The sequence below is a fragment of the Streptosporangium sp. LJ11 genome, from assembly GCF_051918945.1.
In the GTDB taxonomy this organism is placed as follows: Bacteria; Actinomycetota; Actinomycetes; order Streptosporangiales; family Streptosporangiaceae; genus Streptosporangium.
In genome coordinates, this window is sequence record NZ_JBPXMB010000007.1 from 1 (window position 1) to 230,686 (window position 230,686).

At 71.0% G+C, this 230,686-nt stretch carries 168 protein-coding genes, 4 pseudogenes and 1 riboswitch (1 of these 173 cut by a window edge); of the genes and pseudogenes, 81 read left to right on the top strand and 91 right to left on the bottom strand.

All coding sequences use genetic code 11. The features are described 5' to 3' along the window. Window positions 1-310 precede the first annotated feature (310 nt). The 4 genes from ACTOQ3_RS12225 to ACTOQ3_RS12240 all read left to right on the top strand — a co-directional run bounded on the left by ACTOQ3_RS12225 (window position 311) and on the right by ACTOQ3_RS12240 (window position 6,904). Complete coding sequence (locus tag ACTOQ3_RS12225; RefSeq protein WP_440083496.1) at window positions 311-2,146, top strand: family 43 glycosylhydrolase; 1,836 nt, start codon at window positions 311-313, stop codon at window positions 2,144-2,146. Between the two features lie 13 nt (window positions 2,147-2,159). Continuing rightward, window positions 2,160-2,354 carry a hypothetical protein gene (locus ACTOQ3_RS12230; protein ID WP_440083497.1) on the top strand — a complete coding sequence of 65 codons (195 nt, stop codon included), beginning with the start codon at window positions 2,160-2,162 and terminating at the stop codon, window positions 2,352-2,354. Between the two features lie 11 nt (window positions 2,355-2,365). After that, window positions 2,366-4,018, top strand: coding sequence for a glycoside hydrolase family 27 protein (locus ACTOQ3_RS12235; RefSeq protein WP_440083498.1), 1,653 nt, complete (start codon window positions 2,366-2,368; stop codon window positions 4,016-4,018). Between the two features lie 150 nt (window positions 4,019-4,168). After that, entirely contained in the window at window positions 4,169-6,904 is a 2,736-nt protein-coding gene (locus ACTOQ3_RS12240; protein WP_440083499.1) for a beta-L-arabinofuranosidase domain-containing protein, read from the top strand. Between the two features lie 153 nt (window positions 6,905-7,057). On the opposite strand, the gene ACTOQ3_RS12245 is transcribed toward ACTOQ3_RS12240, so the two are convergent. Genes ACTOQ3_RS12245 through ACTOQ3_RS12265 form a run of 5 tightly spaced genes read right to left on the bottom strand, consistent with a single transcriptional unit; the run spans window position 7,058 to window position 12,044 of the window. After that, window positions 7,058-8,122 carry a glycoside hydrolase family 68 protein gene (locus ACTOQ3_RS12245; RefSeq protein WP_440083500.1) on the bottom strand — a complete coding sequence of 355 codons (1,065 nt, stop codon included), beginning with the start codon at window positions 8,120-8,122 and terminating at the stop codon, window positions 7,058-7,060. Continuing rightward, window positions 8,119-8,973: an ROK family protein gene (locus ACTOQ3_RS12250; RefSeq protein WP_440083501.1), complete on the bottom strand. Its 855-nt coding sequence runs from the start codon at window positions 8,971-8,973 to the stop codon at window positions 8,119-8,121. Before ACTOQ3_RS12250 ends, ACTOQ3_RS12245 begins: the two co-directional genes overlap by 4 nt. Next, a complete protein-coding gene (locus ACTOQ3_RS12255) occupies window positions 8,970-9,794 on the bottom strand; it encodes a carbohydrate ABC transporter permease (protein ID WP_440083502.1) in 825 nt (274 codons plus the stop codon). Before ACTOQ3_RS12255 ends, ACTOQ3_RS12250 begins: the two co-directional genes overlap by 4 nt. Continuing rightward, entirely contained in the window at window positions 9,791-10,681 is an 891-nt protein-coding gene (locus tag ACTOQ3_RS12260) for a carbohydrate ABC transporter permease (RefSeq protein ID WP_440083503.1), read from the bottom strand. The genes ACTOQ3_RS12255 and ACTOQ3_RS12260 overlap by 4 nt, the downstream gene beginning before the upstream one ends. A 1-nt stretch (window position 10,682) precedes the next feature. Beyond that, complete coding sequence (locus ACTOQ3_RS12265; RefSeq protein WP_440083504.1) at window positions 10,683-12,044, bottom strand: ABC transporter substrate-binding protein; 1,362 nt, start codon at window positions 12,042-12,044, stop codon at window positions 10,683-10,685. 107 nt (window positions 12,045-12,151) lie between these two features. Between ACTOQ3_RS12265 and ACTOQ3_RS12270 the strand changes: the two genes are divergently transcribed. The 6 genes and pseudogenes from ACTOQ3_RS12270 (at window position 12,152) to ACTOQ3_RS12295 (ending at window position 15,424) form a co-directional block, all read left to right on the top strand. Further along, entirely contained in the window at window positions 12,152-13,174 is a 1,023-nt protein-coding gene (locus tag ACTOQ3_RS12270; protein ID WP_440083505.1) for a LacI family DNA-binding transcriptional regulator, read from the top strand. A 240-nt stretch (window positions 13,175-13,414) separates the two neighbouring features. Then, window positions 13,415-13,576 carry a hypothetical protein gene (locus ACTOQ3_RS12275; RefSeq protein WP_440083506.1) on the top strand — a complete coding sequence of 54 codons (162 nt, stop codon included), beginning with the start codon at window positions 13,415-13,417 and terminating at the stop codon, window positions 13,574-13,576. Beyond that, window positions 13,563-14,792: an MFS transporter gene (locus ACTOQ3_RS12280; protein WP_440083507.1), complete on the top strand. Its 1,230-nt coding sequence runs from the start codon at window positions 13,563-13,565 to the stop codon at window positions 14,790-14,792. Before ACTOQ3_RS12275 ends, ACTOQ3_RS12280 begins: the two co-directional genes overlap by 14 nt. A gap of 1 nt (window position 14,793) precedes the next feature. Continuing rightward, window positions 14,794-14,937: pseudogene (locus ACTOQ3_RS12285) on the top strand (ArsR/SmtB family transcription factor); the annotation flags it as partial. A 122-nt stretch (window positions 14,938-15,059) separates the two neighbouring features. Continuing rightward, window positions 15,060-15,305 (top strand): hypothetical protein, encoded by a 246-nt coding sequence (locus ACTOQ3_RS12290; protein WP_440083508.1) that lies wholly within the window; start codon window positions 15,060-15,062, stop codon window positions 15,303-15,305. Further along, window positions 15,302-15,424 carry a hypothetical protein gene (locus ACTOQ3_RS12295; protein WP_440083509.1) on the top strand — a complete coding sequence of 41 codons (123 nt, stop codon included), beginning with the start codon at window positions 15,302-15,304 and terminating at the stop codon, window positions 15,422-15,424. Before ACTOQ3_RS12290 ends, ACTOQ3_RS12295 begins: the two co-directional genes overlap by 4 nt. A gap of 82 nt (window positions 15,425-15,506) precedes the next feature. On the opposite strand, the gene ACTOQ3_RS12300 is transcribed toward ACTOQ3_RS12295, so the two are convergent. Further along, entirely contained in the window at window positions 15,507-17,756 is a 2,250-nt protein-coding gene (locus ACTOQ3_RS12300; protein ID WP_440083510.1) for a molybdopterin-dependent oxidoreductase, read from the bottom strand. A gap of 78 nt (window positions 17,757-17,834) precedes the next feature. Here ACTOQ3_RS12300 and ACTOQ3_RS12305 point away from each other — a divergent pair, with 78 nt between their 5' ends. From ACTOQ3_RS12305 to ACTOQ3_RS12320, 4 genes are all read left to right on the top strand, one after another. Then, window positions 17,835-18,287, top strand: coding sequence for a winged helix-turn-helix transcriptional regulator (locus ACTOQ3_RS12305; RefSeq protein ID WP_440083511.1), 453 nt, complete (start codon window positions 17,835-17,837; stop codon window positions 18,285-18,287). A 297-nt stretch (window positions 18,288-18,584) separates the two neighbouring features. After that, window positions 18,585-19,400, top strand: a complete 816-nt coding sequence (locus ACTOQ3_RS12310; protein ID WP_440083512.1) for a S1 family peptidase — start codon at window positions 18,585-18,587, stop codon at window positions 19,398-19,400. A gap of 250 nt (window positions 19,401-19,650) precedes the next feature. Next, entirely contained in the window at window positions 19,651-19,992 is a 342-nt protein-coding gene (locus tag ACTOQ3_RS12315; RefSeq protein ID WP_440083513.1) for a VOC family protein, read from the top strand. 578 nt (window positions 19,993-20,570) lie between these two features. Next, entirely contained in the window at window positions 20,571-22,010 is a 1,440-nt protein-coding gene (locus tag ACTOQ3_RS12320) for an MFS transporter (protein WP_440083514.1), read from the top strand. A gap of 84 nt (window positions 22,011-22,094) precedes the next feature. On the opposite strand, the gene ACTOQ3_RS12325 is transcribed toward ACTOQ3_RS12320, so the two are convergent. The 4 genes from ACTOQ3_RS12325 to ACTOQ3_RS12340 form a co-directional block, all read right to left on the bottom strand. Continuing rightward, window positions 22,095-25,832 carry a sarcosine oxidase subunit gamma family protein gene (locus ACTOQ3_RS12325; protein WP_440083515.1) on the bottom strand — a complete coding sequence of 1,246 codons (3,738 nt, stop codon included), beginning with the start codon at window positions 25,830-25,832 and terminating at the stop codon, window positions 22,095-22,097. Window positions 25,833-25,941: 109 nt separating this feature from the next. Beyond that, window positions 25,942-26,220: a sarcosine oxidase subunit delta gene (locus tag ACTOQ3_RS12330; protein WP_440083516.1), complete on the bottom strand. Its 279-nt coding sequence runs from the start codon at window positions 26,218-26,220 to the stop codon at window positions 25,942-25,944. 13 nt (window positions 26,221-26,233) lie between these two features. Further along, window positions 26,234-27,454 carry a sarcosine oxidase subunit beta family protein gene (locus ACTOQ3_RS12335; RefSeq protein ID WP_440083517.1) on the bottom strand — a complete coding sequence of 407 codons (1,221 nt, stop codon included), beginning with the start codon at window positions 27,452-27,454 and terminating at the stop codon, window positions 26,234-26,236. 132 nt (window positions 27,455-27,586) lie between these two features. Next, window positions 27,587-30,013, bottom strand: a complete 2,427-nt coding sequence (locus ACTOQ3_RS12340; RefSeq protein WP_440083518.1) for a GcvT family protein — start codon at window positions 30,011-30,013, stop codon at window positions 27,587-27,589. 470 nt (window positions 30,014-30,483) lie between these two features. Between ACTOQ3_RS12340 and ACTOQ3_RS12345 the strand changes: the two genes are divergently transcribed. After that, the gene (locus ACTOQ3_RS12345; protein WP_440083519.1) at window positions 30,484-30,984 is read left to right on the top strand and encodes a hypothetical protein; all 501 of its coding nucleotides are present in this window, start codon (window positions 30,484-30,486) and stop codon (window positions 30,982-30,984) included. Window positions 30,985-31,506: 522 nt separating this feature from the next. On the opposite strand, the gene ACTOQ3_RS12350 is transcribed toward ACTOQ3_RS12345, so the two are convergent. The 6 genes from ACTOQ3_RS12350 to ACTOQ3_RS12375 all read right to left on the bottom strand — a co-directional run bounded on the left by ACTOQ3_RS12350 (window position 31,507) and on the right by ACTOQ3_RS12375 (window position 38,923). Next, window positions 31,507-32,502 (bottom strand): ABC transporter substrate-binding protein, encoded by a 996-nt coding sequence (locus ACTOQ3_RS12350; RefSeq protein ID WP_440083520.1) that lies wholly within the window; start codon window positions 32,500-32,502, stop codon window positions 31,507-31,509. A 92-nt stretch (window positions 32,503-32,594) separates the two neighbouring features. Further along, window positions 32,595-34,601 carry an ABC transporter permease gene (locus tag ACTOQ3_RS12355; protein WP_440083521.1) on the bottom strand — a complete coding sequence of 669 codons (2,007 nt, stop codon included), beginning with the start codon at window positions 34,599-34,601 and terminating at the stop codon, window positions 32,595-32,597. Next, window positions 34,598-35,791 (bottom strand): quaternary amine ABC transporter ATP-binding protein, encoded by a 1,194-nt coding sequence (locus ACTOQ3_RS12360; protein ID WP_440083522.1) that lies wholly within the window; start codon window positions 35,789-35,791, stop codon window positions 34,598-34,600. Before ACTOQ3_RS12360 ends, ACTOQ3_RS12355 begins: the two co-directional genes overlap by 4 nt. A gap of 38 nt (window positions 35,792-35,829) precedes the next feature. Then, a complete protein-coding gene (locus ACTOQ3_RS12365) occupies window positions 35,830-37,287 on the bottom strand; it encodes an aldehyde dehydrogenase family protein (protein WP_440083523.1) in 1,458 nt (485 codons plus the stop codon). A gap of 86 nt (window positions 37,288-37,373) precedes the next feature. Further along, window positions 37,374-38,177, bottom strand: coding sequence for an IclR family transcriptional regulator (locus ACTOQ3_RS12370; protein WP_440083524.1), 804 nt, complete (start codon window positions 38,175-38,177; stop codon window positions 37,374-37,376). A 176-nt stretch (window positions 38,178-38,353) separates the two neighbouring features. Beyond that, window positions 38,354-38,923 carry a dihydrofolate reductase family protein gene (locus ACTOQ3_RS12375; protein ID WP_440083525.1) on the bottom strand — a complete coding sequence of 190 codons (570 nt, stop codon included), beginning with the start codon at window positions 38,921-38,923 and terminating at the stop codon, window positions 38,354-38,356. A 282-nt stretch (window positions 38,924-39,205) separates the two neighbouring features. On the opposite strand from ACTOQ3_RS12375, the gene ACTOQ3_RS12380 reads away from it, so the two are divergent. Next, window positions 39,206-40,201 (top strand): RNA polymerase subunit sigma-70, encoded by a 996-nt coding sequence (locus tag ACTOQ3_RS12380; RefSeq protein WP_440083526.1) that lies wholly within the window; start codon window positions 39,206-39,208, stop codon window positions 40,199-40,201. 77 nt (window positions 40,202-40,278) lie between these two features. Here the strand turns inward: ACTOQ3_RS12380 and ACTOQ3_RS12385 are convergent, their stop codons facing one another. Beyond that, entirely contained in the window at window positions 40,279-41,172 is an 894-nt protein-coding gene (locus ACTOQ3_RS12385; protein ID WP_440083527.1) for a polysaccharide deacetylase family protein, read from the bottom strand. 196 nt (window positions 41,173-41,368) lie between these two features. Between ACTOQ3_RS12385 and ACTOQ3_RS12390 the strand changes: the two genes are divergently transcribed. Then, window positions 41,369-42,286, top strand: a complete 918-nt coding sequence (locus ACTOQ3_RS12390; protein WP_440083528.1) for a serine hydrolase domain-containing protein — start codon at window positions 41,369-41,371, stop codon at window positions 42,284-42,286. Window positions 42,287-42,301: 15 nt separating this feature from the next. Here ACTOQ3_RS12390 and betA read toward each other — a convergent pair whose 3' ends face one another. Beyond that, window positions 42,302-43,942: a choline dehydrogenase gene (betA, locus tag ACTOQ3_RS12395; RefSeq protein WP_440083529.1), complete on the bottom strand. Its 1,641-nt coding sequence runs from the start codon at window positions 43,940-43,942 to the stop codon at window positions 42,302-42,304. Between the two features lie 130 nt (window positions 43,943-44,072). Here betA and ACTOQ3_RS12400 point away from each other — a divergent pair, with 130 nt between their 5' ends. Beyond that, window positions 44,073-44,873 (top strand): IclR family transcriptional regulator, encoded by an 801-nt coding sequence (locus ACTOQ3_RS12400; protein ID WP_440083530.1) that lies wholly within the window; start codon window positions 44,073-44,075, stop codon window positions 44,871-44,873. Between the two features lie 327 nt (window positions 44,874-45,200). On the opposite strand, the gene ACTOQ3_RS12405 is transcribed toward ACTOQ3_RS12400, so the two are convergent. Then, window positions 45,201-46,058 (bottom strand): SDR family NAD(P)-dependent oxidoreductase, encoded by an 858-nt coding sequence (locus ACTOQ3_RS12405; protein WP_440083531.1) that lies wholly within the window; start codon window positions 46,056-46,058, stop codon window positions 45,201-45,203. A gap of 188 nt (window positions 46,059-46,246) precedes the next feature. Here ACTOQ3_RS12405 and ACTOQ3_RS12410 point away from each other — a divergent pair, with 188 nt between their 5' ends. Continuing rightward, complete coding sequence (locus tag ACTOQ3_RS12410; RefSeq protein WP_440083532.1) at window positions 46,247-47,119, top strand: helix-turn-helix domain-containing protein; 873 nt, start codon at window positions 46,247-46,249, stop codon at window positions 47,117-47,119. A gap of 213 nt (window positions 47,120-47,332) precedes the next feature. Here the strand turns inward: ACTOQ3_RS12410 and ACTOQ3_RS12415 are convergent, their stop codons facing one another. Both ACTOQ3_RS12415 and ACTOQ3_RS12420 read right to left on the bottom strand, forming a co-directional pair. After that, window positions 47,333-47,935, bottom strand: a complete 603-nt coding sequence (locus ACTOQ3_RS12415; RefSeq protein ID WP_440083533.1) for a response regulator transcription factor — start codon at window positions 47,933-47,935, stop codon at window positions 47,333-47,335. Window positions 47,936-47,954: 19 nt separating this feature from the next. Then, entirely contained in the window at window positions 47,955-49,019 is a 1,065-nt protein-coding gene (locus ACTOQ3_RS12420) for a sensor histidine kinase (RefSeq protein ID WP_440083726.1), read from the bottom strand. A 473-nt stretch (window positions 49,020-49,492) separates the two neighbouring features. On the opposite strand from ACTOQ3_RS12420, the gene ACTOQ3_RS12425 reads away from it, so the two are divergent. The 7 genes from ACTOQ3_RS12425 to ACTOQ3_RS12455 all read left to right on the top strand — a co-directional run bounded on the left by ACTOQ3_RS12425 (window position 49,493) and on the right by ACTOQ3_RS12455 (window position 54,893). After that, window positions 49,493-50,377: an ABC transporter ATP-binding protein gene (locus ACTOQ3_RS12425; protein ID WP_440083534.1), complete on the top strand. Its 885-nt coding sequence runs from the start codon at window positions 49,493-49,495 to the stop codon at window positions 50,375-50,377. 32 nt (window positions 50,378-50,409) lie between these two features. Then, a complete protein-coding gene (locus tag ACTOQ3_RS12430) occupies window positions 50,410-51,129 on the top strand; it encodes an ABC transporter permease (RefSeq protein ID WP_440083535.1) in 720 nt (239 codons plus the stop codon). 107 nt (window positions 51,130-51,236) lie between these two features. After that, on the top strand, window positions 51,237-51,710 hold the full coding sequence (locus ACTOQ3_RS12435; protein WP_440083536.1) for a carboxymuconolactone decarboxylase family protein: 474 nt from the start codon (window positions 51,237-51,239) through the stop codon (window positions 51,708-51,710). A 156-nt stretch (window positions 51,711-51,866) separates the two neighbouring features. Further along, a complete protein-coding gene (locus tag ACTOQ3_RS12440; protein WP_440083537.1) occupies window positions 51,867-52,790 on the top strand; it encodes an RNA polymerase sigma-70 factor in 924 nt (307 codons plus the stop codon). A 1,095-nt stretch (window positions 52,791-53,885) separates the two neighbouring features. Continuing rightward, window positions 53,886-54,212 carry a PadR family transcriptional regulator gene (locus tag ACTOQ3_RS12445; RefSeq protein WP_440074183.1) on the top strand — a complete coding sequence of 109 codons (327 nt, stop codon included), beginning with the start codon at window positions 53,886-53,888 and terminating at the stop codon, window positions 54,210-54,212. Then, window positions 54,209-54,565 (top strand): DUF1048 domain-containing protein, encoded by a 357-nt coding sequence (locus tag ACTOQ3_RS12450; protein ID WP_440083538.1) that lies wholly within the window; start codon window positions 54,209-54,211, stop codon window positions 54,563-54,565. The genes ACTOQ3_RS12445 and ACTOQ3_RS12450 overlap by 4 nt, the downstream gene beginning before the upstream one ends. Window position 54,566: 1 nt before the next feature. Then, complete coding sequence (locus ACTOQ3_RS12455; protein ID WP_440083539.1) at window positions 54,567-54,893, top strand: DUF1048 domain-containing protein; 327 nt, start codon at window positions 54,567-54,569, stop codon at window positions 54,891-54,893. Window positions 54,894-55,057: 164 nt separating this feature from the next. Here ACTOQ3_RS12455 and ACTOQ3_RS12460 read toward each other — a convergent pair whose 3' ends face one another. Both ACTOQ3_RS12460 and ACTOQ3_RS12465 read right to left on the bottom strand, forming a co-directional pair. After that, on the bottom strand, window positions 55,058-56,620 hold the full coding sequence (locus ACTOQ3_RS12460; protein WP_440083540.1) for a pectate lyase family protein: 1,563 nt from the start codon (window positions 56,618-56,620) through the stop codon (window positions 55,058-55,060). 336 nt (window positions 56,621-56,956) lie between these two features. Then, the gene (locus ACTOQ3_RS12465; protein WP_440083541.1) at window positions 56,957-57,562 is read right to left on the bottom strand and encodes a hypothetical protein; all 606 of its coding nucleotides are present in this window, start codon (window positions 57,560-57,562) and stop codon (window positions 56,957-56,959) included. Window positions 57,563-57,637: 75 nt separating this feature from the next. Between ACTOQ3_RS12465 and ACTOQ3_RS12470 the strand changes: the two genes are divergently transcribed. Next, window positions 57,638-58,471 carry an alpha/beta fold hydrolase gene (locus tag ACTOQ3_RS12470; RefSeq protein ID WP_440083542.1) on the top strand — a complete coding sequence of 278 codons (834 nt, stop codon included), beginning with the start codon at window positions 57,638-57,640 and terminating at the stop codon, window positions 58,469-58,471. A 197-nt stretch (window positions 58,472-58,668) separates the two neighbouring features. Here the strand turns inward: ACTOQ3_RS12470 and ACTOQ3_RS12475 are convergent, their stop codons facing one another. Further along, window positions 58,669-59,637 (bottom strand): SDR family NAD(P)-dependent oxidoreductase, encoded by a 969-nt coding sequence (locus ACTOQ3_RS12475; protein WP_440083543.1) that lies wholly within the window; start codon window positions 59,635-59,637, stop codon window positions 58,669-58,671. Between the two features lie 190 nt (window positions 59,638-59,827). Continuing rightward, window positions 59,828-60,715: an ammonia-dependent NAD(+) synthetase gene (gene nadE / locus ACTOQ3_RS12480; protein ID WP_440083544.1), complete on the bottom strand. Its 888-nt coding sequence runs from the start codon at window positions 60,713-60,715 to the stop codon at window positions 59,828-59,830. Between the two features lie 999 nt (window positions 60,716-61,714). On the opposite strand from nadE, the gene ACTOQ3_RS12485 reads away from it, so the two are divergent. Beyond that, entirely contained in the window at window positions 61,715-62,530 is an 816-nt protein-coding gene (locus ACTOQ3_RS12485) for a hypothetical protein (RefSeq protein WP_440083545.1), read from the top strand. A gap of 226 nt (window positions 62,531-62,756) precedes the next feature. On the opposite strand, the gene ACTOQ3_RS12490 is transcribed toward ACTOQ3_RS12485, so the two are convergent. The 3 genes from ACTOQ3_RS12490 to ACTOQ3_RS12500 form a co-directional block, all read right to left on the bottom strand. After that, complete coding sequence (locus ACTOQ3_RS12490) at window positions 62,757-64,190, bottom strand: DHA2 family efflux MFS transporter permease subunit (protein ID WP_440083546.1); 1,434 nt, start codon at window positions 64,188-64,190, stop codon at window positions 62,757-62,759. 226 nt (window positions 64,191-64,416) lie between these two features. After that, complete coding sequence (locus ACTOQ3_RS12495; RefSeq protein ID WP_440083547.1) at window positions 64,417-65,487, bottom strand: sigma-70 family RNA polymerase sigma factor; 1,071 nt, start codon at window positions 65,485-65,487, stop codon at window positions 64,417-64,419. Between the two features lie 123 nt (window positions 65,488-65,610). After that, window positions 65,611-66,084: an ATP-binding protein gene (locus ACTOQ3_RS12500; protein ID WP_440083548.1), complete on the bottom strand. Its 474-nt coding sequence runs from the start codon at window positions 66,082-66,084 to the stop codon at window positions 65,611-65,613. A gap of 56 nt (window positions 66,085-66,140) precedes the next feature. Between ACTOQ3_RS12500 and ACTOQ3_RS12505 the strand changes: the two genes are divergently transcribed. After that, window positions 66,141-66,566, top strand: coding sequence for a Scr1 family TA system antitoxin-like transcriptional regulator (locus ACTOQ3_RS12505; protein WP_440083549.1), 426 nt, complete (start codon window positions 66,141-66,143; stop codon window positions 66,564-66,566). Continuing rightward, on the top strand, window positions 66,557-66,775 hold the full coding sequence (locus ACTOQ3_RS12510; RefSeq protein ID WP_440083550.1) for a DUF397 domain-containing protein: 219 nt from the start codon (window positions 66,557-66,559) through the stop codon (window positions 66,773-66,775). The genes ACTOQ3_RS12505 and ACTOQ3_RS12510 overlap by 10 nt, the downstream gene beginning before the upstream one ends. A gap of 9 nt (window positions 66,776-66,784) precedes the next feature. On the opposite strand, the gene ACTOQ3_RS12515 is transcribed toward ACTOQ3_RS12510, so the two are convergent. From ACTOQ3_RS12515 to ACTOQ3_RS12525, 3 genes are read right to left on the bottom strand one after another with little or no spacing between them, the layout of a single operon-like run. After that, window positions 66,785-69,094, bottom strand: a complete 2,310-nt coding sequence (locus ACTOQ3_RS12515) for an FdhF/YdeP family oxidoreductase (protein WP_440083551.1) — start codon at window positions 69,092-69,094, stop codon at window positions 66,785-66,787. Between the two features lie 51 nt (window positions 69,095-69,145). Continuing rightward, window positions 69,146-70,276 carry an aromatic ring-hydroxylating oxygenase subunit alpha gene (locus tag ACTOQ3_RS12520; protein WP_440083552.1) on the bottom strand — a complete coding sequence of 377 codons (1,131 nt, stop codon included), beginning with the start codon at window positions 70,274-70,276 and terminating at the stop codon, window positions 69,146-69,148. Window positions 70,277-70,307: 31 nt separating this feature from the next. Further along, window positions 70,308-70,655: a bifunctional 3-phenylpropionate/cinnamic acid dioxygenase ferredoxin subunit gene (locus tag ACTOQ3_RS12525; protein WP_440083553.1), complete on the bottom strand. Its 348-nt coding sequence runs from the start codon at window positions 70,653-70,655 to the stop codon at window positions 70,308-70,310. A gap of 201 nt (window positions 70,656-70,856) precedes the next feature. Here ACTOQ3_RS12525 and ACTOQ3_RS12530 point away from each other — a divergent pair, with 201 nt between their 5' ends. Then, window positions 70,857-72,155: a hypothetical protein gene (locus tag ACTOQ3_RS12530; protein ID WP_440083554.1), complete on the top strand. Its 1,299-nt coding sequence runs from the start codon at window positions 70,857-70,859 to the stop codon at window positions 72,153-72,155. Between the two features lie 58 nt (window positions 72,156-72,213). Here the strand turns inward: ACTOQ3_RS12530 and ACTOQ3_RS12535 are convergent, their stop codons facing one another. From ACTOQ3_RS12535 to ACTOQ3_RS12580, 10 genes are all read right to left on the bottom strand, one after another. Then, the gene (locus tag ACTOQ3_RS12535) at window positions 72,214-72,957 is read right to left on the bottom strand and encodes a sulfite exporter TauE/SafE family protein (RefSeq protein WP_440083555.1); all 744 of its coding nucleotides are present in this window, start codon (window positions 72,955-72,957) and stop codon (window positions 72,214-72,216) included. A 146-nt stretch (window positions 72,958-73,103) separates the two neighbouring features. After that, window positions 73,104-74,462: a sensor histidine kinase gene (locus tag ACTOQ3_RS12540; protein ID WP_440083556.1), complete on the bottom strand. Its 1,359-nt coding sequence runs from the start codon at window positions 74,460-74,462 to the stop codon at window positions 73,104-73,106. Further along, the gene (locus ACTOQ3_RS12545; protein ID WP_440083557.1) at window positions 74,459-75,148 is read right to left on the bottom strand and encodes a response regulator transcription factor; all 690 of its coding nucleotides are present in this window, start codon (window positions 75,146-75,148) and stop codon (window positions 74,459-74,461) included. The genes ACTOQ3_RS12540 and ACTOQ3_RS12545 overlap by 4 nt, the downstream gene beginning before the upstream one ends. 140 nt (window positions 75,149-75,288) lie before the next feature. Next, window positions 75,289-76,629 carry a cation:proton antiporter gene (locus ACTOQ3_RS12550; protein WP_440083558.1) on the bottom strand — a complete coding sequence of 447 codons (1,341 nt, stop codon included), beginning with the start codon at window positions 76,627-76,629 and terminating at the stop codon, window positions 75,289-75,291. A gap of 29 nt (window positions 76,630-76,658) precedes the next feature. Then, window positions 76,659-78,164, bottom strand: a complete 1,506-nt coding sequence (locus ACTOQ3_RS12555) for a cytochrome P450 (protein WP_440083559.1) — start codon at window positions 78,162-78,164, stop codon at window positions 76,659-76,661. Further along, window positions 78,155-79,327 (bottom strand): alpha-hydroxy acid oxidase, encoded by a 1,173-nt coding sequence (locus tag ACTOQ3_RS12560; protein ID WP_440083560.1) that lies wholly within the window; start codon window positions 79,325-79,327, stop codon window positions 78,155-78,157. Before ACTOQ3_RS12560 ends, ACTOQ3_RS12555 begins: the two co-directional genes overlap by 10 nt. Then, entirely contained in the window at window positions 79,324-80,892 is a 1,569-nt protein-coding gene (locus ACTOQ3_RS12565) for an NAD(P)-binding domain-containing protein (protein WP_440083561.1), read from the bottom strand. Before ACTOQ3_RS12565 ends, ACTOQ3_RS12560 begins: the two co-directional genes overlap by 4 nt. A 70-nt stretch (window positions 80,893-80,962) precedes the next feature. Next, a complete protein-coding gene (locus ACTOQ3_RS12570; protein ID WP_440083562.1) occupies window positions 80,963-82,528 on the bottom strand; it encodes a class I adenylate-forming enzyme family protein in 1,566 nt (521 codons plus the stop codon). A gap of 543 nt (window positions 82,529-83,071) precedes the next feature. Continuing rightward, window positions 83,072-83,740 carry a response regulator transcription factor gene (locus ACTOQ3_RS12575; protein WP_440083563.1) on the bottom strand — a complete coding sequence of 223 codons (669 nt, stop codon included), beginning with the start codon at window positions 83,738-83,740 and terminating at the stop codon, window positions 83,072-83,074. Beyond that, on the bottom strand, window positions 83,728-84,780 hold the full coding sequence (locus tag ACTOQ3_RS12580) for a sensor histidine kinase (RefSeq protein ID WP_440083564.1): 1,053 nt from the start codon (window positions 84,778-84,780) through the stop codon (window positions 83,728-83,730). The genes ACTOQ3_RS12575 and ACTOQ3_RS12580 overlap by 13 nt, the downstream gene beginning before the upstream one ends. A 131-nt stretch (window positions 84,781-84,911) precedes the next feature. Here ACTOQ3_RS12580 and ACTOQ3_RS12585 point away from each other — a divergent pair, with 131 nt between their 5' ends. The 4 genes from ACTOQ3_RS12585 to ACTOQ3_RS12600 all read left to right on the top strand — a co-directional run bounded on the left by ACTOQ3_RS12585 (window position 84,912) and on the right by ACTOQ3_RS12600 (window position 89,085). Further along, complete coding sequence (locus ACTOQ3_RS12585; RefSeq protein WP_440083565.1) at window positions 84,912-85,805, top strand: ABC transporter ATP-binding protein; 894 nt, start codon at window positions 84,912-84,914, stop codon at window positions 85,803-85,805. Further along, window positions 85,802-88,012: an alpha/beta fold hydrolase gene (locus tag ACTOQ3_RS12590; protein WP_440083566.1), complete on the top strand. Its 2,211-nt coding sequence runs from the start codon at window positions 85,802-85,804 to the stop codon at window positions 88,010-88,012. Before ACTOQ3_RS12585 ends, ACTOQ3_RS12590 begins: the two co-directional genes overlap by 4 nt. Before the next feature lie 99 nt (window positions 88,013-88,111). Then, window positions 88,112-88,438: a lantibiotic dehydratase C-terminal domain-containing protein gene (locus ACTOQ3_RS12595; protein WP_440083567.1), complete on the top strand. Its 327-nt coding sequence runs from the start codon at window positions 88,112-88,114 to the stop codon at window positions 88,436-88,438. Window positions 88,439-88,443: 5 nt separating this feature from the next. Beyond that, window positions 88,444-89,085, top strand: coding sequence for a hypothetical protein (locus ACTOQ3_RS12600; protein WP_440083568.1), 642 nt, complete (start codon window positions 88,444-88,446; stop codon window positions 89,083-89,085). 217 nt (window positions 89,086-89,302) lie between these two features. Here the strand turns inward: ACTOQ3_RS12600 and ACTOQ3_RS12605 are convergent, their stop codons facing one another. Then, window positions 89,303-89,902 carry a hypothetical protein gene (locus ACTOQ3_RS12605; protein WP_440083569.1) on the bottom strand — a complete coding sequence of 200 codons (600 nt, stop codon included), beginning with the start codon at window positions 89,900-89,902 and terminating at the stop codon, window positions 89,303-89,305. 379 nt (window positions 89,903-90,281) lie between these two features. Between ACTOQ3_RS12605 and ACTOQ3_RS12610 the strand changes: the two genes are divergently transcribed. The 3 genes from ACTOQ3_RS12610 to ACTOQ3_RS12620 are packed head-to-tail and all read left to right on the top strand — an operon-like array spanning window position 90,282 to window position 93,908. Beyond that, the gene (locus ACTOQ3_RS12610; protein WP_440083570.1) at window positions 90,282-91,106 is read left to right on the top strand and encodes a carotenoid biosynthesis protein; all 825 of its coding nucleotides are present in this window, start codon (window positions 90,282-90,284) and stop codon (window positions 91,104-91,106) included. A 34-nt stretch (window positions 91,107-91,140) separates the two neighbouring features. After that, on the top strand, window positions 91,141-92,634 hold the full coding sequence (locus ACTOQ3_RS12615) for a phytoene desaturase family protein (RefSeq protein ID WP_440083571.1): 1,494 nt from the start codon (window positions 91,141-91,143) through the stop codon (window positions 92,632-92,634). After that, window positions 92,631-93,908: a glycosyltransferase family 2 protein gene (locus ACTOQ3_RS12620; RefSeq protein ID WP_440083572.1), complete on the top strand. Its 1,278-nt coding sequence runs from the start codon at window positions 92,631-92,633 to the stop codon at window positions 93,906-93,908. The genes ACTOQ3_RS12615 and ACTOQ3_RS12620 overlap by 4 nt, the downstream gene beginning before the upstream one ends. Here the strand turns inward: ACTOQ3_RS12620 and ACTOQ3_RS12625 are convergent. Then, window positions 93,859-94,473 carry a glycerol-3-phosphate acyltransferase gene (locus tag ACTOQ3_RS12625; protein WP_440083573.1) on the bottom strand — a complete coding sequence of 205 codons (615 nt, stop codon included), beginning with the start codon at window positions 94,471-94,473 and terminating at the stop codon, window positions 93,859-93,861. The two genes, ACTOQ3_RS12620 and ACTOQ3_RS12625, sit on opposite strands and share 50 nt — an antisense overlap. A gap of 22 nt (window positions 94,474-94,495) precedes the next feature. On the opposite strand from ACTOQ3_RS12625, the gene ACTOQ3_RS12630 reads away from it, so the two are divergent. Beyond that, a complete protein-coding gene (locus ACTOQ3_RS12630) occupies window positions 94,496-95,182 on the top strand; it encodes a spheroidene monooxygenase (protein WP_440083574.1) in 687 nt (228 codons plus the stop codon). Window positions 95,183-95,215: 33 nt separating this feature from the next. Here the strand turns inward: ACTOQ3_RS12630 and plsX are convergent, their stop codons facing one another. The 5 genes from plsX to ACTOQ3_RS12655 form a co-directional block, all read right to left on the bottom strand. Then, window positions 95,216-96,187: a phosphate acyltransferase PlsX gene (gene plsX / locus ACTOQ3_RS12635; protein ID WP_440083575.1), complete on the bottom strand. Its 972-nt coding sequence runs from the start codon at window positions 96,185-96,187 to the stop codon at window positions 95,216-95,218. A 55-nt stretch (window positions 96,188-96,242) separates the two neighbouring features. Further along, a complete protein-coding gene (locus ACTOQ3_RS12640; protein ID WP_440083576.1) occupies window positions 96,243-97,142 on the bottom strand; it encodes a phytoene/squalene synthase family protein in 900 nt (299 codons plus the stop codon). Next, window positions 97,139-98,599, bottom strand: a complete 1,461-nt coding sequence (gene crtI, locus ACTOQ3_RS12645) for a phytoene desaturase family protein (protein WP_440083577.1) — start codon at window positions 98,597-98,599, stop codon at window positions 97,139-97,141. Before crtI ends, ACTOQ3_RS12640 begins: the two co-directional genes overlap by 4 nt. Window positions 98,600-98,935: 336 nt before the next feature. Beyond that, entirely contained in the window at window positions 98,936-100,657 is a 1,722-nt protein-coding gene (locus ACTOQ3_RS12650) for a S8 family peptidase (RefSeq protein WP_440083578.1), read from the bottom strand. Between the two features lie 292 nt (window positions 100,658-100,949). Further along, entirely contained in the window at window positions 100,950-101,279 is a 330-nt protein-coding gene (locus tag ACTOQ3_RS12655) for a protealysin inhibitor emfourin (RefSeq protein WP_440083579.1), read from the bottom strand. Window positions 101,280-101,533: 254 nt separating this feature from the next. Between ACTOQ3_RS12655 and ACTOQ3_RS12660 the strand changes: the two genes are divergently transcribed. Together ACTOQ3_RS12660 and ACTOQ3_RS12665 are read left to right on the top strand one after the other, a co-directional pair. Next, window positions 101,534-103,180 carry a PHP domain-containing protein gene (locus ACTOQ3_RS12660; RefSeq protein ID WP_440083580.1) on the top strand — a complete coding sequence of 549 codons (1,647 nt, stop codon included), beginning with the start codon at window positions 101,534-101,536 and terminating at the stop codon, window positions 103,178-103,180. Next, entirely contained in the window at window positions 103,138-103,734 is a 597-nt protein-coding gene (locus ACTOQ3_RS12665; protein WP_440083581.1) for a hypothetical protein, read from the top strand. The genes ACTOQ3_RS12660 and ACTOQ3_RS12665 overlap by 43 nt, the downstream gene beginning before the upstream one ends. Window positions 103,735-103,783: 49 nt before the next feature. On the opposite strand, the gene ACTOQ3_RS12670 is transcribed toward ACTOQ3_RS12665, so the two are convergent. Beyond that, a complete protein-coding gene (locus tag ACTOQ3_RS12670) occupies window positions 103,784-104,875 on the bottom strand; it encodes a M4 family metallopeptidase (protein ID WP_440083582.1) in 1,092 nt (363 codons plus the stop codon). Between the two features lie 273 nt (window positions 104,876-105,148). On the opposite strand from ACTOQ3_RS12670, the gene ACTOQ3_RS12675 reads away from it, so the two are divergent. The 3 genes from ACTOQ3_RS12675 to ACTOQ3_RS12685 all read left to right on the top strand — a co-directional run bounded on the left by ACTOQ3_RS12675 (window position 105,149) and on the right by ACTOQ3_RS12685 (window position 107,290). Next, entirely contained in the window at window positions 105,149-105,988 is an 840-nt protein-coding gene (locus tag ACTOQ3_RS12675; RefSeq protein WP_440083583.1) for a metallophosphoesterase family protein, read from the top strand. Beyond that, window positions 105,985-106,635, top strand: coding sequence for a 4'-phosphopantetheinyl transferase family protein (locus ACTOQ3_RS12680; protein WP_440083584.1), 651 nt, complete (start codon window positions 105,985-105,987; stop codon window positions 106,633-106,635). The genes ACTOQ3_RS12675 and ACTOQ3_RS12680 overlap by 4 nt, the downstream gene beginning before the upstream one ends. A gap of 82 nt (window positions 106,636-106,717) precedes the next feature. Next, entirely contained in the window at window positions 106,718-107,290 is a 573-nt protein-coding gene (locus ACTOQ3_RS12685) for a peroxiredoxin (RefSeq protein WP_440083585.1), read from the top strand. A 15-nt stretch (window positions 107,291-107,305) separates the two neighbouring features. Here the strand turns inward: ACTOQ3_RS12685 and ACTOQ3_RS12690 are convergent, their stop codons facing one another. Together ACTOQ3_RS12690 and ACTOQ3_RS12695 are read right to left on the bottom strand one after the other, a co-directional pair. Beyond that, window positions 107,306-107,950, bottom strand: a complete 645-nt coding sequence (locus ACTOQ3_RS12690) for a response regulator transcription factor (RefSeq protein ID WP_440083586.1) — start codon at window positions 107,948-107,950, stop codon at window positions 107,306-107,308. An 11-nt stretch (window positions 107,951-107,961) separates the two neighbouring features. Continuing rightward, on the bottom strand, window positions 107,962-109,191 hold the full coding sequence (locus ACTOQ3_RS12695) for a sensor domain-containing protein (protein ID WP_440083587.1): 1,230 nt from the start codon (window positions 109,189-109,191) through the stop codon (window positions 107,962-107,964). Between the two features lie 306 nt (window positions 109,192-109,497). Here ACTOQ3_RS12695 and ACTOQ3_RS12700 point away from each other — a divergent pair, with 306 nt between their 5' ends. After that, a complete protein-coding gene (locus ACTOQ3_RS12700) occupies window positions 109,498-111,039 on the top strand; it encodes an alpha/beta fold hydrolase (RefSeq protein WP_440083588.1) in 1,542 nt (513 codons plus the stop codon). A 54-nt stretch (window positions 111,040-111,093) separates the two neighbouring features. On the opposite strand, the gene ACTOQ3_RS12705 is transcribed toward ACTOQ3_RS12700, so the two are convergent. Together ACTOQ3_RS12705 and ACTOQ3_RS12710 are read right to left on the bottom strand one after the other, a co-directional pair. Further along, entirely contained in the window at window positions 111,094-111,333 is a 240-nt protein-coding gene (locus tag ACTOQ3_RS12705) for a response regulator transcription factor (protein ID WP_440083727.1), read from the bottom strand. After that, window positions 111,330-111,785: a response regulator gene (locus ACTOQ3_RS12710; RefSeq protein WP_440083733.1), complete on the bottom strand. Its 456-nt coding sequence runs from the start codon at window positions 111,783-111,785 to the stop codon at window positions 111,330-111,332. The genes ACTOQ3_RS12705 and ACTOQ3_RS12710 overlap by 4 nt, the downstream gene beginning before the upstream one ends. 285 nt (window positions 111,786-112,070) lie before the next feature. Here ACTOQ3_RS12710 and ACTOQ3_RS12715 point away from each other — a divergent pair. Further along, a pseudogene (locus tag ACTOQ3_RS12715) lies at window positions 112,071-112,529 on the top strand (beta-eliminating lyase-related protein); the annotation flags it as partial. Window positions 112,530-112,591: 62 nt separating this feature from the next. Beyond that, a complete protein-coding gene (locus tag ACTOQ3_RS12720; RefSeq protein ID WP_440083734.1) occupies window positions 112,592-113,197 on the top strand; it encodes a hypothetical protein in 606 nt (201 codons plus the stop codon). Between the two features lie 68 nt (window positions 113,198-113,265). On the opposite strand, the gene ACTOQ3_RS12725 is transcribed toward ACTOQ3_RS12720, so the two are convergent. The 3 genes from ACTOQ3_RS12725 to ACTOQ3_RS12735 form a co-directional block, all read right to left on the bottom strand. Beyond that, window positions 113,266-114,369 (bottom strand): lytic polysaccharide monooxygenase auxiliary activity family 9 protein, encoded by a 1,104-nt coding sequence (locus ACTOQ3_RS12725; RefSeq protein WP_440083589.1) that lies wholly within the window; start codon window positions 114,367-114,369, stop codon window positions 113,266-113,268. Between the two features lie 324 nt (window positions 114,370-114,693). Then, window positions 114,694-115,167: a hypothetical protein gene (locus ACTOQ3_RS12730; protein WP_440083590.1), complete on the bottom strand. Its 474-nt coding sequence runs from the start codon at window positions 115,165-115,167 to the stop codon at window positions 114,694-114,696. Between the two features lie 476 nt (window positions 115,168-115,643). Further along, window positions 115,644-117,947 carry a polysaccharide lyase 8 family protein gene (locus tag ACTOQ3_RS12735; protein ID WP_440083591.1) on the bottom strand — a complete coding sequence of 768 codons (2,304 nt, stop codon included), beginning with the start codon at window positions 117,945-117,947 and terminating at the stop codon, window positions 115,644-115,646. On the opposite strand from ACTOQ3_RS12735, the gene ACTOQ3_RS12740 reads away from it, so the two are divergent. Beyond that, complete coding sequence (locus tag ACTOQ3_RS12740) at window positions 117,946-118,623, top strand: hypothetical protein (protein ID WP_440083592.1); 678 nt, start codon at window positions 117,946-117,948, stop codon at window positions 118,621-118,623. The two genes, ACTOQ3_RS12735 and ACTOQ3_RS12740, sit on opposite strands and share 2 nt — an antisense overlap. 7 nt (window positions 118,624-118,630) lie before the next feature. Continuing rightward, window positions 118,631-118,936, top strand: a complete 306-nt coding sequence (locus ACTOQ3_RS12745) for a hypothetical protein (RefSeq protein WP_440083593.1) — start codon at window positions 118,631-118,633, stop codon at window positions 118,934-118,936. Window positions 118,937-119,147: 211 nt separating this feature from the next. Here ACTOQ3_RS12745 and metH read toward each other — a convergent pair whose 3' ends face one another. Together metH and ACTOQ3_RS12755 are read right to left on the bottom strand one after the other, a co-directional pair. Continuing rightward, a complete protein-coding gene (metH, locus tag ACTOQ3_RS12750; protein WP_440083594.1) occupies window positions 119,148-122,828 on the bottom strand; it encodes a methionine synthase in 3,681 nt (1,226 codons plus the stop codon). 14 nt (window positions 122,829-122,842) lie between these two features. Next, a riboswitch (S-adenosyl-L-homocysteine riboswitch) is annotated at window positions 122,843-122,918 on the bottom strand. A 173-nt stretch (window positions 122,919-123,091) separates the two neighbouring features. Further along, window positions 123,092-123,331, bottom strand: a pseudogene (locus ACTOQ3_RS12755) (IS701 family transposase); the annotation flags it as partial. Between the two features lie 508 nt (window positions 123,332-123,839). Here ACTOQ3_RS12755 and ACTOQ3_RS12760 point away from each other — a divergent pair. From ACTOQ3_RS12760 to ACTOQ3_RS12770, 3 genes are all read left to right on the top strand, one after another. Continuing rightward, window positions 123,840-124,250: an integrase core domain-containing protein gene (locus ACTOQ3_RS12760; protein ID WP_440083595.1), complete on the top strand. Its 411-nt coding sequence runs from the start codon at window positions 123,840-123,842 to the stop codon at window positions 124,248-124,250. A gap of 655 nt (window positions 124,251-124,905) precedes the next feature. Beyond that, on the top strand, window positions 124,906-125,112 hold the full coding sequence (locus ACTOQ3_RS12765) for a DUF5988 family protein (protein ID WP_440083596.1): 207 nt from the start codon (window positions 124,906-124,908) through the stop codon (window positions 125,110-125,112). Window positions 125,113-125,220: 108 nt separating this feature from the next. After that, window positions 125,221-126,168 carry an oxidoreductase gene (locus tag ACTOQ3_RS12770; protein ID WP_440083597.1) on the top strand — a complete coding sequence of 316 codons (948 nt, stop codon included), beginning with the start codon at window positions 125,221-125,223 and terminating at the stop codon, window positions 126,166-126,168. A gap of 228 nt (window positions 126,169-126,396) precedes the next feature. Here the strand turns inward: ACTOQ3_RS12770 and ACTOQ3_RS12775 are convergent, their stop codons facing one another. Beyond that, on the bottom strand, window positions 126,397-126,885 hold the full coding sequence (locus ACTOQ3_RS12775) for a hypothetical protein (RefSeq protein ID WP_440083598.1): 489 nt from the start codon (window positions 126,883-126,885) through the stop codon (window positions 126,397-126,399). A gap of 249 nt (window positions 126,886-127,134) precedes the next feature. On the opposite strand from ACTOQ3_RS12775, the gene ACTOQ3_RS12780 reads away from it, so the two are divergent. Continuing rightward, complete coding sequence (locus ACTOQ3_RS12780) at window positions 127,135-128,352, top strand: MFS transporter (protein ID WP_440083599.1); 1,218 nt, start codon at window positions 127,135-127,137, stop codon at window positions 128,350-128,352. Between the two features lie 25 nt (window positions 128,353-128,377). On the opposite strand, the gene ACTOQ3_RS12785 is transcribed toward ACTOQ3_RS12780, so the two are convergent. Beyond that, window positions 128,378-129,286: a LysR family transcriptional regulator gene (locus ACTOQ3_RS12785; RefSeq protein WP_440083600.1), complete on the bottom strand. Its 909-nt coding sequence runs from the start codon at window positions 129,284-129,286 to the stop codon at window positions 128,378-128,380. A 120-nt stretch (window positions 129,287-129,406) separates the two neighbouring features. Here ACTOQ3_RS12785 and ACTOQ3_RS12790 point away from each other — a divergent pair, with 120 nt between their 5' ends. Beyond that, entirely contained in the window at window positions 129,407-130,249 is an 843-nt protein-coding gene (locus ACTOQ3_RS12790; protein ID WP_440083601.1) for a hypothetical protein, read from the top strand. A gap of 19 nt (window positions 130,250-130,268) precedes the next feature. Here ACTOQ3_RS12790 and ACTOQ3_RS12795 read toward each other — a convergent pair whose 3' ends face one another. The 3 genes from ACTOQ3_RS12795 to ACTOQ3_RS12805 form a co-directional block, all read right to left on the bottom strand. Beyond that, the gene (locus ACTOQ3_RS12795; protein WP_440083602.1) at window positions 130,269-132,149 is read right to left on the bottom strand and encodes a prolyl oligopeptidase family serine peptidase; all 1,881 of its coding nucleotides are present in this window, start codon (window positions 132,147-132,149) and stop codon (window positions 130,269-130,271) included. Between the two features lie 65 nt (window positions 132,150-132,214). Continuing rightward, window positions 132,215-132,541 (bottom strand): metal-sensitive transcriptional regulator, encoded by a 327-nt coding sequence (locus tag ACTOQ3_RS12800; protein ID WP_440083603.1) that lies wholly within the window; start codon window positions 132,539-132,541, stop codon window positions 132,215-132,217. Between the two features lie 3 nt (window positions 132,542-132,544). Continuing rightward, window positions 132,545-132,748, bottom strand: coding sequence for a response regulator transcription factor (locus ACTOQ3_RS12805; RefSeq protein WP_440083604.1), 204 nt, complete (start codon window positions 132,746-132,748; stop codon window positions 132,545-132,547). Window positions 132,749-133,062: 314 nt separating this feature from the next. Between ACTOQ3_RS12805 and ACTOQ3_RS12810 the strand changes: the two genes are divergently transcribed. The 4 genes from ACTOQ3_RS12810 (at window position 133,063) to ACTOQ3_RS12825 (ending at window position 136,559) form a co-directional block, all read left to right on the top strand. Continuing rightward, window positions 133,063-133,887 (top strand): LLM class F420-dependent oxidoreductase, encoded by an 825-nt coding sequence (locus ACTOQ3_RS12810; protein WP_440083728.1) that lies wholly within the window; start codon window positions 133,063-133,065, stop codon window positions 133,885-133,887. Between the two features lie 254 nt (window positions 133,888-134,141). Further along, window positions 134,142-135,434, top strand: coding sequence for a hypothetical protein (locus tag ACTOQ3_RS12815; RefSeq protein WP_440083605.1), 1,293 nt, complete (start codon window positions 134,142-134,144; stop codon window positions 135,432-135,434). Between the two features lie 60 nt (window positions 135,435-135,494). After that, a complete protein-coding gene (locus ACTOQ3_RS12820) occupies window positions 135,495-135,911 on the top strand; it encodes a nuclear transport factor 2 family protein (RefSeq protein ID WP_440083606.1) in 417 nt (138 codons plus the stop codon). Between the two features lie 276 nt (window positions 135,912-136,187). Beyond that, on the top strand, window positions 136,188-136,559 hold the full coding sequence (locus ACTOQ3_RS12825; protein WP_440083607.1) for a DoxX family protein: 372 nt from the start codon (window positions 136,188-136,190) through the stop codon (window positions 136,557-136,559). A gap of 107 nt (window positions 136,560-136,666) precedes the next feature. On the opposite strand, the gene ACTOQ3_RS12830 is transcribed toward ACTOQ3_RS12825, so the two are convergent. Beyond that, window positions 136,667-138,004, bottom strand: coding sequence for an FAD-dependent oxidoreductase (locus ACTOQ3_RS12830; RefSeq protein ID WP_440083608.1), 1,338 nt, complete (start codon window positions 138,002-138,004; stop codon window positions 136,667-136,669). A gap of 312 nt (window positions 138,005-138,316) precedes the next feature. On the opposite strand from ACTOQ3_RS12830, the gene ACTOQ3_RS12835 reads away from it, so the two are divergent. The 10 genes from ACTOQ3_RS12835 to ACTOQ3_RS12880 all read left to right on the top strand — a co-directional run bounded on the left by ACTOQ3_RS12835 (window position 138,317) and on the right by ACTOQ3_RS12880 (window position 170,018). After that, window positions 138,317-139,048 carry a helix-turn-helix domain-containing protein gene (locus ACTOQ3_RS12835; RefSeq protein ID WP_440083609.1) on the top strand — a complete coding sequence of 244 codons (732 nt, stop codon included), beginning with the start codon at window positions 138,317-138,319 and terminating at the stop codon, window positions 139,046-139,048. Window positions 139,049-139,602: 554 nt separating this feature from the next. Next, window positions 139,603-148,356 carry a type I polyketide synthase gene (locus ACTOQ3_RS12840; RefSeq protein ID WP_440083610.1) on the top strand — a complete coding sequence of 2,918 codons (8,754 nt, stop codon included), beginning with the start codon at window positions 139,603-139,605 and terminating at the stop codon, window positions 148,354-148,356. Next, complete coding sequence (locus ACTOQ3_RS12845) at window positions 148,353-153,863, top strand: SDR family NAD(P)-dependent oxidoreductase (RefSeq protein WP_440083611.1); 5,511 nt, start codon at window positions 148,353-148,355, stop codon at window positions 153,861-153,863. The genes ACTOQ3_RS12840 and ACTOQ3_RS12845 overlap by 4 nt, the downstream gene beginning before the upstream one ends. A gap of 56 nt (window positions 153,864-153,919) precedes the next feature. After that, window positions 153,920-158,095: an amino acid adenylation domain-containing protein gene (locus tag ACTOQ3_RS12850; protein ID WP_440083612.1), complete on the top strand. Its 4,176-nt coding sequence runs from the start codon at window positions 153,920-153,922 to the stop codon at window positions 158,093-158,095. Window positions 158,096-158,123: 28 nt separating this feature from the next. Then, window positions 158,124-161,507, top strand: coding sequence for an amino acid adenylation domain-containing protein (locus ACTOQ3_RS12855; protein WP_440083613.1), 3,384 nt, complete (start codon window positions 158,124-158,126; stop codon window positions 161,505-161,507). 5 nt (window positions 161,508-161,512) lie between these two features. After that, window positions 161,513-163,045, top strand: coding sequence for a GMC family oxidoreductase (locus tag ACTOQ3_RS12860; protein WP_440083614.1), 1,533 nt, complete (start codon window positions 161,513-161,515; stop codon window positions 163,043-163,045). A gap of 41 nt (window positions 163,046-163,086) precedes the next feature. Continuing rightward, entirely contained in the window at window positions 163,087-163,824 is a 738-nt protein-coding gene (locus ACTOQ3_RS12865; protein WP_440083615.1) for a thioesterase II family protein, read from the top strand. A gap of 5 nt (window positions 163,825-163,829) precedes the next feature. Then, the gene (locus ACTOQ3_RS12870) at window positions 163,830-167,840 is read left to right on the top strand and encodes a non-ribosomal peptide synthetase (RefSeq protein WP_440083729.1); all 4,011 of its coding nucleotides are present in this window, start codon (window positions 163,830-163,832) and stop codon (window positions 167,838-167,840) included. Between the two features lie 235 nt (window positions 167,841-168,075). After that, window positions 168,076-169,449, top strand: coding sequence for an FAD-binding oxidoreductase (locus tag ACTOQ3_RS12875; protein WP_440083616.1), 1,374 nt, complete (start codon window positions 168,076-168,078; stop codon window positions 169,447-169,449). Between the two features lie 434 nt (window positions 169,450-169,883). Then, window positions 169,884-170,018: a hypothetical protein gene (locus tag ACTOQ3_RS12880; RefSeq protein WP_440083617.1), complete on the top strand. Its 135-nt coding sequence runs from the start codon at window positions 169,884-169,886 to the stop codon at window positions 170,016-170,018. Window positions 170,019-170,096: 78 nt separating this feature from the next. On the opposite strand, the gene ACTOQ3_RS12885 is transcribed toward ACTOQ3_RS12880, so the two are convergent. The 4 genes from ACTOQ3_RS12885 to ACTOQ3_RS12900 all read right to left on the bottom strand — a co-directional run bounded on the left by ACTOQ3_RS12885 (window position 170,097) and on the right by ACTOQ3_RS12900 (window position 174,539). Beyond that, entirely contained in the window at window positions 170,097-171,254 is a 1,158-nt protein-coding gene (locus ACTOQ3_RS12885) for an MFS transporter (protein WP_440083618.1), read from the bottom strand. 16 nt (window positions 171,255-171,270) lie between these two features. Next, a complete protein-coding gene (locus ACTOQ3_RS12890; RefSeq protein WP_440083619.1) occupies window positions 171,271-172,446 on the bottom strand; it encodes a macrolide family glycosyltransferase in 1,176 nt (391 codons plus the stop codon). An 82-nt stretch (window positions 172,447-172,528) separates the two neighbouring features. Next, complete coding sequence (locus tag ACTOQ3_RS12895) at window positions 172,529-173,317, bottom strand: methyltransferase domain-containing protein (protein ID WP_440083620.1); 789 nt, start codon at window positions 173,315-173,317, stop codon at window positions 172,529-172,531. Between the two features lie 40 nt (window positions 173,318-173,357). After that, window positions 173,358-174,539, bottom strand: a complete 1,182-nt coding sequence (locus ACTOQ3_RS12900) for an FAD-dependent oxidoreductase (RefSeq protein WP_440083621.1) — start codon at window positions 174,537-174,539, stop codon at window positions 173,358-173,360. A 324-nt stretch (window positions 174,540-174,863) separates the two neighbouring features. Here ACTOQ3_RS12900 and ACTOQ3_RS12905 point away from each other — a divergent pair, with 324 nt between their 5' ends. Further along, window positions 174,864-176,528: a thiopeptide-type bacteriocin biosynthesis protein gene (locus ACTOQ3_RS12905; protein WP_440083622.1), complete on the top strand. Its 1,665-nt coding sequence runs from the start codon at window positions 174,864-174,866 to the stop codon at window positions 176,526-176,528. A gap of 32 nt (window positions 176,529-176,560) precedes the next feature. On the opposite strand, the gene ACTOQ3_RS12910 is transcribed toward ACTOQ3_RS12905, so the two are convergent. After that, window positions 176,561-177,220 carry a TetR/AcrR family transcriptional regulator gene (locus ACTOQ3_RS12910; RefSeq protein WP_440083623.1) on the bottom strand — a complete coding sequence of 220 codons (660 nt, stop codon included), beginning with the start codon at window positions 177,218-177,220 and terminating at the stop codon, window positions 176,561-176,563. Between the two features lie 247 nt (window positions 177,221-177,467). Between ACTOQ3_RS12910 and ACTOQ3_RS12915 the strand changes: the two genes are divergently transcribed. The 3 genes from ACTOQ3_RS12915 to ACTOQ3_RS12925 are packed head-to-tail and all read left to right on the top strand — an operon-like array spanning window position 177,468 to window position 180,185. Beyond that, window positions 177,468-178,457 carry an ATP-binding cassette domain-containing protein gene (locus tag ACTOQ3_RS12915; RefSeq protein ID WP_440083624.1) on the top strand — a complete coding sequence of 330 codons (990 nt, stop codon included), beginning with the start codon at window positions 177,468-177,470 and terminating at the stop codon, window positions 178,455-178,457. Then, the gene (locus ACTOQ3_RS12920) at window positions 178,450-179,310 is read left to right on the top strand and encodes an ABC transporter permease (RefSeq protein ID WP_440083625.1); all 861 of its coding nucleotides are present in this window, start codon (window positions 178,450-178,452) and stop codon (window positions 179,308-179,310) included. Before ACTOQ3_RS12915 ends, ACTOQ3_RS12920 begins: the two co-directional genes overlap by 8 nt. 14 nt (window positions 179,311-179,324) lie before the next feature. After that, window positions 179,325-180,185, top strand: a complete 861-nt coding sequence (locus ACTOQ3_RS12925) for an ABC transporter permease (protein WP_440083626.1) — start codon at window positions 179,325-179,327, stop codon at window positions 180,183-180,185. 69 nt (window positions 180,186-180,254) lie between these two features. Here ACTOQ3_RS12925 and ACTOQ3_RS12930 read toward each other — a convergent pair whose 3' ends face one another. The 6 genes from ACTOQ3_RS12930 to ACTOQ3_RS12955 form a co-directional block, all read right to left on the bottom strand. After that, window positions 180,255-181,505, bottom strand: a complete 1,251-nt coding sequence (locus ACTOQ3_RS12930; protein ID WP_440083627.1) for a DUF418 domain-containing protein — start codon at window positions 181,503-181,505, stop codon at window positions 180,255-180,257. A 184-nt stretch (window positions 181,506-181,689) separates the two neighbouring features. Next, window positions 181,690-182,292, bottom strand: a complete 603-nt coding sequence (locus ACTOQ3_RS12935; RefSeq protein WP_440083628.1) for a dTDP-4-dehydrorhamnose 3,5-epimerase family protein — start codon at window positions 182,290-182,292, stop codon at window positions 181,690-181,692. A 39-nt stretch (window positions 182,293-182,331) separates the two neighbouring features. Beyond that, window positions 182,332-183,441: a DegT/DnrJ/EryC1/StrS family aminotransferase gene (locus ACTOQ3_RS12940; protein ID WP_440083629.1), complete on the bottom strand. Its 1,110-nt coding sequence runs from the start codon at window positions 183,439-183,441 to the stop codon at window positions 182,332-182,334. Then, a complete protein-coding gene (locus ACTOQ3_RS12945) occupies window positions 183,438-184,166 on the bottom strand; it encodes a class I SAM-dependent DNA methyltransferase (protein ID WP_440083630.1) in 729 nt (242 codons plus the stop codon). Before ACTOQ3_RS12945 ends, ACTOQ3_RS12940 begins: the two co-directional genes overlap by 4 nt. Before the next feature lie 11 nt (window positions 184,167-184,177). Continuing rightward, window positions 184,178-185,143 carry an NAD-dependent epimerase/dehydratase family protein gene (locus ACTOQ3_RS12950; RefSeq protein ID WP_440083730.1) on the bottom strand — a complete coding sequence of 322 codons (966 nt, stop codon included), beginning with the start codon at window positions 185,141-185,143 and terminating at the stop codon, window positions 184,178-184,180. 98 nt (window positions 185,144-185,241) lie between these two features. Continuing rightward, the gene (locus ACTOQ3_RS12955; RefSeq protein WP_440083631.1) at window positions 185,242-186,621 is read right to left on the bottom strand and encodes an NDP-hexose 2,3-dehydratase family protein; all 1,380 of its coding nucleotides are present in this window, start codon (window positions 186,619-186,621) and stop codon (window positions 185,242-185,244) included. 476 nt (window positions 186,622-187,097) lie between these two features. Here ACTOQ3_RS12955 and ACTOQ3_RS12960 point away from each other — a divergent pair, with 476 nt between their 5' ends. After that, window positions 187,098-188,147, top strand: coding sequence for a glucose-1-phosphate thymidylyltransferase (locus tag ACTOQ3_RS12960; protein ID WP_440083731.1), 1,050 nt, complete (start codon window positions 187,098-187,100; stop codon window positions 188,145-188,147). 51 nt (window positions 188,148-188,198) lie between these two features. On the opposite strand, the gene ACTOQ3_RS12965 is transcribed toward ACTOQ3_RS12960, so the two are convergent. After that, window positions 188,199-189,206 carry an ATP-binding cassette domain-containing protein gene (locus ACTOQ3_RS12965; protein WP_440083632.1) on the bottom strand — a complete coding sequence of 336 codons (1,008 nt, stop codon included), beginning with the start codon at window positions 189,204-189,206 and terminating at the stop codon, window positions 188,199-188,201. Between the two features lie 194 nt (window positions 189,207-189,400). Here ACTOQ3_RS12965 and ACTOQ3_RS12970 point away from each other — a divergent pair, with 194 nt between their 5' ends. The 3 genes from ACTOQ3_RS12970 to ACTOQ3_RS12980 all read left to right on the top strand — a co-directional run bounded on the left by ACTOQ3_RS12970 (window position 189,401) and on the right by ACTOQ3_RS12980 (window position 192,996). Further along, window positions 189,401-190,612 (top strand): sensor histidine kinase, encoded by a 1,212-nt coding sequence (locus ACTOQ3_RS12970; RefSeq protein ID WP_440083633.1) that lies wholly within the window; start codon window positions 189,401-189,403, stop codon window positions 190,610-190,612. Further along, window positions 190,609-191,280, top strand: coding sequence for a response regulator (locus tag ACTOQ3_RS12975; RefSeq protein WP_440083634.1), 672 nt, complete (start codon window positions 190,609-190,611; stop codon window positions 191,278-191,280). Before ACTOQ3_RS12970 ends, ACTOQ3_RS12975 begins: the two co-directional genes overlap by 4 nt. Before the next feature lie 978 nt (window positions 191,281-192,258). After that, window positions 192,259-192,996, top strand: coding sequence for a helix-turn-helix domain-containing protein (locus tag ACTOQ3_RS12980; RefSeq protein WP_440083635.1), 738 nt, complete (start codon window positions 192,259-192,261; stop codon window positions 192,994-192,996). Window positions 192,997-193,042: 46 nt separating this feature from the next. Here the strand turns inward: ACTOQ3_RS12980 and ACTOQ3_RS12985 are convergent, their stop codons facing one another. The 8 genes from ACTOQ3_RS12985 to ACTOQ3_RS13020 all read right to left on the bottom strand — a co-directional run bounded on the left by ACTOQ3_RS12985 (window position 193,043) and on the right by ACTOQ3_RS13020 (window position 216,707). Beyond that, window positions 193,043-193,639 carry a flavin reductase family protein gene (locus tag ACTOQ3_RS12985; protein ID WP_440083636.1) on the bottom strand — a complete coding sequence of 199 codons (597 nt, stop codon included), beginning with the start codon at window positions 193,637-193,639 and terminating at the stop codon, window positions 193,043-193,045. Next, complete coding sequence (locus ACTOQ3_RS12990) at window positions 193,636-194,502, bottom strand: thioesterase II family protein (protein WP_440083637.1); 867 nt, start codon at window positions 194,500-194,502, stop codon at window positions 193,636-193,638. Before ACTOQ3_RS12990 ends, ACTOQ3_RS12985 begins: the two co-directional genes overlap by 4 nt. Further along, on the bottom strand, window positions 194,499-196,952 hold the full coding sequence (locus ACTOQ3_RS12995; protein WP_440083638.1) for a beta-ketoacyl synthase N-terminal-like domain-containing protein: 2,454 nt from the start codon (window positions 196,950-196,952) through the stop codon (window positions 194,499-194,501). The genes ACTOQ3_RS12990 and ACTOQ3_RS12995 overlap by 4 nt, the downstream gene beginning before the upstream one ends. Next, window positions 196,949-205,936, bottom strand: a complete 8,988-nt coding sequence (locus ACTOQ3_RS13000) for an SDR family NAD(P)-dependent oxidoreductase (protein WP_440083639.1) — start codon at window positions 205,934-205,936, stop codon at window positions 196,949-196,951. Before ACTOQ3_RS13000 ends, ACTOQ3_RS12995 begins: the two co-directional genes overlap by 4 nt. 43 nt (window positions 205,937-205,979) lie before the next feature. After that, on the bottom strand, window positions 205,980-212,201 hold the full coding sequence (locus ACTOQ3_RS13005) for an SDR family NAD(P)-dependent oxidoreductase (protein ID WP_440083640.1): 6,222 nt from the start codon (window positions 212,199-212,201) through the stop codon (window positions 205,980-205,982). Window positions 212,202-212,322: 121 nt separating this feature from the next. Beyond that, window positions 212,323-213,990: an NAD(P)/FAD-dependent oxidoreductase gene (locus tag ACTOQ3_RS13010; protein WP_440083641.1), complete on the bottom strand. Its 1,668-nt coding sequence runs from the start codon at window positions 213,988-213,990 to the stop codon at window positions 212,323-212,325. Window positions 213,991-214,074: 84 nt separating this feature from the next. After that, the gene (locus tag ACTOQ3_RS13015; RefSeq protein ID WP_440083642.1) at window positions 214,075-215,337 is read right to left on the bottom strand and encodes a cation:proton antiporter domain-containing protein; all 1,263 of its coding nucleotides are present in this window, start codon (window positions 215,335-215,337) and stop codon (window positions 214,075-214,077) included. Between the two features lie 95 nt (window positions 215,338-215,432). After that, window positions 215,433-216,707, bottom strand: coding sequence for an NAD(P)/FAD-dependent oxidoreductase (locus tag ACTOQ3_RS13020; protein WP_440083643.1), 1,275 nt, complete (start codon window positions 216,705-216,707; stop codon window positions 215,433-215,435). A gap of 446 nt (window positions 216,708-217,153) precedes the next feature. On the opposite strand from ACTOQ3_RS13020, the gene ACTOQ3_RS13025 reads away from it, so the two are divergent. Both ACTOQ3_RS13025 and ACTOQ3_RS13030 read left to right on the top strand, forming a co-directional pair. After that, complete coding sequence (locus tag ACTOQ3_RS13025) at window positions 217,154-218,575, top strand: acyl-CoA carboxylase subunit beta (RefSeq protein WP_440083644.1); 1,422 nt, start codon at window positions 217,154-217,156, stop codon at window positions 218,573-218,575. A gap of 219 nt (window positions 218,576-218,794) precedes the next feature. Continuing rightward, entirely contained in the window at window positions 218,795-220,675 is a 1,881-nt protein-coding gene (locus ACTOQ3_RS13030; protein ID WP_440083645.1) for a BTAD domain-containing putative transcriptional regulator, read from the top strand. A 58-nt stretch (window positions 220,676-220,733) separates the two neighbouring features. Here the strand turns inward: ACTOQ3_RS13030 and ACTOQ3_RS13035 are convergent, their stop codons facing one another. The 4 genes and pseudogenes from ACTOQ3_RS13035 to ACTOQ3_RS13050 form a co-directional block, all read right to left on the bottom strand. Further along, entirely contained in the window at window positions 220,734-221,342 is a 609-nt protein-coding gene (locus ACTOQ3_RS13035; RefSeq protein WP_440083646.1) for a hypothetical protein, read from the bottom strand. A 250-nt stretch (window positions 221,343-221,592) separates the two neighbouring features. Further along, window positions 221,593-222,099 (bottom strand): annotated as a pseudogene (locus ACTOQ3_RS13040) (AfsR/SARP family transcriptional regulator); the annotation flags it as partial. 130 nt (window positions 222,100-222,229) lie between these two features. Continuing rightward, entirely contained in the window at window positions 222,230-222,436 is a 207-nt protein-coding gene (locus ACTOQ3_RS13045; RefSeq protein ID WP_440083647.1) for a hypothetical protein, read from the bottom strand. 24 nt (window positions 222,437-222,460) lie between these two features. Further along, the gene (locus ACTOQ3_RS13050; RefSeq protein ID WP_440083648.1) at window positions 222,461-222,937 is read right to left on the bottom strand and encodes an RrF2 family transcriptional regulator; all 477 of its coding nucleotides are present in this window, start codon (window positions 222,935-222,937) and stop codon (window positions 222,461-222,463) included. Between the two features lie 120 nt (window positions 222,938-223,057). Here ACTOQ3_RS13050 and ACTOQ3_RS13055 point away from each other — a divergent pair, with 120 nt between their 5' ends. Beyond that, on the top strand, window positions 223,058-223,786 hold the full coding sequence (locus ACTOQ3_RS13055) for an SDR family oxidoreductase (protein ID WP_440083649.1): 729 nt from the start codon (window positions 223,058-223,060) through the stop codon (window positions 223,784-223,786). Between the two features lie 573 nt (window positions 223,787-224,359). Further along, window positions 224,360-224,941 carry a LysE family translocator gene (locus ACTOQ3_RS13060; RefSeq protein ID WP_440083650.1) on the top strand — a complete coding sequence of 194 codons (582 nt, stop codon included), beginning with the start codon at window positions 224,360-224,362 and terminating at the stop codon, window positions 224,939-224,941. A 449-nt stretch (window positions 224,942-225,390) separates the two neighbouring features. Here ACTOQ3_RS13060 and ACTOQ3_RS13065 read toward each other — a convergent pair whose 3' ends face one another. The 3 genes from ACTOQ3_RS13065 to ACTOQ3_RS13075 all read right to left on the bottom strand — a co-directional run bounded on the left by ACTOQ3_RS13065 (window position 225,391) and on the right by ACTOQ3_RS13075 (window position 230,426). Next, window positions 225,391-229,005 carry a hypothetical protein gene (locus ACTOQ3_RS13065; RefSeq protein ID WP_440083651.1) on the bottom strand — a complete coding sequence of 1,205 codons (3,615 nt, stop codon included), beginning with the start codon at window positions 229,003-229,005 and terminating at the stop codon, window positions 225,391-225,393. 5 nt (window positions 229,006-229,010) lie between these two features. After that, window positions 229,011-229,457, bottom strand: coding sequence for a hypothetical protein (locus ACTOQ3_RS13070; RefSeq protein ID WP_440083652.1), 447 nt, complete (start codon window positions 229,455-229,457; stop codon window positions 229,011-229,013). Between the two features lie 192 nt (window positions 229,458-229,649). After that, entirely contained in the window at window positions 229,650-230,426 is a 777-nt protein-coding gene (locus ACTOQ3_RS13075; protein ID WP_440083653.1) for an SDR family NAD(P)-dependent oxidoreductase, read from the bottom strand. Between the two features lie 44 nt (window positions 230,427-230,470). Here ACTOQ3_RS13075 and ACTOQ3_RS13080 point away from each other — a divergent pair, with 44 nt between their 5' ends. Then, a protein-coding gene (locus tag ACTOQ3_RS13080) for an ArsR/SmtB family transcription factor (protein WP_440083654.1) crosses the window boundary here: on the top strand, window positions 230,471-230,686 show its 5' portion. It continues 138 nt past the right edge of the window; 216 of the gene's 354 nt are visible here — the first part of the coding sequence; it begins with the start codon at window positions 230,471-230,473; its stop codon lies beyond the right edge, outside the window.

Genomic DNA, 230,686 nt, shown 5'->3' on the forward strand with positions numbered 1-230,686 from the left:
GGGCCGCAACCCCAACTCCGACGGTGTCGAATACGGCCTCCTGCCCTACCGGCCGGGCCTGCTGACACTGCAGCGCTGACCGGTGTGACACCGATCCGGCTCAGACGTTCCTGACGTCGGAGCGGGCGGGCTCGGCGCGAGGCCGAGCCCGCCCCCAGGGTCACGCAGGGAGCCCAGATCATCCTGCCGACCCGGAGCGACTCCCCCTGCTGATCACCCCCTGAACCGCCCCGGACGCGGCGAGCGCTCTGAGCCGCCGCGTCCGGGGCCACCAACACCCCCCGTCGAGACCGCCCAAGGGAGACAACAGGTGAGACCCCTACTTCGCGCGGCCAGGAGGAGATCTCGCCGCCTGGTCCTCTGGACCGTGAGCCTGTTCCTGCTGACCACGTTGCTCCCGTCCTTGGCCAGGGCCGACAACCCGATCGTGCAGACGATCTACACGGCCGACCCGGCGCCGCTCGTCCACAACGGCCGCGTGTACGTGTACACCGGCCACGACGAGGACGGCTCGACGTACTTCACCATGCGCGACTGGCGGGTGTACTCCTCCACGGACATGGCCAACTGGACCGACCACGGCTCCCCCATGAGCCTGGCCACCTTCGCCTGGGCCGACGCCAACGCCTGGGCCGGCCACGTCATCCCCCGCAACGGGAAGTTCTACTGGTACGTCCCGGTGCGGAACCGGGCGACCGGCGGAATGGCCATCGGCGTCGCGGTCGGCGACAGCCCCACCGGGCCCTTCCGGGACGCGCTGGGCCGCCCGCTGGTCGAGAACGGCGAGATCGACCCGCACGCGTTCATCGACGACAACGGCCAGGCCTACCTGTACTGGGGCAACCCCCGCCTGTGGTACGTCCGGCTGAACACCGACATGATCTCCTTCTCCGGCGGCGCGACCCAGATTCCGCTCACCACGGCGGGGTTCGGCACGCGGAACGGCAACGCCAGCCGTCCCACCCTCTACGAGGAGGGGCCGTGGGTCTTCAAGCGCAACGGCCTCTACTACAACGTGTTCGCCGCCGAGTGCTGCTCGGAGTTCATCGGCTACTCAACGGCCCCCAGCGCCACCGGGCCGTGGACCTACCGGGGAACGATCATGCCGAGGCAGGGGTCGAGCTTCACCAACCACGCCGGGATCGTCGACTTCGCCGGTGGCTCGTACTTCTTCTACCACAACGGCGCCCTGCCGGGCGGCAGCGGTTACACCCGTTCGGTGGCCGTGGAGAAGTTCACCTACAACGCCGACGGCACCATCCCGACCATCAACATGACCACCGCCGGGCCACCGCAGGTCGGCACCCTCGACCCGTTCGTCCGCCAGGAGGCCGAGACCATCGCCTGGGCGTCCGGGGTGGAGACCGAGGCCTCCGGCGAAGGCGGCATGAACGTCGGCTTCATCGAGAACGGTGACCACGTCAAGGTCAAGGGCGTCGCCTTCGGCACCGGGGCGTCCTCCTTCACCGCCCGGGTGGCCTCGGGCACCAGCGGCGGCCGGATCGAAGTGCGCCTCGGCAGTGCCACCGGCACCCTCGTGGGCACCTGCACCGTCCCCGGCACCGGCGGCTGGCAGAGCTGGACCTCGGTCACCTGCCCGGTGTCGGGCGCGACCGGCACCCGCGACCTCTACCTGCGTTTCACCGGCGGCAGCGGCTACCTGTTCAACCTCAACTGGTGGCAGTTCGCCCCGAGCGGCGGCAGCGGCGGGAACCTGCTGGCCAACGGCACGATGGAGGACGGCACGACGAGCTGGACCAGCTCCGGCGGCACCCTGTCCTCCGCCACCACCGTGGCTCACGGCGGCAGCCGGTCCCTGCTCAACTCCGGCCGTACGTCCGCCTGGCAGGGCCCGCACCAGAACGTGACCGCGCAGCTCACCAACGGCAAGAGCTACACCACGAGCGTGTGGGTCCGCTCGCAGAGCGGCACCCCCAGCGCGAAGGCGACCCTGACGCTCACCGCGAACGGCACGACGAGCTACCTCCAGCTCACCCCGGCGCAGACGGTCAACGCCGGCGGGTGGACCCAGCTCACCGGCACGGCGACGGTCTCGTGGACCGGGACACTGACCAACGCCTCCTTCTACGTCGAGACGGCCGCGGGCACCGACAACCTCTACATCGACGACGCCTCCTTCCAGTGACGGGAGACGCGCCATGCCAGGACACCGGTCACCGCTGACGGCCGTCGCGGTCACGACCCTCGTCGTCCAGCGGCCAGCCGGCGAGAGCACCACCTTCGTCCCGCCCCGGTGGAACGGCTCGCCCGCGGCCGGCACGAGCACCACCTTCGGCCCCATGACCGGCGACAGCGCGACCACCCCCCGGTCCTCTGCGCCTGACCATCGCTAGGAGCGACATCAATGAGAAAACAACGAGCACGTGTGCTGCTGAGCCTGGCGGCGCTGACCTTGGCGCTCACCCCCGCCACCCAGGCGCAGGCCCTGGAGAACGGCGTGGGCCGCACCCCGCCGATGGGGTGGAACACCTGGAACACCTTCGGCTGCAACATCAACGAGACCCTGATCAAGCAGACGGCCGACGCCATGGTCAGCAACGGCATGCGCGACCTGGGATACCAGTACGTCGTCGTCGACGACTGCTGGATGGACCCCAACCGCGACTCCGCCGGGAACCTCCAGGCCAACCTGTCGCGGTTCCCGAGCGGCATGAAGGCGCTCGGCGACTACCTGCACGCCAGAGGGCTGAAGTTCGGCATCTACCAGGCCCCCTTGGACAAGACCTGCGCCCAGTACTTCGGCTCCTACCCCGGCGCGACCGGCAGCCTCAACCGCGAGGTCCAGGACGCCCGGCAGTTCGCCGCCTGGGGCGTCGACTACCTGAAGCACGACTGGTGCTCCCCCACCGGCACCATCGACGACCAGGTACGCATCTTCGCCAGGATGCGCGACGCGCTGGCGGCGACCGGGCGGCCGATCCTCTACAGCATCAACCCCAACAGCATCCACGAGAAGACCGGCCCGATGCGCAACTGGGGCGACATCGCCAACATCTGGCGCACGACCGAGGACATCACCAACGCCTGGAACACCGGTCAGACCAACGGCTACCCGATGGGCATCCAGAACATCGTCAACGTCACCGTCCCGCTGGCCTCGTACGCCAAGCCCGGCCAGTTCAACGACCCCGACATGATGGAAGTCGGCCGCGGCGGCATGAACGACACCGAGATGCGCAGCCACTTCGCGCTGTGGGCCATGATGGCCTCGCCCCTGATCGCCGGGAACGACGTCCGGAACATGGACAGCGCGACCAGCACGATCCTGAAGAACCAGAACCTGATCGCCATCAACCAGGACACGCTCGGCCTCCAGGCCACCCAGATCAGCAATGACGGCACGCGCCGCATCCTGGCCAAGCGCCTGAGCAACGGCGACGTCGCGGTCGCCCTGTTCAACCAGGGCGGCAGCACGACCACGATCAGCACCACCGCGTCCGCCATCGGCCTGTCCGGCAACTCCTTCGGCCTGCGCGACGCCTGGAGCAACGCCGTCACCTCGACCACCGGGAACATCTCGGCGAGCGTGCCGGCGCACGGCACCGTCGTGTACCGGGTCAGCGGCGGCACGCCCAACCCCACCCCCACTCCCACTCCCACGCCCACCGCGTCCACGTCCCGCATCCAGGGCGTGGGATCGGGCCGGTGCCTCGACGTGACCGGCGCCTCCCAGACCAACGGCACCCTGGTGAACATCTGGGACTGCAACGGCCAGAGCAACCAGCAGTGGACCTCCACGGCGGCCGGTGAGCTGCGGGTTTACGGCAACAAGTGCCTGGACGTCAACAACAACGGCACCGCCGACGGAACCGGCGTCCTCATCTGGGACTGCAACGGGCAGAACAACCAGAAGTGGCGGTTCAACTCCGACGGCACCATCACCGCCCTCGGTGCGAACAAGTGCCTGGACGTGCCCAACAGCTCCACCGCCAACGGCGTCAAGCTGCAGATCTGGACCTGCAACGGCCAGAGCAACCAGCGGTGGAACCGCATCTGATCACAACCCGCTCGAAGTCCGATTCCTCATGACCACGTGAACCGCCGGAACCCGCTCGCCGCCGTCGACGCCGTCCATGCCGGCCCCGAGACGGCGGCGGACACCGGCGGTTCACACGGCCCCCTCCACTCCACCCCCCTGGGAGTTCACATGTCACCCCTCAGCCGACGCCAGTTGCTCCAGGCTGCAGGCCTCACCGTCGCCGCGACCGCCGCGGGCCAGTTCACCGGCGCCGCACCCGCCTTCGCCGAGATCGCCCCCGTCCGACCCGACATCGGCGTGTCCGCCTACGCGTTCGAGCTGGGGCGGGTGCGCCTGACCTCCGGCCGCTGGCTGGACAACCAGAACCGCACCCTGTCCTATCTGCGGTTCGTCGACGTCAACCGGCTGATGTACGTCTTCCGCGCCAACCACCGCCTGTCCACCCAGGGCGCGGCGGCCAACGGCGGCTGGGACGCCCCCAGCTTCCCCTTCCGCAGCCACATGCAGGGGCACTTCCTGACCGCCTGGGCCCAGGCGTACGCGGTGACCGGTGACACCACCTGCCGCGACAAGGCCAACACCATGGTCGCCGAGCTGGCCAAGTGCCAGGCCAACAACGGCGCCGCCGGCTTCAACACCGGCTACCTCTCCGGCTTTCCCGAGTCCGACATCACCGCGCTCGAGGCCCGCACGCTGAGCAACGGCAACGTGCCGTACTACTGCATCCACAAGACCCTGGCCGGGCTGCTCGACGTGTGGCGTTACATCGGCAACCTCCAGGCTCGCGACGTGCTGCTGGCGCTGGCCGGGTGGGTCGACTGGCGGACGAGCCGGCTGACCTCCAGCCAGATGCAGGCCATGCTGGGCACCGAGTTCGGCGGGATGAACGCCGTCCTGACCGACCTGTACCAGCAGACCGGCACCGCGCGCTGGCTGACCGCCGCCCAGCGGTTCGACCACAACAACGTGTTCAACCCGCTCGCGGCGAACCAGGACCAGCTCAACGGCCTGCACGCCAACACCCAGGTGCCCAAGTGGATCGGCGCCGCCCGGGAGTACAAGGCCACCGGCACGACCCGCTACCGCGACATCGCCTCCAACGCCTGGCGTATCACCACCGGCGCGCACACCTACGTGATCGGCGGCAACAGCCAGGCCGAGCACTTCCGGGCGCCCAACGCCATCGCCGGGTACCTGGCGCGTGACACCGCCGAGGCCTGCAACACCTACAACATGCTGAAACTGACGCGGGAGCTGTGGCTGCTGGACCCGAACCGGGCGGACTACTTCGACTACTACGAGGGGGCCCTGATCAACCACCTCATCGGTCAGCAGAACCCCGCCGACGCCCACGGGCACATCACCTACTTCACCCCGCTCAACCCCGGCGGCCGCCGGGGTGTCGGTCCCGCCTGGGGCGGCGGCACCTGGAGCACTGACTACAACTCCTTCTGGTGCTGCCAGGGCACCGGTATCGAAGTGAACACCAAGCTGATGGACTCCATCTACTTCCACAACGGCACGACGCTGACGGTGAACCTGTTCACCCCGTCGGTGCTGGACTGGAGCCAGCGCGGCATCACGGTCACCCAGACGACCTCCTTCCCGGCGAGCGACACCGTCTCGCTCCAGGTCACCGGCGACGTCGGCAGCTCGTGGTCGATGCGCGTCCGCATCCCCTCCTGGACGAGCGGCGCCACGATCAGCGTCAACGACGTCCAGCAGGACATCGCCACCACGCCCGGCTCGTACGCGACGATCACCCGGTCGTGGACCTCGGGCGACACCGTGACCGTGCGCCTGCCGATGCGCGTGGTCATGAAGGCCGCCAACGACAACCAGAACGTCCAGGCGGTCACCTACGGGCCGCTGGTGCTGTCGGGCAACTACGGCAACACCGCGCTGTCGGCGCTGCCGTCGCTGAACCCCGCGTCGGTCACCCGGACGAGCACCTCGGCGCTCACGTTCACGGCGACCGCGAACTCCGCGACCGTCAACCTCATCCCGTTCCACGACGCCCACGGCCACAACTACACCGTTTACTGGAGCACCAACGGTCAGGTCGGCACGGGGACGGCGAGCTTCCGGCTGCAGAACGCGGCGACCGGGCTCGTCCTCGGCGTCCAGAACATGTCCACGGCCGACGGCGGCCTGGCCGTGCAGTGGGCGGACAACGGCACCGCCGACCACGACTGGGTCCTGGTCGTGGACGGCAACGCCGTCAAGCTGCGCAACGTCCACAGCGGCAAGGTCCTGGGCGTGGAGAACATGGCCACCACGGACAACGCCCGCGTGCTGCAGTGGGGCGACACGGGCACCGCCGACCACCGGTGGACGCTCGTGGACGTCGGGGACGGGACCCACAAGATCCGCAACGTCAACAGCAACAAGCTGCTGGCCATCCTGAACGGCTCCACGAGCCAGGGCGCGCAGGCCGTCCAGGACCCCGACAACGGCAGCGGCGACAACCAGTGGCGCTTCCTGCCCACCGGCGCGCGCCGCATCCAGAACGTCGCCAGCGGCATGGTGCTGGGCGTGACGAACATGTCCACCGCCGACGGCGGCCTGGTGGTCCAGTGGGGCGACACGGGCACCGCCGACCACCTGTGGACGGCCGTGACCAGCACCGGCGGCTACCTCAAGCTGCGCAACTCCAACAGCGGCAAGGTCCTCGGCGTCGAGAACGCCTCGACGAGCGCGGGCGCCCGGGTGCTCCAGTGGTCCGACACCGGCGCCAACGACCACCGCTGGCGCCTGCGGTACGGCACCAACGGCTCCTTCCGCATCCAGTGCGCCAACGGCGGCCGCGTCCTGGGCGTCAGCGGCGGATCCACCGCGCAGGGCGCCCAGATCGTGCTGGCCGACGACACCGGCGGCAACGACCGCCTGTGGCGATTCCTGTGAGCGATCCACGATGGACGACGCGGGCGCCACGGTCACGAGGAACCGGGACCTGATCGCCGGCGACCGGCGGACCGTCACGGGCGTGTGACCGCACGGCCCTTCGCGCGTCGACGCGAAAAAAGGGGGGCCGGGCCCTTGGCCCGGCCCCCCTCCTCAGGTGACCGGTTCGAGCCGGGTGCGGGGGCCTTCCAGGCGCAGCCTCAGCATCGGGGCGACCGTCCCGCCGAAGTGGGCCCGCTCGACCGGGCCCCGGTAGTCGAGGAAGCTGACCACGCGCAGGTCGTCGAGCACCATCCAGGCGTAGGCCTGGTCGGGCTGGGCCGCCGGGTTCCCGATGACCAGGCCGGAGCCGTTCAGGGGTTCGTAGGGGCCCTCCATCGTCGCGGAGACGAAGCCGTACAGGCCGGTCGGGGCGGCGCCCTCCGGTTCGAACGACTGGCGGTGGGTGCAGAAGAACAGGTAGTGCAGGCCGCCGTGGGCCACGATGTGCGGGCGTTCGATCTCGCGGTTGATCCCGTCGGCGACCAGGAGCGGCGGGCGCAGCGGCAGTCCCTCGGACTCCGGGCCGGTCAGCGCGACGGCACCCATGTGGCGGTCGCCCCACGGAACGGAGGCCGCGATCAGCAGGTGGCCCCGGAACCAGGCCGGGTCGCGGAAGGCCCGGATCCGCCCGGGCCCCCCTTCGCGTTCGTCGGCCGGAAGGTAGAACCCGCCGCCGGAACGTACGATCTCCCGATGCTCGGCCGATCTCGGCTGCCCGGGTCTCCCGTCGAGCGGCAGACGCGCCTCGACCACTCGTTGCACGAAGGTGGGCCGCTTCTCGTCGCGGTGCCCGGTCGCCGTGTAGAAGACCGACACGGTGCCGTCCGTACGCCGGATCGCCGTGCCGGACCACTCGCGGCTGCCCGGTGACCCACCGTCGGGGAAGACGTTCCCGAGGTCGATCCACTTCCCTTCGTCCAGGGTGAGCAGGCGGATGCGGGCGACGTCGTGGCGGTCCTCCGGGTGGCCGGCCGCCGGGGCGGTCAGGCCCATCCAGAGTTCGCGGCCGTCGAAGAGGGCGGTGGCACCGTCCTCTTCCTGGATCGGCCACATGTCCCACAGGTCCAGGCCGGGCAGCGCCGCCTCGACGGGGCCGAGGATGGGCGGTGCGGTCGTCGCCGGGTCCCCGGTGATCAGGTCGAGATGGCGCCGCGTCCACCGGGTCGTCGTGCTCACTCGTTCTCGTCTCCGTTCAGGGCCGCTCGGGCCAGTTCCGCCGCGCCGGTGATCCCGGACAGGTTCCCGAGTCCCGGCGGGGTGATGACGGTGTCCAGGGGATAGCCACCGGCCAGTTCGGCGGCGCGGGCCCGGACCAGGTCGAGCAGGCCGGGCCGGCCGCCGACCCCGCCACCGATGATCACCGCCTGCGGAGACACAACGGCGACCAGGTTGTGCACGGCCAGCGCCAGGTACTCCGCCTCCAGTTCCCACGGCTCGCCGTCCCCGAGTTCCTGCGCGGGCCGCCCCCAGCGCTGCCGCATCGACGTCCCCGAGGCCAGCCCTTCGAGGCAGTCGCCGTGGAAGGGACACGCGCCGGGGAAGGGATCGCGCGCGGTGTCGTGGGGCAGCCGCATGTGCCCGGCCTCGGGGTGGGTGCGCCCGTGCAGCGGGCGCCCACCGACGATCACCCCGACCCCGACGCCGGTGCCGACGGTCATGTAGGCGAGCGTGTGCAGCCCCCGCCCGGCGCCGTGGCGCAGCTCACCGATGGCGGCACCGTTGACGTCGGTGTCGAGCCCGACCGGCACCCCGAGCCCCTCCCGGAAGGGTGTCACCACGTCGGTGCCCGACCAGCCGGGTTTGGGGGTGGCGGTGATGCGCCCGCTCGCCAGGTCGACCGGCCCGAAGGTGGCGACGCCGACCGCCGCGGGGGCGGGATGGCGGCGGAAGAAGCCGACGGCGGCCGGGACGGTCTCGTCGGGGGTCGTCGTCGGGACCACCTCGGTGGCCACGATCCTTCCGTCGGTGTCGGCGAGCGCGCACACCCATTTCGTGCCGCCGGCCTCGACTGCTCCATACATGGTCATCCCTTCAGTGAACCCTGGAGCAGAGCCGTGACGAAACGCCGCTGGAAGATCAGGAACACCGCGAGCGTGGGGGTCAGGATGAGCAGCGAGCCCGCGCACAGCAGCGGGATGTCGGTGCCCCACTGTCCCTGGAAGGCCCCCAGAGCCCCGGACATGGTGCGTTGCAGCGGGTCGTCGACCAGCACGATGGCCAGCAGGAACTGGTTCCACGTCCACAGGAACAGCAGGATCGCCAGTGACGAGGTCGCCGGGGCGGCCAGCGGCACGTGCACCCGCCAGAAGAGCTGCCAGGTTCCGGCGCCGTCGATGCGGGCGCTCTCGGACAGCTCCTCGGGCATGTTCACGAAGTGGGCCCGCATCCAGAACACCGAGAACGGCATGAACAGCCCGATCAGCGGCAGGATGATCGCCCACCGGGTGTTCAGCACGCCCATGTCGCGCACGAGGTAGTAGAGCGGTGTGATGATGCCCTCGAACGGCAACGTCAGCCCCAGCAGGAACGCCACGAAGACGAACCGCCGTCCGGGGATGCGCAGGTGCCCGATGGCGAATCCGGCCATGGTGGCCATGACCAGCGAGATCGGCACCACCCCGAGCACGATCAGCGCGCTGGACGTGAGCAGCTCGGTCATCCGGGCGGCGGTGAACGCGGTGACGAAGTTGCCCCACTGCGGGTCGTCGGGCCACTCGAGACCCAGCGGGTAGCTGCCCGAGGGGTGGAGCGCGGTGACGAGGAGGCTGACGAACGGCATCAGCGTGGCCGCCATCAGCACCAGCAGCAACACCCTGCCGGTCCAGGCCTCACGACGATCGAAGATCATGATTTGCGTTCCCTGGTGAGCCACTGGATCGGCAGCGCGCACGCGATCACCAGCACGGTGAGGACCACCGCGAGGGCCGAGGCGAGGCCGACCTGGCGTTCGGAGAAGGCCAGGTAGTAGATCTCCAGGCCGGGCACCATGCTGGCGTTGCCGGGCCCGCCCTGGGTCGAGATGTAGACGATGTCGAAGCTGGCCAGCGCGGCCACGACCGTGACGGTGACGCAGACCCCGATCTCCTGCCGCAGGCTGGGCAGGGTGATCGAGAGGAACTCGCGGAACGGGCCGGCGCCGTCGAGGCGCGCGGCCTCGTACAGGGCCGGATCGATCTTGCTCATTCCCGCCAGCAGCAGGAGCGTGCACAGTCCCAGGAGCACCCAGGCGCCGATCACCCCGACCGCCGGCAGAGCCGTCGAGAAGTCGCCCAGCCAGGCGCGGGTGATCCTCTCCAGCCCGACGGCCGTGAGGATCTGGTTCACCAGCCCGGTCGAGGACAGCAACCAGCTCCAGGTGATCCCGGCCGCGACCAGCGGGATGACCTGCGGCAGGAAGATGACCGTACGGGCCACCAGCGCGAGGCGGCTGGTGGCGATGCGGCGGATCGTCGCCGCGATGGCCAGCCCGAGCACGACCGGGACCGCGCTGAAGAACGCGATCAGTTTCACCGCGTTGAGGATGGAGGCGAACAGGTCGGGGTCGGTGAAGACCCGCAGGTAGTTCTGGACCCCGGTCCAGGTGGCCACGCCGATGCCGTCCCACCTGTAGAGGGAGTACTGCACCGTCATGGCCAGCGGCTGGATCACGAACACGACATAGAACGCGGCCGCGGGCAGCACGAACACCCAGCCGGCCCATCTCGGCCCGCTCCGCCGTCTCACGGCCGCCTTCACCTCAGCCTCCCTTGACCTGGCTCTGGTAGTCGGCCTGCACGCTCTTGAGCAGGCCTTCGGGGGTCTGTTCCCCGGCCACCAGCTTCTGCAGGTTCGGGGTCCAGCTCTTGGCGTAGATCGCGCCGGTGGCGTTGGCGATGAAGTCCATCGCGCCGTTGTCCCGCGCGATCCGCGCGCCCGCCGCGAGCGTGCTCTCGGTCACGCTGTCCTCCGCCACCGGCGGCATCGGCCCGTCGGCCGGGCCCATCGGATGGGAACCGCCGATCTGGACGCCGATCGTACGTGCCTGCGTGTCGGTGGCGACCCAGTCGAGGAACGCGGCGGCGCAGTCGGTGTTCTTGGCGTTCGCCCCGATGCCGAACGCCAGCGGGGCCGACATGGCGGCCCGCTTCCCGCCGGCCTGGGCCGGTGGCATCAGGAAGAAGCCGATGTCGCCCGCCATCTTCTTGTCGAGGTTGCCCGACTCCCAGTCGCCGTTGAACATGAACAGGCCGTCGCCGCCGATGAAGCGGCTCATCATCGTGGCGTAGTCGACGGCGTTGACGTCCTTCCAGAAGTATCCGGCCTTGACCCACTTCTCCAGGTGCCGGGCCGCCTGGAGGTTGGCCGGGGTGTCGATGGTCGCGCCGGACTTCTGGAAGATCCACTCGTTGATCGGCGCGGGCGGGCCGTAGGAGGCCATCAGGTCCTGGAGCGGGAAGGCCAGGCCGCCGGTCGCGCCGCCGTTGAACTGGGCGATCGGCGCCAGGCCCGCGTCCTTGGCCTTGGCCAGGGCGGCGTCGAGGTCGGCGAGGGTCTCCGGCGGGTCGGTCATGCCGATCCGCTCGGCCAGCTTCTTGTTGTAGAACACGCCGGTCATGGAGAAGTTCAGGCCCATGGCGTAGAGGGAGCCCTCACCCCGTACGGCGCCGCCGGGCGCCATGCGCATCTGTTCGAGCTGGGAGGCGGGCCACTTGTCCCAGCCGTAGACCTTGGCGTACTCGTCGAGGTTCTTGAGCAGGTTGTTCTTGACCAGCTCGGAGACCTGGGGAAGGCGCATCAGGTCCGGCGGGTCGTCGGCCAGCACGCGCGGGGCGTTCTGGGTGATCACGGCGAACTGGTCCTCGCGGATGTCCCAGGTGACGTTCGGGTGTTGCTTGGTGAACTCGGCGGTGAGCGCCTTGGGCAGGGGGAACCCGGTTTCGAAGTAGCCCTTCAGCGTGACCGGCGCGGTGCCGCAGGTCGGCGCGGCCGACAACGACGACGCGGCGGCCGTCGGCTGCGCGGTGCCGCTTCCCGGCGCCGCGCAGGCGGCGGCCAGGCTTCCCCCCAGGATGACCACCATCGCCACGCGGCTCCGGCGGGAGTGAACTCGACGAGACATGGTGCGTCTCCCTTTGCTAAATCGGATTAGCGATGCGATAGTCTCACCGCACGCATCCGACGGTGTCAAGGCCCCGTAATTCGGTTGGAATGTTGGAGGTCCCTCCCGTGAGTCGACGTCGGGTCACCTTGGCCGATCTGGCCCAGGCCGCCGGAGTGTCCCGTACCACCGCCTCGCTCGTAATGACGGGCAGGGGCCGTGAGCTGCGCATTTCCCACGACGTCGAGCAGAAGGTACTGCGTGCGGCGGACGAGCTGGGCTACCGCCCGAACGCGGTCTCCATCGGGCTGCGCACCGGTACGACCCGCACGATCGGCTTCGTCTCCGACACCGTCGCGACCTCCCGCCTCGCCGGAGACATGATCAAGGGCGCCCTGGAGGCCGCCCGCGAGCGCGGCGTGATGTTGTTCATCGGTGAGACCGAGGGCGATCCCGAACTGGAGCGCGCCCTGCTGCACGCCATGCAGGACCGCCAGGTCGACGGCATCATCCTGGCCGCCATGTACACCCGGACGATCAAGGTCCCGAAGGATATCGGCCCCGCCGTGCTGCTCAACGCGCTGCCCAGGCCGGCCTCCGACCTGCCGTCGATCGTGCCCGACGAGGTCGGGGCCGGCCGCTCGGCGGCCCGGGTGCTCCTGGAGGCGGGCCACCACGAGGACGTCTACCTGATCGGGGCCGGACCGAGGTCACGCGACGTGCCCGCCACCAGCGTCGCGGCGGTGGAACGCCTGACCGGCATCGAGGAGGCCGGCCTGAGGATCGCCGGAGCCCGCGTCTGCGCCGACTGGCAACCCGAGGAAGGCCTGGCCGCGACCCGGTCCCTGCTGGCCGGCCACCGGCCCCGGGCGCTGATCTGCCTCAACGACCGGCTGGCCCTGGGCGCCTACCAGGCGTTGAGCGACGCCGGGCTCTCCGTTCCCGGGGACGTGTCAGTGGTGTCGTTCGACGACCACCCCATCGCGTCGTGGATACGGCCCAAGCTGACGACCGTGGCGCTGCCGCACCACGAACTGGGACGCAAGGCGGTGGAGGTGCTGTTCGCCCAGATGGGCGAGGAGTCCGAACCCGGCCGGGTGCACCGGGTCGCCATGCCGGTGAGACACCGGGAGTCGGTCGCGCCCGCGTGACCCGCGCGGGATGAGCCGACCCGGCATTTCACTCCGACGGACGGTGGGAGCCGCCGGGTATCCGCACCTCACAACTTAGGCCCCCATCTATATTGACAATCATCAAATCAATGAGGTGGGCCGGGCTCTACTTAGACATTCCTCTAATCAGATGGGGGGCGGGTAGGGCTCAATGGACCGGACTCCACCTCCATCCCGGCACCCCTGACGATCAGCACGCGACTCACGGGAGAAACGATCATGAGCGATGGACAGCGCGGCACGGCGGCCGTGGGGATCGAGCCGTTCACGTCCCAGGGTGGCGAGCCGCCCGTGGTGGTGATCGGTGCGGGCCCGGTGGGCCTGCTCGCCGCCCCGCTCCCGCTGGTCACCGTCGGTGGCGGTGACGTTGACGGCTGCTGAGGCCGAGCACCGGCCGTCGACCGGCGCCGAAGCCGCACCGGCACGTCACGGCCGGCGCGTCGTCGCCGCCCTGGCCGTGACGCAGACCATCGGCTACGGCGTGCTCTACTACGCCTTCTCCGTCTTCCTCACCCCCATGGCGGCCGACCTGCACGCCACCGGCACCCAGGTCGCCGCCGCGCTGACCGGCTCGATCCTGATCGCCGCGCTGTGCGCCCCGCCGGTCGGCCGCCTGCTGGACGCCCACGGCGGCCGGGGCCTGATGACCACGGGGTCGGTCATCGGCGCGCTCGCCGTCCTGGCCTGGTCACGGGTCGAGAACCTGCCCCAGCTGTACGCGGTCTTCGCCGCGATCGGCGTCGCGTGCGCGATGGTGCTGTACGAAAGCGCCTTCGCCGTCATCGTCAGCTGGTTCGACGGTCCCGGCCACGGCCGGGCCAACGCCCTGCTCGCGCTCACCGTCGTCGCCGGGTTCGCCTCCACCATCTTCCTGCCGCTGACCGGGCTGCTGGTGGACTCCTACGGCTGGCGCACCGCCCTGGTGATCCTGGCCGTGATCTACGGCGTGGCGGCGATCCCGCTGCACGCGCTCGTCGTGCGCCGCCCCGCCCGCACCGGGCACCGGCCGGTCACGACCCGGGAACGGGCCGAAATCGTCAGGGCCGCCACCCGCCGGCGGCCGTTCTGGCTGCTGGTGATCGCCTTCACCGCCAACGGCGGCGCGGCGGCGGTGATGGCCGTCCTGCTCATCACCTACCTCATCCACCTGGGGCACTCACCCGTCCTGGCCGCCACGCTGGCCGGGCTGCTGGGAGTGTTGTCGGTGACCGGACGCCTGCTCACCACCGGCCTGCAACGCCGCCTGCCCGCCGATCTCATCGCCGCCGCGATCTTCACCCTGCAGGGCGTCGCCGCCGCGCTGCTCCCGCTGGCCGGGCGCACGGTGCCGGGCGCCATCGGCTGCGTGCTGGGGTTCGGGCTCGGCTTCGGCATCGCCTCCATCACCCTGCCGCACCTGCTCCTGCGGCGCTACGGCACGAGCGCCTACGCCTCGCGGTCGGGCCGCGTCGCCGCCTTCTCCGTCGCAGACAAGGCGCTGGCCCCGCTGGGCGCGGTCGCGCTGGCCCAGGCGGCCGGCTACACGTGGGTGATGGCGGCCGTCGCGGTGGCCTGCGCCGTCGCCGCGCTCGCGCTGGTCGCCCACCACCGCGCATGATTTCGGCCTGAGCGCCCCCACGATCTCCCACCACCTCAAGACCCTGCGGACGGCCGGGCTGATCGATTCCGAGCGCCGCGGCACCTGGGTCCGCTACCGGATCGTCCCCTCGGCGGTGGCCGGCTGGGCGCGCCGTTTTGATTAGATGTCTCTCTAACTTGACAGCTATCTAATCAAGATGGAACGCTGGGGCTACTTAGATATCCATCAAATCCGATGATCGGTGCGGCGCGAGAACGTGCGCCACCGATCCGAAAGGGGCACACCATGGCAAGCGAGAGCACCGGCGGATTCATCGGGGACCTGCTGGAAGCCTTCACCCCGCCCGCGGCCGGAGGGTGCTGCGGAGGCCCCGCTCCCACCGCGTCCGACGACGCCGTCTCCGTGGCCGTGTCGTGTTGCGGAGGTACGGCCGAGGCCGGGCAGGCCGCCCAGACCGGGTGCTGCGGCCGGGCACCGGCCACCCCGGTCGCCGCCACCGCCGGTGACGCCCCCGGCGGATGCTGCGGATGAGCTCCCCGGCCCCCGTCTCCTCGCCCGTGCCATCAGCGGCGGCCGAGGCCCCCGGCCTGGCGGCCGCCGCCCGCCTGCTCGTCTCCACCGTCTGGCTGCTGGCCGGCGCGCGTCCCTGAGCGGGGCCGGCGGACCTGGACCGTCGGTGTACGGGCCCGCGGGGTGCGGCCCGGGTCGCCCGTCGGGTCCCGTCGGGCGACCTCACCGGGATTCGGCGAGCGCCACGAGCCGTGCGGGTACGTGCTTGTGCCAGGGCGTTCCCGCGTAGGCGTCGCGGTCCTGGCTCGAGGTGAGCTCGTTGGGCGCGATCCCGGTGACGACCCGGCCGGCTTCGGGATCCAGATGGTCGACCCCGAACCCGTTGGGCAGCGAGATGTGCCCGGGGCGCATCCGGTCGGTCAGTTCCACGACGACCTCGACGCTGCCGCGCGGGGTGGTCAGCATCGCCCGGTCGCCGGTGGTCACTCCCAGGCGTTCGGCGTCGGAGATCCCGATCCGCAGCGCCCCGCCCATGTCGCGTTTGCGCCAGCTCGGGTCCCGGATGATCGTGTTGGCGGTGAAGGCACGCCGTTCGCCGGCCGACAGCACGAACGGCCATTCCCGGTCGCCGGCGGGTTCGGGCCGGTCGGCGAGTCCGGCCACCTCGGCGAGGAGCTCGGGGATGTGGAGCTGGACGCGCCGGCCCTTCAAGCGCCGCCAGGTCTCCTCCTGCACGTCGTCGGTGGTGACCAGGCCGTGCGGGCTGGAGATGATCGCGTCGAAGAGCCGCTCACCGGCCTCCGGGCCCTCGCCGTAGCCCGCCCGCTTCACTCCTGCGGGGTTCTCCTGGACGAAGCCGTGCGCCGCGCCCCACAGCACGGCCGCGGCCGCGGCGCCGTCGGGCAGTGTCGGCCCGAGCGTCCGGTAGAGCAGTACCGGAGCCAGCCGGGCGAGCTGCGGTCGCGAGCCGAGCACGTTCAGGAACGCCTCGGCGAACGCCGCACGGCCCTGGCCGGCCGCTTCCCGCAGCGGCTCGACGACCTCCGGGGTCAGCGCGCCCGAGGCCTCCACCAGCCGCGCGTGGATCTCCGGCTCGGGCAGCGGCCCGTCCGGCGGGTCCACGACCGGCCGGCGGAGATGGAAGACGTTGCGCGGGAAGTCGAAGGTGAAGAACGTCGCCTCCCACTTCTCGAACTGGGTCGGCGCCGGGAGCACGTAGTCGGCGAGCCGCGCGGTCTCGGTCATCGCGACGTCGATGACGACCAGCAGGTCCAGGGCCTCCAGTGCGGAACGCATGGCCACCGAGTCGGCCAGGGAGTGCGCCGGGTTCGCGCTCTCCACGAGCATCGCCCGGTAGCGGGCCGGGTGGTCGGTGAGAATCTCCTCGGCGATCACGTTGCAGGGCACCAGCCCGCTGATGATCTTCGCTCCGGCGACCGGGCTGACCGGCCCCTCGCCGACTTTGTGCCCGCGGTCACGGGCGATCGGCACCAGGTTGGAGAAGGCGTACTGCGTGCCCTGCCTGCCGAGGTTGCCGGTCAGTAGCCACAGCAGCCGCTGGACGTAGGAGACCACGGTGGAGTCGCGGTTCATCTGCACGCCCAGATCCTCGGTGACCGCCACCGAGGACGCCGAGGCGATCCTGCGCGAGGCCGCCCGGACCAGGTCCTCCTCGACACCGGCCGTCGCGCAGTAGCGGCTCACCGGCACGGCCGACAACGTCTCTCCGACCTCGGACAGCCCGTCGGCGTGCTCGGCCAGCCAGTCCTCGTCGATCAGCTTCTCCTGGACGAGGACGGCGGCCATCGCGGTCAGCAGGTAGACGTCGGTCCCGGGCCGTACCTGCAGGTGGAAGTCGGCCAGCTCGGCGGTCTCGGTCCGGACCGGGTCGATGACGATCATCGACCTTGCCGGGTCCTTGCCGATCTCCTTGAGCACCGTGCGTGCCCGGGGGAATCCGTGGGACTGGTAGGGGTTCTTGCCGACGAACACCGCGACCTCGCAGTGCTCGACGTCGGAGCGGGTCGGCGCGCCGAGCATGCGGGCGCTCACCCAGAACTCTCCGGTCTTCTCCTGGGCGAGGGCGCTGGAGCGGTACTTGGCGCCGAAGGCCTTCATCGTCGCCGTGGCATAGGTCCCGCCCAGGTGGTTGCCCTGTCCGCCGCCCCCGTAGTAGAAGATCGACTCTCCGGGCAGCGCGCCGAGCCGGGCGGCCACCTCACCGATCGCGGTCTCCCAGGAGATCTCCTCGAAGGTCCCGTCGGGCCGCCTGCGCAGGGGCCGGGTCAGCCGCTCGGCGCGCCCGTTCTGGTAGCGGTCGAGCTGCAGGGCCTTGTTGCAGGTGTAGCCCTGGGAGGCCGGGTGCAGCTTGTCGCCACGGATCTTGTCGAACGCCCCGGACCGGCCGACCAGGATCTCGACCCCGCAGTTGCATTCGCACAGGATGCAGGCGCTCGGCCGCCACTCGCCCATGATCGGTCCCCTTGACGCTCGGTGAGTTCTTTTTTGGAACTTAGTCAGTTCCGGAAAAGAACTCAATAAACTCCTGGCATGCGCTGGAAGGACATCGGGGACGTCGACTGCTCGGTCGCCCGCACCCTGTCGGTGATCGGTGACCGCTGGACCATGCTCGTGCTGCGTGACGCCTTCCTGGGCGTGCGGCGCTTCGAGGACTTCCAGAACGACCTCGGAGTCTCCCGGCACCTGCTGGCCGACCGGCTGGGCACCCTGGTCGAGCATGGGATCCTCGAGCGGCGCCCCTACAGCGAGCGGCCGCTCCGGCACGAGTACAGGCTGACCGCCAAGGGCCTCGACCTCTATCCGGTGATCATCTCGATCGCCGGCTGGGGCGACCGCTGGATGGCGGGCGAGGACGGCCCGCCACTCCCCCTGCGCCACCGGAGCTGCGGCGAGATCATCACCCCGGCCCTGACCTGTCCCTGCTGCGGCGAACGAATCGACCCCCGGCAGATGACCCCGGTCAGCCGGACGGCGTCACCCTGAGAGCCTCCTCGCCGGCGCCTCGCACAGCGCGAATCCAGGAGAGACCGCGACGCCACGACCGCCCGGGGAGGGGGCGCTCGTCGAGGGGCTCGTGCCGCACAGCGTCCCGTCGACCGACCCGATGACGCCCGGGCAGGTCCGCCGTGCCGTCCACCGGTACCTGCGCCGGTCCCCCTTCCCCGGGGAGCGTGATCGGAAAGCCGATGATCGCGGCCGGCTCGCCGTTCAGCACATTGAATCCGTAGATCTTTCTGTGCTCTGTATCAAATGTAACCCTTGGGCGGTTACAGTTCCTGCGTGCGTTTCATCCCCTTTGTCATGATTCCCCTCGCCCTCGCCGCTACCACCGCGTTCCCCGCCTCCCCCGCCTGGGCCATCACGAACGGATCACCCGACCTGACCGCTCACCCGCAGGTGGGAGCCGTCATCGGCGACAAGCCAAACGATGACGGCACATGGTCCTACTGCACCGGCACCCTCATCTCGCCCACCGTCTTCCTCACCGCCGCCCACTGCGCGGAAGGGGGGCAGAAGACCGCCCGGGTCTCCTTCTCCAGCCGCTACCGGCACGGGGACAAGATCTACACCGGCCGCTACGTCGTCGACTCGCGCTACAGGGACAAGTCCGATCTTCATGACATGGCCGTTGTCGTCTTCGACACGGCCGTTCCGGGCATCAAGCCCGCCAGGCTGCCCACCGAAGGTCTGCTCGACCGCCTCGAAGCCGCCAACGCCCTGAAAATAACGCGATTCACCCCGGTCGGGTACGGTGCCATGGTCTCGGCCAAGGCCTCGGCCAAGGGGAAGCACGTCTCCGCCAAGGGGAAGCACAAGGTGCGGCTGACCTACACCGACACCCGCCACCAGGCGTCCATCTCCTTCGGGGACCTCACCCGCAGGTGGCTCAAACTGTCGCTCTCCTCCAAGGGCGACGGCAGCACCTGCTTCGGCGACTCGGGCGGCCCGAACTTCCTGGGAGGACCCACCTCGGACCTGCTCGTGGCCACGACCATCAGCGGAGACGACGACGCGTGCAGGATGACCAACTACGACTATCGCCTGGACACCCCTCAGGCCCGGTCCTTCCTCAAGAAGTTCGTCACGCTTCCCTGAACAGGTGATCGCCCCGGCGGATCCCCGCCCCGTCACGTCCTTGAACAGGTGATCGCCCCGGCGGATCCCCGCTCCAAGGGGTCACCCGCCGGCTCAGGCCGGCGGCTTGCGGCCGGCTGGAGGAACCGCCGGGCCAGGAGTGCGGGCGCCTACGGTGGTCGCGGCGTCAGCCGAGCCGAGCGCGCGGCGAGGCGGGCGCGGCCGGGTCCGCGAGGCCGCGGGAACCGGACGAAGTCCATGTGATCACGGTATGGCCCTCAACCTGTACGCGGGAATCCCGGTCACCGACTACGCGGTGGCCCTGAAGTGGTACGAACGGCTGCTGGGCTCCCCGCCGACGTTCGTCGCGAGCGACACCGAGGCCGTGTGGGAGCTCGCGGAACATCGGTCCGTGTTCATCGAGCAACTGCCCGAGCACGCCGGCCACGCCATGCACACGGTCTTCGTCGACGACCTCGACGCGCTCGTCGCGCAGATCGCCGAGCGAGGACTCGACCCCGCGAAGCGGGAGACCTACTCCAACGGCGTGCGCAAGGCCACCTACCGTGATCCCGACGGGAACGAGATCGGGTTCGGCGGCGCCCCGCTGTGACCGCCCCGGGCCGGCGCGGCACCCCGTAACCGTCAGGTCGCCCCGAGCCTCGCGGACCGTCGTAGCCGCCGTAGCCGTCACGGCCGTCACGGCCGTCACGGCCGTCACGGCCGTTACGGTCGCCGTAGCCGCCATAGCCGCCGTGGACTCCACGGCCGATCGCGTGGAGGCCGCGCGATGTGATCGGGCCGCGGTTCGCCGGAGCCGCCGGAGGCGGCGCGCCGCCCGCCCGCCAAGCGGTTCCTGCCGCCACGTCCGATTGCTGAATTATTCATCTTGACCGGCGTGAAAGATGCACGCCCTTTTGGTGATCGATGCTCTGGCTGCCCCCTGGCCACGACCACATAATTGATTTACATCAGGAACAATTATGTCGGCGTCGAGGGGAGCGAAAATTGTCAGCCCTGGCCGTGCTTCGCCCGCCGGTGGACGCGCGTATTCGCCCGTGGTCCGCGGATGTCCGTCGAGGCCGTGGCGCTCGAACCAGCCGCCCAGGCCGTCGTCGGTCACGAATTCATTCGGCCCGGAATCAACGCTGAGAATAACTTAAGCCGCACCAGGAGACAGGAGAAAAAACCATGGACTCTCAGGTCAAGAAGCCACCACCACTGCTTCTGTTGTGCCTCGCCCAGTTCATGCTGACACTCGATTTCGCGATCGTGAACGTCGCTCTGCCGTGGATCAAGACCGACCTGTCCTTCACCGCCGGCGCCCTGCCGTGGGTCGTCGGAGCGTACGCGCTGTTCTACGGCGGCTTCCTGCTGCTGGGTGGACGCGTGGGCGACATCATCGGCCGCAAGCGCATGTTCGTGTGGGGCCTGGCGATCTTCACGATCGCGTCCCTGGTGGGTGGCTTCGCGACCAGCTCCATCGTGCTGATCATCGCCCGTGCCCTGCAGGGCTTCTCGGCCGCGGCGGTGGCCCCTGCCGTGCTGGCGATGATCGGCGCGGGCTTCCCCGAGGGAGAGGCGCGGGCCAAGGCCATGGGCGTGTTCGGCGCCGTGTCCTCGGTGGGCTTCGCCGGCGGCGTGCTCGCCGGCGGCGTGCTGACCGAGGTCTTCGGCTGGCGGGCCGTCATGTTCATCAACGTCCCGGTCGGTATCGCGATGGTCGTGCGCGCCGCGATCCGCCTCGACGACGACAGCGTGCGGACCAGGTCCGCGCGCATCGACGTGCCCGGCGCCATCCTGGTGACCGCCAGCATGTGCTCGATCGCCTACGCCCTGACGATCGCGTCCGACGAGGGCTGGGGCACCGCCGGTGTGCTGACCCCGCTGATCGCCGGTCTCGTGCTGCTGGCCGTGTTCCTGTTCGTGCAGACCCGCGTGTCCGCGCCGCTGGTGCCGCTCTCGATCTTCCGTAACCGCGGGGTGACGGGCGGCAACCTGGTCGCGTTCCTGTCGGGTGGTGTCATGTCCATCTCGACGTTCTTCATCACGCTCTACATGCAGCAGATCCTGGGCTTCTCGGCCATCCTCACCGGCCTCGCGTTCTTCCCCCAGGCCCTCGTGGTCGTGCTGGCGTCGCTGCCGGTGGCGAAGACGACCGCACGGATCGGGGCCCGTCCGGTGCTGACCGTCGGCGCCCTGTTCCTGGTGGCCGGTTCGCTGGTGCTGGCCCTCGCGCCCGCCGACGGCTCGTTCCTGCTGAACGTGCTGCCCGGCGGCATCCTGATCGGCGTCGGTGTCACGGTCATGATGATCAGCACCGCGGTGGCGGCCACGTCCGGTGTGGCCGGTGCCCAGATGGGCCTGGCGTCGGGCCTCTACAACTCGAACCGCCAGCTCGGGGTCGGGCTGTGCCTCGGTATCGCGGTGGCGGTGGCGTCGCTGGCCGCCGGATCCGGGCAGGGGATCTCCATCGGCGGGATCCAGACGGCGTTCTGGCTCTCCACCGCGCTCTCCGTGGTGATCGCGATCGTCTCCGCGACCGTCGTGCCGTCGGCGAGCAAACCGGCTCCCGACGCTCCGGCCGCCTCCGCCCCGGAGACCGAGCCCGCCCCCGTGGCCGGCCGGTAGGTCTTCCGCACGTTCGAGGGCCGGCCCCGGCGCATGCCGGGACCGGCCCTTCCGCCGTGTCCGCCCAGGTCCCCGGTGATCACCTCACCCGCCCAGGTACTCCCCCGCCGCGTCGAGGAGCCAGGCCACGAGGTAGTCCGCGAAGGACGAGCGTACGAAGATGTGGAACCCGCCGTCCTCGCGGGCGGCGAGGACGACCTGGGCGCGGGCGAGCATGGTCTGGGCGCAGCGCCCGGGGCCGAACGCGCGGGGGTGCAGGTCGAGGGCGCAGCCGTGGGAGAGCAGGTCGCGCGCCCTCGGGCCGGTCACGAGCAGTACGGTGCGCTGGGCGGAGACGTCGGTGACGGCGGCGTGACCGGTTCCGGCGGCGGCTCGCAGGCGGGCCTCCAGGCCGGTGCCGCCCGCGGGCCCGACGACCAGCCACTCGTCGGGGCCGAGCCACAGCACCCGGGTGTCGCTCGCGGCCGTACCTGACGGTGACACGTCGGTGCCGGTGCTCGCGAAGGTACCGGGTTCGGTGGGGAGCGGGACACCGAGGGCGAGGGCGATGTCGGCCGCGGTGTCGCTCCCGGGCTCCACCCGCAGGTCGATCTGGGTGAGAAAGGGCAGTTCCGCGATGCGGAGGTTCGGGCTCGACACCGGCTCCAGCCGGGCCGCCGGGCTCGGCCGCCCGGACGGCCCCGTTCCCTGGGGCTTTGTTCCCCGCGGCTTTGTTCCGGAGAGCTCCGCCGTTCCAGAGAGCTCCGCCGTTCCGGAGAGCTCCGCCGTTCCGGAGAGCTCCGCCGCGGGCGGCTCCGTTCCGTACGGCGCGCCCGGTCGTGTCCCGCCCGGTGGGCCGTCGCGGCGCGCTCCCTCGGGGTCGTAGAGGACGTGGTGGGTGACGGTGACGGGCAGCTGTTCCCCTCCGACGGGGACGTACAACCGCTCGCCGACGCGTTCGCGCCCGCCGCTGACGAGGGCGAGGGCGAAGGTCCTGCCGAGCGCGGCGCTGCGGTAGCTGGAGGTGACGTGGCCGAGCATGGGGACCGGCGGCTCGGGCAGCCGGTCGGCGGCCACCAGGTGGGAGCCCTCGGGCAGCAGGACGTCCGGGTCGAGCGGCAGCAGGCCGACCAGGTGCTTGCGGTCGGGCCTGGCGGTGTCGGCGCGGGCGAAGGAACGCCTCCCGACGAAGTCGGCCTTCTTCTTGGACACCACCCACTCCATGCCGAGGTCGGCGGGGGTGACCGTGCCGTCGGTGTCCTGGCCCACGATGGGGTAGCCCTTCTCGGCCCGCAGCACGTGCATGGTCTCGGTCCCGTACGGGGTGACCGCGCCGGTGGCCTGGACGGCCTCCCACAGGGCGAGCCCGTCCCAGGCGCTGACATTGATCTCGTACGCCAGCTCGCCGGAGAAGCTGATCCGGCACACCCGCGCGTCGAGGCCCGCCACCCGGGTGTCGCGCCACGTCATGAACGGGAAGCTCGCGTTGTCCACGGCCAGGCCGGGGGCGAGCCCGGCCAGCACCTCGCGGGAACGCGGCCCGGCGAGCGCGACCGTCGCCCACTGCTCGGTGACCGAGGTGCAGTGGACCCGCAGCGAGGGCCACTCGGTCTGCAGCCACTCCTCCATCCAGTCGAGGACGGCGGCGGCGTTGCCGGTGGTGGTGGTCACCAGGAAACGGTCCTCGGCCAGGCGGATCACCGTGCCGTCGTCGAAGACCATGCCGTCGGGGCGGCACATCACGCCGTAGCGGATCGAGCCGACCTTGAGGGTGCTCATCATGTTGGTGTAGAGCCGGTCGAGCAGCTCCGCGGCGTCCGGCCCCTGGATGTCGATCTTGCCGAGCGTGGAGGCGTCCATGGCTCCGGCGGCCTCCCGCACGGCCCGGCACTCGCGCAGGACGGCGGCCTCCATGTCCTCACCCTCGCGGGGGTAGTACCAGGGCCGCTTCCACTGGCCGACGTTCTCGAACGGCGCTCCGCACGCCACGTGCCACTCGTGCAGCGCGGTGACCCGGACGGGGTCGTGCAGCACCCCCCTGTCGCGCCCGGCGAGGGCCGCGAAGGAGACCGGCAGGTAGGGGGCGCGGAAGGTGGTGGTGCCGAGTTCCGAGACGCCCACGCCGAGGGCATGGGCGACGACACCACTGGTGAGCACGCCGGAGGTCTTGCCCTGGTCGTGCCCGGTCCCGGCGGTGGTGTAGCGCTTGACGTGCTCGACCGAGCGGAGCCCTGCCCCGGTGGCGCGCATCACGTCGGCGACGGTGACGTCGCGCTGCAGGTCGACGAAGTGGGTCCGGTAGTCGTCGGCGGGAACGAGCCACACGTGCTCGGCGGGGATGGTCCCGGAAGGCTCTCCGCCGGGCGAGACCGCCCCCGGCTCCCGCGCCTCCCCGGCCTGCGGGATCTCCGTGTCCCGTGACGTCTCCCCCGCCCGCGGAGTCTCCGCGCCCGGTGACGTCTCCCCCGCCCGCGGGGCCTCCCCCGCTTCCCTGACGGACGCGCCGGAGGTGGAAGGGGTTCGGAGACCGGCCGCCCCGGCGGCCCGCGTCCCGGCGGCGGCGCCGTCCTCCAGGCAGGCGGCCAGGGTGCGGAGCCCTCGGGCGGCCCCGGCGACCTCGACGGCCTGGCGGGTGCTCCCGGGGACGAAGGAACCGAGCGCCTCGTCGTAGCGGAGCGTCCCCCCGGCCTGGCTGAACAGGTGGACGGCGGGGTTCCAGCCGCCCGAGACGAGCAGCAGGTCGGCCTCGATCTCACGCCCGCCGGAAGGAACCGCCCCGGAACCGGCCGCCCCGGAAGGCCTGCCGGCCGCGGCGGGTCTCTCCGAGACGGTCACGGAGGTGACGCCGTGCTCGCCGTTCGCGCGGGTGACGAAGTGACCGGTGAGCACCTCGGCGTCACCCAGGCCGCCCGTGCCGTCCAGGCCGCCCCGTCCCGGGTCGCCGGGGGCACGCGTGTCCACGACGGCGGCGATCTCGACGCCCGCGGCGGCCAGGTCGCGGGCCGCGGCGTAGGCGCCGTCCCCGGTGGTGAACACCACCGCGCGGCGGCCGGGCAGGACCCCGTACCGGTTCACGTACGCGCGTGCCGAGCCGACGAGCATGACGCCCGGCAGGTCGTTGCCCGCGAAGGCGATCGAGCGCTCGTGCGCGCCCGTGGCGAGGACGACGCGGCGGGCCCGGATGTGCCAGACACGCTCGCGGGAGGAGGCGTTCTCTCCCCTGCGCTCCACGGCGACCAGGTAGTTGTCGTCGTAGTAGCCGAACACGCTGGTACGGGTGAGCACCCGCGTCTCCGGGTGGCTCTCCAGCGCGGCCAGCGCGGTGGCGGCCCACGCCGTGCCCGGGACGCCGTCGACGCTCTCGCCGGTGTCGGGCAGGCTGCCGCCGGGCGAGGGCCGGTCGTCGGCGAGGATCACCCGGGCGCCCGACCCGGCCGCCGCGGTCGCCGCCGCCAGGCCCGCCGGGCCCGCGCCGACCACCAGGACGTCGCAGTGCGCGTACACGCCGTCGTAGCGCGCCGGGTCGGGTTCGGCGGCGAGCCTGCCCCTGCCCGGCAGGCCGGTGGCCACCAGCCCCGCGTACAGTTCGACGACGGTGGCCTGGAGCATCGGCTCGGGGAAGGGGTGCTCGATCTGGACGACGGCGTTGGGCTCCTCGGTCCAGGCGGCGAAGATCCCGCGGGGGCGTCCCAGCGCGACGCTCGTCGCGACCGTGCGGACACCGTTGGCGAGCAGCGCGGCGGCGAGCGTGTCGCCCCGGTACCCCTCGTAGTCGCGGCCGTCGAACCGGAACGGCAGTACCTCCCCGCGACGGCCCGCCCGGCGGAACGGCTGCCCGCTCACCGGCACACCGTTCTCTCACCGGTGGCCGGGAGACGCGCGCCGCCGGTGGCCTGGACGTTCACGCCGCCCGGGGGCGGCCGGTGGCCCGCCGCGCCGTTCGCCCGGCGGTTCACGCGCCCACCGACCTTGGCTCGCCCACGCGGTACACGGCGTGGAACTCGTTGGTGGCGGTGTCGCGGACCGCGTTGAACCAGCGGCGGCATCCGGCCGCGTGCTGCCAGCGCTCGGCGAACGGCCCCTTCGGGTTGTCGCGGAAGAACAGGTACCGGGCCCACTCCTCGTCGGAGAGCGCGGCGGGGTCGCCGGGGTAGGCGACGTGGGCCTGCCCGCCGTGGTGGAACTCGGCCTCGTCCCGTGGACCGCACCACGGACAGGGGATCAGCAGCATCGGTCGGGCTCCTTCAGTGGGCCACCGCGGCGGCGCCGTGCTCGTCCACGAGCGCGCCGGTGGTGAATCGTTCGAGGGTGAAGGCGGCGTTGAGGGGATGCGGCTCGCCATGGGCGATCGTGTGCGCGTAGCACCACCCGACGCCCGGGGTGGCCTTGAACCCACCGGTCCCCCAGCCGCAGTTGACGTAGAGACGGTCGACGGGGGTGAGCCCGACGACGGGCGAGGCGTCGGGGGTGACGTCGACCACCCCGCCCCAGGTACGCAGCACGTGGGCCCGCGCGAAGACGGGGAACAGCTCCAGCGCCGCCGCCATCTGCCGCTCGATGATGTGGAACGCGCCGCGCTGCCGGTAGGAGTTGTAGGCGTCGATGCCCGCCCCCATGACCAGCTCGCCCTTGTGGGCCTGGCTGACGTAGACGTGCACCGCGTTGGACATGACCACCGTGGGGTGTACGGGCTCCAGCAGCTCCGAGACCAGGGCCTGCAGCGGATGGCTCTGCACCGGCAGCTCCACCCCCGCCATCCGGCCGACGACCGAGGAGTGCCCGGCCGCGCACATCGCGACCCTGCCCGCGGCGATGCGGCCCCTGGTGGTGCGTACGGCCTCCACCCGCCCGTCCACGACGTCGATGCCGGTGACCTCGCAGTGCTCGATCAGGTCGACGCCCATCGCCGCGGCGGCGCGGGCGAATCCCCAGGCCACGTAGTCGTGCTTGGCGATTCCCGCGCGCGGCTGGTAGGTGGCGCCGAGGACCGGGTAGCGGGCGTCGGGCGAGACGTCGACGATCGGGCAGACCTCTTTCACCTCCTCGGGGCCGAGCCATTCGGCGTCGACGCCGTTGAGGCGGTTGGCGTTGACCCGGCGGACGCTCTCCCTGACGTCCTGCGGGCTGTGCGCGAGGTTGAGCACGCCGCGCTGGCTGAACAGGATCGGGTAGCCGAGGTCCTCCTCCAGTCCCTCCCACAGCTTGAGCGAGTGCTCGTAGATGCCCGCGCTCTCGTCCCACAGGTAGTTGGACCGGATGATGGTGGTGTTGCGGGCCATGTTGCCGCCCGCCAGCCAGCCCTTCTCCAGCACGGCCACGTTGGTGATCCCGTGGTTCTTGGCCAGGTAGTAGGCGGTGGCCAGGCCGTGGCCCCCGCCGCCGACGATCACCACGTCGTAGGAGGCCTTCGGCTCGGGGCTGCTCCACAGCCGGTCGGGGTGCTCGGGCAACTCCTCGGTGCTCATCGTCGTCCCCTCTCGGTCCCGTCGGCGGGCTCCGGCGCCGCGGATCCCGTCGTCATGGACGCCGGCGCCACGGACTCCGGATCCGCGGGAGTCACGGGGCGCGCCGGCGTGTCCTTCCGTCCCGCCGGCCCGCTAGCCACGCAGGCGCTCCATCGCCGGGTCGTACAGCGGCTCCTCGGCGACGACGGCGGCCACCCGCCGGTCGAAGTAGCCGATGTGCAGTTCCCTCCCCGGCACGGACAGCTCGGCGGGCAGCCAGGCGTAGGCGATGCCCTTGCCTATCGTGTAGCCGTAGGCGGCGCTGGTGACGTATCCGGCGCAGGACGCGCCGTCGTACACCGGCTCCTTGCCCATGACCACGGCGGCGGGGTCGTCGACGGTGAGGCAGGTCAGCCTGCGCCGGGGGGCCGCGCCGCGCTCGGCCAGGGCCGCGCGGCCGATGAAGTCGCCCCTGTCCGCCTTGCGCACGGCGAAGCCGAGCCCGGCCTCGTACGGGTCGTGCTCGTAGGTCATGTCGGTGCCGAAGGACCGGTAGCCCTTCTCCAGCCGCAGGCTGTTGAAGGCGCCGCGGCCCCCCGCGATGATCCCGTGCTCCCGGCCCGCCTCCCAGAGGGTGTCCCACAGCTTCGCGCCCATGTCGGCCGTCGTGTAGAGCTCCCAGCCCAGCTCCCCGATGTAGGAGAGCCGCAGCGCGGTGACGGGCACGGTGCCGACGTACGCGCGGGCGCCGCGGAAGTAGCGGAAACCGCCGGGTCCGAAGCCGGGACCGGCGAGCGGGGCCACGACCTCGCGGGCCCGGGGGCCCCAGACGCCGACGCAGCAGGTTCCCGGCGTGATGTCGGTGACGGTGACCGACCCGTCGGCGGGCAGGTGGCGGTGCAGCCAGTCGAGGTCGAGGTTGCCGTTGGCACCGACCTGGAACAGGTCGCGGCCCAGCCGGGCCACGGTGACGTCGCTGCGGATGCCGCCGTCGTGGTCGAGCAGCAGGCAGTACGTCACCGAGCCGACGGACTTGTCGACGTCTCCGGTGGAGACCCGCTGGAGGAAGGCGGCTGCCCCGCGGCCCGCGACCTCGATCCGCTTGAGCGCGCTCATGTCGTACAGGGCCACGGTCTCGCGCGAGGCCTGGGCCTCGGCGCCGACGATCGGCGACCAGTGGCGGGCGGCCCAGTCGTTGGGACGGGGGATGTCGCGGCCGTCGAGCAGGGGCGCGTTGGCGCCGTACCACTGGGGGCGCTCCCAGCCGGCGGCCTCCAGGAAGTACGCGTCCAGCTCGCGCTGGCGGGCGTGGAAGGGGCTGGTGCGCAGCGGGCGCAGGTTCTCGGCCGGTTGGAGCGGGTGGATGATGTCGTAGACCTCGACGAAGTTCTGGCAGTCGCGGGTGCGGACGTACTCGGGGGCGAGCTGGTGGGCCTCGAACCGGTTGACGTCGCACTCGTGCAGGTCGAAGGACGAGCAGTGGCCGTCGGCCAGCCACTCGGCCATGGCACGGCCCACCCCCGCCGAGTGGGTGACCCACACGGCCTCGGCCACCCAGAAGCCCCGCACGTCGCGCGACTGCCCGAGCAGCGGCATGTTGTCGGTGGTGAAGGAGAACAGGCCGTTGATCCCCGCTTCGAGCCCGGCCTCCCCGGCGGCGGGCAGCAGCGCCTTCGTCTCGGTCCAGGCGGGGGCGAAGTCGTCGTCGGTGAACGGCAGCACCGAGGGCATGACCTCGGCGTCGGCGATCGGGAGGATCTCCTCGGCGGTGATCGACATCGGGCGGTGACCGTAGTAGCCGATGCCGAGCCGCTCGAACCGCTCCCGGTAGTACAGGTCGGCGTCCTGGTGGCGCAGGATCGGCCGGACGGCCTCCTCGGCCTGCCCGGCGAGCGCGGGAACCGGACCGGTCCAGGCGAGCTGGTGGGCGAGGGGGGTGAGCGGCAGCGCCATGCCGACCATGCCCGCGATCTTGGGTCCCCAGATTCCGGCGCAGCAGACGACGAGGTCGGCGGGTATCTCGCCCCGGTCGGTGACGACGGCCGTGACCCGGTCGTCCTCGACGCGGATGTCGAGCACCTCGTGCCGGTCGAGGACGCGGACACCCCGTTCCCTGGCGCGCGCCAGCTGGACCTCGACGGCGCGCACGGCCTTCGCCAGGCCGTCGGTGGGGACGAACAACCCTCCGAGGACCCTGTCCCCGTCGAGCAGGGAGTGACGCTCCACGCACTCCTCGGGAGTGAGCAGGCGCGCCTCGACCCCCCAGGAGGTCGCCCAGCCGTGGCGGCGGTGCAGCTCGGCGAGCCGCTCGGGCGTGGTGGCCACCTCCAGCCCGCCCACCTGGAGGAAGCAGTCGAGGTCGACGAGCTTCTCGACCGTGTAGCGGGCCAGCTCCGTCATGGTCTTGGACGGGTTGGTCTGGAACACCAGCCCCGGTGCGTGGGAGGACGAACCTCCGGCGGCGGGCACGGCCCCCTGGTCGACGACGGTGATGTCGTCCCAGCCCCTGGCCGAGAGCTCGTCGGCGAGGGCCGCCCCGACGACCCCGGCTCCGATGACGACGACGCGCCGGCCCGCCATACCCACCTCCGTCGTTGCGCAGTCCGAAACGAAGTGCGCTTCCCGCAACAGATTGTCCTCCCGTCGACAACACTGTCAAGGACGGGCCGGCGGTCGTCCGCGGGGGGGCGACGGGCAGGTACGGCCGGCGGTCAGTCCCCGGCGGACACCGGGTGGATGTGCCGCGCCGTGAAGCCGAGCAGGGCCGACGCGGGCTCGAGGTCGATCGGCACGGTGCGCCCGGGAAAGCGGCGCCGCCTCCACCCAACGACTATGGCAGGTCCGCCTCCGGCGGGGGCGGCCGGTTCCCGCATGAAGCGCGAAGCGGTTGGGGCCGGTGGAGCGGCCGAAATCGGATCCTTGATGGAGAACCGTGAGCGATCATCACGGGCTTGACCCTTCGGTGACACCATGGTGGGTCCGAAACACCTTTGATCCACACGACCGTCGACCACGAGACAGACCACCTCAGGCGCCGGAGGTCTCCCGCGATGCATCCCACCCGTTCCACCCGCCCGCAGCGCATTATGGCGGTGATCAAACCCGTGCTCGCCATCCTGGGCGGATTGACCATGCTCTACGTTTGCGTAACACAATTGTATTTCGAGACATTCGAGGTCGATCCGGCCGCTGTCAGCGAGGTGCGCGACATCGGCAAGGTGCTGGCGCACACCAAACGAGAGTCTTACTATGACGGCACCACCCATGTCGATGATTTCTTGCTGATGGACGTCGGATCCTCGAATTTCGACGAGGCGCGGGCCAAGGTACGCGATCACCTGCAAAATCGCGGATGGAAAGCCACCGGAGGTGACTACCGATCCATCCGGATGGAGGCGGCCAGGTGGGAGCACACCGTCCTCAAAATAGACTCGTTCGAGAGCTACGATGCTTACGGCGACCCTCTGGATTCACCGACGAAGAAGAAAATCAGCGAAGATCCGGACAAGCAGAAGTCGTATCTGATCGTGTCTTTGACCCAGACGGGATGAAGTTCAAAACTACCAGGAATCCCCTATCCAGATCCCAGCCGCTCGCGTTTTCACCGAGCGTCATCTCGCCATGCCGAATGTTTCGTAGCCTGGGGTCGGACCCCTCCAGCCGTTCCAGCGCGCCGTTGCCGGTGACAAGCCGCTCAAGAGACATGATCAGCATTTGTGGCCGCGCTCGTCGTGGATGGTGATGGTTCAGCGCATGAGGTCGCCGTCGGTGACCCGGCGTTGACCGGCGTCCAACGTGTGGCGCGTCTGATCTTCGCGTTCGCCGTGTCGGGCGGCGACGAGGACGTGCGATCACAGGCAGGACCGCGGCTGCCGTCATCTGCGGCCGGAGTACCGGACAAAACGCCTCGCCCGTCACGGGAGACGGAGACGACGCACCGGATCCTCACGTGACGGGGTCGTGGTCGCCCGGCCGGTCACCCGGAGCCGAAGCGAGGGCGCCTCCCTTTCGGGTGGCACCCTCACCGGGACGACAGGATTCGAACCCGCGCCCCTTGACTCCCGGGTGGGCGCTCAGGAGGTGGGAAGCCAGGCCTTCACCTTGTCGGGGTTGTCGCCGACCCACTTCTCCGCGGCCTCCTCGGCCGTCATCTTGTCCTCGGAGATGTACTTGGCCACGAGGTTCTGGTCCTCGTTCGTCCAGGTGAAGTTCTTGACCAGGTCGTACGCCGGGCTGCCGGAGTCGGCGAACCTCTTGCTCACGATCTTGTCGAGGTCGTAGAGCGGGTAGTCGCAGGCCACCTTCTCGGCGTCGGCGTCGCAGCCCTCGGTGTACTCGGGCAGCTTGACCTTGACGAGCTTGACCTCCGACAGGAACCACTGCGGCTCGTAGAAGTAGCCGAGCATCGGGGTCTTCTGCTTCTCCGCCTGCCTGAAGCCGGTGATGAGCGCCGCCTCGCTGCCCGCGTAGACGACCTTGTAGTCCAGCTTCAGGTTCTTCACCAGGGCCGCGTCGTTGGTCACGAAGGACGGGTCGCCGTCGAGCAGCTGCCCCTTGCCCCCCGACTCGGAGGTCTTGAACAGGTCGGCGTACTTGTTGAGGTTCTTCCAGTCGGTGATGTCGGGGTACTTCTCGGCCATCCACGGCGGCACGTACCAGCCGATGACGCCCTTGTTGCCCGTCGGGCCCGCCGAGACGGCGACCTTCTGGTCCTCGATGTACTTCTTCTTCAGGTCGTCGTGGGCCCAGTTCTCCACGATGGCGTCGACCTCACCGGTGGCGAAGCCCTGCCAGGCGACCTCCTCCTTCAGGTCCTTCTTCGTGACCGAGCAGCCGAGATCCTTCTCGGCCACGTGGGCGATGACCGCCGCGGTCGCCTCGTACCCGACCCACGGGTTGATGGCGATGTTGACCGCGCCGCAGGCCTTCTTCCCGTCCGTGCCGGAGGCCGCCGGGGCGGCCCCGCCGTCGCTCTCGCCGACCTTCGCCCCGCCGCACGCGGAGACGAGGAGGCCGGTCGCGACCAGGAGCGCCACCGCCCGCGGTCGCCCGATCCTCGAAACTGTCACCAGGTCCTCCTGTATTGGGTTTCGTATGCCGTGTTCGGTTCCGCCCGTTTTCTCGGTCCGTCTCCCCGCTGCTCCCCGCCTCGCCCTGCCTCTCACCGGGCGCCGTGCGTCTCGGCGTCGGCCCGCCGCGCCGCCGTCCGGGTGATGCGTTCCAGCATGATCCCGAGTACGACGATCGCCACGCCCGCGGCGAGTCCCTTGCCCCGCAGTTGCAGCTGGGAGAAGCCGGCCACCACGTCGTAGCCGAGCGCGCCCGCGCCGACCAGGCCGCCGACGACGACCATGGCGAGCACGTAAATGAGTCCCTGGCTCGCCGCGAGGGTGAGCGCGCTGCGCGCCATCGGCAGTTGCACCTTGGTGATGAGCTGCCAGGTGCTGGAACCCGCGGCCGTGGCGGCCTCCACCGCGCTCGGCGCCACGCCGCGGATGCCGTCCGCGGTGAGCTTGACCGCCACCGGGGCCGCGTAGACGACCGCGGCGATGATCGCGGTGATCCGGGTCGCGCCGAACAGCCCGAGGATCGGCACCAGGTAGACGAACGGCGGCATGGTCTGCCCGGCGTCGAGGACGGGCCGCACCAGCTGGTCGACGCGGTCGCTGCGCCCCATCCAGACGCCGAGCACCACTCCGAGGATCATCACCAGGACGGTGGCCACCAGCGTCGAGGCCAGCGTCACCATGCTGTCCTGCCACAGGCCGAGCGCGACGAGCAGGGCGACGCAGACCGCGGTGACGAGCACGATCCTGACGTTCGCCAGGATCGCGGCGAACGCGATGAGCACGGCGCCGACCAGCCACCACGGCGAGCCGGTGAGCAGCGCCTCGAACGGGTTGAGCAGGCCGTAGGAGACGGCGTTCCTGAACGCGCCGGTGTAGACGGCGAGGTTGTCCTGCGCCCACAGGGTGGCCGCGTCGACCCCCTGGCGGACGTATCGTCCCAGGTTCGCCTCGCTGGGGAACTCCGCGGCCCACACGTAGACGTGGGAGAGGTAGACCAGCACGCCGGTGACCGCCAGGACCGCGCCGATCTCCGCGCGGCGGCGGCCGGGTCCGCGCGAGCGTCCGGCCCGGTGCCGGGCCTCGACGCGGCGCCCTGCGGCGGAGGTGACCCGGTCGAGCACGATGGCCATCACGACGATGGCCAGGCCCGCGTTGAAGGCGCTGCCGACGTCGAGGGTCTCCAGCGCCTTGACGACGGTCTTGCCCAGGCCGGGGGCGTCGATCAGCGCGGCGATGGTGACCATGCACAGCGCGGCCATGATGGTCTGGTTGACGCCGACGATGATGGTCCGCTTGGCCAGCGGGAGCCGTACCTTCCTCAGCGACTGCCAGGCGGTCGAGCCGAGGGAGGTGCTCGCCTCCAGGATCGCGGGCCGCACCTCGCGGATGCCGTGCGCGGTGATGCGGATCGCGGGCGGGACGGCGTAGATGACGGTCGCCACGGTGGCGCTCGCGGGACCGATGAGGAAGAACAGGGTGAGCGGCGCGAGGTAGACGAACGTCGGCATCGTCTGCATGAAGTCGAGCAGCGGGGTGACCAGGCGGTTGAACCGGTCGTTCACCCCGGCCCAGACGCCGAGCGGGACGCCGATCAGCAGCGAGAGCACGACGGCGGCCAGGGTGAGGGCGAGGGTGTCCATGCTCTCCTGCCACAGGCCCAGCAGGCCGAAGGAGGCGAAGCCGGCCGCGGTCAGCAGGGCGACCCGCAGGTTGCCCCACAGCAGCGCGACCGCCGTGGCGACGGCGACCACGCCCAGCCAGCCGACGACCGGCAGTGGCCGCCCGAAGGACGGCTGGCTGATCAGCGCCTGGACGAACGTGACGGACTCGTCGAGGAAGAGCCGGATGTAGTTGACGAAGTACAGGAAGAACGGGTTCTCGTTCCTGCTGTTGTCGATGACCTCACTGGCCTCGTTGACGCTCACGTGCAGCGGGGTCAGTTCCGCGCCGCCGAGCTGGAAGGTGTCGCGGCCCTGGACGAACACCCAGATCAGCACCCACGCCGCCACGACGGCGGCGAGCAGGTAGCGGCGGGGCCAGGCGGGCAGGCGCCGCAGGCCACCCGCCGGGGTGGCCGGAGTGGCCGGGGTGGCCGTCACCCCTGCTCCCCGGACCCGCCGGACCCGGCGGGCCCACCGGACTCACCGGGCTTGCCGGGCTCACCGGAAGTCCCGTCCGGAGACGGCTCGGCGGATTCACCGGAGACCCCGTCCGGAGACGGCTCGGCGAGCACACCGAGGACCTCCTCCGCGGTGACGGCCCCCAGCAACTCGCCGCCCTCGACGACCTTGACCGGGCGCGTCGCGCGCAGGACCGTGTGCACGACGTCGCGGACGACGACGTCCGGCCCGACCTCGGGACCGTCCAGCGGTTCGTCGGGCCGGGGCGGGCGCATGATCCAGCGGGTGGTGAGCACGTTCGCGCGGGGCACGTCGCTGACGAACTCGCGCACGTAGTCGTCCACCGGCGCCCCGACGACCTCGTCCGGCGTGCCCATCTGGACGAGTTCGCCGTCGCGCATGATGAGGATGCGGTCGCCGAGCTTGAGCGCCTCGCTCAGGTCGTGCGTGATGAAGATCATCGTCTTGCCGACCTCGCGGTGCAGGCGGATGACCTCGTTCTGCATGTCCCGTCTGATCAGCGGGTCGAGCGCGGAGAAGGGCTCGTCGAAGAAGAGCACGTCGGGGTCCACCGCGAGGGCCCTGGCCAGCCCGACGCGTTGCTGCATGCCGCCGGACAGCTGGTCGGGGTAGGAGTCCTCCGAACCGGAGAGGCCGACGAGCTCGACCATCTCCCTGGCCCGCTCGTAGCGGGCCTCCTTCCGCATGCCGCGGATCTCCAGCCCGTAGGCCACGTTGTCCAGGACCCGCCGGTGCGGCAGCAGCCCGAAGTTCTGGAAGACCATGGCGAAGCGGTGCCGGCGCAGCTCGCGCAGCCGCCTGTCGCCCGCCTTGCGGATGTCCTCGCCGTCGAACAGGACCTCTCCGGCCGTCGGCTCGACGAGCCGCGTCAGGCAGCGTACGAGGGTGGACTTGCCGGAGCCGGACAGGCCCATGACGACGAAGACCTCCTGGGGCCGCACGGTGAAGGAGACGTCGCGGACGGCGGTCACGCAGCCCGTTCTCGCCCTCAGCTCGCTCCGCGGGAGTTCCGCGAGCGGGGTCCCGACGACCCGGTCGGGACGCGGGCCGAAGACCTTCCAGAGACCTCGCACGTCAAGGACGGCCCGGTCCTCGTTCCGCGCGGCGGCTCCAGGCCGCGCCTGCTGGGTCGGTGATGTCATGGTCATGACCACCTCACGGGTCGTCTGGGGACGGGGGGCGTCCGTCAGCTGCGAAACCACCGCTGCGGGCGGGGGCGGACGTTCTGCCACACGTGCTTGGTCTCCCGGTACTCGGCCAGGCCGGCCGGGCCCAGCTCGCGGCCGATGCCCGACTGCTTGAAGCCGCCCCACTCCGCCTGCGGGACGTAGGGGTGGTAGTCGTTGATCCATACGGTGCCGTGCCGGAGCCGCCCGGCGACCCGCTGGGCCTTCCCCGCGTCCTGCGTCCACACCGCCCCGGCCAGGCCGTAGTCGGTGTCGTTGCCGAGGCGGACCGCCTCGTCCTCGTCGCCGAAGCGTTCGACGGTGAGGACGGGGCCGAAGGACTCCTCGCGGACCACCCGCATGCCCCGGTGGCACTCGTCGAGGACGGTCGGCGGGTAGAAATGGCCCGCGCCGGGGAGTCTCTCCCCGCCGCACCGCAGCACCGCGCCCTCCGCGACGCCGGACGCGACGTACGCCTCGACCCTGGCCAGGTGCGCGGCGGAGATGAGCGGGCCGGTCTCGGCCTCGGGGTCGAAGGGGCCGCCGAGGCGGATGCGGGCGGCGCGGCGTACGAGCTCGTCGACGAAGGTGTCGTGCAGGGAGTCCTCGACCAGCAGGCGGGCGCCGGCCGAGCAGACCTGCCCGGAGTGGAGGAAGACGGCGGTGAGCGCGAAGTCGAGGGCGGTCTCGACGTCGGCGTCGGCGAAGACGATGTTGGGGTTCTTGCCGCCGAGCTCCAGCGCGACCCGCTTCACCGTGGCCGCCGCCGACGCCATGATCGTACGGCCGGTCGCCAGGCCGCCGGTGAACGACACCATGTCCACATCGGGGTGCTCGGCCAGCGGGGCGCCGGCCTCGGCGCCCGCCCCGAGGACGAGGTTGCCGACGCCCGGGGGCAGCCCGGCCTCCTCCAGCAGGCGCATGAACAGGATCGCGGTGGAGGGGGTGAGCTCGCTGGGCTTGAGGACGAAGGTGTTCCCCGCGACCAGCGCGGGGGCGACCTTCCAGGAGGCCTGCAGCAGCGGGTAGTTCCACGGGGTGATGAGGCCGCAGACCCCGACCGGTTCGTGGACGACGCGGCTGATCGCGTCGTCGCGGCCGGTGTCGATCACGCGGCCCGCGTCGGTCCCGGCGATGCCGCCGAAGTAGCGCAGGCAGGCCACCACGTCGGCGACGTCGTACTCGCTCTCGGCGAGCCGCTTGCCGGTGTCGAGCGACTCGGCCCTGGCCACGTTCTTGACGTCCCGTTCGAGCAGGTCGGCCACTCTCAGCAGCAGCGCGCCGCGCTCGCGTTCCGGGGTGGACGCCCAGGTGCCCTCGTCGAACGCCGCGCGGGCCTCGGCGATCGCGATCTCGGTGTCGGCCCGGGTGGCCTCCGACACGGTCGCCACCAGGCCGCCGTCGGCCGGTGAACGGATCTCACGGTGGCCGCCCGCGACGGAATCCCTCCAGGTGCCACCGAGGTAGAGATCTGACACGAGCGGCCGTCCTTCCGGTTACCGCATGATCCGTTGCGTATGGCGCATCAGAATGCTTAACGAGGAACAGAATCGACCCTTTTTGTTCATGCAGTCAAGGCTTTACGGTCTTCATTACCGTGCCAGCCCAATCGTGAGGAGACCTCACTCGCGGCGGCCATCACCTGTTCGGCCACCCCGGGGAGTCGCTCGGACGGCAGCCGGAAGGTCGGCCCGGACACGCTCATCGAGGCGACGACCGCGCCCTCGACGTTGAAGATCGGCGCCGCCACCGCGGTCAGGCCGATCTCCAGCTCGTCGGCGGCGGTGGCGTACCCGCGCCTCCTGACGGCGTCGAGCTCCTCGCGCAGCAACCCGGCGTCGGTGACGGTCAGGTCGGTGAACGGGCGCAGCGGCCCGGCGGCCAGCTGCTCGAGCCGCTCCCTCGGGGCGTGGGCCAGCAGCACCTTGCCGTTGGACGTCGCGTGCAACGCCACCCGCCGTCCCGCCCAGTTGTAGGCCTGCAGGGCCGAGGGGCCCGCCATCTGGTCGACGTACAGGGCCTCGTCGCGATCGAGGATGGCCACGTTGACGGTCTCGCCGACCGCCGCCGCGAGCCGCTCGCCGGTGGCGCGGCTCTCGCGGACGACGTCGAGCCTCACGGTCGCGGCGCCCGCGAGCCGGACGATCCCCACTCCCAGGCGGTACTTTCCCCGGTCGGCGGTCTGCTCGACGAGCTCGTGCAGCTCCAGCGTCATGACGAGGCGGAACGCCGTGGAGCGGTGGACCCCCAGCTCCGCGGCGATCTCGCTGACGCCCAGGTCGCCGTGCCGGGCGAGCAGCCGCAGGACGGACAGCGCGCGGTCGACGGACTGCACCGCAGCGCCATCTCTCTCCAGCTCGTTGCTCATGACACAACTTTAAGCGGGTCACGCACGAGGCCCGCCTCCCGGGCGCTTCCCGGCGCCGCCGCGCCCCGTCGCACCTCCCGGCGCGGTACGTCATGATCTCGCCGCCGTGTCACCCGCGCCGGCGGCGGGCCGGTGTCACCGGCCCGCCGCCGGCGGGTCCGGGCTCGGCCGGCGCGCTAGTTCAGGACCCGGTACCGCAGGTGAGTGGCGTGGCGGGACTCGATCACCTCGGCCCGCTCCAGCCGGATCGGACCGCCGAGGTGATCGAACAACCGGGTCCCGCCGTTCAGGATCACCGGGGCGACGTGCACGAACAGCTCGTCGACCAGCCCGGCCGCCAGCGCCTGCCGGATGATGCCGGCGCCGCCCATGATGTGCACCCGCCTGTCCCCGGCGGCCGCGATCGCCTGCTCGACGGCGTGCTTGACGCCCCCGGTGACGAACGTGAACGTGGTCTCGCCCTTCACGACCACGTCGTGCGGGCGGTGGGTGACCACGAACACCGGCAACCGGTAGAACCCGTCCTCGGCGTCCCAGCCCCCGGTCTCGTCGTAGACCTTCCGGCTGGTGATGACAGCCCCGGCGATCTGGCGTTCCTCCCCGATGGCGAGGTCCATGCCCCGGTCCTCCTCGATCCAGGCGTGGAGGATGTCGCCCCCCTCGCCCAGTCCGGGGTACCGGTCGAGGTTCGGGCCGGTGACGAAGCCGTCCAGCGACATCGAGATGTTCGCCTCCACAAGTGCCATCGTCCTGTTCCCTTCCGTCGTCGCGTCGTCCTCCGTGAGGCCGTTCATCCGTACAGCCGTCCTCCGTGAGGCCGTTCATCCGTACAGCCGTCCTCCGTGAGGCCGTTCATCCGTACAGCCGTCCTCCGTGAGGCCGTTCATCCGTACAGCCGTCCTCCGTGAGGCCGTTCATCCGTACAGACGTGCGGGCCGGCGAAACTCATCGGTCGCTCGCCGGCCCGCCACTCCCCCGGCCCCCCGGCACGCGAACACGCGAGCACCCGCGCATCCGGCCGCGCCAGAATGGGCGTGGCCCGGGCCCCTGACAGGAGGAGCACAGTGAGCGGCGACGAGCCGGACTTCGACGATCTCACCCGCCGCCACCGGCGTGAGTTGCACGTGTACTGCTACCGGATGCTCGGCTCGTTCGACGAGGCCGAGGACCATGTCCAGGAGGTGTTCCTGCGGGCCTGGCGCTCGCGCGGGAGCTTCCAGGGCCGGTCGAGCGCGCGCACCTGGCTGTACCGGATCGCGACCAACGCCTGTCTGGACACGCTGCGCCGCGACGCCCGCCGGGCGACCGGGGCGCCGTCGGGCGCCGAACCGTCCGTCGCGGCCATGCCATGGCTGCAGCCCTATCCGGACGCCCTGCTGGACGAGCCGGCCGCCGACCGGCCCGGCCCGGAGGCGACGGCGGTGAGCAGGGAGACGATGTCGCTGGCGTTCCTGGCCGCGATCCAGGTGCTGCCGCCGCGGCAGCGAGCGGTGCTGATCCTGCGCGACGTGCTGACCTGGTCCGCCGGCGAGGTCGCCGCCCTCATCGAGACGACCGTGCCCGCGGTCAACAGCGCCCTGCAACGCGCCCACGCCACGCTGCACCGGCGCTGGCCCGGCGGCCGGCTGGACTGGGCCCCGGCCGCCGAACCCGACGCGGACCAGAGCAGGTTGCTCCAGCGCTACATCGCCGCCCACGAACAGGCCGACCCGGAGGCGTTGATCGCGGTGCTGCACGAGGACGTCCGGCTGTCCATCTCCCCGGCGATCGGGCAGTGGACGGGCCGCGAGCAGACCGCCCGCGCCCTGCGGGCCGGCATGAACGCCCTCGGCGACTGGCGGCTGCTGCCGATCACCGCCAACGGCCGGCCCGGCGCGGCCGGCTACCTGCGCCGGCCCGGAGACGAGGCGTTCCACCCGTTCGTCCTCACCGTGCTCCACATCGAGCACGGCCGGCTGACCGATATCGCCGCCTTCGAACAACCGTCGATGTTCCCGGCGTTCGGCCTGCCCGCCTGCCTGTGAAGCGGGTCCGCGCGGACGCCGGCGTGCCCGGCACACCGGCCCTGTGGCACCGCGTCGCCGCAAGGCGCACTGCCGATCTACCGGGGCGCGCCGGTCCGCGACCAGGCCTGCTGGACGGTCCTGTAGTCGGTCACGACGATCCCCTCCTGCCGGAGGAGTTCGCGGGCCTGCGGCGATGTCAGGAACTCGTGGTCGGTCCGGCGTACGCGCCAACCGCCGTCGATCGCCCGCGCCTCCTCGTTGCCCAGGCCGGGATGCACCGCCCACTCGCTCAGGCCGACCGGCAGGTCGCGCAGCAGCTCGGCGTATCGCGCCGCCTTGCCGTCGATGTCGAGACTGAAACTGTCCAGGAAATCGTTGTCGGTGACCGGCATGCCCCGCCGTCGTGACTTCCGGCGTCCGGGTTCGAGCCAGACCCGCACCGCCAGGCCGTACTCCCCGGCCAACGCCACGGTCAGGTCGAAGATGTCGTCGCGTCCGCCATCGGCCAGACAGTGCCAGTCCAGATGGGTCGGCGTCAGCCCGGTGCCGACCACGGCCTCGACCTGTGCGCGGAACTCGAGCTCCACCTCGTCCAGACGAGCCCGGGCGAGAAGCTCGGGAACCTGGGCGGGCGTGAACAGTTCGCCCGCCTCGTCGAGCAGCGAGGGCACCTTCTCCTTCGCGGTCAGCGGCCCCCACCGGTAGTGGGTCGTGTCGCAGAACAGTGTGAGGTGGATCCCGAACGGGATCTCCGGTCGATGGCGGAGCAGATGCATGGCGTGCGACGCCCACGGACACGGCACCATCAGACTGCACGAACTGGCGATCCCCTCCTCGATCGATTCGACGACCGCGGCGTTGATCGCGTGGTACATCCCGAAGTCGTCGTTGTTCACGATGAGCACCCGGGCATCGGGAGGGAAACCCAGCAGCTCGCTCGACAGAACCGAGGGAGTGGCGGCCGCGGGCTCAAAAGCATGGTCGTCCATAGCCGCAGGGTGAAGGAGCGGTGAGGGGCACGTCCAGTCGATTGTTCTGAGCGGTCCCGGCAGGAGTCATGCGGGGGAAACCGCGCTCCCCCGGGTGGGCTCCGCGCCATGACGAACCACCCGCCGAACCGTCCCAGGTCTGGGCGCGGTGCACCCGCTGGGAAACGAAACGCTCCGTGTGGCAGGGTCTGCTGTCATGCGCCTCCATGACGCCATCGCGGCCGCGGACACGGCCATCCGCACCGATCCGCGTTACTCCGCCACCGAGCACCTCGTCGTGGCGTACCGCGGAGACGTCCTCGCCGGGCACACCTACCGGGAGCGGCGGCCGGACGAGCCGGGAGACGTCTTCTCCCTCACCAAGAGCGTCCTGTCCACCCTGGTGGGTCTCGCCGTCCAGGACGGCGCGCTCGAGACGGGGACGGCGCTGGGCGACCTGCTCGGCGCCCGGGTGCCACCGGCTCGTCGCGAGGTGACCGTACGGCATCTGCTCACCATGTCGGGCGGGGCGGAGCACACCGGCCGCTTCGACATCGACGAGGTGATGGAACTGCCCGGCGGCTGGGTCGACGTCCTGCTGTCGGCGCCGCAGCTGCACGCGCCGGGCACGCGCTTCGCCTACGACAACGGCGCCGCCCACGTCCTGGCCGCGGCGCTGCAGGAGGCCCTCGGCCGCGACCTGCAGGAGTACGCGGCCGAGCGGCTCTTCGACCCGCTGGGCATCACCGGCTGGACGTGGCCTCGCGACCCGGACGGCCTGTCCTACGGGTTCGGCCACCTCCGTCTCTCCGCCCTGGACCTGCTCCGATTCGGCGAACTCTGGCTCGACCCCGACCCCGACGTGCTGAACCCCGCCTACGCCGCCGAGGCGACCGCCGCGCACAGTCCCGGCGGCCCGCCGGAGAACCTTCCCTACGGGTACCTGTGGTGGACGGCCCGCATCGCGGGGCATCGCGCCTTCGTCGCCGGCGGTTACGCGGGCCAGCACATCGTGGTCGTCCCGGCGCTGCGGCTGGTGACGGTGACCACCGGTTCCGAGGCTGCTCTCCCCCCGGGGTGGCTTTCGGCGTTCACCCTCGTCCCGGCGATCGTGACCGCCGCCTCCGGCGGGTGAGGGGCGCGGGCACGGTCAGCGGGGAGAGCCGTCGCGGTGCCGGTAGAAGTCCGTGTGCTCGGCGGCGAGCGGGGTGTTGCCCAGGATGAGGTCGGCCGCCTTCTCCGCCACCATCATGACCGGCGCGTAGATGTTGCCGTTGGTCACGTACGGCATCACCGAGGCGTCCACCACGCGCAGCCCCTCGAGGCCGTGGACCCGCATCGACAGCGGGTCGACCACGGACATGGCGTCGACGCCCATCCTGGCGGTGCACGAGGGGTGCAGCGCGGTCTCGCCGTCCCTGGCCACCCAGTCGAGGATCTCCTCGTCGGTCTCGACGCCGGGGCCCGGTGACAGCTCCCCCGCGTTGAACGCGTCCATCGCGGGCTGGTTCAGGATGTCGCGGGCGATCCGGACGGCCTCCACCCACTCGCGCCGGTCCTGGTCGGTGGACAGGTAGTTGAAGCGCAGCGCCGGGTGGACCGCGGGATCGGTGCTCGTGATCTTCACCGAGCCGCGCGAGTCGGAGTACATCGGCCCGATGTGAACCTGGTAGCCGTGCCCGCCCGCCGGCGCGGAGCCGTCGTAGCGGACCGCGATGGGCAGGAAGTGGAACATCAGGTTGGGGTAGTCGACGTCGTCGTTGCTCCGGGCGAAACCGCCCGCCTCGAAGTGGTTGGTCGCGCCGGGGCCACTGCGCAGGAACAGCCACCGCGCGCCGATCAGCGGCCGGTTGCGCCACTTCATCGCGGGCTGCATCGACACCGGCCGCTTGCAGCCGTACTGGATGTAGACCTCCAGGTGGTCCTGGAGGTTCTCGCCGACGCCCGGCAGGTCGTGCACGACGTCGACGCCGAGGGCGTCCAGCTCGGCGGCGTTGCCCACCCCGGAGAGCTGCAGCAGCTGCGGGGTGTTGATCGCGCCGCCGCACAGGATCACCTCGCCCGCGTGGACCGTCCGGCCGTCGTACTCGACGCCGACGGCGCGCGTGCCCTCGAAGAGGATGCCGGTGACGTGCGCCCGCGTCCTGACCTCCAGGTTGGGGCGGTTCATGACCGGGTGCAGGTAGGCACGGGCGGCCGACAGGCGGCGGCCCCTGCTGATGTTGCGGTCGAAGCGGGCGAAACCCTCCTGGCGGTAGCCGTTGACGTCGTCGGTCAGCGGGTATCCGGCCTGCTGCACCGCCTCGAAGAAGGCGCCGAACAGCGGGTTGCGCACCGGTCCGCGCTCCAGCACCAGGGGGCCGCCCCGCCCGCGCCAGGAATCGGCGGGGTCGGCGGCCAGGCAGTTCTCCATGCGCTTGAAGTACGGCAGGCAGTGGGCGAAGTCCCAGGTCTCCATGCCCTCGTCGGCGCCCCAGCGCTCGTAGTCCATCGGGTTGCCGCGCTGGAAGATCATCCCGTTGATGCTGCTGGAGCCGCCCAGCACCTTGCCCCTGGCGTGGTAGATCCGGCGGCCGTTCATGTGCGGCTCGGGCTCGGACTCGTACTTCCAGTCGTAGAAGCGGCTCCCGATGGGGAAGGGCAGCGCGGCGGGCATGTGGATGAAGACGTCCCACGGATAGTCCGGGCGGCCCGCCTCCAGCACCAGCACCCGGTTGGCGGGATCGGCGGACAGCCGGTTCGCGAGGGCGCTTCCCGCCGAGCCGCCCCCGACGATGACGAAGTCGTACATGTCTGCCTCGCCTCGTTCAGCAGGAGGTAATGGCCAAAATTGTAGCGAATAGCGCAATAAGCTGCACCATTCGCAACGGCGATTGTCCCTCCGGTGGCATTTGTTGCCCCCCAGCGCCTACAGTCCCGCTATGGGCAACGATCCCCTCGGCGGCCGTACCGCCGACAGCAGTGGCGGAGTCCAGTCCGTCGACCGGGCCATCACCATCCTGGAGATCCTCGCCGAGCGCCGCGAGGCCGGGGTGAGCGAGATAGCCCAGGAGATATCGGTGCACAAGTCGACGGCGTTCCGGCTGCTGGGCGCGCTGGAGTCACGCGGCCTGGTCGAGCAGGCCGAGGAGCGGGGCAAGTACCGCCTCAGTTTCGGGATCATCCGCCTCGCGGGCGGGGTGGCCTCCCGGCTCGACCTCACCCAGCAGAGCCGCCCCGTCTGCCGCCGTCTCGCCGAGGAGATCGGCGAGACCGTCAACATCGCCGTGCTGCGCTCCCACTACGCGGTCAACCTTGACCAGGTACGCGGCCCTGCGGCGGTCACCACGCACAACTGGGTCGGGGAGCTCACCCCGCTGCACGCCACCTCCAGCGGCAAGGTCCTGCTGGCCCACCTCGACGACCTGCACCGGGCCCGGCTGGTCGCGGCGGGCGGCCTGGAGCCGTACACCCCGCACACGATCACCTCGGCCGACGCGCTGGAGGCGCAGCTTCTCCAGGTGCGCGAGCGGGGCTACGCCGTCACCGTCGAGGAGTACGAGATCGGCCTGAACGCCGTCGCGGCCCCCATCCGCTCCCATGACGGCGAGATCGTCGCTGCGGTCAGCGCGTCCGGCCCGGCCTACCGCTTCAGCGAGAAGCGGCTGCACGAGCTGGCACCGGTCATGATCGCCGGAGCCCTGGACATCAGCCACCGCCTGGGCCACACCGAACGGATCTGAGCGCCCGGTCCCTCCTGGTCGCCGTGCGCGACCCCAGGGGCCCCGGCGGCCCCGAGCCCCGCTTCGCCGCGGATCGGGTGAGCCGCGGCGCCGCCATGCCGTCGCGGCGGCGTGCCGTCACCGGCCGGGCGAGCGCTGGGCGGGTCTGCCGCCGAAGCGCCAAGGATGGACCTCCGTGCGGCCGCCGCCGGCCGGCAGCAGTGGCGACGGCCCCTCGCGTACGCCGGTGGGCCCGCCGCCGGCTCGCCGCGTGGCCGGTCGGTGCCGATCCGGGCGCGGGGGCAGGCCGAGTCGTGATCACTCTCGGCGCCGACGGCCGGCCCCGGGCTACGGCTGGGGGAAGTCCGTGGTGTGGGCCAGCTCGCGGCCGGCTTCGATGTCGGCCTTGAGGGCTTCGACCTTGCCGCCGGCGTAGGAGTAGGCGTCGGATCCCAGGAGCCGGCGAAGCGGCCCGTCGCCGGAGACGGCGAGGGAGATGATCGCGGCGGCGCCCTTCACGGGGTCGCCGAGCTGGCTTCCCTGCAGGTCCAGGTGGCTCCTGGTCATCTCGCGGATGGACTCGTAGCCCTCCGTCGTCGAGGCCGGCAGCGCCAGCGAGTCGCTCGTCAGGAAGCTGGTCCGGAAGTAGCCGGGCTCCACGACGGTGACCTTGACGCCGAACTCCGCGACCTCGCCGGCGAGCGCCTCGCTCAGGCCCTCCAGCGCGAACTTGCCCGCGCAGTAGAGGCCCCAGCCCGGAAGGGCGACCAGGCCGAGCACGGACGAGATGTTCAGGATGTGGCCGCTCCTCCGTGTCCTGAAGATGGGCAGCACCGCTCGCAGCACGTTCCACAGCCCGAAGATCTGGACGTCGAACATCTGCCGGGCCTCGGCGTCGGTGGTCTCCTCGACCGAGGCCAGAAAGCCGTAGCCGGCGTTGTTGACGACGACGTCGAGACCTCCGAAGCGCTCGGTGGTGCGGCGAACGGCCTCGGCGACCGCGGTCTCGTCCCCGAGGTCGACGTTGAGAGCCAGCAACCGCTCGGTGTCCACGTCGCCGAGGGCCTCGGCGAGGCGCTCGGTCGAGCGGGTGGTCGCGGTGACGTTGTCGCCACGCTCGAGCAGTTGCCGCACGAGCTCGAGGCCGAGGCCACGGGAGGTACCCGTGACGAACCAGGTCGCCGGAGTGCCGGTGGGGTAGGTCATGTCGATCGTCTCCTCGATGATGGGTCGGTGTTCCGCCGCCGGGCCCCGCTCGGCGGCGGCATGGACTCCAGTCTTCGTGGCGAGATCACCCCGAGGAGGGCCACAACCTGCCCTTCTCGTCCTGGGACCGGGCAACCTAGGACGCGGCGGACCAGGTTGATCCGTGCAGTTCCTGCGAGAATGTGGGCATGACGGTGGGCAACAGGGAGCTCGCGGACTTCCTCCGGCGCGCTCGGGGCAGAGTCGACCCGTCGCGCGCGGGGTTGCCGGCCGACGGCCGGGTCCGGCGGGTGCCCGGACTCCGCCGCGAGGAGGTCGCGCTGCTGGCCGGGGTCTCCACCGACTACTACACCCGGCTGGAGCAGGGCCGGCCGATCACCCCGTCCGCCGGGGTCCTCGACGCGATCGCCCGTGCGCTCGGCCTGGACGCGGCCGGCCGCGATCACCTCGGGCACCTGGTCGGACCCGTCTCCGGGACGCGCCGCCGCGTCCCCACCGTCCAGAGGGTCCGCCCGGGGCTCCACCGGTTCCTCGACGCCCTGGACGGCAGTCCGGCACTGATCCTCGGCCGCCGGACCGATGTGCTGGCCACCAACCGCATGGCCAGGGCCCTGCTGACGGACTTCGACGCGCTCCGGCCGCGGGAACGGAACTACGCGCGGTGGATGTTCCTCACCGACGAGGCGCGAAACCTCTTCCTGGACTGGGACGTGCAGGCGCGCGCGGCCGTCGAGAGCCTCCGGCTCGACATCGGCAACGACCCCGGAGACCAGGCCGCGAAGGATCTCGTGACCGAACTCGTGGCGCGCAGCCCCGAATTCCGGCGATGGTGGGAGGAACACGGCGTGTATCGGCGCACGTTCGGCTCCAAACACCTCCGGCACCCGGTCGCCGGAGAACTGACGATCGACTACGAGACGTTCACGATGCCCGGCGATCCCGATCAGACCCTCTTCGTCTACACGACCGAGGCCGGGACGGCATCGCGGCAGGCCATGGACCTCCTGGCCGGCTGGGTCCTCTCCGACGGCGCCGCCGGACGCGGACGGCGCACCGGGTAGCAGGCGCGGTGCCGGCTCACGGCCTTCCCGATGGGGGCGATGATCGTCTTTTCGGCTTTGTCGCCCGGTTTTCGGCTTTGTCGCCCGGCTCGGCCACGGCGAAGGACGTGGGCCACAGGCCGCCGCCGTCGTCGGGGGTCTGCTCGGTAAGGTGTGAGCGGGGTGCCGATCCGAGGGCCCCGGCCGCCGGTTCGGTGACCTGTCCGGCCTCGCTCACAGCCAGTCGTGTTCACGCGCGTACCGCGCCGCCTCGTGCCGGGTCCGGGTCTGGGTCTTCTGCATCGCGTTCGAGAGGTAGTTGCGCACCGTGCCTTCCGCCAGGTGGAGCCGGGTGGCGATGTCGGCGACCGAGTAGCCTTCGCCGGTCACTCGCAGCACGTCGATCTCACGGTCGGTGAGCGGGCAGTCGTCGACGACGGCGCGGGCGGAGACGTCCGGGTCGATCCATCGCTTGCCCTCGTGCAGGGTTTTGATGACGGAGACGATGTGCGCCGGTTCCGCGGACTTGCTGACGAAGCCCTGGACGCCGAGCTTCAGCGCCTTGCGCAGCACGCCGGGCCTGGCATGGCGGGTCAGCATGAGGATCACCTGCTCCGGCAGCGCACGGCGGATCTCCGCGACGGCCTCGAGCCCGTCCACACCGGGCATCTCCAGATCGATGACGAGTACATCGGGCCGGTGTCGCAACGTGGCCTGGACGGCCGCCCCGCCCTCTTCCGCTTCGGCGAGCACGGTGATCTCGCCCTCGAGCGGGAGCAACGCCGCCAGCGCCTTGCGAAGGAGTGCCTCGTCGTCGGCGAGCACCACGGTGGTCATCGGTCGTCCTTTCCCCGTTTCAGAGAGCGGCGCCCGAACGGCCGTGCGGGAACGTCGCAGCCGTCAGGAACCACCCGTCCTTCTGCTCCACCGTCAGCTCGCCTCCGTTGCCCACCACTCGTTCCCTGAGCGTGGCGAGCCCCCGTAGCTCGGGGAGCGGAGCCTCAGGCGCGCCATCGTTGACGATGGTGATGCCCGACTCCGACAAGGTGATGCGCACCTGCTCGGCCTGCGCGTGCCGCAGGATGTTGGTGGTCGTCTCCCGCAGGACCTGGCCGAGCAGCTCGCCCACGTGCGCGTCGACCTCGGCCTCACGGTCGACGCGCACGTGGATGCCCGCGGCCTCGAAGAGGTTCTTCGCGTTCTCCAGCTCCGCGGACAGGTTGAGCCGTCGCTGTGCGTAGGCGAGCTGCTTGGTCTGGGTGATGGTGTCGCTGACCAGGGCATGCACCTCGCGCAGTTCCTGCTCCACCCGTTCGGGGTCGCTGTGCACCAGCCTCTGGGCCAGCGCGATCTTCAGCTTCACCACATGGAGCGTGTGGCCCTGGATGTCGTGCAGATCACTGGCGAAACGCATGCGCTCCCGGATGACGGCCAGCTCCGCCTCGCGTTCTCGTGCCTCCTCCAGCTCCGCGACGAGGCCGTAGAACCTCTGGTTGGGGAACATGAAGCCGGTAAGCACCGCTGTGACGCCCGCGGGAATGATGACGTATCCGATCAGAACGCCGGAGACGTCCTCCTGTGTGATCAACAGCCTCGTCGCGCCTACGGCGGCGAGGTAGGCGGTCAGCCCCAGGGCCGCCGCGCCTCGGTGGCGCGGTAGCTGAGGAATGGTGAGGGAGCCCACGACCGAAAGACCGTAGAACGACGTGCGGCTGTCCATCACCAGCACTCCGAGGAGCCACACGGCCGCGGTGATGATCAGGCAGGGAAGCGCGACGCGGGAGATGTCGCGCGCCGCCCACCACACGAAGGCCACCAGGGCCGCGACCACGCCCAGGCCCAGGACGACGGCTTGCCACCAGGTCTCGGCATCCCTCGCCACCAGCAGCACCCCTACGGCGGCGAGCAGCGGGAGGAACATGACGAGATTGAGCCTGCGCAGCCGATCCCGCGACGCCTCGGCGTGCTCGGACCCCGTGTGTGCCGCCCGTACCGGCCTCACCGGCCCTCACCCGGTCGCCGAGTCGTCAGGCCGGGCGCCGGAACCGTCAGAGCGCTCGCCACGGTGAGTGTCCCGGCCGTCCGCATCGGCCACCGGTCGTCCTCCGGCCACGACTCCGTGCCGTCGGAAAAGGGACCGGCACCGAGGCGGTGCGGGAAGAACGCCACGCAGACCGGGAGAAGGACGGTCGTTCTCCCCGTCAGCGGTATGCGCGAGGGCCTGGTGTCCATGGGTGGCCCTCCGTGATCGAACAGCTGAGTCCGCCCAGTATTCTTCCGACCCCGTGACGGCACCAGTGACGCCGCGTCATGTGTCAGCCCCAGGAATGTCATGGCGAGGTCATGACGTGGTCGCACTGCCCGGTGAGCGCGGCGGCTGCTGAGATCGATGACATGTCCTCGACACCGGTCATCGACGTTGAACGTCTGAATATCACCTACGACGACTTCCACGCCGTGAAGGACCTGTCCTTCCAGGTACGGCGCGGGGAGCTCTACGCGCTGCTCGGCACGAACGGGGCGGGGAAGACCTCGACCCTGGAGACCGTCGAAGGTCACCGTAGGGCCACCTCGGGCACCGTGCGGGTCTTCGGGGAGAGCCCCCGCGACCGGCGGGCGGTGCGGCCAAGGATGGGCATCATGCTGCAGGAGAGCGGATTCTCGCCGGACCTGACGGTGAGGGAGTCGGTTCGGCTGATCGGAGACCTCACCCGGCGCGCGGACACGGTCGAACGCGTGCTCGGCATCGTGAATCTCACCCGCAAGGCCGGCACCAAGGTGTCCCAGCTCTCCGGCGGCGAGAAGCGACGTCTGGACTTCGCCACCGCCGTGTACGGGACGCCTGAGCTGATCTTCCTGGACGAGCCCACCACCGGGTTGGACATCCAGTCCCGGGACGATCTGTGGGACACCGTGGACAGGCTGCGCGAAGACGGCTCCACCATCGTTCTCACCACGCACTACCTGGAAGAGGCACAGCAGCACGCCGACCGCATCGGCCTCATGCACAAAGGCACCCTCCACCGGGAGGGGACCGTCTCCGAACTGACGCAGACCATGCCCGCCACCATCCGCTTCTCCCTGCCCGTCCCCGCCCCCGCACCGCCGCTGCAGGCCACCCGCGACGGCAACGGAACGTTCCTCATAGAGACCTTAGGCCTGCAGAAGGACCTGCACACCCTGCTCCGCTGGGCGCAGGACCACTCGGTGGAGCTGCGGGGACTCCAGGCCGGGCCGACCCGGCTCGACGACGTCTTCCGCGCCATCGGCAGCGACTAGCCACTCGAACCTTCCAGGAAAGGAGCTTCGCCATGCTCTCGATCGCTCTCAGCGAGCTGGTCCAGATCTTCCGGAACCGGCTGGTTCTGGTCACCAGTCTCGTCATGCCCGTGGCCGTCAGCGCGCTCTTCATCTACCAGCACGAAGCCTTCACGGCCCTGGGCAGCCTCGGATACATCGCGGCGACAATGATGTTCACCGTGGGGGCGTTCGGGCTCTACACCACCACGGTGACCACCCTGGCCTCACGCCGGCAGAACCTCTTCCTCAAGCGGCTGCGCTCCACCGCGGCCGACGACACCGGCATCGTCTCCGGACTGCTCCTGCCGATCACCGTCATCTCGCTGGTCCAGGTGCTCGCGATCATGACCGTCCTGGCCATGGTCGCGAGCGGGCCGGACAACGTCCTCCTCCTGGCCGCGGCCGCCCTCTCAACGATGATCATGATGCTCGGCCTGGGACTGGCCACGGCAGGAGTGACGAACTCCCCCGAGCACGCTCAGGTGACCACGCTGCCCGTCAGCCTCGGCGCCATCGCCGTGGCCGGCTGGGTGGGACTCACCGGCACCGAGGAACTCACCCTGCTCAAACGGCTGCTTCCCGGCGGCTCGGCCACCGAACTGGCCGTCAACGCCTGGAACGGCGGCGTTCCCGTCACGGACTCCCTGATCCTCCTGGCACCCACGCTGGGCTGGGTCGTCGTCGCCGTCGTGCTGGCTTTCCGGATCTTCCGCTGGGAGCCGCGCCGATGACGACGCCCGACGGCCGGGAGACGCAGGTCACGTTCGCCCGTGTCACAGGGAGCCGGGCCGCCTCGTCTCAAAGGGTGTAGCCGTCAACGACAACGGAAGGGCACCCCATGGACGCGCGACTGAACTACTTCACCGACCCGACCGCCGGCAAGATCCTCAAGCACTTCATGGCGGCGGGCAAGGCGCTCAAGGAATCACCGCTGCCGGCCGCCACGCAGGAGCTGGTGGCGCTTCGCGTGAGTCAGATCAACGGTTGCGCCGTCTGCCTCGACATGCACACCAAAGAGGCCGTCGCCGCCGGCGAGTCCCCGGTGCGGCTGAACCTGGTCGCGGCGTGGCGCGAGGCCACGGTCTTCACCGAGGCCGAGCGTGCCGCGCTGGAACTGGCGGAGGAGGGAACCCGGGTCGCGGATGCGGCCGGCGGGGTCAGCGACGAGGTGTGGGCGTACGCCGCCAAGCACTACGACAAGGAGCAGCTCGCCGCCCTGGTGATCCTGGTCTCCTTCATGAACACGGCGAACCGGCTGAACATCATCACCCGGCAGCCGGCCGGTGACTACGAGCCCGGGCAGTTCCACTGAACGGCACCGGCGACCGGCTCGGGGGCCGGCTGCGGCCCCCGAGCCCCCGGGCTCAGGGCGCTGCTCCGGCCCGCCGGTGGCCTGGATGATCACCAGAAGATGCCCGCGCCGGCGAGTGCGGCCGGGCGAGAGAGGTTCGAGGGACGGGGACCGGACGTGAGCAAGGTCGAGGAGTTCGAGGAGCTGCGGCCGCTGCTGTTCTCGATCGCCTATCGGATTCTGGGCAGTGTCGGTGAGGCCGAGGACGCGGTGCAGGAGACGTGGCTGCGCTTTGACGGCTCCCCGGCACGACCCAGGTCGGCCAAGGCCTTCCTCGCGGCCGTGGTGACGCGGGTCTCGATCGACGTGCTGCGCTCGGCGCGGGTGCGGCGGGAGGAGTATGTGGGGCCGTGGTTGCCCGAGCCGCTGCTCGCCGACCCCTATGAGGATCCGGCGCGGTCGGCGGAGCTGGCCGACTCGGTGTCGATGGCTGCGTTGCTTCTGCTGGAGCGGCTCAGCCCGCTGGAGCGGGCGGTCTTCGTGCTGCGGGAGGTGTTCGGCTTCGGATTCGACGAGGTCGCCACGGCGGTGGGACGGTCGGAGGCGGCGTGCCGGCAACTGCTGGTGCGGGCGCGACACCATATGGAGGCCGGGCGGCCACGCTTCGAAGCGGTCCGCAAGGAGCGGGAGGAGCTGGCGTCGCGCTTCTTCGACGCCCTCCGCGAAGGCGACGTCGCCGGGCTGCGGGAACTGCTCGCCGCCGACGTGTCGATGGTCGGCGACGGCGGTGGCAAGGCCCCGCAGCTGGCCAGGACCGTCGTCGGCGCCGGGAACGTGGCCCGGCTGCTCGCCTCCGTCGTCCCCCGGCTGGCCCGGGTCGACGTGACGTTCGAGCCGCACGAGGTCAACGGCGAGCCGGGCGCGATCTTCCGCGACCGGGACGGCAAGGTGCTCCACACCCTGGCGCTCGACGTATTCGACGGGCGGATCCAGACGATCCGCTCGGTGATCAACCCCGACAAGCTCGGGCACGTGGGCCCGGTGGCGGACGCCTGGGCGATCGACCGCGAAGTGAGACGGGCACACCGGTCCGCGAGATGACCGCGCCGGCCGGTCGCGCCTCGAACTCCCGCACGCAGCCCGGCACCTTCACAGGCGGGAACACTCCGCCATCCCGGGGATGAGGCAGGGGACCCCTGGCTGAGCCCTGCCGCGCCGGGCGCGAGCGCCGCGACATGGTGCGCGAGGGAGCCACCGCCTGGCTCGGCCAGGGAACGAGCCGGCACATCCACCGCTGCTCGTCACCATCGAAAAGCGCGGCGAACGTCCTTGGAACGATCCATATGCGACCGTTCCGAAACCGACCTAGCATCCCGGAAACGACCGCCGCCGCGAAAGGCCAAGACGCGACGGCGGCCTGTCGCGCCATCCGGTCAGGCAACCAAAGGAGCAACGTGACGATTCCAGTGACAGGGGCGACCGGGAACATCGGCCGCCGCGGTCCTGACCGGGGACGGCCACGCGGGCATGACGTACACCTTCGCCGGACCCGAGGCACTCACCGTGGCCGAGCAGGTGAGGGCGATCGGGGCGGCGATCGGTCAGGAGATCCGGTTCGAGGAGCAGGATCCGGTGGAGGCCCGCGACGGGTGGATCCAGGACGGCTATCCGGCGGAGGTCGTCGACTGGTTGTTCGAATGTGGGCGGAGTCCGCGCGCGACCCCGCACCCGTCGACGAGGAGCGGGCCGCCGTCGTGCGGCGTCTCACCGGCCGCCCCGGCCGGACCTTCGCGCGGTGGGCGGCGGACCACGCGGCGGACTTCGAACCATCCGTCCGGTAGGAGGGGGCGTTTTTCCGAGACGATCCGAAAAGGGCTGACGGGATCCCGTCCGATCACCTCGATCGGACGGGATCCCATCCTGGTGCCTGTTGGTGAAGGCCTGCGACGCCACCGTGCGGGCCGACGGTCCCCGGGGCGGGCGGGAACGGATGTACCGCGTTCGGTCTGCACGACAGCGCCCCCGCCGGCACGCAACCTCCCGCCCCCCCACCTGCCGCACGCCGGGCGTGGCGCCAATGGTCCGAATCGCTCCCGCAGGCTGTGCTCGCCACCTGCCGACATGGTCCACTACTCTGTGATACTTTGTAGTAGTACTCGGTACCACCGAGTACCAGGAGACCGAAGAGGACCCGCGATGGACGACCTGACGGAGATGCTGAAGGGCACGCTCGAGGGCTGCGTGCTTGAAATCATCGGCAACGAGGAGACCTACGGGTACGCCATCACGCGCCGGCTGAACGAGCTCGGCTTCGCCGACGTCGTCGAGGGGACGGTTTACACCATCCTGCTGCGGCTGGAGAAGAACAGGCTCGTCCAGGTGACGAAACGACCGTCCGGGCTGGGCCCGCCACGCAAGTTCTATGCGCTCAACGACGCGGGACGCGAAGAACTCGCGACGTTCTGGGCGAAATGGGAGTACGTCACCTCACGGATCGACAAGCTCAAGGAGGGCGGGAGATGAACTTCTGGGAGACCATCACCGGCAGCGATCTCACCAGGGAATGGAAGGCGCTCGAAGCTCGGGCCGAGGCGTTGCCCGCCGACCACCGGGCGGCGTGGGGAGAGATCAAGGGTCATCTTTCTCCCTACTCGGACTTCACCGGTCGAAACCTGATGCCGATTCTCGACGGTGTTCTGGGACTGCTCGAAGAGACAGCCGCCGACGGGCAGAGCATCCGCGAGGTGCTGGGTGACGACATCGGGGGCTTCTGCGCGGCGCTGGCCGGTGGAGAAGGCGGTCGGAGCCATCGCGACCGGTGGCGCGAGCAGTTGAACAGGAACGTCGCGAGGAAACTGGACCGGCTGGGAGGCTGACGTGGGCATCCAGGACATCATCGAGGGCAAGAGGCAGTGGCGGGCGCACATGGCGCGGATCAAGGCGCTCCCGCCGGACTACCAGATCGTCTACAAGGAGATCCAGAGGTACGTCTTCAAGGTTGGACCGGTCGACTCGCCCGACGGGTCCCTGCTCTCAGGGATCATCGACTTCTTCGAGGAGGGCGTCGCGGCCGGCAAGGGAGTCCTGGAACTCATCGGCAACGACGTCGCCGCCTTCTGCGACGACCTGATCAAGGACTCGCGCACCTACGCCGACATCCATCAGGAGTCCATCAGCGGGAAACCCGGCATGGCCGGGAAGTGACAACGCATCTCCCCTGGAGGTCCGGACGCCGCACCGGCCGAAGCAGCCCGTCGCCGCTGGACGCGACCCCTTCGGGCCCCTGACCTTCCACGGCCGAAGGGGCGGGAGCCTTCGTCGATGGCCCCCGCCCCCGTCACCGGTGATCGGTGGTGGAACTCGGTCCGCTACCCGGCGTAGGTCTCGAACTCGGCGACCTTCGGCGTGCCGGTCGAGCCGGCGATCCTGAAGGTGATCTTGCTCAGCGAGGTCGGGGTGAAGGTGATGGTGCCCGCCCCGCTGCCGGATTTCAGCACGGCGCCGTTGCCGGCGTTGACGAGCTGCCAGGAGCCGATGACGCCCACGGAGCCTGACGCCTCACGGATGACGACCCTGGAGACCGTCCTGGCGGAGCTCCACTTGATCGAGATGTCACCGGTCGAGCCGGCCGGTGACCAGTGGGTGCTCAGGTTGCCGTCCCGCACGTTGCCGTAGCTCGTCCCGTCGGCCTTGCTGGAGCCGTCGGAGCCGGCCCCGATGCTGAGGTTGGGCCCGCCGGGCGAAGGGGTGATCGTCGGCGTGGGGGTGGGCGTGGGGGTCGGCGTCACCGTCGGGGTCACCGTCGGGGTCGGCGTCGGTGTCTGCGGCGAGCAGCTGCCATTCGACACCCGCATCCCCTTGTTCGCGCCCGCCGTCTGGCGGACGATGTCCGGCACGCAGCTCGCCCCGTCGAGGCTGTAGGAGTACGGGACGCTGACGGTGGTGTTGGACTGCGGGTTGGGTCCGGCGGGGGCGTTGTCGCTGCCGGGGGCGGACCAGGTCACGTTGTCGAAGATGTTGCCGGCGACCTGCCAGTAGCCGGCCTCGCTGGTGTAGAAGGTGCCCAGGACGTCCTTGGAGTCCTTGAAGTAGTTGTTCTCCACCTTGGCGCGGGCCCCGGCCCGGGAGTTGATGCCCGACTCGTGGAGGTTCACGTAGGAGTTGTTGTAGATGTGGGCTATGCCGCCACGCAGCAGGGGCGTACGGGAGTCGATGTTCTCGTACAGGTTGTGGTGGAAGGTGATGAAGCCGTTCGAGCGGTCGCTCTCACTGGACCCGATGAGCCCGCCGCGACCGGAGTTGCGCAGGGTGCTGTAGGACAGGGTCACGTACTGGACGTTGTCCTTCATGTCGAAGAGGCCGTCGAACCCCTCCGACTCCCCGCCCGAGGCCTCCAGGGTGACGTGGTCGACCCAGACGTTGCGAACGGTGCTCTCCATGCCGATGGCGTCGCCACCGTTGGAGGTGGGCGAGCCCGACTTCTTGACGTTCCGGACGGTCACGTTCTGGATGATGATGTTGCTGGAGTCGCGGATGTGGATGCCCAGCTGGTCGAAGACGGCGCCGTTGCCGACCCCGATGATCGTGACGTTGCTGATCTGCTTGAGTTCGATCACACCGGCGGCGGTGTTGCAGCTTTCGCCCGACACCTTGGCGGTGTTGCCGTGGTTGATGGTCCCCTCGACCTCGATGGTGATCGGGGTGCCGGCGCTGGCCCGGCCGCACAGGGCCGCGTGGATCGCGGTCCCCGTGGTGGCCCGCACCGTCTGCCCGCCCGCACCGCCGGTGGTCCCGCCGTTGCCGGTCGCGTAACCGGTGGCGCTGCCGACCGCCGCCGACGCCTGGATCGCCGGCACGGCCACACCGGCCGCGGCCGCGGTGACCACCGCGGCAAGTGCCGCCTGGAGTCGCAACGCGACTGCTCGTCTCATCCTTGTCTCACCTTCGTGTTCGAACACCTGCTCAGGGGGTGGTCGCCGACCGCCATGTGGCCGGCGTAGACGTGCGCGTACCTGGACCGAACGCGGAAGTGGCGAGCGCGCGAAGGGTTCAGGGCCATCCATGTCGGCCCTCTCTTGGTCCAAGTGAAGGCACACGAATCCATACAAGGTGGCACGGAAAGCGCTTTCCTGCCTCTTGGACCATAACGTCGGCCGTCAAAAGGCGTCAATGGCGAGGACGGAAGCTGCAACAAAGCTGCACACGCGCATGTGAGCTCAGCGCGGCGTTCCGCTCCCCGCCGACGGGTCACACGCCTGGGCGCAGACTCAGGCGTCGCCCCCGAGCCGGTCACGCTGGATCCGGCAGGCGAGGGCGCGGCGCACGGAGGCCGGCGCGGTGGTGGCGGTGACCTTCGAGGGGACGTCGAGACCACGGCTGATCTCGTTGTAGGCGTCCCGGTAGTCGCCGGGCATCTCCGCCCGGTGCAGCCTCAGGTCCTCTTCGACGAGGCGTCTCAGCTCGTCGACATGCTGGGGGTCGAAGCGCTTCCTTCCCCGGGCGATGGCGTTGACGTGGCGCGTGCAGCGGGCGGTGCCGTCGAAGGTCTCGGAGATCTCCTCGGCGAGACCCCACAGGCGTCCTTCGAGCCAGGGGACGTCGCGCTGGTCGAGGGAGAGATCCACCGAGGGGAACGGGTCGTCCGCCCTGCACTTCGTCACCTGCTTGGAGACGGCGGGCTGGCTCATGTCGGTGAGCCGGGCGATCTTGTCCTGGGTCCAGCCGTAGCCGACGAAGATCTTGATCATTTCGGCGCGCAGCCTCCGCATCTCCTCCCCCGCGCGGATGACGTCGTTCACGTCGGCGAGCATCCTCCTGGCCTGCTCCTCGGTCAGCGTCACGGAACTCCGGTGGGCGTCCTCTTCACCTGCCATAGCTCGGTTATACACCCCGGCCCCGCAGCTATAACCCGGTTGTATAACCAGGTTATAAGTGACACGATTCGCGTCATGCCCACCTTCTCCGCACCTGACGGAACCCTGCTCGCCTACCGCGTCGCCGGAGACGGAGGCGGCGACCCGGTCGTCTGCCTCCCCGGAGGTCCCACGGACTCCGCCTATCTCGGCGATCTCGGCGGCCTGTCCGCGCACCGCCGGCTGATCCTCCTGGACCCGCGCGGCACCGGCCGGTCCGCGATCCCCGAGGACATCGCCTCCTACCGCTGCGACCGTCTGACCGACGACGTCGAGGCGCTTCGCGACCACCTCGGGCTCGCCCGGATGGACCTGCTCGGCCACTCCGCCGGCACGAACATCGCGACGCAGTACGCGGCCCGCCACCCGCACCGCGTCGGCAGGCTCGCCCTGATCGGCCCCGGCACCCGGGCCGTCGGGATAGCGATCACCGGGGAGACGCGACGCGAGATCGCCCGGCTTCGCGAGGACGAGCCGTGGTTCCCGGCGGCGTTCGCCGCCCTGGAGGCGATCACCGAGGGCACCGGCGACGACTGGGAGGCCGTCGCCCCCTTCTTCCACGGCCGGTGGGACGCGGCGGCCCAGAAGCACCATGCCTCCAGCCGGCCGGGCAACGAAGAGGCTGTCGCCCTCTTCGCGGCCGAGGGCGCCTTCCACCCGGAGAGCACCCGTGCGGCCCTCGCCGCCTGCGAGGCTCCCGTACTGCTGCTCACCGGGGAGTTCGACGTGAACAGTCCCCCTCGGTCGGCGTCCGAGTTCGCCGGGCTGTTCCCCGACGCCACGCTCGTGGTGCAGTCGGGGGCGGGCCACCGCCCCTGGCTCGACGACGCCGGTCGGTTCGTGGCGACCACCGCGGCGTTCCTCGGCTGAGGACCTCCTCACCCCCGGATCCGGAACGACACCGATCCGGTTCGACGTTCCGTTCCTCCTGGCCCCATGCCTTCTCCGCGCCCGGAGCGGCCCATCACGCTCGCTGTCTCCCGAGTCCCGCGAACCGTCGTTCCGGGCAGCCACGACCGGCCGGCCATGCCGGATGCCTCGACCACCGCGATGTACGGAGAACAGGGCTAGGTCGTGGACACGAACGCGTTGACGCCGGTGAGGCCGGCCGACAGCGCCCACAGGCGCGCGGCCTGGTCGGGGTCGGTCGCATGGCCGCGCACCCCACCGCCCTGGCCGTCGTCGCCGGCCGGCTCCGCGATGTCGCAGTCCTCGCAGTACACGCCACCCATACCCGCCAACCGCGGGAAGGTCGCCGCCCACACCTGCGTCGCCGCGCCCTGCTCGGGCGTCTTGAAGGTGGGATCGGCCAGGTCGCCGTTCTCGTCGATCCACCCCGCGGCGACCATCTCCTCCTTCGGGAGATGGCGCTGCAACGGGGTGAGGATACTGCCGGGATGTACCGAGAACGCCCTCACCCCGACGTCACGGCCGAGCGCGTCGAGCCGGGCCGCGAACAACACGTTCGCCGTCTTCGCCTGCCCGTAAGCCTGCCACCTGTCGTATCCATGCTCGAACTGCACGTCGTCCCAGCGGATGCCCGTGATCGCGTGGGCGCCGGAGGACACGGCCACCACCCGCGCCCCGCCACCGCGTGCGATCGCCGGCCAGAGCCGGTTGACGAGCGCGTAGTGGCCGAGGTGGTTGACGGCGAACTGCGCCTCCCACCCCGGGCCCACCCGCGTCTCGGGGCAGGCCATGACCCCGGCGTTGTTGATCACGATGTCGATGTCCCGGCCCGATGCCAGGAAGCGCTCGGCGAATCCGCGGACACTGCCGAGGTCGGCCAGATCAAGGTCGTCGACCTCCACACCGTCGATTCCCTCGACCGCCTCCTGAGCGGCCGTCCGTCGCCGGGCGGGGACGACGACGCGCGCTCCGGCACGTGCCAGCGCGCGGGTCGTCTCCAGGCCGAGTCCCGAGTAGCCGCCGGTGACGACAGCGATTTTCCCGGACAGGTCGATCCCGTGCAGGACATCGTCCGCGGTGCTGCGGGCACCGAAGCCGGAACCGATTCCGCGTTGAGGCGTTGTCATGGACAGAAAGCTAGATCCTGGACCACGGTCCAGGTCAAAGACATACGCGCCGCGCCATGACCGGCTCCGCCCCCGCCCGCTCCCATGGCGGCGAGCTCGTCGCCACCGTCGGCGCATCCGGTCCGGAGCGCCGGGGATGCCGCAGGTGCACGACCTTCGAGCCCTCCGGCGACGGCGGTCACGCGCTCGATCAGCGACCGACGGGGGAAGGGTGACCAGCAGCCGTGGGGGACGCGCTCTCGGCCCGCCACCAGTCGTCGAGCGGGCTGACCGGAACGGCCCGCTTGTGCCGGGTCGCGAGGTAGAGCGACTCCACCTTCGCCGCCACGTCCGGCGCGACGTCGACGCCTTCCAGATAGTCGTCGATCTGGGTGTACGTCAGGCCGAGTGCCACCTCGTCGGGCAGTGCGGGCCGGTCGTCCTCGAGGTCGGCGGTCGGCACCTTCTCCCAGGTGCTCGGTGGCGCGCCGAGCTCCTGCAGCAGGGCGGCTCCCTGACGCTTGGTCAGTCCGGTCAGCGGGGTGATGTCGACACCGCCGTCGCCGTACTTGGTGAAGAAGCCGGTCACCGCCTCGGCCGCGTGGTCGGTGCCCACGACGAGCAGGCTCAGCTGCCCGGCGATCGCGAACTGGATCACCATGCGTTCGCGGGCCTTGAGGTTGCCGCGCACGAAGTCCCGCAGCTCGGGCTCACCCGGCAGCCCGCGCAGGCCGAGCGCCGTCTCGGCGGCGACGGCGTCCGCGCCCGGCTTGACGTTCACCGCGATCGACCGGTCGGGCCGGATGAACTCCAGCGCGATCTGCGCGTCGTGCTCGTCGGCCTGCACGCCGTAGGGCAGCCGCATCGCGACGAAGGTGGCCCCGTGCCCCTCGGCACGCAGTTCCTCGGCGGCGAGCTGGCACAACCTGCCGGTCAGCGTGCTGTCCTGGCCGCCGCTGATCCCGAGCACGTACCCCTTGGCCGGGGTCGCCCGCAGGTAGTCCTTGAGAAAGCCGACCCGCTGCCGGATCTCAACCTTGGGAACGATGGTCGCCTTGACGCCGAGTTCGGCGAGAATCTGCTCTCGTAGGTTCGCCATCCACGTACTGTACTGGCCGGAATCAAACCGTAGAAAACCTATGGCCAGGCCGTCGGCTGGAACCAGACGGACTCGCCGCGGGGGGGGTGAGGGTCCAGCCCCAGTTGCGGGAGGGGGCCTGGACGATGGCGAGACCGTGCCTGAGACGGGCCGGAGATCTCCAGGTCGCCGGCCCGTCCCAGGCGCGGGACCGCGATGCACGTGTCGTGGACGTCCACGATCAGCAGCTCCCTCTCCCGGCCCGCCCTGACGCGGACGGGACTCGCGGCGGGAACGTCCGGCGAGCCGTTGGGCAGCGCGAAGCCGTCCGGGAGCCGGAGGTCCCCCTTTTTCCCAGGCCGAAAGATTCGCACTTCCCGGGAAGTCCCGAGCAATGGATATGAGCCCGGAATCGAAACGCGGATCCCCTGCCATATCCGGCCTCACGACTGGAAAGGCTCCGGCGCGCCGTTCCGAAGTTCGAACCTGACGTAAACCTTGTTTTCGTTCGAGGAAGAACCGGCGACGTTCGGACCGGCTTCGGCCCGCGAACTTCCACCGGGAAGGATTTCGTTCCGGAAAGGAGGGTCCCTGACCCTCTCCCTCTCGACTTCAGCCATTCGGCGGCAGGGTCGCGGCGAAAGAAGGCTCTCCGGTCAGGGCGCCGGACTTCCTCTTTACCGTGATTCCGCTCCCGGGTCAACCCATCCCATACAGGTTTCCCGCGGCCCGCACCATCAGGTTGGCAGAGCCCAGACAAAGCCGCTTCGTTCCGATTACCGGCGAGCCGACAACGCTTTTATACCCGATGATAAATCCCCGGCCCGTCGGCCCGAATTTTATGTGCAACAAAAAGTGTCAAAAATATTGAAAGTACGGTCGCGGCGGCACACACTCGGCGTTGAGAAGGCCCGCCCCCCAGATTTTGGAGCCACAATGGACCGAGCCGTAACCGGAATTCACGGGCGTAGAAAAACGATGTTCCGGCGCCTCGCATCCGCCGTCGTTGCGATACTCGCCGTGGCATTCCTCTGTGTGCCGCCCGCCAGCGCCCTCGCGCTGCCGACGCCGAAGGATCTGACCGCCTTCCTCGACCTCGAATGCTTCAAGACGAGCCCGTACCAGCCGCCCGCCACCACGCTCACGCTGCGGCACATCAACCCCGTGCTCGGCTCCCTGCCGATCGAGACCGTCACCCTCGGCCAGCGTGAGCAGCTGTGCGTCCCGGTCGCCAAGAACAACCAGACGCCGCCGTCACCCGCGCTCAACTTCATCAGGTACATCGACCTGGCCTGCTATAAGATCTCCGGCACCACGGTGACCACGGGCCTCGTGCTCAGCCACCTCAACCCGCTGTTCCAAAGCCTGCCGCGCACGCAGATCTCCCTCAACACCCCGCAGCAGCTGTGCGTGCCGGTCATCAAGAACAACGTGCTCCCACCCGCCGAGGTGCTGTCACTCGTCCGCCACATCGACCTCAAGTGCTACGGCATCACCCCCAACACCTCGCTGAACCAGCAGTTGTCCCTGCGCCAGCTCAACCCCGTCCTGACCCCGATCATCCCCACGCACGGCGCGCAGGTCCTCAACGCCCGCCAGCTGTGCGTCCCGGTGCAGAAGGCCGGCGACAACATCCCGGACGAGGTGCTCAAAATCGTCCGGTGGATCGACCTGGAGAAGTTCGACATCGTCACGCCGGCCCTGCCCGCGGTCTCGCTGACCCTGCGGCACATCAACCCCGTCCTCGCCGGTCTCCCGATCGAGCCGGCCGTCCTCAGCGGTGCCAGCCAGCTGGCCCTGCCCGTCGCCAAGAACGGCAACTTCCCTCCGGGCTGACCCCCTGACGCAGGGCCCCTGACAGGAGCCCCTTCACCCGCGCCGGTGGAGGGGCTCCGCCGTAGCCCTGCCGCGAGCGGGACGCCTTCGCCGACGGCGTGAAGTCCTGCGGATCCGACACCGGCCAAGAGCGCCTTCGCAGCTCGGGCTCACCCGGCAGCCCGCGCAGGCCGAGCGCCGTCTCGGCGGTGGTGACGGGTGTCAGCCGAGGAGTTCGGTGCGGGCTTCACCTCGACGGGCCGGGAACACCTTCACCCTGAGGTACGGCACCCGCCGCCTGCGGTGGCACGGCCGTGGCAGCCGCTCGCCTGCCCGGCATGCCGAGTGCGACGAGCATGCCGACGAACGCGTACATGGCGACCGCGGCCATCGCCGCGGTGAAGCCCGCACTGAACTCCTCGGCTGACGCGTAGCCCCCGGCACCCGCGAAGACGGCGACCGTGACCGCGACACCGAACACCCCTCCCAGGATTCGTAGCATCATGAACGCGCCGGACGCCTGGCCGATCTCCTGTGGTCGCACCGCTCCGACCACCGACTTCTGCGCCGCGGGCATGGCCATGGTCAGTCCGACCCCGCCAATGATCAGCGCAGGCAGCAGTTCGAGATAGCCCGTGTCGGTATCGGCGACCATGGCGATCCAGCTCATGCCGACGGTCTGGAGCAGCAGCCCGCCGACCACGAAATTCCGCTCGCCGACCCTGTCTGCCAATCTGCCGGCGATCGGTGCGCACACCATCAGCGTCGCGGTCCACGGCATCAGCCGCAAACCGGCACCGAGCGGCCCTTCACCGAGTGCGGTCTGGAAGTACTGCGCGAGAAAGAACAGCGTGCCGTACAGCGAGGCGAACACGAGGAAGTTCGCCGGATTGGCCGTGGCGAACGCCCTCAGCCGGAAGAACCGCATCGGCAGCATCGGCGCCTTCGTGCGGTGTTCCCAGAGCACGAAGGCGACCACCAGCGCGACGCCCAGTACCAGCGCGCTCAATACTTCCGCGCTGCCCCAGCCCGCCACGTTCCCGCGGACCAGACCCCAGACGACGCCGAACGCGCCCAAGGTCACGAGCACGACCCCTCCCAGGTCGAACCGGTTGTTCGGGCCGACGCTCTCGTCGACGCACCGCGCCGCAAGCATGATCGTGATCACCCCGACGGGCAGGTTCAGCCAGAAGATCCACTGCCAGGCCAGTCCTTCGGCGACGACGCCACCGATGAACGGGCCGCCGAACGTCGCCAGGCCGGTGATGCCCAGGTACAGCCCCATCGCCTTACCTCGCTGGTGCGGCGGAAACATCGCGCTGATCAGGGTGAGCGACAGTGGCAGCACCATCGCGGCACCGGCCCCCTGCACCGCCCTGGACATGATCAGAGTGCCGATGTCCGGGGACAGCGCGCAGGCCACCGACGCGATGGTGAACACCGCCAGCCCGACGACGAACATCCGGCGCCGGCCGAACCGGTCACCCAGTGCCGCTCCGGTCAGCAGCAGCACCGCGAACGTCAGGTTGTACGCGTTGACGGTCCACTCAAGTGATTCGACCGATGCCGTCAGTTCCTGCCGGATCGTGCTCAGTGCCGTCGTCACGATCAGGCTGTCCAGGGCCATCATGAACGACGCCAGTGAGGCAAGCCCCAACACCCATGCCTGCTCGGACGTCATCCGTCCCCCGTCGGTACTCACCGTTTCTCCTTCTGCTCGGATTTTCTACGGATGCGCGGGCGGATACAGTGCGCTGGAAGTCCTGAAGATCTGCCGCCTCTTTCCACGCATTATTTTTCGCATATGGTCTTTTACTCATGGCATTTTTCATGCATGGCTTTTCACGCATGGTTTTTGCACGCGCCGCCGGACACCTGCGTCGGACCTCCGGTCCGTACGCGGCCGATCAGGCGCGCAGCGACCGTGGGAGTCCGAATACCGTCAGAAGCGAGTTGTCCACGAATCGTGTCAGCGCGGCGATCCGGTCGCCGGTCAGGGTCAGCACGAACACTCCGTGTGCGTGCAGGATCGGTGTCCGCGGGTCACGCAGGTAACAGCCGAACGCCGGCTGGCCGTTCGCCCGCGTCGGAATCAGCACGTATCGGCGCCCGTCGCGCAGCGCGACCGTGGCCAGGAAGTGCCGGACGGCCTCTGGGCCCTGGTATTCCAGTGGCAGTGGCGGCATGGTCAGCCACGCTTCGTTCGTCAGCATGGCCACGACCGCATCGACGTCTCCGGCCTCGAAGGCACGGGTGAAACCGTCCACGATCCGGCGTTCCTGTGGCGAGTTCGGTAGCGGAGCGCTCTCCCGATCGGGATCCGGTAGCTCGTTCGCCAGCGTGCCCCGTGCTCGTCTCAGCGCGCTGGTCACCGCGTTCTCGGTCGTGTCGAGGATGCTCGCCACCTCGGCGGCCCGGAGTCCCAGTACGTCCCGCAGCACCAACACGGCACGTTGTCTCGGCGGCAATTGCTGCAGCGCCGCCAGGAACGCCAGCGACACCGACTCCCTGACCTCGTACCGCGCCTCCGGCCCGGGCATGTGGTCGGCGATCTCGTCGAGCAGCGCGTCGGGGTAGGGCTCCAGCCAGCTCGGTTCCGCTCGGCGGTGCGACGGCTCGGGTAACGGGACCTCCGATCGGTAGGCCGCGTATTCGCGCGGACGGCGGGCACCGGCCCGCAGTGCGTTGAGGCAGCGGTTGGTCGCGATCCGGTAGAGCCACGTCCGTACCGACGCGCGTTCCTCGTAGCCGCCGATCCCGCGCCATGCCGCCAGCAACGTCTCCTGCAGCAGGTCTTCGGCGTCCTGCACCGAGCCGAGGATGCGGTAGCAGTGCACCTGGAGCTCACGTCGGTACGGCTCGACGAGCCCGCGGAACGCCTCACCGTCTCCTCTCCGCGCCAGCGCCAGCAGATCCTCGGCCGAGCGCCGGTCACGGGCCGGGGCATCGGTTTCCCCGACCGGCGGGATCCCTCGCATGTTGGCTCCTTCTCTCCGATGGTCCTCTCGGATGGATGGACACCGCCGGTGTCGGAAAATGGTCGGCTCGTGTTCAGTTTCCGCCATCTCCGTGCCGGCTGCTCGGCCGGTTCGCCCTTCGTTTCATGGCCAGGCCGTCAGCTGGAACCAGACGGACTTGCCGCGGGGGGTGAGGGTCTCCAGCCCCAGTTGCGGGAGAGGTCCTGGACGATGGCGAGACCATGCCTGAGACGGGCCGGAGATCTCCAGGCCGCCGGCCCGTCCCAGGCGCGGGACCGCGATGCACGTGTCGTGAACGTCCACGGTCAGCGACTCCCTCTCCCTGCCGACCGTGACGCGGACGGGGCTCACGGCGGGAACGTCCGGCGAGCCGTACGCCAGCACGTTGGTGACGAGTTCCGAGGCCAGGAGTTCGGCGATTTCCGGGGTGTCCCCCGACGCCTTCCAGTCGGTGGCGACGTCGCGCACGAACCGGCGGGCGGACGCGACGCTTCTCGGTTCGCGCGGTATCCACTTCTCCCCCAGCGGGGAAAGTCCGGGATTCATCGTGCAGCGATATTCGGTCAGCACCGCGCTCGCCTTGAGTGCCTCTTCCATGTTTTCTCTCTCCGCCTCGGATTTCGTATGTTCAGCGTGCCCAGGCATCACCACTCTTGGTAGCGGAACGGTTACGAAAACTGTGGGCTGGAGTTCGCGGACCTTTTGTTGACTCCGACAAGGAGGGCATCATCTCCAATCTCTATACGCCTCAGGCGATCTGGGGCAGGGAGCTGCGCTACTACCGGAAGGCGGCGGGCCTCACCCAGGGCCAGCTGGCCGAGCGGATCCACTTCAGCGAGTCCCTGATCAGCGGAGTGGAGACGGGGCAACTCCCGGCCAGCCCGGAGTTCGTAATCGCGACGCTGGACGGAGGAGGCGACGTACTGTATGCGGAGACGACCGTGCGCGGTCTCATCACAAGCGATCAGGAAGACGTCACGGCGGCCGTGGAGCGTTTTGAGGCCATCCGGACCGAAGCGCTGCCGCTAAGCATGTCCATCGAGCTCATCCAAAGGGCGGTAGAGGAAAAGTGGACCTGAATAACGTCACGTGGATCAAATCAAGCTTCTCCGGAGACAACGGCGGCGACTGCGTCGAGGTCGCGAAGCTCAAAGACGCCACCGGCCACCCCGACCTGATCGCCGTACGCGACTCCAAGGACCCCGACGGCCCCAAACTCCTCCTCACCCCCACCGCATGGACCACTTTCCTCAACCACGTGAAGGCCGGCGAGTTCGGCGTCGGCTGAGGCCGCGCGTCAGGAACCGTCCAGGGACGGGGAGCGGCCGACGAGTCTGACCACGACGCTCTTGGACGTGGGCGTGTTGGAGGTCTCCGCGACCGAGTCCAGCGGCACCAGCACGTTGGTCTCCGGGAAGTACGCGGCGCAGCAGCCGCGCGCGGTGGGATAGGCGACCGCGCGGAAGGACTCCGCCCTGCGTTCGCCGTCGGGCCACTCGCTGACCAGGTCCACCATGTCGCCGTCGGCCAGACCCTGCTCGGCCAGGTCGTCGGCGTGCACGAAGACCACCCGGCGGCCGTTGCGGATGCCCCGGTAGCGGTCGTCCATGCCGTAGATCGTGGTGTTGTACTGGTCGTGGCTGCGGACCGTCTGGAGCAGCAGCCGCCCCGGCGGGACCCGCAGCACCTCCAGGGGGTTGACGGTGAAGTTGGCCTTCCCCGTCGCGGTCGGGAAGCGGCGCTCGTCGCGGGGCGCGTTGGGCAGCGTGAAACCGCCCGAGAGGCGGGCGCGCAGGTTGAAGTCCTCGAACCCGGGGACCACCCGGGAGATGCGGTGGCGGATCACGTCGTAGTCGGCGAACTGCTCCCAGGGCACGTGCGGGTCGGCGCCGAACAGCTCCGTCGCCAGGCGGCGGACGATGTCCACCTCGGAGAGCAGGTCGCCGGAGGCGGGCGGCAGGTTGCCCCGCGAGGCGTGGACCATGCCCATGGAGTCCTCGACCGTGACGAAGCGGCCCGCGCGGGCGCCGGGCGCGACATCGCGCTCGGTGCGTCCCAGAGTGGGGAGGATGAGCGCCTCCCGCCCGCACACGGCGTGGGAGCGGTTGAGCTTGGTCGACACCTGCACTGTCAGCCGGGCCCGGCGCATCGCCTCCTCGGTCACCGCCGTGTCGGGGGTCGCGGCCACGAAGTTGCCGCCCATCGCGACGAAGACCTTCGCCCGCTCCGACCGCAGCGCGCGGATCGCCTCCACGGTGTCGAGGCCGTGGTCGCGGGGCGGTTCGAAGCCGAACTCGTCGCGCAGGGCGTCGAGGAACCACGCCGGGGGCCTCTCGTTGATGCCCATGGTGCGGTCGCCCTGGACGTTGGAGTGGCCGCGCACCGGGCACACGCCCGCCCCCGGGCGGCCCACGTTGCCGCGCAGCAGCAGGAAGTTGACGACCTCTCTGATGGTGGCGACGGAGTTCTTGTGCTGGGTGAGCCCCATCGCCCAGCACACGATGACCGACTTCGCGCCGAGCACCTCCCGTACGGCGTCCTCGACGGCCGGGCGGTCCAGGCCGGTCGCCTCCTCGACCTCCGCCCAGTCCAGGGAGCGCAGGTCCTCGGCCCACTTGTCGAAGCCGTGGGTGTGGGTCTCGACGAAGGCGCGGTCGACCACGGTGCCGGGGGCGGCGTCCTCGGCTTCGAGCAGGAGCAGCGACATGGCCTGGAAGAGCGCGAGGTCGCCGTTGAGGCGGATCTGCAGGAACCGGTCGGCCAGCGTGGTGCCCCTGCCCACCAGGCCGGAGGCCTTCTGCGGGTTCTTGAAGCGGAGCAGCCCGGCCTCGGGCAGCGGGTTGACCGCGATGATCCGGGCGCCGCCGCGCTTGGCCCGCTCCAGCGCCGACAGCATGCGCGGGTGGTTGGTGCCGGGGTTCTGGCCGACCACGAAGACGAGGTCGGCCTGGTAAAGATCCTCCAGCGAGACCGTGCCCTTGCCGATGCCGAGCGTCTCGTTGAGCGCCGAGCCGCTGGACTCGTGGCACATGTTGGAGCAGTCGGGCAGGTTGTTGGTGCCGAATCTGCGCACCAGGAGCTGGTACGCGAACGCGGCCTCGTTGGAGGTGCGCCCTGAGGTGTAGAACAGCGCCTCGTCGGGGCTGTCGAGGGCGCGCAGCTCACGGGCGACGATGGCGAACGCGTCGTCCCAGCTCACCGGCACGTAGTGGTCGGAGCCCTCGGGCCGGTGCATCGGCTCGGTGAGGCGTCCCTGCTGGCCGAGCCAGTAGTCGGTGTGCCGGGCCAGGTCGTCCACGGTGTGCCGGGCGAAGAAGTCGCGGGTGACCCTGCGGACGGTGGCCTCCTCGGCCACCGCCTTGGCGCCGTTCTCGCAGAACTCGGCCGGGCTGCGGTGCCCGCCCTCGGGCCAGGCGCAGCCGGGGCAGTCGAAGCCCTCCTTCTGGTTGACCACGGCCAGGGTGCGCAGGGTGCGGCCGACGCCCATCTGGGCGTTCGCGGCCACCAGCGACCGGGTCACCCCCGGGATGCCGGCGGCCCACTCCTTGGGCGGGCCGACCTCGAGGCCGTCCTCGTTGACGTCGTCGCGCGGGGCCTTCCTGGCCATCCTCGCGCCTCCTTCCGGCCGGTCACCTTCGAGAGCGCACAATACAGGCGCTCAGCCGGGCCCGGTTCCCAGCTTGTCGAGCACCCAGTCGTGGAAGGCCCCGATGTGGTGCTCGCTGGGCACCAGGACCCCACCTTGAGCGTACGCCCGGGAGTTCATCGCGGGCTGGCACCGCTCGCAGGCCTCGAAGTCCTGCACGTTGACGCGGTGGAAGAGCTCGACGGACGGGCCGAGGTCCCTGCCCGAGTCCACGACGTCGCCGAGGAAGAGCCAGTCGCACTCCACGATCGTCCGGTCGGCCGCCAGCGGGAACATCCGGTGCAGGATCACGTGGTCGGGCACGAGGTTGACGAAGACCTGCGGCTTGATGGTGATCGCGTAGTAGCGGCGGTCCTGGTCCTCGCCCACCCCGGGGATGCGGTCCACCCCCTCGGAGCCGTCGACGGTGAACCCCCGGATCTCCTCGCCGAACTCCGCGCCGTGCCCGACGAAGGACTGCGCCGCGTACCCGTCGGCGAACTCCGGCAGCACCTCGGTGAGCTCGGGGTGGATGGTGGCGCAGTGGTAGCACTCCATGAAGTTCTCGACGATGAGCTTCCAGTTCGCCTTCACGTCGTAGACGATCCTGCGGCCCACCCGGAGGTTGGCGATGTCGTAGTTCTCGATGGACCTCTCGTCGCCCAGCCGGTGCGTCGCCTCGGCGATCACGTCCGCCTCGAACGACGGCGGCTCGTCGGCGAGGCACACCCACACGTACCCGATCCACTCGCGCACGTGCACGTTGATCAGCCCGTACTCCACCCGGTCGATGTCGGGCATCTTGGTGAGGTTCGGCGCGGCGATCAGCTTGCCCTCGAGGTCGTAGGTCCACGCGTGGTACGGGCACTGGAAGGACCGCTTGACCTCGCCGGACTCCTCGGTCCGTATCCGGGCGCCCCGGTGGCGGCACACGTTGAGGAAGGCCCGGATCGAGCCGTCCCTGGCCCGGTTGACGAGGACGCTCTCGCGGCCCACCTGGACGGTCCGGAAGGCCCCCGGCTTGCCGAGGTCGGACGCGCGGGCGACGCAGAACCACATCGTCTCGAAGACGCGGGCCTGCTCCAGGGCGAAGATGATCTCGTCGGTGTAGTAGCCGCCTGGCAGGGTGGCGATCACGCTGGGGGGCAGGCTTCTCGCGGTCACGATCGCTCCTCTTCACGCGGTGCTCGAATCCTCACGCGGTGCTCGCGCGGACGCCGGGCGGCAGGTTCGGGGGCTCCTCCGCGGGGATGACGTAGACGGTGCCGTCCTCGACCACCACCCGGTGGGTGCGCAGCGGCAGCTTGGCGGGAGGAGAGCTCGGCCGTCCCGTCCGCAGGTCGAAGCTCGACGCGTGCAGCGGGCACTCGATCTCGCAGCCCTCCAGCCACCCGTCGGAAAGAGAGGCGTCCTGGTGGGTGCAGGTGTCGTCCACGGCGTAGATCTCGCCGTCCTCGGTGTGGAAGACGGCGATGGGCGGGTCGACGTCGAGCCGGTGGGCCTCACCTGGCGGTAGGGCCGCGAGGGGACAGGCAGGGATCATCGCGATAAACCCCAGTTTCGGAAGGCGGAACAGTCGGCGCTATACGCAACAGCGTGACCCCAGGGAATCTCGATGTCAAGGGTCGGCACCGGGGTCTCCCCCATGGTCACGCGGGGTTTCGCGGACGGGGCCGGGAGGCCCTGCGGTTCCGGGGAGAGCCGGAAAACGCTCCTTGGCCGGGTGTACGGCACCATGTCCTTTGTGGATCTTTCCAGGCGTCATGGGCCGCGCGTCGCGATCGCGGCCGTCACCCTGTTGTTCGTCCTTGGCGGCTTCGACCAGCTGAAGACGCCCGCGCTGCCGATGCCCGCGAACGCGGCGACCTCCGTGGAGGAGATCGCCGAGCGGCTGCGGGGCCGCCTGAGGGACGACGTCTTCGAGAGCCCTCTGGCGGACCTCACCTTCGCCCCCTTCGCCACGAACCTGGGCACCCCCCTCCTGCACTGGTGCTGGCCGAAGCGGGAGCGGGGCATCGAGGCACGGCTGCCACCCGAGGGCGTGCCCGCCTACACCGCCCAGTTGCGCGCTCCGGAGGTGCCCGAGCCGCTGGTGGTTCGGTTCTGGATCACCTCGCCCGATCAGGCGAGCCGCCTGATCTCGGCGACCCGGCGAGGCGCCGGGAAGTGCGACCGTCGCGACTACGCGATCAGTGACGTGGGCGACTTCGACCGCGGGGGATGGCGCGGGCTGCGGGCCCTGGTCACCACGGAGTACTTCACGGAAGAAGGCGACTCGGGCGCCAGTGCGACGATCGTGGCCACACATGGCGCGCTGCTGGCCGAGGTGTCGTGGGCCTGGCCGTTCGAGGCGGGCGGCAGACCGGACCCGCGACCGCTGCACGAGGGCACCGCGGCGGCGGCGTCCGTGCTGGCCGCCGTGGGGGGCGCCCCCGCCGCACCCGCACCGACCGGCGCCGGCTCGCGGGCGGCCTCGGCCGCGATGGCCGCGGCCCTGCCCCCGCCCTCCGTCTACGGCAAGGACATGAAGCCGTGGCCCGACCCCGTCGGTCTCACTCATGACCTGGTCTGCGCGGCGGCTTTCGACGAGAACGTGCACGGCGGCGCTCCGGCCGTCACGCGCCGCCTGATCGGTGCGATCTCCGTCCGCGAGGACGTGCTGTTCCTGGCCGACGAGCGAAGCGCCGAGGAGGCCCGCGTCCGGCCGCTCATCTGGCGCGGATCGGGCTTCCCAACCGATAGCGAGGAGAAGCCCTGCGACTCCGAGGACCCGAGGTCCTACAGTGTCGGTCCCCATCTCGTCCCCTTCGCCAGGGGGCCCTGGACGGGCGAGATCGAGACTTTCGCCGTACGGCGCCCCGACCTGCCGCCCCGGCCCACTTATCGCGACTCCGTGGCGCACGTCGCCGTGGCGGTGCGCCACGGCTCCACCATGGTCTATCTCCGCTGGCAGGGACCGGCCGGGACCGACCCGGCCGCCGCCCTGCGCGCCGGCCGCGCCGCCCTCACCCGCACGCTCGACCTCCTGCCCACGGGCGGCTGAAGGTCCTCGGCACCTGCGTGGAAAGGCTTGTCGACTGGTGCGAGTCCCCTCGGGCGGCTCACATGTAGGCGTCGGCGCCGAGTTTGATCGCGACGAGCAGCCCGCAGGCGGCGGCGCCGAACCGGAGCGCGCGGCCGGGCAGGCGGCGGGCGATCGGCGGCCCGAGCAGGCCTCCGAGGAAGAATCCCAGCGCGAGCGGCGCCACCGCCGACCACTGCACCGGGCCGAAGAGGGCGAAGGCGACCGTGGACGCCGCGTTCGCCAGCGAGGACACGACAGACTTGATCGCGTTGACCCTGACCGGCGCCTGGTCGAGCACGGCGGAGAGCACCGCGAACATGAGGATCCCGCCCGCGGCCCCGAAGTAGCCGATGTAGACGGCGACGCCGAACAGCGCGGCGCGCGCCGCCCACCCGTCCTCGCCGCCGAACCCTCCCCCGACCCTGGGCGGGCGGATCAGCAGCAGCGCGGCGATGGCGATCAGCCACGGCGCCATCGCCTCGAACGTGTCGGAAGGGGTCATCAGCAGCAGCGCCGATCCCACCGCCCCGCCGATCAGCGTCGTCACGCCGAGCCGCATGACCCTGCCGCCCTGCCCGGCGAGCTCGGGCCGCGACCCGAGCGTCGCGCCCACCCCGTGGAACGTCAGCGCCACCGTGTTCGTGACGTTCGCGGCCAGCGGGGGCAGGCCGAACGCGAGCAGTGCCGGGTAGGAGACGATCGACGCCAGGCTCACCACCGTGCCGACCACCCCGGCCAGAGTCCCGGCCCCGAGCAGTCCCAGCATCTCAGCGACGTCCACGGGGCCATAGCCAATCACACGCTCCCGCACGGCGTGCCCCGGCCCCCAGCCCATCCCTTCGTCGGCCGGTTGAGGCTTCATCGCCTTTCAGAGTGATCGTCCGATCTCGCGAGGTGCCGGACGCGGGTCGGCGCACCGGTACGGGGTCACGGCTCCGGCCCGGGACCGGAGCGGGCTCCCGACCGGCCGGGCACGCCTCGGCCCTCCAGGTGGGGTCCGCCGCCTGAGTCCTCCGGCCGCGTGGCCGGGTGGCCCACGGGCTCCGGGAGGTACGGGAACCGCGCCGCCCCGGCAGGGTCCGCGGGGAGCCGGACGGTGAACACCGCCCCGGCTCCCGGGCGCCCGTCCGCGGTGACGGTCCCGCCGTGGCCGTCGACCACCTCGCGGACGAGGGCGAGACCGAGGCCCAGGCCCCCGCTTCGGGATCCGCCGACGAACCGGGTGAAGAGACGTTCGGCGTCGCGGGGGTCGAGGCCCACGCCGTCGTCGCGGACGTCGAGCCGGACCGTCTCCGGGCCGCTGGAGAGGACCACCCAGATGTGGCCGCCCGCGCGGGTGTGGGTGAGCGCGTTGTCGAGGAGCGCGGAGATCACCCTGCGCAGCGCGGACTGCGCCCCGCACACGACGTGGCCGCCCGGCCCCTGGCGCCGTACCTCGATCGTCACGCCGTGCGCCTCGGCGCGGGCCGCCTCGGCCAGCGCGAGTTCCTCGGCCAGGGCGGCGAGGTCGACCGGGGCGAACGGCCGCCGCAGCTGGCCGAACTGGGCCGTCAGCAGCAGGTCCTCGACCACGTCGCCCAGCTGCCGGGTGCCGTTCACCAGCTGGTCGACCTCGGCCGCGGCGAGAAGCGGGTCGGTCTCCCGCCGCAACCCGCGGGCGACGATCTGGGCGCGGATGTGCAGGCGGGTCAGCGGGGTGCGCAGCTCGTGGCTGACGTCCGCGGCGAACCGGCGCTGGCGGGCCAGGGCCTCGCCCAGGGGCGCGATCGCCCCCCGGGCGACGATCTGGCCGATCATCAGCGCGGCCAGCAGGCCGGTGAGCTCCGCGGCGGCGAGCGTGCGCAGCAGCCGGTGCCGCTCCGCGGCCTGGTAGCGCAGGTCCATCGCCGCCTGGACCGCCACGCCGCCGCGCCGCTGGGTGTGGACGAGATAGGACTGCCCGGCGATCTCGATCCGGCCGACCCGGGGCTCGCGTCCGGCGGCGGCCTGATGCAGCGCGGCACGCACCGGCAGCACCGCCGGCGCGCCGGGAGACCTCAGCACGGTGCCGCCGTGCAGTTCGAACAGCCAGACGCAGGGCGGGGGCCGCGAGAGGTACGCGTGCTGGGCCGCGACGGCCAGGTCGCGCCGCGCCGAGGTGTCCTGGTCGCTGGTGATGACGCAGTACACCATCATCCCGCCGAGCGCGAGCATCACGGAGATCGCGCCCGCCACCTGCATGGTGACCCGGCGACGGGCCCGGAGCAGCAGGTACCGCTCCGGCTCGTGGGGCGGACGCCTCCTCACAGCCCGCCCAGGCGGTATCCCACACCCCGCACGGTGCGTACGACGTCCGCCCCCAGTTTGTTGCGCAGATAGTAGACGTAGGTGTCCACGATCGACTCCGTCCGGGCGCCGTCGAAGACGCGCTGGCGCAGCGAGGCGCGCGTGTGCACCTGCCGCGGACGGGTCGCCAGCGCGCTCAGCAGCCGGCACTCCTGCCCCGAGAGCGTCACCTGCTCGCCGGTCGGCAGCCCCACGGTGTGGGAATCGGAGTCCAGCCAGCCCGCGCCGAGCGGCAGCAGCCTGGCGTGGTCGAGGTTTCTGCGGTGCAGCGCCCGCACCCTGGCCAGCAGCTCCTCGATCTCGAACGGCTTGACCAGATAGTCCTCGGCGCCCGCGTCGAGCCCGGTGACCCGGTCGGCGACCGTGCCGAAGGCGGTCAGCACGAGCACCGGCACGGTGACGGCCCGGCGGCGCAGCCGTGTCAGCAACTCGATGCCGTCGACCACCGGGAGACCCCGGTCGACGATCATCACGTCGTACGGGCGGCTCAGGCCCAGGTGAAGACCGCGCTGTCCCTCCGGGGCCAGGTCGACCATGTATCCCTGCTCGGTGAACAACCCGACAAGCATGTGCCCGAGCTCGGGGTCGTCCTCGACGAGGAGCAGCCGGCGAGCGAGCGTGCCGGATGTCCCCGATGTCACAGCCACGGAACAACCGTGGCATTCCTCCCGCCGAATTACCAGGGTTACCAGAATAATTGAAAGTTACACGGCAATGCTCACACCGTGTTCGGCTGATCACAAAACGATATCTGTACTGCGTTCAGGCGTTCAACGTATTCGAGCGGTCACGAGGAATGGGATTTCTCGGCCTGTTCCTCCAGGGAGCGTGTGTCCGGGCCGGCGGGCCCGGATTCGTGGGCACGTTCGTAACGCTCCGGCAGCGCCAGTTTGTACAGCGGCAAGGCTCCCGCGGTGGTGATGATGGCCACGAGCACGAGAATGGCGAAGAGCTCCTGCGTGATCATGCCCTGCGCCAGGCCGATGTTGATGAAGATGAGGATCATCAGCCCCCGCGCGTTCATGAGCGCCCCCACCGCGTAGGACTCGCGCCAGCCGAATCCCAGGGCCCTCATCGACAGCGAGCAGCCGAAGTACTTCCCGCAGAAACCCGCGGCCAGGATCGCGGCGAACGCCAGGAGCATGGGACCGCCGGTGATGCCGTCGAGATGGGTGTTCAGCCCGGAGAAGGTGAAGAAGACCGGCAGCAGCAGCGTCGAGACGACGTCCATCATGCGGCCGTGCAGCGCCCGGCGGAACGCCGCGTCGCGGGGCATCGCCAGCCCGGCGAGGAAGCCGCCGAAGACCGCGTAGACCCCGATCCAGTCGGTGAGCCAGCCCGCCGTGAGGGGGACGAGGACGACGACGTACATGGCGCCGGGGCCGATCCGGCCGGTCCGCGCGACGCCCTCGCCCAGGGGCCGCAGCAGCGGCGCGACCACCTTCAGCATCACCACCGCGAACAGCACCGTCAGGGCGATGGTGCGCACCGCGTCGCCGGGACCCGCGTCGAGGTGCATCGCCGACAGCACGGCGAGGATGCACCAGGCGAGGGCGTCGTCGATGGCGGCCGCCACCAGGGTCAGCTTTCCGAGAGGGGAGTTCTCCAGCCCCCGCTCGTACAGGATCCTGGCCAGCATGGGGAACGCGGTCAGCGACAGCGCTCCCCCGACGAACAGGGCGAACTCCCACCGGCTGACGTCGGGGCGCGAGAGCATGTCCCACAGGAGCAGACCGACGCAGGAGCCGAGGAGCAGGGAGGGGACGATACCGGAGAACGCCAGCGTCGCCGCCCGGCGGCCCTGGCCGGGCGGCGACGCGCCGTGGTCCAGCCCGGCACCGACCAGGAACATGTACAGCGTCAGCCCGATGGTGCTCAGCACGTACAGGACCGGCCTGACCTCGGCGGGGAACACGGCCGCCTGGGCCTCGGGGAACAACTGGCCGAACAGCGTCGGGCCGAGGAGGACGCCGGCGACCATCTCGCCGAGGACCCGCGGTTGCATCATCATGAGCGCCAGCCGGCCGCATATCGCCGCGGCCAGCAGGATGACGACCAGGGCGGGCAGGACTTTGAGGATCAGTTCGAGGTTCGGGTCACCGGCGGTGACCTGCGCCAGGGTGGGCATACCGTTTTCTCCGCTCGTGGTCCGGACGATCATCTGCTCTTCGCGGCGGCCGAACGGTCGGCCTCCGCGAAGTGGCGCTCACACAGCCGCTGCCTGCGCGCGTCCCAGACCATGTAGGTGCCGAGGACGAGCTGTACGAGGCTGCGCCAGACGTCCTCCCAGCGGTCGCGGAACCGCATGAACACCAGCGCCGCCCGATGGGCCGCCCCCTTGGGGACACCCCGCGGAACGAGCAGGCACGGTCCCCGGTTGGGCATCGACCGGGTGTGGGAGGCGGAGGAGTCGAGGGCGTACGCGCGCAGGACCTCCCGCGCCGCGACCCGCATGGTGATCGGCGCCAGCCTCCAGGCGGGGCAGGGGCGGTTGGCGGCGACGCCGAACGGGATGTGGTTGAGCTCCCGGACCGCGGGCCGGCCCGGGCGGGGACGGCCGGAGGCGGGGCAGCCGGGGGCCGGGCGATCAGAAGCGGGACCGTCCCGGCCTGAGCGGTCCGGCTCCGGACGGACCTGGCCCGAACGGTCCAGATGCGAGTAGTCCGCGTGCGAGCGGTCCGTGCCGAAACGGCCGGGATCGAAACGGTCGGGGTCGGGGAAGCCCTCGCGGTGGAAGGCGGGATAGTCGAAGCACAGCACCGAGCCGGCCGGGATCGTCGTGCGCTCGTCGAGGGGGATGTCGCCGGTGGTGATGCGGTGGGCGACACCGAAGAGCGGGTAGAGCCGCAGCGTCTCGGAGATGACGCGGTCGAGGTGGCGCTCGTCGCCCGCGAGCACCCCGGCCTGGGCGTCCGGGTGCTGGGCGAGGACCATCAGCAGGTGGGCCATGGCCTCCGACATCTGGACGACCGCGGTGTTGAAGAAGGCTCCCTGCAGATAGAGGGCCTGCTCCCGGGCCGACAACCCCGCCGGGAGCCGGTCCCGCACCCTGGGCAGCAGGCCGGAGAGGTGCCGGGTCAGCCGGTCGCGCCGGTCCATGTGCCGCAGCCCGCAGCACTTGAGCGCGGTGACGACGTCGTCCGCGTTGCCCACGATCAGGTCACGCGCCGCCGGCGGGCACGGCTCGCCGAAGACGAGCTCGTAGTAGAACTCCGCCCAGACCGGCATCATCAGGTCGCGCAGCCGGACCAGTCCCCCCGCGTCCCGCAGCGTCCGGGCGACGCAGCGGCGGGTGAGCTCCTCGGCCTCCACGCGCGGCACGGACAGGAAGCCGCGCGTGGCGCGGGCGACCGCGTCGTACCGCTCTCCCGCCTCGATGTGTTCCTGGTGCATCTCGGCACCGGGCGACAGCCAGTACCAGAACAGGTCCGACAGCGCGGCTCCCCTGCTCCGGCCGCCGGCCGCCGGGTGGGAGTAGATCTCCCTGAACCTCTCGACGCCGACCAGGTCTCCGGGGACGGTGATCCCCTCCTCCCCGTTGATCCGGGCGAAGACCCGCGTCCGCAACGCCACGATCCTGGCGGGGAGCCATCGGGGCAGGCTCAGCACAGTGGCGGCGGCGACCGCCACCGCCACCGCCCTGACCGGCGCGGTCACCGGCATGACCGTCGCACCATGCCCGGATCGAGATCGTGGACCGACGCGCAGCCGCACAGGGTGAGCGCGTGCTCGACCTCCGAGCGGAGCAGGTCGAGGACACGGGTCACGCCGCGCTCGCCGTCCGCGGCCAGCCCCCAGATCACCGGGCGGCCGACCGCGACCGCGGCGGCGCCCAGCGCCATCGCCTTCAGCACGTCGGTGCCGCGCCGGACGCCGCCGTCCATCAGCACCGGGACGGCCCCGCCGACGGCGGCCACGATCTCCGGCAGCAGGTCGACGGCGGCCGGGACCGTGTCGAGCTGGCGGCCTCCGTGGTTGGACACCAGCAACCCCGAGACGCCGTGGTCGAGCGCCAGGCGCGCGTCGGCGGGATGCGCGACGCCCTTGAGGACGATCGGGAGCGCCGTCATCTCCCGGAGCAGGTCGATGTGCTCCCAGGAGATCTCCGGCGACATGACGATCGGCCGCACCCGCCCGCCGTCGCGCAGGTTCTCGCAGGCCATGCCCTCGGGCAGGTCCTGGAGGCCGTGGTGCCGCTCCCGGTCCCGCAGGCCGTGGGCCGGTGAGTCCACCGTGACGATCAGCGCCCGGCACCCGGCCGCCTCGGCGCGCCGCACGAGCGTCTCGGTGAAGGCCATGTCCGGCTGGACGTAGAACTGGAACCACAGGGTGGCCCCGGGCGCCGCCGCGGCCACGTCCCCGACGGCGACGGTGGAGGCCATGCTCACGATCATGATCGTCCCGGCGGTGGCCGCCGCCCGCGCGGTGGCCCGCTCGCCCTCGGGGTCGGCGAGCCGGTGGAACGCGGTCGGCGCCACCAGCACGGGCATGGCCGCCCGGCCGCCGGGCAGGGTGACGTCGGTCCGGGGTCTCCCTGCGCCGCGCAGCACCCGCGGCAGCAGGGAGAGCCTTCCGAACGCGGCCTCGTTGGCCCGTACGGTGACCTCGTCCCCGGCCCCGCCGGCGAAGTAGTCGTAGTACTCCGGGGCGAGGCGCGCGCGGGCCGCGGCCTCGAACTCGCGGAGGGTACGCGGGGCCGCCGGGGCCGCCCGTGTCCTCGCGTCCGCCACATGCGGGGGGCGCTCACCCGCCCCCTGCGCCGTTCTCGCGTCCGCCACGTGCGGGGGGCGCTCACCCGCCACGCACGGCGTTCTCGCGTCCGTCACGCCGGGACCGAGGCGACCTGGCGGGCGAAGAACGCGCGGAGCGGTTCCACGTGGGTCTCCCGGGAGGTCCATTCGTTCTCCAGGTTCTCGGTGACGTGGTGGACGGCCGTCGGCGCGCCGGCCCGGTGGTACCGCACCACCGGGTGCAGGTAGTGGCCCTCGGCGGCGCGCTCGGCGTCGTTCTGCCGGATCCGGCCCACCCCGATGTCGAACGGGTCGACCTGGTCGTGCTCCGGCCCGTACTCCAGCGTGATCGTGAAGTGGCCGCCGTCGCCGATCGGCGGTCCCTCCAGGTCGACCGGCAGCTCCTCCAGATAGCGCGCCCCGCCGTGGCCGTCGAGGACGACGACGTCGCCCAGCAACCCGAACTGCTGCCACAGCGCCGAGCTGCGGTTGACCCGTTCGAGCACCGCCGCCGCGAGCGCCTCCGGATCGGCCGGGAGCTCGTGACCGGGCCACCCGGCCCCGTGGTACCTGTTCTCCAGGATGCGGTGCAGCGCCCGGGTGCCGTACCGGAAGCCGTGGATGAACCCGCTGGTGCCGCGCTTGAAGTCGCGGGACTGCGTCACGGTCCCGGCGAAGTAGAGATCGGGCACGTTCACCGACTCGTAGGCGGGGGTGAGCGCGGGGAACCTGTCGTTGATCGTCAGCTCCGGGCGGCACTCGTCGGAGAAGATCGAGGCGTCGATCCGGAAGCCCGCGCAGACGATGACCCTGTCGTACGGGATGTCCTTGGTGACCTCGTCGGCGCGGACGAAGCTCACCGTCACCAGGTACGAGCCGTCGGCCTGGCGCTCGATCCGCTTGACGTCGCCGTCCAGCACCGCGTTCTGGGACTTGAGCTGGTAGGTGTCGAGGAAGTTGTTGTTGACCGCGCGCAGGTGCCCGACGAAGTGGGTGCGCCACGCCAGCCGGATGGAGTTCGGCCCGGCGACGTGGATCACCGCGGCCGTCGCGACCAGGCTGTCGGCCGTCTCGAACGCCGAGTTGCCCTTGCCGATGACGAGCACCCGCTGGTTCACGTAGTCGGACGGGTCGGTGGAGACGGTGCCGTAGGGTTCGGCCGTCTCGATGCCCGGTATGGACGGGATGTTGGGCCGGCTGACCCCGGTCGCGACGACCAGCCGCCTGGCCTCGTGGGTCCGGCCTCGCTCGTCGGTCACCAGGAAGTGGCCCGTGCCGGAGGCGCGGGTGACCTGGGAGACGCGGGCGTCGTAGGTGACGCGCAGGTCGCAGGCCGCGGCGAAGTCGGCGAGGTAGCGGACCATGTCGTCGGCTTCGGGGAAGTAGCGGTCGCTGTAGCGGGTGAACAGCAGGCCGGGATCGTCCGACAGCAGCGAGTTCCAGTCCATCCGGAGGTTGAGCTCCGGGTCGTCCGACCCGGTGTACCTCTTGTTGATCGAGATGAGCTGTCGGTGGCGCGGGAAGGTCCGGAAGAAGGTGCCCGGCGCGGGGCCCGCCTCCAGGATCAGGTAGCTCCGTCCCGCCTTGCCGAGGAAGTACCCCAGCTGCAGCCCCGCGGGGCCGGCACCGATCACCACGTAGTCCAGCGCATTGTCCGGCACGTACACCTCCGTCACAGCGATCCGGTCGAACGGACGTCCCCAGTGTTGGCGGGGAATTCTCAGAGAACGATCAGAGAGCCCGCGGGTCGAGCAGTTCCAGCAGCGCGCGCTTGTCGGGCTTGCCGCTCGCGGCGACCGGGACGGAGGGCAGCACCGTGATCGTCCAGGGGACGCTGCCCTCACCGAGTTCGTCGCCCACCAGCGCGGCCAGGGCATCGCAGTCCGGAACCGCGCCCTCGGCCGGTACGACGAACGCGTGGACGGCCTCTCCCGTCAGCTCGTCCGGGGCCCCGGCCACGTACGCCTCGGCGACGTCGGGATGGCCGCTCAGCACCCGCTCGACGGCTCCCGCGTACACCACTATCGCGTTGACGATGATCACGTCGCGGGTCCGGCCGGCGAGGTGCAGGAAACCCTCCTTGTCCAGGTGGCCGAGGTCCCGGGTGCGCAGCCGGCCGTCCCGCAGGGTGGCGCGGGTCTCCTCCGGATCCCCCCAGTAACCCGACATCAGGTACGGGCTGCGCACGTGGATCTCACCGGTGTCCCCCACGGCCACCTCGCGGTCCTCCTCGTCGCGCACGCTGATCTCGACGCCCGAGTTCGGCCGCCCGACCGAAGCCAGGGCCTGGTCCGGGAACGCGGCGATGTCCCCGGGGGTGAGCAACGAGATCAGGCCCACCTCGGTCTGCCCGTACCCCTGGTAGACCACGGGACCGAGCCTGTTCACAGCCTCCGCCAGACGCCCCGGACCGAGCGGCGACCCGGAGACCATCAGCGCGCGCAGGCAGCCGACGTCGACCGGCTCCTTCCTGAGCAGGTCGAGCATCTGGCACAACCGCGGCACGGTCACGATGGAGCCGGTGATCCGGTGACGCTCGATCGCGTACGGGAACAGGGGCCGCCCGTCGTCCTCGGGGATCACCGCGGTGCCGCCGCCCAGCAGGCACAGCCCCAGGAACTCTATGACCACCATGCTGGCCAGGGTGCCGAACAGCATGTAGCGCCCGAAGGCCGAGGCGAGCTCGTCCGTGACCGGGGACCACAGGCGGGGTTGCCACGACCAGTGCTCGCCGAGCGCGCGATAGGTGATCGCGCAGCCTTTGGGGCGGCCGGTGCTGCCGCTGGTGAAGGTCAGGGCGGCCACGTCGTCCGGACGGGCCGCGACGACGAGGGGCCGCCCCTCGCCGGTGCCGGTGTCGGCGAGCAGGTCGATCGCCGACGCCGGCAGCGGCGGGGGACACGGCCCGAGCGACAGCAGCGTGACGGGGCCGGCGGCCCGGAGCAGTTCCGGCGTCACGGTGGACCGGTCGACGAGGAGGGCGTCGACCTCCATCCCGAGCACGTGGGCGAGATGCCCCTCCGGGTAGCCGGGCCGGACGCCCACGACCCGGCAGCCCAGCGCGTGGGCGGCCATGTGGGCGGCGAACGCCTCGGGGGAGACGGCCGTGCGGACGGCGACGGCCCGGCCGGGGCCCAGCCCGGCGTCGAGCATCGCCCCCGCCAGCCGCCGGATCGTCTCCAGCAGCTCACCTCGCGAGACGATCCTGTCTCCCTGCTCGAAGGCCGGGTCGTCGGGCGAGCTCCGCAGCGCTTCGAGAAGGGAGTGCGGGAACGGCGGCTCGGCGGGACCACTCATGGTTCGGCTCCTCTGGTTTCACGCGGGTCGGCGCGGCGTCTTCGCGGTTCCGGATCTCTTCGGGGTCTTTCCCTGGTCTCTTCCGAGGCGTTTCCGGGTCCCTGCGGCGGGCTTCTGGACTCGTCTGAAGCGGTGTGCCGTCGTATAACCGGTATGTCGCTCACCACGAAGCTAGACAGCGCAGATCAGAGAATCATCAGAGCTCCCGCCCGGGATGGGGACCGACCGCGGGAAGGCCATCCGGGCTCCGGAGAGCGACCATGGACGTACCACCGGAACACCGAGGGGAGCACGACGTGAAGGTGATCGGTGCGGGCTTCGGCCGGACGGGCCCTTTCCCCGGGTCAACGAACGCGCGGCGTTCCGGCGCGGAAGATTCGGCAGGCGGCTGCGCCTGATACTCCTCGGGCGCTGAGCCTGCGGCTCCCCCACCGGACCGGGAGGAGTAGGCCTCGTCGGCGGCCACCGCGGCAGGGCGGGTGCGCGGGCGGCTGACCGGCGGCCGGACCTTGACACGAGCCGGGACGGCGCGAAGTACAGGCCCTAAGACGGGTTCGGAGACATGGGGCCCGCCTGAAGGTAGGCGAGGACGGCCATGACGCGGCGGTTGTGGTCGTCAGAGGGCGGGAGGCCGAGCTTGGCGAAGATGTTGTTGGTGTGCTTGCCGATCGTCTTGTCCGTGACCCCGAAGCGGGTCGCCATCGCCAGGTTGGACAGGCCCTCCGCCATCAGGGCGAGGACCTCGTGCTCCCTGGTGGTCAGCTCCGCCAGGGGTTCGTCCCTCGAGCGGCGGGTCAGGAGCTGGGAGATCACCTCCGAGTCCATGGCGGTGCCGCCGCCGGCGACCCGGCGGACCGCCTCGACGAACTCCGCCACGTCGCCGATGCGGTCCTTCAGGAGGTACCCGATGCCGCCCGACCGGTCGGAGAGGAGTTCGCGGGCATAGAGCTGCTCGACGTACTGCGACAGGATCAGCACAGGAAGCCCTGGCCGGCGCTGCCGGGCCTCCAGGGCGGCGCGCAGGCCCTCATCGGTGAAGGTGGGCGGGAGCCGTACGTCGATGACGGCCACGTCGGGGCTCTGCTCCACCAGGGCGGCCAGGAGCATGGGGCCGTTGTCCACCGCCTCGACGACCTCGAAGCCGTGCGCCGACAGCAGCCGGATCAGGCCGTCGCGCAGCAGGACAAGATCCTCGGCGATCACAACCCGCACGGCAGCTCCATGGTGAGGACGGTAGGGCCACCCGGCGGGCTCCACACGGCCAGCGTGCCGTCGAAGGCGGACAGGCGCTGCGCGATCCCACGCAGTCCGGTGCCCGCCGCCGGATCCGCGCCGCCGTGCCCGTCGTCGCCGACGACCAGGCGGAGGCCGTCGCGGGTGTGGCTCAGCCGTACCCAGGCACGGGTGGCGTGGCTGTGCTTGGTGACGTTGGACATGGCCTCGGCGGTGGCGAAGTAGAGCGCGGACTCGACCGGCGGCTCGGGGCGGCCGGTCAGGGCGAGGTCCGTCGCGACCGGGACGGGGCAGAGCAGGACGGCCGCTTCGATCGCGCCCGTCAGGCCGCGGTCGGCGAGCACGGGCGGGTGGATGCCGCGCACCAGGTCGCGCAGGTCGGCAAGCGCCTGACCGGCCGACTCCCATGCCTCCTCGATGAGCTCGCGGGCCTGCTCGGGGTCGCCGGCGTTCCTGGCCAGGCCGAGGCTCATCCGTACGGAGATGAGCCTGGCCTGCGCGCCGTCGTGCAGGTCGCGCTCGATCCGGCGTAGCTCGGCCGCCCGCGCGTCGACGGCGGCGGCCCTGGAGACGGTCAGCTCTCGCACCCGCTGCGCCAGCGGGCCGCCGTCGCCGAGGAGTAGTTCGGCGAGCCGGGCCTCGGCCAGTCCCATGAGAGCGGCGATGATCAAGGCGAGTGCCGAGAGGGTGAGCAGCGCCAGGCTGAGCGTGAAGGTCACGCTGGGACCGTTGACGGCGGGCCGCAGGGAGAAGATGACGCCCACCGTGTTCACCACGGCGGCCACCGCCATCAGCAGGGCCGGGCCGACGACGGTGTTGATCGCCAGCCAGGCCAGGACACGCGGCCCGGACCCACCCGCGGGGACGGCCCGGCCCAGCGCCGCTCCCGCCCACGCTCGTTGCAGTGAGATGAGAGCCCTGCGGATGTCCGGCACCCAGGCAAGAACCACCGCCACGCCCATGATCGCGTTCAGCGGCACCCCGGCCGCTGCGATCAACCCCCTCCTGACTCCGCTCACCCCGCCAGTCTGCCCTCTGATCATCCGCCACACGGTAGGCCCAGCCCCACCTTCCAGGGTGGGAAATCCCGCCTCACGTGGTGGGCGTGGGCCGATGGAGGACGCGGGCACACCGCGGCGAGGCTGGATCCGTGATCGAAGCCAACGACCTCACCGTCAGGTACGGCGACGCCATCGCGGTGGACGGGCTCACCTTCGCCGCGAAACCGAGCCGGGTGACCGGCTTTCTCGGCCCCAACGGCGCCGGGAAGTCCACCACGATGCGAGCCATCCTCGGCCTGGAGGCCCCCCAGGCCGGCACCGCCCTGGTCGCCGGGCGGCCCTACGCCTCGCTCAAGCGCCCCCTGCTGACACTGGGGGCGCTGCTGGATGCGGGAGCCGTACACGGTGGCCGCACCGCACGGGCGCACGTGGCGTGCGTGGCGCGCAGCAACGGCATCGGCCTGGCCCGCGTGGACGAAGTGCTCGACCGGGCGGGGCTGACGTCCGTGGCGGGCAAGCGGATCGCGAAGTTCTCTCTGGGGATGAAGCAGCGGCTCGGGATCGCGGTGGCGCTGCTGGGCGACCCGGAGGCGCTGATGTTCGACGAACCGGTCAACGGGCTGGACCCGGAGGGCGTGCGGTGGATCCGCGAGCTGATGCGCGCGCTGGCCGCGGAGGGCCGGGCGGTGCTCGTCTCCAGCCACCTGATGGCGGAGATGGCCATGACCGCCGACCACGTCGTGGTGGTGGGGCGCGGCCGGTTGATCGCCGACACGGCCATGGCGGCGCTCGCCGAGCGGTACCGCCGCGACGTGCTCGTCCGCGCCGCCGACCCGGCGGCGCTGGCGCTGGTCCTGCGGGCCAACGGGGGCGTCGTGCGGGCCGAGAACGGGCTGGCGGTGACCGGACTGGAGGCCAGGCGCATCGGTGAGCTGGCCTTCGCCCACGGCATCACGCTGTACGAGCTCACACCGCGCGAGGCCTCCCTGGAGGAGGCGTTCATGGAGCTGACCGGCGACAGCAGGGAGTACGTGGCACGATGACGGACGCGATCGCGGCGGAGTTCCTGAAGTTCAGGACGCTACGCACCAACCTCTACCTGCTGGTCTCCTCGCTGGCCGCGGTAGGCCTCAGCGCGGGCGTGGCCTTTCTGGTCACGCGCGGCTTCGACAACCAGCAGGGGGCGGACCTGCGGCGCTTTGACGGCTTGGGCGACGGGCTGGACACCGGGCTGCCCTTCGCCTACCTCGTGATCGGCGCGCTCGGCGCGCTGTCCGTCACCACCGAGTACGGCACGGGCCACATCAGCACCAGTCTGACAGCCGTCCCGGCCCGCCACACCTTCCTCCTCGCGAAGATCCCGGTCCTGGTGGCCGTGAGCCTGGTCGCGGGGCAGGTGCTGGTCTTCGGCATGCACGCCGCCACCATGGCCGTCCTCGGCACCAGGGCGGACACGGTCCTGCTGGGCGGGGAGACGCTTGGCGCCTCCCTGTCCGAGCCCGGCGTCCTGGCGGGGCTGCTGATCACCGGTGCCTCGATGCCGCTGGTCGCGCTCATCGGGCTCGGACTGGGCACGGCGATCCGTTCCACGGCGGGCACCCTGGTCACGCTGACGGCCTTACTGGTGATCCTGCCCGTCGCCGCGCAGACCCTGCCGCGTCCGCTCGGCCACCGGATCGGCGCGCACCTCATCGGGGCGCTGCCCGCCCAGATCGCGGCCGAGGGCCTGCTCACCCCGACCTCCGCGGGCGCGTTGCTGGCCGCCTACACCGTGGCCGCCCTGGCCGCCGCGACGGTCGCCGTCGCGCCGCGCGGACGCCGCGTCCGGCCGCTGCTGGCCGGTTCGTTCGCCACCGTCGTCCTGGTGGGTGCCACGTCCGTGTCCGCCGCCGTCCCTCCCGCTTCCACCTTGGCGTGGAAGCCCTGCGGCAAGATGCTCTGCGGTGAGATCCGCGTTCCGGTCGACTGGGCCGAACCCCAGGGCCGTACGATCACGCTCCCCCTCGCGATGCTGCCGCACACCGGCAGGCGCCACCGCGTCGGCGTGCTGTTCTCCATCCCCGGCGGGCCCGGCGGGTCGGGAGTGCAGGACCTCGAGCGGCACGCGGGCAGCTTCGCCCAGATCCGGGACAGCTTCGACGTCGTCAGCCTCCTTCCGCGCAACGGCATCGAGTTGGGCGTCCTCGACCAGGACTGCCTCACCACCGGACCGTGGATCACCAGACCGGACAGCGAGCGCGACTGGGGCGCGCTGGCCCGCTCGAACCGGGCGGCCGCCGAAGCCTGCCGAGCCGCCGACCCTGAGCTGTTCGCTCACCTCGACTCCGCCTCGTTCGCGCGCGACATCGACGCGATCCGCGCGGCGATGGGCGAGCGACGATTCACCTTCATGGCCACCTCCTACGGCGGCGTCCCCGGAATCGCCTACGCCCGGCTCTTCCCCAGCCGGGTACGAGCGATGTACCTGGACGGAAGCGTCAACACGCTCCGGGACAAGATCGAGCAGGATCGAGCACGGTACACCCTCATGGAGGCACAGTTCGCCCGCTTCTCCCAGTGGTGCGCGAACGACTCCGCCTGCGCACTGCATGGACGCGACGTCGGCACCGCCTGGGATCACCTCATCTCCGCGGCCGACCGCTCTCCTGTGTCCGCCGAGAAGGGAGTCGCCTACAGCGGCTTCGACATCACCGTGGCCGCCATGCCCGACCTCGTCACGCCCGGTGAGGACAACGCCCGGTGGAAGGAACTGGCCCAGGCGATCAGGCGGGCGGGAAAGGGAGACGCCACCGGATTTTCCGACTACGTCAAGGCGGGAACGCTGGGCAGCTTGAAGCCGCCCTCGCCCGTCGGGATGAACATGACCCATTGCCTGGACGGAATCCGCTATCGCGACTACGCCGAATACCGCCGCTTGCGGGCCCTGGGCGACCGGATCGCGCCGCATCTGTCCGGTTCCGAGCTGTGGCACCCCCTGGGCTGCGTGGGCTGGCCGGAACCGGTCCGCAACCCCGCCGCTCCTCTCCCCGTGGACCGGTTGCCGCCGTTCGTCGGCGCGGGAACGTGGACCGACTACGCGGACACCGCCGACCTCGCCCTCCGGGTACCGGGGTCGGGCACGATCCGCTTCGAAGGGCCTGGGCACGGGCTGTACCACACGGGTGACCCGTGCACGATCGCATACGCCAACCGGTACTTCATCGACCTCCGCGTGCCGCCCAGGGACACCGCCTGTCGCGCGGAGAGTTGATCCGTCGTACGGCCTGCTGTTCCGCTCCGGGCCGCTCCGGGCCGCTCCGGGCCGCTCCGGCCCGCGTCGGCGAGGGGAGCGTTCGCGGCGTCGGCGCTGGTGACCTCGACCGGTCCGGCCACCGGACGGCACCTGCGGCTGTACGTACGCCTGCCTGCTTCCGACCGGTACGGACAGGCCGCCGCCGCCAGGGTCGCCGAGTGGGCCACAGGCCTGCGCGGGCAAGGCCTGGTGCCGGACATCGAGCTCGACACCTACCACCCGGAAACCGGCCGCTACGGTCACGGTGCGGCGATGGTAAACGTCATCCGATTTCCCCGGCGGGCACGCCGACCTTGGCATCGCCCACGGCATCAGCGGGCCTTTCGCCCTGCTCATCCAAGCCCTGCGCCGAGACGTCGCCGTGGACGGGCACCGAAGAAATGAGTAACGTGACGGCCGTGCCCCGAACCTCTCTTCTGGCCGCCGCCGTCACGGTGTCGGTCTGCCTTGCGAATGCCTCAGTGGCAAGCGCAGCTTCATCGTCGCCGACCCAGACGTCGATGGGTGCTACTCACGCGTCGATATCAGCCAAACCGGGCCTGCTACAGGGGCCGCAAACCCTGATCACGTCCAAGCAGACGGCCATCAATAAGACCAAAACCCTGCTGACGACATTCTTCACCGATCAGCAGCTGTCCAAAATCCTGGACGCGATGGCGGAAGACATCTACGCCAACAAACCTTTTAAAGAGTCCTTCGGCACTCTCATCGCCCCGAACACTCTCACCCCAAGTCAAATGGTGATCATATCGACCTCCGGGGTTCCGCTGACAAAGGCCCTCACAGTCCTTCAGCGCAGGTTCGAACCATATTACAATAATATGAGCAAGAAGATTATCGCAATGAAAAGTAGTCGGAAGACGAAAGCCGACTGCTTCAATCAGGTTTACGTGATGACGGCCGAATATCTCATCAAAGCCAATATCGCCCCGGTTCTGACCGAGATCAGAAGCAGTCTGACGTCAAAAGAGTGGCAGTCCATGAGAACTCATGGCGCAGCACTATTTCTTTGGAGTAAGTACGGGTTGTAGGGCCGCCTGGTCTGCGCCGGCCGAAGTGGCGATCATCCAGGCGCGCCGGAGGAGTCGGCGAGGCGGTTCGGTGCTCCATGGAGCGGCCGAGCCGCTCAAGCGACCTCGTCGCTGATCCACACCTACGGCGTTCCTGGACCCGCATACCCCCCACCCACCGCGCCAGGGCGCTCCGCGGGCCGTCAACGCCGGAGACCTCGTGGCCACGCCCTGGTCGTTACTGGCCGCCCTGGGCATCCTGCGCGCCCTGGGCGCCCTGGGCGCCCTGGCCGTCCTGGCGGGTGATCGAGCCGTTGCCCGGGCGGGTGACGACCTTCCCGGTGAGCCCGCGCAGGACGACGTCGCCGTTGCGGCTGTGGACGGTGACGTCGATGCCCGCCGGGACGACGAAGGCGTAGTCGGTACGGTCCCGCGGGGTGTCTCGGATCGTCGTGCAGACGAACCCCTCGTCGCACAGGAGACCGACGGCGAGGGACCCGCCTCCCGACGACTCGCCGCGCGGGGCGTCCCCGTGGTGGCGTCGCGTCACGCGGACGTCGGTGACGTCGGCGCCGACGATCTCCACGTTCCCGTGGTCGGTGTCCACGGAGAGGCTGCGGATCCCGGGATAGACGGTCTGCTCGGGCGCGTTCGCGGCGTTCCCCACGGAGAACGCCACCATCAGTACCAGCGCCAGCGCGATCGGGGCCGCGGCGAGGACCCACGCCCACGAGCCGAAACCGCGCACCGCACCCACCGCACCCGCCGCCCCCTGCCCGAAGCCGTGGAGCGTCTCGTGGTCGTTCCACTCGGAGGTCGTGGAGCGTGTCGTGCGCATGCTGGGTCGTCCTTTCAACCGGGCGCAGGAGGCGGATCGAGGTGGTGAGAGGTTTGTACAGCACCGGGCATGCACGGCCCTTGCAGGGTGATTACACGTCACGATGTGCGGACGCCTGGGACGAGACCGGGACAGCCTGTCGGGGCGAAGGCGGGGAAACCCTGCCGACATGAGGACCGGGGAGCACCGTCCACACCGCACTCGCACTCGCGTTCGCACTCGCGTTCGCACTCGCACTCGCACTCGCACTCGCACTCGCACTCGCACTCGCACTCGCACTCGCCGGAGATCGTCACCTCGAAGTGAAAGATCGTGACCTCAAAGTGAATCTGACCGCATCCGGCCGATCGAATGACCGTCCATGGGGCACAGTCACCAGATGAGCAGCGGACGGCCCGTGCGCGGGGCGGTGCGGGAGCCGCCTTCGCCGGTGAGACCGCGAGCGCGCGTGGCGAGCGTGCTCGGCGCGGCGCTGCTGGCCGCGATGGTCGTCGCGCAGGTCGCCTCGGGACTGCAGCCCCGGCCGATCGTGCTGACCAGCGTGGTCGTCCTGCTGCTGGCGGCGAGCGCGCTGGCCTTCGCCTGCGCGACCCACTCCCCCGCCAGGGCCGTCTCGGCGTTCGCGGCCGTGGTCGCGACCGGGTACGCCGCCGAGTGGGTCGGGATCAGGACGGGCCTGCCGTTCGGCGACTACCACTACACCGGCGTGCTGTGGCCCGCGCCCGGCGGGGTGCCGGTGATCGTGGCGCTGGCGTGGGGCGGCATGGGGCTGGCGGCCCACGCGGCGGCCGCCGCCGTCGCGCCGGGGTCCAGGGCGGCGCGGATCGTCACGGGGGCGCTGGCCCTCACCGCCTGGGACCTGTTCCTGGACCCGCAGATGATCCGGCTGGGCCTGTGGGTCTGGCACGAGCCCGGCCCCTACCGGGACGTTCCCCTCAGCAACTTCGCGGGCTGGCTCGTCGTCTCCCTGCTGGTGATGACCCTGCTGGAACGCGTACTGGCCGGGCCCGCCGCGTGGAGCGCCGGGCTGGTGTCGATCTACACGGTGATGGCGGTCATGGAGACCATCGGCTTCGCGGCCGTCTTCGTCCCGCGGGACCCGCTGGTGGCCACGGCCGGAGGGCTCTCGATGGGACTGTTCACCCTGCTCGCCTGGCGGCGTGGACGCCGGAGACGGCCGCTGCCCGGGGCGGGCCCGGCGTGATGTCGACGGCCGCACCCATCGGAAGGAAACGCGGATGCCCGAGGTAACGGTGATAGGCGGCGGCGTCGGGGGCATGGTCTCCGCGCTGTTGCTGGCCCGGCAGGGGCACCGGGTGCGCCTGTACGAGCGGCTCCCCCGGCTGGGCGGCAAGCTCGCCGAGCACACCAGGGACGGTTTCACCTTCTCCGTCGGCCCCTCCCTGCTGACCCTGCCCGCCGTCTTCACCGGCCTCGGGCTGGAACTCGACCTGGTGGAACTCGACGAGCTGTGCCGCTACCGCTTCGCGGACGGCTCGACACTGGCGGCGTACCGCGACCCGGCGCGGACGGCCGCCGAGGTCGACCGGCTCGCCCCCGGCGAGGGCCGCGCCTGGCTGGCCTTCCTCGACTGGGCGCGGAACTGTTTCGACGCGTCGCGCCGCACCTTCTTCACCGGCCCGCTCACCCGGCCGCCCGCCGAGGCCCGCCTGTCGGACCTGCTGGCGGTGGCGCCGGGCCGGACCCTCGACGGGCTGGCCCGCCGCTTCTTCACCGACCCGCGCCTGCGCCAGTACGTCGGCCGCTACGCCACCTACGCGGGCTCCAGCCCGTACCGCGCCCCGGCCGCGCTGGGGTGCGTCCCGGCGATCGAGCACGGCGAGGGCGGCTGGTACGTCCCCGGAGGGTTGCCCCGCATCGCCGACGCCCTGGCCCTGATGCTGGAGAAGGCGGGGGTGGAGGTCGTCCTTGGCGCGGAGGTGACCCAGGTGCTCGCCGACACCGAGCGGGTCAACGGGGTGCGGCTCGCCTCGGGGGAACGCGACCGCGCCGACGTCGTGGTCGCCAACACCGACGCGGCGGCGCTGTACGGGCGGCTGCTGCCCGACCGGCGGCGGCTGCGGCGCATCGCCGGGCTCGGCACCTCCTCCTCGGCGTTCCTGCTGCTGGCCGGGGTGGAGGGCAGGACCGAGGGGCTGGGCCACCACTCGATCGTCTTCTCCGGCGACTACGAGCGGGAGTTCGACGACATCTTCCGGCGGCGCAGGCCTCCGGAGGACCCGACCGTCTACATCGGCTGCTCGGTCGTGGACGACCCGTCGCAGGCCCCGCCGGGCACGGAGAACTGGGTCATGCTGGTCAACGTCCCGTCCCGCGACCCCGGCCGGTGGCCGATGTCCCCGGAGGCGTACCGCGACCTGGTGCTCGACCGCCTGGCCTCCAGAGGGCACGACCTGTCGGGGCGGCTGCGCTTCGTGGACCTGTTCACCCCCGCCGACCTGCGCGACCGGTACGGCGCGTGGGGCGGCTCGATCTACGGCGGCGCCTACTCGGGCAGGCTCGCGCCCTTCCGCCGCCCCGGCAACCGGGGTCCCCGGCACGGCCTGTACCTGGTGGGCGGTTCCGCGCATCCCGGCGGCGGGCTGCCGCTGGTCGCGATGGGCGCCCGCATCGTCGCCTCGCTCGTACGGGAGGACTTCCCCGCCGGCTCCCCCCGCGCGGCCGGCGGCCGGGGCCGCGGGACCGGAGCCGTCCCGGCCGGAGAGGCATGAAGATGAGGCTCCTGACCGCGCTGCAGGCCGCCGCCGCGCTGGCCGTGGCGGTGAGGCTGGCCCGGGGGCGGCGTCGCCGGCCCGCGCTGGCCCCCGTACGGACGGCGTCGCCGCGCGTGTCCGTGGTGATCCCCGCCCGCGACGAGGAGGCCCGCCTCGGCCCGTGCCTGTCGGCGGTGCTCGCCGATCCGGACGTCGCGGAGGTCATCGTCGTCGACGACGAGTCGCGCGACGGCACGGCACGGCTGGCGGCCGGGCTCGGCGCGAAGGTCGTCACGGGGGCGCCGCTCCCCGACGGCTGGGTGGGCAAGCAGTGGGCGCTGCGGCAGGGCGTCGAGGCGGCGGAGGGTGACGTCGTGGTGACCCTGGACGCGGACGCCCGGCCCGCGCCGGGACTGTTCGGCGCGCTCGCGGCGGCCCTGGGGGAATACGACCTGGTGAGCGCGGGACCCCGGTTCGTGTGCGACGGGTCGGTCGAGCAGGCGCTGCACGCCTCGTTCCTGGCGACGCTGGTCTACCGCTTCGGCCCGATCGGGCCGGCCACTCCCCCGGCCCCGCACCGGGCGATGGCCAACGGCCAGTGCACGGCCTTCCGCCGCACGGCGATGCTGGACGCCCGCGGGTTCGCGCGGGTACGCGGGAACATGGCCGACGACGTGGCGCTGGCCAGGGTCCTGGCGGCGGACGGCTGGGCTGTGGGGTTCCTGGACGCCGGGGGCCTGCTGGAGGTCGACATGCACGACTCGGCCGCCGGGGTGTGGCGGGAGTGGGGGCGGTCGCTGTCGCTGCGCGACGCCACCGCGCCGGGCTGGCAGGCCGCCGACCTGGCCGTGGTCTGGCTGGCCGCCGCGCTGCCCGTGCTGCGGCTGGTGGCCGGCCGTCCCACCCGGCTCGACCTGGGCCTGCTGGCCGTGCGGCTGCTGCTGGCCGGCGCGCTGCGCGGCAGCTACACGCGGCCGGGGCCGGGCGTGCTGCTCTCCCCGCTGCTGGACCCGCTGGCGGCCCTGCGGCTGACGCAGGCCACCCTCCGCCCGGTGCGCAACTGGCGGGGCCGCGTCTATCCCGCCGCCACGATGGTCTCCCACCCCGGCTCCGGCATGACGGGCGCGCGGTCAGGCCGGGGCACGACGGGCATCCGCTCCGGCGGGGCCGCGACGGACGACCGGCCGGGATCCGGCACCCTGCCTGGACCGGACGCGCGGCCGGGACCGGAGACGGCACCGGTCACGACGGGCGGCTGGTCCGCGCCGCCTGACCGAAGCGCAGCCCGATGAGGCACATGAGCAGGCCGGTCCCGGCCACGTACACGACCGGCGCGAAGAGCAGCTGGAACAGCGGGATGCCGAAGACGCCGACGCGCGCCCCGATCGCGAAGGACCGCGTCACCACGGCGACCGCGACCAGGGCTGCCACCCCGAGCAGGAAACCCGGTGGGCAGATGACGGCGAAGCCGCCGACGAAGGCGAGGACCGACCGGCCGCCCGCGAACCCGGCGAAGACCGGCCAGGCGTGCCCGGCCATGGCGGCGGCCACCGCGAGATACACCGGCAGCACGCTGTCACCGCTCACCCCGCCGGGCCAGGTGAGGTGCGCGCCGCCGGCCCACAGGCCGAGCAGCCCCGCGAGCGTGCCCTTGAGCGTGTCGCCCGCGAAGACCGGCACGGCGGCCCGCCAGCCGAGCCGCCGCCGGACATTCCAGAAGCCGGGGTTGCGGTCGCCGACCTCGCGGGGGTCGAACCCGTGCGCGCGGGCGACCAGCACGGCGACCGGCACGGATCCGAGAAGGTAGCCGCCGATGACCGAGACGAGCAGGGGAACCATCGCTTCCTTCCATCTCACGAAATATGTGGATATGAGGGCTATGCGGTATATGGCGTTCGACCGGCCGGTGCTGGGGAGCACGCCGGGACTGAGGTTCTGGCGGCTGCTCGGCTCCGGCCGCGGGGCCTCGATGAGCGTGGGCGCGGACCTGCGCCGCTGGGCCCTGCTGGCGGTGTGGCGCGACGAGCGGGACCTGGACCGCTTCCTGGGCGACTCCCCGGTGGCGGAGCGCTGGCGAAGTGAGGCTCGGGAGTCCTGGCAGGTACGGCTGGCTCCCCTCGCCTCGCGTGGCCGCTGGAACGGGGTGGACCCGTTCGGCCCTCTCCCCACGAGCCCGTCCGGCCTTCTTCCCGGGAGCGCGCGGGGACCCGATCCCGGCGATCCCGGCGGCCCAGGCGGCCCCGTCGCCGTGCTGACCCGCGCGTCGATCCGACCCTCCCGCCTGGTGGCGTTCTACCGCTCGGTCCCCGGGGTGGACCGCCTCCTGGCGGAACAGGACGGCTGCCTGGCCTCGGTCGGCGTCGGCGAGTGGCCGCTGGCCAGGCAGGGCACGTTCTCGCTGTGGCGCGACGCCGCCGCGGTGCGGGACTTCGCGCACCGGGGACGGGAGCACCGGCGGGTGATCGGCAGGACGCGCGCGGAGGACTGGTACTCCGAGGAGCTGTTCGCCCGGTTCTCCCCGTACGCCAGCGAGGGCACCTGGGACGGCGCCGACCCGCTGGCCTGACCCGGCCCGCTCCGCCCGGCCGCCCGTTCCCGCTCAACAGGCGGGTTCCGCGGCGAGGTGCTCCCCGAAGCGGGTGACGACCCCGCCCTCGGCGAGGTCGTGCGCCACCGCGCAGGCGCGGGCGATCGTCGCCGCCCGCGAGGAGCCGTGCGCGACCACGACGGTGCCGCTCAGCCCGAGCAGCGCCGCCCCGCCGTGGGTCTCGGGGTCGTAGCGGCGGGCCACCTCCCGCAGCTCCTCGGCCCCGGCGACACCGGACCGCGCCACCAGCGTCAGCGCGGCCCGCACGGAGCCCTCGACGTTCTTGAGCACCACGTTGCCGGTGAAGCCGTCGGTGACGATCACGTCCACGGTGCCCGCGAGCACGTCGTGGCCCTCCACGTTGCCGTGGAAGCGGAACGGCAGGCCGGGAAGCAGCTCGCCGGCCCTGCGCGTCAGCCGGTTGCCCTTGCCCGGTTCCGAGCCGATCGACAGCAGGCCCACCGACGGGTCGGCGACGCCGAGCACGAGCTGGGCGTAGGAGACGCCGAGCAGCGCGAACTGGGCGATCATCTCCGGGGTGGGGTCGGAGGTCGCCCCCGCGTCGATCAGCACGGTGGCGCCGCCGGTGACCGAGGGCAGCGCGATGGCCAGGGCCGGCCGCAGGACATCCGTGGCGCGGCCGATGCCGCGGATGGCGCACGAGACGACCGCGCCGGTGGATCCGGCCGACACGAACGCCGACGCCGCTCCGCGCCGTACGAGATCGCAGCCGACCGTCAGGCTGGTCGTGGCGGAGGAGACCGCCCCCGCGCCCCGCTCGGCCATCGGGACGACGTCCTCGGCGTGCACCACATCGATCTCGGAGACGGCGCCGTGGCGGTCGAGCTCGGCACGGATGTCCGCCGCCCTGCCGACCAGCAGCACGGGGATCCCCAGCTCGCGCCGGGCCGCCACCGCTCCGGCGACCGTCTCGACCGGTCCGTGGTCTCCGCCCATCGCGTCGACGACCACAGGTTCCGACATCACGCCCTCCTGACGACGGTGTTGGAGGCCCCCGCGACCGCTCCAGCAGGCCTGTTCACGGGATCTCGGCGATCAGGCGGCGCTCGGCGCGGTCGGCCGCGGACGCCGCGAGCAGGTGCCGCGCGAAGATCGCCAGTCTTCGCCGCCGGGGCACGACGACCCTCGCGCCGAGGACGTCGTGGCCGGCGGTTTCGATCCGGTCGAGGATGCCGCCGTACAGCTGGAAGGCCGCGCGGATGCACGGCCGGGAGGAGGGGGTCAGCATGTCGAACCCCTCCTCGGCCCGCGCGTAGTGGTCCCTGGCCCGCCGGGTCTGGAAGGCCAGCAGCTCGCGCAGGGCCGGGGTGGGGACGCCGCGCCCCAGGTCGGCCACCGTCACCCCGAACCTGTCCAGGTCCTCCATCGGAAGGTAGACCCGGCCGCGTTCCAGGTCCTCGGCGACGTCGCGCAGGAAGTTGGTCAGCTGGAAGGCCAGCCCCAGCTGGCGGGCCGGTTCTCGGGCCTTGTCCTCCATGCCGGGCAGCGGTTCGAGGACGGGCAGCATCATGGTGCCGATCACCGCGGCCGAGCCCTCCATGTAGACGAGCAGGTCGTCGTAGGTCGCGTAGCGGGTGACGGTCAGGTCGGTCCGCATCGAGTACAGGAACGCGTCGATGTCGCCGTGGTCGACGCCGAAGGAACGCACGGTCTGCGCGAACGCGGGGAGCACCGGGTCGTCGGTGCTCCCGCCCGCCAGGACGACGGCCAGCCGGGAGGACAGGCCGTCGAGCGCCCGCGCCCTGTCGCCGGTCATCGTGAAGGAGTCCACGATCTCGTCGGCGTAGCGCGCGAAGCCGTACAGGGCGTGCACGTGCGGGCGCTTCCAGGCGGGCAGCAGCAGGGTCGCCAGGTAGTAGGAACGGCCGTGGCGGGCGTTGAGCCTGCGGCACAGTTCGTAACTCGCGGTGAGGGTCATCGGGGGGTCTCCAGTACGCGTTCCGCGGCGAGCCGGCCGGAGATCAGCACCGGGGGCACCCCCACTCCCGGCGCGGTGTACATTCCGGCGAAGTGCAGCCCCGGGACTCGCCTGGCCGCGCCCGCGGGCCGGAACCAGGCCGTCTGGGTGAAGCGGTGGTCCAGGGCGAACGGGGTGCCCGCCGAGTGGCCGAGCCGCGCCCAGGCGGGCGGGTCGAGGGTGAGCCTCGGCGCGGAGGACAGGTCGCCGTAACCGAGGTCGGCCAGCCTGCCGAGCAGGCGGTCCTCCAGCCGCGGGGTGAGCCGGTCCCAGTCGGCGCCGCCGCGCAGGTTGGCCGTGGGCTCCAGCACGGTGAGGGTGGCGTGACCACGCGGCGCGGCGCCGGTGTCGGACTCGGGGTAGGTGACCAGCAGGTTCGGGTCGGGCTGCGGCCGCCCGGCCCGCAGCGCGGCGAAGGTGGCGTCCCACTCCCTGCCGAAGTGCAGGGTGTGGTGCGCCTGCCCGGCCAGGCGACGGTCGAGGCCGAAGTGCAGGACCAGGCAGGAGGGCGAGTAGCGGGGGCGGCGGAGCCGCCAGTCGCCCGCGCCCTTGGGCAGCAGCCCGGTGTGGGCGCGGGACAGGTCGCAGGCGACCACGACGTTCCCCGCGGCCAGGCGCTCCCCGGTGTCGAGCCTGACCCCGGAGACGCCGGAGGACCCGGCCTCCACCTTGACGGCGCGCACGCCGTACCGGATGCGCGCGCCCGCCTTCTCGGCCAGCGCGGCCAGGGCGCGCGGGATGGCGTGCATCCCGCCCTCGCGCGGGAAGAAGACGCCCCCGACGGTGTCCATGTGGGCGATGACCGCGTAGATGCCGAGCGCCTGCCGGGGCGGCAGGCCCACGTACAGGGCCTGGAAGGTGTGCGCCTTGACCAGCCGGTGGTCGGTGAGGTGGCTCTTGACGAGGGAGTCCAGGCTGCGGAAGCCGCCCAGCGCCGCGATACGGGCCAGGACGCGCGGCCGGGCGAGGTCACGCAGCCGTGTCATGTCACGGTCGATGAAGGCGGGCCACTCCGCGTCGAACAGCTCGCCGAGCCTGGCGCGGAAACGCCGGTACCTCTCGGCCTCCGCGGCACCGCTCAGCGCGCGCACCTGTTCGGCCATGGCGTCCTCGCCGGCCACCACGTCCAGGTGGGAGCCGTCGTGGTAGCGCAGCCGGTAGTACGGGTCCAGCCGCCGCAGCGGGAGCATGCTCTGCATGTCCTCCCCCGCGGCGGCGAAGACGTCGGCCAGGACCTCCGGCATGGTCAGCACCGAGGGGCCGGTGTCGAAGCGGTAGTCGCCGAGGGTGGCCGTGCCGCAGCAGCCGCCCGGCACGTCGTTCGCCTCCACGATCGTGACGTCCCGCCCGGCGGCGGCCAGCCGGACCGCGGCGGCCAGCCCGCCGAGACCGGCGCCGATCACCACCGCCTGGCTCACGCGCTCCTCCTCGTCGCCGAGTCTCCGCGACCGGCCGGCGAGGTCGCCTCCCGCCCGGCAGGGGGGTCGATCCGCTCACCGGGCCGATCGGTCTCACACGTGACGGCGGCCATGGGCATCACTCCTTAACGTCCACGAAGGACTTCGCAAGCGAGACCGCGTTCGGATGCGTCTGGCCGGCGGCAGGCGTACGGCCATGACCCGATGGCGACCGATGGCGTCTGACGACCCATCCCCGGACCGGGCTTCGGGTAAATCAACCCATCGCGCAAGAAGGCGTAAAAACGGCGAGGCCCGGCGCCCGCCGTGAGGCGGACGCCGGGCACCGGGTTCGGATCAGCGGACCGCCCTGAGGGCGTCGACGATCCCGTAGCCGTAGAAACCGTTGCTCAGGGCGCCTCGCTCGCAGGTGTGCGTCGAGGTCGCCGTGGTGCCGTCCGGCAGGTGCCTGGTGTAGGTGTAGGCGGGCGGGGTGGGACAGGCCGTCCTGGTCGCGGTGCCCTTGAGGACCGTCTCCACGACGGCCGGGTGGAGCTTCTTGCCTCCGTGCGCCCGGTCGCGCTGGCCGTACTTGCTCACGATCAGCGCGGCGACCCCGGCGGCGCGCGGGGAGGCCATCGAGGTGCCCTGGAGGTACACGTAGTAGGCGCAGACGTCGCTCTTGCAGCTGCGGACCACGTTGGTGACGTTGGGCGTGCCGTCGGGGTTGAGCTGGCCGCGCGCCTCGGCCACGGACCGGGGATAGGCCGCCAGCGTCGCCCTGGTGACGTCGCGGTGGTTGTCGGCGGTGTCGTAGACGTCGCCGCCCGGGGCGGAGACGTCGACGTAGCCGTTGCCGTAGTCGGAGTAGTACGACTTGCGCTTGCTGATGCCGGTCGAGGAGACCGAGATCACGTGCTTGCCCTCGCTCGGCATGGAGACGCAGCTCGGGGGGATCGTGCGTGAGTAGGGCAACTCGCCGGGGACGCTGGCGAAGTCGGGGCTGGAGGCGTCGACGATCGTCTTGGTGTAGTCGGAGGCGCCGTTGCCCGCCGCGGACACCAGGGTCACCCCCCTGTCGTGCGCGTAGGTGAGCGCCCGCTGCATGGCCTTGATGATCGTGGCCTGTTCCTGCCGGTCGGCCGGGGAGTCCGCCGGGTTGTCGACGCAGTTGAACAGCCACGGGTCGACGTAGTAACTCATGTTGACCACGTCGATGCCGACGTCACCGGCGTGGGTCAGCGCGTCGATGCTGGGCTGCAGGAAGAAGTATCCGGAGTCCTGGCCGGCCCGCAGGTTCACGATCGAGACCTTGGGCGCCACGCCCGAGGTGCCGAGCCCGTTGACGGGCGAGGCGATCGACGACGCCACGTGCGTGCCGTGCTCGTTCTCGTCGACGTCCGCCGGGTCGTTGCACGAGCGGTCGGGCTCGGCCTCGCACGGGCCGTCGATCTCGTCGCCGTTGGCGTCGACGGGGATGTCGACGGTGAAGTTGCGGCTCAGCTCGCGGTTGAAGTTCGGCGCGATGTCGGGGTGGGAGCCGTCGACGCCGGTGTCGATGACACCGACCAGCACGCCCGGGTCGCCCTGCTGGTGACGGTAGGAGCCGTCCACGGTCGCGTGGATCTGCTTCATGTCCCACTGGAGCTCCGACAGCGGCTCCGCGGCGGGTGCGGGCCTGCCGAAGGTGGAGGTGGCGGGCGCGCCGTCACCGGCCTTCTCCACCGCCCTCGACTGCACGGCGAGGCCGGCGGCTCCCCGCCTGGCGGTGGGCACGCTGCCGATGGACCGGTTGTGGGCGATGTCGTCGATCGAGGCGGCGTCGCGCACCGCCTCGGCGAAGCGGGCGTTCGTCGTGGTGACGGTGGCGACGCCGACCGCGGCGTTCTCCTTGAGGATGCTTCCGCCCGCCGCCCTGATGGCCCGCTGGGCGTCCGCGGAACGCGCGCCCTCCGTGTAGAGGACGACGTACTCGGCTTCCGCGCCCGGTTCGGCGATCACCTGCCGGGCCTGCGCCGGGGGCACCAGCGCGGCTGCCGTGAGGGCGGCGACAGCTGCGGTGATGATGACGCGTTTCACATATACCTCCGTATATCCGAAGAGCTCCCCGCAAATGTGATTTCACGCGCACCAACAATCCAGTCGTGCCCACATTTGCCGCCAAGGTGTAATAAAGCCAGCAGGCGCCGGGGAATCCCGCCACCCCTGTGACCTGCACACATCGGCGGATCGTGTCATCGGGGAACCGTTACATGGAAATTCTCGCGCCAAAACCGGTGACGGCGCGGAGTTTCGCATGGTCAGGCCCGCTTTTAGGCGAGCAAGGAGGTGCACAAAAGGGTTAAAGCGGACAGAAGGGGTGAAACGGAGCTCAGCCGGGCGGGCCGATCCGTTCCTGCCGCTCCGGCAGCGAGGTCACGTACGAGATGAGCGCGCGGAGCGGGCCGGGAAGGTCGCCCTCGCGGGCACGCGTCGTGAGCACGCGGCCGCCGTCCTCGACGGTCAGCTCGTAGTCGAAGCGGTCGGGCCCGGTCGCCCGGCCCTCCGGGGGCCCCGGCCGCTCCGGCGGGCCGGACAGCCCGGCCAGCTCCACCCTGGCGCGCAACCCGGTGGCGGCCTCCGGCGCCAGCGACGCGGAGTCGACCGTGATGACCGTGACGAGACCGGCGATGCCGCCACCCCGGACGATCGAGACCTTCATGAGAGTGATCCTAGACCGGCCCGCGCGACCCGGGCGTCGGCCGGCCGCCAGCAGTTCACCCCTCTATAGATATGACCAGTTAACGTACGGTTCAGATGCTTTTGCGAGGGTCCATGCGTAGCCGGAGCAAGATCTCTCCGGCGGGAATGGAAAGGCACGACATGGGCCACGGGCACGATCACCCTCACGATCACACTCATGCTCACCCGCACGACCACTCTCACGGTGCCGAGCACGCCCTCGACCAGGGTGACATGGCTCCGGTCGTGGACTTCTCGGTTCCCGACGCCGAGCTCTCCCCCGGGCAGCTGTCGCGGCGCCAGATGTTCCGGCGCGCGGGACTGCTGGGCGCCGGCCTGAGCGCGGCCGGCGTTCTCGGCACGCAGGGCCAGGCCGCGGCCGCCACCCCCGCGCGGGTCACGCGCGGGCCCGAGCCGCGCGACGGCTACCTCTGGCTCGCGGGCGACCACCACATCCACACCCAGTACAGCTCCGACGGGATCTACAAGGTCAGCGACCAGGTCCAGCACGGAAACGCGTACGGGCTGGACTGGATGGTCATCACCGACCACGGAGGCACCACCCACGCCAAGATCGGTGTGGACAAGGTCAACCCCGACATCGTCGCCGCGCGGCAGGCGGTCAAGGACGCCCTGGTCTTCCAGGGGCTGGAGTGGAACATCCCGGGCGCCGAGCACGGCACCGTGTTCGTGGCCCCCGGCCGCAACGAGGTGGCCACCCTCAAGGAGTTCGAGAACTCCTTCGACGGCGGGGTGAAGAACGCCGGGGCCTCCACCCCGCAGAACGAGGCCCTCGCCATCGCCGGGCTGAACTTCCTGGCGGACGCCGTCAGGCGGCGCCGCGTCGAGGCCGCGCTGTTCTTCGCCAACCACCCCTCGCGCAAGGGGCTCGACTCCCCGCACGAGATCCGGGCCTGGCGCGACGCCCAGCCGGGCATCGCCGTCGGTATGGAGGGCGCGCCGGGCCACCAGGCGGCGGGGATCCCCAAGCCGCACGGGCCGGGCGGCGGGCGCGGCTTCTACGACAGCAACCCGGGCGCTGACTCGTTCCCCGCGTACCCCGCCGAGAGCTACAAGACCTTCGGCGGCTTCGACTGGATGACCTCGACCGTCGGAGGGCTGTGGGACAGCCTGCTCGCCGAGGGCAAGAGCTGTTGGATCACCGCCAACTCCGACTCGCACTCGGTCTACGCCGACATGAGCGACCGCGGGCCGGGCAGCGACTTCAACGCCAACGGCAAATACGACGACCCCGTCTACCGGGGCTCTCAGAACCTGGCGGCCGGCGACTTCTGGCCGGGCTTCTACAGCCGGACCCACGTCGGGGCCAAGGACTTCTCCTACACCGCGGTCATGGACGGTCTCCGAGAGGGCCGCGTGTGGGTGGACCACGGCGGTCTGATCAGCGCCCTGGTCGTGCGCGCCCGGCAGGCCGGCAGGGGGCAGCGCGGGGTCTCGCTCGGCGACACCCTGCATGTCCGCAAGGGCGCCAAGGTCGAGCTCGTCATCGAGATCACGCTGGCGAACCAGCCGAACTGGGCGCAGTACGTCCCGACCTTGGCCCGCGTGGACGTCATCCAGGGCGACGTCACCGGCCCCGCGGCCGACAAGGACGTCTTCACGACCTCGGCCACCAAGGTCGTGAAGTCCTTCGAGGTCGGCAGGAACACCGGGACGGTGACGTTCACCTACCAGCTCGGCGCCGTCGACCGGCCGGTCTACGTGCGGCTGCGCGGCACCGACGGCAACCGCAGCGCGCCCGGGCTGCTCGGCGCGGCGATCGACCCGGCCGGGCCCCAGATCGACGTCTTCGGCGACGGCGACCCCTGGAAGGACCTGTGGTTCTACAGCAACCCGATCTGGGTCGTGCCGCGCGGATGATCCTCGGCCTCGACGGAGGCTCGCGGACGGTCGCGGAGGCCGAGCACCTTCTTCATGACGTGGAGAAGGCGCTCGGCCTCCCGGCCGGGACCGTGGGCTGCACGCATTTCGTCCGCACCGCAGGCGGACCGCCGCACGTCGCCTGCTCCCTCGCCGTCCGGGAGGCCGTCGACCTGGCCGCGCTCCCCGCCGGGGTGGGCGCCACGTTCGGTGACAGCCGTACCGGCCCGGAGGATCTGGCGGAGGGGGCCGCGCTCGCCGCGGCCGAGCACGCCGCCGGGTCCGGTGGGCGCCTGGTCGTGTTCCCCGGCCGGGCCGAACTCACCGGCACGCTCAGCGTGGCCGAGGTGCTGGCCCGCTCGGCGATCGACCGCGTCGTCGTGCTGGCGCAGGCGGAGGAGCCGGCGCCGGACACGCTCGTCACGACCAACGACCACGTACGGCCGCAGTTGCGCGGCGGGCACGTGGTCCTGCTGACCATGCCGGCCTCGGGCGGGCGCCTCATGCCCGCCGAGGTGCCGAACCCGACGCCCTGCTGCGCCGACCACGACTGACGGGGCGCGCCCGGACCCGTCCGCGGTTCCCCGCCACGGGAGACCCTTCCTAGAGGACCCCGACCTGCTGCCACGCGGCGCGCACCTTCCTCTGCTCGTCCCCGTCCGCGCCGAACAGCTCCCCGGCCACCTCCACGGTCGCCTCCGCGGCCTCCCGGAAGTCCGAGCGCGGCCGGAGCCGCTCGGTGAGCGTGACGTACCAGACGCGTCCGGCGCGCTCCCAGGCGTTGCCGCCGATGGCGGTGGCGGCGAGGTAGAAGGCGTGGTTGGGGATGCCCGAGTTGATGTGGACGCCTCCGTGGTCGTTGGAGGGGTTGCCGTCGTCGGGCAGGTCCACGTAGTCGCGCATGTGCCCCGGCTGGCGGTCGCGTCCCCCGGAGGGGGTCGACCAGGCGGTTCCCGGCGCCTTCATCGACCGCAGGGCCGTCCCCCGCAGGGCGCTGCCCAGGATGCCGTCGCCGATGAGCCAGTCGGCCCGCTCGGCGGTCTGCCCGCGGCTGTACTGCTTGGCGAGCGACCCGAGGACGTCGGAGAACGACTCGTTGAGGGCGCCGGACTGCTTGCTGTAGACCAGGTTCGCGGTGAACTGGGTGATGCCGTGGGTCAGCTCGTGCGCCACGATGTCGACGGCCCTGGTGAGGGAGCCCTTGGTGAAGATCTGCCCGCTGCCGTCACCGTAGATCATCTGGAAGCCGATCCAGGCGGCGTTGTCGTAGTCGGTCCCGTAGTGGACCGAGGAGACGATCTCCAGTCCCCGCCCGTCGATGCTGTCCCGCTCGAAGACCTTCCGGTAGAAGTCGTAGGTGATGCCCGCCCCGTCGTAGGCGTCGTCGACCGCCGCGTCACCGGACGGCCCGTCGCCCTCCCCGCGCCTCTTGCGGCCGGGCAGGTCGAAGTCCCCGCCGTTCTCGACGTCGTAGACCGCGCGCACCATGCCGGGGGCGGGCGCCACGTCGGCGACGGTGAGGTTGAGCTGGCGCAGCGCGCCGGCGAACGACGCGCGCTGCGCACGGGCGTTCTCCGAGGTGGCCAGGGTCCTGAGCGCGGCCTCCCGCTCCTCGGGGGTTCCCTGGCCGGCGACCGCCTCGAGCAGGTCGGGGGGTGCGATGCAGCACTGGGGCATGCTGTCGAATGTCGTCATACGTCAAGAATCGCCGCCGCCTCCCCCGGCCGCATGAGTATCGCCGTACTCGGTGCCTTCGCGGCGGGGTGGGGTGTGCCGCCGGGAGCGGTCGTGAGAGGGTTCTTTTGCTCGGCGATCACGAGTTCGTGACCGCGCCCGGGAAGCGGGCGAGACGGAGGCGGCGGTGCTTGGGAACGTGGAAACGAACGAGGGGACGGCGGGGGCCCTCACGCCGCCGGCGCGCGGCGTCCGGCCCGCTCGGGCCACCGGTTCTCCGGGGACGGGCCGCGCATGACGTCACTGCTGGCCATCAGCGACCTGCACATCGGCTACCAGGAGAACCGGAGCATCGTCGAGGAGCTGCGGCCCACCTCCGCCTCCGACTGGCTGCTGGTCGCCGGGGACGTCTCCGAGAAGGTCTCCGACGTCGAATGGGCCCTGGGACTGCTCGCCGGACGGTTCGAGAAGGTGGTGTGGGCGCCCGGCAACCACGAGCTGTGGACCCATCCCAGCGACCCCGTCCAGCTGCGTGGCGAGGAGCGCTACCGGCACCTGGTCGAGGTGTGCCGGAACCTGGGGGTGGCGACGCCGGAGGACCCCTACCTCACCTGGACCGGCCCCGGCGGCCCGGTCACCGTCGCCCCGCTGTTCGTGCTGTACGACTACACCTTCCGCATGCCCGGCGTCGCGACGAAGGAGGAGGCGCTCGCCATCGCGTACGACAAGGGTGTGGTCTGCACCGACGAGATGCTGCTCCACCCCGACCCGTACCCGACCAGGGACGCCTGGTGCGACGCCAGGATCGCCGAGACCGAACGGCGCCTGGAGGCCAGGCCGCCCGGGGTTCCGACGGTGCTGGTCAACCACTATCCTCTGGTACGCGAGCCCACCCTGGTCCTGTACCACCCGGAGTTCGCGATCTGGTGCGGCACCGAGCGCACCGCCGACTGGCACCTGCGCTTCGACGCCGCCACGGTCGTCTACGGCCACCTGCACATCCCCCGGACCACCTGGCACGACGGTGTCCGCTTCGAGGAGGTTTCCTTGGGTTATCCCCGCGAGTGGCGTCCCAGGCCCACCGCGCCCGGCCAGCTGCGGCGCATCCTGCCCGCCCCTCGGCCCGTCGCATGATCGAGAAGATCCTGCCGTCGTGGGTGGCGAGCTCGGAGTGCTTCGAGGACCCGCCCGACGTCGTGCTGTTCCCCGAGGAGGAGGCGGCCGTCGCCCGCGCGGTGGACAAGCGGCGCCGCGAGTTCGGCACCGCGCGCCACTGCGCCCGCCGGGCCCTGGCCGATCTGGGACTGCCCCCGGTGCCGATCCTGCCCGGCGAGCGCGGCGCCCCCGGGTGGCCTGCGGGGGTGGTGGGCGCCATCACCCACTGCGCCGGATACCGCGCGGCGGCCGTCTCCCTCGAGGCGCTGGCCGTCGGCATCGACGCGGAGCCCCACGAGCCGCTCCCCGACGGCGTCCTGCCCGCGGTCTCGCTGCCCGAGGAGCGGGCCGCCATCGCGGAGCTCGACGACGGCGTGCACTGGGGCCGGCTTCTGTTCAGCGCCAAGGAGAGCGTCTACAAGGCGTGGTTCCCGCTGGCCAGGCGCTGGCTCGGCTTCGAGGAGGCCCACCTCACCTTCTCCTCCTCCGGTACGTTCACCGCCCGCCTCCTCGTCCCGGGCCCCCGGGTGGAGGGCCGGGAGCTTACCGGCTTCACGGGCCGCTGGCTGGTGTCCGACGGCCTGGTCGTGACCGCCATCGCCGTGCCGGGGAAATCCGTGTCCTGACACGTGCGCCGATCCGGCCGCCCGCCCGTGCCCGCGTACGGACCACGGAGGCGGCCTCGCGGGGACGTCCTAGGCTGAGCTCATGCCCCACGATCCGACGGTCCTGCCCGCCGGCCTGCCGGTACCCGTGGACGACGGCGCCTGCGCCCACCTGCCCGGCGCCGCGGTGCCGGCGCTCTCCCTCCCCTCGACGGACGGGGAGCCGTTCCGCGTGGATCTGGTGCCCGGCGGCGCCGAGCGGCTGGTGCTGTACGCGTACCCGCGCACCGGCCGCCCGGGAGAGGACCCGCCGGTTCCCGGCTGGGACCTCATCCCCGGCGCGCGCGGGTGCACGCCCGAGTCGTGCGCCTTCCGTGACCACGCCGGGGAGCTGCACGCGGCCGGCGCCGCCGTCGCCGGCCTCTCCACCCAGGACACCGCCTACCAGCGGGAGGCCGCCGAGCGGCTGCACCTGCCGTTCCCGCTGCTCAGTGACGCGTCACTGGAGCTCACCGGCGCTCTCGGCCTGCCCACGACATGGGTGGCGGGCATGACGCTGCTGCGGCGTCTCACCCTGGTGATCCGCGACGGGGTGGTCGAGCACTGCTTCTACCCGGTCTTCCCGCCCGACGGGCACGCCGCGCAGGTGCTGGCCTGGCTGCGTGACCACCGCTGAGGCCGCGACGGGAGGTCAGGACTCCAGGTAGCGCAGCACGGCGAGCACCCGGCGGTGGTCGCTCTGCGACGGCGGCAGGCCGAGCTTGGTGAAGATGTGCGTGACGTGCTTCTCCACCGACCCGTACGACAGGAACAGGGCCTCGGCGATCGCGCCGTTGGACCGTCCGTCGGCCATCATGACGAGCACCTCGCGCTCCCGGGGGGTGAGGGTGTCGAGGGTGTCGGCGCGCCTGCCGGTCGCCATCATCCGGGTGACGACCTCCGGGTCCAGCACGGTCTCGCCCGCGGCGATCCGGGAGAGCGCGGCCAGGAAGTCGCCGACGTCGGCGACCCGCTCCTTCAGCAGGTAGCCCACCCCTCGCGAGTCCTCGGCGAGGAGCAGGGTCGCCGAGCGCGTCTCCACGTACTGGGAGAAGACCAGCACCCCGATGCCGGGGTGGTCGCGGCGGATGTCGATCGCGGCGCGCAGGCCCTCGTCGGTGTGGGTCGGCGGCATGCGCACGTCCACCACGGCGACGTCCGGCCGGTGCTCGTCCACCGCGGCGCGCAGCGCGACCCCGTCGCCCACGGCCGCGGGGACCTCGTGCCCCCTCGTGGTGAGCAGCAGGGTGAGCCCGGCTCTGAGCACCGCGGAGTCCTCGGCGACGACGACGCGCATGCGATCTCCGTTCAGGTGGGGAGCGGCACCTCCACGGTGACCACCGTAGGCCCTCCGGGAGGGCTGTCGATCTCCAGCCGCCCGTCCACGACGCCCACCCGGGCCACCAGCCCCGGCAGTCCCGTCCCGGCGCCCATCGAGGCGCCGCCCGTCCCGTCGTCGCCGACGTGCAGCCGCAGCAGGCCGCCGTGTCCCCCCACCTCGACGATCGCCCGCCGCGCGCCGCTGTGCTTGACCACGTTGGCGAGCAGCTCGGCGGTGCAGAAGTAGACGATCGTCTCCACCGCGGCGGGGGGACGGCGGGGCAGGTCGACGCGGAGGTCGACGGGCAGCGCGAAGCGCGTGGCGAGCATGGCGAGCGCGACCTCCAGTCCCTGGTCCAGGACGGGCGGGTAGATGCCGTGGATCAGCAGGCGCAGGTCGGCGATGATCTCCTTGGTGTCGCGGTGGGCGGCGTCCACCAGGTCGCGCGCCTGCCGGAGCCGGTCCTCCCCCGGTGAGGCGGCGAGCTCCTCCTTCGCCATGCCCAGGCTCATCGCCAGCGCCACGAGGCGGGCCTGCGGTCCGTCGTGCAGGTCGCGCTCGATCCGGCGCAGGGTCGCCGTCGCGTCCTCGGCCATGCGGGCCCTCGTCTCCTCCAGGTGGCCGATCCTGGCCGAGACCCTGGTCGGGCCGAGCAGGGTGCGCGCGAGGAGCCGCTCGGGGAGCAGCGCGGCCCGCAGCGCCAGGGGGGCCGGCGCGAGCAACGCCAGACCGGCCACGCCCAGCAGCAGGACGCCCGGCCAGGTGCCGGCGTGCGGACCCCAGACACCGGCGGGTCCCGGCGACCAGCGGACGGGATAGGAGAGCAGCCACAGGCCGCCACCCCAGAATCCGGCGGCGGCTCCGAGGGCGAGCAACGCGGTCAGGGGCTTGACCAGCAGGTAGACCGCCGCCCGCCACCCCACCCCGTCGCCGAGCGCCGACACGAACCAGCCGATCGGCCCGGAACCCGGCCTGAAGGGGGCGGGGGCGGGCGTCCTGACGTCCAGCAGCAGGCGGGCCAGACCGAGGTGGACCGCCCCCAGGTACCGGGCTCCGCGGACCGCGACGGCCAGCATCGGGAGGCCGACGATCGCCGTCGACCACAACGCGGCAAGCAGCATGGCGAGCAGGAGGACCAGGCCGGCGACGGCCAGCGGCATCCCCGCCAGCGCGTAGCCCAGCTCGCGCCAGACCCGCCCCGATCCCGGTCCCGGCATCGGTCCCGGTCCCGGCATCGGTGAAGCCGGAACCGCTGCCGGGGACGCCGGGGGCGGGGGCGAGGACGACGCGGCCGGAGGCGGAGGGCCGGAGGGAGGACGGCTCATTTCTCCAGCGTGCCGCACCCCGCTCCCGCCCGACATCCGGTGGGCCCGTGGGGGATATCCCGAGGTTTCCCGGTGGACGTCCCCGTGGTCTCCGGCGGACGGGTTCGCGACGCTGGAGGGGAGCCGGTGTCCGGGAACCGGCGCACGACGACCGTACGGCGTACCGACCGCCGTCCGGACAGAACAGAGGAGCCACGGATGTACGGGAAGATCGGACCGTTGTTCACGGGACTGGTGGCGGCGTCTGCGCTGCTCGTCCCCGCCGGAACGCCCTCGCCCACGCCGTCACTCACGACAGGACCGGCGCCCGCGGCCTCACCCACCACGGAGTCGGCGCGGGCTCCGGCACCCGCGTCGGGAACGGCCTCACGGCTGGAGTGGAAGGCGTGCGCGGGCGAGAACCTCCCGGAGGGGATCCGGTGCGCCACCGTCACGGTGCCGGTGGACTGGAGGAAGCCGCGCGGGCGGAAGCTCACCCTGGATCTGGCGCGGCTTCCCGCCACCGACCCGGCGAACCGGATCGGTGGCGTGCTGCAGATACCGGGAGGCCCCGGGGCCGAGGGAGTGGAGGACCTGAAGGATTCGGCGCCCGGCCTCACCGAGCTGCGCCGCCGCTTCGACCTCGTCGGCTACAACCCGCGCAACACCGGGCTCGGGGAGAGGCTGCCGGCGGTGTGCTGGAAGATGGGGCCGCAGCTGCTGGAGCCCCGTGACCGCGAGGAGTACCGGGCCCAGGTGGCGAGGGTGGAGGCGGCGGCGCGCGAGTGCCGGGACGCCGATTCCAGCGGCCTGTTCGACAACCTCGACTCCCTGTCGGTGGCACGGGACATGGAGGCGGTCCGCGAGGCCCTGGGCGAGCGGCGGCTGAGCTTCATGGCCAACTCCTACGGAGGGGTGCCCGCCGCCGCGTACGCGCGCCTGTTCCCCGGGCGCGTCCGGGCGATGTACCTCGACGGGGCGGCCGACCAGGTCAACGGATGGGCCAAGCTGCACCTGGACCACGTCTCCGTCAACGAGCGGATGTTCGGGCGGTTCGTCGCCTGGTGCGCGGCCGACAGCGCCTGCGCGCTGCACGAGGAGGACGCGGGCGCGGTCTGGCGCGCCCTCGTCGAGAAGCTGGACCGCTCCCCGATCCCGATCTCGTCCCCGGAGCTCGGCGAGGGGAAGCTGACCGGGTGGCACCTGAGGCTGCTGGGCTTCCAGGCGAACCCGGGCCCGGACAACGCCTGGTGGTCGGCCTTCGCCGCGTCGGTGGACAGGCTCAGGAAGGGTGACGCCTCCGGTTTCGCGGATGCCGTCAACGGCAACTCCCGGATCTGGGCGGTACCGGCCGCGCGGGCGATGACCTGCCCCGACGACCGCGGCTATGCCGGCTACGCCCGGTTCCGCGACGCCTCCCGCCGGATGCGGGAGGCCTCCCCCCACCTGGGCGCCGCGCCGCTCGACATGCTGGGCTGCTCCGGCTGGCCGCGGCCCGTCGCCAACCCGTCCCGCCCGCTGCCCGTCCGCGGCCTGCCGCCGTTCCTGGGAGCCGGGTCCTGGACCGACCACGCCATGACCGCGAGCCTGGCCGGGACGGTGCCCGGTTCGGTCACCGTCCGGTACGACGGTCCCGGGCACGTGCTGTACATGCCGGGCGACAACGGGCCCGCCAGCCGGTGCGTGATCGGCCACGCCACCCGCTACCTCGTCGACCTGACGCTCCCCGCCCCCGGCACCGTCTGCCGCCCCGGCGAGTGACGCGTCCCGTTCCCGGCCGGTCCGCAGCGGGGGCGCGGGCCGGCCCGGCGGGCGTCACACGACGCCCGCCTTGTGCGCGAACACGGCCATCTGCAGGCGGTCGCGGAGGTCGAGCTTGCTGAGGAGGTTGGACACGTGGAACTCGACGGTCGCCTGGCTGACGTACAGCTTGCTCGCGATCTCGGTGTTGTTCAGCCCGTCGGCGACCAGGGCCAGCACCTCGTGCTCGCGTTCGGTGAGCGACTTGACGGCCTCGGGCGGGCGGTACGGGAGCCCGTTCTCGAAGCGGCTCAGGAAGCTGCTGGCGACCTGCGGCGCGAAGAACGCCTCCCCCGCGCGATCGCCCTGATCGCCCCGACCAGCTCGTCCTGGGCGCTGGAGCGCAGCAGGAAGCCGCGGGCCCCGGCGCGCACGGCGTCGAACATGGCCTCCGGGTGCTCGGTCAGGATGACGCTGCGCACCGAGCCCGCCAGCGGGTCGGCGCGGAGCCGCTCGGTGACCTGGACGCCGTCGAGGCCGGTGAGCCGCTCGGTGACCTGGACGCCGTCGAGGCCGGTGAGCCGCTCGTCGACGAGGGCCACGTCCGGCCGCAGGCCCCTGGCCTGGGAGACCGCCTCGAACCCGTCGCCGGCGTCCCCCACGACGCGCAGCCCCGGTTCGGCGGCGAGGATCGAGCACAGTGCCGTGCGCAGCAGTCTCTCCGAGTAGCAGATCAGGACCCTGATCTCTGTTTCAACCCCGTTCATGGGGTCTCATCTCAGACACGCGAGGGCGATGTGCCGTGACGGGAGGAGTCCGGCGAGCGGTTCCCTGCCGGTGACGACGACGCCGGTGAAGCCGAGGGCCGGCAGCGGCGGCACCCGGCCCTGCGCGAGCCCGTCGGCGCGCGGATCGTGGTCGCGCTGTCGCGGATCGCCCTGCCGTGCGTCGTCAAACCCGTCGACGACACCGGCTCGCTGAGCGTGGTGCTCTGCTCCACGCCCGGGGAGGTAACCGCCCACTGCCGGCGGATCATCTCGGCCGGCGTCAACGTGCGGGGGCAGGCCACCGCGAGGACCCGCGGCGGCAAGGCGATCGTCGGCCACGAATCCGACCTGTACGTCTACGAGGCCGGGGACGCGTCGATGTGCGGCGGCATCGTCTACGAGCCGCTCGCCAACCTGCCGGACGGGACGATCAGCCTGGAGGACATCGCCGAGGCGTGCACGGTCGACCGCGCCGACCCGCAGATCACGCCTCCGGCGCTGGTCAGCCTGGAGACGCCGCAGAACCGGTGCGGCGGCCCGCCGCTCCAGCTGGACTACCTCGCCGAGGTGGCCCAGCTGACGCGCTCGCACGGGGTGGCGCTGCACCTGGACGGGGCGCGCATCTTCAACGCCTCGGTCGCGCTGGGCGTCACCCCCGCGGAGATCGCCTTCTACGCCGACACGGTGCAGATCTGCCTGTCGAAGGGCCTGTGCGCGCCGATCGGGTCGGTCCTGGTGGGCGATCGGGCGATCATCGCCCAGGCCAGGCGGATGCGGAAGATGCTCGGCGGCGGCATGCGCCACCTGTGGGGCACCGCGCCCTGCGCGGCCTGGCCGCGTACTCCGGCGTGCTCAACCTGGCCTACGGCGCGTACTTCGCCGTCTTCGTGCTGTGGGTGGTCGGCGGCGGCTCCCGCGTGGGGCTCAGGCTCACCCCGGGCCAGTACGGCTTCCTGGCGGCCACGCCGGCGGCGGGGGCGGTGGCCGGCTCGGTGCTCGCCGGGCGGCTCACCCGGCCGGCCGGTGAGAACGGCGCCCTGGTGGGCGTCACGCTGCTCAAAGGGCTCCTGCTGCTGGTGCCGCTGCTCGTGCCCTCCCCGCTCGCGGTCTTCCCCGCCGCCGCGGGCATCGGCGCGGCCAACGCCGTCACCAACGTCGTCTCCGTCTCGCTGCGCCGGCGGCTCATCCCCGACGGCCTGCTCGGGCGGGTGAACGCCACCTGCCGCCTGATCGGCATGGGCGCCATGCCGCTGGGCGCCGCGGCCGGCGGCCTGGTCGCCTCCCTCGCGGGCCTGCCCGCGGTCTTCTGGGCCGCCTGCGCGCTCTCCCTGCTCGGCGCCGCCCTGGTCCCGCGCGGCGGGGAGGCCGGGAGTCCGGTGCGGGAACGCCTCGGGGCCGCGAACGGCGGATGATGAGGACACTGAACCGGCCCGCCACCGGGAGGTGGCGGGCCGGCGCGTGCGTGCCCGGGGGGAGGGGGTCAGGTCGCCGTGCAGGTGAGGGTGGGGGTGCCGCCGGTGCCGGAGCCGGTGAATCCGAAGCTGGCGGAGGCGCCGGCGCCCAGTGAACCGTTGTAGGCGACGTTGCGGGCGCTGACCGCGGACCCGCTGGTGGTCACGGTCGCGCTCCACGCCGAGTTGACCCTCTCACCGTTGGCGAAGGTCCAGTTCACCGTCCAGCCGGTGATCGCCCTGGAGCCGGCGGTCACGCTCACGTCGGCCTGGAAGCCGCCGGACCACTGGGAGGTGACGCGGTAGGTGGCCGAGCAGCCGCCCGGGCCCGGGGTCGGGGTGGGCGTGGGGGTCGGGGTGGGAGTCGGGGTCGGGGTCGGGGTCGGCGTGGGGGTCGGGTCGGGGTCCGTGCCGCCGGTGAAGTTGACGTCGCTGCAGAAGTAGTACGACTGGTCGAGGTGGCTGGCCTGCCAGACGGTGTAGACGATGTGGTGGCCGCTACGGCCGGGCGCGTTCACCGGGATGGCCGTGCTGGTGCCGGTGGGCCTGCTGCCCAGCTGGTTGACGAGTTCCAGGTCACTCCACTTCAGCTGCTGGGTCTTGGGGTTGAAGCCCTGCTTGGTGACGTAGACGCGGATGTAGTCCGCGCCGTGCGAGGCCTGGTCCAGCAGGTTCATCGTGAACGAGGCGGGACGGTCCACGGTCTTCCACGCGCCCACCGTGTCCATGGAGTTGTAGCGGCCGCCTTCGGTCCGGCCGCCGCTGCACAGCTGCCCGTCGGGGATCGCGGCCTGGTGGTTGCCGCCGACGCCCTCGCGGAACAGCCCGTTCCAGTTCCACATCGCGTTGGGGTTGCTCTGCCAGGCCTGCCAGCACATGGGGTCCTGCTGGGCCATCGCCGGGTTCTGGAAGTCACCCCCCCAGCGCTCCCAGCAGCCGTAGTTACGCGAGGGCGGGTCGCTGATCGAGCCGTGCGCCGCGGCGGGGCCCGCCGTCACGGTGGTGAGCGCGAGCGCGGTCGCGACCGCGACCAGCGCCGCGACGACCATCCGCCAGACCGGGATCCGGTGGAGGGATGCGACGTCGGACACGTGTGCCTGGTCGCGCAGGAGTCGGAGCGTACGTGACCTCATCGGGTACAGGTCTCCTTTTCGAGTGCCGGGGGACGGGTCCTGGCGCGCCGAGTGAGGGCGGAGTTCTCACGCCAGAGGGTCCCCACCGTCGCCCAATCCGCATTGGGGGGCAACAGTGATCTACGGCTCTCGAAGGGAGACCGGCCTGGAGCTGGCCATACGCCACAAAACGTATGAAAGGTTCATTTCCGAATGATTTTCCCTGGGGCAGCCTACGGCGGAACTGATGTGCGACCTGCCGCATGGCCGTCCTCCCGGGGGCGTCACATCGCCCGGATCGGGCCTGACCGGAGACGTGCGGTCTCGCGTGGAACGTAACGAGATCTAGCTGAACGACACCGACTGCAGGTTGCAGTTGGTGAGCCATGGCCCGGGGGAGACCGGTGCCGCGGAGCAGGCCCAGCTCGCGGTGATGCCGGTCGTTCCGGCGGGAATGCCGGTGAGGCCGGCCGACCCGCTGAAGTCGCCGTACGGGTAGTGGCCGCTGCTGCACTGGGCCGTGACCCCCATGGACGTGGCCCCGTCGGGCAGCGTCTGGGTGAACTGGAACGCGTGCGTGGCGGGGACCGCGACCAGGCCGGGGGTCGCCGAGGGCGGTGAGGTGTGGAGCCGCACGTTCGAGGGATACCAGTCGCGGATGTCTCCGAAGTGGTTGGAGCTGACGCAGTCCACCGTGGCATGCAGTACGGCGGTGGTCGCGGCGGCGGGCTGCGCAAGGCCTACGATGCCCAACGTGCCGGTGACGACCAGCGCGGATCCGAGCGCCAGCCCTCGACGAACCAGTTTCGCAGCGAACATCGCCGTTCCTCCTCAATGCTTCTGACATCGGCCACCGCGAATTCAGCATCCTTCGCACGACACGGTCAACGGCCGAGCGATTTCAACAGAGCCACAACCGTCACGGCGGCGAGATCCCGAAGACCGAATCCACCGCCGGTCAATTCGGTGTTCTTCAGGGGAACGACCGCCGGGTAGAACGTGCAACCAGCGGCGTTGACGCGATTCCTACGGACGCCGGACCGGAAGGCGTATGCCTGATGTTTCGGTCTGCCGGTCGCGCGCCGCATCAGGCACCTTTGAAAGATTCATCGGGCCGGCATCCCGAGCACCGCGCCACGAACGATCCCCCTCCCCCAGGGCAACGGCCTCGTCGTCGCCACCGGACCCAACGGTTTGGGTAAGTCCGATTTCGTCGAAACCTCCGAAATAACGTCGACCGGACAGAACTCACGCCGGAACACCGGATCGCAGATCTGGACGAGCGGTTTTCGGAGTCAGACCCACACCTCCGCGGTGTGGGCGTGCCCGCGGCTGCCGCCCACTTCCACCGTGAGCGCGGTCCTGGCCCTGCGCACGCTGCGGTCGCTCTTCCTGACCGATCTCACCGGCCAGGGCAACGTGATCCTCACCTCGTCGACGGTCCTGGACGGGTCGGAGACCGCGAGCCGTACCCGCTTGCCGGCGCGGTGGACCAGCAGCGTGCAGGGACCGTCGACGGCGAGCGGCCCATCCGGGGTCTCGACCCTCCCCGCACGCCAGAAGACGGCGGCGGTCACACCGTCGCGCGAGATGGCCTGCACCGCCGCGGAGTTGGCGAGGATCTCGATCCGCCCGTCGTAGGCCTCCATCTGCGTGATGGAGGCGTCGGGCAGTACGGCGTAGGCGTAGCGCGCCTTGCGGGGATCGACGCCGTGGTCGATGAGGATCGTCGTGTAGTGCCTGGTGACAGCGGAGGTGTCGCCACCGGTGGTGGCGCCCTTGTCGATGTCGCGCCAGCGGCCGGTGCGCTTTGTGCGGATCACCTTCGCCTCGGCGCCGTCGAGCAGCGCGTAGCCGGCCACCCCGGGCAGGTGGATCCAGCCGTCGCCCCGGGTCAGCGGTGGATGCCGGTCGTGGGTGTTGCGGTTCTCCACGATGGTCTCGACACGGCGGCCGTCGGAGGCGGTGATGCCGGCGCCGAGGGCGATCACCGCGTCGTCGAGCAGGAACCACGCCTTCTTGGCCCGCAGTGAGGAGCCACCGGCGATCAGCCTCATGGCCGCCACGCCGTACTCGCCGTCGAGTGCCACGCCGCCCGCCCACGGGGTGGCGGGCAGGCGACGGTGGTCGTGCGGAAGATCGGCGCGTCTGCGGGTGTCGACCGTCGTGCCCGGCAGCCGGTACGGGTCGATCGTGGGCCACAGGTCGTCGTTCCAGTGGGTCAGATCGCCGGTGTAGAGGTAGGTCATGCCGTCGCCGGTGTACCAGCCGTGCAGATTCTCCCGGTTGATGGCCTCGGCGGCGCCGATGCGCTGCGAGCTCATCGCGATCGCGTACGCCCAGGTGGGACGGCGGTGCACGACCCGGTCCATGTCGGCGAAGACGTACGTGCCCGTCGTGCGCGGGCCGACCGGCACCGACGGGTCCTCCAGCAGGGCCGTGGCCCTCGCGATGCTCGCCGGCGGTGCCAGCGTGCCGTAGGGGATGACCTGGTTGCGGGTGAGCCAGCCTTTGACCAGCGGCCGCCACCGCCGGGCATGGCGCTCGGGCGCCGTCTCCAGCAGGGTGAGGACGGCCTCGACCGCCTTGTGTCCCGAGTGGTGGTCGCGGTGGCCCTGCACCGAGATCTGCCGGCCGCGTACGCAGTCCATCATCAGCCCGTCGAAGACGAACGGCACGAACGAGCGATCCACGAGGTCGTAGACGTTGCCGGTTCCGGTGATCTCCCACGGGGAGCTGGAGAGCATGGCGATCAGCTTGGCCACGCTCTCCAGGTAGTCCACGCCGTAGCTGCCGGTGTAGGGGTACACGTCGTGCTGGATGAACGATCCGTCACGGTAGAAGCCGTCGCCCGGGCCCCTGGTCGGCCGCAGCAGGTCGGAGACCGCGTTTCCGGCCCGCCTGACGAGGCGGGCGTCGTGGGTGAGCACTCCGCGCATCGCCACCGCCATGGCCTTGCCCGCGCGGTTGGCGCCGGTCTCGACGACGCCGGGGTGGCTGACGCGGCGCTCCGGGTCGGGGCACCAGCGGCGCACGGGGCGCAGCCACCGCTCGAGGCGGCCTGAGGGCAGGCCGTCGTACAGCAGGGCGCAGGTGTCGGTCAGCGCGCGCGGGACGCCGATCTCCCACCAGAACCAGTTGCTGCCTCGCCGGTCGAGCCCTTCGTGGTAGGCGTGCTCGTACAGGAAGTCCAGCGCCCCGACAGCGCTCTGGGCGACCTGTCTGTCTCGGTGCATGGCGGTGCCCGGCGTGGCCCAGGCCAGCGCCAGCGTGCGCATGCGGTTGTAGGAGCGGTTGAAGTTGCCCGTCCGGGGGTCCGACAGCGGCAGGTCGGGCCACAGGCTCGGGCGACCGGCGGCGGGCTTCAGCTTGCGCAGCACCGCGTTGGCCGAGCCTTCGAGCGCCCGCGTCCTGTCGGTATAGGTCCTGTCGGTATGAGCGGAGTCGTACGACCCGCCGGCCAGCAGGCTCACCCACCGCTCACGCGCGGCGTCGAACGCCGCGGCGCCGGCCGCCTCGGCCGGTCTGTCCCACAGGGCGAGACCGGCCACTGTCGCGGCGCTCAGCAGGGCGGACCGCCGACTGAGGGGGTGGGTCATGAAGGCTCTTCCGGCGGTAGGGCAAATTTCAGATGAAAAGATCATAGGTGGACAGGTGAGTGGGCTGTTCGACTCCGGTGACGGTGAGCGGGCGCACGAACGTCGCCGGGAACACGCGGTACCCGGCTCAGGCGAAGACGAGAGCCCGGTCAACGTGCTGCGCGAAGACATCGACGAGACCGCCGGCAAGCCCAAGGGCGGACAACCGCAGACCGGAGGCCACACCCGGATTTTCGCACCTCACAACATCTTCGATCCTGCGGCGATCGCCGAGGTGCTGACCGCAGATCCGTCGTGTATCCGCGTCTCTCCGGAATTGTTTCCGCGTGTCTTCGCCGTCTCGCGGGGGCTTGCTCGTCATGTCGAGCGGCGGGGGTATCGGCTCGGGATGTCGACGAAGAATCCCAAGGCCGCCTTCCATATCCTGATAGGCACCCGGCAGTGGGGGGTCGAACTCGCCGAGGAGCGGGAATTGACAGATCCGCCACCACCGCGTCCGCTGTTTCGACCGCATGGCGGGCCGCCTCGGCGGAAGCTTCGTCCGCCTGTAAATTACATGATTCGCCACGAAGAAACACATGATGGGCCGGATTCTGGTGACCGAGTGGTCAATACCGTCTTTACCTCGGCCCGTTTGAAAATTATCCTCGGTCGATCAAAAGATCCGTCCCCGTAGGAGAAACATGCAAAAAGGTACTTGGCTCCGCCGGCTCGGCCTCGTCTCAGCGGTAGTGGCGGCCGGCCTGGCGACCACACCCGTGGCCGCACACGCCGACGGCTATGACACCCCCCGCAGCGCCACTGCCGTGGGGGCGGGCAACACCTACGCGGCCGGGTTGGCGGCGGCCGAACAGCGGGCCCGGGCGGCCGTCCTCGCGGTCGGCCACGACTGCACCCCTGGGACCTACAACACCATGACGACCTATGTCTCCCCGGGCGGCGGCACCTGGGTCTTCCAGTCCACTCACCAGGCGATGTGCGTCGACTGATCAAGCTCGGCCTCTGCCGGGCAGCGGGGCAGGGTGGCCCCGCTGTCCGCGGCGGAGCGACGCCCAGCCTGCTCCCCAGAAGTGATCAGTACGGCTCAAGTCGACCACAGCAGCGCGGCCGACCTCACGCCAGCCGCCGCCGGTCATCGGGATGAGGAACCTTCCCGCCGGTCGGGCCACCACCGGGAGGCGGCCCCGTACCGGCGAAGGATCAGCTGGGATCGTAGGCGAGGTTGGGGCGCAGCCAGCGCTCGACCTCGGCGAGGTCGAGGCCCCGGCGCAGGGCGTAGTCCTCGACCTGGTCCCTGCCGAGGCGTCCCACGGTGAAGTACCTCGACGACTCATGGGCGAAGATCAGCCCGCTCACGCTGGCGGCCGGGGTCATCGCGAAGGACTCGGTCAGGCCCATGCCGAGCTTGTCGGCGCCGAGCAGCTCGAACAGCTCCCGCTTCTCGCTGTGGTCCGGGCTCGCGGGGTAGCCGAGCGCGGGACGGATGCCGCGGAAGCGCTCGGCGTGCAGGTCCTCGATCCGAGGGTCGGCGTCCGGCTCGAACCAGCCCCGCCGCGCCTCCAGGTGGATGTGCTCGGCGAACGCCTCGGCCAGGCGGTCGGCCAGGGCCTTCACCATGATCGACCGGTAATCGTCGTTCTGGGCCTCGTAGCGGGCCGCGAGCTCCTCGGCGCCGTGCACGGCCACGGCGAACCCGCCCAGGTGGTCCCCGGCCGGGGCGATGTAGTCCGCCAGGCATCGGTTGGGCCGGCCGTCGGGTTTGGCCGTCTGCTGGCGCAGCATCGGCAGCCGGAGACTCTCGCCGGGACCGTCGATCACGATGTCGTCGCCCTCGGAGTGGGCGGGCCAGTACGCGTAGGCGCCCCTGGCCTGGAAGCTCCCCTCGGCGATGATCTGGTCGAGCATGGTGTTGGCGTCGTCGAAGAGCTCGCGGGCCACCGGCTGGTCGAGGATCGCCGGATACTTGCCCTTCAGCTCCCAGGCCAGGAAGAGGAACTGCCAGTCGATCATCGCCCGGAGGGTCTCCAGGTCCGGCTCCACGAGGCGGACGCCGGTGAAGGCGGGGACCGGCAGGTCCTCGAAGGAGACCCGCTCGGGGTTCGCGCGGGCCTGGTCGACGGTGAGCAGCGGGGTGCGCTGCTTGTTGGCGTACTGCTCGCGCAGGCGCTCCTGGTCGGCGCGGTTGCTCTGCTCCAGCACCTGGGCCCGGTCGTCGTCCATCAGGTCGGAGACCACGCCGACGACGCGTGAGGCGTCGAGCACGTGGACCGTGGGGTTGTCGTAGGCGGGGGCGATGCGGACCGCGGTGTGCTGGCGCGAGGTGGTGGCGCCGCCGACCAGCAGGGGCAGCTTCAGCCCGCGGCGCTGCATCTCCGCGGCGACGGTGACCATCTCGTCCAGCGACGGGGTGATCAGCCCGGAGAGCCCGATGACGTCGGCGCCCTCGGCGACCGCGGTGTCCAGGATGACCGAGGCGGGGACCATCACCCCCAGGTCGACGACCTCGTAGTTGTTGCAGCCGAGGACGACGCCCACGATGTTCTTGCCGATGTCGTGCACGTCGCCCTTGACGGTGGCGAGCACCACCTTGCCCTGGCCGCGGCCGGTGTCGATGCGCCCCTCCAGCCGCGCCTGCTCCTTCTCGGCCTCCATGTAGGGCTCCAGGTAGGCGACCGAGCGCTTCATCACCCGCGCGCTCTTGACCACCTGCGGCAGGAACATCTTCCCCGACCCGAACAGGTCGCCCACGATCTTCATCCCGTCCATGAGCGGCCCCTCGATCACCTCCAGGGGGCGTGCCCGCTGCTGCCGGGCCTCCTCGGTGTCGGCCTCGATGAAGTCGACGATGCCGTGCACGAGGGCGTACGACAGGCGCTCCTCCACCGGGGCGTCGCGCCAGGCCAGGTCAACGACGCGGCGCGTGCCGGAGCCGCTCACCGTCTCGGCGAAGGTGACGAGCCGGTCGGTGGCGTCGTCACGCCGGTCGAAGATGACGTCCTCGACGAGTTCGAGCAGGTCGGCGGGGATGTCCTGGTAGACCGCGAGCTGCCCGGCGTTGACGATGCCCATGTCCAGCCCGGCGCGCACCGCGTGCAGCAGGAACGCCGAGTGCATCGCCTCGCGCACGACGTCGTTGCCGCGGAAGGAGAACGACAGGTTGGAGATGCCGCCGCTGGTCAGCGCCCCCGGGCAGCGCTCCTTGATCTTCGGCAGCGCCTCGATGAACGCCTTGGCGTACCCGTTGTGCTCGCTGATGCCGGTGGCGACCGCGAGCACGTTGGGGTCGAACACGATGTCCTCGGGGGCGAACCCGGCCCGCTGGGTCAGCAGGTCGTAGGCGCGGGCGCAGATCGACACCTTGCGCTCGGCGGTGTCGGCCTGCCCCTGCTCGTCGAAGGCCATCACCACGACGCCCGCGCCGTAGTCACGGATGATCCGGGCCTGCTCCAGGAAGGCCTCCTCGCCCTCCTTGAGGCTGATCGAGTTGACGACGCCCTTGCCCTGCACGCACTTGAGCCCGGCCTCCAGCACGCTCCACCGCGAGCTGTCGATCATGACCGGGATGCGGGCGACCTCGGGCTCGGTCGCGATCAGGTTCAGGAAGGTGGTCATGGCCTGCACGCTGTCGAGCAGGTCGGCGTCCATGTTGACGTCGAGCAGGTTGGCCCCGCCGCGTACCTGCTCCAGCGCGACGTCGACGGCCGCCTGGTGGTCGCCGCCCTCGATCAGGCGGCGGAAGCGCGCCGAGCCGGTGACGTTGGTGCGCTCGCCGATCATGACGAACCCGGTGTCCGGGCCGATCTCGAAGGGCTCCAGGCCGCTGAAGCGGGTGCGGGCGGCCGGTGCCGGGATCTGGCGGGGCGGGAGGCCTGACACGGCGGCCGCGATCCGCTCGATGTGCGCCGGCGAGGTCCCGCAGCACCCGCCGACGACGTTGACCATGCCCGTCCTGGCGAACTCGTCGAGCAGCGCCGCCGTCTCCTCGGGGGTCTCGTCGTAGCCGCCGAACGCGTTGGGCAGGCCCGCGTTGGGGTGGCAGGCGACGTAGGTGCCGGCGAGGCGTGCCAGCTCGGCGACGTGCGGGCGCATCTGCTCGGCGCCCAGCGAGCAGTTCACGCCGACCACGAGCGGTTCGGCGTGCCGGATCGCGCTCCAGAACGCCTCGACGGTCTGTCCCGACAGCGTGCGCCCGCTCAGGTCGACGATCGTCACCGAGATCCACAGGGGCAGGTGCGGGGCGACCTCGCGCGCGGCGGCGATCGCGGCCTTCGCGTTGAGCGTGTCGAAGATCGTCTCGATCAGCAGCAGGTCGACGCCGCCCTCGGCCAGCGCGCTGATCTGCTCGGCGTACGCGGCACGGACCTCGTCGAACGACACCGCCCGGTAGGCGGGGTCCTCGACGCGCGGGGACAGCGACAGCGTGACGTTCAGTGGGCCGATCGAACCGGCCACGAAGCGCCCGCCCGCCTCGTCGGCGGCCTGGCGGGCCAGCTGCGCGGCCCGCACGTTCATCTCCCGCACCAGCGACTCCAGCCCGTAGTCGGCCTGGCCGATGCTCGTGGCGGTGAAGGTGTTGGTGGTGGTGATGTCCGCGCCGGCCGCGAGGTACTGCCGGTGGATGTCCAGGATGACGTCGGGACGCGTCAGGTTCAGCAGGTCGGGGTCGCCGGTCACGTCGCGCGGGTGGTCGAGGAACCGGTCGCCGCGGTAGTCGGCCGGGGTGAGCGAGGCTCCCTGCAGCATCGTGCCCCAGGCTCCGTCGAGCACCAGGATTCGCTGCCCCAGCAGCTCTCGCAGGGCCCGCGCGCGGTCCTCGGCTCCCGGCGCGCCACCGGGTACGAGGTCGTGCCCGTGCTCGTCGTGCTTCGAAGATCCGTTCACCGGTCAGCCTCCCGTCGTGGGAGGCGCCCTTACCGGAAGATCCAGGCCGAGCGTGGCGGGCCTGAGCCCGTTGCAGCGCCTCTCGGCCTTGAGATCGAGAATACCGAGGGTTGGGACGAGACGCCAAACAGCGGTCCACAATCCGGAAAGATCCTGTCCATATACCGTCACGGGATCCCCATCCCGCGAAGGCCACCGCCTACCCCCCGTTTCGGACCGTCTCCGCCTCCTGGACCGTCTCATAATCCGTGGGTCGTGGGTTCATCATCGATGCGGGCCCAGGCCCAGGCATACCCGCGGGGTCCCTTGGCTCCCTGGCCGGCGCGGTAGCGATGCCAGTGCCGCTCGGCCACCCTTGCTGCGACCTCGGCCGCACTCACCTGAACGCCCTCGAGTATGACCCGCCGGTTGCCCGCGATCGCCAGTACGTATCCCATCCGGTGCTCCTCCAGGGTGGCGCGCAGGCGCGGGTCTTGCCCATAGACCTCATCCCCACTCACCCAGGCCGATCTGGCAGTTCTCGATTGATGTCGGCCAACAGCCCGCGCACGTACGCTGCGGCAGCGCGACGGGGCTCGATGCGGCCGAACCGACGGGCGATCCGGGCCATCAGCTCGTTGAAGATGACCATCCAACCGTCAGGGTCCACGCTGTGGCTCGCGGCCACCGCGTGATCTTTCGTTGTCCTCACAAACCCCGAATGATCACGCGGTGGCCGTTGTCATGTGACACCAACGCCTCAAGATCGCGAAGTGTCACTGGAGTATTAGTTCACCGCCGCCGGTGGGCGGAGGTTTTTCCGATCGCCCCGGCGACAATCCTGCGCCGGCATCGCCACCTCGTAGCACGCAAGTGGACCTTCACCGACCGGGGGCACCCGGGACGGCCATGCACCCGCCGGCCGGTCAAGGCACTGATTATTCGGATGGCAAGGGAGAACCCGACATGGGGTCATCGGAGAATTAACGGCGAATTTGCCCGGCTGGGCTACCCGATCGCGGCCTCCACGGTGTGGGAAATCCTGCACATGTCGGGTATCGATCCGGCGCCCGCCGGTCCGGGCCGACCTGGCGGCAGTTCCTGACCGCCATCTGCGAGCGCGTCATCGGCACCCTGCGCCGCGAACTCCTGGACCGAATCCTGATCCTCAATGAAAGCCACCTGGCCCGCATGCTTCAGGAGTATCTGATCCACTACAACGAGCACCGGCCGCACCAATCCCGACACCAACGACCCCCGAACACCGGAACGCAGCCCACCCGGGACACGACCGATCTCCTCGGCCTTCGCTCCATCCGCCGAAAACTCGTCGTCGCAAGCACGATCAGCGAACACCACCACGTCGCTCAACCGCAGCTCAGGGCACGTAACTCAATATTCGAGCGGCACACCCTCCGGCCCAGACCGGCGATCCGCCGGTAACCCCGGTCCGGATTCTCGGCGGCCAGGCGCAGCACCAGGTCTCGGAGGGTGGGTCGGATCGGTGGTCGTCCCGGCCCGTGCTTGGGGTAGGTCCAGCGTCGCTTCACCAGGTCGGCATGCCAACGCAGCAGCGTCCGCGGTGTGACGAACAGGTGACATCGACGGCATCGAGGAAGAAGCCGCGCAAGCCCGGAGAGGATCGCCCGCGGTCCACCAATGACAGCCTGGGAGCCGCGACCTGGCGGCGGAGAACAGCCAACTGATGCCGCAGTACCAGGATCTCTGCGTCCTTGGACGCCTGCGATCGGACGAGTAGCGCGATCCAGCCGAAGGTTGGTAAGACGATCAAGTACAGCAGCCGCAGAGCCATTCTGCGATCCGGCCGGAGCCGGGCCATCGAGCACAGCAAAATCCCAGATCAAACCCGGTGACACGATATTCGGCACCCACAGGTTTCACGAACGGCCCGCACGCGTTTCCGCGGAACCTCGCAGACCCCCGCGCCGACGCACCACCTTTCCGGCCGGTGTCCGACGCCTCGCAACTTCGGAGGCGACACGGCGACCAGGAATTTGCGACCATCGCCGTGTGCCCGGCCATTCGTGTCCCAATATTGGCGAGCACCAACCGGAAAAGAAGGTATTGGAGCACGGCCATGGAACGCAGGGAACCCAATGTCATCCTGCGCGGAGGTCCCGCGCGGATCCCGGAGACCGAACGAATTCGTCATCACGCCGATCCGGATTCCGTAATCAAGTTGCTGTGGGGCAACCGTTACGAGCATTTCAATCCGACCGATGAGACGGCGAGCGCGGGGCTGCGCGTCATGGAATGGACGGGCTTCACCTGCGTGGCCGAATGACCGCCACCCGACCCGGAACCCGTGACCTGCCGGCCGGACTCCTTCACCTGCGGTAAGGGAGGCCGGCCGGCGTTTCGTCGTTTTCCCCGCCCATGAAAGGCAGTCACCATGAGATCCCATGCGTACCGCTATGTCTCCCCGTCCAGATGGACGCCCGCGGCGATGCCCGACCAGAGCGGGCGGCTGGCCCTGGTGACAGGCGCCACCCACGGCATTGGCCTGGCCATCGCCACCGAGCTGGCCAGGCACGGCGCTCACGTGGTGCTCGCCTCACGGGACCCGGGCCGCGGCAAGGAGGCGGCCGACCGCGTACGCGAGGAGGCGCCGGACGCCGAGGTGGAGGTCCGGGCGCTGGACCTGTCCAGCCTCGCCGCCATCCGCGCCTTCCGCGAGGACTGGGACCACAACCGTCTCGACCTGCTGGTGAACAACGCGGGGATCGCGATGGTGCCGTTCAGCAGGACCGAAGACGGCTTCGAGTCGCAGTTCGGCGTCAACCACCTCGGTCCCTTCGCGTTGACCGGGCTCCTCATGCCCTGGTTGCTGGCCTCGTCCGACCCGAGGGTCGTGACGGTGAGCAGCGAGAGCCAGCGCTGGGTGCCGCTCGACCTGTCCAAGATCGACGACCCTCGTGCCGACCCGGCCATGGCGTACGGCAGGTCGAAGAAGGCCAACGTCTACTTCGCGGTCGAGTTGCAACGCCGGGCGGACGCGGCCGGAGCCCGGCTGCGCAGCATGACGGCGATCCCCGGGCTGACGATGACCAACCTCCTGGAGTACGGCCACATCACCGGCCGCAGCCAGGCCTACCGCGCGGTCATCAAGTGGTTCATCCGCAGGCTGCGCCGACCGCCGGCGGAGGGAGCCCTCACCGCCCTGTATGCGGCCACCACCCCCGGCCTGCCAGGTGGTTCCTACATCGCCCCGGGAGGTCTGCTGGAACTGCGCGGCGATCCGGGACCCCGCGACGGGCACCGGGCGGTGTACGACATCAGCACGGCGCGGCGGCTGTGGGCGCTGTCGGAGGACCGCACCGGCGTTCGCTACCCCTTCTGACGCCCCGCCGCCGGGGGACGCGGGCGCGGACATGAGAACGGGGCCGGTGTGAACACCGGCCCCGTCCAGGATCCATGCTCGCCTTTGGTGTCGTCTCTCCCTGGGGACCCGTCCCCTTCACCCACAGGCCGAGCCGGGTGCTTTCCGTAAGCGCCCGTCAAGCGGCCGTCAGGCGGCTGGCCGTGGTTGGCCGTGGCTGGCCGCCTGACGGTTCGTTCACCCGCGCTTTCAGCAGAGGACCATCACGCTGGCCCGGACGAAAGAGTGCTCGGCGTACGCGTCCATCGCCGAGGCGAAGGCCTCGGCGGCGGTCTTCGGAGCCGGCGCCGGGGCGGAGACGATGAACTCGCGCTCGCTGTCGAGGCTGGCCTTGACCTGCTCACCGGGGCAGTGCACGCCACGGTTCTTGATGAGCACGTCGGTCAGCTGGGTGACCATGTCGCCCAGGCTGTCGCTCTCCCACGTCGCGACGGTGCCCTCGTCGTCGCCGAACGCGAAGCGCTCGAAGACGCGTGCCTCGGCGCGGTCCTCGCCCTCGATCATGAGCATGAACACGCGGCGCTGCACGAGGTCGGCGGGCAGAGCGGCGAGGTTCTCCGCCACGGTCTGCGGGGAGCCAAGGAAATTGTGGGTCTGGCAGTCCCACGCCGCCGCACCGCACGCCTTGGCGCGCGTCCGGGTGGTGGTCTCGGGTGCGGTCATCACGTCCTGGGACACGATGACACCTCCTCCTGTTGTCGTGGTGCCTCCGTCCCGAACGGAGACTCTTCACGAAAATAACCAGCCATCCATCGCACGGTCAGTACGGTATTCACCCGACAGCCGAACACCAGGATGTGCAGATATACCGCTCTCACATATAAGGATGCGAAACCCTTATTTGACCGCGCCACCGCGCCGCCCGCAGCATCGGAACGGGCACCGCCGAGCACGGCTCGTGTCGAAGAGATTCCGAGGAAATGAGGTGTGCTCAATACCATGGGAGCGTTGAACCGCTACCGCGAGGCGCTGCGGGTGCCCGGAATTCCACGCGTCGTGGCCGCCGCGTTCCTGTGCCGCCTGCTGGCCGGCATGGTGAGCCTGGCGCTGCTTCTGGCGGCCGTCGAGGTGAGTGGCAGCTACGCCATCGGAGGGGCGGTGACCGCCGGATACGCTGTCGCGCTCACGATCGCCGCGCCCGTCTGGGGCAGGCGGGCCGACCGGCTCGGCTTCAGCCGTTCGCTGGTCACCGGCACGGTCCTGCAAGTCCTGGCGTTCGCCACCTTCGTACTGACGGCCTTGTTCTTTCCCGAACCGCTGCTGCTGGTGGCCGCCGCGTTCCTCGTCGGATCGGTCAACCCTCCGTCCGGCGCGGTCTCCAGCACCATATTCACCACCTACGTGACCGCCCCGCAAGCCCGCACGACCCTGCTGGCGTTGAACGGGCTGATGACCGAGGGCGTCTTCATCGTGGGTCCCATGCTGGTGGGCGTGCTCGTCGCGGTGATATCCCCGCTCGTGGCCGTGATGGCGACCGCCTTGGTCTCCACCGTGGGGGCACTGTGGCTGGCGGGCGCCCCCGCCGTGCGCGCGACCGACCGCCCGCGTCCGCCGGCACCGGCCGAGCGCCGGTTCGCCTGGCCACCCGGCCAGTTCGGCATTCTGTTCGTCGTCGCGATGGCGGCGGTCGGCATCGGCGCCGTGAACGTGACCGTCGTCGCCCGCTCGACGGACATGGGCGCCAACGCCGGTCTGTTGCTGGGCGTGATGGCCGTCGGCGGGGTGCTCGGCAGCTTCCTGTACGGCGGGCTGAAGCTGCCCGGCAGGCTGCCTTCCCTGCTCATGGCGGTGCTCGCTCTGTACGGCGTCTCCATCCTGCTGCTCGGCCTGGAACTCGGCCTGCTCGCCACCCTCTGCGTGCTGCTCTTCATCGGATTCGCCAACGGGCCCGCGGACGCCATCGAGTCCCAGATCGTGGCCGACCGTGCCGCCGAGGGCACGCGTACCCAGGCCTTCGGCTGGCTGACGTCGGCGAACTGGATCGGCTTCGCCGCGGGCACCTCCCTGACGGGCTTCGCCATCGAGAACGGGAGCGTGGCGTACGGCGCGATCGTCGGCGCGGTCGCCTCCCTGCTTGCCGCCGCGGCGACGATGATCCGGCCGAGAAGGACTGCCGAAGTGGCCGCGGAGATCCCGGCGAAGTGATCGGAAGGCGGCGAGGGGCCGGCCGTCACTCGACGGCGTACTCCGCGGCCACTTCGGCGAACAGCCGCGCGAGAGCAGCCAGGCTGGGCACCTGCCTGGCGCTCTCGGCGGACACCAGGTAGATGCGGCGGCGCAGATCCGCGTCGTGCACCCGGGCGAGCACGATGTCGCCGCGGATGTCACGCTTGGCCAGCGACGGCAGCAGTGTGATCCCGGCGCCTGCGGCGACCAGCCCCTGCTTGCCCGTCCAGTCGTCGCAGTGGAAGCGCACGGTGGGCTCATAGCCGGCGCTCTCCAGGAAGAGCTTGCCGAGCGGGCCCAGGCAGTCGGGGTGGCTGCCCTCGATCCAGCTCTCGTTGCCCAGGTCGGCGAGGGTGAGCCAGGCGCCGGCCAGCGGATGGTCACGGGGCAGTGCGACGAGCATCTCGTCCTCGATGAGGAAGTCCAGTTTCAGGCCCTCGAACTCGCGATCGTCCACATCCCACTGCGTGGCCAGCGCCAGGTGCAGCCGGCCCGCCCGCACGTCGTCCATGTGCTGCTCGCACACGGTGCTCGGCAGCAGCGGGACCTCACGGTCCGGGTTGGCCTGGCGGTACCGGCGGAAGACCTCGGGGACGAGCGAGACATTGGCACTGCTGAACGAGCCGACCGTGAGGGGTCCCGGGTCCTGCGGGCGCAGCGCCGCGAGCTGGCCCTCGGCGACGGCCAGCCGGTCGAACACCGCGCGCGCGTGTCCGACGAGGAGATCTCCGGCCGGGGTGAGCTCCACGCCCGCCGTGGTACGCAGGACGAGCGGCATGCCCGCCTGCCGTTCGAGCATCGCGATGTGCCGGGAGACCGCCGGCTGCGTGCAGGAGAGGGCGGCCGCCGCCAGCGTCATCGTCCCGTGGTCGGCCACCGCGACCAGCACGCGCAACCTGTTGACGTCGATCACGGTCTCAAGCCTATGCGGCGGCTGTGGGGTGTCCACCCGACAGGAGAACGGCGGACTGCCACCGTCCGCCGGCCATGCCTAGGCTGCTCGTGAAGCCCGCGAGTAGAGGTGGTGTTCAGCGTGCGCACCGTCGAGTTCCATGGCGTTCAGGGCACAGAGGACGAGGTGGCCCGGCGGCTGTTCGGGCTCCCGAACGCGCTGGTGTCCGCCCCCTGCTACGTGCTGCTCCTCCAAGGCGCGGGACGGGCGGAGGTGCGGATCTACCGACGCGCCGAAGAGGAGGACCTGGGCTCCGTACGCGTATGGACGGGTGAGGACCTCGGCACGCTGCCCGACCGGCTGACGAGGACGGCCCTGTCCGGGACTCCCCTCTCCATCACCGCCTTCGACGAGGCCCTGCTGGAGTTGGGCGCCTTCGAGGATCTCGGCCTCGTGCCCCGGCCGGTGACCACGCGCGGCGCCTTCGGTCATCCGCTGCGCCACTACACCGGCGAGCTCCAGGCGTACGTGCTGGCGGCCGGCATGCCGCCCGGGCAGGGCGGCGCCTCGCTCACCGCGGCGGCCGGGAACGGCGTGCGTCCCAGGTGGGAGGCGCATGTGGTGGCCGGCCCGCGCCGCCACGTGGCGGCGCGGCTGTTCGCGCTTCCCCGGGAGGTGGTGGCGCGAGAGCGGTATGCGTTGCTGCTCGAAGGCTCGGACGGGGCCGAGATCCACGCGGCGGAGCGGGCCGAGGACGACAAGGTGTCGATGCGGGTGGCCAGGATGGCGCGGCTGGACGCCGCGCTGGCGCGCCTTCCCTATGGGGCGGACGCGGAGGAGCTCTGGTCGTGGTGGCTGGCGACCTTCGCGTTCACCGCCTCCCCTCCCGCCCTGGCGCCCGCCACTCCCCGCGCCGCGTTCGGGCTGCCTCTGGACTCCCTCGACGGCGACGTCGTGCGCGCCGCCGTCCTGTGTCTTCCATGACAGGACGGCGGCGGGCCGTTCAGGAGAGCTCCAGCACCGGAACGCCGGGCGGGGTGAAGCCCAGGCACTGACCGTAGAACGACAGCTCGGCGTTCAGGCAGCGCACGACCGTCTCCTTCTTGCGGAACCCATGCGACTCGCCGGGAAAGGTGAGGAAAGCGTGCGGGATCCCGTTGCGTTTGAGCGCCTCGGCGAACCTGGCCGACTGATTCGGCAGCACGACCGGGTCCTCCAGGCCCTGCAGCAGGAGCACGGGGCAGCCCGTGCGGTCGGCACGGGCCAGCGGCTCGCGGGTGCGCGGATCGGCCGCTCCGATCAGCTGGTTCACGTAGTGCGACTCGAAGTCGTGGGTCTCCTCGCCGAACCCCTCGACCGTGGAGAGGCCGTAGTAGGACGTGGCCGCCGAGAAGATCCGGGAGGAGGTGACCGCCGCGAGCACCGTCCAGCCGCCCGCGCTGCCGCCACGGATGGCCAGCTTGGCGGGGTCGGCCAGGCCCGACCTGATCAGTTCCCCGGCCACGGCGACCACGTCCTCCACGTCCGCGACGCCCCATTGGCCGCGCAGCAGCTCACGGTGGCGTCTGCCGTACCCGCTGGACCCGGCGTAGTTGACGTCCGCCACGCCGATGCCGCGGCTGGTGAAGAAGGCCTTGCTCAGGTCGAGCTCCGTGCCCGAGTGCCCCGTCGGACCTCCGTGCACGTTGAGCACGTACGGCGCGGGTCCTTCGCAGGCCGCGGCGAGGGGGCCGGACGGCGGATAGACGAACGCGGGCACCGAGCGGCCGGACGGCGTGCGCGCCCGGATCTCGCGCGGCCGCGGCAGGAAGGCGGGGTCGGGCAGCTCGGCGAACGGGGTGGCGAGCACCTCGTGCTCCCCCGTGGTGACGTCGACGCCGACCACCGACCACGGCCGGTCGCAGGCGGCCGCCACCCCGGCCACCACACTGCCCGAGACCGCGAGCGCGGGCGCCCAGGTCGCGAAGGGCAGTTCGAGGTCGCGCAGCGTGCCGCGCCCGGGATCCAGGACACCGAGCCGCTGGTCCGCCCGCCCGTGCAGCACGGCCAGCCGCCCGTCGCCCAGGATGCCGTACGGCCGGCCGCCCACGTCCCACAGGGGCTGTGCGAACTCCTCGTCCAGCGGGCACAGCGGCCGGGGCGCCGATCCGTCGACGGGCACCTCGTACAGGTTCCACCAGCCGCTGCGATCGGAGATCGCGTACAGTCGGCCGTCGTCCTTCCACAGGGGTGCGAGCACCGACTCCTCGTGCCCGCCCAGCAGCACGCGGCCTTCGCCGGCCGGCCGGCGCGGGTCGTCCTCGACCGGCACGATCCGCAGCTCCGTCCCGTCCCAGGGCATCCGTGGATGGTCCCAGACGATCACGGCCAGCCATCGGCCGTTCGGTGAGGGAGCCGGGAAGGCGTAGAAGCCGGCGCCGGAGGCCAGGACGCGGATGGCACCCGGATCCCGGGCCGCCACACCGGACAGCGGGACCGACACGACCACGCGGGCGATGGACCCGTCGGTCTGCTCCTCCTCGCGCACGCACCAGATCTCCGTCCCGCGAGGTGAACGGACGAAGTCGGCATACCGCGCCATGGTGCCCGGCCGCGGCTCGGGAGTGAGTGGCACGGGCGCGGGGGCGTCCGCGCCCACCCGGTAGAGCCGCTGGTCACTCACGTGGACGACGACCACGCCACCGCCCGGCAGCGCCAGGTAGGAGCGTCCGCCGTACTCGTGCACTCTCGTCCTGGCGTCCCATCGGCTGTCCAACGGCTCGGTGAGCCCGGACGCGGTGGCGCGGACGATCGCCGTTCTGCCGCCTTCGGCGGGCCTGCTCTCCTGCCACCACACGCCGTCCAGCAGCTGGGGGAAGGCAAATGTGAGACGGCTTTGGGACACGAACTCGGCCGTGACGGGCGACGGCAGGCCACCATGCGGTCCCGTGACGAACCCTCCCCACCCGATCACGAGCGGACCAGCCGGGTGATGGCCTGGACGGCGTCTTTGACGAGCAGGTCCTTGGCCCGGCTGGCCTCCGCATCGCCGTGGTCGCCTTCCGCGGCGGCATAGCCGCCGACCGCGTCGGCGACGCAGCGCGTGATGTGGTCCTGGAGCAGTCCGAGCGCGACCGCTTGAAGCGCCCGGGTCGCCGCGGCGACCTGGGTGAGGATGTCGATGCAGTACGTCTCGTCCGCGACCATCCGCTGCAGGCCGCGTACCTGACCCTCGATGCGACGCAGCCTTCGCAGGTACGCGTCCTTGTCCTTCACGTAGCCGCGCGTCTCAGTCATCCTTCATCGCCCCGGCTTGACGGGCGCCCCGCCCTCCTGCAGCCATTTCGCGATCACTGCGGCCCTGGTGTGCACTCCGTACCGTACGTACAGGCGCTGTAGGTGGGAATCGACGGTCCGTGCCGACATGCCGAGCTGGCGGGCGATCTCCTTGTCACAGCACCCTTCGGCGATCAGAGACAGGATTTGCTCTTGCCGCGGGCTCACATGCATCGCTTCTCCATGCATCCGGGGAGCAGGGACAATGGTGTGGTGGGGACATATTGACAGCGTGCAGGACAGCCGGACGCGAGTCTTCGCCGAAATTGCTGCACATCGGTCAAGATGAGGTGAGCGGCAATCCCGACGGTGGCCGGCGCGACTCCTGACCGTACGCCGGTCCTATGCCGTCCGGGTTCGGGGCGGAGCCCGCCCGTCCTCGCGAATTTCGCAAGATGCGAGAAGTCATCGGCACCTTCGCCGTGCCATCCTCGGACGACGCTCTGATATTAGGAGGTCTCTTGAGATTCGGCGTGTCTACCATGGTGACCGACGAGGGAATTGCACCTGCCGAACTCGGCTGCGCATTGGAGGAACGCGAGTTCGAGTCGTTATTCGTCGGCGAGCACACTCATATCCCGGTGAAGCGGGAAACGCCGTGGCCGGGTGGCGGAGAACTGGACGACGTCTTCTACCGCACGTTCGACCCGCTGGTGGCGCTCACCGCGGCGGCGATGGTGACCGAGCGCCTCCTGCTGGGCACCGGAGTCGTGCAGGTCACCCAGCGAGACCCCATCGTGCTGGCCAAGGCGATCGCCACGCTGGACCGCGTCTCGGACGGCCGGGTGATCAGCGGCGTGGGCGCGGGATGGAACCGCGAGGAGGCGCGCAACCACGGCACCGATCCGCGGACGCGAATGGCGGTGATGCGGGAACGGGTACTCGCCATGAAGGCGCTGTGGACCCAGGAGAAGGCGGAGTTCCACGGTGACTTCGTCGCCTTCGACCCGGTGTTCTCCTGGCCGAAGCCCGTGCAGGAGCCTCATCCGCCGATCATCGTGAGCGGCAACCACCCGGCGGTCGTCGACCGGGTCCTCGACTACGGCGACGAGTGGGGACTCATTTGGCTGCCGTCCATGGACGGCGGCGACGCGAATCTCGCCGACCTGCTCGCCGGCTTCAGGAGGCGTGCGGAAGAGCACGGCCGCGGGCACATCCCGGTGACGATGTTCCAGGTGCCTCCGGACGCCGGCGTGGTCAAGAGAATCGCCGAAGCAGGGGCCGACCGCGTGCTCTTCGGCTTGCAGACCGTCCCGAAGGCGGACACCCTGCGCACCCTTGACATGATGGCGCAACTGATGGCGTAGCCCATTCTTGCCGATCATCTCTCATACGGGCGGCGCCCAATGACGCGACCACCTCCGGGACAAAGCAATTACGGAGGCGATATCGCCGATTCGGCGTCGCAGACTGATGAGCAGAAAAACCTGAATCGTCTGAACAAGCGGACCGTGAATTCCCGAGGGGGCGTGTGAGAGTGATCGGCAGGCATGCAGTCGTCATCGGAGGCTCCATAAGCGGTCTCACCGCGGCTCGTGTGCTCTCCAGCAGGTTCGAGAGGGTGACCGTTCTCGACCGGGACGAACTGCCCTCCGACGCGCAGACCCGGCGTGGCGCTCCGCAGGCCAGCCACGCACACGCCCTGCTCATCAGCGGGCGCATGGCACTGGAAGAGCTGTTTCCCGGCCTCACCGCCGAATTGACCGCGAAGGGCGCGATACCTTGGGATCCCGGGAACGATCTCCTCTTCCACCAGATGGGTGCCTTCCGCATTCCGTATGCCAGTGGAATGCTCGGGGTCAGCCTGACCCGGGCCTTCCTCGAGTTCTCGCTGCGGCGCCGGGTGTGCGCTCTGCCCAACACCGAAGTCCGCGACCGGACGGCGGCGACCGGCCTGGTCGGCGGTCCGGGCGGGGTGACCGGTGTCGAGCTGGACAGCGGTGAAGTACTCGCGGCCGACCTGGTCGTCGACGCGGCGGGACGCAGCAGCGACCGTGCGGACCGGTGGCTGGAGAAGCTGGGGTTCTCCGCCCCCCGAGTCGACACGATGAAGATCGACGTCGGCTACACCACTCGTCTGCTGCGCCGCAAGCCCGATGAAGGCATCACGGACACGGGCGGGCTGCTCTACCTGATGGCCTCGATCTCGCCCGACGACAAACGGGCCGCCGCCGCCTTCGCCGTCGAAGGCGACCGCTGGGTGGTCACGCTGGGCGGCTGGCACCGTGCCTACGCGCCGGTCGACCCCGAGGGGTTCGCCCGATTCGCCGCGAACTTACCCGCGCCGCACATCGCCGACCTGCTGGCCCGATGCGAGCCCATGGACAACGAGAACGCGCCGAGATACACGTTCCCCACCTCGCGTCGCCGCTACTTCGAGCAGCTGCGCGACTTCCCGGCCGGCTATGTCGCGCTGGGCGACGCGATCTGCAGCTTCAACCCGCTGTACGGGCAGGGCATGACCGTCGCCATTCTCGAGGCGGTCGAACTCGGGCGGTGCCTCGACCGTGTCGGCGCCGTGTCGAAGGAGCTGACCGGCAGGTATTTCCGGACAGTCGGAAAGCTGATCGACATGCCGTGGCAGATCGCGACGGCCGGTGACTTCATCTATCCGGAGACGGTCGGCCCCAGGGCACGCGGCACCAAGCTGACGAACTGGTACACCCGCCAGGTCACGCTGGCCAGCCACACCTCGGTCGCGGTCCACCGCGTCATGCTGGAGGTCCAGATGATGGTGGCCTCGCCCTCCGCGGTGATGCGGCCCGCCATGATAGCCCGCTCGCTACGCGCGGCCCGGCGCTCACCGGCCCGGAACCGGACCAACGCAGAACTCGCGAACGCACCGGTGCCGTGACCTGCCAGACGTGGCATGCCGGCTCGACCACGCCATTCAACCAACGAAAAGAGAGGGACGATGTCGGAACAGTCGATTGATATCGTGAAGCGGCTTTACGAGGGCCTGACCAACCTGGACATCCCCACGGTTCTCGGGTCGTTCGACCCCGAAGTCGAGATTATCGCCCCGCAGTCGCTGCCCTGGTCCAAGGGAAGTTACAGGGGAATCGACGGGGCCGCCGCGTACTTCGGCAGCGCCGTCGACCACCTCGAGGAGACCCGCTTCGATGTGGAGGACCTGCTGCCGTCGGGAGACTGGGTCACGGCGCTCGGCTATTGGAGCGGGCGCTTCAAGTCCACCGGAAAGGAGTTCCGGGTGCGATTCGTGCACTTCTGGATACTTCGCGATGGAAAGGTGATCAGAGCGGAGGGAATCTCCGATACCGTACCGATCGTTCGTGCGTCCGAGTCGGAACTCGAAACGACCGCGAGCTGAATCGCGCGTTATTGTGTGGGGCTGCCGGTCGGCAGCCCCACATCTTGATTTTCCCGGTTAAATCTGTTTGAGTCAAATGCGGCAGGAGCGGCGCGGAAATCCCCAATTCCGATATACGCGGCACTCCCGTCGATCTGGCGCACGACCCGGTGACGGACGAACCACGCGCAGAAATTCAGGGCTCTCACCGCGGTGGAGCGGGCGCCAGAGTCGCTGCCGGCGTTCCCATCCCCGCGAATTAGTTCCCATCCCCCGCGAATTAAAGGAAACCTGACCATGAACGTGACTTTGTGGATTCTGCAGGCGGTGCTGGCGGCGATATTCGGCGCGGCCGGCGTACTGACCGCCAGCCTGCCCAAGAAGAAACTCGAACCCATGCTCCCCTGGGCAGCCGACTTCTCCGCCGGCATGGTCCGCTTCATCGGGCTCGCCGAACTGGCCGGCGCGCTCGGTGTCGTCCTGCCCGCCGCCACCGGCATCGCTCCCATCCTCACTCCCTTGGCGGCGGCCGGGCTGGCGCTGATCATGGTGCTGGCCGCGATCACCCACGCCCGCCGCAAGGAGCCCGGATCGATCGTGGTCAACGCCGTCCTGTTCGTCGCGGCGGCGATCGTGGTCTGGGGCCGCTTCGGTCCCTACGCGCTGTGAAGCCCGGGCGCTTTGTGTAGCACCGGCCCGCCGTTGTGCCGGTACGCCGCCACGCGTCACCGGAGCGCCTCCCCCGGGAGTCGCTCCGGCTCGGGCGGATCGCGGCCTCAGCGCGCCGGCGACCTGCGCGCCGCCCGCAGCGCGCGGACGACGGTCGCGGGACGGAAGAGCGCCGCCGGTGGAGCCATGAGGTGCTGGACGCCGAGGATCACCCTGTGCACCTCCGGGGAGACGTGGCTGGCGAGCATGACCTGCCGGACGTAGCGGTTGACCAGCCCCGTACCGATCGGCCGCCGGCCCTCGGTCTCGGGATACATGAAGTCGCTGCCCGTCGACATCTGCCAGGGAACGTCGATGGCCTTCCCCGCCGCCCGGTAGTAGTCACGGGCCATCTTCGCCGACGCCGTGCGGTACCTGTCGAGGCACCGCCCGAGCGCGATCGCCTCCAGCGCGGCGACCGTCATGCCCTGCCCGTAGAGCGGGTTGAAACTGCAGATGGCGTCGCCCAGCGCGACATACCCGGCAGGCAGCGTGCGCAGCTTCTCGAAGTAGCGTCGGCGCGCCATCGGGTAGTGGAACTTGCGGGCGTCGCCGTCGCTGACGGGCTTCGCGGTGTCGACCAGGTCCGCGAGGTGCGGGAAGGGCAGCGTGCCGGCGAACTCGGCGAAGCCGGCCGGGTCGATGGGAGCGTGGTGACGGTGCCAGCCGCCGAGCGTGACCACCCAGCGGTCGCCCTCCACAGCGAACGCCGCCGCGGCCCGCTTCTCATGCGGAGGCCTCTCACTGCACAGATAGAGCAGCGCACCATCGGGGAGGTCGCCGGGCTTGCGGTGGAAGAGCCGCGTCGTGTAGCCCACATCTATCTTGACGGTGGTGACCTCAGGGGCGGGGCAGCCGAGCTTGTCCAGCCATGGGTCGCTGCGCGTACCGCTGCGCCCGGTCGCGTCGACGACGAGGTCGGCGGCGAGGACTTCACCCCCGTACAGGACGACGCCGGTGACGTGGCCGTCGACACCGGTCAGGCCGTCGACGGAGACCAGGTCGCGGATCTCGACGTTGGGCAGCGCGGCCACCCGGCGCCGGATCGTCGTCTCCAGAAAGGCGCGGGTGCAACTGGTCCCGAGCATCCCGCTCGGGAAGCGAACCCGGAGTGCCCCCATCTGGAAGAAGAGCAAATCATCACCGGGGTCGAAGGGAACGGCGCCGCCGCCGACGAGTTCGTCGAACAGGCCGGGGAACAACTGCTCCAAGGCCATGCGGCCGCGGATCAGCAAAGCATGCGCGTGCGGACTCTGCGGCACACCCCGCCGGTCCTCCGCCGTGGCGGGCAGCGAGTCACGGTCGACCACGGTCACCTGCTCGAACTTGCTCGACAGCACCTGGGCGGCCGTGAGTCCCCCCACGGAGGCCCCGACGACGACGGCATGTCCGCCAAGCTTGCCCACGCCCACTCCTTCGTCGTCACATGATGCCCATAGAGGCAGATATGCACCGAGTCTGAGCGGGCCACCCCGCACCGTCTTCTCCCGTATTGCTCGGCGTTCCGAGTCCGCTACGGTCATAGGACGGGCGCCACCGGTACAACCGACCGGCCTACCTGAACCGGTCAGGCTGCGAAATCATAAGCCTTGACTCGAACACCTTGGCTTTGATCGTATGGGCATACGTTCTTGCCCCCTCTCCATGACCATGGTGTCGGTCGGATGGGAAGCGGGCGCTCGACGGCCGAACGCCACCAGTTTCGGATGGAGAACTCGATGCGTTCCGAGATAGAGCGCGTAGTTGAGGGAATCAGAGAGCGCTACAGCGAGAAGCTGACCCTCTGCGATCTGGCCGACATGGCGCGGTTGAGCCCGTTCCATATGGCCCGGCTCTTCCGCCAGGAGACGGGGCTTCCTCCCGCCCGGTTCCTGGCGACCGTCCGCCTGGAGAAGGCGAAGAGGAAACTGCTGTCGACGGACGAGAGCGTCGCCACCATATCCGCGGACGTCGGATACGACAGCCTCGGAACCTTCACGACACGGTTCACCAAGTCCGTCGGCGTGTCGCCCGGCCGGTATCGCCGCCTCGGCCTGCTGAGCATCGTGTCCGGATTCACGCCGGCCGCGGACGACGCGCCTTACGCGTACGGATCGATCACCGGAAAGGTTTGCCGGTCGGATGAGATGCCCGACGAAGAAATCTTCATCGGAGCGTTTTCCGAATCGCTCGGCAACGACCGTCCGATCCGTTGTTTCCGGCTGGAAGGTGCCGCCGCTCCGTGGCGCATCGACAACGTTCCGGTCGGAACGTGGTTCGTCGAGGGAACCTCTCGCAGCGGCGGCGAGGGCGACCATTCGGTGGTGATGGGCAGCGTGGGCCCGCTCTGGATCGGGCCGGGAGCCGAGGTCGAGGTCGAACTTCACCTGGTGGCCGCCACCAAGGCGCGTCTGGCGGACAACAATCGCCGCCCTCTGGCCTTCGCGCTGCCGGACATCTTCCAATCCTGACGCACGAGCCACCCGGACGACCGAGTCGCGGCTTCCCCGCCGCATGGGGCCACATCGTCACACCGGTCGCCCCGCCGTGCCGTGCTCATGCATTCGTACGGATGACGGTCCGCTTTCGGCGCAGCCGACAGGGGTTCGACGGGAAAACCGATTTATAAGTAGGAAATATTTACGACGGCTCCGGTCGCGGATTTCCCGCACCGCCCAGCGGTTGATCACGGCGTGCCCCCGACCAGGCCGTGACCGCGCCGACCGCAATTTCGGCGTCGACGCCACGACCCAACGGTGACGAAAACCGGCACCAGGTCAAGGGCCGCGGCGAAGCGCAATATCGGAGATGAATGCGCACGGCGTCATGCGCAGGATTAGCCTCCGGGGAATCCGATGACTCGCCACTCGCCTGACACTCGTCTTTTGGGCTGGGAACGTCTCGTCTGCCTCGACTCGGAGGTATGAATGATCTACCGATTCGCGAAAGTCGTGGCGCCGCCCGTTGTCGACGCAACCGGACACGCACCGTTCCACCGTGCGGTCCGAACGCCGGGAGCGGGCGCGTGAGCCGGCGAGGGTCGGCGGAAGGCGTGGAGGAACCGATCGCGGTCATCGGGATGGCCTGCCGGCTCCCGCGCGCATCCGGCCCCGAGGCCTTCTGGCGGCTACTCGACGCCGGGGACAGCGCGATCACCGAGGTGCCCGCCGACCGCTGGGAGCCAGGTGTGGCCGCCGCCGGAGAGGGACGTCCCCCGGCCGGCGGGTTCGTCGGCGGAATCGACCGCTTCGACGCCGAGTTCTTCGCGATGTCGCCGCGGGAGGCCGCGGCGACCGACCCTCAGCAGCGGCTCATGCTGGAGCTGGCCTGGGAGTCCTTCGAGGACGCGCGGATCGTCCCGGCCACCCTGCGCGGCAGCCGGACGGGCGTGTTCGTCGGCGCGATGGCCGACGACTACGCCAAGCTGCTCGCGCGCTCCGGAGCCGAGGCGATCACCCGGCACTCCCTCACCGGCACGCATCGGGGGATCATCGCCAACCGGGTGTCCTACGCCCTGGGCCTGGGCGGCCCCAGTCTGGTCGTCGACACCGGCCAGTCGTCCTCCCTCGTCGCCGTGCATCTGGCCTGCGAGAGCCTGCGCCAGGGCGATTCCACGCTGGCGCTGGCGGCCGGCGTCAATCTCAACATCATCGCGGAGAGCACCGTCGGGGTCGCCCGATTCGGCGGGCTGTCCCCGGACGGACGCTGCCACACCTTCGACGCGCGCGCCAACGGGTACGTCCGCGGCGAAGGCGGCGGCGCGGTGGTGCTCAAGCCACTCGGACGGGCGCTCGACGACGGCGACCCGATCTACTGCGTCATCCGCGGCAGCGCGATCAACAACGACGGCGCGACGGAGACGTTGACGGTGCCGAGCGCCCGCGCGCAGGAAGCGGTGATCCTGCGGGCCTGCGAGCGCGCGGGCGTGGACCCGGCCGACATCCAGTACGTGGAGCTGCACGGAACCGGCACGAGAATCGGCGACCCGATCGAGGCGGCCGCCCTCGGCGGAGCCCTCGGCGCGGTGCGGCCGCCGGGTCCGCCGTTGGCGGTGGGCTCGGTCAAGACGAACATCGGCCACCTGGAGGGCGCCGCCGGGATCGCGGGGCTGCTCAAGGTCGCGCTGAGCATCAGGCATCGCCGGATCCCGCGAAGCCTCAATTTCGAGACGCCCAACCCTCGGATCGACTTCGACGCCCTGCGCCTGCGGGTGCAGCGGGAGACGGCTCCGTGGCCCGGCGCCGAAGGGCTCCGGCTGGCCGGTGTCAGCTCGTTCGGCGTGGGCGGCAGCAACTGCCACGTGGTCATCGGAGAACCGCCCGCTCCGCCCGCCGCCGGCGCCGCGCCCGTCACGGCGCCCGGCGGCGGCGTCCTGGCCCGCGGCTCGCTCGTCCCGTGGGTCGTCTCGGGCCGCGGTGAGGACGCGCTGCGAGGGCAGGCCGCGCGGCTGCGATCCCGGCTCGCCGCGGGTGCGGATGCGCGGCCGGAGGACGTCGCCTGGTCGCTCGCCACCACCCGGACGTCGTTCGAGCACCGCGCCGTGATCCTTGGCCACGACCTCGGCGCCTGCCTGAGCGGTCTCGATGCGCTCGCCGAGGGGCACGAGGCGCCGGGCGTCGTCCGCGGCACGGCCCGCAAGCTCGGCGGAACGGTGTTCGTCTTCCCCGGTCAGGGGTCCCAGTGGCCGGGCATGGGACGCGGCCTGGCGCATTCGTCCAGGGTCTTCCGCGACCATGTCGAGGCCTGCGCCGAGGCGTTCGCGCCCTATCTCGACTACTCGATCGAGGACGTCCTCCTGGATCCGGAGGCGGCACCGCTGCTGGACCGCGACGACGTGGTCCAGCCCGCGCTGTTCGCCATGATGACCGGGCTGGCCGGGGTGTGGCGATCTCTCGGCATCCACCCCGACGCGGTCGCCGGGCATTCGCAGGGCGAGATCGCCGCCGCCTACGTCGCCGGCGCGCTGTCCCTGCCCGACGCGGTGCGTGTGGTCGCCGTACGCAGCCGATTGCTCGCGAGCCTCGCTGGCAGCGGCGGCATGGTCTCGACACGGCTCACGCAGGATCGCGCGGAGGCGCTGGCGTCCCGGTGGGGCGGCGCGCTGAGCCTCGCCGCGATCAACGATTCGGAGACGACGATCCTGTCGGGGAACGCCGACGCCGTCCGCGAGCTGCTGGCCGTCTGCGCGGCCGAAGGCGTCCACGCCCGCCGCGTCCCGGTGGACTACGCCTCGCACTCCCCGGCCGTCGAGGCGATACGCGAGGAACTGCTCGACGCCCTCGCCGGCATCACCCCTCGCTCACCGCAGGTCCCGTTCTTCTCCACGGTCGGCGGCGGACCGGCGGAGACCTGCCTGGACGCCGACTACTGGTATCGCAACCTGCGGCATCCGGTGCGGTTCTCGCCGACCGTCGCCGCCCTGGCTTCGTTCGGGTACGACGTCTTCGTCGAGATGAGCCCTCATCCACAGCTGACGGTCGGTGTCCGCCGGGCGGCCCTGCTGCCGGACGCGGAGCAGCCGCTCGTCGTCGGCTCGCTCCGCCAGGACAGCGACGCCTGCCAGTCGCTTCTCACGGCGATGGCCGAGCTGTACGTCAGCGGCGTCGACGTCGCGTGGGGCGGCCTCCTCGCGGAAGGCGGCCCGCGAAGCATCGACCTGCCGACCTACGCCTTCCAGCGGCGCAGGCACTGGCTCGCGGCACCGGAGACACCCGGCGACGGGCCGGCTCCGGTCGCGTCCGGACCGGAAGCGACCGAGGAGGACGCCGCGAGCACCCCGGCGCGGGACGGCGGCGAGTCCCCCGGTGCGGACGGCGGCGCGGTTTCCGGTTTCCCGCTGGAACGACGACTCGCCGGGCTCGGGGAGGACGGCAGCCGGAGGCTGCTCCTCGACATCGTGCGCACCACCGCCGCGAGCGTCCTCGGTCACACGACGGCGGACGCGGTCAAGGCCGGCCGGACGTTCAAGCAGCTGGGCTTCGACTCGCTGACGGCGGTCGAGTTTCGCGAGCGGCTGGCCGGCGCCACGGGCCTGCCCCTGTCCCCCGGCCTGGTCTTCGACCATCCGACGCCCACCGCGGTGTGCGAACACCTCCATGCCCTGGTCACCCGCTCCGGTGACGACGCCGCAAGGACCACTCGTTCCGCCGCGTTCGACGAGCCGATCGCGATCGTGGGCATCGGCTGCCGGTTCCCCGGCGGGATCGATTCGCCGGAGAGCCTGTGGCAGGTGGTGGCCGACGGAGTGGACGTCATCGGCGACTTCCCCACCGACCGCGGCTGGGACCTCGACGCCCTCTACCACCCCGACCCCGACCACCCCGGCACCAGCTACACCCGCCAGGGCGGATTCCTCCACGACGCCGCCGGATTCGACGCCGCCTTCTTCGGCATCTCCCCCCGCGAGGCCACCGCCATGGACCCCCAGCAGCGCCTCCTGCTGGAGACCGCCTGGGAAGCCGTCGAACGAGCCGGCATCGACCCCACCTCCCTCCACGGCACCCGCACCGGCGTCTACACCGGGCTCATGTACAGCCACTACGGCGCAGGCCCTCATGAGGGGCGGGCCGAGGCCGAGGGCTACCTGCTGACCGGCAACTCGACGAGCGTGGCGTCGGGGCGGGTCGCCTACACCCTCGGACTGACCGGCCCCGCCATCACCATCGACACCGCCTGCTCATCATCCCTGGTCGCCCTCCACCTCGCCTGCCAAGCCCTCCGCAACAACGAATGCGACCTCGCCCTAGCCGGCGGCGCCACCATCATGCCCACCCCCGGCCTCTTCGTCGAATTCAGCCGCCAACGCGGCCTCGCCACCGACGGACGCAGCAAACCCTTCTCCGCAACCGCCGACGGAACCAGCTGGTCCGAAGGCGCCGCCACCCTCCTCCTCGAACGCCTCACCGACGCCCAACGACACAACCACCCCATCCTCGCCACCATCCCCGGCTCCGCCATCAACCAAGACGGCGCCAGCAACGGCCTCACCGCACCCAACGGCCCCGCCCAGCAAAACGTCATCCACCAAGCCCTCACCAACGCCCGCCTCACCCCCGACCACATCGACGCCCTCGAAGCCCACGGCACCGGCACCACCCTCGGCGACCCCATCGAAGCCCAAGCCATCCTCACCACCTACGGCCACAACCGCACCCCCGACAACCCCCTCCACCTCGGCTCCATCAAATCCAACATCGGCCACACCCAAGCCGCCGCCGGCATCGCCGGCGTCATCAAAATGATCATGGCCATCCACCACAACCACCTCCCCCCCACCCTCCACATCACCCACCCCACCCCCCACATCGACTGGACCACCGGCACCATCAACCTCCTCACCCACCCCACCCCCTGGCCCACCACCAACCACCCCCGACGCGCCGCCATCTCCTCCTTCGGCATCAGCGGCACCAACGCCCACCTCATCATCGAAGAACCCCCCACCCCACCCGAACCCCCAGACCAGCCACCGGCCCCGGCCTCCGGTCCGCTCCCCTGGCTCGTGTCGGGCAGGACGGCCGCCGCCATGCGCGCGCACGCTCGCCGCATCGCCGACTTCGCGGCGGCCGGCCAGCACCTCGATCCGGTCGCGGTGGGGCGCGCCCTGGCGACCGGCCGGGCCCAGCACCCGTACCGCGCGGCCGCCCTCGGCGAGCACCGCGACGACCTCATCGCGGGCCTGACCGCGATCGCGGACGGCGAGGCCGCGCCCGGCGCGGTCACCGGCAGGGTGGGTGACGGCGGCGTCGTTCTCGTCTTCCCCGGCCAGGGAGCCCAGTGGCCGGAGATGGCCGACGGGCTGCTCGAACACTCCGAGGCGTTCCGGGAGAGCGCACACGCCTGCGACGGGGCGCTACGCGCCTACCTGGACTGGTCGGTGCTGGACGTGCTGCGCCGGCAGCCCGGAGCACCTCCGCTGGATCGGGTGGACGTCGTGCAGCCGGTGCTGTTCACGATGATGGTGTCGCTGGCCGCCGTCTGGCGTGCTCACGGTGTCCGGCCGGCCGCCGTGGTCGGGCACTCGCAGGGGGAGATCGCCGCCGCGTGCGTCGCCGGCGGACTGGATCTCGGCGACGCCGCGCGGATCGTGGCGCTGCGCAGCCGGGCGTGCCTGCCGCTCGCGAGCCGCGGCGGCATGGCGGCCGCCGCGCTCGGCGCGGACGCGCTGCGCCCCCGCCTGGAGCGCTGGGGCGACCGGCTGTCGATCGCGGCGATCAACAGCCCTGGCACGGCGACCGTCGCCGGCGAGCCGCTCGCGCTGGCCGAGCTCGTCGAGGTGCTCACGGCGGAGGGCGTCCGGGCCCGCCTGATCCCGGGCGTCGACATCGCGGGGCACTCGTCTCAGGTCGACGTCCTCCACGACCACCTGCTCGACGTGCTCGCCCCGGTGTCCCCGCGGCGATGCGACGTCCCGTTCTACTCGACCGTCACCGGAGGCCTCCTCGACACCGCCGCGCTCGACGCCGCCTACTGGTGCCGCAACGTGCGCGATCCCGTCGAGCTCGAACGGGCCATCCGTGCTCTGCTCGCCGACGGGCACGACCTGTTCATCGAGGTCGGCCCGCATCCGATGCTGGCGATGTCACTGGAGGAGACGATCACCGACGCGGGGGCGGACGCGGCCGTGATCAGCACGCTCCGCCGGGACGCGGGAGGGCCGGCGCGGATGCTCACCTCGCTCACCGAGGCGCACGTCCACGGCGCGCCGGTCGACTGGGCGACCGTGTTCACCGGCGGAGGCGGGCGCCCGGTGCCGCTGCCGACCTACCCGTTCCAGCACGAGCGGTACTGGCTGGAGAAAGGATTCCATGCCGGTGAGCTGGCCGGCGCGGGACTCCAGACGACCGATCATCCGCTGCTGGGCGCGGCGGTGCGACTGGCCGACGAGGGCGACCTGGTGTTCACCGGGCGGCTGTCCGCCGGTGCCCGACCGTGGCTGGGCGGCCACACGCTGCACGGCTCCGCTGTCGTCCCGGCCGCCGTGCTGATCGACCTCGTGCTGCACGCCGGTGAACGAGCCGGTTTCCCTCACATCGAGGAGCTCACCCTCGGCGAACCGCTGGTTCTGCCGGAAGGCGGAGGAGTGAGCCTGCAACTGGTGGTCCGGCCCGATGGCGGCTCCGGGCGCCGCGCGGTCACCGTCCATGCCGGTCCCGGCGACGGTCCCGGCGACATGACGGGGTCCGGCTGGAGACGTCACGCCTTCGGAACGCTCACCGCGACGTCCGCCGAGGAATCCGCCGCGGCCACGCTGGACGGCCTCTGGCCACCGCGCGGCGCGACCCCGGTCGACCTCGCCGGCGCGTACGAGGACCTCGCCCGCCGCGGCCACGGGTACGGTCCTGCCTTCCGGGCGCTGCGCGCGCTCTGGCGGCTCGGCGAGGAGGTCTACGCCGACGTGGCGCTGCCGGAGGACGAGGACTCCGGCAGCGCCGGGTTCTGCGTCCACCCCGTGCTGCTCGACACGGCGCTCCAGGCTCTCGCCGTCGCCGCCGACGAGGTCCGGCAGCCCGTCGCCTGGACCGGTGTGCGCCTGTACGCCGTCGGCGCCACGGCGCTGCGGGCCCGGCTCCGTCCGCAGGGACCGGAGGAGGTCGAGCTGACCCTGGCCGATCCGGCGGGGGAGATCGTGGCGACCGCCCGGTCCGTACGGCTGCGGCCGGTCACCACGGGACAGGTCACGGCGTCGCCAGATCACGCGGCGGGGGACCTCTATCGGGTGGAGTGGGGCACCACGACGGTTTCGGGACAGGCTCCGGGTGGTTCATGGGCAGTGATCGGCGACTCCTCCCTCGCGGCCGCGTTGGCCGCCACCGGGGTGAGGGTCCGACGCTACCCGGACGTCGCCGGGCTCGCCGCGGATCCCGGCGGCGAACCGCCGGAGGTGGTCGTGGTCGTCGCGCCGCCGCCCGCGGGCGCCCGGGAACGGGGATCCGGCGGGCCGGACGGCGCGACCGGGACGACCGGTGACCCCGGTACGCCCGATGCGCCGGCGGACCTCGCCGCACAGGCGCATGACAGTGAGCCCGGGACGACCGGTGAGCCCGTGGACCTCGCCGCACGGGCGCATGACGCGGTCGTCGCCATGCTCGGGCTCGTTCAGGAGTGGCTCGGCGACGACCGCCTCGGCGCGTCACGCCTGGTGGTGGTCACCCAGGGTGCGGTCGCCGTGCACCCGCTCGAAGACGTTCGCGACCTTCCCGCCGCCGCCCTGTGGGGCCTGCTCCGAAGCGCCCAGAACGAGAATTCCGGCAAGATCACCCTGATCGACGTCACGGGCGGCCCCGCCTCTTACACGACCATTCCGGCCGCGCTGTCCGGCGACGAGCCCCAGCTCGCCATCCGCGGTGACCGGATACTCGCGCCACGTCTCGTCCGCACTGCCCCGGATCCGGCCGCACGGCCGGATCGCGCCCTCGACCCGAACGGCACGGTGCTGATCACCGGTGGGACGGGAACGCTCGGCGGCCTGGTCGCCCGTCACCTTGTCACCGCTTACGGCGTCCGCCACCTGCTGCTGACGAGCAGGCGCGGTCCGGCCGCCGAAGGGACCGGCCGGCTCCGCGCGGAACTCGTCGAGCTCGGTGCGGAGGTGAGCGTCCGGGCCTGCGACGCCTCCGACCCCGCCGCGCTGGAGGCCCTGCTGGCGACCGTTCCCCGGGAGCACCCGCTGACCGCCGTCGTCCACGCGGCCGGGGTGCTTCAGGACGGCGTCGTCGAGGGCCTGACGGCCGAGCAGGTGCACCACGTGCTGCGGCCGAAGGCCGACGCGGCGTGGCACCTGCACCGGCTCACCATGGACTACGATCTTCGCGCGTTCCTCCTGTTCTCGTCGATCGCCGGGGTGATCGGCACGCCGGGTCAGGCGAACTACGCCGCCGCCAACGCCTTCCTCGACGGGCTGGCCACCCATCGGCGCGCCACCGGTCGTCCCGCGGTCAGCCTCGCGTGGGGATACTGGGCGCAGGAGAGCGCGATGTCGCGCCACCTCACCGAACGCGACGTGACCCGCCTCGCCGGCGCCGGGATCGCGCCGCTGCCCACCGAACGCGCGCTGCGGCTGCTCGACGCCGCTCTCACCCGCACCGAACCGGTGCTCGCGCCCGTGCTGCTGGACACGGCCGCGCTTCGCGACCCCGCGCGGAGTGCTCCGGTGCCGGCGATCCTGCGCGGGCTGGTCCGTGCGCCGGTACGGCGCGTGCGGGCGGGTGCGGCGGACGGCGCGTCGCTGAAGCGGCGTCTCGCCGCGCTGCCCGCGTCCGAACGGGGCGGCATGCTGCTCGACCTCGTACGCGGTCACGCCGCGACCGTGCTAGGCCGCGGCAGCGCGGACGGGATCAAGCCGGGACGCCCGCTCAAGGAGGCCGGCTTCGACTCCTTGACCGCGGTGGAGCTGCGCAACCGGCTGAGCAGCGCGTCCGGGCTGCGCCTGCCGGCCACGCTCGTGTTCGACCATCCGACGCCGACGGCGCTCGCCGCGTACCTCCACGAGCGGATCGCGCCCGGCGAGACCTCACGGTCCCCGTCGGTCCTCGCCGACCTCGACCGGCTGGAGGCCGTGCTGTCCGCGGCTCCCCCGAACACCGACGGCACCAGGGCCACCGTGACGGCGCGGCTGCGCGGTCTCCTGCGGAGGCTGGACGACGACACACCGGCGACGCCGGACGATCTCACCGAAACAATCTTGGCGGCGACGCCCGAAGAGATACTCGCCCTTCTCGACAACAGGACCCGTCGAAGCCTCACAGACGGCTCGGCCGATCAGGCGGTCAGAAAATGACGAACGAAGAGAAACTTGCCAAGTACCTCAAACAGGTGACACTGGATCTGTACCGGGCTGAACAGCGCTTGCGGGAGGCCGAGGAACGCGCGCACGAGCCGATCGCGATCGTGGGCATCGGCTGCCGGTTCCCCGGCGGGATCGATTCGCCGGAGAGCCTGTGGCAGGTGGTGGCCGACGGAGTGGACGTCATCGGCGACTTCCCCACCGACCGCGGCTGGGACCTCGACGCCCTCTACCACCCCGACCCCGACCACCCCGGCACCAGCTACACCCGCCAGGGCGGATTCCTCCACGACGCCGCCGGATTCGACGCCGCCTTCTTCGGCATCTCCCCCCGCGAGGCCACCGCCATGGACCCCCAGCAGCGCCTCCTGCTGGAGACCGCCTGGGAAGCCGTCGAACGAGCCGGCATCGACCCCACCTCCCTCCACGGCACCCGCACCGGCGTCTACACCGGGCTCATGTACAGCCACTACGGCGCAGGCCCTCATGAGGGGCGGGCCGAGGCCGAGGGCTACCTGCTGACCGGCAACTCGACGAGCGTGGCGTCGGGGCGGGTCGCCTACACCCTCGGACTGACCGGCCCCGCCATCACCATCGACACCGCCTGCTCATCATCCCTGGTCGCCCTCCACCTCGCCTGCCAAGCCCTCCGCAACAACGAATGCGACCTCGCCCTAGCCGGCGGCGCCACCATCATGCCCACCCCCGGCCTCTTCGTCGAATTCAGCCGCCAACGCGGCCTCGCCACCGACGGACGCAGCAAACCCTTCTCCGCAACCGCCGACGGAACCAGCTGGTCCGAAGGCGCCGCCACCCTCCTCCTCGAACGCCTCACCGACGCCCAACGACACAACCACCCCATCCTCGCCACCATCCCCGGCTCCGCCATCAACCAAGACGGCGCCAGCAACGGCCTCACCGCACCCAACGGCCCCGCCCAGCAAAACGTCATCCACCAAGCCCTCACCAACGCCCGCCTCACCCCCGACCACATCGACGCCCTCGAAGCCCACGGCACCGGCACCACCCTCGGCGACCCCATCGAAGCCCAAGCCATCCTCACCACCTACGGCCACAACCGCACCCCCGACAACCCCCTCCACCTCGGCTCCATCAAATCCAACATCGGCCACACCCAAGCCGCCGCCGGCATCGCCGGCGTCATCAAAATGATCATGGCCATCCACCACAACCACCTCCCCCCCACCCTCCACATCACCCACCCCACCCCCCACATCGACTGGACCACCGGCACCATCAACCTCCTCACCCACCCCACCCCCTGGCCCACCACCAACCACCCCCGACGCGCCGCCATCTCCTCCTTCGGCATCAGCGGCACCAACGCCCACCTCATCATCGAAGAACCCCCCACCCCACCCGAACCCCCAGACCAGCCACGGGACCAAACGCCGGACCAGGACGTCCCCGGCCTGGTGCCTCTGACGCTGTCGGCCAAGCACGGCGCCGCCCTGGTCGCCGTCGCCGAGCGGATGCGCGCCCACCTGGACGCCGAGCCCGGCCACACGCTCGCCGACATCGGCCTGTCCCTCGCCACGACCCGCGCGGCCCTCGAACACCGCGCCGTGATCCTCGCCGGCGACCGCGAGGAGTTCAGCGACGCTCTGCGGGCGATCGCCGCCGATGCGCGGGCGCCGCAGTTGACCAGCGGCACGACGGGGCCGCCGGCGAAGGTCGCGTTCATGTTCAGCGGTCAGGGCCGCCAGCGGCCGGGCGCGGGCCGCGAACTGTACGCGGCGTACCCGGTGTTCGCCGACGCCCTGGACGAGGTGTGCGCCGAGCTGGACCCGCACCTGGACCGGCCGCTGCGCGCGCTGATGTTCGCCGAACCGGACTCGCCCGACGCGCGGCGCCTGGACCGGACCGAGTACGCACAGCCCGCGCTGTTCGCCCTGGAGATCGCCCTGTATCGGCTGATGCTCTCCTTCGGCGTCGTTCCTGACCATCTCATCGGCCACTCGATCGGCGAACTCAGTGCGGCCCACGCCGCCGGGGTGCTGTCCCTGCCGGACGCCTGCACGCTCGTCGCCGCGCGGGCACGGCTCATGCAGACGGCGCCGGCGACCGGCGCCATGATCGCGATCGAGGCGACGGAGGAGGAGATACACGGCTGCCTGAGTGCGTACGAGGGCCAGGTCGACATAGCCGCGGTCAACGCGCCGGCCTCGACCGTGATCTCCGGCGCGGATGACGTCGTCTCGAAGATCGCCACGTTCTGGCAGTCGGAAGGCCGTACGCAGAAGCGCCTGCGAGTGAGCCACGCGTTCCACTCCCTCCACATGGACGGCGTCCTCGACGACTTCCGCCGGGTGGCCCGCACCCTGACGTTCAGGCCACCTCGGACACCCGTCGTCTCCAACCTCACCGGCCGGTCCGCCACGTCCGAGGAGATGTGCTCGCCCGACTACTGGGCCGGCCACCTGCGCCGCACCGTGCGGTTCATGGACGGCGTCCGTCACCTGAGCGACGCGGGCGTCACGACCTATCTGGAACTCGGCCCCGACGCCGCCCTCACGTCGCTCGTGGACGCGTGCCTGGCCGGGTCCGGCACCGTGGCCCCCGTGCTGCGCCGGAACCGGCCCGAGCGGCGCACCCTCCTCGGCGCGCTCGCCGAGATCCATGTCCACGGCACGACCGTCCGCTGGCCCGAGTTCCTCTTCGGGGCAGGCGCACGGCGGGTCTGCCTGCCCACCTATCCATTCCAGCACCGGCGGCACTGGCTCGACGCGGGCTCCACCCGGGAGCCCGGCAGACGGCCGGGCGGGCATCCGCTCGCGGGTGCGCCGGTCGACGTCGCCGGGGCGAAAGAACGCTGGTTCGCCGGCACGCTCACGCGGGACGACCCCTGGTTCCTGCCGGGGCATCAGATGGCCGGGACCCCGGTTCTGCCCGGCTGTGCGATGGTCGAGTGGGCGCTGGCGGCGACGCGAGCCGCGGCCGGCCCCCTCACCGGGCAGTGGACCCTGGCCGGCATCTCGTTCAACCGGTTCCTTCCCGTTCCCGAAGGACGGCCGGTGAGCGTGCAGGCTCGGGTCGAGGAGACCGGGGGCGCACGGCGGGTGCGGTGTTTCAGCAGACCCGCCGACGGCTCCGGAGAGTGGGTCGAGCACGCGACCGTCGCCGCGGCGGGGCCGGCCGCCACCCCGCGTCCGGCCCGCATCGACCCGGCCGAGCCGCGGGACCGGCTGCTGGAACGGGACACAGGGCCGATGTACGAGCGGTTCGCCCGGGCGGGGCTCGACTGCGGGCCGGCGTTCCGCGGAGTCCGCCGCATGTGGTCCGACGGCACCGAGGGGCTCAGCCTCGTCGAGGTCGCGGAGGCCGTGCGGGACGACGGGGTGTACACGCTGCACCCGGTGGTGCTGGACGCGTGCCTGCAGATCCTCGGCGCCTTCACCGCCCGCGGCGAGGCGCTGTGGGTGCCCTACGGACTCGACCGCGTCACCGTCTACGATCGCCTGCCGAACCGGGTGTGGTGCCACGCGTACCGCCGGGACGGCGTCGGCCCGGGTGAGGCCGTCATCGACGCCCGGGTGCTGTCGGATGACGGGGAGACGCTGGCAACCCTCGACGGAGTGCGCTATCGCGAGATCGCGCGCAACGCGCTGCCCGCGGCGATCGGCGTACGTCCGAAGCGTTACGAGCTGACCTGGCAGGTCGCCGGGCAGAGCGGCGATCCCCGCCGGACCGGCACCTGGCTCGTGTACGCCGCGGATCCGGCGCTCGCCGAGGACTGGCGGGCGCAGCTGACGGAACTCGGCGCGACCGCCGTCGCCCTGAGCCCCGGCGGCGACGCGACCGGCCCGGTGCGGTTCGTCGACCCGGATTCCGAGGACGACGTCGGACGGGTGCTCGATGGACTGGCCGGGAACGGTGCCCGCGTCTCCGGCCTGGTCCTCCACTCGGACGCGGCGACGGCGCCCGGATCCGACGACGACTCCGTCGTCGACGACGCCTACCGGACGTCCCGCCGCGCGCTCGCCCTGCTCAAGGGTTTCCTGGCCGCGAGCGCCGCCGGCCGCCGCGAGATCGTCGTGTGCTCGACCGGCGCCACGGCTCCCCGCCCAGGGCGGGACGTCCCCGCCCTGGGACAGACCGTGCTGACCGGCCTGACCAAGGCCGTCGTCTGCGAGTATCCCGACCTCAAGTGCGTGCAGGCCGACCTGGACCCCAAGTCGGGGCCACCGCCGGTGCGAACGGTGCTCGGTCAGGCCGCCGGCCTGCCCGGCGCGGGCCACCTGGCGCTGCGTGACGGCCGGTGGTACGAGGCACGGCTGCGGGAGCACGAGCCGCCCGCCGGCGGGATCTCTCCTGTCGCGGTGCGACCGGACGCCACCTACCTGATCACCGGGGGCTGGGGCGGTCTCGGCCTGGCGACCGCGACGTGGCTCGCGGACCGGGGGGCCCGCACCCTGCTGCTGGCCGGCCGCACCGTCCCGGAAACCGAGCCGCCCGCCGTCACCGCGCTGCGTCGCCGCGGCGTACGGGTCGAGGGGTGTCGCGCCGACGTCGCGAAGGCGGCGGACGTCGAAAGGCTGCTCGCGTTCGCGCGGCGAGGGCTGCCACCGCTGCGCGGCATCGTGCACGCGGCTGGCGTGACGACCGGCGCGATTCTGCCGGACACCGGCTGGGACACGTTCGCCGGCGCACTGGGCCCGAAGGTGCGCGGCACATGGGAGCTGCACCGTCGCACCGCCGACTCCGACCTTGACTTCTTCGTCCTGTACTCGGCGTTCGCCTCGCTCATCGGGCTGCCCGGCGAGTCGGGATATCTCGCCGCCAACGCGTTCCTGGACGGGTTCGCCGTTCACCGCCGCCACCACGGCAGGCCCGTACTCGGCGTCAACTGGGGTGCGTGGGCGCAGGTCGGCATGGCGGCGCGTGGTGGTGCGATCGAGAAGACGGACGCGATGGGCATCCGCGCGATCCCGCCCGACCAGGCGCTGGCGGCGCTCGGCGCGCTGCCCGCCGCATCCCCTCCCCATGTCGGCCTGGCCTTGATGGACTGGCGCCGCCACGTGACCGCGGCCCGCCGCGGGCAGCCGTACACGCTGCTGACGGACGTGACGCCGGAGGACGTCCCGGGGAGCGAGCCGGCAGCCGGCCCCGGGCGTGCCAAGGACCTGGCCAAGCTCGTCGTGCGCGATCCGGACGAGGCGCGCGAGGTGCTGCTCGGCGAGCTGCTGGACAGGGTCGCCCAGCTGCTCGGCCTGAGCGCGGCGGAGCGCACCGAACTCCACCCCCAGTTCCGGCACCACCGGCTGAACGAGCTCGGTTTCGACTCGCTCACCACGGTCCAGCTACGCAACCGGCTCCTCGCGGACTTCTCCGCGGACGCCTCCCCGGACTTCCTGTTCGGCGGCGGCACGGCGATGGAGATCGTCGAGTTGATCTGCCGTCACCTCACCGCCCTGACCGTGCTCGCGGCGGACGACGGTCCTCCGGAAGAGGACGGTGAGACCGAGGTCCTGACGCTCTGACCGCCCACCGTTCCTCGAGTCCCCCGCCGACCCCCTGTGCACAAGGAGGCACCGCTGTGAGTGAACGCGGCTCTGCCGTCATCCCACCCCTGGTGACCGAGCTGGCCCAGGCCGGGATCAGATTGAAGCTCGCCGGTGCGGACCGGCTGGAGGTCTCCGCGCCGCGCGGCCGGCTGTCCCGCGAGCTGCTCGGCCGTATCGAGCGGCACAAGCCGGAGCTGATCGAATGGCTGTCCGGCGTGCCGTTCGCGCGGCCGCCGGAGGGGGAACCGCCGGTGGTCGTGCCGGACGAGGAGAACCTCTACGAGCCGTTTCCCCCCTCGGACCTGCAGATGTCCTTCCTCATCGGCAGCCGGGAGGGCGTGGAGCACTACGTGCGCCCGCACTCCTACATGGAATACGAGGTCGGCGGGCTGGAGCCCGGGCGGCTGCAGGCGGCGCTGGACGAGGAGCTGGACCACCAGCGCAAGAACATCGTCGTGGTGCGGGAGGACCTGCGGCTCCAGACCGTGCGCGACCCGGCACCGGTGCGGATCCCGGTGCACGACCTGCGTGGGCGGCCCGAATCCGAGCAGCGCGCGCACATCGAACGGATCCGCGCCGAGCTGGAGCGCAAGGAGCCGCCGATCGACCGCTGGCCGTGGTTCGACATGCGGCTCACCCTGCTCGGCGAGAACCGCGGGCTGCTGCACTACAACAACAACAATCTGTTCAGCGACGCACCCGGGACGCTGCGGTTCCTCCAGACGATCCTGCACCGCTACCACCATCCGGACGAGCCGCGCCCCCCGCTCGACATCGCCTACCGGGACTGCGTGCTGGCCCTGGCAGAGCTGGAGAACTCGCCCCTGGGCCAGAGGTCGAAGAAGTACTGGCTGGACCGCGTCGCGGACTGGCCGGGAGCGCCGGCGGTCCCGCAGGCGGCCGGAGCCGATCCGCGGCGCCGGTCCCGGCTCCGCCGCCGCGAACTCCTGTTCCCCGCGGAGGTGTGGAAGGAGTTCAAAGCACGGTTCGAGGCCAGACGGCTGACCGCGACGAACACTCTCACGGCCGTCCACGCGGAGGTGCTCTCCTACTGGAGCGGATCGCGGCATTTCCTGATCAACAATATGATCACCCACCGGCTCCCGCTGCATCCGCGGATGCACGAGCTGGTCGGGAACTTCGCGTCGCTGTATCCGCTGGAGGTGGACTGGCGTCACGACGAGCCGTTCCACGCGCGGGCCCGGCGGCTGCAGTCGCAGGTGCTAGACGACGTGCAGCATGTGTACTGGAGCGGCGTGAAGGTCCTGCAGGCGCTGAACCGGGCGCAGGGGACGCCCGGGCGGGCCGCCTGCCCGTTCGCGCTGGGCAGCGCGCTGTTCGTCGGGAAGAGCGACCGCCCCGCCTACAGCGTTCTCGAGACGCCCCAGACGTCGCTGGACTGCGAGTTCTGGGAGCTCCCCGATGGCAGGCTGTGGGTGGTGTGGGACGTCATCGAGGAGATGTTCCCCGACGGGCTCGTCGACGCGATGCAGGAGGGTTACCGCTCGATCGTCATGGCGCTCGCGCACGACGACGCGGCCTGGGAGACGAAGGCGTTCTCCCCGCTGTCCCCGGACGAGCGCGCTCTGCGGCTGGAGCTGAACCGCTTCCGCGGCGGCGTACCGACCGACCTGCTGCACGAGAGCCTGGCTCGTCTCGCGGCCGAGCGTCCGGACGACATCGCGGTGGTCACCGAGGACACCGTGCTCGACTACCGGGAGCTGCGCCGCCGCGCCGCCGGCGTCGCCGGCTCCCTGATCGGGGCCGGGGTCCGGCCGGGGTCGTTGGTGGCCGTGGTGTCGCCCAAGGAGTGGGAGCAGGTCGCGGCGGTGTTCGGGATCCTGACGGCCGGCGCGGCGTACGTGCCGGTGGATCCGTCCTGGCCCGAGGACCGCATCCGCTACGTCCTGGCCGACACGAAGGCCCGTGCCGTGCTCACGACCGAGGAGCTGCGCCCGGCTCTCGCGGGCCTGACCGACCTGCCCGTGCTGTCCGTGGGCGCGGACATCGCCGATCGCGCGCCCGCCGACCCGGTGCTGGTGACCCGTGACCCGACGGATCTCGCCTACGTCATCTACACCTCCGGCTCGACAGGCCGGCCCAAGGGCGCGGTGCTGGACCACTGCGGCCCGCTCAACACCATCAGGGACGTCAACCGGCGGTTCGGGATCGGCCGCGACGACGTGCTGTTCGGCATCTCGTCCCTGTGCTTCGACCTGTCGGTCTACGACGTCTTCGGGGCTGTCGAAGCGGGCGCGCGTCTGGTGCTGCCGCCACCGGGGCAGGTCGACCCGGGGTCATGGCTCGGCCTGGTCCGCGAGCGGGGCGTCACCGTGTGGAACAGCGTACCGGCGATCATGCAGCTGTTCGTGGAGGAGGCCGAAGCGACCGGCGCGACGTTCCCCGCGCTGCGTACGGTCCTGCTGAGCGGCGACTGGATCCCCGTCGGCCTGCCGGACCGCATCCGGCGGATCGCGCCGCGGGCCCGTGTCGTCAGTCTGGGCGGCGCGACCGAGGCGTCGATCTGGTCGATCTGCTTCCCGATCGACGAGGTGGATCCCGGCCGGCCGAGCATCCCGTACGGCAAGCCGCTGTCCAACCAGACCTGGTACGTGCTCGACGGATGTGGCCGGGACGCTCCGACCTGGGTGCCCGGTGACCTCTACATCGGCGGCCTCGGCGTCGCCCGCGGCTATCTGAACGACCCGGTCAGAACCGGCGCGGCGTTCGTCATCCATCCGCGCACCGGCGAGCGGCTGTACCGCACGGGAGACCGGGGCCGTTTCCTTCCCAGCGGCGACATCGAGTTCCTCGGCCGCTCCGACTTCCAGGTGAAGGTCCAGGGCTTCCGCGTCGAACCCGGGGAGATCGAGCACACGCTGGCCGAGCACGCGTCGGTCGGACAGGCCGTCGTCGTGGCTCACCGGTCCGGCTCGGGCAGCCGCCTCGCCGCGTTCGTGACGGGCGTGGACGGGATGGCCGCACCGGACGCCGCCGTTCTGCGGGACGCGCTCGCCGAGCGCCTGCCCGCGTACATGGTGCCCGGTCAGATCACCGTGCTGGACCGCCTGCCGCTGACCGGCAACGGGAAGCTCGACCGGGCCGCGCTGCAGGTGCTGGAGCCCGCGGCGGACGCCGAGCGGCGCGCATACGCCGCCCCGGGCACGCCGACGGAGAAGGCCCTCGTGGAGATCTGGGAGTCGATCCTGGACACCGCGCCGATCGGCGTCCACGACGACTTCTTCGAACTCGGCGGGCAGTCGTACACGGCGCTGCGGGTCATCGGGCAGATCACCCGCAAACTGGGGCATCGGGCGCCGCTGGGCGCGCTCATCGAACGCCGGACGATCGCCGCGCTGGCCCGGTACCTGGACGACCGCGCCGGCGCCTGGTCGCCGCTCGTACGGCTGCGGCGGGCGCCGGAGGAGGAGAATCCGTGGTTCTTCGTCCATCCGGCCGGTGGGAACGTGCTGTGCTACCAGTCGCTCGCCGCCTCCTCCGCCCGGCCCTTCCACGCCTTCCAGGCCCCCGGACCGTCCACGGGGCAGGACCCGCTCGCCACGGTGGAGGAGCTGGCCGGACTGTACGTGCGGGCGCTGACGGAGGCGCGGCCGTACGGCCCGTACCTCATCGGGGGCTGGTCCTCCGGCGCGGTCGTCGCCGCGGAGATCGCCCACCGGCTGGAGCAGGGCGGCGAGAAGGTCGGCCGACTGGTGGTGATCGACGCTCCCGCCCCGGTCGCGACACGGTCCGTCGACGATCCGCACCTGCTGCTGTGGTTCCTGGAGGACCTGAATGTCGGGTTCGACCCCACCCCGGAGCGGCTGTCGGAGCTCACCGCGCTGACCGGCGACGACCGCATGAACCGCGCCCTCGCGTGGCTGCGGGAGGGGAACGCCCCCGGAACCGGCCTGGACCCGGCGGACATCGCCGCGACCTTCGCCGTGTTCCAGGGCGTCGTTCGCGCCTGCAACGCCTACCGATGCCCCGGCGTCTCCGCCGACGTCAGCGTCCTGCGGGCGCGGGACGGCCGGGTCGGCGAGTTCGCCGATCACCCGTACGCGCACGCTCCCGATTGGGGCTGGTCGTCGCTCACCTCCGGTGCGGTGGACGTCACGACGCTCCCCGGCACCCACCACACGCTGCTCACCGGCCCGTCGTCGGCCGCCGTCGCCGACGTGATCAACGGCGTCCGGCCGGCCGGGTGAAACCGCGACTCCCAGGAGGCGATCCACGATGGCGCAGGAACTGCTCGTCGAACTGAGCCGGCGCGGCATCAAGCTCCGGCTGGCCGCCGATGACCGCCTGGACGTCCTGGCCCCGGCGGGCTCACTGACCCCCGAGCTGCGCGACGACCTGAGGCGGCGGCGCGATGAACTGATCACCATCCTGAGAGGGGTGGAGGCGGGCGACGAATCCTCCGCGATCGCTCCGCGGCCGGATCAGCGGCACGAGCCGTTCCCGCTGACCGACATCCAGCACGCCTACTGGGTCGGGCGCAGCCCGGCGCTGGATCTCGGCGGGGTGTCCACGCACGTCTACTTCGAGCTCGAACGCGACGGGCTGGACCTGGAGCGCGCACAGGAGAGCCTGCGCTCGGTGATCGACCGCCACGACATGCTGCGGGCCGTGATCGGAGCGGACGGCACGCAGCGGGTCCTGCCGCGGGTGCCGCCCTACGTCATCGCGACGGCGGACCTGCGGGGGCTGCCGCCGGAAGAGCGGGACGAGCGGCTCGACGCGACGAGGCGGGGGATGGACCACCAGGTGCTCCCCGCCGACCGATGGCCGCTCTTCGACATCCGCGCATCACGGATCGGCGGTGACCGCACCCGTCTGCACGTCAGTCTCGACACGCTCATCCTCGACGGCTACAGCATGTATCTCCTGTTCCAGGACTGGCGCCGGTTCTACGAGGAACCCGGCTGGAACCCGGAACCGCTGGCGGTCGGCTACCGCGATCACGTGCTGGGCGAGGAGGCCGCGCAGGAGGGCCCGCGGTACAAGAGGGCACGCGAGTACTGGATGAGCCGGCTCGCCGAGCTCCCCGCCGCACCGGCACTGCCGCTGGCCACGCAGCCGTCCCGGCTGACCCGCACCCGTTTCTCCCATCGTGGCGCGCGGATGAGCGGCGACGGCTGGCGGGCGATCAAGCGGCTGGCTCGGCGGCACGCCCTCACGCCGTCCGCCGTGCTGATGACCGCGTACGCCGACGTGCTCCGCCACTGGTCCGACCAGCCGGACTTCACCCTCGACCTCACGCTGTTCAACCGGCCGCAGACGCACCCGCAGCTCGGCCGGCTCATCGGCGACTTCACCTCGGTGACGCTGCTCGCCGTCACGGCGCCGGAGGGGGAGGAGTCGTTCGCCGGCCGTGCCAGGCTCCTGCAGAGCCGGCTCCTGCGGGACCTGGAGCACCCGTCGTTCAGCGGTGTCCGGGTGATGCGCGAGCGCACCCGGCTGACCGGCGGCGGCCCGGGCGCGAGCATGCCGGTGGTGTTCACCAGCGCGCTGGTCCTCGGCTCGGAGGACGACGACCCGTCGGACGGCCTTCACTTCTTCGGCGAGCACGTGTACGGGATCACGCAGACGCCGCAGGTCTGGCTCGACCATCAGGTGAGCGAGGAGCGGGGCGAGCTGGTCTACAACTGGGACGCGGTCGAGGAACTGTTCCCCGCCGGTCTGCTGGACGACATGTTCCACGCATACCAAGAGCTGATCGAGCGGCTCAGCCGGGACGAGGAGGCATGGGAGCGCAGCGGTCCGGCGATCGCGCTGCCCGCCGGACAGGCCCGGGAGCGGGACGAGGCCAACGCCACCGCCGCCGGCGTCCCCGCACGCACGCTGTGCGACCTGGTCGAGGAGCAGGCACGGCGACGGCCGTACGCCACCGCCGTGATCGCCGATTCCGGGGCCGTGACCTACGGCGAGGTCATGGCGGACGCCTACCGCCTCGCGCACCGGCTCCGCGCGCTCGGCACGGAGCCCGGCACGCTCGTGGGCGTCGTCCTGCACAAGGGCGCGGAGCAGGTCGCCGCAGTGCTCGGCGTGACCCGGTCCGGCGCGGCGTACCTGCCGATCGATCCGCAGTGGCCGCGGGCCAGGCGCGACCAGCTCATCGAGCGGGGACGGGTCCGCGTGGTGGTGACCTCGCCCCAGCTGCGCGACGAGCTCACCTGGCCCGGGGGCGTCACCGTCGTGACCTCCGCCGACCCGCGGACCCGTGCCTGCGCCCCGGAGCCGCCGGACGTCGCCCCCGCCCCGGAGGACCTCGCATATGTGATCTTCACGTCCGGTTCGACGGGGACGCCGAAGGGCGTGATGATCGACCACCGCGGCGCGGTCAACACCGTGCTCGACATCAACCGCCGGTTCGCGGTCGGCCCGGACGACCGCGTCCTGGCGCTGTCCTCGTTGAGCTTCGACCTGTCGGTGTACGACATCTTCGGCATGCTGGCGGCCGGAGGCGCCGTCGTCATGCCGTCCCCGATCGACCTGCACGATCCGAAACGCTGGTCCACGCTCATCGAGCGGCATCGGGTGACGGTCTGGAACTCGGTGCCCGCCCTGGCGCAGGCGTGGGTGGACGCCCCCGCGTCCGCGGCCGAGCGGACACCGCGGGTGGTGCTGCTCAGCGGCGACTGGATCCCCGTGTCGCTGCCCGGCCTGATCCGCTCCCGGCACCCCGCCGCCCGGGTCATCAGCCTCGGCGGCGCGACCGAGGCGTCCATCTGGTCGGTGTGGTATCCGATCGGCGAGGTGCCCCCGGAGTGGACCCGGATCCCGTACGGCAAACCGCTGACCAATCAGACGCTCCACGTGTACGGCCCGGGCTTCGTGCGGCGTCCCACGTGGGCGGCCGGCGAGATCTGGATCGGCGGGATCGGTGTGGCGAAGGGCTACTGGGCGGATCCGGAGAGGACGGCCGAGCGCTTCGTGACGCACCCGGAGACCGGGGAGCGGCTGTACCGCACCGGTGACCGCGGACGTTACCTGCCCGGCGGCGACATCGATTTCCTGGGCCGGGAGGACCACCAGGTCAAGGTCAACGGATACCGCATCGAGCTCGGCGAGATCGAGGCGGCGCTGCGCGGCCGGGACGCGGTCGAGGAGGCCCTGGTGACGGTCGCGGACAATCCGCTCACCGGCGGCCGGCAACTCGTCGCCTGTGTGGTGGCGTCACCCGGCGCAGCGGAGGACGACCTGTCCCCCGCGGTGCTCCGCGAGGCGCTCGAAGGGCTCCTGCCCGCGTACATGGTGCCGCGTCACTACCTGCGGATCGACGCCGTTCCGCTGAGCGCCAACGGGAAGGTCGATCGCGCCGCGCTGCCACTGCCCTGGAGCGACGCGGCTCCCGAGGAGGCGCCGACGGCGCCCCGCGACGACCTGGAGCACCGGCTGCTGAAGATGTGGAGCGACGCCCTGGGCCGGGACGACTTCGGCGTCGACGACAACTTCTTCGAGCTCGGCGGCGACTCCCTGCACGCCGTCCGCATCCTCACCCGGATTCGTAAGGATCTCGGCATCGAGCAGGAGGCCGAGGATGACCTGGAGATGCTGTTCGACCACCCCACGATCGCGGAACTGGCCACGAAGCTGCACGAGCGGATGAGATGTTGACCACGATGACGCGGGCCGTATCGAGCGGATGGGACGACGTGATCGTCGGCGCCGGTTCGGCCGGCGCCGTACTCGCGGCGCGGCTCTCGGAGTGCCCGGACCGCCGGGTGCTGCTGCTGGAGGCCGGTGTGGACCGGACCGACCCGGACCGCGCCGCGGACATACCGCTGATGGATGGCTACAACTGGGACTATTCCGCCTACATCGCCGACCCGGTCGACGGGAGCCGGGAGTACCCCTACCGGGTGGGGCGGCTCGTCGGCGGATCGTCCGCGGTGAACGGCGCGCTCGCGGTACGCGGCCTGCCCGGGGACTTCGACGCCTGGGCGGCGGCGGGCAACCCCGCATGGGCGTGGAAACACGTCCTGCCCTTCTTCGCCGCGTTGGAGACCGACGCCGACTTCGGCGGCGAGCCCGGCCACGGCTCCGGCGGACCGCTGCCCGTCCGGCGTGACCGGGAGCTGGCGCCGCTCGCCGCCGGGTTCCTCCGCGCCTGTGCCGCGCTCGGCCTGCCGGAGGTCGGCGACCTGAACGGGGTGGACGCCCCGGCCGGGGCCGGCCGCATCCCCCGCAACGTGGCGGACGGCCGGCGGATGTCGACGACGGAGGCGTATCTGGCGCCCGCGCGCGCCCGGCCCAACCTGGCGGTGTGGGCCGGATGCCAGGTCGTGCGCGTCATTGTGGAGGGCGGGCGCGCCCGGGGCGTGGAGGTCGTCCGGGACGGCGGGATCGTCACGGTCAGCGGCGGCCGGGTGACCCTGTCCGCCGGCGCGGTGAACACACCGGCGATCCTCCAGCGTTCGGGCGTCGGCCCTGCGGACCGGCTGTCCGCACTGGGTGTCCGGCCGGTCCTCGACCTGCCGGGCGTCGGCCGTAATCTCGTCGACCATCCGTTCGTCGCGCTGTGGGCGGTGCCGAAGGACGGTGTGTGCCGTGCGGGCGACCCGCTGCACCAGGTGCTGGCACGGCTGGCCGGCCCCGGACGCGCCCCGGACCTCAGCGTGACGCTGCTGAACAACGTCACCGGCCTCGCCGTTCCCGCGATCGGTGCGATGCTGCGTGGGCGGGTCGGGGTGTCGCTCTCCGCGGCGCTGCTCAGCCCGGAGTCGCGCGGCTTCGTCGCCCTCCGTGACGCGGATCCCGGAACGCCGCCGGTGATCGCGCTGAGGCTCGCCTCGGCCGGCCGTGACATCGAGCGGCTGATGACCGGCATGCGGGCCGTCTGGTCCCTGATCCGCGACGACGAGATCGCCTCGCTCCTCCAGCGCGTTTTTCTGTGGACCGACCGGATGGTCGACGACGACGTGATGCTGCGCTCGTCCGTCGCCCGTTTCGTCTGCCCCTCATGGCACCCGGCGGGAACCGCCCGGATGGGGCCCGCGGACGACCGCCTCGCCGTGGTCGACGAACGTCTGCGCGTTCACGGCATCCAGGGCCTGCAGGTGGTGGACGCCTCCGTGATGCCCACGATCCCGAGCGCCCCGACCAACCTCAGCTGCATGATGCTCGCGGAAAGGGCTGCCGATTGGATGGGATGACTGCCACGGGAACCCGGGCCGGCGCGCCGAAGTCCTGGGGCGTGACCTGGCGACCCGTGCCGGACGCGACGATGCGGATCTTCTGCCTGCCGCACACCGGGGCCGGCGCCGCCGCCTATCGCGCCTGGGCGGCGTACCTGCCGCCGGAGATCGAGCTGGTCGCGGTCCGGCTGCCGGGCCGCGAGACGCGTTTCCGCGAGCGGCCCTTCACCCGGATCGGCGACCTGGTTCCCGCGCTCCTCGACGGCCTGTGCCCGTTCCTCGACCGGCCGCATGCCTGGTTCGGCCACAGCATGGGCGCCCTGGTGGCCTACGAGATGTGCCGGGCTCTTCGCGACCGGGGGATGCCCCCGCCGGAACGGCTGTTCGTGTCCGGCCGTCGCGCCCCGCACCTGCCTGATCGCGACCGGCCCGTGCACGACGCGCCCGTGGCCGACATGGTGGCGCGGCTGGAGGAACTGAACGGGACACCGCGCGAGGTGCTCGACGACCGGGCCACGCTGACCACCTTCCTGCCGATGCTGCGGGCGGACTTCGCGGTGGCGGAGACGTACCGCTGGCGACCCGCCGGGCCGCTCCAGTGCCCGATCTCGGTCTTCGGCGGGACCCGCGACCCCATGGCCACGATGGCCGAACTGCGTGCCTGGGACCGGCACAGCGCCGGCGGCTGCACCGTGCGGATGTTCGACGGCGACCACTTCTTCCTGCACGAGTCCCGCGGGCCGGTCACGGCCGCCATCACCGACGACTTGTGGACCGGCTCAGGGAGGCCACATTGACCGAAGTGACCGAGGTGCCCCGGGCGGCCTCGTCTGCCCGGGACGCCGGAACGGACCCGGCGGACGGCGGCGCGCCGTTCCCGCTGACAGACCTGCAGGCCGGCTATCTGGTCGGCGCGAGCCGACTCATCGAGCTCGGCGGGTTCCGGCCGAACCTGTATACCGAACTGGACGTCGTCGGTTTCGACCCCGCCCGTGCCGAGCACGCGATCAACCTGCTCATCCGGCGGCACGAGCACCTGCGGACCTTGGTGCTGGCCGACGGACGGCAGCAGGTGATCGGGGAGGAGCGCGTCACGCCGGTCCGGATCCCCGTCGTCGACGTGTCCGGCCTCTCCCCCGCGGACCAGGAACAGGCGATCCTCGCGACCCGGGAACGCATGCTCGACGAGGGCCCGGATCCGACCGGCTGGCCGCTGCTCGACATCGTGGTCCACCGGGTCCGGCCGCACCGGCACCGCGTCCACTTCGCGATGAGCCTCCTGCTGCTCGACTCCGCGAGCACGCTCACGCTGCAGCGGGAACTGCTGCTGCTCTACCGGGATCCCGGTGCGGAGCTGCCTCCCGTGCGCCGCACCTTCCGCGAATGCGTGCTGGCGCGCATGGCCCGGGAGGACTCCGACGCCTATCGGGAGCAGTGGCGTTACTGGGAGGATCGCCTCGACTCGCTGCCCGGTCCCCCGCAGCCTCCGCTGGCGCGCCGGCCCGCCGGAGTGTCCCCCGTGCGTCTCACCCGCCGCGCGTGCGTGCTGACCGCCGACCAGTGGAATCGGCTGCGCGCGAACTTCCGCAGGCGCCGCGTCCTGCCGACCACCGGGCTGCTGCACGTCTTCGCGGAGACGCTCGGCGCGTGGTCGGCCACGCCCCGTTTCTCCCTCAATGTCCTCCACCAGAACTGGGCGCTCCAGGATCCCGACGTGGAGGGGGTGGTGGGGCAGTTCAGCGCGACACTGCCGCTGGAGGTGGACCTGACCGCCGACGAGGACTTCTGGGCGCGGGCGCGCACCCTGCAGAGCCGGCTCTGGACGGACCTGAAGAACGCCGAAGTGACCGGTGTGCGGATCACCCGGGAGCTGGCCGCCCGCCGCGGCTGGACCTCGGGCGCGGCGATGCCGTACGTCTTCAACAGCATGCTGGCCTCGGGAGAGCACGCCCCCCGCGCCACGAGGCCGGCCTGCCGCAGAATCACCACCGGTCTACGCACTCCCCAGGTGCTCATCGACAACCAGGTCCTCGACGACGTCGACGGCGGCGTCGCGTGCGTGTGGGACGTCGTCGACGACGTCTACCCGCCCGGCCTGCCGGACATCATGTTCGACGCGTACCGGACCATGCTGGGGACGCTCTCCGGCCCGGACGGCCACGAGACCGCACCGGACCCCGTGCCGGCGGGGCATCGCGCGCTCGTCGCGTCCCTCAACGTGCCGCGGACGCCGCCCGGCGGCCGTCTTGAGGACGGTTTCCTGCGGAACGCGCGCGCACACCCCGACGCCGTCGCGGTGATCACCTCCGAGCGCCAGCTGACATACGGCCGGGTCGACGACGCCTCTCGCGCCGTCGCCGCCTGGCTGGGCGAGCAGGGCATCGGGCCGGGCGACGTCGTTCCCGTCGTCATGGCCAAGGGGTGGGAGCAGATCGTCGCGGTGCTCGGCGTGCTGCGGGCGGGCGCCGCCTACTGCCCGGTCGACGCGGGACTGCCCGCAGAACGGATCCGGCATCTGATCCGGGAGTGCTCGGCCCGGGCCGTGCTCGGTCAGTCACACCGGCCGCTCGCCGAACCACCCGGCGTACCGGTCCTGCACGTCGACACGTTGCACGCCGGCGCGCCGTCCGAGGGCGCCGGGCATCCGGTCGTCGTGCGGGCGGGAGGCGAGGACCCGGCGTACGTCATCCACACGTCCGGATCGACGGGGCGGCCGAAGGGTGTGGTGATCGAGCACCGGGCCGCGCTCAACACGATCCATGAGGTCAACCGGCTCATCGGGCTCGGGCCCGCGGACCGGGTCTTCGGCATCTCGTCGCTGAGCTTCGACCTGTCGGTCTGGGACGTGTTCGGGGCGCTCACCGTGGGCGCGGCGGTGATCCTGCCGGAGGCGACGCCGCGCCCCGACCCGATGGGCTGGGCGGCGACCGCACGGGCCTGCGGCGCGACCGTGTGGAACTCGGTTCCCGCGCTCGCCGAGATGCTCGCCGAAGTCGTGGAGGAACGCGCCGGCCTGGGCCGGCCTCCCGTCCGCGCGTTCCTGCTGAGCGGCGACTGGGTGCCGACGTCGCTGCCGGACCGCCTGCGCCGGCTCTGGCCGCGGACGCGCGTGGTGGCGATGGGCGGTGCGACGGAGGCGTCCATCTGGTCGAACGTGTACGAGATCGGCCGGGTCGACCCGTCCTGGCGCAGCATCCCGTACGGCACGCCGCTGCGCGGACAGACCATGGAGATCCTCGACCACCGGCTCGATGTGCGTGCGCCCTGGGCCGTCGGCCGGATCTACATCGGCGGCGCCGGCCTCGCCCGCGGCTACGCGGGTGACGAGCAACGTACCGCCGAGCGGTTCGTACGGCATCCCCGCACCGGAGAGCGTCTCTACTGGACCGGTGACCTCGGCCGCTACCTCCCCGGCGGAATCATCGAGTTCCTCGGCCGGGAGGACCGCCAGCTCAAGATCCACGGTTTCCGGGTGGAGCCCGGCGAGATCGAGTCGGCGATCCGCGAGCATCCCGGCGTGCGCGAGTGCGCGGTCAGCGCCGTGTCCGGAGCAGGCGGCCGGCCGCGGCTCGTGGCGTTCGCGGTGCCGCACGCGGGCCGCGCCCCGGACGCCGCCGCGATCACCGCCCGTCTGCGCGACCGGCTGCCCTCGTACATGGTCCCGGGGCAGATCCACGTGCTGAACCGGCTGCCGCTGACGTCCAACGGGAAGGTCGACGTCTCCCGCGCGCTCACGATGGTGGCGACGCCGCCACGAACCGGGCGGACCACGGACGCGCCGGACGACACGCTGACTCGCCGGCTGACCGAACTCTGGGAGGAGATCTTGCAGGCCCCCGGAGCCGGGCCCGACGGCGACTTCTTCGCCCTGGGCGGCAACTCGCTGCTCGCGCTCCGCCTGATCAACCGGATCCGCGCGGAGGTGGGCGGCGACCCGCAGTTCGGACTGATCTTCGAAGCCCCGACGGCACGGGCGCTCGCCATCCGGATCCGGGACGGCGGAGCGGGGGGGTGCGCCGTCACCCTGGCGGCCGGCACGGGCACCGAGCTCTTCCTGTTCCACCCGGTCGGCGGTTCCGTCCGCGCTTACCACGCTCTCGCACAAGCGTGGCCCGGACCTGTCCGCGCGTTTCAGAGCCGCGCTCTCGTCCATGGGCAGGCCGCCGTTCCCGAACCCGGCCTCCCGGCGATGGCCGCGGCCTACTGCGACGAACTGCGACGGCTCGCCCCGCGGGGGCCGTACGTCCTCGGGGGCTGGTCGATGGGCGGCGTGCTGGCCTACGAGGTCGCACGCCGCCTGGCCGAGACGGGGGAGCGGACGGACGTCTTCATGATCGACAGTACGGCCGACGGCGATCGGTCGCCGGACACCGACGTGGCCCGGCATCGCGAGTTCCTGCGTGACCTGGCAGGCGGGCGGCTGCCCGGCGCGGTGACAGCCGTTCTCCGGGACGCCGATCCGGCCGGGCTGACGAGAGCGGCGCGCGACGCCGCGGTCGAGCACGGGCTCCTGCCGGTCGAGATCGACGTACCGGCATTCGAACGCCTGATGCGGACGCACACCCACAATCTGACGATCCTCGCCGCGCACCGGCCGGACACCTCGGACCGGCGCACGCTGCTGTTCGTCGCGGGGGACGTGGACCGGCCGGACCCCGCCGTCGCCTGGCGTGCGGTGTGCGCGGGCATCGAGGTGGAGGTCCTGCCCGCGGATCACTACTCGATCGTCGCCGACGACCGGATCCCCGGCATCGTCGGCCGCGTCACCGCCTGGCTGGCGGAGCCGGCGGCCGGACGGACGGCAGCGGAGTGAGCCGCGTCCGGACTCCCGTTCCGGCGGAGGGGCGCCCGCCGCTCCGCGGCGCGTGCCGGGCATCGTCCCCGGCCGCCTCCGCTCCCGGAGGGAACCACTCGTACTCCCGGCGATGTAGCCGCCCCAGGACTACTCCGCAGCGGGCACCCGCAAGACCCATCCCAGGTACGACGACGGCGGATGGCAGATGAGCGAAGATCGAACAGGACCACGTCCACACGAGGAGAAGAGCGCGATGACGCAGCAAGGGGTTCCGGCGCAGGAACTGCGCGGAACGTTCTCCGGCGAGATCCACGTGCCGGGAGACCCCAGGTACGACGAACAACGGATGCCCTGGAACCGCAGGATCGACCCACACCCGGCCGTCGTCGCCGAGGCCACCGGGCCGAAGGACGTGCTGGCGGCGGTGCGTGTGGCGCGCGAGCACTCCCTGCCCTTCGCCGTCCAGGCCACGGGCCACGGCAACCTCGCCCTCGCCCACGCCGACGGAGGCCTGCTCCTCCGCACCCCGGGGATGGCGGCGGTCGAGGTGGACCCCGGGCGCCGCACCGCCCGGGTCGGCACCGGCGCCCTCTGGTCGGACGTCGTCGCCGCCGCGGCGCCATTGGGCCTGGCGCCGCTGTCGGGCACTCCGTCCGTCGGCGTGACCGGATACACCCTGGGCGGCGGCATCGGCTGGCTCTCCCGCAAGTACGGCCTGGCCTGCGACAGCCTGGTGCGCGCGGAGATCGTGACAGCCGACGGCGAGTTGCGGACCGTCGACGCCGAGCAGCATCCCGATCTGTTCTGGGCGCTGCGCGGCGGCAGCGGCAACTTCGGGGTCGCGACCTCCCTGGAGTTCCGGCTCTACCCCGTCGGCCAGGTGTACGCGGGCATGTCCCTCCACTCGCTGGACCGGGCCCGTGAGACCCTCGCGCTCTACCGCGAGTGGTCGCGCGAGGAACCGGACGAGATGAACACCGGCGTCACCCTGATGAGCCTGCCGGACGCGCCGATGATCCCGGAGCCGATGCGCGGCAAGCAGTTCCTGTCCCTTCGCGCGTTCCACCTGGGCACGGCCGAGGACGCCGAGCGCCACTTCCGGCCGCTGCTGGACGCCGCGGGGCCCGCGGTGATGGGTCAGTACGGGATGATGGACTTCACGTCGGCGGGTCTGGCGATCGCCGGTCCCCCGCCGCCGCCCGTCCTGGCCCGCCAGCAGATCGAGCTCTGCCGCGAGCTGCCCGACGGTCTCATCGACGTGCTGCTGGAGGCGATGGAACCCGGTTCGCCGCTGACGGCGATCGAGATCCGGCACTGGGGCGGCGCCATCGAGCACGCGGGGCCCGACGCCGGGCCGGCCGGCCACCGCGACGTCCCGTTCTCCGTCATCGCGACGGCGATGTACCCCCAGCGGGAGATGGACGCGGTCGTCGCCCCCTACCTCGAAGGCCTGCTGGGGCGGATCCGGCCCTTCTCCACCGGTGGTTCCTTCCTGAACTTCCTCGGGAACCCGGCCAAGGCCGAAACCGCCTTCACCCCGGAGAACTACGCGCGCCTCCGCGAGATCAAGCGCTCGTGGGACCCGGACAACTTCTTCCACGTCAACCACAACATCCCGCCGCTGTGACCAGGTGGAGCGCCGCTCTCCGAGCGGCGCTGTAAGGCGTTCGACGGCCTCCGGCCGGCGGCGCGGCCCCCGGGAGGGTACGCGCCGCCGGCCGGAGGCCTCTGTCGTCAGGGCGGCCCCTCAACAGCACTCTGGGAGATGACGGTCGGAAATGAACGGCGCAGGATGAAAGAAATTGTCACGGGTGATTTTTCGAAAACACCTCGAGGTCACCGCCGAACGTAACCGGTCATGGAAGCCAGCCGATCGTGCGGTCATGGCCGGGAGAGGAGCGACGTCATGGGCGAACCAAGACTCCTGTCCGGCCGCGTGCGACCGGCCCCCGACACGAGTGCCGCGAAATGAACCCCGGAGGAAAAGGCCGCGCGAAACGGCGCCTATTCCAGGTCGGCATAGGAGTCCTCCTGGCATTCGGCGTGGCCATCCATTTGTGGGTGAGCAAGCAGTTCGGCATGTGGATGGTCGTCATCGTCGTCGCACTGCTGATTCTGCACATTCCGGTGGCGATGTACGTGCGTCGCTCACTTCGCCGGCGCCGTGCCGCCGCCGCGACGCACATGACGAGGTAGCCCCGGCGACGGTGATCTCCACAAGGGTCAGGGCGGGCCGGTGACCGGCCCGCCCTGCCCGTGTCTCAGGGACCGTTCTCAGCTCCTGTCGTGGCCGCCGACGACGGCCAGGACCGGCAGGGCCAGCAGCACGGACGCGCCCGCCACGGCGAAGGCCGTGACCCCGCCACCGTAATAGAGGGGGAGCCAGACGACAGGCGCGAGCGCCGCCCCGGCGAATCGGAACGCCGACACCGCCGAGAGCACACCGCCCCGGTTGCCCGGCACCGCCCGCACGGTGAGGTTCTGCAGCGCGATGGTGAGCATGGAGGACGCGGCACCCGCCGCCGTCCAGCACAGGGCCAGCGTCCAGGCCGTGCCGGTGACGCCGACCAGCGCCACGAACACGGCCGTCGCCACCGCGGCCACCACCCCGCACATCCTGGCGCCGAAGCGCTGGTTGAGGCTGCCCCAGGCGGGCCCGAGCAGCAGACCGGCCACGCCGAACCCCAGCAGCGCCACTCCCGTGAGGCCGGGCCCGACGTGCAGGCTGTCGTTCAGATAGAGCGCGACCATGAACGGCAGTGCGGCCGCGCCGAGATAGGACACGAACCCGCCGACGGCCAGCAGTCCGACGTCACGGCGCAGCAGGGACCGCCAGGAGGGAGCCGCGGTCCCGGGCCGCGGCTCACCCGGCGGTGGCGAGAGACTGAGCAGGACGGCCACGGCCGCGACGATGACGAACGCGAACCGCCAGGACCCGGAGGCCGCCATACCGCCGACGAACGGCGCGACGGACTGCCCGGCGGCCACCCAGCTGGAGATCACCCCGACCGACCGGCTCAGGCGTTCGCGCGGCACGAGATCGGCGAGGCCGGCCACGAGGAGCGGGCCGGTGAAGGCATTCGCGGCGCCCATGACGGCGCGGGCCAGGAGGAATATCCCGAGGGACGGCGCGAAGGCGCAGATCAGCGAGCCGAGCGCGTAAACGAGATAAGCGGCGCGTACTGTGCGGCGGCGGCCCCAGCGTTCCCCCAGCGTGCCGGAGATCAGCTGGATGACGGCGAACGGCACGAAGTACGAAGTGATCGACGTGGCGACCGCACCGGCCGAGACCTGCAGGGACTCGCCGACCTGCGGGAGCATGGGCGCGAGGACACCGCCGCCGAGCGGCCCCAGAAGCGCGCCGACATACGCCGACGGCACGGCGACGCGCGAACCGGGCGTCCGCCGTCCCGCCTCACGGGCCCTCACCACGGAGATCCACCCCCGGTCATGCCTTGCGCTCCTCCAGGTAGGCGAGGATCTCGTCGGCGGCGCGGACCTTGCCGCCGGATTCCCGGACGTGCCGCTGCAGGTCGAGCACCTTGTCACGCGCGCTGTCGTCGGCGGTCAGGTCCAGCACGGCGGCCCTGACGTTGTCCGCGGTCTCCTCGCCCCTGGCGATGACACGGCCGACGCCGAAGCCGGCCAACTGCGCGGCGAGCCCGTCGGCGGCCGCGATCTGTGGCATCACCACCAAGGGCACGCCGGCGTACAGCGCGTGCATGACGGTACCGGTCCCGCCGGTGCAGACCATGACGGCGGCGTGCCGCAGCACGGCCTGCAGGGGGATCCACTCGTGGATCTCGACGTTCGGGGGGAGCGGGCCGATCTCGGCGGGGTCGACTCCCGGCCCGGTCGTGATGACGACGTGCCAGGGCAGGCCGGTGAACGCGTCGATGCAGGCACGGAAGATGTCCGGCTGCTCGTTGAAGCTGGTGCCGAGAGAGATCAGCGCGACGGGAGCGCCGCTGCCCGGAGGCCGCCAGTCCCCGTCGAGTTCGCGCCGCCGGAAGCACGGGCCGACGAAGACGAACCTGTCGTCGGTCGCCGCGTCGACGTACCCGAACCGGCTCGGATAGAAGACGAGCTTGAGCGCGTCGGGGTCGCCGCGCAACTGGTGGAAGGCCACCTCGGGGTCGATGTCGTTCATGTCGGCGAGCTCGCGCAGCTCCGCCTTCAGCTCGGCGTACTTCGCCTCGCCGATCGCCTCCGGGGTGACGTGGGAGCTGACGCAGCCGACCGGGTAGACCCGGACGGCGGGCCGCTTCCACCGGGCCGCCAGCGCCTCTCCGACGAAGCGGACGAAGCCGTCGTAGACCACGACGTCGGGGAGATCGTCCCGGAGGCGGGCGTCGAACATCCGCGTGACCGCGAGACCCTCCTGCGCTCCGCCGAGAAGGACGCGGGCCAGCCAGTTGTCGACGCCCGGCGGGAAATCGCGCTGCACGTCGATCGTCGACTCGTATGTCAGCACGGTGGCGCCCGTCGAGGCGACCTCCTCGGCGTACTTCTCGGTCGCCGGGTAGGTGACCCGGTGCCCCCGGCGGACCAGTTCCTCCACCACCGCCAGCGTCGGCATCAGGTGTCCGGCCGCGGGGATGTTGAAGAAGGCCAGGTGTGCCATCGGTGCTCTCCTCGTCTTTCGCTCGCGCCGCGTTCGCCGCCGGCCCCGCGTCACGGTACGACGACCGGGGCCCGCCTCGGCCTTACTCCGGCCTGCGGCCGCGGATGGAGAGGAACTGGTGGCTGCGGATGACCACCGAGGGGTCGCCCATGATGTCGTTCAGGAAGACGTCGACGTCCTCCGCGGGGACGCCTATCTCCACGATCGCGTCACGCTTCTGCGCGATGTTGTTGTGCAGGAGCTTGCAGCCGTACTCGCCGCCGGTCCACGACTCGGCGAGCCAACGCGTCCGCACCGAGGTCAGCCCGGCCTCGAGCATGGTCTCGTGCACCCGCTCGCCCCAGTAACCGTCGATGCCCTTGGCCTCCATCATGTCGTAGAAGCCCGTCACGACACGCGTGAAGATCTCGCCCTTGGCCGGGTCGGGCATGACCAGCGCGCGGGCCGGGGTGCGGATGAACTCGCCGAGCAGGAGCCAGCCGCCCGGCCGGAGAGCCTCGGCGAACCGGTGCACGACCTCCCGGCGGTTCGGCAGGTGATGGGTGAGCAGGCGGGCGTGGATGAGGTCCAACCCCCCTTCTCCCGGAAGGGGCTCGTCCCTGCTCATGTCCCGGGTGTGGATGTCCACGTTGGGGAGCGAGGGCACCATGTGCACGTCCTGGTCGACGGCCGTGACCCAGCCCTGCGGGCCCACCCGCTCGGCCAGCATCCGGGTCACCGACCCGCCGCCGGCGCCGAGGTCCATGCAGCGCCACCCCTTGCCCACCGCGATCTCGTCCAGCTCGGCGCTCGTGAAGGGATCCAGGAACGTCTCCAGCGGATTCAACTGCGCGGGGACGTTGTGGAAGACGTAGTCAGCGGTGTTCGTCATCGGGCTCCTCGAATGACTCGTCGGGTCGGTGTGCCGCCTGTCACGGCTGGTAGCTGAACAGCTCGTTGTCCCGGTAGACCTCGTCGCGGCGGTTCGCCACCTTGATGGCGAGGTCCCGCGCCTTGGCGATGACCGGATTGTGGGTGTGGCCGAGCTTGGCGATCAGCCGGGAATGCCGGACGATTTTGTTGGCCCGCTGTCCGCGGGCCCGCTCGTACGCGCGCAGGGCGGCAGGCAACGGCTTGCCCGAGGCCAGCAGGTCCGCGAGCCGGGCGGCGTCCTCCAGCGCCATGTTGGCCCCCTGGCCGAGGACGGGGCCGATCGGGTGCGCGGCGTCGCCGAGGAGCGCGACCCGGCCCGAGTACCAGCGTTTGAGCGGGTCGCAGTCATGGACGTCGGTCACGACCATGTCACTCAGATCGCAGGACTCCACCGTCTCCGGCAGGGGGGCGGCCCAGCCGCCCCACAGATCCAGCAGGTCGGCCTTCGCCTCGGCGACCGATTTCGCGGGCCAGCTGTCCTCCGGCCCGTTGACGGTGGCCGTCCAGAAGAGCCGTCCCTCGTCGCATGCCTCCGCGAAGAAATGCCCGCCGGGACCCACGAAGACGAACCCGTCGCCGTACTTGGACGGCCGCGGCGAGATGCCGCGTATGGAGGTGAATCCCAGGTAGCGGGGCCGGGCCGCGCCGGACACGGTCCCTCGCACCGTGGAGCGAAGGCCGTCGGCGCCGACGACGACGTCTCCCGTCACCGAACCGCCGTTCACGAGCCGCAGGATCGCGCGGTCGCCCGACGTCTCGGCGGACGCGACGGCGGAGTCGTGGTGGACCGCGACGGTGTTCGGACCGGGGCTCGCCGCCGCCTCGGCGAGCAGGCGGTGCAGTTCGGCGCGCAGGATCCCGACGAGCGGGACGTCCCATCGGCTGGAGAACGCCTGGACATCGCGGCTCTTCAGCAGCTTCCCGTCGGACGCCATGATGCGCATGACGTCCTTGTGCCGGTCGCTCGTCCACCCGGCCCGCCGTACCTCGGCGCCGAGGTTCGCACTGATGTGGTCGAGGGACTTGACCCCGTTGGGGGTCAGCTCGATGCCGGATCCGCGGTTGCCGTAGCCCTTGGCCCGTTCGAAGACATCGCTGTCGACACCGCGCTCACGCAGCGCCACGGCGAGCGCCAGCCCGCCGATCCCGCCGCCCGCGATCAACACCTTGATCGGCTTCATGCCGGCCTCCTGAGAAGATGCGGACGTTGCCCATGGGTCGGCGCGGGGGAGGCCATGCCGTGGTTCGAAACCGGAATCACGCGCCCGCTCCTGTCCGCATCATCAATGATGCGGCGAGTGGCGCGTCACTGTCTTCTCCCAGGTTGCTTCACGTTCTTCCGGAATTTCGCCGGCGCGACTCCGGCCTGCGCTTCGGCGAGGCTCAGCCGCGATTTCCCGAATTGCACTCCCTGAAATTCTCGGTCATTTACTTGTAAACCCTGAATTCGCTGCCTAGCATCGCGGTCACATGTGCAGGTCCGCGAGAAACCGAACGGGTGCCGGATGACGACTACCACCAATATCGAGAATGTCGGCGCGCACATGGCGGAAGAGTGGCGGTCGCTGCGCGTGTCCGTCCCGCCGGACGGGATCGAACGGCTGCTGACCACCGTGGTGGACACCTGGGCGACCGGGGCGAGCGCGGCCGGCGAGATCGACGGCTGGTACTTCGAGCGTCCCGGCGAGGACGGCACGGACCTGCGGCTTCATCTGCGGGACGCCGCCGGGCACGCGATGGACGAGCTGCGCGCGCGTGCCGAGACGTTCGCCAACGGATTCCCCGGCGCGGTCGTCGAGGAATGCGATCGCGAACTGGACGCCTCCCGGTTCGGGGGCGACGACGGCGTGGCCGCCTGCATGGCGCACTTCGCGGCCTCCAGCGCCCTCGCCGTCGAGACCTTCCGCGAGACCACCTCCCGGGCGACGAGGCTGCTCGCGGCCGGGGGCTTCCTCCTCGCCTCCGCCCGGGCGATGGGAGCGGACTGGCGCGCCGCCGTCGGCTGGCTGCGCGGGTACGCCCGCGGACGGGCGCCGGCCACCGAGGCGGCGCGAGCGCGCGACACCGCCGAGACGGCCTACTTCCGCGACGAGGCCACCTGGCAACACCACCATGACCGGGTCCGCGCCGAGATCTCCTCACCCGGCACCACCGCCGGTTTCTGGCACCTCCGGCAGTGCGGCATCTGGTCGGAACTGCGGCGGTTGCGCCAGATGGGCCGCCTGGATGCCTCTCCCGAGGCGGTCTTCCACGAACTGGCCCACGCGACGAACAACCGGCTCGGCCTGTGCCCGGAGGAGGAGGTCCAGGTGGCGTGGCTGTGGTCGATGGCGCTGGTCGCGCCGGGCCCGCGCCTGCCCTTCTTCGCCGACACAGTGGAGTCCGTCGACCGGCAACTGCACGAGCAGAGCAAGTACTTCCCCGCGCGGCTGCCGGTCCAGGTCCCGGACATTACGGCGAAGGTCTCCACCGGCCGGCAGGACATGGGTACACCGGAAGAGGTGGTCCGGCTACCGGAGCCGTCTGCGCCGGACGGCCCCGCACGCGGGTTCGAGGAGGTGCTGCTCGCCCGCCGGAGCGCGTACGGACGCTACCGGGGCCCGCTCACGGTCGCCGAGTTGAGCACGTTGCTGTACTTCTCGGCCGCGGAGACCGCCGACAAGACCCTGCCCGGCGCGGAGTCCTCCTACCGGGTGCGGCCCTATCCGAGCGGCGGCACCCGCTACCCGCTGCGCCTGCTGGCGTACTGTCACGACGTCGAGGGCCTGCCGCGCGGCACCTACCTGTACGACCCGGCGGAGCACGCCTTGGGACGGTTGAGCGACCGTGACATCTCCGCCGATCTGATGCGGATGGCGCCGGCCACCGATCCGCGGATCCCCACCCCGCCGAAGGCCGGCGGGAACATCGACGCCGGGGAATGCCCGCTATGGATCATGATGGTCGCCGACCTGACCTACCAGCGCCTGCACTACGGGCTGCGCTCCTACCGGCTCGTGATGCAGGAGAGCGGCCACCTCGGGCAGAACCTGTCGCTCGTCGCCACCTGGCTCGGCAAGGGGTGCGTCGGTCTCGGCGGCTTCTATGACGACACGGTCAACCAGGTGCTCGGCCTCGACGGCGTCGCCTCCTCGGTGGTGTACGTCTACGTCTTCGGAACGATCGAGTAGGCGGGAGGGCGACCGGCGACGCGGATCACCCGCTATCGGGCGCGCCCGTCGCCGCCGGACAACTGCCGGATGAACTCGCCCAGCTCGGTCTCGAAGAATTCCTCGGGGTCGGTGACCGCCCAGTCCATGTGCCCGAAGATCTCCATGGCGATCATGCCGTACAGCCGGGTCCACGCGGACAGGAAGGCGAACACGACGGGCAACTCGATGTGCTCGTTCTCGGCGACGTAGGCGCCGAGGGTGGGCACGAGCCGCTCCTCGGCGGCCTCGACCTGGGGTGTGGCGAGTTCGCCGCGCCGCCACAGCTCGGCGAACTCGCCGAGAAACGCGACACCGACGCAGGCGGCCGCGTGATCGGACTCGGTCGAGCCGTCCGCGCCGACCGGTCCGTGCACGGGTGGGCCGAGCATCAGCCCGAACTCCTGCCGGTGCTCGAGCCCCCACTGCCGGAACGCCCGGGCCATCGCGGCCACCCGCACGGCGGGATCGTCGCCGACCTCGTCACGCGCCGCCTGGGTGACTCCGCCCAGTTCTTCGAACAGGTCGACGCGGAGCGCCGCAACCAGCGCGTCGAGGCTCGGGTAGTAGCGATAGAGCGCGGAGGTGGTCATCCCCATCTCGCGGGAGATCGCGCGGAGCGAGACCGCGGCGGGTCCGCCGGTGACGAGCAGTCGCCGCGCGACGTCCTTCATCTCCGCAACGGCTTCCGCGCGCCGCCTTTCGCGCCACGTCAGTGATACCACGTCGCCTGCTCTCCGGTTCCGTCCCGTCCGCCACTTCCGCCAGACGGCACTTGACATTAGCGTACAGCATAGAGAGAGTGAACACCGATAACTCATAGGTGTCCTGTCCACGAGCAAGAGATGGTTTCTCTAAGTTGGGACGCGTTGCCGACGGCCGGCACCAGCGGAGCGAGCAGGAAATCGAGGTGTCATGGCAGTGACGCGAACTGATGTGATGACCGGAATCGGGCGTTCCGACGCACCGGCCGAGGTGCCCGCGATCGAGATTCGCGGCCTGACCAAGGTGTACGGCGGCTCCGACAAGAAGGCCGTCGACGACGTGTCCCTGTCGGTCCCCGCGGGCACGGTCTTCGGCTTTCTCGGCCCCAATGGCGCCGGCAAGACCACGACGATCAAGGTCCTCGCGGGTCTGCTGTCGCCCACCAGCGGCGAGGTCCTGCTGAACGGCTTCGACGTCACCCGCCGCCGGGCCGCGGCGATGGAGCAGTTCGGCGCGGTCCTGGAAGGTTCCCGCAACGTCTACTGGACGCTGTCGGCCATGCAGAACCTGGTCTACTTCGGCCGGCTGAAGGGCATGCGCACGGCCGAGGCGCGTTCCCGGGGCGAGGAACTGCTCAAGGGCTTGGGACTGTGGGATCGCAAGGACGAGAAGGTCGGCGGCTACTCCCGCGGTATGCAGCAGAAGGTGGCGATCGCCGCGGCGCTCATGGCCGACCCGCCGATCGTCCTGCTGGACGAGCCGACTATCGGCCTGGACGTCGAGGCCACCCGGACCGTCAAGGAGTGGGTGCACGCGCTGTCCACCGAGCAGGGCAAGACGATCCTGCTGACGACGCACCAGATGGACGTGGTCGAGCAGCTGTGCGAACGGGTCGCCGTCATCCGCAAGGGCAAGGTCGTGACCGACCTGCCGACCGAGCGCCTCCTGGCCGGCGCCCGCCAGCGCGACAAGTACGAGATCAGGATCGAGGGCGACGGCGAAGGCCTGAGCCTGCCCGACGGCTTCGTCGTGACGCCGGGCGAGGAGACGACGCTCATCACCGGACGCCTCGACGATCCGCAGGACCTCTACCCGCTCGTCGAGCGCCTGCGCGTGCGGGGTATCGTCCTGCAGTCGCTGACGCAGGTCCAGCCGGAGCTGGAGGACGTGTTCCTCGACCTGATCAAGGAGACGCCCCATGAGTAGCACCGTGTCCACAGCCGGCGCATCGCGCGTGTACGTCCCCCCCACGACCCGCTGGCGGCTCACTCCCCGCTCGGGACTGGCCGTGCTCGGCGCCGAGGTCCGCAAGGGCCTGACCACGCAGCTGGCCCACCCCATCGCCCACCTCGTCATGGTGGTCTTCACCGCGACGGTGTATCTGGGCCTGCAGTACGTCATGGGCCAGGGCCAGATCCAGCGCGACCTGCTCCCGCAGACGCTCATCGGCATCAGCGGCTACTGGCTCCTGCAGTTCGCCAGCATGGTGATGGTCGCCGACCTCGTGTCGGAGAAGCGCGGCGGCACGTTCGCGGCGGCCCAGATGGCGCCGGCGCCACTGTGGCTGGTCATGGGGGGCAGGCTGATCACCGCGTCGATCATGGGTGTGGTCGTCGCGGTCGTCGCCACTCTGGTGCCGATGCTGGTCACGGGTGTGACGATCCCGCTGCAGTGGGCGGCGCTCGTTCCCTACGCGCTGGTGCTGATCAACGTGCTCGCGTTCACCTTCATGCTGGCCGCCTTCGCGCTGAGCTCACCGATGATCGGCGTCCTCCAGACGATGCTGACCTCCATGGTGATCCTCATGAACGGTGCCGTGCTGCCGCTCTCCTTCTTCCCCGACTGGCTGGCGGTGGTGGCGCGGCTGCTGCCGACCACGATCGGCGTCGAGGCGACCACGAAGGTTCTCTTCCAGGACAAGTCACTCAGCGACATCTGGTCCGACGGCACCCTGCCGTGGCTGATCGCCTACACGGCCGCTCTCGCGCTACTCGGTTGGTGGATCTTCGTCCGCAACCACCGCAAGGCCTTGGCCGAGGGCCGGCTCGGCCAGTACTGAAAGCGGAGACGATCATGAGCACGCTCACCACGACCGCACGGCCCGCTCCCGGGGCCGCACCCTCCCGCTCCCGCACCGCCACCTTCGTGAACGGCTTCGGCAACGAGGTCCACAAGGGCCTGATCGGACTGAGGTCCGAGTGGCGCGGCACGCTGATCCAGATCGTGATGTTCGGGCTGTTCTACCTGCTCGTCGTCATGTTCATGGGGCGGGGACAGCTCCGCGCCGACCTGCTCGTCACCGGCCTGCTCGGCATGGTGCCGCTGACCTTCATCCACGAACAGGTCAATCGCTCGTTCTGGAGCTACCTCGGCGACATCCAGTCCGGCACGCTCGAGCAGACCTACCTCACGTCGCTCCCCTCCTGGGTCGTCCTGCTCGGCCGCCAGGTCGCGTCGGTCGTCGGGGCGCTGCCGTACGCCCTCGCCGTGTTCGTGACCGGGTTCGTCGCCATCAAGGTCAACCACGCCGACATGCCGTTCGACGTGCAGGCGCTCGTGCCGATGGCGTCGATCGTCGTCGGCACGTGTGGCCTGGCGCTGATCCTCAGCGGCCTGACCCTGGTGTACAAACGCGTCGAGGTCGCCACCCAGATCTCGATCGCGCTGTGGTTCGTCGCCGGCGGCACCTTCGTACCGCTCGTCAGCATGCCCGACTGGGCCGCGTTCCTCAGCCGCGCGTTCATCCCGATCGCCCCCGGCATCGAGGCGATGCGTGAGATCCTGCTGAAGGGCCGTTCGCTCACGGGCCTGCACGACGGATGGGGCCTGACCTGGGTCCTCCTCCAGCCAGTGCTCCTGCTTCTCGCCGGAATCGTGCTGTTCATCGGCCTGGAGCGGGTGGCCAAGCGCCGCGGCACCCTCGGCCGCTACTGAGAACGGCAAGCACAACCGCCACGCGGTGTGCGGCCGGGGATCACGGCCGCACACCGCTTCGCGCTTTTCCTACCCCTGTGCCGGAACCGCCGCCCGCTGCCTGCGCCCGTACACGAGACGCCGGAGCAGGGCATCGAGAGGACCGCGACGCCCGGCGCGCTCCAGGAGCGAGGCGACCATGACGCCCGTGAGCCAGACGCCGAGGGCGAACAGAGCCGCGCCGGTGGCATGGATCTGGTCGCCGATGTTCAGCGTGTAGCCAGCCAGGAAGACGGTGAGCAACGACGTCTGCAGGACGTAGCAGGTCAGTGACCGGCGTCCCACCGCGGAGATCGCGCGGAACACCGGCCCCGCCTCCCCGCCGCGTTCCTTCCGGCGCGCGCTGATCAGCCCGAACACCGCCACGTACGCGAGACCGCCGACGAAGCCGGTGACGATGTCGACCGTAGTGATCAATCCCGTGACCAGCCCGCTCGGATGCCACAGGTCCGCGGCGACGAGGGCGATCGGAAACGCGCCGGCCATCGAGATCGGCAGGCCGACGAGAGCGACGCGCCGCAGCACCGCGCGGTGCCGGACGGGGTCGTCGAGGTAGCCGCGCCTCGCGGCGATGGCTCCCACGAGGATCGCCGGGAGGATGGGCCATCCGATCATCACGTGGATGTCGGCGAAAGGCGCCTCCTGCAGCCGCGCGAGCACCGCTTCGCCGTAGTCCCGCGCCCAGAGCGTTCCGCGGAAGCTGTTGCCGTGCGGGTCGTTCGAGAAGGCGAGCGCGATCGACAGCAGCGTCGCCACCACGACCGCGACTACCCCGGTGACGACGACGGCGACGTTCAGCGTGCGTCCTCCACGCACGATCACCCATCCGATCACGATCGCGGCCAGGCCGTACGGGCCGAGGATGTCGGAGGGGAAGATGAAGCAGAAGTGGATGTAGCCGAACAGCAGCAGGAACAGGCCGCGGCGGCGCAGCAGCCGGGACGCCGCCTTCGCCGTGGCGCCGGCGGCCAGTTGGCGGGTGACCATCATCGCCATGCCGAAGCCGAAGAGCGCGGCGAACATGGGATAGGCGCGGTTGTCCATGACGATGACGCCGGCGAAGGTGACCGCCCGGTCGAGTGCGGAGCCTCCCACCGGGTGGTTCATCAGTACGGACTCCTCCGTACGCACGTAGAGCGATGCGTGCGCCAGGGCGATCAGCAGCAGCATGAACCCGCGGGCGACGTCGGGCGTGGCGGCGCGTTCGCCGCCGGTCACCGGCCCTCTGAGCGCGGCGGTGCCGGATGCCGGTGTCTGCGGCGATGTCGATGTGACGTCCATCGCTACGACCTCGCCGCGGTGCCGGCGAACACGTGCGCGGACGCCGGCGTCGCACCGGCGGCGATCGGCCTGGCCGGCCCGGCGATCACCGCCGTCAGCCGGGACAGTCTTCGGAACATGTCACTCCTCCTTGATGCCGAGTTGGCGGGGTCGCCGCGCGCCGCTGGGCACGGGACGCTTCGGGTCACAGCCGTCCCTTCGCCTCGAGCTCACGGCACAGGTCGTAGTCCGGGAGCAGCCCCATCGCCTCGGCTTCGGCGAGCGTGGGGGCGGCCCGGTCACGATCGGACATGAACGTCTCGATGTCCGAGGGGATCGGCAGGTTCAGCGCCGGATCGAGGGCCGACACGGCCAACTCGTTCTCGGTGACGTAGCTCTCGGACATCAGGTAGGACATCACCGTGTCGTCGGTCAGCGCGACGAACGCGTGGCCCACCCCGACCGGGAAGTACACGGCCCGGAAGTCCTTCTGGTCGAGGCGGACGGCGTCCCAGCGGCCGAACGTCGGCGACCCCACCCGGATGTCGACGACGATGTCGAGGGCTTCGCCACCCGCGCAGTAGACGTACTTCGCCGAGCCGGGCGGCGTCACCGTGAAGTGCACACCGCGAACGACACCCTGGCGAGACTTGCTGTGGTTCGTCTGCGTCACCGGAAACAGCCGCCGCCCCACCGCCTCGGCGAAGGCGGACTCCTGGAACGGCGAGACGAAGAGACCCCGGTCATCGGGAAAGACCTGCGGCGTGAACTCCCAGGCGCCGGCGACGGCGAGGCTGCGTGACTTCATGTCATCTCCGCAATGCGACGGGAACGATGGTCGTCGGGTTCAGAGGCCGGCCAGCACGTCGCGCAGCGCATCGATGACCTTGTCCTGAAGGTCACGCGGCAGCGACGGGTACATGGGCAGAGAGAAGATCTGTCCGGCGAGCGACTCGGTGACGGGAAGCGACCCCTCCGTGTAGCCGAGGTGCGCGAAGCCGGTCATCGTGTGCACCGGCCACGGATAGCTGACGTTCAACAGGATGTCGTAGGCCTTCAGCGCCTCGATGATCTCGTCACGGCGCGGATGGCGGACGACGTAGAGGTAGTACACGTGCTCGTTGCCGTCCGCGACCTCCGGCAGCACGAGATCGGTGCCGGCCAGGCCCTCGGCGTAGCGGGCGGCGACGGCCTGCCTGCCCGCCACGTACTCGGCGAGCCGGGCGAGCTTGCGCCGCAGGATCTCCGCCTGCACCTCGTCGAGCCGGCTGTTGTGTCCGGGTGTCTCGACGACGTAGTAGCGCTCCTCCATGCCGTAGTACCGGGCACGGCGCAGCCGTCGCGCGACCTCGTCGTCGGCGGTGATGACCGCTCCCCCGTCGCCGTACGCTCCGAGCACCTTCGTCGGGTAGAAGGAGAACGCGCCGGCGGCGCCCGTGGTGCCGGCGATCCGGCCGCCGCGGCGCGCGCCGTGCGCCTGCGCGCAGTCCTCCAGGATCACCAGGCCGTGCCGGGCCGCGAGCCGTTCGAGGGACTCCAGGTCGGCGCACTGACCGTACAGGTGCACCGGCAGCAGGCAACGCGTGCGCTCGGTGATCGTCGCGGCCACCTGGGAGGTGTCCATGAGATAGGTGCCGGGCAGCACGTCGACGAACACCGGGGTGGCCCCCACCGCGTCGATCGCCACGACCGTCGGCGCCGCGGTGTTCGAAACGGTGATGACCTCGTCCCCGCGTCCCACCCCGAGCGCCTGTAAGGCCAGTTTGAGGGCGTTGGTGCCGTTGTCGACGGAGACGCAGTGGGCGGTGCCGTGGTAGGCCGCGAACTCCTTCTCGAAACCGTACATGCTCTCACCGAACACGAGCCGGCCGGAACGGAAGACACCGTCGACGGCGTCGAGGATGTCCTTGCGCTCGTTCTCGTACTCGCGGCGGTAGTCCCAAACGAGAGTGGTCACGGCTGCCCTGCCCTTTCGAGTGCGCCAATGAAGAGACCTCTCCCGGAGGGAACGGTCTCGATGAACTCGGACACGAATCCGGCGTCGCGCAGCGCCTGCTCGTAGGTACCGCGGGGAAACAGCTTGTGCGAGTACGTCTCGGCGAAGTGGCGGGCACCCGACTCGTCGGCGACGACGTAGTGGACGGTCATCAGCGAGGCGTCCTCCCCGTCTCGCCTCGTGTGCGACACCCGCGCGATCACGTGGTGGCCGGGTTCGAGGACATCCGCCGCGACGTATCCGTCCAGGAACGTCTCCGGGAACCACCACGGGTCGATCACCGCGATGCCCTCCGGCGTCAGGTGCCGCGCGAAGCACCTGAGCGTGGCGGTCAGCTCGTCGGCCGATCGCTGATGCGCGATCGCGGTGAACATGCACGTCACCGCGTCGAAGCGGCGCCCCAGGTCGAACGAGCGCATGTCCGCGACGTGCAGGGCGGCCTCCGGGTTCCTGGCCCTGGCGATCTCCAGCATCGGCTCGGAGATGTCCAGCCCCTCGACATGGCCGAACGTCCTGCCGAAACAGGCGAGGTGGGCGCCCGTCCCGCACGCGACGTCGAGGAGGGACACCGCCCCGGGCCGGCGGGCGAGGATCACCTTGGCCACGTACTCGGCCTCGGCCTCGTAGTCCTTTCCACGCAGGGTGTAGACAGCGTCATAGATCTCGGCGAATTTCGGACCGTACATGCAGCGCCCTTTCAGCGGTGGCCGATCCGTTCCACGGCGAGGGCCGTGACGGTGCGCTCCAGCGCGTCGCGCAACGCCACCCTCGGACGCCACCCCGTGACGGTGCGGAACGGTGAGGAGTCGATGGTGACGCCGGCGAAGTCCGTGCGCGGGGAGCCCGGCGGCGGCTCGACGCAGACGACGGGCACCGGCGGCCGGCCCGTGTGACCGGCCACGATCTCGGCGACGGCGCGGAACACCTCGCCGAGCGGGTCCCCGCGTCCGGCCCCGAGCAGCCAGTGCCGGCCCGCCAGCTCGCAGGGATGATCGAGGGCGGCGACGAAGGCGTCCGCGATGTCCTCGACGTACACCAGGTCGCGCTTGACGGTGCCGTCGTGCCACATCGTGATCCGCCCGTCGTCGAGAGCCCGCCGGATCATGAAGGCTACGACGCCGCGGTCCGGCACCGGCCCGTGGCCGAACACGGTGGGCAGCCGCAGGGTGACGCCACGCAGGACCCCTTCGGCGGTGGCGCCCTTCAGCAGCGTCTCGGCCGCCAGCTTCTGACGGTCGTACTCCGTCTCGGGGTGGTCCGGCTCGCTGCCGTCGATCGCCCTGTCGGGCGGCACGCCGATCTGCGACGCCGCGCCGGCGTACACGACCAGCGGGGGCCCGCCGTCCCGTCCGCCGACCGCACCGTCGCGTACGGCCGCGATGAGGTTCCGCATCACACCGACGTTGACGCGTTCACACTCCGGGTCCTTGTCCGCCGCCCGCCAGCCTCCGCTGTGCGCGACCAGGTGGATGACCGCCGCCGACCCGGCGACGGCGCGGCGCACCTCGTCGGGCACGGTCAGGTCCGCCGTACGGATCTCCGCCTCGGCGATCCCGGCATCGGGCACGACACTCGGCCTGCGGGCCACCGCGCGCAGGCGGAGGGGACGGCGGGCGAGTGCGGCGACGAGCGCGGAACCGACGAAGCCCGAGGCCCCGAGCACGGTGATCAACGGCCGGGTCCGCAACGATCCGGACGTCGTGTCAGGGTGTGTTCCTCCCGGTTCGAGGTGCGGTGGGAGCCCTTCGGGCGGGCGCCCCGTCACCGGACCGGCCCAAGCAGCAGTGCGTTGACACAGGCCAGCAGGCTGCGGGCCTGGACGTTGACGTAGTGGCTGTGGGTCAGCAGCTCGGCGAACTGACGAAGCGTCATCCACCGGAAGCCGGGGTGGTCGAACCGCTCGTCGGTCTCCACGACGAGGTGCCGGTGCATCGAGGCGAGGAACCTGCCGCCCTCGTCGGAGAGCATCACGTCGGCGCGTATCCGGTCGGGCGGAGCCCCCAGCACCTCGTCGAGGAAGACCGGACGGGCCGCCGCGGGAAGGCAGTCGTAGTTGCCGGGGGTGCACTGCACGGTCGGTGCCAGCTCCGCCACGTCCAGGAGGCCAGGTTCGACGCGCAGGTTCACCAGCAGGTGCAGGACGCCGTCGATCCGGGTCACCAGGAACGCGACGAGCCCCGGCTGGCGCGTCTCGATCATCGGCTGGGACCAACCCCTCACCTCACGACCGGATGCCTCGACCTTCACGCCGACGACGTCGAAGAACCGGCCGGTCTCATGGGTGATCCGGTCGGCGCCGACGTGCCAGCGGGCCAGCCCGGACAGCGCCGTCCGTTCGAGACGCACATCGGTTTCGCTGCGTAACTCGGTGATCCAGCCGAGGATGTCGCCGGTCGCGTGCATACCCTCCCGGGTGTAGGAACGGACGAGCGCGGCGGTGAAGTCGTCGGGGACCTCCGGGAGCCTCCTCGCGAGCTCGGCACGGTGAAAGGGAAGGCAGGCCAGGACGGTGCGCGCGTCCATGTTGACCACGTCGTCGACGGCGAGCATCGCGTGGACCTGGCCGGCGGTCATCCAGCGGAAGCCGTCCCGGGATTCGACCTCGGTGTCGTCCCCCACCTGGACCACCATGTTGCGGTTGCGCTTGCGCAGCGTCCACGCCCCGTGCTCGGACTGGCGGACATCGGCGATCACGTGATGCGGGGCCGTGTCGGTGAAGTACTCCAGGTAGGGCACAGGCCGGCCCTGATGCACGCGGGTGAAGTTGCTCCGGGTCGCCTGGACGGTGGGCGCCAGCTGGACGCCGTCGCAGTTGCCTGGCTCGTCCTTCGCCTGCATGAGGAAGTGGAGAACGCCGTCGATCTCCTTGCCGAGGATGCCGAGGATGCCGACCTCGGGCTGGTTGATTATCGGCTGGTCCCAGCGCGGCACGACCGCGCCCGGCATATACACCGCCAGACCTTCTATCCGGAAGAATCCGCCGGTTCGATGCCCGATGGCGCCGATCGCCGGATCCATGCTCCAGTCGGCCACGCTCTCCAGCGGAACGCGCTCGGCATTCGCATAAACACGGCTTCTAACGGCGCGCAGCCAATCTTCGACGTCCTGCTGCTCGCGAACGGCGTCGGATGAACGCCGCATTGCTTCCGCGAGACCGTCCGGTGCGCTCCGTGCCGCCTGCGTGAGAACCGGAGAAACGGCGAAAAGGTCTGTCATGGCAGCTCTCGCTTCGGCGATCGGCGGCTCCCGGCGGTGAATCCCGTGGACCACGTCGGACACCACGCAGTCGCCCTTCGTAGTGAGTTACGTTCGCACAGGTAAACGCGGTCGGGCGTCTCCCAGATTGCGCATCTCTCCGGCACTTCCACCATGGCGTGTCTGTTTCCGCCGAGCGTGCCGGCCACCGGCGCTCCTCCCGCCGGAGCAATACAGGCGAAGACAGTGTCAGCGCGGATGCCGCAGACTCTGGTCATGACCTTCCGCGGCGGGGTCGCTCATGGTTCGGGCCCAAACACCGGCCCCTGTCGAAATCTGCAGCGGAAGACGTCGCTTCGCTCGGGAAGCGTCTCGCCCCGGCGGGATGTCTCGTCATATCTGGGGGTGCCGTGAAAGGCCTCGTGCTGTCCGGAGGGACGGGCTCCCGGCTACGCCCGTTCAGCCACTCGATGGCGAAGCAGCTCATTCCCATGGCCAACAAGCCCGTACTCGTGCACATCGTGGAGAACCTGCGCGCGATCGGGATCTCCCAGGTGGGAGTCGTCGTCGGCGATCGCGCCGAGGAGATCGGCGAGGTCCTGGGTGACGGCTCGGCGCTGAATGTGGAGATCACCTACATTCGGCAAGACGCACCACGAGGGCTGGCCGACTGCATGAAGGTCGCACGCGCGTTCCTCGGGGAGGACGACTTCGTCGTCTACCTCGGCGACAACATGCTCCCCGACGGGATCGCGGAGGCCGCGGCCGAGTTCCTCGCCGGCACGGCCGCCGCGCAGCTCGTCGTCCACCGGGTGGCGGATCCGCGGCCGTTCGGCGTCGCCGAAATGACGCCGGATCGCAGAGTCGTCCGGGTGACGGAGAAGCCGGAGGTTCCGGCCAGTGACCTGGCCGTACTCGGCGTGTACTTCTTCAGGCCCGCCATCCACGAGGCGGTCTGGTCGATCGGGCCGAGCAGGCGTGGCGAGCTCGAGATCACCGACGCGATCCAGCTGCTGGTGGAGAACGGCGGTGACGTACGAGCCAGCCTCTACACCGCCTTCCACGCCGACACCGGCACGGTCGAGGAGGCGCTGCGCTGCAACGCCGAACTGCTGACCCGGCTGGAACGCCGTGTGGCGGGCAAGGTCGACGAGGGCAGCGAGGTCATCGGACCCGTCGTGATCGAGCATGGCGCGCACGTCATCGGATCGCACATCATCGGCCCGGCGATCATCGGCGCCGGCACGGTCGTGGAGGACGCCTACATCGGCCCGCACACCTCCATCGCAGCGGACTGCGTGCTCGTGTCGGCGGGTCTCGAACACTCCATCGTGCTGGAGGGCGCCGCCATCACCGGCGTCCGGGGCATCCACGGCTCCATCATCGGCCGGGCCGCGTTGGTGGCAGCCGATGGCGGACATCACCGCCTGATGATCGGAGATCACGCCGACATCCGGTTACCGGCGACCTGAACGCCGCCCGCGCGGCATCGGTCGTCCGGCGCCCGATTCACTGCTCGTATGTCACTCGTCGGCCGGCGGCGCCGCGCCGCTGCCCCCTTCGCCGCAGCCACCGGGGGCGGGCAGGTCGCCGGGGTCATCGGTCGCACTGAAGAGCATCCGGCCCATGCTGGCCCGGCCGAACACGAACGTGATCACCTCGATGTCGGCGAGGGAGAGCTCGGCGAGGGCGATCGCCGCGGATTCCGGATCGCTGACATGAGCCGACAGCACGGCGGGGTCGCTCTCTCCGTGCACGCGCACCCCCAGCGTTTCGAACAGCAGCTGCTCGGCACGGAACCGGTCGCCGGGGTCGCGCAGCCGGATCCGGATGACGTCGGATTCCGAATCGGCGCGCAACTCCTCCACGCTGCCCTCGACGACGACGCGGCCGTGGTCGAGGACGGCGATCCGGTCGGCGAGCCGGCTGGCCTCGTCGAGGTACTGGGTGGCGAGCAGGACCGTCGTGCCCTCGGCCGCGAAGGACCGGACGACGTCCCAGACCCATTCCCGCGTGTACGTGTCCAGGCCGACGGTCGGCTCGTCGAGAAGCAGCAGGTCGGGACAGGAGACGATGCCCAGAGCGAAGTCCAGGCAGCGCAGCAGGCGGGGCGGGCACTCACTCGCTCTGCCATCGGCGAACCCCTCGCCGAAGACCTCGAGGAACCGGCTGACCCACACCTCGGGCGGTGTCCGGTGATGGCAGGAATGCCGGGCCCGCATGAGGAGATTCTCCCTGACCGTGAGGTTTTCGTCAATCAGGGCGGATTGTCCGGTTATACTGACGCGACCGCGTATCCGCTCCGCTTCCAGAACGACATCATGTCCGAAAATCCGCGCAATTCCCGCGCTGGGGCGTAATCGAGCGCCAAGGATTCGCAGCAATGTCGTTTTACCTGCGCCGGTATGCCCCAGCAACCCATAAACCAGACCGGTGTTCACATTGAGGTCCACGCCGTCGACCGCCCGCGCGGCGCCGAAAATCTTCACCAGATCGCGCGCCTGGACGGCCAGAGCGCTATGCGGGTCCAATATCGGCTCCTCTCCGAGTTGACACCATGCCGTGACCATTGTCCTGACAGGAGACCGGCACGGCTTCATCCATGGGATGACTCTTTCGACTCCCGCACACGGCGCATTTCTCGGCGGACTACTTCCCCGGGAGTAGTGCCAATTTAGTCTCTTAGACGGAGGCGGGGAAATTCGGTCGTATCTAGGATACGCATATGGACATCCCGTGGGGGCTCAGAAAGTTCTTGCCCGACGTGGCTCTCGCCGCCGCCACGGCCGCTTTCGCGCTGGCCAGCGCGGCCCTCGCTCCGAACGGCCGCGCCCCTTTCGACCCGCTCGGCTACGTCCTGCTCCTCACCGGCCCGCTCGCGCTCACCGCCTGTCGGCGCGCACCCGTCTCGGCGCTGCTCGTGACCACCGTGTGCGCGCTCGGCTATCTCCTGCGAGGCTACCCGGGGGTGGCTGCGGCCGTCCCGGTGATGGTCGCGCTGCTGATCGCGGTGCGGAGCGGCCACCGCCTCAGCACGCTGATACCGGCCGCGGCCATCGTCATCGTCGTGGTCGCCGATCTGACAGTCGTCGGGCAGGACGTCCGCCAGATCGTCGAGAACCGGTTCTTGCTCACGGGGTGGCTGGTGGCGAGCGCGGTCCTCGGCGAGACGTTCCGGCAGTGGACGGCCTACACCCGCCAGGTCGAGGAACGGGCGGCCGAGGCCGAACGCGCGCGCGAGGAGGCCGCGCGCCACCGAGCCGGTGAGGAACGCCTGCGGATCGCACGAGAACTGCACGACTCTCTTACTCACAGCATCTCGATCATCAAGGTGCAGGCCGGGGTCGCCATCCACCTGGCGCGCAAACGGGGCGAAGAAGTCCCGCAGGCCCTGCTGGCCGTCCAGGAGGCCAGCGCGGACGCCATGAACGAGCTGCGGGCCACCCTTGAGGTGCTGCGACACCGGCCCGAGAGCGGCGCCGACGAGCCGGGCGTCGGATGCGACCGCCTGCCCAGCTTGATCGACCGCACCCGTGCCGCCGGCCTGCCCACCACGGTGACGGTCACCGGTGACCGCCGCGCGCTCTCCGCCGACCTCAAACGCGCGGTCTACCGCATCATCCAGGAGGCGCTGACCAACGTGACACGGCATGCCGGGCCCGCCACCGCGACCGTCTCGATCGACTACGGCTCCGACCTGCTGACCATACGCGTCGACGACGACGGCCCGGGGACGCTCGGACCGCCCTCCGAGCCGGGGGTGGGCCTGCGTGGTATGTGGGAGCGCATCACCGCTCTCGGCGGCCGGCTGTACGCCGGGCCCCGGCCCGAGGGCGGTTTCTCCGTCGACGCCCAGATCCCCCTGCGGGTGCCGCCGGACGATCGGCCGGGCGGACATGACCCCATGGCCGGTCGCGAAGCGAAAGAGAGAGCGTGATCCGTATCATCCTTATCGATGATCAAGCTCTCATCCGGGCGGGTTTCTGCGCGCTGCTGGAGGCGGAGGATGACATCGAGGTCGTCGCCGAAGCCGCGGACGGGCGGCGAGCGGTCGAACTCGCCGTGGAGCACATGCCCGACGTCGCCCTGATCGACGTGCAGATGCCGGTGATGGACGGCATCGAGGCGACGAGACGGATCGCCGGCGATCCGCGGCTGTCCGGCGTGCACGTCGTCATCCTGACCAACTACGGCCTGGACGAGTACGTCTACGACGCGCTCCGGGCAGGGGCCAGCGGGTTCCTCCTGAAGGACACCGAGCCGTCCGACCTGCTCCATGGCGTACGGGTCGCCGCCCGGGGGGACGCGCTCCTGTCCGCGGCCATCACGCGCAGGCTCATCGGCGAGTTCGTCACCCGGCCGCCGAGCGTCAGCCCGAAGAAGCTGGAGACTCTCACCAACCGAGAGCGCGCGGTGGTCGCGCTCGTCGCCCAGGGCCTGTCCAACGACGAGATCGCCACCCACATGGTCATCAGCCCGGCGACCGCGAAATCCCACGTCAGCCGAGCCATGACCAAGCTCGGCGCCCGAGATCGCGCGCAACTCGTCGTCTTCGCGTACGAGACCGGGCTCGTGACCGCGCGGAACACGCCACCTTCGCGGTGAACGGCGAAGGCCGGGTACACGGGGCCGGGTGATCGCCGGGGCGGACGGAGCCCGCTGGAGAACTCCGGCCGGAACACCCCGATCGAGAGTGCCCGCCGCGGCCGAGACCAACACGTCCACCCGGGCGTCACATAAAATTAACAACGATTTATCAAAAAAGAGAGCACGGGCGGATGATAAAAAAATAGGCGGCCGCACGATCGGAAATTCAGGCGGAGCCGCGGCCGTGGATGACGCCTCATCTGAAACTTTCCGCCAGTCCCGCGGCATCCCGCAAAACTTCTGACCGTTGCCGGCGGAGATGCCGCCGCCTTCGCGGTGACGTCCTCGCACCGACGCCGCCGGCGTTCTCCTTCCCCGCCCGGCGACCAGCGTGAACGGCGATTTCGCGGAACCGGAAAAGGAAGCGCCGGTCGCGCACCCCCTCCCTTATGACGCGCCGGAACCCGCCCCGCGGCGTCGCCAGCGCCCCGGACGCCCCGTCCCGCCCGCCCGCCGACCGATTTAAGGTCGGCCCGGATGGCGGAAAGATGCCCGGCTGAATAGAAGAGCGTACCAGGGACTCACGGAATGTTACGGCCTACATTCGATGAGCATTGAGCAAGGAGGAAGAAGACATATTGCGCCGATTACGTAAGCATGACATGAAAGTTCGCATACCAGGGGTAATAACTGCAACTCCAAATATGCACGGGGTAGGAGTCGGCAGCATACCGCCACCTCCACATCACTTCTGTTTCCTCACTCTGCGTTGACTCTGACCATCCTGGAGTCGAGGTCAAGATGGACAAGGTAGAACCGGCCTCTCGTCACCGAACGCCGACTGTTCTACGGGGACCTTGTCGAGCGGGCTCCCGTGAATGAAGACGACACGCGCCTCGGCGCGTCGCGACCCTCCCCACTCATCATGTCGGGGCCCCGGCCCCGCCGCGATACAGGAGTAATCCTCGCCGAAGAGCCTCTTAACGGGAGCCCAAAATGGAATACCTGATCGAGCGTGCCGTGACGGCGATCCATGAGCGTTACAGCGAACCGCTCCACCTCGAAGATCTCGCCAAAATGGCGATGTTGAGCAAATTTCACTTCCTCCGGATGTTCCGCCGCGCGACCGGCGTGACGCCTGGCCGTTTCCTCAGCGCGGTCCGCCTGCAGGAGGCCAAGAGATTACTGCTCACGACCTCGTTCAACGTCGCCTACATATCGGCGCAGGTCGGCTACAGCGGTACCGGGACCTTCACCCGCCGGTTCAGCGAGTCCGTCGGCCTCTCCCCCACCCAGTATCGGAGGATGACCCAGGGTGATGAGGACATCAGAGTCGGGACCGCCGTCCCGCACGCGCTGACCAAGGCATGCGGCTCGGTGACGGGCACGATCGAAGTCCTGGGCGCGCCCCTGTCGTCGATCTACATCGGGGTGTTCGACAGCCCCATCCTGCAGGGCCACCCGTACGCGTGCGCCATGCGCGACCAGCCCGGCCCCTTTCGCCTCACCTCCATACCGCCGGGGACCTGGTACCTCCACGCGGTGGCGCACGGAGCGCACTCTCCCATGACGCCCTACTGCGACCAGCCGCTGCTCGTCGACACGGTAGGGCCGATCACGGGCCGGCCGAACCGTGAGGTGGAACTGCACGTGGCGATCCGGCCGCTGGACTGGACCCGTCCGCCGATCCTCCTCGCGCTCCCCGGCCTGGACCCCCTTCCCAGCGTGGCCTGACTCCGCGGTCCGGGGCCCGTGCGAGCCCCGGACACTTGCGTGCGCATCACGAGATGAAGTCGTACTCATAAGAGATGGGATTGCCGGCCACCGTCTCGCGCCAGGTCGCGTAGCGGCGCAGCCCGTAGAGCAGAGGCTTGTGCGCGCCCACCCGGGTGATCCTGCGTATCCTTCCCATGATCACCACATGGTCGCCGACGGTGCTGTCCTCCACCACGGCGCAGTCCGCGATGGTGTGGGCGGAGTTCGGCAGGTGTGGTCCGGCGGCACGCTCGTCGACGCGCCACTGGATGTGGTCGAACCGGTCCACGACCCCGGAGGAGAACAGCTCCGCCGACGCCTGGGCCTCGTCGTGCAGCAGGTTGATCGCGAAGAGCCCGCGGTCCTGAACCGCCTTCAGCGTCGGGCTGCCGCACCTCAGGCAGATCAGCAGAATCGGGGGGTCGAGTGACACGCTGCACAGGGAGGTGCAGGTCATCCCCCAGGGCCGGCCGTCGCCGTCCATCGCCGTGACGATCGACACGCCCGTCGGGAAGCCCGCCCACAGCGGGCGGATGTCGACCGACTCCTCCGTCTGGTCCGTGGCCGGGGTGAGGCGCTGCGATTGCTTGCCGCGCAGCGGTATCGCGTTGTCCGGGTTCATAAAGGTGAAGCCTCCTTCTGAGGAAGGGTGATCGGGCGAGGCGCCGCGGTTCCCTGGGACAGCCCGGCCGCGACGCGGGAACGGAATGTCAACGAGCGCTGGATCTCCTGCCGGATCACCCTGCCGAACCTCGGAAAGGCGGTGCCCAGGAAGTAGAAATGGGCCCCGATGAACAATCGCCGGCGGAAGGAGCCCGTCGTCTCCTGTTCCCAGGCCGCGACCGAGTCGGGCGGAGCCAGCGGATCCTGCGTTCCCCCGAACGCCGTCACTGGCACCCTCAGCGGCGTCCTGTCCAGAGCCGGGCGGTATGACCCGAGCGCCCGCAGATCGGCCCGGACGAGCCGGAGGAACCGATCGCGGAACTCCGGCACCTCGTCGATCCGGCCGGGGACATGACCGATACCGGCCAGTTCCCGCAGCAACTCCTCGTCGGACAGGTCAGGCCGGTCCAACGCCGTACGCACCCGGCGGTCCGGCGCGGGACGCGCCGACACCCCCAGCCAGGCCAGGTCGACACACTCGATCACCGTCCGAGCGGCCTCGGCGGCGACGATGGCGCCGAGGCTGTGTCCGAACAACCCGATCGGCGGACCGGCCCAGCCGAGGACGTCCTCAGCCGCGACGGAGACGAGCCCGGCCATGTCCCCGATCGTCGGCACCCGATGGCGCTTGCCCCGGCCGGGAAGGTCGATCAGGACCAGGTCCCAGGTCGGCGGCAGGCTGTGCACGAGCGGGTAGTACGCGGCCGCCGACCCTCCCGCGTGATGGAACACCAGGAGCCGCAGTTCGGGATCCTCGACCGGCCGGGGCCGGACGAAGCCGGGCGGCGACGCCGCCCGGATGTGACCGCCCGCCCCGCTCACGCCCCCGTCCCCGCCGCCGCGGGCGCCGCGCCCGTCGTCTCCACGATGTGGTCGGTGAGGAGTTCGACGAGCTCGGCCATCGGCACCTCAAGGGGAAGGTCCTCCGGGGGCGTCCCGGTCTGGAAGTGCTTCTCGACCTTCGCCAGGAACAGCGTGAAGATGAACGAGTCACCGCCGGCCTCCAGCAGTGACGACTCCGGGTCGATGTCGTCCGGCGCGTCCAGGACGTCCTTCAGCACGGCCAGCAGGTACGTCCGCATGCTCTCCCGGTCGTACGAGTCCGGCGGCGTCCCGCCGGCGTCAAGGGTCTCGGCGTCCGCGGCAGGGACGCCGGCCGAGGACGCCGCCGGCTCGTCGATCCAGAACCGGACGTGGCGGAACGGGTAGGTCGGCAGGTCTCCGACCAGCCGCGCACCCGAGGCGCGCAACGCGTCCAGACGCGGGTCGCCGCCCGATGCGAACAGTTGCGCGAGCGCGTCGAGGAGCAGGTCCGGCGCGGTCTCGGGGGAGTCGCCGGCCAGGGGCATCGAGTGGGTTCCCGTGTCGTGCCCGGACCGCCACTCCAGCCGTACGTCGCCCCGATCCCCAGGCCCGCCGAACCGTGGCCGGGCCGGCACGCCGAGACGGCGCAGGAGACGCACCAGCCGCTCGCCCGGCGGCGCGTCGTCCACGGTTTCCTCCAGCGCGGGGAACGCCGCCACGAGCGCGGCGACCGCTTCGGCGAGCGGGCCCGCGTCCGCGCCGTCCTCCGGAAGTCGCAACGTCACCGACCGCACGGGCGTCACCGCGCCCACGGGCCCGCGCGCCGCCTCGATGAGGCGTTCGGCCAGTTCCGCCGGGGTCGTTCCGGTGACCGTCAGGCGGTGCGCGAAGGCGGCCCGCCCGGCTCGCAGCGTGTGGCAGATGGAGGAGAGCGCCGCCTGGTCGGCCTTCTCCAGGTGGACGGCGACGGCCTTGGCGAGATCGGCCAGGGCCTCCGGATGCTTCGCGGACAGGGTCAGCAGCTCGCGCCGCGTGCCCTCGGCGGGTGACGCGTGCTCCCCCTGCTCGTACGCTTCCAGAACGACATGCACGTTGGTGCCGCTCATGCCGAACGAGTTGACCCCCGCGATCCTGCGGGGCAGGGACCGCGGCCACGGCTGGTTACGGCGCGGCACCGTGAACTGCAGCCGGTCCCAGGGGATGTGCGGGTTGAGGTCGCCGTCCTCGTCGTCCACGGCGGCGGGGATCTCCGCGTGCCGGAGCATCAGCACGGTCTTCATCAACGACGCGATGCCCGACGCGGCCTCCATGTGGTTCAGGCGGGACTTCACGCTTCCCAGCGCCAACGGCGTGTCCCGCTTGCGTATCGCCGTGCCGACGGCGCCGTCCAGGGCGCCGACCTCGATCGGGTCGCCGAGCACGGTCCCGGTGCCGTGGGCCTCGATCCAGCCGAGGTCGGCCGGATCGACGCCCGCGTCGGCGAGCGCCGCCCGGATGACCTCCTGCTGCGCGGGACCGCTCGGCGCGGTCAGGCCGGACGCCGCGCCGTCGTGGTTCGCGGCCGTGCCCCGGACGACGGCGAGGATCGGGTGGCCCCCGCGCTCGGCCTCGCCGAGGCGCATCAGCAGGACCGCTCCGACGCCCTCGGCACGACCGTAACCGTCCGCGGACGCGAGGAACGACTTGGACCGGCCGTCGGGCGACAGCGCCCCTGTCTGGCACAGCGACACCATGAGATTCGCGGACAGCAACAGGTTGGATCCGCAGACGAGCGCGTAGCGGCAGTCGCCGTCCCGCAGGCCGCGTACCGCGAGATGCAGAGCGGTGAGCGAGGACGAGCACGCGGTGTCGACGCTCACGACGGGTCCGGAGAAGCCCATGACGTAACTGATCCGCCCGGCGCCGAAGCAGAGGCCGCCGCCGGTCGTGTAGTAGGGGCTGATGCGGGCCCGGGTGGGGTCTTCCAGCCGCTCGCTGTACTCCGAGGCCATCATGCCCAGGTAGACGCCGACGTCGAGCCGGTCGGACCGCCGTACGGCGACCCCCGCCCGCTCCAGGGCCTCCCACGCGGTCTCCAGGAGCATCCGCTGCTGCGGGTCGAGCTGTTTGGCCTCGCGATGAGAGATGCCGAAGAACTCGGCGTCGAAGCCCGCGATGTCGGAGATGAACCCGCCGCGGTCGACGTACGAGCGGCCCGGCCTGCCTGCGACCGGGTCGTACACCGACCGCAGGCCGGGGCGGTCCTCGGGGATCTCCGACAACGCGGTTCCCTCACCGCGCAGGAAGTCCCAATAGTCCTCCGGGGAGTCGATCTCACGGGGAAACCGCAGACCCATGCCCACGACGGCGATCGGGGCGTGCCTGGCCTCCTCCAGTTCCCGGATCCGTGCCCTGAGCCGTTGCGACAGCCTGAGCTGATCTTCCAGCAGGTTGCGCATTTCCGGGACGTCCACCATGTCCACCCTCATCTCTTCGATGCCAGATCGGTCCGCACGGCCTGGATGAGTTCGTCGAGCGACAGGTCCGCGGGGTCGATCTCGGCTGGAGGCGTCGCGACCTGGTCCGCCGGCCCGTTCTCATCCACAGGCCCGTTCTCATCCGCCGGCCCGGGATCCGCGGGGAGCAACAGCTCGGCGAGGTGGGCGGACAGCTGCCCGACGGTGGGATGGTCGAGGGCCACCGTGGCGGGCAGGTCCTCCCCGAGCGCGTGGGACAGCCGGGTCCGCAGGTCGATGACCATGATCGAGTCGAGGCCGATGTCGCCGAACCCGAGGTCGTCGTCGGTCAGGACCGCAGCGCCGAGGACATCGCCCACCATGTCGCGCAGCGTGTCGCGAAGCCGGTCGTCACGGTCCGCGGGATCCATGTCGGCGAGGACGCCGGCCAGCCAGCCGCGCGGCCGGCCGTCCGCCTCCGGTGTCGTCCGCCGCGGTCGCGGTACGGCCAGGCCCGCGAGCAGCGCCGCACGGGGATGGCCGGCCGCGTTCTCGATGTAGCGCTCCGGGTCGAGCGCCACGGCCACGAGCCGGGTGTGCCCGTCCTCCACAGCCTGCCGCAACAGCTCCTCGGCCTCGTCGTCGGACAGGGCGCGCACGCCCATCCGCTCGATGGCCCGCCGGGTCGCCGCGGATGCCGCCATGCCGCCCTTCGCCTGCGGGACCCACGCGCCCCAGTCGATGCTCGTCGCTCGGACGCCCGCCGCGCGCAGCGACTCGGCCATGCCGTCGAGACAGCCGTTGGCCGCCGCGTAGTTCGCCTGTCCGGCCGTCCCCAGGACGCCCGACGCGGAGGAGAACAGCACGAACGCGTCCAGTTCGTGATCCCGGAGCTCGGCGGCCAGGTTGGCGACGCCGCGGGCCTTCGCCGCGAACACCTTCTCGAAGGACGCGGTGGTCAGGTTGTCGAAGGCGTTGTCGTCGTTGACCCCGGCGAGGTGCAGGACAGCGCGGAGCGGCAGGTCTCGTGCGGCCTCGGCCACGGCCCGGCGGCACGCCTGCGGCTCACTCACGTCACCGCGCAGCACGTGAACGCGGACCCCGCGCGCGGTCAGCTCGTCGATGACCTTCCGCGCGGCCTCGTCCGGAGCCGAGCGGCCCATCAGAGCGATCGAGCGGAAACCCCGGCGGGCGAGGAAACCTGCGGCGCTGAGACCGAGCGCCCCGAGACCACCCGTGATCAGGGCGGCGCCGTCGCCGCTCACTCGGGCGGAGTCGCCGTCGCTGCGGTCCACCGGTCGCAGGCGGGCCATTCTGACCTCCCCCGCGCCGATCTTCAGCCGCGTCTCGGGAACGTTCTCGTCGAGTGAGCGGACCAGCGCCTCCGCGACCGTGGCGTCGTCCCACCCCTCGGCGAGCGTGACGCGCAGCAGCCGGCGGTCCGGCTGCTCCGCCTCCAGCGCCGTGAGCAGGCCGTACAGCGACTCGCGGACCGGCGCCGCGCGTGCGCCGTCCGCGCACAGGACCGCGTACGGGATGTGCCGCGGGACGGCCCGGAGCCGTTCCGTGAGGGCCAGGACCGCGGCGAGGGCGTCGTCCGGCGCGGTACCGTCCGTCGCGTGGAAGGACGTGTCCACGATGAGGTCGGCGGCGCCGTCGTGGTCGTCCGCGCCCATGACCGTGACCCGGTGGCCCAGGGAGTCGAGTTCCTCCGGCAGCCCGTGGACATGGTCGGCGTCGACGACCGCGATGCGCCACATGTGCGTGACTGCTCCCTCGACCGCGGGCTCCTGCTCGACCCACGAGAGGGCGTACGCGAGGTCGCTGCCTTCCCGCAGGGAGCGCTGCAGCAGCGCGCGGGGGGCCTGGCGGAACCGGAACCCCTCCACCACCAGGACGGTGCCGCCGCCCGGATAGAACACGTGCAGGTCCGCGGCCTCGATGTGGAGCAGGTCACCGGCTCCCCCGTCGTGACGGCGGGTGGCCCGCACGTGCCCCCACAGCTCGCGACCGGGCACAGGACGGCCGGGAAAGGCCAGCCGCGCGGCCGCGAACGGGATGCTCAGGGCCGTCTGCTCCGTCGCGTCCTCCCCGGGCAGCCCGACGGCGAAGGTGACCGCGCTCTGCAGCACCGAGTCCAGCAGACCGGGGTGGATCTCGTAGCTGGCCGGGTTCTCGTTCATCTCCGCGGGTTCGGCGTACCTGATCAGCGCCTCGTCGCCGAGGATCCAGACATCGCGGATCCAGCGGAACGACGGGCCGAGGTGGTAGCCGAGCGTCCACAGATGGCGGTAGAAGTCGTCGCCGGACAGGTAACGCTCCGCACGGCCGATGAACGTGCCGGGGTCCGGCACGGGCCACGACGCCGACGGGACCGGCGGGACGATCCGGGCGGCGAGGTGCTCCTGCCAGCGGCCCTCGTCGGGGGCGACGAGGCTCTGCACGCTGACGGTGTGCGCGCCGTGGTCCTGCACCTCGTGGATGATCTGCGTCTCATAGCGCTCCCCCTCCTGCAGGACGAGGGCGCGCGGGAAGTGCAGGTCCTCCAGGACGATCGGGGATCCATCGGCTCCGAGAGCCGACAGTACGGTGGCCGTCTGCGACGCCCCCGGCACCGACACCGTGCCGAAGAGGCGGTGGTCGGTGAGATGCGCGGGGAAGTCGGTGCTGCGCTCGGTGGCGAAGACCCGGCCGCGCAGCCCGGGCGAGCGCAGTTCCGTGCCCCAGGCGGCCACGCGCAGGCCCGACCGGGACCCGCCCTGCCCGGGCACGTCGGCCCAGTGCCGGGTGCCGGCGAACGGGTAGAGCGGACCACGCGGCAGGTCCCCGCCGCTCCGCCGGTGGATCCGCTTCCAGTCGAAGTCCTGGCCCCGCTCGTACAGCGACTTCACCGCGGTCAGCAGTGCCGCCCGGTCGCCCGACCGGCGGCGCAGCGAGGAGACCAGGCCGCCCCGGGGCGTCAGCCCGGCGGCCTGCACCAGGTTGACGAGCGTGCGATCCGGACCGATCTCCAGGCAGACGTCGACGTCCAGGTTGGCCAGCCGTTGTGCTCCGGCGTGGAAACGGACCGGTTCGCGGGCGTGCCGCGCCCAGTACTCCGCGTCGTACTCCCCGGGCGCCACGAGCCGCCCGGTCAGATTGGAGATGATCGGCACCTGCGGGTCGCGCATCTCCATGGCTGCGACCGCCGCCGTGAAGTCCTCGATCATCGGATCGAGCAGCCGGGAGTGGAAGGCATGCGACACGCTGAGCCGGCGGTGCCGCACCCCCTGGTCCCGCAGCCATCCCACGAACTCGTCCATCGCCTCGGAGGGACCGGACACCACGGTCGACTCCGGCCCGTTCACCGCGGCGACGTCGAGATCGCGCCCGGCGATCCAGCCGGCGACGTCCGTCTCGCCGGCGACGACGGCGAGCATCGCACCGCGTTCCGTCGCCTGCATCAGGCGCGCCCGCTCCGCGATCAGGGTGAGCCCCGTCTCCAGGTCCAGCACTTCCGCGTGGATCGCGGCGGCGATCTCGCCGACGCTGTGTCCCATCAGGACCGCGGGAGTCACGCCCCAGGACTCCCAGAGCGCGGCGAGGGCTATCTCCACGGTGACGAGCGCGGGCTGGGTCACCCGGGTCTCGTCGATCAGCGCCGGATCGTCGCCGTACATCATCAAGTCGGCCAGGGAGGCGCCGAGCAAGGGGGCGAGAGTCCGCTCGCAGCGATCGAACACCTCGCGGAAGACCGGCTCGGTCTCGTAGAGCTCGCGTGCCATGCCGAAGTACTGGCTGCCCTGGCCGGTGAACAGGAACGCGACGCGCGGGGCCCGGGTGACGGGATCCTGGGGCAGCGGCGCCCTCAGGGCGGCCACCATCGCGTCCCGCGTGGCCCCGGACAGGGCACGGCGGTACGGGAAGTGGGCGCGACCGGTGGCCGAGACGGCGGCGAGCGCGCCGAGTTCGTCCTCGCGGGCGGCCTCGAGCCGCTCGGCCCAGGCGCCGGACAGCCGTGCCAGCCCCGCCGCGTCGGGTGCCGACAGCGTGACCAGGTGGGGGACACCGGCGTCGTCGTCCGCGTCCGGCTCACGCGGAGCCGGGACGTCCTCCGGGTCCGCCAGGATGACGTGGGCGTTGGTGCCGGTGAAGCCGAAACCGGATACGCCTGCGATGCGCGGCCGGCCGGCGGCGGGCCACGGCGCCGGCGCCGCGACAACCTCGACGTTCATCTCGGACCAGGCCACGTGGGGGTTCGGCTCGCGGAAATGCAGGTTGGCGGGGATCACCTCGTTGCGCATCGCCAGGACCGTCTTGATGACGCCCACGACGCCCGCGGCGGACTCGCAGTGCCCCACGTTGCTCTTCACCGAGCCGATGCGGAGCGGGTCGCCCGGCCGCCGGTCCTCCCCCAGGACGCGCCATGCCGCCCCGATCTCCACCGGGTCGCCCAGGGAGGTGCCGGTGCCGTGCGCCTCCAGGTAGGACACTTCCGAGCCGGCCACGCCGGCGTCGGCTAGGGCCGCGCGGAGCATGGCCTCCTGGGCGGTGCCGCTGGGCGCGGTCAGGCCGGAGGAGGCGCCGTCCTGGTTGACGCTACTGCCGAGGATCACGGCCAGCACCCGGTCGCCGTCGCGCCGGGCGTCACTCAGCCGTTTGAGTACCAGCACGCCACAGCCCTCGGAGCGGACGAACCCGTTCGCATCGGCGGAGAAGGCCTTGCACCGTCCCTCGGGCGAAAGCATGTGGGCCCGGCTCACCGCGACCGACGACATCGGATCGAGGATGATGTTGACGCCGCCCGCGAGCACCGCGTCGGTCTCTCCGGTTCGCAGTGACCGGACGGCGAGATGCAGGGCCACCAGCGACGAGGAGCACGCGGTGTCCACGGCCACCGCCGGGCCGTTGAGCCCCAGCAGGTAGGCGATCCGGCCGGCGGCGGCGTTCAACGCGGTTCCCGTGCTGTAGTAGGCGTCGATCTGCTCGGGACCGCCGCCGGCGAGAATCCGCGCGTAGTCGCCGTAGCTGATGCCGACGAAGACGCCGGTGCGGGAGTTCTTCAGACCGTGGGGGTCGATGCCGCCGTCCTCCAGCGCGTGCCATGCCGACTGGAGCAGCAACCGCTGCTGCGGGTCCAGATTGTCGGCCTCGCGGGACGGGATGCCGAAGAACGAGGCGTCGAAGCGGTCGATGTCGCGGAGGAACCCTCCCTGATCGGTGGTGATCCTGCCGGACCGGCGGACGTCTCCGGTGAAGACCATCGTGTCCCAGCGGTCCTCCGGCACGGTCGCGACGCCGTCCCGCCCATCGCGCAGCAGGGTCCACAGCTCGTCGGCCGAGTCCGCGCCGGGGAACCTGCCGGTCATGCCGACGATCGCGATGGGCTCTCTCCGGCCGCCCATCCCCTCGCCGGTCGCGGTCCCGGGTGCCGTCCGGCCTTCCTGGCGGGGCACGGGCCGCGGGACGCGGGCGTCAGGACGGCCGGCCGTGGCACGGCCGGTCCCCGCCGCCGTGGTCCGTGCCAGGATGAACTCCGCCAGCTCCGCGACGGTCGGGTGGTCGAACACGTCAGCGGACTGCAGCTCCACGCCGAACGCGCCGGACAAGCGGCCGACCAGGTCGACCGCCATGATCGAGTCGATGCCGAGGTCGAAGAACCCGGTGTCCTCGGCCACCTCCGCCGGGTCCGCGTGGCCCAGCTGCGCCGCGACCAGACGCCGCACGTGCGCCCGGGCCGCGGCGGGACGGCTGCGTTCGGGCAGCGCCGTCAGCTCCGCCATGATCGACGGCTCGTCTCGCCCGTCCGCCTGGCCTTCGTCGTGGGCTCCCCCGGTTATGCCCGCGTACAGGCCGCGGGGCCGCACGACCGACATCACCTCGGCGAACCGCGGCAGGTCCAGTGGGCAGGCCACCACGTGGCCGGCGGGGCCCGTGGTCCGTGCGGTCAGCGCGGCGACGCCCTGCTCCGCGCTCAACGCGCCGACGCCGATCCGGTCGTAGCGACGCAACGAGGCCTCGTCCGCCATTCCGGCGCCGGCCAGCGCCCACGGCCCGTACGCGACGCTCGTCGCCGGCAGCCCGAGGGACAGCCGGTGCGCGGCGAGCGCGTCGAGCGCGCCGTTCGCGGCGGAGTAGGCGCAATGCCCTTCGGTTCCCCAGACCGCCGAAACCGAGGAGACCATGACGAAGAAGTCCAGCGGCCACGCGTGTGCGGCCTCGTGCAGCCACCACGCGCCCGCGAACTTGCCGAGCAGCGCCGCCTCGAAGTCGGCGGTGCGCAGCCGGGACAGTGGAACAGGGTCGGCCACCCCCGCGGCGTGGACCACGCCGCGCACCGGCGGCAGGTCCGCGAGACCGGCACAGGCCGCGGCGAGCGAGGCCGGCGTCTCGCAGCCGCCGCCCCGGTACTCGATCCGCGCACCGCGTCCGCGCAGCTCGGCCAGCAGCGCGGTGGCCGCCGTGCCGAGTGTCTCCGGGGCCCGGCGGCCGATCAGCAGCAGGTTGCGGGCGCCGCGGCGGACCAACTCGACGGTGATCTCCCGGCCGACCGCGCCGAGCCCGCCGGTGACGATGTAGGTGGCGTCGGCGTGCACGGGCAGCTCCGGGACGTACCCCTCGCTCCCGCGCAGCCGGGCGGTGAGCACCCGGCCGTCGCGTACGGCCGCCAGGTCCTCGAGGACCGCCGACGGCCCCGCCCCGGACTCCGCGGCGACGAACGCGAGAAGCGCCCGCGTGTCCTCGGCGGTCGGCCGCGCCGGCAGGTCGACGACACCGCCCCAGGCGGCGCCTGCCTCCAGGCCCAGGACGGGCGCCAGGCCGTGCAGAGCGCCGTGACCGACCGTGATCAACGAATCGCCGTCATCGACGCGGCGGGCCGCACGCGTGACCAGGAACACGCGCGCGTGGGGCCCGCCGTCGCCGGCCGCCGCGCCGACCGCCGTCGTCACGGCGGCACAGAGCGCCGCCGTGACCGCCGCCGGCGCGGCGACGTCATCCGCGGCGCCGGGGAGCGGCACCTCCTGTGCGGTGAGTATGAGCGTGGCCGGTCCGTCGCCGCGGGTCTCCCAGAACCGGCGCCAGCCGTCCGCTCCGCCGGGCAGCTCACCGTGCTCCCATCCTGCGGGAACGCCGGCGGAGACCGGACCGAGCACGGTGCCGGTCCGCCCCTGCCCCGCCGCCTCCCGGACGAGCAGGCCGAGCGGCTCGGCGTCGGCACCCGCGACGACCAGCGCGCCGCCGTCACCGGTCCCCTCCGGCGTGGCCGCCGCCCACACCAGCTCGTACGCCGTGGACGCGCCTCGTTCCGCGGAAACGTACTCGGGCGCGTGCCGCACACGCTGCCAGGGGTAGAACGGCAGGCCGACGATCCGGCGGGGCGGCGACGCGGCCGCGTCGCCGCCCTCGTCCCGGCCGCCGATCGTGAGGGCCGGGGACGGCTCACCGGCGGCCAGCGCCCGTAGTGCCGCGGCCGCCGAGGCGGGGTCCGCCGCCGTGACGCGGGCCCGTACGTCATGCCGGGCGCGCCCGTGCGTGGCCGTGTAGGCGAACGCCGGGTAGTCGGCCGGGCCGAGCCCGGCGACCCGGTTCGCGTACCGGCCGGCGAGCGCGCGAAGCGCCTCAGGCGTCCTGGCCGAGATCTCGAACCCATCGGCCCGCGCCTCCCCGGCCGCCGGCGCATCGGCGCCGGGATCGGGCGCGGAGAGGATCAGGTGGGCGTTGGTACCGCTCATCCCGAACGAACTGACCCCCGCGTAGCCTCCGCTCGCCGGGTCCCAGGCCGTGAGCTCGGCCGAGACGGTGATCCCCGTGCCGGAGAGGTCGATGCGGGGGTTCAGAGTGCGGAAGTGCACCACCGGTGGCGCCTTGCGGTGCCGCAGGCACAGGACCGCCTTGAGCAGGCCCGCGATCCCCGCCGCCGACTCCAGGTGACCGAGGTTGGTCTTGACGGCGCCGACCTGCAGGGGCGCGCCGCCGTTGCGCCGCCCCAGCGCCGTCGCCAGTGCCTCCATCTCTATCGGGTCGCCGAGGGACGTGCCGGTGCCGTGCGCCTCGACGTAGCCGATGTCCGCGGGCTCGACGCCGGCGTCCGCCATCGCCCGTTCGATCAGCGACACCTGGGACAGCACGTTCGGGGCGGTGAATCCGCCGGACCTGCCGTCCTGGTTGACGGCCGAACCGTGGATCACGGCGTGCACCCGGTCGTTGTCCCGCAGCGCGTGGTCGAGGCGCTTGAGGACGACCGCTCCGCAGCCCTCACCGCGCGTGAAGCCGTTGGCGCGCGCGTCGAAGGTCTTGCAGAGGCCGTCGGGCGCCAGCGAGCGGGTCTCCTGGACGAGACGGGTCGACCGGGGAGACATGATGAGGTTCACCCCCGCCACGAGCGCCACGTCGCACTCGCCCCTGCGCAGGGCCTGGACGGCCAGGTGGGCCGCCACGAGAGACGAGGAACAGGCCGTGTCGACCGCCATGGCCGGTCCGGTCAGCCCGAGCGTGTACGCGATGCGACCGGCCGCGAAGTTGTGGCCGTTCCCGGTCGTCCAGTACGCGTCCGGGTCATCCGTCAGCCACTCACGGTAGTCCTGCCACATGATGCCCAGGTAGAGGCCGGTCTGGGTGCCGGCGAGCCGGTCCGGCGGCAGCGCCGCGTCCTCCAGCGCCTCCCACGTCACCTCGAGGAGGAGCCGATGCTGCGGGTCCAGGCTCTGGGCCTCGCGAGGACTGATGCCGAAGAAGGCGGCGTCGAAATCCAGCACCTCCTCCAGGAAACCGCCCCGCCGCGGCAGGGTCGCCCACGCTTCGGCGAACGGTCCCTTCCGCGCTTCCGGCATGGTCCGCACCAGGTCACGGCCGCCGGCCAGCGCATCCCAGTAGCCGTCGAGATCGTCGATGCCGCCGGGCAGCCGGAGCCCGGCGCCGACGACAGCGATCGGCTGCCTCCCTTCCTGCTCCTCCAGCCGCTGCCGCAACGACCGGATCGTCGCGAGCGCCCGCGTGAGAGGAGTCTGGGCCGCACCAGAAGAAATGGCTTCATCCATACGCTCGGTTCCTCATCGTCCGATTGACGGTGTCGGCTGCGCGTCAGGACGCGTCGTCCAGCTGATCGCACAGCGCGCCGGCCAGCGCCTTCGTGGTCGAGTACGTCCACAACAAGGTCGGCGAGAGCCGCAGGCCGAACGTCGACTCCAGGCGGTTGCGTAGTTCCAGGCTCATGAGCGAGTCAAGACCCAGTGCCTTGAACGGTGTCTCAGGCTCCAGACGGGCCGGATCCGCGCGCAGTACGCGGCCGGTCAGTTCCCGCACTTTCTGCTCGATCAGCTCGGCCCTGACCTCCGGGGCGGCCTCCCCCAGACGGGAGCGGAACTCCCCGCCGAAGGCGCCGGCGCCGGCGGCTCGCGCAGCGGCGGCCCGCAGCGTCTCCCAGCTCGGCAGCGCCGCCGTGTCGGGGTAGGCGTCGAACCACCGCCGCAGGTCGAGCGGCACGTACCCGGCGACGGGCTCGCCCCGGCCGAGCATGTCCGCCAGCGCCGGCCACGCCTCGTCCACCGTGATCCCGCCCATGCCGCGTTCCTCGAGGCGGGCACCGCGCTGCTCGTCCGCGGCGGCCAGGCCGATACCCGTGAACGGTCCCCACTGCACGCTCAGCCCGGGCAGACCCCGTCTGCGGCGGGCCTCGGCGAGCGCGTCCAGGTAGGCGTTGCCCGCGGCGTACGCGGCCTGGCCCGCGTTGCCGACGAGCGCCGCGGCCGAGGAGAACAGCACGAACAGGTCCAGGGGGTCGTCCACGGTGGCCTCGTCGAGGTTCCGTGCCCCCTCGGCCTTCGGCGCGAGGACCCGCGCGATCTGCTCGTCGGTCATGTTCTGGATCACCGCGTCGTCCAGGAGGCCGGCGGCGTGCACGACACCGCGCAGCGGCGGCAGGTCCGCCCGCAGTGTTTCCAGGCTCCGCCGCAGCGCGGCGACGTCGGCGACGTCGCACTGGACGGTCTCGATTCTCGTGCCGCCCTCGCGGAGGCCGGCCACGAGCTTCGCCGTGGCGTCGTCGGGCGCCGAGCGGCTCATGAGGGCGACGGCACCGGCGCCGTTCGCGGCGAGGAACCTCGCGAGGGACAGACCGAGCGCCCCGAGCCCTCCCGTGATCAGATAGGTGCCGTCGGCGCTGAACCGGCCGCCGGGCATCGGAACCGCGGCGACCCGGCCGACGCCTTCCGGCTCCGTGAGCACGAAACGGCCGACGTGCTCGTTGCGCGCCATCTGGAACAGGGCCGTACCGGCCTGCGCGAACGGACGACGGTGCACCGGCAGGGGTTCGAGCCGGCCGGAGCTCACGTGCTCCCAGACGGTGTGCAGGATCTCGGCGAACCGCATGGGGTTGCGCCGCACCAGTCCGTTGGCGTCGGCGGCGGACACGGTGATGCCCTTGGCGAACGCGCTGAGGCTGATGCTGCGCCCCTTCGCGATGTCCTGCTTGCCGGCCTCGACGAAACGGCCGTCGGGAGCGAGGACGTCCAACCCCGCGGAGATCGCCGCGCCGGGCAGGACGTTGAGGACCACGTCGACCCCGCGGCCTCCCGTCGCGGCCATGACCGCCTCGGCCCACGACAGGTCACGTGAGTCGAAGACGTCGGCGACCCCCAGCTCATGGAGGTGAGCGCGCTTGCTCTCGCTGTCGGCCGTGGCGATCACCCGCGCACCGAGGAGCAACGCGACGTGCACTGCCGCCAGACCGATGGTGTCGGCCGCCGCGTGGATCAGAACCGTGTCGCCCTGGCCGACGCGGCCGTGGTCGACGAGCGAGTACCACGCCATGGCCATGACGAGGGGGATCCCCGCCGCCTCCGCGTCGCCGAGGGTGGCGGGCACCGGCAGCGCCTGCGCGGCGCGTATCGTCACATGATCGGCAAGGGCGCCGAACACGCAGGCGGCGACCCGGTCTCCCGGCGAGAGCATCGTGACGCCCGGCCCGGCCGCGACCACCCGGCCCGCGCACTCGCCGCCGAGCAGCGCGGCCTCCCCGGACAGGCCGGGGAAGGCGCCGACGGCCTTGAGCACGTCGGTCGGATTGAGCGCGGCGGCGGTGACCTCGACCTCCACCTCGCCGGGCCCGGGCGCCCGCCGGGACAGCGGGACGCAGTCGACGCCGTCGGGCCGTCCCGGGCGCAGGACGGCGACGCGGAACGGCTGCGGCTTCGTACGGGCCACCGGCAGCCCGGCGGCGGCCTCGTCCGATGTGTCCCCCGCGGTCAACCGGGCCGCCAGCCGCCGCCCGTCGCGCAGCGCCACCTGGTCCTCGCCGTCACCACGCAGGATCTCTTCCGCGCAGGCCGCCGCCCAGCCCGGCGTGGACGGGTCCACGTCGATCACGCGTGGGGTCAGTTCGCCATGCTCGCGGCACAGCACACGGGCGTACCCCCAGTACATCGCCGCTCCGGGGTCCGGCTGATCCGCGGCGGTGGCCGCCTGGGCGATCGGCGTGACCACCACCAGGCGCGGTGGCACACCCTGCCCGGCGCAGGCGCGTACCAGCCGCGTGAGCCGGCCGAGGCCGCGGCGCTGAGCGTCGAATCCGGCGCCCGCGGGAGGCGCGGCGAACACGACGCCGTCCGCGGGGGGCAGGTCGGCGGTGACGGCCGTGTCCGCGTCCGCGACGAGGACGACCTCGGCCCCTGCGGCCTTCATGGCCGTGCCGAGCGCCGGATCTCCGAAGACGGCCCAGCGGCCCGGCGGCGCCGGCGTCCCGCCGGGTTCCCGCCCGGTCACGTCGGTCCACCGGACGCGGTGCAGGCGCTCGGCGCCGGCCTCGGTCGTGCTCACGCCGGGCAGCGGCTTCAGCGCGAGCCCTTCCATGACGAGGACGGGTGCGTGTGCCTCGTCGAAGACACGGACGTCCACGAGGCCGTCGTCGCGGCGCACCGCGTGCGACCAGACCTCGGTCACGGGCTCGTCCAGTGCGCTGAGCAGCCGGACCGCACGCACGGCCGTCGGTACCAGCGCCTCGTCCCCGTCGAACAGGGCGAGCGCCACCTGCAGGGCGCCGTCCCACAGGGCCGGGTGCAGCACGTGCGGGCGGTTGCCCGGGAGGAGCCGCTGCTCGAGCCGGACCTGACCGGCGGTCTCCGCGCCTCCCGGCAGGATGTGCAGCGACCGCACCCGCTGGAACGCCGGTCCGTAATCGAGTCCGCGTCCGGCGCACCGCCGGTAGAAGTCGGCGCCGTCGATGACCTCCACGTCCCCGGCCCAGGCCGGAAACTCGGGGGCGGGCCCGCCGTCGCCGCCGCCGAAGTACACCCGTGCGGTCGCGTTCACGACCCACGAGGCGCCGCCGTCGGGCAGCGACAGGATCCGGACGCCGCCGCCGTCGGCGAGGTCGTCACTCCATTCGGCGGTCAGCCGGACCGGCCCGCCGCCGACCGCGATCTCACTGCCGAAGACGACGTTCTCCACCCTGCGCGGCACGGCGTCCCTGCGCGCCCGCGCCGCGTTCACCGCGACGGCGAGCATCGCCGTGGCCGGCAGGACCGGCGCGTCGTACACCCGGTGATCGGAAAGCCACGGCAGGTCGTCGGCGGAGATCTCCAGGCCGCCGTGCCACGTGTCCGGTTGACCGGGCGCGGGGACGAGTGCCACGTCGAAGCCGGTGACGGTGGCCGGGCCGGGCCGGCGGACCGGCGTCCAGTGGCTCTCCCCGTGCAGGGGGTGCCCGGGCGCCTCGGCGAAACGACGCCGGGGCAGGCCGCCGAACGGTTCCAGACCCGCCGTGTACGCCCGGGCGAGCGCGAGCGCGAAGCTCCCGGGCCCGCCGTCGTCACGGCGCAGCGTCGGCAGGACCACCGGCGGCTCGGCGCGGCCCGCGGCGAGTTGCTCGATGGCCGGGGTCAGCACCGGGTGCGGGCTCACCTCGATGACGTGGCTGACGCCCTCGTCGAACAGCGTGCCCATCGCGTCGGCGAACAGCACCGGGTTGCACAGGTTCTCCACCCAGTACGCCGCGTCCATCTCGGTGCCGTCCAGACGGCGGTTGCGGACGGTCGACATCAGCTCGATGTCGCCCGCACCCGGCTCGGCGGGGGCGAGCGCGGCGAGCAGGTCCTCCCGCAGGTCGTCCATCTGCGGGCTGTGGGAGGCATAGTCGACGTTGACCAGACGGCAGAAGACGCCCTCGGCCTCCAGCAGCTCCTTCAGCACCAGCACGGAGTCCTCGTCGCCGGACAGGACGCACGAGCGAGGCCCGTTGTGCACGGCCAAGGAGACGCTGCCCTCGAAGCCCTCGAGTGACCGCAGCGCGGCGTCCCGGTCCAGGTCGACCGCGAGCATGCGGCCCTTCCCTGAGGTACGGCGGGCGATGGCGCTGCGCCGCGCCATGATGAGGGCGCCGTCCTCGTAGGAGAGGATGCCGGCGAAGGTGGCCGCGGTGATCTCGCCCTGGCTGTGGCCCAGGACGACGTCGGGCACGACGCCGGCGGCGCGCCACGTCTCGGCCAGGCCCAGCGACATCGCCCACAGCGTCGGCTGCAGCATGTCGATGCGGGTGGTCCACTCGTCCCCGGCCTCGCCGAGGAAGACGGCGAGCGGGTCCCACAAGACGTGCGGGCGCAGCGCCTCGGCGCAACGCCGTACGACCCGGGCGAACAGCGGGCTGTCACGGTAGAGCTCGCGGCCCATGCCCGCCCACTGCGAGCCCTGACCGGGGAAGACGAACGCCACCCGGCCGCGGCCGACGGCACGGCCCGTCACCAGGCCCGGCGCGTCCGGCTCCGCGTCGCCGGAGGCCAGCGCGTCGAGGGCGGCCCGGGCTCGTTCCGCGTCGTCCGCGAGCACCGCCGCGCGTACCGGGAAGTGGTCACGACGCCAGGCGAGGGCGCCGGCGAGTGCCGTGGCCGCGTCCGGTGTCTCCGCCGGCGCGTCACGCAGCAGGGCGGCCCGCTCGGCGAGCACGGAGGACCGCTTGGCGGAGATCGGCAGGAAGGCGGGCAGGCCCAGGTCCGGGGTGTCGTCGCCGGCTTCCTCGGCGGCCTCCGGCGGGTTCCTGATCACGACGTGGGCGTTGGTGCCGCCCCAGCCGAAGGAGCTGACCCCCAGGTAGATCGGGCCGGTCTTCGGCAGCCGCAGCGGCTCGCGCACGACCCGGACGTTGAGGTCGTCGAACGGGATCTCCGGGTTCAGCTCCTCCGAGTGCAGGCTCGGCGGCACCGTCCGATGCCGGAGCGCGAGCAGGTTCTTGAAGAGTCCGGCGAGGCCGGCGCAGGCCTCCAGGTGACCGATGTTGGTCTTGACCGAGCCGATGGGCAGCGGGCCCGCGGCACGCCCCCTGCCGAGGACGTTGCCGATCGCGGTCGTCTCGACCGGGTCACCGCGTCCGGTGCCGGTGGCGTGCGCCTCCACATAGGCCAGCGCGTCCAGGGGAACGGCGCCGTCGCCGTACGCTCGGCGCAGCAGGTCCTCCTGACCCTCGCGGCTCGGCGTGACGAGGCTGTCCCCGCCGCCGTCGTTGTTGACGACCGTACGGACGATGACGCCGTGGATCCGATCGCCGTCGCGCAACGCGCGCTCCAGCGTCTTCACGTACAGCACCGCGACGCCCTCACCGCGCACGAACCCGTTCGCGGACGCGGCGAACGACTTCGAGCGGCCGTCGGGCGACAATCCGCCGAAATGGGTCAGCCCGACGGTCACGTGCGGGTCCAGTATGAGGTTGGAACCGCCCACGATCGCCGACTCGATCTCGCCCTGCCGCAGTGCCTGCGCGGCGAGGTGCAACGCCACCAGCGAGGACGAGCATCCGGTCTCGACGGTGAGGCTGGGCCCGCGCACCCCGAAGAAGTACGAGAGCCGCGCCGCGATCACGTCGAGGGCGTTGCCGACCAGGCTGTGGGGGGTGGCCCGGGCGCCGCGTTCGCGGCGGAGGATCTCGTAGTCGTGCCAGGACGCGCCGATGTAGACGCCCGTGCGGGTGCCGGCGAGGTCGGCCGCACGCTGCCCGGCGTCCTCCAGCGCGAGCCAGCTCACCTCGAGCAGCAGCCGCTGCTGTGGGTCGATGGCCTCTGCCTCACGCGGAGAGACGCCGAAGAAGTCGGCGTCGAACAGGTCCACCCCGTCGATGAACCCGCCGACCGCCTGGATCTGCCGTTCGGGGTCGAGCTGAACCGAGGTGTCCCAGCGGTCCGCCGGGACCGGCCTGATCGCGTCGCCGCGGTCCGCCAAGAGCCGCCACAGGCTCTCGGTGTCCGGCGCGCCGGGAAACCGCCCCGCCATGCCGACAACGGCGATCAGGTCCGCGGGGTCCTGTGCTGCGTTCGCGTCCATTCGCTGCCTTTGCGTCTCGCTGATGGCCACAAGGGTCCGGTGTGCGGTCATGCCGGCACACCACGACCCCGTATCCCGCGGAGGGCGGGTCTTCCTGTCGCGGCGGTGACGGGCGCGGCGTCTACTCCTTGACCCGCATCCGCACGAGGCCCTTGCTCGCCCGGATCATCCGCGGGCCGATCTGCGGCGGCGCCTCACGGCGGCACCATATGGCGTTCTTGGCCATCTTCATCGGCGTCATGTTGAAGCACCGGGTGTCGCGTTCCCCCAGGCGGAAGGCCGGCGAGATGAAGTCCGCGTCCTTGATGCGCGTGAGAATCTGACGGGCCGCCGCCTCGGGCGCGACCGAGCCGCCCTCGACCTCACGGCACAGGTCGCGGGTGACGACGCCGAGCTCGTTGAACCCGTCGCTGACCGGGAACGGCGACCCAGGCCGAACGCTCTGCTCAAGGTCGAGGAAGACGCTTTCGCCTCCCCCCTTGATGTAGCGGTAGTAGGCGTCCTCGAGCATGACGTTGCCGAGCATGGTGCCGAGCATCCAGGTGCGGCAGACGGCGTTCCAGAGCTCGTAGTCATCGAAGCCGACGAAGGAGCTGTAGACCAGGTCGTCGTGGAAGTCGAACAGCCCCTGCTGCAGTCCCTCCAGATAGGCGAAGCGCTCATAGGACCAGTCGCCATCGCGCGAAGCCGCGATGAGCCGCCAGCCCAGGGCGTTGACGAGTTCCATCGTGTTCGTGAGACCACGAGAGTAGAGGGCGTCGATGAACCCGGCAGCGTGCGAGGTGAGGCAGAACCGCTCGCCGACGACCTGCTTGGCCGAGTACTGCAGCCGGCCCGTGGACACCCACGACCGCACCGACTTCGCGTCCCTGAACTGGTACGCGATCTCCGGGAAGCGCTCCAGGAAGGCGTCGAATTCCTGCTGGGGCGACATGTCGCCCTTGGGGTAGATCCGCGGGTCGAGGGTCAGCCCCACGCTGCACAGCGGATTCATCGCGCCCGGGTGGTTGTCGAACGGGATCACCCAGAGCCAGCCGCCCTTGAACACGTGGTGGAGGGTTCCGTTGTGCCACGGGTTCGGCTGGTCGTGGTGCCGGGCGGCGGGCGCGTCGTCGAACGGGGTGACGCCGACCATGTGGGTGAACAGGCAGCGCGAGTTCGTACGGGCACGTGTCGGGGTCTCCCTGAGCTCGAACTTCTCCGCCAGCGGCGAGCGGAAGCCGCTGCCGTCGATGACGTAGCTCGCCCTGAACTCCTCGCCGCGGTCCGTGCGCAGCACCGCGCCGGTCTCGGGGTCGATCTCGACGTCGGCGATGCGCGTGTTCAGCCGGGGGTGCGCGCCGTGCTTCACCGCGACATGGAAGAGGTAGGCGTCGACGTCCTGCCGGAACAGGTGGCTCTCGGTACGCAGCAGCGAGGGGACGACCAGCTGGTTGATCTGTCCGGGATCCTGCGGCCTGCCCTCCTCGTGGTAGACGAAGCCGAAGTTCTGTTTGCGGCCGCAGTTGCGGGAGACGTGCTCCTGGATTCCCTTGAAGCTGGACAGCGCCTTGAGTTCCGGGACTCCGTACCGCTCCGAGATGAGCCGCGTCATGCCCGAGGTGTACGGGATCGTCGACTCGCCCACGGCGAACCGCGGGTGCGTGCCCGCGTCAAGGAGCAGAACCTTGACGCCGTTCCTGGCGAGCACGGCGCCGAGCATCCCGCCGGCCATGCCGCTGCCGAGGATCGCGACGTCGTAGTGGTCGGCACGCGTTTGTGAGGTGGTGTCTCGCTGCAACTCCCTCACCTCTCATTCCTGGTTTTGTGGAAGGTCTCGCTGGTCTGCGAAGTTCGCCGTGCGCGCCGGGGCGCGTTCACGATGGCGGTCCTGCTATGGCTCCGCCGGGGACCGGGTCGAGGTCCGGGTCGCGGATCCCGAGCCCTCCGTGCCCCCGGGCGCCGGCGTCTCGACCGGCTTGCGGTAGATGAGCGACAGCAGCGGGCCGGTCATCACCGTCGTGATCACCGCCATGGCCACCATCAGGGAGTAGAGAGAGTTGTCGAGCAGGCCGATCTGCAGGCCGACGCCGAGAATGATGAGTTCGGTCAGTCCTCGGGTGTTCATCAGCGTGGCGAGCGCGATGGCCGGTCGGGCGGGCAGTCGCTGAAGACGCGCCCCGGCGTACGTTCCGCCGAACTTGCCGAGCACCGCCACCAGCAGGATGACGCCGAACTGCCCGAGGTCGGCCAGATCGAGGCGGCCCAAGTCGACCTTCAACCCGGCCGTCACGAAATAGACGGGCAGCAGCAGCGACGTGAGCTGACCGACGCGATCCTGCACGTCGACCCGCACCGCGGTGGCCCCCTGGCGCGGCATCGCGAGCCCGAAGAGGAAGGCACCAAAGATCGCGTGAATTCCGATCGCCTCGGTGACGGCCCCGGACGCCAGAGCGCCGGCCAGCACCAGCGCGAATGTCCATCCCGTCAGCGGCGCGCCGATTCCGCGGGGCGTCAGCAGGCGGCGCAGCAGCGGCCGGACCACCAGCATCATCACCGCCCCGACGAGGACGATGAGCACGACGTGCCAGGCGCCGCCCTGGTCGCTCACGCCGGCCACGAGGATCGCGAGCGCGATCCATGCCACCACATCGACCACCGCGGCTGTGGCCAGGGCGATTCCGCCGAGACTCGTCCTGATGAGAGAGCGGTCGGCCAGGATCCGGGCGAGCACGGGGAAGGCGGTCACGGAGACCGCCAGCCCGAAGAACACCACGAACGCGCTCCCTGGGCCCTGCGCGTGGTCGCCCAGCAGGGACGCCGCCAGCCCCACCCCGAGTGCGAACGGAACGAGGACGGAGCCCAGGGCCGCGCCGGCCACGACCCTTGTCCGGCCGCTGATCGTGTGAAACTCGATCTCCATGCCCACGAGGAACATGAACAGGGCGACGCCGATGTTGGCCAAGGCCGTCAAGGGCCCGGTCAGCGCCTCGGGAAACAACACGTCGGCGATCGCGCCGTGCATGATCGTGGGGCCGAGCAGAATGCCCGCGATGATCTCACCGATCACGGGTGGTTGCCCGAGCCGGGCGGCGAGCGCTCCGAGAGCGCGTGCCAATATCAGGATCAGCGCGAGACCCAAGAGCAGCAGTTGCACCTCATGGCTCGTCAATTCGGAGAGCTCCGCTCGCTAGTCGGGCCGCGGACGAGGGGTGATCCGGGTGGCGGCGCCGTGTCCACCGCCCGGAGGGGTCAGGAGACCGCGGTGGTCAGCGAATCAAGCTGGATGTCTTCAAGATCGATGTTGAAGAGCGCGTGCTGGCCGCTGAGCCCGGAGATCAGCGTCACGAAGTCCTTCGACGGTTCGTTCTTCTTCTCCGGGTCGACGAGTTCCTGCGCGAGGCTGTAGTAGAACTCCTTGTGCCGGGTCCGGTCGTAGAACCGCTCGACGAACACGCGGATCTCGTCGAAGAAGGACCTGTACGCGTCCGCGTAGCGCTGCAGGGCCACCTGCTCGATCCCCGGGTTGTCGAGGATCTTGTCGATGATCTTCGACAGCACGCTCGCGGCGAGCGTCGCCAGGGCCACGCCGGTGGAGAACAGCGGGTCGACGAACGCGGCCGAGTCACCGACCAGCACCCAGCCGTTGCCGTAGAACTTGTGACCGGTGTAGGACCAGTCACGCGCCGTACGGAAACCGCTCGCCTGGTGGGCGTCCTTGAGCAGTTCCTTGAGGCGGGTGGTGCGCTCCCGCTCGGCGTTGAAGAGCTCCTGGAGCGACATGTCGGTCGCGCCCGCCGTCTCCGAGCGCGTCACGTAGCCGACGCTCATGTTGCCCTTCTCGATGGGAATGGCCCAGAACCAGCCCTCTTCGAGACCTTCGATGAGAATGTTCGTCCACTCGTCGCCCGGGAGCCGGTGGCAGTTGTCGAAGTAGGTCCAGACGGCGACGTTCCGCAGTTCGTCGTGCCACGTGACGTCGGCGTACTTGCGGCTCAGGAGACGCGCCTGCCCCGACGCGTCGACGACCAGCGAACTGCGGGCCTCGCGCACCTCGTCCATGCCACGGATCTGGTAGCGGACCCCGATGACACGGCCGTCCTCGTTCTCGACGGTGTCCTTGACGGTCGCCTCCTCGATCACGAACGCGCCAAGCTCACGCGCCCGATTCAGGATGAGGGCGTCCAGGTCGGCCCGCCGGGTGTGATACGCGTGAGTGAACTTGCCGCCCTTGATGAACGAGAAGTTCCAGGGGATCTGCTGGTTGCCCCAGACGAGGCTGCCGCCGTACTTGCGCTCGAAGCCGCGGGCGTCCATGAGCTCGGTCAGCCCGAGCTCCTCCATGGGCCGCATGACCGCGGGAATGAGTGACTCGCCGATGTGGTAGCGCGGGTGGCGCTCCTTCTCGAGCACCAGCACGCGGCGACCTCGCTGAGCGAGCAGACCCGCGGCGGTCGCGCCGGCGGGCCCGCCGCCGATGACGACGACGTCGAAATCGTCAGGAACCCCGAAGAGAGTGGACGACATCCGTGACCTTCCCTTTTTCCGATCCGGTCGCGCACGTTTGGGCCGTACGTCGGACTCAGTCTGCGCCGGGGCGTCTGAAGGCCATCTGTAGGCCGACTGAAACAGGCCGTCAGGGCGATCGGTTGTGCCACGAATCAGGCGCGCCGAATTGATGATTCATAGCCGGACCAGGACACCTCCTGCGTCGGCGGCAATTTCGGAGAAGACGTTCCCCTGGCCATTTGCGAATCTCGTTGAGCAGCGACACCCCATGCACCGCCGGCGCGGGAACGGCGGCGATCCGGTCGGCGTTCGAGCCTTACATCCGACCAGGACCGCCGATATCGAGAATCGCTCGCGCGAAGAGGCGGGTCTCCTCGGGGTCCACCAAGTATTCGCGGGGCCATAAGCCACTGAATGCCTCACCGAAACAACGGCCCGGCAAAAGGCCACAAGGAGAACAAGTGATGAAATCCTCCATCACATCCGGGCCTTTGGGCCAGGACGACGATCCCCGGGCCCCGCTTCATCGGCTCGCGCGCCTGCTGGATCCCGGGTCCCCGGTGATGTTGCACCAGACGGACGAGATCGCGACGACCACCGTACGCGGCCAGGTCGACGGGGTGAAGGTCATCGCCTTCTGCACCGACGCCAGGCGGCGGGGCGGCGCACTGGGCCTGGCGGAGTCCCTGCGGATCGCCGAGGCCATCGACCTGGCGGCGAGCGAGGGGTGCCCGGTCATCGGCCTGTGGCACTCCGGCGGAGCGAAGATCGGTGACGGCATCCAGTCGATGCACGGGATAGGCCGGATCTTCTCCGCGATGGTCCGGGCCTCCGGAATCGTGCCTCAGATCTCCGTCGTGCTCGGCCCGGCCGCGGGAGGCGCGGCGTACGGACCGGCGCTGACCGACCTCGTGATCATGGCGCCGACCGGCCGGATCTTCGTCACCGGACCGGAGGTGATCGCCGGCGTCACCAGCGAGAAGATCGACATGACGAGCCTGGGCGGCGCCGAGGCGCATGGCCGCAAATCGGGGGTCGCCCACGTGACAGCCGAGTCGGAGGACGACGCGTACGACACGGCGCGCCGGCTTGCCGGATTCCTGGGCTGCCCCGGGTCGTTCGAGACGGGCGCGACGGAGGCGCCCAAGGACCTGCGAGCGTTGCTGCCCGAGTCGCCGCGACGGGCCTACGACGTGCGTCCGCTCGTGCGTGAGATCGTCGATGGCGGCGACTTCCTCGAACTGCAGCCGAAGTGGGCGCCCAACATCGTCATCGGTCTCGGCAGGCTGGGCGGAGGCTCGGTCGGGATCATCGCCAACAATCCCCTGCGTAAAGGGGGCTGTCTGGATTCGCTGAGTGCGGAGAAGTCGGCCCGGTTCGTCCGGATGTGCGACAGCGCGGGGATCCCGCTGATCGTCCTCGTCGACGTCCCCGGATACCTCCCGGGCGTCGAGCAGGAGTGGAGCGGCGTCGTACGGCGCGGCGCGAAGTTGCTGTACGCGTTCGCGGAGGCTCGGGTGTCGCGCGTGACCCTGATCACGCGCAAGTCCTACGGCGGGGCCTACATCGCGATGAATTCGCGTTCCCTGGGGGCCACGGCGGTCTTCGCCTGGCCGGACGTCGAGGTCGGCGTCATGGGCGCGGAGTCCGCGGTGCGCATCCTGCACCGCAAGGAGATCGAAGCCGTCCCGGAGCTTGAACGCGAACCGATACGCGCCCGCCTGACCCAGGAACATCGGCGGGCGAACCGCGACCTCGTCCACGGGCTGGACCTCGGCGTGATCGACGAGGTCATCGACCCGGCCGCGACCCGCGTCCGGCTGCTTGAGGTGTTCGCGACGCATCAGGCCGGCACGCGCGGGCGGCACGGCAACATCCCACTGTGATTTCGCGAAGGCCACCGGACTGAGGGCAATCTGGGCGATGACCGCTTCGTCCCGAGCGTTGCATTCTGGGTTATATCCAGAAAAGATCGGCGACGGCTTGACGGCTGAATAACGAATAACAATGCCGCGCGGATTCGGCGACCCATGAACGCAGGCGAAAGGAGGCGTCCGACATTGTCAGCTGCGCTTGAACCGATGCGACTTGACCTGCTGGGTCTGATGAGAGTTTGGCAGAGCGGGCGGGAAGTGACGATCCGGGCGCCGAAACAGCGTGCCGTCCTCGCTCTGCTCGGACGCCAGGTGAACGACGTCGTACGGCCGGACGAGATAATCGATGCTTTGTGGGGCGAGGATGTCCCGAAGTCGGCGGCCAACTGTGTGCACACCTATATCGCCGGATTGCGCAGGACCCTTGAGCCGGAGCGAAGCAGGCGGGAGTCCGGCGCTCTCATCGTCTCCGCAGGCAGCGGCTACAGCCTGCGCATGGACCAGGAGGACATCGACGTCGAGCGGTTCCTGCGGCTGCACGCGCGGGCGCGGCGGTTGAACACCGAAGGGCGGCCGGACGCGGCGCTGGAGGCGTTCGACGCGGCGCTCGACCTGTGGCGTGGTGACGCTTACGCCGACGTCCCCGGTCCGTTCGCGGAGATGGAACGCACGTACCTCGCGGAGACGCGACTGACGGTTGCGGAGGACTGGGCCGCCGCGATGCTGGCCGCCGGACGACACACGGAGGTCACCGGCGCACTGTCGGACCTGGTCGTCAAGGAGCCGCTGCGAGAGCGGCTCCGGTGGCTGCTGATGCTGGCCCTGTATCGGTGCGGCCGCCAAGCGCAGGCCCTCGCGGTGTACCACAAGACGCGACGGCTGCTCAGCGAGGAGCTCGGCATCGAACCGGGGCTCGACCTGCAGCGACTGCACCAGCGGATCCTGTCCGGCTGCCCCGACCTGATCGCCCGTGGCGCCGCGGAGACGGCGCCGAACCTCCCCCTGACCGTGCTGGACTCGCAGGACACCCCCGACCCGGCGCTGCCGCGGCCAGCGCAGCTGCCGCCGAACGTCCGCGGCTTCGTAGGCCGCGACCAGGAGCAGGCGCTGTTGCGGGACGTGCTCATGCCCCACCGCGAGTCCAAGGACGCGAGCACCAAGCTGGTCGTGATCGACGGGACGGCGGGGGTGGGCAAGACGGCACTCGCCGTACACATCGCGCACCGCCTCTCCGACCTCTATCCGGACGGTCAGCTCTTCATCGACCTGTGCGCGTTCGACCCGGACCGCGACCCGCTGAGCGCATCGGCGGCGCTGGCCTCCCTGTTGCGTGGGCTCGGCGTGGAGGAACGGCGGCTGCCCGCGACTCTGGAGGACCGGACGGCGTTGTACCGCAGCCTCCTGCACAACCGCCGGATGCTGACCGTGCTCGACAACGCGTCCGACGCCGAGCAGGTGCGACCACTGATCCCCAACGGCCCGACCTGCGTGCTCGTGACGAGCAGGCGCCAGCAGATCGGTCTGGTCGCCCGGGACGGAGCCCACCGCATCTGCCTCGCTCCGCTGGCTCCCCACGAATCGCTGGATCTGCTGAGCTATCTCGCCGGGCCGAAACGGGTGGCGGCACAGACCGCGGACGCCCAGCGCCTCGCCGGACTCTGCGGTCACGTGCCGCTGGCGTTGCGGATCGTCGCGCAGCAGTTCGCCGCCGACCCGATGATGACGCTCGCGGACATGGCCGACCGGTATGCCGCCGAGCAGGGCCGGCTGGACCGGCTGACCATCGCCGGGGACGCCACCGCCAGCCTGCGGTCCGTGTTCGCCGCCTCGTATCTGGAGCTGTCGCCCCAGGCGGCGCGCATGTTCCGGCTGCTCGGCCGGACTCACAAGCCCGTGATCACGGTCTCGGAAACGGCGGTGCTGGCAAGCGTCACCTGGGTGCACGCCAAGCAGCTTCTCGACGTCCTCACCGCCAACCACCTGCTGGAACCGGTCGGCCGGAACCGCTACCGCTTCCCGGCGCTCATCGGCGTGTACGCCGCCGAATGCGCGCGGGAGGATCCCCGGGCGGCGGCATCGGCGTGGCGGAGCCATCCGGCCGCGACCGGCTGAGGACGTCACGCCGTCACAGCGTCTGAGCGAGACGTGTGGGTGCCAAGAACTCGGCCACCTATGCGGCCCGCACGTACTCGTGAATCAGCCCGCCGAGGCGGTCACATCGGATGACCTCGATGTCGTCCTCAACCGAGTCGGCGGGCCGCCAGCGGGGCACCGAGCCGTGCAGCTGGGTGAAGGCGCCGCCGTACTCCCGCTGGTGGGCCTCCTCGGCCAGCGCGAGCCAGCAGCTCGGGGCGCGGGTGATCGCGGCGACGCGGTCCCCGGCCGCCTCCTCGGCGTGGGCGCACTCCCTGGCGTACAACCTGACCAGGTCGTGGAAGCGGTAGCGGATCTGGTCGGCGCCGTCGCGGCCCAGCACCTCCAGATGGATCACGCTGGCCCCCTCCCTGGGGGCGAGGTCTCCCAGCGGGTCCCGGCTGGTCACGATCACGCAGCAGGTGCCCGAGCCGGGCAGCAGCGGCCTGACCTGGTCGATGACGCGGGCGTTGTCCAGCACCAGCAGCACCTGGCGCTTGCCGATGACGGTGCGCAGCAGGCCCGCGCGCTCGTCCAGGTCCTCGGGGATGCGCTCGCCGCCGATGCCGAAGGCCCGCAGGAAGCGGTCCATGACCGCGCCGGGCGTCAGCGGCCGGGCGTCGAGGTCGTAGCCGCGCAGGTTCACGAAGAGCCGGCCGTCGGGGAAGCGGGAGGCGACCCGGTGCTCGACCTGGGCCGTCTGGACCGCCGTGGGCTCGGCGGGAGCGGGAGCGGGAGCTGTGACGGGTTCCGGTTCCGCGGCGGCCTCGGGGGCGGGCGCGGGCGTCCGGGCGGGCGGCCGGCGCGGGCGCCGGGGTCAGCTCCAGGTCGTCGCGGAGGACGGCGTCGTGCAGGGCCTGCAGCTCGGTGCCCGGTTCGATGCCGAGCTCCTCGACCAGCTGCATCCGCCCGATCCGGTACGTGTCGAGCGCCTCCGCCCGGCGCCCGCACCGGTACCTGGCCAGCATCAGCTGGGCGCGCAGCCGCTCGCGCAGCGGGTTGGCGTCGACGAAGACGGCGAGGTCGTCGATGAGTTCCCGGTGCCTGCCCAGGGCCAGCTCCAGCTGGACGCGCTCCTCGGTGAGCGTCAGCCGGCGGTCGTCCAGCCTTCGCGCCTCCGACTCGACGAACACGCTCTCGATGCCCGCCAGGACCGGGCCGCGCCACAGGCCGCACGCCTCGGCGAACAGCCGGGCGGCTCCGGCGAGGTCGCCCGCGCTCTCCGCGAACCGCGCCTGGGAGGCGAGGCGCTCGGCGAGCAGGTCGACGGGGACGACCCGGCCCGCGCGCAGGATGAGCGTGGCGACAATGATGCGCTGGCGTGACCCGCCGATCGAGACCCGTTGCTCACTTACCAGGACTTCAAGCGGACCGAGAACTCGAAACGACAGAGCAGTGTCCATGCGCCACCATCGGGAAGTGTTCGACCGCCCCTTACGCAGGGTGAATCATTTATTCGCGAAAAACCCCATTCCGACAGCATTTGTCCTGGTATGTCCAGTCTTTATGGTGCAAGCGCCCTGGAGTACGGTCTCACTTGCGGGATTGTCGGGGCTTTTCGGCGACCGGACGTCCGTGTTCACGCCGAACGACGCGGCCGGAACCGAAGGGGGAGGCGGACGGCGCCTTCCTCGCCGCCACGAGGGTGCCGTGTACGGCGACGAGCAGCTCCAGCGTCACGGTCCACCAGCGGTTGGTGCGCGCACGGGTCATGAACAGGCTGCCCAGGAGCAGGGACATTCCGATCCCCGGAGGGCCGGGAGCCTACGCCTCGGCCGCGCTCAGCCACGCGCTGATCCCGGACAGCGCGCCGGGGCCGTAGTCGGAGGTGACGTCGCGGGCCAGGTCGGCCACCGTGACGGATCGCAGGGCGTCCCGCCAGGCGTTCTCGGCACCGGCCATCGCGCGCTTGATGGCGCAGGGGGCGGTGCACGACTCCGGCGAGGCGGCCAGCGGGCCGCGCCGGCGGATCTCGGTGCAGACGAAGGCCGGGCCTGGCCCGTCGACGGCCTCGACGACGTCGAGCACGGTGATCAGCTCGGGAGGGCGGGTGAGGACGTAGCCGCCCGCCTTGCCCTGGACCGAGCGGACGAGTCCGGCGCGCGAGAGGGCCTGGAGCTGCTTGGCGAGGTAACTGGGCGAGACGTCGTGCAGTTGCGCCAGCCGCGCGGCCGGCGCCGGCTCCTCCACCGAGGTCAGCACGACACAGCAGTGCAGAGCCCACTCGACCCCACCGGACATCTTCACCTCCTCACTCTATCCACCCCCCTTTGACTCGGACAAAAAATGTCCGTGTAGTATCCCGGATAACAGATGTCCGAGTTAGCGGGCATGGATCACCGAGGAAGGGCAGGACGTGCCATGAAGTTCGCAGTCATCGGCGGAACCGGGCTGATCGGGTCGAAGGTCGTGAAGATCCTGAACGAGGCCGGGCACGAGGCGGTGCCGCACTCGCTGTCCACCGGAGTCGACGTGCTCACCGGCCAGGGCGTGGACGCGGCGCTGGCCGGCGCCGACGTGGTCGTCAACCTGACCAACTCCCCGACCTTCGACGAGGCCTCCCCCGCGTTCTTCCAGACCTCGATGGACAACCTGCTGGCCGCGGCCCAGCGCTCGGGCGCCGGGCACTTCGTCATCCTGTCCATCATCGGCGTCGACCAGGTCCCCATCGACTACTACCGCGCCAAGACCCTCCAGGAGGACCTCCTCAAGGCCGGCCCCATCCCCTACTCCATCGTGCGCGCCGCCCAGTTCATGGAGTTCATCGGCGACATCCTGTCCTGGACCGCCGACGACGAGACCGTCCGCCTGCCTCGCACCCCCCTCCAGCCGGTCGCCGCGGCGGACGTGGCCGCCACCGTCGCCGACGTCGCGGCCGGGGCACCCCTGGGCGGCATCCTCGACCTGGCCGGCCCCGACGTGTACCCGCTGGACGAGCTGGGCCGGATCACCCTCGCCGCCAGGGGCGACAAGCGCTCGGTGACCACCGACGACGACGGCGGCATGTTCGCCGCCGTCCCCGGCGACGTCCTCACCGCCAAGGACGGCGCCCGCATCGCCCCCACCCACTACACCGACTGGCTGAATTGAACTCCTCGCCGGTTTGAAGGCCGGAGATTCTCCCGTCGTGTCGCGGTTGAGAGCTCCTGACAGAATGGGCTCTGCCGTGCTTTGATCTCTCGCTGTAGCGACGGCGAGAGGCGTGGGCAGGTGGCGCGGCCGAAGCCGTTGAAGGTCGGTGACGAGTTGCGGGCGGTCGTCGAACCACTGCTGCCCACACATCAGCGTCGAGCCCGTTGGCCAGGACGTAGGCGACCCGATGACCGCCTCGCCCTGCAGGGCATCTTGTTCGCGCCCTACACCGGCATCACTTCCGCCGACCGCGCATCCGCCGGGAAGTCCGTGACGACGTCCACGAGGCCTCCCTCAGCCTCGGCTGCGCTCTGATCTGCTTGCGACGCCTCAACTCATCGTGTCAGCAGTTCCAGGGCGGCCGCGCGGTCGGCGGCCGCGGCCGCGCTGCCGGCCCGCCTCGATGCTCGGTAAGGGTCGGTGGTCAGTGAGCTGGACTCTGTGGGGCGGGGTCTGCGAGGTCATACAGTGGCCGCCGTGACGAATTTGGCGCAGATGGCGGCTTTCGCTGGTGTGATGACACTCGGGGCGATGTCTCCCGGGCCCGACTTCGCCGTGGTCGTCCGGCGTTCCGCCGTGTCCGGCCGCGCGTACGGCATGGCCGCTGCGGCCGGGGTCTCGGTCGGGGTGTTCGTCTGGGTGCTGGCCGCGGCGAGCGGCATCGCGGCTCTGCTGGCGACCTCAGCCATGGCGTTCACCGTGGTCAAGGTCGTCGGGGCCGGCTACCTGCTGTATCTCGGGGTCAAGGCCTGGCGTGCGGCTTTGCGCAAGGGCGGCGACCTGCGACTGGATCTGCCCGCCTCGGGAAGGCGCGGCCCGCTGGCGGCGTTCGCCGAGGGGCTGCTGACGAACATGCTCAACCCCAAGGCGGCGCTGTTCCTCATCGCGCTGGTGCCCCAGTTCGTCTCCGGCGACGCCGGGCCGGGCGACGCGCTGGTGCTGTCGCTGGTCGCGGTGGCGGGGACCGTACTGTGGTTCCTCCTGGTGGCCAACATCGTGGGGGCACTGCGCCGGCTGTTCGCCAAGCCGGCCGTACGCAAGACCGTGGACGGCCTCACCGGAACCGCGTTGATCGCCCTCGGCGTCAACCTTGCCGTCGCCGGCCGCCCGTAGAAGGGACGCAGACCAGGTAACGCCGAAAGGGCCGGTCTCCAGGGCCGGCTCCGTTCCACCCATGGCCTCCTTCTGGGCTTCTTTCGGCGTTCATCCCTTTCCCTCTGGACGGCTCCTGCCACCGCCGGTGAGCCGACATCCCACGCCGCGGGTACCGAGTCGGTCGGCGCTCGCCGAGCGCGGTCTCCTCGGCGCGGCGCCGCTGCTCGGCTCTTGCTCAGCCAGATGGGCCTGCCAGACCTCGATCGCCGCGACGGCAGCAGGGCCGCGGCATTGCGCTCGGGGCCTTTTGGTCGGGAAGCTACGGGCTGCCCCCACGGCGGCACCCTGACCGCTGAGGACGGTCTTCGTGCCGCTCGGTTGGTGCTGCGTCTGCCGCTGGCGCCTTCTTCAAGCGCGGAATGAGTCACGTCGGTAACGCCGGCCGCTTGTCGCTGTAGCCGTGTTCGTCACTTGGGGGTGGTGAGCCACACGTAGAGGCGTTCACGAAGACGCAGCCTGCGGGTCTTCGCTGTCATGGCCAGGGCGTGCCGGTTCTCTTCGATCGTAAGCATTTGCCGCAGATCCGCCGCCTCACGGGACGCACCCAGCGTCTCAAGGATCGCGACCTTGGCGCCATTGGCCGTGCGTAACAGCCGCCACGTCATTTCCGGATGATCCTGCCGGTGCTGATGACAGATGGCGATGGCTTGTTCGACTCGATCGAGCGCTTCGGCTGGCCGGTGTGAGTGCAGCAGGATCCTTGCGAGGTCGCTGAGCCGACCAGCGCGTTCGATTTCGGCCAGGTCATCGGATACGGCGCCTGGCTCGACCGCTTCCTCTGCGGCCAGGAGTGCTTCGTCCCATCGCTCGGCCTCAGCCAGTCGAATGCTCAGGTTGTTGAGGGCGTTCGCGAGTCCGGGACGGTGGTCGTCGCCCAGTTGCCGATAAAGGGCGACCGCCTCTCGGGCGATGTCCATCGCCTCGGACTTCCGGCCGGCCGCCGACAGATCGACGCTGTGGCCGTGGAAACCGAGGGCGAGGTGCGGCAGGACGCTGGTGTCGCGTGCGGCCAGGCGCCGATAGATCGCGATTGCCTCGGCGCCGGGGGCCAGCGCCGCAGCGTGGTCACCGGACGTGCTCCTCAGCGTGGCCTGCACGGACAGCGCGGACGCGAGAGACCCGCCGCCGACCTTTCGCTCGTGTGCGACCATGTCGTCGAACATGCGCATGACCTCGGCCCAGCGGTCCGCGACCTCCCGCCCGTGCGCGGGGTCGGAGACGGCGGCGGCGACTCTCAGCGCGTACGCGAGCGTCTCATCGCCGTGCTCCAGAAGGAATTCCGGCGCGTCGGCCGGTGAAGCGAGGTTCTCGGTGAGGTCGATCAGATCGTCGCGGAACTCTTCGTATCCGGCGGCCACGAGTTCGGCGTACAGCTCCGCCGCCCTCTCCAAACGCGTTCCGGCCTCATCCCAGAGCCCCAGCGCACGCAGGTAGGAGGCGCTGTTGCCCAGAGCCGCCGCCGAGATCTCCAGCAACCACGCGGATCGGACCCCCGGCGCATCGTCGCACAGGCCGATGGCTTCGTCGGTGACCCTTAAGGCGTCGTCCCACCTGCGGGTCTCGGTGTAGTGGACACTCGCCAGGTTGACCAGGGCCATTGCCAAGGGTAGGCGCGCGGCCGCGTCACGCGCGAACATGCGGCGGAGCAGGTCCAGATGTTCTTCCGCGGCCGCCGTGGCCTCCGCCGCCCGTCCGGTGAGCCGTAGCAGGTCGGCTACCTGGTTCAGTGCCTCGGCGAGGCGATCGAGGAACTCACCGGGCCGCATGGCGGCGAGGTGCCGGTAAGCGGTGCACGCCTGGAGGGCGGGGGCCAGGGCCTCTTCGTGGCGACCGAGTTCGGAAAGCCGCCCGGCCAGGCTCGCCAGAACGTGCGCGAGTCCCGGCTCGATCGGAGCCGTCCCCTCACGCCGCCACCGGCGGACAGCCCGGCGTCCCGTCATGGCTGTCATCCGCCTCCACTGGAGCGTCGCGGCGGTGGAGGCCGAATCCAGCGCCTCGTCGTATTCTCCGAGGTCGGCGAGGATCACACTGCGGGTGATCAATGCCCGCGCCTGCGCGGCGTCACCGTCGGACAACACCGGACGCCACGGAGGGTGTTGCAGCCACAGTCGCACGGGCAGGCGCGGTGAGGGCATGCGCTGATGCCAGGAGAGGCTTTCCTCCACCGCCGCCAATGCCTCATCGGCCCGTCCGCCGGCGCGGAGCGTGTCCGCCAGAAGACATAGGTCATCGGCGAGCGCGGCCTGCCGGGCCGCGTCCACAGGCTGCTCCTGGACGAGGCGGCGGCGCAGGGCGACCGCCGTCTGCGCGGCCTCATGGGCCCTCGCCGGCTGACCGGCTCCGGACCGTCGGACGGAGAGCATGCGGTATGACCCAGCTTTGGTCGTATCGTCCGGGTCCTGAGTGAGTAGATGGTCGTGCAGGCGCTGGCTGACGGCGGCCATCGCATGGTCCAGGTCTGCGTGCCGCCCGTGCGGCAGCCGCGCCGCGATCCGGGCCAGCAGTCCGGGGTCGAGATCGGGAAAGTCCGCCAAGGCGCCGAGTACCATCCCGCCCGCCCTGACCGGCAGGTCGGGCCTGGCCAGCAACAGTGGGTAGAGACATCCTCGCGCCACGTGCGGCCAGCGGGCGGCGGTCTCGACCAGGATGGTCATCGCCGATCGCTGCCACGGTGACTCGGGAACATACGGCAGCGACCAGCTATCTAGATCGGAATGGAGGTGAAAGTCCGGTCCGGGCAGGTCCGCTCGCTCGCGCCGGACGCGCTCGATCTCGCCCTGGACGCCGAACGCACCGACGAGTTCCGTGCCGAGGGTCAACCCGATGAGCCGCCCGACCGCGTCGGCCGCCCACGGGTCCGGCGGGTGGCCGTCGATGTCGTGACCGGGCAGGGCGAGGGCCAGAAAATCCTCGGCGAGCCGGTCGGGGCGCAGCGGCTCGAGCACGGTCTCCTCGTCGAATGGCGGGTAACACACGGTGTGGTCCTGCAACGCCGCCGCCTCCCCGGCGCCGACCCGCCGCAGTATCTCCGCGGCGACCTCGTAGCGAAGCGGGCCGGTCAGGACGGAGGTGACAACGGTGCGGGACATCACCTCAGGCGGGGTCCGAAACGACAGTCCCTCGGCACCGCCTGCGTACAGCACGGCCCAGTGGCGGCGCTCCCGATCGAGAAGGTAAGCGGACAACCCAGCCAGGCCGGTGGGGGACGGTTCCCGGCGGACCGAAGCGTCGACGGCGACCAGTGCCGCCATGTGCACCGCGAGCGTGAGCCCGAAGTCGGAGTGCGAAAGGTCGGGAAACCCGATCCTCGCGGGATCGACCTGATAGCGAGCGGCGAACGCGTCACGGGCGGCGGCGAACATGTACTCCCGTTCCGATCTCGCTTCGTGATGCGGGGACAGTCGCTGCGAACCGGTCTCGGCCGTGATCGCGAGACCGGTCAGCGCCGCGCGTACGGCGGGCCACGGCTGGGCTGTCCTGGCAAGCAGGAGCACCCGGCACGGTGCCTGTTGAAACATCCGGTTGCTGAACAACACCGTCAGGTGAGACAGCGGCCAACGGTCCGCATAGTCCACGAGCACGAGCAGCCCCGTATGGCCGGCTGAGCTCAGGTCCTCGTGCCGCTCGCTGGAGCGCAGAACGGTCGCGGAACCGTGCACCGCGGTGACCACTTTCCACCCCGCCTGACCACTCAGTCCGGCGAACGCGGCCCCGAGTCGCGTCTTGCCCTGGCCACCTGGCGCGTGCAGCCATCGGACCGACAAGCCGGCCGGACCATCTCGCCATTCCACGAGCCGGCCGAGTTCCTCTTCGCGTCCGACGAACGGCACGATCTCGTAGCGGGCGTCCAGCAGCCTGCTCGGTGGCGACGACGCTTGCGTCGGATCCTGCTCGCGCCGGGAACGGTATTCGGTCAGCATGTAGAGCGGCCCTCGGCCGTGGAAAACGTTGACGTCGGCGTGAGAGGCGGCGTAGGCGAAACCGCTGCCGAATACCGTCTGTCGTCGATCATGGTCGGCCATGACGGTTACGATCCGGCCGGCCGGGCCTCTCCCGGTCCATGGTGGTGGACGTGGACGTCACCGTGCTGGGCCCCGTACGCGTGTCCGCCGTGCGTGGCCACCACGTTCTGCACCCACTGCCGCCGCGCCTCCGACATCTTCTTGTCTACCGCGGCGATCAATGCGGCCACCTCGACGGCGACTTCGGGGCGCTCTGTGAGCAATTCCTCGAACCGGATCTGCCATGCCCCGACGAGAGCCTGCCGGGTGCGATCCGCATCGGCCGACCCGCTGACCGAGGCGTTGTCGATCCGCAGAAGAGTCTCGACCGCGCCACCGGCATCCGCGCCTTCCTCACCGCGTCTCCATAATCGTGCCACCCGGTCACGCGTGTCATCCCACAGATCCGTCGCCATCGCGGCCACCACCGTTGTCGCACCCGTCATCGCGAGCGTAAGCACTTCCTCCAGCATCGCACCCTCCCTTCTCCCTATCGATAAAAGGGTTCAGAACGCTACCGGGGATCCCGGTAGTGATGAAGAAGTTTCCAACGAAGTAGCCGCTGAACTGCGCTGATCTCAGGTCCGATGACCAAATTCTCGATTCGCTTGGAACTGCTGACTCAATGAGTTGAGGCACATTCCGTCAGCGGCCCGCGTGCCGCCTCAGATGAGTTCCAGGCCGCCGTCGACGGTGAGGATCTGGCCGGTGATCCAGGCGGCCTCGGGGTCGGCCAGGTGCACGATCCAGGCGGCCACCTCCTCGGGGCTCCCGCGGCGGCCGAGCGGGATGCTCGCGGCCTCGTTCTGCTTGATCTGCTCGACCGCCGCCTCGGACAGTCCGGCGGCGGCCAGGGCCTCGCTCTCCGTGGGACCGGGGGCCAGCGCGTTGACCCGGATGCCGTCGGCGGCCAACTCCAGCGCCCAGCTGCGGGTCAGCTGCTCCAGGGCGGCCTTGGACGCGGCGTAGTGGGCCGCACCGGGCAGTGGCCGATGCCCGTAGGTGGAGGAGACGTTGACGATCGTGCCGCGACCGGCGCGAAGGTGCGGCAGCGCGGCGTGGGCGAGCATGCTGGGCGCGGTGACGTTGAGGGCGAACAGGTCGCCGATGCGCTGGGCGTCGGTGTCGGCCAGCGACATCATCGCGGTGGCTCCGGCGTTGTTCACCAGGACGTCCAGGCGTCCCCACCGGTCGATCGCCGCGTCGACGATCGTCCGAGCGGCCTGGTCGGCGCGGATGTCGGCGGCCAGGACGGCGATACCGGGATGCCGGGCGGCCGTGTCCCGCAGGGTTTCCGCGCGGCGTCCCACCCCGAGGACCCGCGCTCCGGCGTGGGCGAAGGCGAGCGCGGTGGCGCGGCCGATCCCGGACCCGGCTCCGGTCACGATCACGACATGGTCCCGCAGGCGGCCGTTGGGCTGGTCGTTCATGGAATTCCCCATCGTTCGATGTTTATGAAACATCGAACAACGTATAACATCGCAGGATGAGGCAGGCACACCACCCCGAGCTTGGCGAAATCGCACTGACCAAGGTGATGGCCGCTCTCAGCGACCCGATCCGGGTCGGGCTGGTGCGCGTGCTGGCCGACGGGCGCGAGCGCGGCTGGGGAGAGCTACGGGCACCGGTGGCCAAGTCGACACTCAGCCACCACCTGCGAGTCCTGCGCGACGCCGGGCTGACCCGCACCCGGCAGAAGGGG

Coding starts and splice junctions, on each gene's coding strand:
- ACTOQ3_RS12735 (WP_440083591.1), bottom strand. CDS start 117,947: ATGACCCACCCCCTCAGTCGGCGGTCCGCCCTGCTGAGCGCCGCGACA.
- ACTOQ3_RS12855 (WP_440083613.1), top strand. CDS start 158,124: ATGGCGCAGGAACTGCTCGTCGAACTGAGCCGGCGCGGCATCAAGCTC.
- ACTOQ3_RS12730 (WP_440083590.1), bottom strand. CDS start 115,167: ATGTTCGCTGCGAAACTGGTTCGTCGAGGGCTGGCGCTCGGATCCGCG.
- ACTOQ3_RS12685 (WP_440083585.1), top strand. CDS start 106,718: ATGCCCCACGATCCGACGGTCCTGCCCGCCGGCCTGCCGGTACCCGTG.
- ACTOQ3_RS12690 (WP_440083586.1), bottom strand. CDS start 107,950: ATGCGCGTCGTCGTCGCCGAGGACTCCGCGGTGCTCAGAGCCGGGCTC.
- ACTOQ3_RS12550 (WP_440083558.1), bottom strand. CDS start 76,629: ATGCCCACCCTGGCGCAGGTCACCGCCGGTGACCCGAACCTCGAACTG.
- ACTOQ3_RS12985 (WP_440083636.1), bottom strand. CDS start 193,639: ATGAACCCGGACAACGCGATACCGCTGCGCGGCAAGCAATCGCAGCGC.
- ACTOQ3_RS12390 (WP_440083528.1), top strand. CDS start 41,369: ATGCGCCTCCATGACGCCATCGCGGCCGCGGACACGGCCATCCGCACC.
- ACTOQ3_RS12835 (WP_440083609.1), top strand. CDS start 138,317: ATGCGTTCCGAGATAGAGCGCGTAGTTGAGGGAATCAGAGAGCGCTAC.
- nadE (WP_440083544.1), bottom strand. CDS start 60,715: ATGGCGAACCTACGAGAGCAGATTCTCGCCGAACTCGGCGTCAAGGCG.
- ACTOQ3_RS12250 (WP_440083501.1), bottom strand. CDS start 8,973: ATGACCATGTATGGAGCAGTCGAGGCCGGCGGCACGAAATGGGTGTGC.
- ACTOQ3_RS12875 (WP_440083616.1), top strand. CDS start 168,076: ATGACGCAGCAAGGGGTTCCGGCGCAGGAACTGCGCGGAACGTTCTCC.
- ACTOQ3_RS12340 (WP_440083518.1), bottom strand. CDS start 30,013: ATGGCGGGCCGGCGCGTCGTCGTCATCGGAGCCGGGGTCGTCGGGGCG.
- ACTOQ3_RS13060 (WP_440083650.1), top strand. CDS start 224,360: ATGTCTCCCGGGCCCGACTTCGCCGTGGTCGTCCGGCGTTCCGCCGTG.
- ACTOQ3_RS12695 (WP_440083587.1), bottom strand. CDS start 109,191: ATGCCGGGACCGGGATCGGGGCGGGTCTGGCGCGAGCTGGGCTACGCG.
- ACTOQ3_RS12680 (WP_440083584.1), top strand. CDS start 105,985: ATGATCGAGAAGATCCTGCCGTCGTGGGTGGCGAGCTCGGAGTGCTTC.
- ACTOQ3_RS12825 (WP_440083607.1), top strand. CDS start 136,188: ATGAACGTGACTTTGTGGATTCTGCAGGCGGTGCTGGCGGCGATATTC.
- ACTOQ3_RS12465 (WP_440083541.1), bottom strand. CDS start 57,562: ATGGCAGGTGAAGAGGACGCCCACCGGAGTTCCGTGACGCTGACCGAG.
- ACTOQ3_RS12450 (WP_440083538.1), top strand. CDS start 54,209: ATGAACTTCTGGGAGACCATCACCGGCAGCGATCTCACCAGGGAATGG.
- ACTOQ3_RS12500 (WP_440083548.1), bottom strand. CDS start 66,084: ATGGAAGAGGCACTCAAGGCGAGCGCGGTGCTGACCGAATATCGCTGC.
- ACTOQ3_RS13030 (WP_440083645.1), top strand. CDS start 218,795: ATGAGAGTTTGGCAGAGCGGGCGGGAAGTGACGATCCGGGCGCCGAAA.
- ACTOQ3_RS12385 (WP_440083527.1), bottom strand. CDS start 41,172: ATGGACGACCATGCTTTTGAGCCCGCGGCCGCCACTCCCTCGGTTCTG.
- ACTOQ3_RS12555 (WP_440083559.1), bottom strand. CDS start 78,164: ATGCCGGTGACCGCGCCGGTCAGGGCGGTGGCGGTGGCGGTCGCCGCC.
- ACTOQ3_RS12445 (WP_440074183.1), top strand. CDS start 53,886: ATGGACGACCTGACGGAGATGCTGAAGGGCACGCTCGAGGGCTGCGTG.
- ACTOQ3_RS12415 (WP_440083533.1), bottom strand. CDS start 47,935: ATGACCACCGTGGTGCTCGCCGACGACGAGGCACTCCTTCGCAAGGCG.
- ACTOQ3_RS12900 (WP_440083621.1), bottom strand. CDS start 174,539: ATGAAGCCGATCAAGGTGTTGATCGCGGGCGGCGGGATCGGCGGGCTG.
- ACTOQ3_RS12920 (WP_440083625.1), top strand. CDS start 178,450: ATGAGTAGCACCGTGTCCACAGCCGGCGCATCGCGCGTGTACGTCCCC.
- ACTOQ3_RS12890 (WP_440083619.1), bottom strand. CDS start 172,446: ATGGCACACCTGGCCTTCTTCAACATCCCCGCGGCCGGACACCTGATG.
- ACTOQ3_RS12570 (WP_440083562.1), bottom strand. CDS start 82,528: ATGAGTGGTCCCGCCGAGCCGCCGTTCCCGCACTCCCTTCTCGAAGCG.
- ACTOQ3_RS12655 (WP_440083579.1), bottom strand. CDS start 101,279: ATGAAGGTCTCGATCGTCCGGGGTGGCGGCATCGCCGGTCTCGTCACG.
- ACTOQ3_RS12740 (WP_440083592.1), top strand. CDS start 117,946: ATGAAGGCTCTTCCGGCGGTAGGGCAAATTTCAGATGAAAAGATCATA.
- ACTOQ3_RS12640 (WP_440083576.1), bottom strand. CDS start 97,142: ATGACCCTCACCGCGAGTTACGAACTGTGCCGCAGGCTCAACGCCCGC.
- ACTOQ3_RS12675 (WP_440083583.1), top strand. CDS start 105,149: ATGACGTCACTGCTGGCCATCAGCGACCTGCACATCGGCTACCAGGAG.
- ACTOQ3_RS12315 (WP_440083513.1), top strand. CDS start 19,651: ATGGCCCTCAACCTGTACGCGGGAATCCCGGTCACCGACTACGCGGTG.
- ACTOQ3_RS13075 (WP_440083653.1), bottom strand. CDS start 230,426: ATGGGGAATTCCATGAACGACCAGCCCAACGGCCGCCTGCGGGACCAT.
- ACTOQ3_RS12375 (WP_440083525.1), bottom strand. CDS start 38,923: ATGGCACTTGTGGAGGCGAACATCTCGATGTCGCTGGACGGCTTCGTC.
- ACTOQ3_RS12630 (WP_440083574.1), top strand. CDS start 94,496: ATGCGGTATATGGCGTTCGACCGGCCGGTGCTGGGGAGCACGCCGGGA.
- ACTOQ3_RS12405 (WP_440083531.1), bottom strand. CDS start 46,058: ATGACCTACCCCACCGGCACTCCGGCGACCTGGTTCGTCACGGGTACC.
- ACTOQ3_RS12420 (WP_440083726.1), bottom strand. CDS start 49,019: ATGTTCCTCCCGCTGCTCGCCGCCGTAGGGGTGCTGCTGGTGGCGAGG.
- ACTOQ3_RS12745 (WP_440083593.1), top strand. CDS start 118,631: ATGCAAAAAGGTACTTGGCTCCGCCGGCTCGGCCTCGTCTCAGCGGTA.
- ACTOQ3_RS13065 (WP_440083651.1), bottom strand. CDS start 229,005: ATGGCCGACCATGATCGACGACAGACGGTATTCGGCAGCGGTTTCGCC.
- ACTOQ3_RS13070 (WP_440083652.1), bottom strand. CDS start 229,457: ATGCTGGAGGAAGTGCTTACGCTCGCGATGACGGGTGCGACAACGGTG.
- ACTOQ3_RS12240 (WP_440083499.1), top strand. CDS start 4,169: ATGTCACCCCTCAGCCGACGCCAGTTGCTCCAGGCTGCAGGCCTCACC.
- ACTOQ3_RS12335 (WP_440083517.1), bottom strand. CDS start 27,454: ATGAGCACCGAGGAGTTGCCCGAGCACCCCGACCGGCTGTGGAGCAGC.
- ACTOQ3_RS13055 (WP_440083649.1), top strand. CDS start 223,058: ATGAAGTTCGCAGTCATCGGCGGAACCGGGCTGATCGGGTCGAAGGTC.
- ACTOQ3_RS12370 (WP_440083524.1), bottom strand. CDS start 38,177: ATGAGCAACGAGCTGGAGAGAGATGGCGCTGCGGTGCAGTCCGTCGAC.
- ACTOQ3_RS13005 (WP_440083640.1), bottom strand. CDS start 212,201: ATGGACGCGAACGCAGCACAGGACCCCGCGGACCTGATCGCCGTTGTC.
- ACTOQ3_RS12235 (WP_440083498.1), top strand. CDS start 2,366: ATGAGAAAACAACGAGCACGTGTGCTGCTGAGCCTGGCGGCGCTGACC.
- ACTOQ3_RS12820 (WP_440083606.1), top strand. CDS start 135,495: ATGTCGGAACAGTCGATTGATATCGTGAAGCGGCTTTACGAGGGCCTG.
- ACTOQ3_RS12515 (WP_440083551.1), bottom strand. CDS start 69,094: ATGGCCAGGAAGGCCCCGCGCGACGACGTCAACGAGGACGGCCTCGAG.
- ACTOQ3_RS12320 (WP_440083514.1), top strand. CDS start 20,571: ATGGACTCTCAGGTCAAGAAGCCACCACCACTGCTTCTGTTGTGCCTC.
- ACTOQ3_RS12380 (WP_440083526.1), top strand. CDS start 39,206: ATGGGCGTGGCCCGGGCCCCTGACAGGAGGAGCACAGTGAGCGGCGAC.
- ACTOQ3_RS12430 (WP_440083535.1), top strand. CDS start 50,410: ATGCTCTCGATCGCTCTCAGCGAGCTGGTCCAGATCTTCCGGAACCGG.
- ACTOQ3_RS12955 (WP_440083631.1), bottom strand. CDS start 186,621: ATGCGGCGTTCATCCGACGCCGTTCGCGAGCAGCAGGACGTCGAAGAT.
- ACTOQ3_RS12725 (WP_440083589.1), bottom strand. CDS start 114,369: ATGAGGTCACGTACGCTCCGACTCCTGCGCGACCAGGCACACGTGTCC.
- ACTOQ3_RS12945 (WP_440083630.1), bottom strand. CDS start 184,166: ATGTACGGTCCGAAATTCGCCGAGATCTATGACGCTGTCTACACCCTG.
- ACTOQ3_RS12700 (WP_440083588.1), top strand. CDS start 109,498: ATGTACGGGAAGATCGGACCGTTGTTCACGGGACTGGTGGCGGCGTCT.
- ACTOQ3_RS12435 (WP_440083536.1), top strand. CDS start 51,237: ATGGACGCGCGACTGAACTACTTCACCGACCCGACCGCCGGCAAGATC.
- plsX (WP_440083575.1), bottom strand. CDS start 96,187: ATGTCGGAACCTGTGGTCGTCGACGCGATGGGCGGAGACCACGGACCG.
- ACTOQ3_RS12255 (WP_440083502.1), bottom strand. CDS start 9,794: ATGATCTTCGATCGTCGTGAGGCCTGGACCGGCAGGGTGTTGCTGCTG.
- ACTOQ3_RS12305 (WP_440083511.1), top strand. CDS start 17,835: ATGCGCTGGAAGGACATCGGGGACGTCGACTGCTCGGTCGCCCGCACC.
- ACTOQ3_RS12895 (WP_440083620.1), bottom strand. CDS start 173,317: ATGACGAACACCGCTGACTACGTCTTCCACAACGTCCCCGCGCAGTTG.
- ACTOQ3_RS12300 (WP_440083510.1), bottom strand. CDS start 17,756: ATGGGCGAGTGGCGGCCGAGCGCCTGCATCCTGTGCGAATGCAACTGC.
- ACTOQ3_RS12710 (WP_440083733.1), bottom strand. CDS start 111,785: ATGAACGGGGTTGAAACAGAGATCAGGGTCCTGATCTGCTACTCGGAG.
- ACTOQ3_RS12425 (WP_440083534.1), top strand. CDS start 49,493: ATGTCCTCGACACCGGTCATCGACGTTGAACGTCTGAATATCACCTAC.
- ACTOQ3_RS12905 (WP_440083622.1), top strand. CDS start 174,864: ATGACGACTACCACCAATATCGAGAATGTCGGCGCGCACATGGCGGAA.
- ACTOQ3_RS12330 (WP_440083516.1), bottom strand. CDS start 26,220: ATGCTGCTGATCCCCTGTCCGTGGTGCGGTCCACGGGACGAGGCCGAG.
- ACTOQ3_RS12605 (WP_440083569.1), bottom strand. CDS start 89,902: ATGCGCACGACACGCTCCACGACCTCCGAGTGGAACGACCACGAGACG.
- ACTOQ3_RS12475 (WP_440083543.1), bottom strand. CDS start 59,637: ATGACAACGCCTCAACGCGGAATCGGTTCCGGCTTCGGTGCCCGCAGC.
- ACTOQ3_RS13020 (WP_440083643.1), bottom strand. CDS start 216,707: ATGTCGTCCACTCTCTTCGGGGTTCCTGACGATTTCGACGTCGTCGTC.
- ACTOQ3_RS12400 (WP_440083530.1), top strand. CDS start 44,073: ATGGGCAACGATCCCCTCGGCGGCCGTACCGCCGACAGCAGTGGCGGA.
- ACTOQ3_RS12275 (WP_440083506.1), top strand. CDS start 13,415: ATGAGCGATGGACAGCGCGGCACGGCGGCCGTGGGGATCGAGCCGTTC.
- ACTOQ3_RS12660 (WP_440083580.1), top strand. CDS start 101,534: ATGGCTCCGGTCGTGGACTTCTCGGTTCCCGACGCCGAGCTCTCCCCC.
- ACTOQ3_RS12930 (WP_440083627.1), bottom strand. CDS start 181,505: ATGGACGTCACATCGACATCGCCGCAGACACCGGCATCCGGCACCGCC.
- ACTOQ3_RS12670 (WP_440083582.1), bottom strand. CDS start 104,875: ATGACGACATTCGACAGCATGCCCCAGTGCTGCATCGCACCCCCCGAC.
- ACTOQ3_RS12980 (WP_440083635.1), top strand. CDS start 192,259: ATGGAATACCTGATCGAGCGTGCCGTGACGGCGATCCATGAGCGTTAC.
- ACTOQ3_RS12995 (WP_440083638.1), bottom strand. CDS start 196,952: ATGAGGGTGGACATGGTGGACGTCCCGGAAATGCGCAACCTGCTGGAA.
- ACTOQ3_RS12470 (WP_440083542.1), top strand. CDS start 57,638: ATGCCCACCTTCTCCGCACCTGACGGAACCCTGCTCGCCTACCGCGTC.
- ACTOQ3_RS12610 (WP_440083570.1), top strand. CDS start 90,282: ATGAGCAGCGGACGGCCCGTGCGCGGGGCGGTGCGGGAGCCGCCTTCG.
- ACTOQ3_RS12495 (WP_440083547.1), bottom strand. CDS start 65,487: ATGCGAGGGATCCCGCCGGTCGGGGAAACCGATGCCCCGGCCCGTGAC.
- ACTOQ3_RS13050 (WP_440083648.1), bottom strand. CDS start 222,937: ATGTCCGGTGGGGTCGAGTGGGCTCTGCACTGCTGTGTCGTGCTGACC.
- ACTOQ3_RS12810 (WP_440083728.1), top strand. CDS start 133,063: ATGGTGACCGACGAGGGAATTGCACCTGCCGAACTCGGCTGCGCATTG.
- ACTOQ3_RS12345 (WP_440083519.1), top strand. CDS start 30,484: ATGCATCCCACCCGTTCCACCCGCCCGCAGCGCATTATGGCGGTGATC.
- ACTOQ3_RS13045 (WP_440083647.1), bottom strand. CDS start 222,436: ATGTCCCTGCTCCTGGGCAGCCTGTTCATGACCCGTGCGCGCACCAAC.
- ACTOQ3_RS12845 (WP_440083611.1), top strand. CDS start 148,353: ATGACGAACGAAGAGAAACTTGCCAAGTACCTCAAACAGGTGACACTG.
- ACTOQ3_RS12620 (WP_440083572.1), top strand. CDS start 92,631: ATGAAGATGAGGCTCCTGACCGCGCTGCAGGCCGCCGCCGCGCTGGCC.
- ACTOQ3_RS12615 (WP_440083571.1), top strand. CDS start 91,141: ATGCCCGAGGTAACGGTGATAGGCGGCGGCGTCGGGGGCATGGTCTCC.
- ACTOQ3_RS12800 (WP_440083603.1), bottom strand. CDS start 132,541: ATGACTGAGACGCGCGGCTACGTGAAGGACAAGGACGCGTACCTGCGA.
- ACTOQ3_RS12525 (WP_440083553.1), bottom strand. CDS start 70,655: ATGATCCCTGCCTGTCCCCTCGCGGCCCTACCGCCAGGTGAGGCCCAC.
- ACTOQ3_RS12970 (WP_440083633.1), top strand. CDS start 189,401: ATGGACATCCCGTGGGGGCTCAGAAAGTTCTTGCCCGACGTGGCTCTC.
- ACTOQ3_RS12460 (WP_440083540.1), bottom strand. CDS start 56,620: ATGAGACGAGCAGTCGCGTTGCGACTCCAGGCGGCACTTGCCGCGGTG.
- ACTOQ3_RS12935 (WP_440083628.1), bottom strand. CDS start 182,292: ATGAAGTCACGCAGCCTCGCCGTCGCCGGCGCCTGGGAGTTCACGCCG.
- ACTOQ3_RS12925 (WP_440083626.1), top strand. CDS start 179,325: ATGAGCACGCTCACCACGACCGCACGGCCCGCTCCCGGGGCCGCACCC.
- ACTOQ3_RS12360 (WP_440083522.1), bottom strand. CDS start 35,791: ATGACCATGACATCACCGACCCAGCAGGCGCGGCCTGGAGCCGCCGCG.
- ACTOQ3_RS12490 (WP_440083546.1), bottom strand. CDS start 64,190: ATGACGTCCGAGCAGGCATGGGTGTTGGGGCTTGCCTCACTGGCGTCG.
- ACTOQ3_RS12295 (WP_440083509.1), top strand. CDS start 15,302: ATGAGCTCCCCGGCCCCCGTCTCCTCGCCCGTGCCATCAGCGGCGGCC.
- betA (WP_440083529.1), bottom strand. CDS start 43,942: ATGTACGACTTCGTCATCGTCGGGGGCGGCTCGGCGGGAAGCGCCCTC.
- ACTOQ3_RS12410 (WP_440083532.1), top strand. CDS start 46,247: ATGACGGTGGGCAACAGGGAGCTCGCGGACTTCCTCCGGCGCGCTCGG.
- ACTOQ3_RS12860 (WP_440083614.1), top strand. CDS start 161,513: ATGACGCGGGCCGTATCGAGCGGATGGGACGACGTGATCGTCGGCGCC.
- ACTOQ3_RS12265 (WP_440083504.1), bottom strand. CDS start 12,044: ATGTCTCGTCGAGTTCACTCCCGCCGGAGCCGCGTGGCGATGGTGGTC.
- ACTOQ3_RS13000 (WP_440083639.1), bottom strand. CDS start 205,936: ATGGATGAAGCCATTTCTTCTGGTGCGGCCCAGACTCCTCTCACGCGG.
- ACTOQ3_RS12590 (WP_440083566.1), top strand. CDS start 85,802: ATGACGGACGCGATCGCGGCGGAGTTCCTGAAGTTCAGGACGCTACGC.
- ACTOQ3_RS12910 (WP_440083623.1), bottom strand. CDS start 177,220: ATGAAGGACGTCGCGCGGCGACTGCTCGTCACCGGCGGACCCGCCGCG.
- ACTOQ3_RS12230 (WP_440083497.1), top strand. CDS start 2,160: ATGCCAGGACACCGGTCACCGCTGACGGCCGTCGCGGTCACGACCCTC.
- ACTOQ3_RS12765 (WP_440083596.1), top strand. CDS start 124,906: ATGGAACGCAGGGAACCCAATGTCATCCTGCGCGGAGGTCCCGCGCGG.
- ACTOQ3_RS13025 (WP_440083644.1), top strand. CDS start 217,154: ATGAAATCCTCCATCACATCCGGGCCTTTGGGCCAGGACGACGATCCC.
- ACTOQ3_RS12770 (WP_440083597.1), top strand. CDS start 125,221: ATGAGATCCCATGCGTACCGCTATGTCTCCCCGTCCAGATGGACGCCC.
- ACTOQ3_RS12290 (WP_440083508.1), top strand. CDS start 15,060: ATGGCAAGCGAGAGCACCGGCGGATTCATCGGGGACCTGCTGGAAGCC.